Below are 230,686 nucleotides of genomic sequence, written 5' to 3' on the forward strand. Positions count from 1 at the left end.
GCGCCCCATCCGTACAGTAACACCGTCAGGCAGAGCGCCCCAATCAGGCCGAAGCCAAGCCAATCGGAATGGCCATAAAGCCATACGCCCAAGGCGGGAGCGTAAATGAAGCTCGCGCCGGAAACCGACGCGGTGATTCCCGATGCCTGACCCTGTTCTGCGCGATTCACTGCAAGGGATGTGCCTGCAGTGCTGCCGGGTCTGAATAAGCCGAAACCTAGAGAGGCAACGGCATAGGCGAGGGCAATTGCGTGCAAGTTCTGGGCAGCGGAGAGGTAAGCGACGCCCGCTGCCGCAATTGCTATACCCGACAGCGTCGCCGCACGTGGCCCCAGATCCAACCGCGGAATGAGGGCCCACTGCGCAAGGAGCGTTGCAATGGCTCCACACATCAGTACCAGCCCGACAGGTCCCGTGCCTTGAGCAGGTGTATCTCGCAAGCCAAGTCGGTCAAGGATTAGAAATCCGATGATGCCGAGCACCATCGCCTGAGCGTGACCTCCGAGCAGAGCCACGGTGACCCAGGGACGCAATCGCGGTTCGAACCAACGCAGCGTGCTGGGTTCTGCCAAGTCTTCGCCTTCACCGTCCTCCTGGCCGATGTCCGAAGTTGATGCGCCGGCATAAGGCGCATCGTAACTGTGGCCCCGAGCGGGGAATTGTGGTTCGTCATTGGGCAGGCGAAGGCGCAAGGCCAACAAGGTTGCCAGACCGATCAGTGCAAAGATGATGAACGGCCCGGTGAGCCCAAAGAAAGGTAGCACCATCAATGGTGCAAGCGCGGGGCCAATTACTGTCCCGAGACCGAAGCTGGATGCAATTAACGAAAGCGCCTGTGTCCGCTCCGCCCGGGGCGTGCGACTGGCTACGTAGGCCTGCACCGCCGGTGGCGCGGCGCTTCCAAAACCTCCGTACAGGCTCCGAGCAATAGCAAACGCTATCAAGGCCGCCGTACCTCCGAGAAACCCCTTCAGGCCTAACCAGAGAGAGAAACCGCAAAGGATCATCGAAGAGGCGAAACCTATAAGCCCGACGGCCATCATGGCCTTTCGTCCGCGTCTGTCGGATCTTCGGGCCCAAAGGGGGGCACAAACAACCCACAACAAAGCCGACCAACTGTAAGCGAGGCTGATCCACACGTCGTCTATTTCCAGCGCGGTCCCGATCGATGGCATGACCGACTGCATGGCCGTGTTGCCGGCGGCAGTGGTCAGCATAACGGCGAAGAGCAAAGCCATCCGCTCTCGCGAAATGCTCCGCGTACGCGCCACTGGAGCATTCTCGAGTTCGCTGTCGGCCATGGAGAAGTCGCTACGCCCGCCCAGCCACGCTTGCAATGCTTTCGCGGCGCTGCCAAACCGCGCCTTTCAATTGGGACTGCCAAAGGGATTTTACTTGAGCGGACAACAAGGTACCGGCGCAATCGAACGCCGTAGCGTCAAACAGAAGGCTGCGCGGCTGTTCGGTCAATGGGGTGTTTTCTTCAAGGGCTTCCTAGAGCATCCCAAAATGGTCGGCTCGATCATACCCTCTTCGCGTTTCACGATCTCCAAGATGCTTTCTCGCGTGAAGTGGGATGAGTGCAAGGTGTTCGTGGAATATGGACCCGGGGTCGGCACGTTCTGCCAGCCTGTCCTCGATCGCCTTCCGCGCGATGGGCAATTGATCGTGATCGATACCAATCCGCTCTATATCGATTACCTCAAGAAGCACTTTCGCGACAGCCGCTTTTCGGCCGTGCTCGGCTCCGCTGCTGACGTTGAAGAGATCGTGCGTGCGCATGGCCATCAGAATGCCGACTATGTCCTTTCTGGACTGCCGTTCTCTACCCTTCCCAAGGGCGTTGGCCCGGCGATTGCCGCGGCCACCTATCGGGTTATCCGGCCTGGCGGCGCGTTCCTGGTCTACCAATTCTCGGCCAAGGCGCGCGATTTCATGGCGCCGCATTTCGAGCGTATCGACAATGGGTTCGAACCCCTCAACGTCCTGCCGTGCCAGCTGTTCTGGGGGTGGAAGGAGCCCGCAGCTTAGCTGGCAGCCGTTCCGGCGCGATCTTCGCCGCGCTCCCGCAGGCGAGTGAGTTGTGCGTGCACCGACGCCAGAACGCAGGTGAAGAGAATTGCCGCGAGAGCGTTCACAAGCGCGCTGTTGAAAGCCTGCCCGAAAAGCTGAATTTCTGTTCCGCCCAAGGCGAAGACCAGAGAGATTAACATCGAGACGATCGTGGAGATGACCAGATAGGCGATGAAGAGCAGGAAATAGAAAAAGAATATGCGAAGGGAGTTGCCCTTGGTGAGGCTCCATGCCCTGCCAAGCGAGCGGATTGGGCTCAATTCCCCCTCCACTGCGATGACCGGCGATACGATGGATAACTTGGTGAAAAGATAGATCGCGCCGACGGTCGCGAGCATGGCACCAATCACGACGGCGACACTCAGACCGATTGCGGCGGGAATGCTGACGAGCACGAGCAATAGAAGAACGATCGCAAAACCCGCTAGAAGCGACGCGACCAAATAAGTCCCAACTGACTTGGCTCCGATTTGAAGCGCTTCCGCGACGGTGGGCTTGGCGCGTCGGCGCAGCAACGCCAGCATGGCGAGAAAGCCGATGCTCTGTAATAGAAAGAGCAACAAGAGCGCCCACCAGTAGCCCGCCAAAAGCTCGTTCATTCGGGCTTCCATTGCTGCGGACGAGGGATCGATCTGGCCGGACGACAATTCTGCCAGTCCGGGTATCCAGAGCACTGCGGCAAAATAGGGGAGGAAGTAGAACACGCCTGCAATCACGGCGAGCAGTCCAAACCCGTCACGCAGCAAGCGCGTCGTGTCCTTCCAAGCCGTATCCAGATCGAATTTCATAATGCCTCCCATTGCGTTCCCTCTTGATAAGCGTGAAGACAATCGCCACGCAATCGCCGATGGCGGCTGAACTCCCCGAAAATATCGAATGGCGCGAGGAAAAGGGACAAATACCCTACCGCGCGGCGCTGGAGAGCATGGTTTCGCGAAACCAGGCGATAGCGCAGGGCGACCAGCGCGAGTTGGTCTGGCTGCTGGAGCACCCCCCCGTGTACACTGCCGGTACCAGCGCCGACGGCGCGGAGTTGCTCGACCCGCGGTTCGAGGTGGTCGAGGCTGGGCGTGGTGGGCGCTATACTTATCACGGTCCCGGTCAGCGCATCGGATATCTGATGCTCAACCTCAAGGAACGTGGCCGCGATGTCCGCTGCTTCGTGCATTCGGTTGAAGGCTGGGTGATTGGAACGCTCGCGGATCTGGGTGTCCAATGCTGGCGGTCGGAAGGCCGGATTGGTATCTGGACGCACGACATCGATGGGCGAGAAGCCAAGATCGGCGCGATCGGCGTGCGGGTCAGACGCTGGGTCACGATGCACGGGTTTTCAGTGAATATCGCACCCGATCTTTCGCATTTCTCGGGGATCGTGCCCTGCGGTATAGAAGAATTCGGCGTGACCAGCCTGGCCAAGCTTGGTCTCGACATTCGCCCGGAAGATTTCGATAAGGCGCTCAAGAACCGCGCGAGCGATTTCCTCGCCGCGCTTGAAGGAAAGGCCTGCTCCCTCCCGTGAAACGTGTTTTAATATACACCACTGCTTGCCTTGCGCTCGCCGGGTGCGGAGAAAACTTAGCGCCTGATCCCACGCAGGACGATGATGCGACCGCCCGGGGAGAGGTCCTGGGCGGCACCATAAGCGACGACATGCTTCCGCTCGATACTCTGCGGTCCCAGTCACCGCCGCTTCAAATAGATGGCGACCAGGGCGCTAATTCAAATGGAAACGAGCAGGGCGCTGCCGAGGCAGAAGATTCCCAAGAGGCAGGCGCTAGTGAAGACGAAATATCAGACGAGGCCGCTCCCGACGCCACGGTCGATTAGTAGCGCGGCAATGTGCAGGCTCTAGGCCGCAGGCGTTCAAACTTGAGATGGGAGCGAGCGCAGAAGCGGGTCTGCCGCGTCCGCGCTCGCTGATATTCTGGACCGGTCAGGCCGATGCTTTTTCCGCCTCATCAAGCGTCGGATAATCGATATATCCCTCCGGTCCTGGCAGGTACCAACTCTGCGGCACATTTACATTGGGCTGGATCTCGCCGCCAATCCTGAAGCGCTCCGGAAGGTCGGGGTTCGAAATGAAATCGCGGCCCCAGCTGACCGCATCGCAGCGCCCGGCTTCAATATCCGCAACGGCCTGCTCCGGAGAATAGTCGCTGTTGAGGACGAGTGCGCCTGAATAGATCGAACGGATCAGCGGGCTCTGCTTGGGTACATCGGTAGATCCGAAGGTTCCGTTCGGTCCCGGCTCCCGCAATTCGAGGAAGGCCAGACCAAGTTCTTCCACGACCTTTGCAGCCGCGCCAAAGGTTGCGGCTGGGTCACTGTCATCGCAGCCCTGTGTTTCGCCATTGGGCGATAGGCGAACGCCAACCCGATCCGCACCCCAAACATCGACGAGGGCGGTGAGAACCTCACGCAGGAACCGAGTGCGGTTTTCCGGGCTACCCCCATATTCATCCTCGCGAAGATTGGTGCTGTCGCGCAGGAATTGGTCGACAAGGTAGCCATTTGCACCGTGCAACTGGACCCCGTCAAAACCGGCTTCTTTGGCGTTCTCTGCCGCCTTGCGGTAATCCTCGACGACCCTGGAAATTTCGCTCTTCGAAAGCTCACGGGCTCCCTCGTAGTCCTTGCGGCCCTCGAAGGTGTGAGCATGGCCGGGGGCCTTGGTAGCGCTGGCTGACACAGGTGCATCGCCGCCCAGGAAATCGGGATGGACCAGACGTCCCATGTGCCACATCTGGAGAACGATCTTGCCGCCTTCCTCATGCACGGCATCCGTCACGAGCTTCCATCCTTCGGTTTGCTCATCAGTCCAGATACCCGGTGCAGCAGGCCATCCGAGCCCTTCAACACTGATCCCTGTCGCTTCCGAGATTATGACGCCAGCACCAGCCCTCTGGCGATAATAGGTCGCCATCATCTCATTGGGTATCGACCCCGGCTGGGTCGAGCGGGCTCTGGTGAGCGGTGCCATGAATATGCGATTGGCGGACTGAATAGCCCCGAGGGTAAGAGGCTCGAACAATTTGTCATGCATGCGGCGAAGTCCTTTTTGGCTGGCCTTGTACGGAACCGGAGCTAGGTGGCGAGGATGAGCGAAACAAGCGGCAGCCCGGACAACAATGGCTTTCAGACGAATGCATGGCACTTCGCCGCTCTGATCGTTGGCAATGTCGCGCTGGCGCTCGGTCCTTGGCTAGTGAGGCTTTCAGATACCGGTCCGATCTCGGCCGCGTTCTGGCGTCTACTGCTTCCAATACCCGTGTTCGCCTTCCTTGCATGGCGAGCCAGGACGCCAGGTCCGATCGACAGGAAGCTGGCATTGCTGGTTATGATGGCGGGCCTTTTTTTCGCGGCCGATCTGGCTAGCTGGCATGTTGGTATTGAGCGCACACGCCTCGGCAATGCCGTGCTTTTCGGGAACTCGGGAAGCGTAATCCTGATGGTCTGGGGGCTTATCGCTTTGCGCCGCGCGCCATCCTGGCGGGAAGCAGGCGGCGTTATGGCGGCATTTGTTGGCGCCGCCATTTTGCTGGGGCGCAGTCTGGAGATTTCGGCCGAGAATTTCGTGGGCGACCTGTTCTGCCTTTTTGCAGGCGTATGCTACGCGTTTTATCTGCTTCCCAGCCAACGCGCACGCACGGCCCTGGGCCAGTGGAGCGTGCTGCTGCTGGTCTGCATCGCGGCATCACCGCTCTTGCTCGCGTTGGCGATTTCAGCGGGCGAACCTATCTGGCCAGGCGGCGCCGGATGGACACCAGTCCTCCTGCTGGCAATCAGCAGTCAGGTCGTGGGGCAGGGCCTGCTCGTCTATTCTCTCAAGAATTTCTCCCCGTTCATCATCGGGATGGCGTTGCTGACTCAACCTGCGGTGGCGGCGAGCGTCGGATGGCTGGCATTTGGCGAAATGCTCGTTCCGCTGGATATTGTCGGGATGGGATTGATCGCTGCGGCACTGCTGCTGGCGAAAAGCACTCCTCGCCAGCGCGCTCCTACCGCTTCATCCTGATGAGGAACTGTTGGTAGCGGGCCTCTACTTCGTGAAGCTCAGGGCCGACGAGGTGCTCACGCGCCTGTTCACGCAGCAAATCTCCCTGTAATTTCAGTTCCGCCCGACGGGTCTCGTCATCAAGCGTCGATGCAGCGTCGACCAGCGCGTCGAAAGTCACCAGGGCAGCAATGCGGTTCGTTGCCAGCCCTCCGCGCATGGCGCCGAAACCGCGCCTTACGAAATGGTCGAAATCGTCTTCAAGCAAGATGAGATGGGGCTCCTCGCCCGCTGCCGCAAAGGACCGCGTCAACTTTCGCCGCGCGAGTTCAGCCGTGGCTGCGCCAAGCCAGTGGACTGCGGTCACTGCAGTGAAAGGGTCATTGATGCCGGGCGAAAGGGCTCGGAGCCCGATTTCTACCAGCTCGTCGATCAGGAACTGCATATCCTGACTGGGTGTACGCATGCTGCCAAGTGTGAAGGCCGCGCGAACCTCGTCATCAGGGCAGTCCTCAACCACATCCATGTCCGCCCAATAGGCGATAGTCACATCTGGATGTACGAAGTCGCCAGTGCGGACAGCCAGTTTCAGCTTGCCGTTTTCCTTCTCCGCCAGCTTTTCGAGCTTCGCGAAACCGATAGCTTGGACGTATCCGGTGGCATGGGAAACTATCGGAACACCATCGGGGGCTCCTCCAGTATTTTCACCGTCATTATTATCGGGAAATCGATCCTCGATTTCTTCCAGCAACCTCGCTCCGATCCCCTTCAGAACGGTATTGATGCGAATAGACGCTGGAATGTGATTGAGGAAGTAAACAAGCACCGCCACGCTTAGCAACATGAGCGCGAAGGCTGTGAGCATGGACAGCTGAGGCACGAACCCAGGAAGGGAACCGGAGGCGATCGGATCCTGCAAATCAGCAGGAGCCTCATGTTCCGCGCGCACGGTGCGAAGGATCAGGATTGAATAAACAAAGGTACCGATGAAGGTGGCAAGACTGAACTGATTGCCGCGGTCCTCCATGAAGTTCGTCAGGAGCCGCGGCCCGTAATTACCGCTGGCATACGCGACCGCGGCGATGGTGATCGAAAAGACGGTGGAGGCCACGCCGATCATCGCACCCGCAATGACCGACAGCATGTTGCTGGCCCCATCGGGACGTGCGGGCTGCAACCAGCTGACGTCGGTGACAGAAGTCGCGTAGCCATTGCGGTCGAGCCACAATGTTAGCGTGGCGAGGAGAAGGGCGGCAATCGAGAAGAGGGCAGGAAGGAACCAGTAGCTCGCATTCACGTCGAGCCAGATCTTTTTCAAATAAGCGGTCATCCAGTCCCTGCCTCTGCCCTCAATTGCGCCAGACTAAGATCGAGCGCATTCCTGTCCTTGTCGATTTCGCACCGCGCACGCGCTTGCTGGTGAAGTTCGGCACCATATTCGGTGAGAAAAGCTACGAGGCCCGGCGCGTCGGAGCAATGCAAACGGATAAGCCGCCGAAGGTTTCCGAGGATACGCAGCGAGACAGAGGGGTAATCCGCCGCGGCTTGTCTCAGGGCAGCAAGGGGATCTTCGAAGAGCCCGCGGAAATCCTGTCCGGGTAACGCGATGGTCGGGTAATCCACGCTGACGGGGACGCTTCCTTCATCTATCCAGTTTCCGCAATGGCCGGAAGCGACTTCGGTCAACGCGTCGACAGCAGCCAGCGCGGTGTAAAAATCGTTGACGGCCGGGGAAAGCGCGCGGGCCGCGATTTCGACCAGCAGGCGGATCTGAAACACGGCGCCTTGCGTATTGCTGCGAAACTTGCCGATCGGGATGGCCCTGAGAACTGCTTTCGGATCTCCGCAATTTGACTCGCATGAGACAAGCAGTTGGCCCTTTAGGACATGCTGGCCGGGGGCGACTTCAAGCCGCGACTTTCCGCTGTCGGCAAGTGCCTCGCTCAGCCGCTTCAGCTCTACCCCTTCGACATATCCGCTTCGCGGTGCTCGCACGCCGTCACCCGATCTCATGTCGGTTTGTAGAACCGGCGTAAGCTCGATTACGCTGGTTCGCCCGTCGAACGCGACGGCGTCGATTGCCCTGTCGACGAACATCGTGCGCCCGAGATCGTGGGTCGCCACGGCCAGCATGACCGTATTGACGATCAATAGGAAAACTGTGGAGGCGAAAGTGGCGAGAGGGGTGTCGATGAGATCGGCATCCGCGTCCATCGCGTTCATCGTCAGGGTGGCATGGATCAGGGTGAAGCACAGCCCGGCAATGGATACGCGAACGAGACGCTTGGCCAACCAGCGGTCAATGAGCCGCACGCCCAGATTGCCTGCTGCAATGGTCAAAACGATTAATGAGATGGAAAAGTACAGGGTAAGGAAAGCCGCATCTATGCCGGCAATCAGCGCCGCAGCATCACGCGCAGTTTCCGCCGAGGCGACGGGGGCGAGGTTCCGGTCAAGGATCCAGGCAGTGAGCCCGTTGCGATCGGCATGCAAGCTGACGGCGAAGACCAGCGGCGCGGCAATAACGGCACAAAGCGCCAAGGACCAATAATTGGCAGTGAGACGGTGCACGAACCAGCCGAACAGGTCGTTTATCGGTTTTGGTCCAGTCAAAAAGCGCACCCCACAATTACTTAGTCAGGAACACAACCGTGAAATCGCGATTTGGTTGCTACGCGCACAGCTTAAGGGGGTAAGGACTGGGCAGTGTCGCTTCAATTGGGGCAAGTCCCCCTTTTTCGAAGGACAATGGCATGATTGCTGAACAAGCTGTGGCTCAGTTGGGGAGTATCGAGAACCTCGTCACCCTTACAGCCGAACAATTTACCAGCGGATCGCTGATCCTGATGGTCAGCTACGGCGCGCATTTCGCGTTTATTCTCTTCTTTCTCATGATGTCACTGCAATTGGCGCCGCGGTATCGCATCGTTCCCATCCTTTCGGCAGTGGTCATGGCTTCTGCCGGGCTCAGCCTGCTGCGGGAATTCAATCTCTGGCAGAGCAGTTACGAACTGGTCGCGGGCGTCTATCGACCCCTGGCCGAAAATCAGAGCTTCACCAACGCTTTCCGATATGGAAACTGGACGATCACGGTCCCCATTCTGCTGACGCAGCTGGCTATCGCATTCGGCATCGCCCGGCCAGATCTTCACAAGCGTGCACTCCGCATGATCGTGCCCGCCGTGCTGATGATCTGGACCGGTCTCTACGGCCAGTTCGGCGAAACGGGTGACTGGTCGCGTTTCAACATCTGGGGCGTGATTTCGACGATATTCTTCGTATGGCTGATCATCGAAGTCCGCGGCGTCATCTCGATCGGCGTGGCCAACAGCCCGGCCGAACTGAAGGCGTGGCCCAAGAACATCTGGTGGTACTTCCTCGCCACTTGGGGCATCTATCCCATCGCCTATGCCCTGCCGCAGCTTGGCTTCAATGGCGATGTGGTGGTCATCCGCCAGTTGCTGTTCTCGGTTGCCGACATCTCGTCGAAGCTGATCTACGGCCTCATCCTGAGCCGCTATGTCCTTCGTCGCTCGGCGCTCGAAGGCTATGTCCCGGCAGCCGAAGCGCTCGAGACTTCGCCGCTTGGCTCGGCAGTCGCCTCGCGCAGGGGAGACTGACGGCTGAGACCGGCTACCGCCTTGAACAAGAGAGGGCCCTGGCACAATGCCGGGGCCCTTTTCTCGTGGGTGGTGGTCGCCTTGGCCGTCATCGCCCAGTTTGCGGGCGAGGATTTCGCCATCTGCCTCGGTCTTGTGCTTTTCGTGCTCGGCCTTTCGCACGGTGCCGGCGACGAGCAGGAAGATACGCTCGCGTCTTTCACGCTCGTTCACGCCGCTGCCTATGTCGTCATCGGCGCAGCGGTGGCTGGGCTGTTTCTCATCGAACCGCTGGGCGGGCTGGCGCTCTTCTTTGCCCTTTCCGCCTGGCACTTCTCGCGCAGCGACTGCCGGTTTGACCAGACAACGCGCATTGCGATCGCAGGGCTGGCGGTAGGCGGCAGCGCGCTGTTTCGCGCGAACGAGACCGCCGAAGTGCTGAGCTTCGTGACGGGCGAAGACCTGCCGGTCAATTTCCTGCGCTTTCTGGCGCTGGCGGGGATCGGCGGCACCGGCTTCGCGCTATATGCTTTCATCAAGGGGCGGCGCGGCTTCGGTCACGCGGTAGTGGCCGGCCTTTCGACCGCCTTCCTGCAGCCCGTACTGGCAGTGGGTCTGATCTTCCTGATCGCGCATGCTATGCCGGTGCAGGAGCGACAGATCGCCGCTTACGGCATGCACCGCGTCCTGCGTGCCGTCGCTCTCCCGACCGCCATTGCCACCCTTGGCGCCGTGGCCTTGGCAATAGCGGCCTTTCTGGGAGATTTGCCGACACAGATCGCCGTGGCGCTCGCATTCGGCATGGCCACGCCGCACATGCTGACCGAGCGGCTGGAGCGTTAGACGCGGCCCAGATCGCCCTGGCCGATGGTTCCGCTGGCCATTTCCAGCATCCGGTCCAGGCTCTGCTTTGCCTGCAGCCGCAAACCTTCCTCGATCTCGATCCGCGGCTCCAGCGTATCGAGACATTTATAGAGTTTCTCGAGCGTATTCAGAGCCATGTAGGGGCAGATATTGCAGCTGCAGTTTCCATCCGCGCCGGGCGCCCCGATGAAGGTCTTTTCAGGCAGTGCCTTTTCCATCTGGTGGATGATGTGCGGCTCTGTCGCAACAATCAGCGTGTCGCCTTCGAAAGTCTCCGCGAATTGGAGAATGCCGCTGGTCGAGCCTACGTAATCGGCATGGTCGACGATGGTCGGCGGACATTCGGGATGCGCGGCAATCGGGGCGTCAGGGTGCTGCTGCTTGAGTTTCAGCAGCTCCGTCTCACTGAACGCTTCATGCACGATGCAGACGCCCGGCCACAGCAGCATTTCACGGTTGAACTTCCGGCTCATGTACCCGCCCAGGTGACGGTCGGGGCCGAAGATGATTTTCTGATCTTCGGGGATCTGGCTGATGATCGTCTCCGCGCTCGACGACGTGACGATGATGTCGCTGAGCGCTTTCACCTCGGTGGAGCAATTGATGTAGGTCAGCGCGATGTGATCCGGGTGCTTTTCCCGGAATGCCTTGAATTTTTCAGGCGGACAGCTGTCTTCCAGGCTGCAGCCCGCATCCATGTCAGGCAGGACGACGATCTTTTCGGGGCTCAGGATCTTGGCCGTATCGGCCATGAACTTCACGCCGCAGAAGGCGATCACATCCGCATCGGTTTCGGCAGCCTTGCGGGAAAGTTCCAGACTGTCTCCCACGAAATCGGCAAGGTCCTGTATCTGCGCGCTCTGGTAATAATGTGCGAGGATGATCGCATTCTTTTCCTTGCGGAGGCGGTCGATCTCGCTGAGCAGGTCCTGGCCGGTGGGCATTTGTGTTTCGGCGGTCATGTGTCGTGTCTCGTCTGAATTGCTTTATGGGCGCTTATAGAGCGAACGGGCAGCGAGGCGAGGGGGTTCCTTCTCAGCAGCGCATCCGGAAAAATTGGCGGCCGCGCGATCGGTAATCATCGAATCCGCTGGCTCTCAGATGAAAATCAGACTGCGATCCACTCGTCTCCGTCACGGCTAACCAGACCGCGCTGCTCCAGATCGATAAGGTGCGCGGTGACGGACATCTTGGCCGCGCCGTGAAGCTTTTCGTCCAGCCCCTTATACATTTTCGGGACGAAATCGGCGGCTTTGTGAGGGCCTTCGCGCAGATGCCGCATGATCTGGTTTTCCCGCTGGCGACGATGGCCGATCATGCCCCGGACCAGTTGACGCGGCTTCTCGATCGCTTCGCCATGGGCCGGATAATAGATGCGGTCCTGTTCGCGGGCGTAAAGTTTTTCCAAGCTCGCCATATATTTCGCCATATCCCCATCGGGTGGGACCACCACGCTGGTCGACCAGCCCATCACGTGATCACCCGTGAATAGCGCTCCGCTTTCTTCGAGGGCAAAGCACAGGTGATTTGACACGTGGCCCGGCGTGGCCACGGCTCGCAAAGTCCAGCCCGGACCGGTCATGGCTTCACCGTCTTCCAGCACCCGGTCGGGCTCATAGGTCCGGTCGAAACTGGCATCGGCACGCGGCCCACTGTCATTCAGCACCAGCGGCGCGCAGCCCACGATGGGCGCTCCGGTTCTCTTCGCTAGGCTTTTCGCGGCGGGCGAATGATCGCGGTGCGTGTGTGTGCACATGATCGCAGCAACGTGTTCGTCACCGATGGCGGCATCGAGAGCGAGCAAGTGTTCCCGCTCGTCCGGCCCGGGATCGATGACCGCGCAGCCGCCTCCGAGCCCGACGACATAACTCTGCGTCCCGGTATAGGTGTAGGGTGACGGATTCGGCGCGAGCACGCGGCGCACGAGCGGTTCGAGCTGTATCGCGTCGCCGGTGGGCCATGGTTTGGGGGGAAGACCTGCCATATCTTTCCTTAGCCGGTCGGCAGGAGGGGATGCAACGCGCCGCTTCGATGCCAATCCGCCTCACGTGATGGCTGTCGCCACTCGACTTCGCTTCCTGCGGACGGCACAAGGAAGGCATGGGAGCGAAAATTCTGGTCCTCGACGCGGGGACGACCTCGACCAGAGCGATGATCTTCGATCACGAGGGGCGCATGGAACGCGTTTCGCAGGCGGATCTGACGCAGCATTATCCACGCCCCGGCTGGGTAGAACACGATGCGGCGGAAATTTGGTCGAAGACCCTCCAGTGCATGCGCGATGTCGCGGGCGATGATGCAGGCGATATCGCCGCCATTGGCATTACCAACCAGCGCGAAACCGTTGTCGCCTGGGATCGCAATTCGGGCGAGCCGCTGGCCCGCGCCATAGTCTGGCAAGACCGGCGTACTGCTGACTTCTGTCGGCAGCTTCATGAGGAAGGTCATGAGGATATCGTGCACGAACGTACTGGACTTCTGCTCGATCCTTATTTCTCCGGCACGAAAATGCGCTGGATGCTGCATCATGAAGAGGCCGTGGGTGCTGCCGCGCAAAGCGGCACGCTGGCCTTCGGAACGGTGGAGAGCTGGCTGGTCTTCAAACTTTCCGGCGGCCACCATATCTCGGACGCCAGCAATGCGAGCCGGACTTTGTTATTACCGCTGGACGGTGCGCAGTTCGACGCTGGCTTATGCGATCTCTTCGGAATTGCCAGGCACGCGCTACCGGAGGTCGTCGATACCCAAGGAAAACTGGCGACCTGCGAGGCGGATTGGCTCGGCACGGCAATTCCCATCTGCGGGCTGGTCGGAGACCAGCAATCCGCGACGATCGGGCAGGGATGCCTGGCCTTCGGGCAAACCAAGGCTACCTACGGCACTGGTGCCTTTGTGCTGACGAACAAGGGGCGGGACGTACCCCATTCAAATCACCGTTTGCTGGGTACGGTCTTGTCGCAGACGGATGGCAATCGCACTTACGCGCTCGAAGGTTCGTGCTTTGTCGCCGGCAGTCTCATTCAATATCTTCGCGACCAGCTTGGCCTCATCAAGAGCGCGGCAGAAACCGAAGAACTTGCACGATCTATTGGAGACAGCGGCGAGGTCGTCATCGTGCCGGCGCTTGCGGGGCTTGGGGCGCCGCACTGGAAACCGGATGCGCGGGGTGTCATTTCCGGCCTAAGCTTCGCAAGCGGACGGGCACAGATCGCCCGCGCTGCACTGGAAGCGATGGCGCACCAGACCTGCGATCTAGCTTCTGCTTTTACTGGCGACGATGCGCCCTGGACCAGTTTGCGCATAGATGGCGGGATGAGCGCCAACGACTGGATGGCGCAGGATCTGGCGGATATTCTCGATCTCGAGGTCGAACGGCCCGAATTTGTGGAAACAACCGCTTTGGGCGCGGCTATTTGTGCGAGCGTGGGGGCCGGGCTTTACGCCACATTGGAAGAAGCCGCCGAAGCGATGCGGGGGGCAACGCAAATTTTCATTCCGAACATTTCGGCTGAGACGAGAGAAGCCCGTCTGACGCGTTACTTCAAAGCTCTTTCGGTCGCCTGAATTTGCTCCATGCAACCGCTATCTGATTCGGCGCCAAAAGCCTTTGCGATCCGCCCATGCATACTGTGCACGGCATCCGCATTGTGCGCGGCTGTTCGGCGCTGCTCATCATCCAGCCGCCGTACGCGTGCATGAAGATACTGGGATGCTCGGATAAGGGCCTGCGTGCCGCTTTGGAAAAGCGCCAGATTGTGGGGGTCGGAAGGGCGGTCTTCACCAAGAGCGCCATCTCGCAGGAGCTGCAGCTTTGAAAGCTCGCCGGCATAATAGGCGCGTTGGTTGAGCAGCCAGGCAAGCACATGCATGACCCGGGTAGTCGTGCGGAGTCCTTCGATTGACATGGCGATGCGCCAGCGATCGGAGGTTTCTGTCACAAGAGCGGCGTCGCGCAGGTCGAAAACGGCGCGCGCTTCGTCGGCCAGCTCGAGCGCGTGTGCGTAGAGCTCTTCGACGACTTGTTCCTGAATGGTTGTTCGCGCGACCATGACAGTCGGGTGACTATTGGATTATCCGAAGCGCGAAGCTTTTCGTTTCGCCATGTCCCGGATTGAAACGCGGTCAGGCGATGATGTCGGGGATCAGATTGTCCTCGATCGCGGAGATGCGATCCTTCAGTTGAAGTTTGCGCTTTTTGAGGCGGGCGATTTGCAATTGATCGACCGATCCGTTTTCTCCCGCTTCGCTCAGCGCAGAGATCGCCACATCCAGGTCCCGATGCTCAACCCTGAGCGATTCCAGGCGCTTGCGTAATTCCTGTTCGTTCACTGTCGTCGTTCCCGTCTCTCGTTCTGCCGCATGGCCCTTCGGAGGGGGTTTGTAAATTCATCAAGCTGTGTTTTGATCATCGATCGCGGCTCGTGCCGCCCGGTACGAGTCGCTTTTGGGGGTTTAACTCTAGAAGGAGCCAGTCCTATGCAATCATCCCATGTCGCCGCACTCAAGGCCAAGCATGCTGGATTGGAATCGAGGTTGCACGACGAACAGGCGCGGCCCTCGCCCGACATCGCGATGATCCAGCAACTCAAGAAGCAGAAGCTTAGGATCAAGGAAGAAATCGCCGCGAACTGATCGGCGCCTGCGTGTTTGCGGGGTCGCAGGTTTATACTTGCGCGCCCCGCTTTCGCCGCTCCTGTTTTTTGCTATAGCTGCAAGCCATGTCAGCAGCAGCTTCCGCCCGCCAGATCCTCACGCAACTGCACGAGGTCATGGCCGGACGCCATCATGCCCAGCATAAGCTCGATCGTGTTGTCGACATTATCGCGGACAGTCTTACCAGCGAAGTCTGTTCGATTTACCTGCTGCGCGATGGAGAACTCGAGCTCTATGCTACCCACGGCCTCAATCCCGATGCCGTCCATGTGACGCGAATGGGAGTAGGCGAGGGTCTGACCGGGACGATCGCCAAGAACATCGAAACTCTGAACCTTGCAGAAGCCAAGGCTCACCCGGACTTTCTCTATCGTCCTGAAACCGGGGAGGACAAATTCCATTCCTTCGCGGGTGTCCCCATTGTCTATCGTGAGCGAGCCGTTGGGGTGCTGTGCGTCCAGCATGTCGAACCCCGGCGCTACGAGGATGTCGAGATCGAGGCTCTGCAGACCACCGCGATGGTCCTCTCCGAATTGATTGCGCACAAGGAACTCGTCGATGACGAGAACACGATCGATCTCGGCGAAGCACCGACCGAATGCGACGTTCTCGAAGGGCTGACTTTGGTCAAGGGGTTGGCGGCCGGGCAGGCTGTCTTCCATCAACCACGGGTCGAGATCGACCAGGTCATGGCCGAAGACGTCGAGGCGGAACGCCAGCGGGTCTACCGCGCCTTCGACAAGATGCGCGACCAGATCGATGCAATGGGGCGGGAACCGGAATTCGGGAAGGGCGGCGAGCATGTCGAGGTGCTCGAGACCTACAAGATGTTCGCCTACGATGAAGGCTGGAGCCGCCGCATCAACGAGGCGATCGACAGCGGGCTCACCGCAGAGGCTGCCATCGAGCGCGTCCAGCAGCGAACCCGCATGCGGATGCGCGAAATCGACGACCCGCTGCTGGCGGATCGTATGCATGATCTTGAAGACCTTTCGAACCGTCTTCTCCGCATTGTGTCAGGTCAGCTCGGTACAGCCGCAACCCAGGGTCTGCGCCGGGATTCGATCCTCTTCGCACGCAATCTGGGCCCGGCCGAATTGCTCGAATACGATCGGCGGCGGCTGAAGGGCGTGGTGCTGGAGGAAGGGTCGCTAACCGCGCATGTGGTTATCGTAGCGCGTGCCATGGGCGTTCCCGTTCTAGGGCGGGTACCGCGTGTGCGCAGCCACGTATCCGAAGGCGACGAGGTCCTGGTGGATGCCGATCTGGGCACGGTTACGCTGCGGCCTTCGCAGCAGCTCCGCGAAGCATTCGATGCCCGTTTTGCACGGAGCAAGGAGCGGGCGGCTGCCTATGCCGAACTGCGCGACGTGGAGCCTTTCACACGAGATGGCACCCGCATAATCGTAATGATGAATGCAGGTTTGCGGGACGATGTCAGCGCCTTGCAACTTACCGGCGCCGACGGAATCGGACTGTTCCGCACGGAGTTCCAGTTTCTCGTTTCTTCGACTCTGCCCGCACGTGAACGACAGATGCGCCTATACCGCGACGTTCTGGACGCTGCCGATGGAAAGCCGGTCATCTTCCGTACGGTCGATATCGGCGGCGACAAGGCGGTCCCTTACCTCGCCAACGACATCGCGGAGAAGGACGAAAACCCGGCAATGGGCTGGCGTGCGCTCCGCCTATCGCTCGAACGCGAAGGACTGCTGAAGGCTCAGGCACGGGCCCTTCTCGAAGCAGCCGCCGGGCGGCAGCTTTCCGTAATGTTCCCGATGGTCTCCGAACCGTGGGAATTCGATGCGGCAAAAGCGATCTTCGAGGAGCAGGCCGACTTCATGAGAGATCGCCGCCGCGTGCTTCCCGAGACGATCGAATATGGCTGCATGCTGGAAGTGCCATCGCTGGCAGAGGTGCTTGACGTCCTCTTGCCCAAGCTGTCCTTCATCTCGGTCGGCACGAACGATCTGACGCAGTTCCTTTTCGCCGCCGATCGCGCCAACCCCAAGTTGGCCGAACGATACGATTGGCTGAGTCCTGCGATTTTGCGCTTCATGGCCCGTCTGGCGAAGCAGATGGTGGGCAGTCCGGTTCGGATCGGTGTTTGCGGCGAAATGGGTGGAAGAAGGCTGGAAGCACTGGCGCTTATGGGACTTGGCTACACCCGCTTTTCCATCACGCCCGCCGCTGTAGGGCCGATCAAGGAATTGGTGCGAAAAGTCTCCCTACCCGAGTTGACGCAGCAGATGCAGCAATGGTTGTTGCGCCCCCCGCCGGACATGCGCGCGGCGATCGCGGTATGGGCACAGAATAACGGTATAGAGATTGACTGATTTGATCCCGTTAAATGGGCGATCTGTCTATTTCCTTTGAAGCGCGCAGCCTGCTATGGTTGACACTAGACCGGCGCGCTTCTTCTAAGCCGCTTCAGGGTTCGATAAGTTCGGGAAATTCATGGAAGAACAAGAAGACGTAACCGCGCATTCTGCCGCAGCCCCATCCAAGCCGGTGGGAGAACGGCTCCGCGAAACGCGTCAGGTGAAGGGTCTGGAGATTGACCAGGTCGCGGCCGAAACCAGAATTCCTCTTCGCCATCTGGAAAGTATTGAAGCTGGCGATTTCGCTGCTCTTCCATCTCGGACTTACGCAATCGGCTTTACCCGGACCTATGCGCGCCTGCTCGGCCTCGACGAGAAAGAGGCGCTGGATCAGGTTCGCGCCGAGCTTGCAGAAGGAACGGCGAACGCCGAAGACAAGCCGACAAAATTCGAGGCGGGGGATCCAGAGCGCGTGCCGGGCCGAGGGCTCGCATGGTTCGCGGCTTTGGCAGCCGTTTTGCTTCTGGGTGGAATTTACGCATTCTACTCCAGCTATTTTGCCCCGGGGCTGGGGCCGGCACCGCTTCAGGATCCAAGCGAACAGATGGCCAGTACTGCAGAGCCGCGGCAGCCGGTCGCTGCCAAGCCCGAACCTGCAAGCGGTCCTGTTGTCTTTACGAGCGAGATGGATGGCACCTGGGTGAAATTCTACGACGCGAGTGGCGAGCGTCTTTATGAAGCGCAGATGGCGGAGGGCGATAGTTTCACCATTCCGGAAGATGCGGAAGGACCACAGGTCTGGACCGGCAGGCCGTATGCCTTGGCGATAACCGTGGGTGGCCGCACTGTTCCCAAGCTCAGCGAAGAGGATACGGTAGTGAAGGATGTGCCGGTCACAGCTGAAGCTCTTCTGGCGCGTGAAAATGGGTCGGAAGCTGAGCAAGCGAGCGCGAATTCACAATCTGCGACCTGATCTACATCTTACGCCTCGACGGTGGACCTGCGCTTTAATCCTCTCGACAGTTTCGGGTCGCTACGGCACTTTTATCCAATGAATCTCCACAGGGAGTTTGAATCTTCATGATCGTACGCAGCGCACGAGTCCTCGGCCTCGGGACCATCGGCATGGCCCTCGTGGCCACTTCAATGCCCGCCATCGCTCAAGACAATGACGAAACGCGCATTCGCAAACTCGAAGCTGAAGTTCGCGCGTTGCAGCGTAAGGTCTTTCCTGGCGGCGACGGCCGGTATTTCGAACCGGAAATTACCGGTCAGCCAGCTGCGGCTCCCACGACAGCTGCTCCTTCCACAACTGCGGTGACGGATATTCTTGCGCGTCTCGATGCGTTGGAAAGTCAATTGCAGCGTCTGACCGCGCAATATGAGGTCGGAACCAACGCTATTCGTTTGCTCGAAGAACGCATCGAGAAGATCGAACGGTCCAACGCCCAAGGGGTCAGTGCACCTTCTACGGAAACGTCTTCCGCTCCAAGCTCGAGCGTACCTACTGCTAGCCCGGCTCCAGCGGCCGCCAGGCCCGATCCCGCGCGTGTCTCAGCGGTTCAAGCCATCGCGAAGCCGCAGACGGGCGATGCCGGAGACGACGAGTATTCCTATGGGTTCCGACTGTGGGATGCTGGTTTCTTCCCTGAGGCACAGCAGCAGCTGACCATGTTTGTCGAGAAGTATCCCAGCCATGCCCGTACGAGTTATGGCCGCAACCTTCTCGGCCGCGCCTATCTCGATGACGACAAGCCGAGCGAGGCCGCGCCGTGGTTTCTGAAGAATTATCAGGCTGATAAGAATGGGGCACGGGCTGGCGATAGCCTGCTGTATCTGGCCGAATCCATGATCGCGCTCAAGGATACGAAACGCGCGTGCATTGCCCTATCGGAATTTGGCGAGACTTATCCGGCGCTGGCGTCTGGCCGCCTCCAGTCCGACTACGCGACGGCGCGTAGCAAGGTGAAGTGTAGCTAGTATGCCGGTTGCTCCGGAACTGCTGGATCGGTTCCGGGCCGACCTCTTCACTCTCAGGCCGCAGCTCAAGGCTGGAGCGGATAAACTCGGTATCGCGCTTTCAGGCGGAGGAGACAGTCTCGCGCTCCTTTTGCTAGCCCAAGGGGCGCTGCCTGGACGCGTGGAAGCTGCCACGGTCGACCACCAATTAAGGGAAGGGAGTGCCGAAGAGGCCGAGTTGGCGTCACGCTATTGCGCCCAAATTGATGTGCCGCATCGCATCTTGAAAGTGAAGGTGCCGGACGGCAATTTGCAATCTCAGGCGAGAGCGGCCCGATATCGCGTTCTTGCTGCTTGGTGTGAGGAGCGTGGTCTGAGCGGGCTGGCAACGGCACATCAACTCGACGATCAGGCTGAGACTTTTTTCATGCGCCTTAACCGGGGCAGTGGTCTTGGAGGCTTGGCGTCGATCCGCGCTCTTTCCAATGTGCCAGAAACGTCAATCTCCCTCGTTCGTCCCTTGCTGGCATGGAAGCGTGAAGAACTGGCGAGAATTGTAAAGACTTCTGGTTGGGAAGCTATCCAGGACCCGTCCAATAGTAACACCGATTTCGACCGTGTGCGGATGCGTGAAAATCTTGCTCGGTGTGACTGGATAGATCTGGATGCACTCGGCCGCAGCGCGCAGCATCTGGCGGCTGCAGATGCGATCATCCGGGACCTGATCCATCGCGAATTCTCTGATCATGTAAGTTTCGATGGCGAAGAAGCTCGTTACAGCATCCAACAGAATGGTGCGGCCGCATCACTCATTCAGGGCGGAGTGATCCGATCAATCTTCGGACTTTTCGGACTTCAGGTTAACCAGCGGGTAGGTTCAGGCTTGGCCACCAATCTCTCACGGGAATTGAAAACCAATATCGGCGGTCTTCAAGCCGAAGTTCTCAATCGCGGCGGCGAAACAGTGTGGACGTTCCGCCGCGAAAATACCCGGCGAACGTCTTAGCGGCGCATGCCCGCCGCCTGGCGAGCGATTTCTTCTACCTGGTGTTCGTCCACAGGGCCACGTGGCGCAACCCAGCTTCCACCGACGCACAGCACTGGGTCAAATGAGAGCCAGTCGGGCGCATTTTCCAACGTTATGCCCCCGGTAGGGCAAAAACGGCATTGGCCGAATGGAGCCGCCAGCGCTTTAAGTGCGGGCAATCCCCCTGCTGCCATGGCGGGAAAAAACTTGAAATGCGTAAGCCCGAGGTCGAGCCCGCGCATGATATCGCTGGCATTGGCGATACCAGGGAGGAATGGAATCTCGTCACGGATGGCCGCCTTGCCGAGGCTTTCGGTGAGGCCCGGTGACACTATAAATTCGCTGCCAGCGTCGATTGCATCGGCCAGTTCGTGCTGATTGGTCACCGTGCCCGCACCGACGATGGCGCCCTCTACCAGCTTCATGGCGCGGATCGCATCCAGCGCGGCGGAAGTGCGCAGTGTCACCTCAAGGACGCGAAGCCCACCCGCCACCAGCCCGCGGGCCAGCGGTACGGCATGTTCCACGTCGTCCACGACGATGACTGGAATGACCGGAGCAGTCTGCATGATTTCGGCGATGGTGGTCATTCTTCGGAGATCCCGTGTTCGGATGCATATGCCGCAGCAGCGCCAAACAGGCCAGGCTGGGGGTGAGTAATGAGCTTGACGGGAATGGATGCCATCAGGCTCTGGAAGCGGCCTTTCGAGCGGAAGCGCTCGGCAAACCCGGATTTGAGGAGTGTGTGGCGAATGCGGTAGCCAAGCCCGCCAGCAATCACCACGCCGCCAAATCCTCCCTGTGCCAGAGCGATATCGCCTGCCACGCTGCCAAGCGAAAGACAGAAACGGTCGACTGCCGCTGCGGCAAGGCTGTCGCTGCCGTCCTGTCCGCGCTTCCAGATGTCGATATCGTCTTCTTCCGCAACAGCCTTGCCCTCCATAGCGGCCAAGGTCTGATAGATATCGGAAATGGCGGGCCCGGACACTACGCGTTCGACGGAAACCCGGGTGTGCCGCTTGCGCAGCCGTGCGAGGATGGCGTCCTCGATAGTGTCGAGCGGGGCGAAATCGATGTGACCCCCTTCTGTTGCCGACACGCGATAGGTCCCGTCGGGCTCACGGTAGAGATGCGCTACGCCGAGGCCGGTTCCGGGGCCGAGGACGCTGAGCCTGCCAGTCGGTGCGAGCGGTTCGTCCGGACCGGTAAGATGAATGAATTCGTCTTCGCTTACCCGAGCAACCGCGTGGGCAACCGCTTCGAAGTCGTTGACCACGCAATAGCTGTCGCAGCCTAGCTTCTCGCCGATAAGCGCGGGCCGAATGATCCACGGATTGTTGGTAAAGCGGATGACCTCTCCCCCAACCGGCCCTGCGATGGCCATGGAGACGCGCGGAGGCAGGCTGCCGCCCATCCGGTCACGAAAGTCTTCCCAGGCAGTCTGGAAGCTGGCGTGATCCTCCGTGTGGATCGTCTCGGGTTCGCCCAGAGTGATGCTGCCATCTTCAGCAATCGTGGCGATCGCGAAACGGGCATGGGTGCCGCCGATATCGACGCTTACGAGTTCCATTCTTACAATCCTGCCATAGCCAGCATCGAGGATGCGCCCTGTTCCGCTCCATCGGCATTCCGGCGGAACATGGCAAACAGTTCTCGGCCCATACCGCTGTCGGCCTCAGGCTCAGCAGCCGGGCTGCGTGCATCGAGATCGGCAGTCGTCGAAAGCGTTCCAGTTTCTGCGCATACGCGAACGATATCGCCGTCACGCAGTTTCGAAAGCGGACCACCGCCGAGCGCCTCGGGCGTACAATGGATCGCAGAGGGCACTTTGCCGCTGGCTCCTGACATGCGCCCATCGGTGACAAGCGCGACGCGGTAGCCGCGGTCCTGCAGCACGCCGAGCGCAGGGGTCAGCTTGTGCAATTCCGGCATGCCGTTGGCGCGCGGCCCCTGGTAGCGGACAACGACGACCACATCGCGATCGAGTTCGCCTTTCTTAAAGGCCTCGTTCACGCTGCGCTGGTCCTGGAATACCCGGCACGGCGCCTCGATCGTCCAGCGCTCGCGTTCGACGGCTGACGACTTGAAACAGGCGCGGCCGAGATTGCCTTCGACGAGCCGCATGCCGCCATCGCTCTGGAATGGTTCTGATGCCGGGCGCAACATTTCCGGATCGCCGCTAGGCCCGGGGTCGCGCCAGGCGAGTGCATCGCCGTCCATTCCGGGTTCGCGGCTGTAGGATTCGAAACCGCCCTCCCAGACGGTGAGGATGTCCGCGTGGGCCAGACCCTCGTCGAGCAGGGTGCCTATGACATAGCCCATGCCGCCAGCGTCGTGGAAATGGTTCACATCGCCAGAGCCGTTAGGATAGACGCGGGCAACCAGTGGTACGGCGCGCGACAGTTCGGCAAGGTCGGTCCAGTCGAACTTGATACCCGCCGCCCGGGCCATGGCCGGAATGTGGATCGCATGATTTGTCGAGCCGCCGGTCGCAAGCAATCCGATCGCGGCGTTGATGATCGCCTTTTCGTCCACCACGCGGCCGAGCGGGCGATAATCGTCTCCGCTCTTACGCATGGCGGCGAGACGATGGGTGGCCGCACGGCTGACTTCCTGCCGCAGCTTGGCTCCGGGCGGTACGAAGGCCGCGCCTGGCACGTGGAGCCCCATCATCTCCATCATCATCTGGTTGGAATTCGCTGTGCCGTAGAAGGTGCAAGTGCCAGGCGAATGATAGCTGCCCATTTCGCTCGCGAGCAGTTCTTCGCGTCCGACCTTGCCTTCTGCATAAAGCTGGCGGGTTTTCTGCTTTTCCTTGTTGGAAATACCGGTTCCCATCGGGCCCGATGGCACGAAGATGGCCGGCAGGTGGCCGAAGCGAAGTGCGCCCATCAACAGGCCGGGCACGATCTTGTCGCAAATGCCGAGCAGGGCCACGCCGTCATACATGGCATGGCTTAATGCAACCACGGTCGACAAGGCAATGGTGTCGCGGCTGAAGAGCGAGAGCTCCATGCCGTCTTCGCCCTGCGTGACGCCATCGCACATGGCAGGCGTGCCCCCCGCTACCTGGACGGTGGCGCCCACTTCGCGGGCCCAGATCTTCATGCGTTCCGGGTAGCGATGATAAGGCTGATGGGCCGAAAGCATGTCATTGTATGCGGTGACGATGCCCAGATTGGGTCCGCGCGCAGCCATGATGGCCTTCTGATCATCCTCTGCGCCGGCATAGGCATGCGCGAGGTTGGAACACGACATAGTGCCGCGATTGACCTGGCGTTCGCCTTCGCGATCAATCAGGTCGAGATAGGCGGACCGCGTGGGCTTCGAATTCTCGATAACGCGTTCGGTCACGCGGCGGATCGTATCGTTGAGCGGTTTAGTCATCGTGCCAGGTCACCCCGTCGCGTTCGGCAAGCGCCACGGCGGCACTGGGCCCCCATGTGCCTGCGGCGTAGGTTTTGGGCTGGATGTCGTTTTCCGCCCACAGATTGCGAATGTGATCGATGAAGTCCCACTGGGCCTCCACCTCGTCGCGCCGGACGAAAAGCGTCTGGTCCCCGTGGATGAGGTCGAGCAACAGGCGTTCGTAGGCAATCCGCCGCACCACGTCCGAAAATGCATCGGGCATGGCGATATCCAGCGGCACCGGGCGCAGGCGCAAGCCTTCGCTACCCAGCCCAGGCACTTTCGCCATCATAGTAAGCTGGATATTTTCCTTGGGTTGAATTTCGATAACCAGCCGGTTGGGTTCGGTGCGCGCGCCGCGACCTTCGAAAATGGAATGCGGAATACAGCGGAACTGAACCACGATTTCCGTGATTCGCTCCGGCATCCGCTTGCCGTGACGCAGGTAGAACGGCACGCCGCGCCAGCGCCAGTTGTCGACATGAGCCTTTAATGCGACGTAGGTCTCGGTGCCGCTATCCTTGCCCAGTTCCTCGTCATAGCCGGGGACACTTTTGCCGTCGAGGGCGCCGGCGCGATACTGGCCGGTGACCACTTCTTCCGGCTTGGCCGGACGCAACGCTCGCAGTACCTTGACCTTCTCATCGCGCACAGCAGTCGCATCGAAGCTGGTAGGAGGCTCCATCGCCACCAGAGCGAGGAGTTGCAGCATATGGTTCTGGACCATGTCGCGCAGGGCGCCGCTGTCATCATAGTAGGCAACCCGCGATTCCAGACCCACCGTTTCAGCCACGGTGATCTGGACATGCTCGATGTAGTTGGAATTCCACACCGGCTCGAGCAGGATGTTGGCGAACCGGAGCGCCAGGAGATTCTGCACTGTCTCCTTGCCGAGATAGTGGTCAATGCGGAAGATGCGGTCTTCATTGAAGGCCTGCGCGACGGCATCATTGATTTCGCGGCTGCTTTCCAGATCTGTGCCCAGCGGCTTTTCGAGGGCAATGCGCGCATTGCCCTTGGTCAGGCCAACCCGCTTCAGCCCCGAAATCGTCGGTTCAAAAAGGCTGGGTGCGGTGGACAGGAAAATCGCCAGACCTTTGTAATTTCCGACTTCCCTGGCGAGTTCGTCATATCCTTCCGGCGTTGTCGCATCGACGGGAACGTAGCTGATCTGATTAAGGAAATCCGCCATCGGGCCGCGCCTGTTCTTGGGAAGGTATTTCTCCAAGGCTTCGCGCGCGAAATCGCGAAATTCTCTCGTGGTCATTTCCGACCGAGCAGTCGCCACGATGCGCAGATCCTTGCCGATTAACCCGTCTGCATGCAGGGCGCACAGCGATGGCAGCAGCATGCGCTGGGACAGGTCGCCGGTCGCTCCGAAAAGGAGCAGGCGATCGGCTTCGAACTTCATTTCGGGCATGTACCGTCCATCGGCATCTTTCCTCCCACACTCTGCCGAGTATCAGCCGCCTCCCTTGAGCGCCAGAGGGCCGCATTCCTATTCGTGGTCAAGCTGCGGCTAGTCCGCAGTAACGCTTATCTGCTTGTCGCCGAAGTCGGTCATCCCGAAGCTGGTGAGAAAGCTTACGTCTGCCGCGTCGCGGCCAACACCGATTTTCACTGTATGCGCTGGATCGGCCATGCCGGTAGCATCGACCATCTGCCACGTACCTCCGCCCTCGGTTTCTGGGTCGCCCAGGAAGACCTCGGCGATGGCGTGAAAATCGGGCGGTTCGACACCGGGCGCGTAGCAGGCAACATAACGCGCCGGGATCGCGCTGGCGCGCGCCATGGCGATTAGTACGTGTGCGTAATCCCGGCAAATGCCTTGCCGGGCAACAAAACTGTCGAGAGCGGTTGTCTGCGGACCCGATACGCCGGCAGCATAAGTGAACTTGTCCGCGATCCAATCGCGGATGGCAGCGATCCGCGCACCGCCGGTCGTATCCGAGAACTCTTCCTGCACCAGTGTTTGCAGCGTGTCGGCTGCGCAGTAACGGCTGTCGAAAAGGTATTGTACCACTTCGCCTGGCATGTCGTGCGGGGCGAGGCGCTTCAGCGTCTTGAGATCGGCAAGCTGACGATCGATTTCGACCTGTGCGACATACGAAACGGAAAACTCGCCTTCAGCCCTGATCCAGATCCGCTCGCCGATGCTGTCCTGTGCCGGGACACGAGCGCAATGTTCCGCCACGGAAAGTTCCGTGTGGCAGGAAAGGATACGCTGCTCCGGAACGTGCGCAGCCTCGAACTGAAGCAATACGTCGGTGATGTCGGGAAGAGAGAACGAAAATTTCGTTTCGATATTAATGGCCATCTGAACGAAACGCCCTAAATCGAAAAACGTTTCAATAGTAATAAAATAAAAAATGCATGAAAAGGGCTCCTAAAAAAGGAGCCCTTTCAAGTATTGCGGTAAAAACGGGCTTATTTTCCTAAAAGCCAGCCCCAAAAGTCCCACATAAAAACCTCCTTAGTGGCGTTCACAAGGAGGTTTTCTTTTAACCAACAATGTTTGTAAAGTGAAAATTATGCCTTGGCAGAATCCGCTTCTTCTAAGCTACTGAATTCATTTATTTCTTCTAGACTCATTGGGTGGGCTAGAATATAGCCCTGTACGTGCGTGCAACCCATTTGGGTGAGCAATTTCACAGTTTCCAAGTCTTCGGCACCTTCTGCCACGATCCCGATTCGTGCCTCTCTACCCATTTCGACAATGCTGCTTACGATCGCCTTTGCCTTTTCACTTCTCGCCATGTTCGCGACGAACAAGCGATCTATCTTCACCTCATCGAAAGGCAGGGCAAAGAAGGTTTCGAAGTTGGTTTCGCCAACTCCGAAATCGTCGATGGAAATGCGGGCGCCCATAGATTTTAACTCGCTCAGTACGAGTTCAGCAGTCTGAAGGTCGCCGATACGAGAGGTCTCTGTGACTTCTAAAATCAGAAAGCGCGGATCGAACCCTGTTGCATGAAGTGCGTTTCGCATCAGGCCCACCACCCTCATGTCCGAGAGCAAGGTCGCCGAAATATTGATCGACATAGTAAGTGACCGACCCCGGAAATGCATTAGGCGCCCTGCAGCACAGGCCGTACGAAAAACGAATTCCGTGAGAGCCTCCATCCGCCCAGCCTTTTCGCACTGAGCGATGAAATTCATTGGGGGGATAAAGCCGCGCACCGGATCTTTCCAACGCACCAAAGCCTCGGCGCCGGTCATCATGCCGTTTCTCGTATCAATCTTTGGCTGGTAGACGCAAAATATCTCTCCAGCCTCCATCGCTTCGTCGATGCGGGCTCGCAAAGAGAGGTCCCACAACTCATCGAATCGCGAATTGCTTTCCGCAATCTTGATTGGTTGAAGTGCTTCGGAGCTTTCTTCTGCTGCAGCTACGGCCGCAGCAAGCCTGGTAGCTGGATCGCCATCCAAGCTGGCTACGCCGAAGCTAATGCCAACATCGATAGATGAACCAGCGACATAGATCGGCGCAGCGAAAAGAGCTCTAAGTCCCTCAAGATGGTCGGCTAATTGCTCGACATCATCTTCAGTCGTATGCCAAGCTATGTGATGACCTTCGGAATAAAGAATACGATCTGTATTCGTCGTTTGTAGGCGCTCGACCAATTTGAGGGTGTATTTCGTCCGATCGATACGGGGCAGTGTTTTAAAAACATGTTCGTAGCCATGGATGCGCGCAACGACGATATGGCCGCGCGCCTCAGTATCATTCGCAAGTTCTACTTCCAACGCCCGCAATTTCGGGAGGCCTGTCTCATCATCGACCAGAGCAAGCCGGTCCTTCCAGCGAGAGCGAGAACGGAGCATCCCAAAGATCGTTAGTAATGCAGTGGGATACGAAAGTTCCGCTCTGAAGCCCTCTAAATTACCTATGTAAAGGATAAGCGGGAGGGAAAGTGCAAGCAGTAGATAGGCTGCGCGCCGCGTTGTTTTTGCGCGTATGAAAAGGAGGATAAGCAGCGCTAAAGTGAAGTAAAAAGCGAGAGCCTGAAAGCCTCCGACGAACTCAAGCTGACCAGTTTTGATGGTTTCGGCGCCATAGATGTCGATGTAGGTCTCAGGTACGACAAAGTTGCCCGGGGCTCGCGTTCGGATCTGGGTTATGCGGGCCTCTTTGCCTATAACAACTATCCGGCCAGCGACTGGCTCACTGCTTCGTTCAGAGAGAAGATCTGATAGCTCTATGTGTACTATGTCTTGGGAATCTATAGCATAATCAATCCAGAAATCGCCGTTACGAAGGTCTTCAATTCCTGCAAGAGACGCGGCTAGTGAGGGTAGGCGCTTACCATCTACCTCGTGTGCGTAGTCGCGCGTCCACGTAAAGCCTGTCCAATTGCTAGTGTCTCGCGAAATAACCCGCTGCGCATCCCCGCCGATCTCAGGCATGGTCCGGAGCGTGCGATCGCCGGACGTGACTTTACGCTCAAGCTGATCGACCAGTATGGCTCGTGTACCTAGCGCCGCTATCGCATCAGCTAGCTCCCTATCAGCCTGCTCGGTGGAACGTGTGGGGAATGCAAGGTCGATGTAGACTCTCGCCACATCTCGATCTGCTAGTGCGTGCAAGGCTGCGGCGAGTTGTGTCCTGCCTTCGGGCTGGGCGCTGTGGGTTATGTCTGCGTCCGTGCTGACGAAAACAATATCGCCAGAAGGTTCATGAGTAGACAGACGGGACTGGACCACCCAGCTCAGCTGATCGATCGGGCTCAGCACCAGCCCCGCAAAAAGGACGAACGCGATAAGGGCGCTCACCAGCAGATCCTTGATGCGTTGCCCCGCGCCGAGGGGCAACCGCGACAACGGCTGGCGCAGCTTCCGTGTCAAACGGTCCAAAGAGCGGACGGTCGTCATCGCGCACCCCTATGAAGCGGATCTACTTAATATTCTTTCTACGAAGTTACCGTTTTCATCTGCGACCCTAGGTAAACCTCGCAATAGTGAGGTTAAGAGTTGGTTAGGAGAAGAATTCCGCATATCCTTCGCCCGAGCAAAGCCCCATTCCCGCGGAAATGCAATGCCTTTTACCCGCGAAATTAACGGCATAGAAAATCACTTCCTTTTCGGAGCGGTCTGCCGAGGGGCGCCGGGAGACCCAAATCCTCAGGCGGGAGCCGCAAAGAGATCGTGCGCGTCGCCATCCTCGACCACGGCGGAGACGATATCCCCGGCGGCCAGTGTGGCCGGCACATCGCGCAGAAAGACCGCACCGTCGATCTCCGGCGCATCGGCCTGGCTGCGGCCCGTGGCGCCGATATCGCCGTCCTCGTCCGGTTCGCCTACCTCGTCGATGATCACCGGAATGGTCTTGCCGATCCGCGCCTGCAGCTTGGCGGCGCTGATCCGCTCGGTCACTTCCATGATCCGGGCATAGCGTTCCTCCTTGACCGCTTCGGGCACAGGATCGGGCAGGGCGTTGGCCTGCGCGCCTTCCACCGGTTCGAAACGGAACGCGCCCACCCGGTCGAGCTGCGCTTCTTCCAGCCAGTCGAGCAGATATTTGAAATCGTCCTCGGTCTCGCCGGGAAAGCCGACCACGAAGCTCGAGCGGATCGCGATCTCGGGGCAGATTTCCCGCCAGCCCTTCAGCCGCTCGAGCACCTTGGCCTCGTTCGCCGGGCGTTTCATGGCGCGCAGCACCTTGGGGCTGGCGTGCTGGAAGGGGATGTCGAGATAGGGCGTCAGCAGCCCCTCGGCCATCAGCGGGATGACCGCATCGACATGGGGATAGGGATAGACATAATGCAGCCGCACCCAGGGCGGCACGCCGCCGCCGATGTCGAGCTGGCCCAGCTCGCGTGCGAGATCGGTCATGTGGGCGCGCACTTCGCGGCCCTTCCATTCGCGGCTCTCGTGGCGCGTATCGACGCCGTAAGCGCTGGTGTCCTGGCTGATAACCAGCAGTTCCTTCGTTCCCGCCGCGACCAGTTTCTCCGCCTCGCGCAGCACGGCATCGATCCGGCGGCTGGCCAGCTTCCCGCGCAGATCGGGAATGATGCAAAAGGCGCAGGAGTGATTGCAGCCTTCGGAAATCTTGAGATAGCTGTAGTGCCGCGGCGTCAGCTTCACATCGGGCTGCGGGATCAGATCGATGAACGGTCCCTGGCTCGGCGGCGCATGTTCATGCACGGCCTCCACCACGGCTTCGTACTGATGGGCTCCGGTCACGGCCAGCACGCTGGGATGCGCGGCGCGAATGGCCTCGGCCTCGTCGCCCATGCAGCCGGTCACGATCACCCGCCCGTTTTCTGCAATCGCCTCGCCGATCGCCTGCAGGCTCTCTTCCTTGGCGCTGTCGAGAAAGCCGCAAGTGTTCACCAGCACCACGTCGGCGCCGGCATAATCGGGGCTCATCGCATAGCCATCGGCGCGCAGCCGCGTGAGGATGCGTTCGCTATCGACCAGCGCCTTGGGGCAGCCGAGAGAAACCATGCCGACCTTCTTCTGGTCGGGGATCGAGGTGGTGGAGGTGTTCATAGCAATGTCCGTAAATTCGCGCGCGCCCCTACACGAAGCGAGGCCTGCGCGCTAGGAGGCACGGCATGGGACCCGTAAACTGGATCGCGGTTGTGGCCGCATGGTTCGTCGCCGCGCTGCTGGGCGTGGCTTTCTATGGCCGGGCATCGACGCCGCGCCCGCCCTATCTTCTGCATGCACTAGCCGCGCTGCTGATGTTCGCCAGCGCCGCCATGCTGGGCCATATGTTCGCACGGGTCGGCAGCGAGACGCTGGAAACCAAATGGTGGCTTTATTTCATGATGGCGGGCGGACTGGCGCTCACCTTCATCGGTCCGGCGATTGTCATCACCGCCGTGCGCCGCGCGGAGCCCATTCGCCGCGCGCTGTTCGATTGGGGTTTCTGGCTTGTCGCCTATCTGGCGATGGGCGGGGTATTCCTGCTGCTGGGCTGAACGATCAGGCGCCCTGGCGCAGTTCATCGTCGCGGCGATGGCCGTCGCCCTTGTTTTCGCCGTTGGGCGTGGCCACGATCTCCACGATGATGTCGCCTTTCTGCAGGTTCTGGCATTCGTCTTCCCAGAACCCGATCGCGCGGCCATCGCGATAGACGCGCAGCCCCCGGCCGCCGGTGCGCAATTCGCTGATCGCGCAGCCGCATTCTTCTTCCGTCACTTCGCGTTCGACCAGCTGGACGCGGCCCGAAACGCTGGCGAGATCGGCCAGATAATCGGCAATATGTTCGCCCTTGGCGCTTCCGGCAAGCAGCAGGCCGGTAAAGCGCACCGGGTTGATGACATTGTTGGCACCGGCCTGCCGGGCCAGCGATTCATTGTCGGCCGCACGCACCACCACGCTGATGGGTACGCGGGGCGCCAATGCACGTACGGTGAGCGTGATCAGAATGGTGGTATCGTCGCGGCCGGCGGAAATCAGCACGTTCTGCGCTTCGGAAATCCGCACCGCCTTCAGCGTTTCATCGCGCGTGGCATCGGCTGCCATAACGTTGCAGCCCAGCGATTCGGCCGCATGCAGCCGTTCTTCGCTGGGATCGATCACCACGATCGTACTGGGATCGGTGCCGCGCTCGATCAGCTCGGTCACCGATTCGGAGCCGGAGATGCCGTAGCCGAGCACGATGATGTGGTTTTTCAGTTGTTCCTGGATGCGGGCCATGCGGAATTTTTCCCAGCTACGCTTGATGAGGAAGTTGTAGGCGGTGCCCACGAAAATGAACAGGACGGCGAACCGGACCGGGGTCACGATCACCGCCTCGACCAGCCGGGCGCGATCGGAAATCGGCGCGATATCGCCAAAGCCCGTGGTGGTGATCGAGATCATGGTGAAATAGATCACGTCGAGGAAGCTCACCTCGCCGTCGAGATTGTCGACCAGCCCTTCGCGATCCCACCAGTGGATCATCACGACCACCATGATCAGGAACAGCGCAAGGCCGAGCCGGATACCCAGATCGCCCCATACGGGGATCTTGGTCGCGCGGCGCAGTGGCTGGAAGCGCGGCCCGCGATAGACCCGCGTCGTTCCCCCTCCCGGTGCGATCTGGTCGAGTTGCTTGCGCTCGCTCATGCGCAGCCTTGGTGCGCGAGGGCGCGGGTGCGGTCAAGCATTCTCAGGCCTCGTACCGCTCGCCCAGCGCCTTGAGCGAAGCGTGGTGGGTCAGATCCAGCTGCAGCGGGGTAACCGATACATAGCCATCGGCGATGGCTTCCAGATCGGTGCCGTGATCGGGCGTGTGCTCGATCGCCTGCAGGCCGAACCAGAAATAGCGGAAGCCGCGCGGATCGCGGCCTTCCACCACCGTGCCGCGCGAGTAGTCGTGAAAGCCCTGCGCCACCGCGCGGATACCCTTGATATCCTCGGGTGCGCGCGGCGGAAAGTTCACATTGACCAGCGTGCGAGCGGGCAGCGGCGTGTCGAGCAGGGGGGCAAGCACCTTGGCGCCCCAGGCCTCGGCAGCGGCAAAGGACATGTCGTGCCCCGCATCGTCGCGCCCGATCACCTGGCTCATCGCGATGGACCGGATACCGGCCAGTGCGCCTTCGATGGCCGCCGACACCGTGCCCGAATAGGTAATGTCGTCACCCAGATTGGCGCCGCGATTGACGCCCGAAAGGATCACGTCGGGTGCGCCGTCCATCACCTGCCTGAGGCCCATCGTCACCGAATCGGTGGGCGTCCCGGTGACGGAGAAACGCCGTTCGCCATGCTTGCGCAGCCGAACCGGCCGGGTGAGGGTGAGCGCATGGCCCATACCGGACTGTTCCTCGTCCGGCGCGCAGATCCAGATATCGTCCGAAAACTGGCGCGCGATGGCTTCGAGCACTTTAAGACCGGGGGCGTGGACGCCATCGTCGTTGGTGAGGAGGATTTTCATGCTGTTACCTCTCCGGAAATAATCTCGTAAACCGTTCGTGCTGAGCCTGTCGAAGCACTGCTTTTCTTTTTCAGCGCAAGGCCAGAAGTAAAGGACGGCCCTTCGACAAGCTCAGGTCGAACGGAATTTCACGCAGGGCTCAGTACCTCTACGCCGCCCATATAGGACGCGAGGCATTCGGGCACCGTCACGCTGCCATCCTCGTTCTGGTAATTCTCTATCACCGCGACCAGTGTCCGGCCCACGGCGAGGCCAGAGCCATTGAGCGTGTGGACGAAGCGGGTCTTCTTCTCGCCTTCCGGGCGATAGCGCGCATTCATGCGCCGGGCCTGGAATTCGCCGGTGTTCGAGCAGGAGGAAATCTCGCGATAGGCCCCCTGGCCGGGCAGCCAGACTTCCAGATCGTAGGTCTTGCGCGCGCCGAAACCCATATCGCCGACGCACAGCAGCATCTTGCGATAGGGCAGGTTCAGCGCCTGCAATATGCCTTCGGCGCATCCGGTCATGCGCTCATGCTCCGCCTCGCTGTCTTCGGGGCGGCAGACGCTGACCAGTTCGACCTTCTCGAACTGGTGCTGGCGGATGAACCCGCGCGTATCACGTCCGGCAGAGCCCGCCTCGCTGCGGAAACACAGCGTATGCGCGGTCATGCGGATCGGTTCGGCCAGATCGCCGAGAATGTCGCCTGCCACCGAATAGGTGAGGGGGACTTCGGAGGTGGGGACAAGCCAGCGGTCGTCGGTGGTGCGAAAACTGTCTTCGGCGAACTTGGGCAGCTTGTCCGTGCCATACATGGCATCGTCATTCACCAGTACTGGCGGGTTGCACTCGGTATAGCCGTTTTCGCGCGTTTGCCGGTCGAGCATGAATTGCGCCAGCGCGCGGTGCAAGCGGGCGATATCGCCGCGCAAGAAGGTGAAGCGCGCGCCGGAAATCTTCGCGCCGGTCTCGAACTCCATGCCCAGCGCCGGGCCGATATCGGCATGTTCTTTGGGCTCGAAAGCAAAGTCGCGTTTCTCGCCCCAGACCGCGATTTCGACATTGTCGTTCTCGTCGGCGCCATCGGGCACGTCATCCGCCGGCAGATTGGGCAGGCGGGCGAGGAGATCGTCGAGCTCTGCGCCGGCCTGCTGCTCGGCCTCTTCCCACTGCGGCATGCTTGCCTTGATCTCGGCTACTTCGGCCTTCAGTGCCTCTGCCTTGTCCTTGTCGCCCTGGCCCATGGCCTGACCGATCGCCTTGGACGCTTCGTTGCGGCGGCTTTGCGCTTCCTGAACCCGGGTCTGCGCCTCGCGCTTCTTGGCGTCGAGCGCTACGATGCGGCCCGCAACAGGGTCTGCGCCGCGCGGGATCATGGCGGCATCGAAGGCTTCGGGATTGGCTCGGATATAGGCGATGTCGTGCATGGGCGCGGCTATGCCGATTGTGCCCGCGTATTTCCAGTGGTGAAAGCTGCGGCACCTATCGCGAACCCGATCATTGTTGCCCTGACCCGGCGCAAGGCGGGGCCTTGCCGCCCCACGCCCGCGCAAAAGAGAATAAGAAAGCGAGTCAAACTTGCAGGACCAACCCCTCGTACCGCCGCGGCGCACCCGCTTCATCGACATTCTCGATGCAGGAGTGAGGGCCGGACGCAGGCTTGGCCTGGTCGATCCCGCCTGCTGGAACCGCGAGGCGCTGCTCGAGCAGGTGGCCGAGGAATACGGGCTCGACGATTTCGGCGATTACTGGTTCACCCGGCCGCTCGACATGCTGCTGGATTCCGCGCGGGCGGAGGCCGGGCTGAATGCGGCGGGGGAGCTTTCGGGGATGAAGACCATCCATCACCTCCTGCGTGACCGGCTCTATGCGCAGATGTGGTTCAAGCGGCACACCGAGATTCTCGCGCGGCCGATCCGCAATCCGGTGGTGATCGTCGGCCCGATGCGCTCGGGCACCACGCGGCTGCACCGCCTGCTGGCCTCGGACGACCGCTTTGCGCATCTACGCAGCTTCGAGACGATCAGTCCGGTCCCTCGGCCGGATTTCGAGGAGGTTCTGGCCGGACACCGGGAGGATTTTCGCCCCGTTCTGGCAAAACGGATCCTCAGGGGCGCACGGCTGGCCAATCCGCGCACGCTTTCGATCCATCCCACGGGGCCCTACGAACCCGAGGAAGAGCTCGGCCTGATAGCCGCCAGCTTCTACGGCATGAAGTTCGAGGCGCAGTGGCGGGTGCCGACCTTCGCCCGCTGGTGCGAGGGCGAAAGCGCGGTTCCGGCCTATCGTCACATGGCCAATTTGCTGCGCCTGATCGGCTGGTCGCAGCAGGAAAGCTCGCTGCGGCCCTGGGTGCTCAAGACCCCGCAGCATATGCTGGATCTCCCTGCTTTACTTGAGGTTTTTCCCGACGCGCGGCTCATCTTCACCCACCGCGATCCGCAGTCGATCGTCGGCAGCGCGGCCAGCCTCGCCTGGAACCAGACCATCATCTACGCCGATGATGTGAACCCCCAAACCATCGGCCGCGAATGGCTCCGCAAGACCGACCTCATGGTCTCGCGTATGAGCGAATTTAGAAAAGATCTCCCCGCCGCCCAGGCGATCGATATCCATTTCGACGAGATGGACAATGACTGGCGCAGCGCGATGGAACGCGTCTACCAATTCCTTGGCCTCGACATCGAACCGGCCCTGCAAGGAATGGCTGCCTATCTCGACCGAACCGCCGCCTCCAAACGAACCCCGCACTCTTACTCGCTGGCGGAATTTGGTCTTCGCTCCGACGAAGTGCAGGAGCGCTTTGGATTTTACAATAGGCCATCAGATGTCACGAACGTTAAGCCTGGCAATACAGGGTGGGCTAGCGACGTTCGTCAAAATTCGTGAATCTAAATTTTTATGTCGCGCTCACAGCAGACGCCCTCTAGACTGGTGATCAAATGTCCGAGGGAGGCTGTTATAATTGGAAAATGTTAGGGGGTATCGGGGAGGCAACTCGCTAAACGAAAGCGCGGTATTGGATAGGCAGCAACCCAGCTGATAGAGTGAATGTTGCTGCTATGCTTCGTCATGCAAGCTTGCCAACCATTCTGGCGATCGCAACTGGTGGGTACCTCGCGAAAAATCTTCAGGAAAATCAAGCCATTTTTGGCATCGAGACGGAGCGGCCATTTCTTGGTGGCTATAGTTTGCCCCATGGCTGACAGCTTACCCACGGAATGGAGGCGCTCTCGTCAGTTTAGCGAGCATACTTTAAAAACTCGATTGAAGGTTCAAATCGAAGAGAACTTGCAATTCTCCGTGCGGTCCGTCTAGGCGCTCTGCCATGACAACGCGGCAAGATAGATCAGGACATCGCGGTATCAAGGCTCGTAAAGGTATTGTTTTGGCTGGGGGAAGTGGCACGCGACTTTGGCCGCTGACCCGTGGAGCCTCTAAACAGCTGATGCCAGTTTATGATAAGCCGATGATATATTACCCCATCAGCACGCTGATGTTAGCTGGAATACGCGAAATTTTGATTATTACTACACCCTATGATGCTGACCAATTTCGCGCACTGCTTGGTGACGGAAGTAATTGGGGTATGCAATTCGAATATGCTGTACAGCCGGCTCCTGATGGTCTTGCACAGGCGTTTCAGATCGGTTCAACTTTTGTTCGGGGATCACCAAGCGCACTCGTGCTCGGTGACAATATCTTCTACGGCCATGGGTTGCCCAACCTGTTAGCTAGCGCAGATGCTCGCGATGATGGTGCCACGATCTTCGCTTATTGTGTTTCAAACCCTGAAGCCTATGGCATCGCAGAATTTGATGCGCATGGAGGCGTTGTTTCGCTCGAAGAAAAGCCGGTCCGTCCGAAGTCCAATTACGCTGTGACGGGCCTCTATTTCTACGACGACACGGTGGTGGAGAGGGTAAGGGACTTAAAGCCGAGCCAGCGTGGCGAATTAGAGATTACCGATCTTAATCAACATTATCTTAGTGACGGGAAACTGTCGGTCGAAATCATGGGTCGAGGTTTTGCTTGGCTTGATACCGGGACCCACGCTTCTTTGCTAGATGCCGGAACTTATGTGCGAATTACAGAAGAAAGGCAGGGGCTCAAAATTTCGTGTCCTGAAGAGATTGCTTGGCGGAATGGATTCATCGACAGCGAACAACTAGCTCGGGTGGCAGAACCGCTTAAGAAATCTGGATATGGCGACTACCTTCTGAGCCTGTTGAAATGAAGATTCTTCCAACATCGATTCCGGGGCCTTTATTGATCGAGCCGCGTGTTTTTGGCGACGATCGCGGCTTTTTTTTTGAGGCCTGGAGTGCCGCTGAATTTGCTGTGAGTGGACTTGATGTCTCCTTTGTCCAAGATAATCATTCGCGGAGCCAGAAAGGTGTATTGCGAGGCTTACATTTCCAAAACCCGAAATCGCAGGGAAAGCTCGTGCGTGTGGTTTCTGGAGCAGTATATGATGTTGCAGTCGATATCCGCCGCTCCAGCCCCTATTTCGGTAAGTGGATTGGAGTTGAGCTGAGCGCGGAAAACAAGCGTCTTCTATGGGTTCCAAAGGGCTTTGCGCACGGGTTTCTTACGCTCGAAGATCAGACAGATTTCCTATACAAATGCGATGCGGCATATTCTGCTGATAATGAGCACACCCTTGCGTGGGATGATCCCAGCATAGGAATTGATTGGCCGCTTCAGGGTGCACAACCACTTTTGTCAAATAAAGACAGGAGCGGCAAAACTTTGGCTGAAATTGAGGCATTCGCGTGAAAGCGTTGGTGACTGGGGCGAATGGGCAAGTCGGGCAGGCTCTGCAAGCTACTGCACCCTTCGGGTGGACCGTTGTAGCATTCGACCGATCGACCATGGACCTTACTGATCCTCAAGCAATTCGTAACGCCATTTTGAGCGAGGTGCCAGATGTCGTTTTTAATGCTGGTGCCTATACTGCCGTAGACAAGGCCGAAAAAGATCAGGAATTGGCTCGGAAAGTTAATGGCGACGCCCCAGGAGTGATCAGCGAAACGCTTTCACAGGCAGGCGGAAGGCTCGTCCAAATTTCCACGGATTTCGTATTCGATGGTTCGCGTGGGACACCGTACTTGGTCGATACCAAACCCAATCCGTTATCGATTTATGGCGCGACAAAATTGTTGGGTGAAAAGCAAGCTGGTGATGATGCGATCATTTGCAGGACCAGTTGGGTATATGGGGCATCAGGGCAGAATTTTGTCCGTACGATGCTGCGCCTCTTTAGAGAGCGCGAGAGCGTTTCAGTGGTATCGGATCAGGTAGGCGTGCCAACTTGGTCACGTGGGCTGGCCAAAACTCTTTGGGCGCTAGCATTGGAGGATCGTCCCGGGTTATTCCATTACCAAGACGCGGGCGTCGCCAGTTGGTATGATTTTGCGTTCGCTGTCCAAGAAGAGGCGTTAAAACTTGGTCTATTGAGCGAGGCTATTTCAATCTACCCGATAACAACGTCTCAATTTCCCACTTTAGCTACACGTCCTCCATTCTCAGTGCTTGATACCACCGAAACGCAGGCTTTAACCGGACAGTCTCCAACCCACTGGCGTGAAAATCTGCGCAAGATGCTTAAGGAAGAAAAAGGACTTGGCTAATCTACTTGTAACTGGTGGCGCTGGCTTTATTGGTGGCAATTTCGTGCATTTCTGGTGCAGAAGGCACCCGGAAGATACAGTGCATGTAATAGATAGCCTCACTTATGCGGGTAATCGTTCGACGATCGCTGACCTGCCGGACTGTCAGTTCCATCAGGGTGATATCCGCGATAATGCGTTGATGGAGCAACTGCTTCGTGATCTGGATATCGATACTGTAGTCAATTTCGCTGCAGAAAGTCATGTTGATCGCAGTATTTCTGGCCCCGATGCGTTCATTGACACCAATATCCTTGGCACCCATTCATTGCTTAAAGCTGCCCGAAAAGTGTGGCTAGAGGAGGGTGTCGGAAAGGCGCATCGATTCCACCACGTCTCGACCGACGAGGTCTACGGGTCACTTAAATTGGACGATCCAGCTTTTAGAGAGACAACTCAATATCGGCCTAATTCGCCGTATTCTGCGAGTAAGGCGGCGTCTGATCATCTTGTCCGAGCTTATCACCATACGTACGGGTTAGAGGTCACCACGACCAACTGTTCGAACAATTATGGGCCCTACCAATACCCGGAAAAGCTGATCCCGCTGTTCATTATCAATGCTTTACATGGGCGCGGGCTGCCAATTTATGGCGACGGCCGGAATATTCGGGACTGGCTCCATGTAGAAGACCACTGCCGAGGCATCGAGGCGGCCATTCTGGCGGGCGTTTCTGGCGAGGTTTATAATATTGGTGGTGGACAGGAATTGCCGAACATCGAAGTCGTCGATCGAATATGTGCTGGCGTAGATGAAATTTTCGAAGAAAATGAGAAGCTTGCTGAGCGTTTTCCCAATGCTCCTCCTGCGATGAACCAACCCACTTCGAGCCTAAAAACTTTCGTTGAAGATAGGAAGGGTCACGATCATCGCTATGCCATCGATGAGACTAAGGCGCGAGATGAACTGGGCTACACCCCAAGTCGTACATTTTCCGAAGGATTTTCAGCAACGTTACGATGGTATCTGAGCAATGAAGGCTGGTGGCGACCGTTGATAAAGATCTAAGGGTTCGGCTATCGGTCGTTGTATGAGGCCGACTTGCGGATGTGCTGCAACATCAGAGGTTGCTCAAAAAGGCCAATCAACCTTTACTTGCTCTTTATCGTCCGCGCTTTCCTGCGCTACGTGCCCACCTTGCCAAATGGCAGGCTAGCACCTTGAGTTTGCATGTAAGGAAGGACTTCGGTTTGCAGATTATGGCATGCTTCGAACGGGATTAATTGACGTGCGGATCGATCACGATAACGAATTGGTTAGCAAGAGCGCTGTGGAAGATCCCACTGCCATTGATGAAAGCTTGCAAGCTCAACTCAGTAAAAGACCCCTTCATTACAAATTACGGGTGCAGCTGCCAATCATACTATTTGCTGCCTTTATTGTCCAATTTCTTACCACATTGGGAATTTCGCGCGAACTGCTACCTTCCAAATTATTTCTGAATAGTGTTCTTGTTGCTTTTGGGGCAAATTTCATAGCTTTGCTGAATTTTCGCAGCATGCGGCTGTTTCCAGGCACCCGTAAGTTTGCCTTCATTATTCCCGCATTTGTCCCAAGCTGGACAATCGCGATCATTTTATTGTTGTGGCTCCGGGTGCCCTACAGCGTCCCTGTTCTCATGATGGGAGGTCTAGCGGCAATCGTATCCGGATGGTTGCTCACATCGTTGACCCGCAAACCCCGCGCTACGCCCTTCCTTGTCGTCCCCAGCAAGCGGGTTCTTGCGCTTATGAGCGAACTGCCGAAAATGAATTTCAAAGTTTGCAGAGAGCCCGCTGAATTAATCGGGCCAAAGTCCATAATCGCGGACCTCCGCGCGGACCTAAACTCCGATTGGGAAAAGGCAATAGCGGATGCCGTGCTTGCAGGTGCTTCGGTTTACCATGTTACTTTCGCCCGCGAATCTCTCACGGGTAGGGTGAGAGTGGACCACATCTCAGAAAACAGTTTTGGAATGCTTGGGACGCCATCACTTTATTTCGCAATCAAATCTATGGTGGATAGAATTGCTGGGTTGGTTGGTTTGATCTTAACCGCGCCCATTCTTATCTTTGCCATCATGGTTATTCGGCTCGAAAGTCGTGGTGGAGCGATCTTCAAGCAAGAGAGAGTGGGCTATCTCGGCCGACCCTTCACGATCTATAAATTAAGAACGATGAAAACGGCGGATGGTCCTGAAACTCGAGAGTCCGCAATGACGCAGGCAGGCGATAGCCGCATTACTCGGGTTGGCCGCTTTCTCAGAGCTACACGCATTGATGAGCTGCCCCAATTTCTTAATATGGTACGTGGTGAATTGAGCCTCATTGGTCCTAGACCAGAGGCTGCGATTTTATCTCATTGGTACAAGGAGAATATCGAGTTTTACGCCTACCGGCACGTGGTGAGGCCAGGGATCACCGGTTGGGCTCAAGTACATCAAGGTCATGTGGCCGATACTGCATCGGTGGCGCGGAAGCTGGAGTATGATTTCTACTATATTAAGAATTTCTCACTGTGGCTCGACTTCGTTGTTCTGCTCAAAACTGCCCATGTTGTATTTAGCTCTCACGGCGCCAAATAAAGCACTAATTTTAGAGGAACTGCAACTGATGAAAGCGTCCTTCCACCTCTAGCCCCGTAGAAAAGACACGGCCAACCAAGGTAATGTATACCCATTCGCACTGAGCTTGGGAGATATTCAATTGCCCCTCCTTCCTAACTAAGGAGGTCGTCGCGATAAGCTTTTCGGATTTCGCGCATGCTAACGAAAGTGAAAAATTCCGCAAATCATGGCTAGGTTGAAGCTCATGGCTGTACTTCAATGACCGCGCACCGCGGGGAAGCTTAAGCAACTTTGCCGCTAATATCCCGCCTTGGCCTGGCTGAACTTTAATCCTGAGATAATCCCGCTCGGGATTAGGTCGAGCGAATATCTGCCGCTTGTCTGCAAAAACCCAATCGAAAATCGGATCCTCGTTAATCCAAGCGAGGGTGGGATTTTCATCGACGCCCATTCGCTTTATATTCACGTCGCGGATCGACAAAGCTTCGTCCCACATACCCTTCGCTATGAGCTTAGCAATAAGTTGGTTTTGGGACGCATCACTTAGCGGATAATCAGGGCCTAATGAAAGCCGGAGCACCGCTAAGTTGTGCAACCCAGCCTCGCTTCCCGAGGAGGCGCTGAAAAACGCATTCCGCCATTCGGGTCTCGTCGACAATACCTTTTCGAAGGCGGGAAGAGCCTCGTCCTGCTCAACATAGGCCATGAGGGGGGCCATCAATTGCTTTGAATATCCAGGATAGAGGCGTAGCATTCGATCGAGAGCCAGAATGCCACCTGGCATATTCTCAGTTTCCACGCTGTTTTGTAATGCTGCGAAACTGAGAAAACGCCCGCGGCGCGATAACTCAAGAAGTGAAGAGATTACTTCATTACGCGCTCTAGAAGTGGGTTGCGAAAGAGCTAGAATAGCAGCAGCTTCCGTAGCGAGAGGGTCCCTTAACCGCGCTTGTTTAGCGAACTCTACTGACGCTCGATTAGGTATGACCGCGCCCTGATCATTGATTTCCGCAGAGGTTCTCACAAGTTTTTCCAATGGAGAGCCGGCGAACGGAGAAAGCGTCGCGGCCACGAAGGGCTGCTGATAAGCAATTACATTAGATAGAGCCTGCGAACACGCACCTGCTGCTAAAATGGTGCAAATGATCGACGTGCCTATGCGAGAGGCACGCCTCATTGGCCTTCCTCGTCGCGGTAACTATAAATGTACTCGTAACCGTATCCATAGCTCTCGTTACGGGAATCCACTTGGGTCAGAATCCCACCCAAAATATTAGCATCTGATTCTCTCAGTCGACTCAGAGCCCGCCCTATTGCTCTATAAGAACCTGCGTTTGCTTGAAGAATGTAGACGATGCCATCCACGTGAGAGCCAATTTCCAAAGCATCAGCCAGTCCGATGACCGGAGGTCCGTCAATTATAATTCTATCGTACTCCCGCTCTAACTGATTGATTAGCTTACCTAGCTTGGGACCATTCAATAGTACCACAGGTGAAATATCTGTCGCGCCAGTTGCTAAATAATCAAAGCCGAGGCTGTGGGTCGTGAGTGCTGCGCTCTCATCAGAGTTGCCCAAGTAGGCTGCTACGCCATTCCGTGCTGTTGGGCGATCTGCAATAAGCTTCGAAAGTCCACGGCGACGCAGATCCATATCGATAAGTGCTACCCTTTCCCCGACATCAACAAAGCTTTTAGCTATGGCGAAGGTACTTGAGGTCTTACCTTCCCCGGGATGCGTACTCGTAAACATTAGAGATTTCAGTCCTTGCTCGCGGGCGAGAAATTGAAGGGAAGTACGGGTGGAAGCGTAAGCTTCGGAAAGGATGGAATGCCGCTCCTCTAAGCTAGTTTGAACCGGCTGATCGGAGAGTGGAATAATGCCAAATAAACGAAGTCCAAAGCGGCGTTTTACATCTTCCGGATCTCGAATAGTCTGATCTAAGAGATCTAAAATATAAACAATCGCTACAGAAACTAGGATCGCAATGCCAATTGCAATTAAGAGATTCCAAAGCAGTGATGGAAAATATGGGCTACCAGCAGGCCGCGCCGCTTCAACGACGCTCATATTATTCGTACCACTGGTTACGGTGCCCAGCTGTTTGTAACGTTGAAGTAATCCATCATAGATCTCGCGATTGGTCCGGACCTCCCTTTCCAAAATGCCATATTCGACACCGCTGTTTTGTTGACCAAGATACCTTGCCTTAACTTCTTCATAGCCTCGGCGTAGCTCCTGTTCTTCGCGCAAAGCGCTGCGGTAGGCTGCTTCACGAGTTCGCCCTGAGTTCCCGATAACATCGCGCCTTGCCTTACGGAGGCTCTCGATTTCTGCGCGTTTAGCTTCAACAAGGGGGTGCTGGGGGCCGTGGGTTGTACGCAACTGAGCAAGTTGCGCTTCTGCTTGCGCCAGTTCAGGGCTGTTTGCGGAGACCTCACTACCCTCGACAGGAAGACCAGTGCGCATAGCGCTTTCAGCCGAAATGCGCCGGATAGTAGCTTGAGCAAGCGCGTCACTAATGGACGTTAGTTGCGAAGAAAGAAGGGTTCCTCTTGTAGTATCGCCATTTGAACTGGAGGATTCGGTGACGATTATTTCGTTCGAATTTGCGTAAGAATTTAGTCGCGCCTCTGAATTTTCGAGTTTCACGCGCATTTCTTGCAATTGATTTTCTAATTGTCGGCGAGCGAGGATAGTATCGCCAAATCGCTTTTGAAAATTAGCCTGGAGGAATTCGGTCGCCCAAGAATTTGCGATTTCGGCCGAGAGACGTGCATCGGGGCTGCTATATATTATATCAACAAGATTCGATCCCGCTACGGGCAGGACCTGAACGTTGGCCAGAAGAATAGCTGCAGCCAAGTCGTCTGAAATTTGGTTAGAATCAATAGCGTATGCGTTTAAAAAAGCAGGGTTCTGCCCGAGGTCGAGAGCCTCGACGACATTTAGCGCGGAGGCTCTCGAGTTCAGCAGTTCGTATTGTGTGTTGTAATACTGTAAATCACGAGCCTCTACTCCAGGTAGAGCTTCTCCTTCCACGACAGCCCCAGTGGCTATATCTGCGCGGCTGATTTCGATCTGAGCTGTTGATCGATAAAGGGGCGTCTGCAGCGTTGTTATAGCAATCGCTGCAAGAATGGCAGAGATTAAGATGCCGATGATTAGAAAGCGTTTTTCGATGGCGCGTCGCCAAAGGCGAGCAAGATCCACTGCCATTTGACCGTCATCCTGAGCAGTCGGTAAGACATTAGTGGTGGCCGCCGGAAGCGAAGTAGGTAAAGATGAATTGTTCATGTTATCTACCAAGTCGATCGACGAGGATCAGCGCCGACGATCCTATCGAGAATATCTGCAAGAAGGTATCCAGACGTCGGCGGGCGGGTGAATCACCTACCATAATTATGTCTCCAGGAAAGATTCGGGGGTCGGCGTAATTGCCGCGGGCGATCGCCCCTAAATTGAAAACACCGATGTACTGCTCGCCTTTCGCTTCGCGAAATACCAAAACGTCGTCCAATTTCGCGTACTCGGTCGTGCCTCCAGCAACATTTATTCCTCGGAGTAGAGTCAGCGATTCACGCGCTGGAACAGAACCTGGATTTTTAACTTGTCCTCCGATCGAAATCGATGGAGGGGTCACGTCTACTGGGACCACATTCACGGATGGGCTAACAAGGTATCCGTCAGCTAGCAGCGACCGAATGGTGTTAGCTATTTGGTTTGGCGTGCGCCCGGCGCTTTCGACGGAGCCAATAAGAGGAAAATTTATAAATCCATTTTCATCCACGAGGTAGGTTGCTGAAAGTGTGCTGTCTTGCGGAACGGAGATCTCCAATCGATCTAGGGGAGCAACGGTGGCAAACTGAACCACCTCTGGCGTAGGCAGATCGCTGAGTTCTGTAAGAGATATTTCAGGGGCGGAAGCTACCGTTCTGTTCGTCTGACATCCTACCAATAACAAGCATGAGCAAGCAAGAAGCGCCAAGGGCCTGATGGTCATTGCTATTCTTTCTCTTATCACTACCAAAGGAGGCGCTCGATCCCCAAGCGCATAGGCGGTGGCCTATATCGTAAACTCCTTCGAAATCAATGGAAACTGGTTAATCGGCGCTGGCCGCCGGCGGAAGGCTCCCTCTCACGAGAGCAACCATCGCTACAGCCAGAAGCGCTTGAAATAAGGGCGTCCTAAGAGGGTAATCGAATGCACTGCTTAGAAGTAAGACTGCAAGCGATCCCATGAAGACAGCCCAAAAAGCTTTCGCTTTTTTAGCGGATAGCTTCTGCCCCGCTTTTACAGTGGCGAAGATCGCCAGTGAGAAAGTCGCCGCCCAGAGCAGGATATTCACAAGACCGCCTTCAATCGCCAATTGTAGAATATCATTGTGGGCCATATTAATGTAATTGGGACTAAGTAGTTCATCTGGTTCAGAAATTCGGAAAGCGGCTTCAAACGAGCCTATTCCGGAACCAAAAGGAAAGTAGACTTTCAGCATCTGCCACGAAACTGGATTTATTATAAATCGAACATCAGCCAGGGGCTCTTCGCTCGAAATTTCATCAAGTGCAATAATCCGCCCGCTCATGAAATAAGCACCGGTTATCAATAGAAAAGTTGCACTTGCGACTAAAATAGGAACGGAAACAAATTTAAACGTTTCTTTTTTCTTACTTGAGGGTTCGAGTGCGGCAACGTAGCAGAATAAGAATATGATGCCAGCAATTGCCAAAGTTATTAAACCTGCGCGGGATCCGTTTACGATCGCTAATAAAAATATCAAAATGGCACTTCCAAGTGAAGCTTGGCGCATCCATCGGTCAGTCGAAAGTGTAAGAGATAAAGCGGCAATGAGGATTCCTAAGCTTGCGAATACCGCATTGTGGTTTGTGTTTGCGAAAAGTCCGACCATACGGCCGGTGCTAGTGATCGCGTAGAAGTAAAATTCTCCAGTCATGTTTTGAAGGAGGCCCAATAAACTTGATGCGAGAGCGAGGCCAACGATTGCGAAACATATGTGACGAGTAACTTGCTGCCCCAAATTTATCGCTGCAATTATCGGAGCGAGAAATGCTGGTAGATACGCAAGAGCGTTCAAGGTGCGAGCTGGAGCAAGGGAAATGGGCCGTGCTGGTTCAATGCCCAAGGCGAGATCCAGCCGGGCAATCGGGCCGCGCCCAGGTAGATGCGACCAAATATCGAAGGGTAATGGGATAAGCTGTATAACCATCCAAACGATGTAAATAGCAACAATTGCTAGCAGCCTCTTGAAACCAGCTAAATCACGCAAGCGAATAACTGCTAAAGCCAGCAATAACCATAAAATAGGCTGAAGTATCGCTACCTGCATCAAGTCGTAACGCGAACTTCCCCCAAAAGCTGCGACAGACACTATTACCGCATAAAATATCCATAGGTCTATGGATATCGGTTGGCGCAGCTTCTGAGGCGATCGGCGCTTCATCCGCACCATGGATTTTGATCGTAAGGTTTCTTGCATATGGGTCTCGAGGAGAGATGATTCCGTTTCTCGGCGCGCGAAGTCGGCTGCGCTTTAGTTTACCTTGGCATCTTCTGCAAATTCGGCGATACAAACCGGCGGCCACCGCTTGGCAAGGCACTTACTCTTTGAATTTGAACAAGTAAAATAATTGGGTGTTGCATTGCGTATTTGCATTACAGTTAATTCCGCGTGGAACATTTGGAATTTTCGCCTGCCACTGATCCAGGCGCTTCTGAGGGATGGCCATGAAGTGGTGGTTTTAGCACCAGCTGATGAATGCGTTCGAAATTTGGAGTCCACTGGATGTAGGTTCGAATACCTCCCCATGGATCGGAAGGGCCTTAATCCATTTGTCGAACTGAGGTTCTTATGGCGTATCGCGCGTAAATTCCGTGAAATCAAACCAGACCTTATTTTAGGATTCACCGTCAAAAACAATGTATTTGGCGCTCTTGTGGCTGCTTGGTTGAAAATTCCTTTTGTCCCTAACGTCACCGGCCTAGGGACTGCTTTCATGTCTAGCGCAGCGTTACGCGCTGTTACGGTGAGATTGTATAGTTATTGTTTCCGTCATTGTCCGCATGTGTTCTTTCAGAACGAGGACGATCAAGCGTTATTTATTGAATTGCGTATAGTAGACGCAGAGAAAACTACTGTTTTGCCGGGGTCTGGCATTGATCTTCGCGCGTTCCCTTACACTGATCTACCTCACAATAATGGGGGCACCAAATATTTGATGATATCGAGATTGCTAAGAGATAAGGGAGTAATAGAATACGTCGAAGCTGCGAAATTAGTAAAGCCTTATGCTCCCGATATCCAATTTTTGATTCTTGGCGACTTCGATGCCGAAAACCGAACGGCTATTTCTCGACACGACTTAGAAAATTGGCAAAATTCCGGGGTTATCAAGCATTTGGGGCGCGCAAGTGATGTGAGGGGTTATATCGCTCAAGTCGACTGTATTGTCCTGCCATCCTATAGAGAAGGAGCGCCGAGAACGCTTATTGAAGCAGCTGCTATGGGCCGGCCTATCGTCTCTACTGACGTTCCAGGTTGTCGATCGGTCGTGGACGAAGGAAAAAGTGGCTACCTTTGTGAAGCTCGCAGCCCTCGCAGTCTAGCTGATGCAATCTTACGGTTTGAAAGCTTGGATCAAGAGGCCCGGGCAAGGATGGGCCGGGCAGGTAGGCAGAAGATGGAGCGGGAGTTCTCGGTCGACAAGGTTATTGCAGCATACCGCAGGGTTGTCGAATTAACAACTAGGGAAAGTCTTGCAAGAAGGGGGCCCCTGGTCTAGCTGCCCGGCGCACTCATGATAGCAGCATTTTAGGATCATCCTTGGCGCAAACAAAACCCATTGCAGTCATCGGCTTAGGCTATGTCGGCCTTCCTCTCGCCGTAGAGCTTGGAAAGCGACGTAAGGTCATTGGCTACGATATCGACTGCAAGCGTATTTCCGAACTGGCCGATCAGCATGATAGAACGCGAGAGGTCGACAGCGAGGACCTCGCGAGTGCGCTGCATTTGCAACTTACATCTAATCGCGCTGACCTTGATGAGGCACGAATATTTATCGTTACGGTGCCCACTCCAATCGACGGTCATAAGCGACCAAATCTCGCTCCCCTGATTGGCGCATCTGAAACGGTGGGTGCTTCGCTGAAGACCGGCGATATAGTGATTTACGAGAGCACGGTATATCCTGGCGCTACCGAGGAAGAGTGCGTTCCTGTATTGGAGCGTGTGTCTGGGTTAAAGTATAACCAAGATTTCTATTGTGGGTATAGTCCAGAAAGAATAAATCCTGGCGACAAGGAGCACCGCCTTCCAACCATACGTAAGGTGACGTCAGGATCTACTCCAGAAGTGGCTGAGGAAATAGATAAACTTTATTCTCAAATCATCACCGCGGGAACTTTCAAGGCGGAAAGTATCAGGGTAGCGGAAGCTGCAAAAGTGATCGAGAACACGCAAAGAGATTTGAATATTGCGCTGGTCAATGAACTTGCACTTATTTTCGGAAAATTGGGGATCGACACCGAGGCAGTGCTTGAGGCGGCGGGTACCAAATGGAATTTCCTGCCTTTCCGCCCCGGTTTGGTTGGCGGTCACTGCATCGGAGTTGACCCTTATTATTTGACGTACAAAGCCGAATCGATCGGATACAATCCGGAAGTGATCCTTGCGGGTCGCCGGATCAACGATACTATGCCAACCTATGTTGCTGGGGAGCTGGTGAAGGCGATGCTGAAGCGTCGCCTTCATGTGCAGGACTCGCGTATTCTTGTCCTAGGATTTGCCTTCAAAGAAAATTGTCCAGACGTGCGCAACACTAAGGTTGTCGATATGGTCAGAGAGCTTGAGGATTTTGGTTCAAAGGTTGATATCTTTGACCCGTGGGTGGACCCTCTTGAAGCTAAGCATGAATACGGCATATCCCTTACTGATGAGATAGCAGAGGGTATTAAATACGACGCGGTCATCTTGGCTGTGCCCCATGACGGTTTGGTTCGAAATGGTGCGGAATCGATCCGTAAGTTACTTCGGCCTGGGGGTGTCTTTTACGATCTGAAGAGCGTCTTTCCGCAGGCACATAGCGATCTGCGGCTGTAGACGTAACGCGAGGCTGGCTTCGCTGGTTGCTAGGAGGTTTATAAAAAATGCGCGTACTAGTTACCGGTGTGGCCGGGTTCATTGGCTTTAGCGTCGCCCGGTCATTGATGAATCGTGGGGATACCGTTCTCGGCGTCGACATTGTCAACGATTACTATGATCCGACGCTAAAAGAAGCGCGTCTATTACGTTTGAATGAGCAATTCGGCTCGCGTTTTTCATTCATCCGGGCAGACTTCGCGGACATGAAAGCGTTGTCCGATGCGCTCAAAGGAGAGCGCTTTGACCGCATCGTGCACCTTGGGGCTCAAGCGGGAGTGCGTTATTCGATAGAGAATCCTCACGCATACCTTTCGGCTAACCTTGCCGGACATCTCAATATGCTTGAAGTCGCTAGGCAACGTGAGTGCGAGCACATGGTATATGCTAGTTCGAGCAGTGTATATGGAGGGAATACCAAGCTCCCCTTCTCGGTAGATGATCGCGTCGACCATCCGGTGAGCCTCTATGCTGCAACTAAGCGTGCGGACGAATTGATGAGCGAATGCTATGCACATCTATATCGCTTGCCGCAAACCGGTCTTCGTTTTTTCACGGTTTATGGCCCTTGGGGCCGTCCAGACATGATGATGTGGATCTTCACCCGCAAGATCCTGTCAGGCGAACCGATCCCAGTGTTTAACCACGGCGACATGTGGCGTGATTTCACTTTCATCGATGACATCGTTTCGGGCGTCATTGCCTGTCTCGACAATCCTCCCGCCGACGATGGCGAAATGAAGGCCGGCGGCAGCTTCAAACCGCATCGTCTGTACAATATCGGCAATCACAGGTCAGAACACCTGATGAAAGTGGTCGACATCCTGCAGACCGAACTCGGACGGGAGGCGGATGTCGATTTTCAGCCCATCCAGCCCGGCGACGTGCGCCAGAGCTTCGCCGACATCGATGCGATCCGCAACGATCTGGGATATGAACCCACTACGAGCATCGATGTAGGTGTTCCGAAATTCGTTGAGTGGTATCGGGACTATCATGGCCTTTAAATAGGGCTCGAATGACGGGCCTACACAACGTTTGAGCGTGCCGGATGCTATGCAAAATGAACTTTGTGGCCACACGGACGTTTTTTACTGACAAGCGAATAAGCTGAAAATTTTTCCTCATCTTATTCTAAGCACACGAAATAACCCTATCGACAGGGCCAAGATTCTTGTAAGTATCCCTGCATCAATATGCGAAGTGCTCGCTTTCCGATCGGATTGCTCTATTTTCAGTATAGCCCTCGCAGTTTCGCGCCTCACCCCCCAGCGTCCGCCAAGCATTCCGAAGGCTCCGGCCCCGTACTGATCGATATGGTCAAAGCCGGTTCGTCGGAACAGCTTTTCATTCTCTACCCGAACGGCATCCATCACATGCCGAGTTGCGCGTTTGGCCGGAGAGAGAGAAACGCCGTCGGAAAAATAACGCTGTTCGTACAAAAACGAAGGTATCATAACAGCAACATTGTCGCGCATGAGACGCATCCAAAGATCCGATCCCTGTCCAACACTGAACACGGTTCTATAGCCACCGACTGCATCGTAAACCGACCGGCGATACATTAGTTCTCCGTGCGAAAAACAGTTAAATACGATAGTACCTTCTACCGGCGCCGCAGGAGAGGCTTCTGAAAATTCCCCAGTTCGGAAATTGCGCGTTCGGTAGTAGCATCCTGCGATAGCAGCATCTGGTTGCGCCCGAAGAGCTTCATACTGTAGGCGCAGCCGAGTTGAGGAGCTAACGTCTCCCGCCCCTTGAATTGCTATGAACGGGGCCGTAGTCGCTTCGATGGCCCGTCTGATTGCCATCGTGAAACCGGTGTTTTCCTGGTGTATCACCCGCAGGCGCGGATCGTCGTAGGCGTCCAAGACGTTGCGTACCTTTGGATCCGGGCTGCCGTCATTGACCACTATAATCTCGAAATCGTCCAAGTCTTGCGAAAGCAAGCTGTCGATAGTGTCGCCGATATATGCGGCGCGGTTATACACCGCGCAAACGACCGATACTTTCGTCATGGCATTTCCAACTGTACGGTATTGGCGGGAACAATGCGACCATCCGTGCTTACGAAACCAACCTCTGCGTCCAATCGATGGCCCGTCGAGGAGCGGGTCGCCTCATCGATTTCGGCAATAAGTGCCAGCACATCTCGGGCTCTTGCATTCCCTGTATTCACGATGAAGTTCGCATGTTGGGGCGACACCATCGCGCCACCGATGCGCTTCCCCTTGAAGCCGAGCCGCTCGATGACGGCTCCCGGCGGCCCCACGTCAGCATACATCGTCGGGTTCGACTTGAACACAGAGCCACAATTCGGTTGTTTTCTCGGAAATTTGCTGCTTCGGTCAGTCAGGATTGTGAGCATCTCGGAATGAATTTCCGCCCGGTGACGCGGTTGGAACCGCATTCGCACCGACGTGATGATCTCGTCATTCGTTTGAAATACCGACTTCCTGTATCCGAATTCGCATTCATCGACATCGCGCGAAATCGTGTGGCCGGAACCGCCCACGCTTCTCACCTCGCAAACATTCGCCGCGATGCCCTTGCGTTGACTGCCGCCATTCATGCAAATCAGTCCTCCGAGAGTACCCGGAATGCCGCAAATATGTTCCGCTCCACCGAGCCCAGCCTGCATAAGCTTGCGCGCTAGACCTGGAACCCATGCGCCGGCTTCAACCCATGCAGTGTTATCGGAAATGGCGACTTTCGACATATTACGGCTGATCTGAATGCACGGAGCTCGAAGCCCTGCATCGTCGAACAGCAAATTCGTCATCTGGCCAATTACGACCGGCCGGATTTTTCGAGCGGCGAACCAATGACACAAACTTGCGACTTGCTCAGTCGACGAGGGTCGCAAAACGACATCGGCCAGACCGCCGATACGCCACCAACTAACTGTCGAAAGGTCGACGTCCCGACTGAGTCTTCCGTCACAACGCGCTGCCAATTCAATAATATCGCTGTCGTTCAGGCGATCCATTCTGCTTCGGCCCCCAGCGAACGAAGTTTATCGGCAAAATCAACATAACCACGTTCAATCTGCCAAGCGTCATTGATGACTGTCTCGCCCATAGCGGTCAGACCACACAACGCCAACGCCGCACCAGCCCGCAAATCGAGAGCACGTACTTCCGCTCCCACTAGCCCGCCACGCTTACCGTGGATAATTAACATATCGCCAATCACCTCATGTTGTAGACCCATTCTCGCCATTTCTTCGGCGTACGCGTAACGCCCTGGAAAGCGGAGATCGATAATGCGCGATTCACCCATGCAGGACGATGCCCATGCTGCGAGAATTGGCTGCACATCCGAATTAATACCTGGATGAGGACCTGTAGAAATCTCGATAGGGTATGGGCTACCGCCGCGAACGATTAGAGCGTTTTCATGGGCAAATAGGCGTGCACCCGCAGCTTTAAGGTGGCTGAGGACCACTTCGAGATCCGAGAAAGGAAAGTCGATAATTTCCACATCACCGTCGGTCATGACCGCACCAACAAGCCAGGTAATTGCCTCCATATTATCCGCGATAACCCCATGCTCCGCTCCCGTGAGTTCATCTACACCGGTGATTTCGATATGTTCTTGGCCAAATACGCGAATTTTGGCTCCCATTGAACGTAGCAGCGCAATCAAATCGAGTATTTCTGGCCGGATGTGCGGATTCCAAACTCGCGTAATTCCGTGGGACAGCGTTCCGCAGAGGATTGCGTTCTCGGTCGCTCCCGTCGAGCGCAATGGAAGATTGATATCAGCGCCTGTGAGCCTTTCGTCAGTCGCCTCTGCGCACAGGAAATCGCCTTCTTCCCACACACGAGCCCCTAGCCGTTCTAGTAGCATTACATGAAGATCGTACTTGCGCTCGCCCAATTTACAGCCACCCGGCAACGGCACTTTCGCTGCTCCAAGCCTAGCTGTTAAGGCACCAAGGATCAGAAGTGTGTTACGGATCGAACGGCCGTCCCAATCGAGTTGCTCACGAATTGGGTTTCGCTCCACGATCTCGATTCGATCGCCATCAGTTTTGCAGGCTTTTCCAAGTGCTTCGAGCATCCCGACATGAACCTGCGCGTCCAAAAGTGCGGATGGGTAGTTAGTGAGCGTAACGCGCTCCGTCGTCAAAAGGCTTGCCGCAAGTAGGCGCAACGCAGAATTCTTTGCTCCGGACAACGCAACCGTGCCATGAAGTCGAGAGGGATGTATCTGTAGTCTTTTCAATTACCTAATCCATATTTCTTTGAGGCAAAGTCGACACGATGCGCGCAGGCGCGCCAACACATACCGAATTATCAGGAATATCGGACAGAACGACTGAATTTGCACCGATGACGCAATTACGCCCCACGCGTACTTTGCCGATGATAGCGGTACCGGAAAAAATGACCGTCCCCGCTCCAATAATTGGGTAATTGTTGCGTTGGAAATCGCCCATACGCGCACCACCAAGCGTGACGGACTGAAAAATCACTACTTTTTCCTCTACAATCACCCCACTTCCAATGACTATTGCTGTTGGATGAGGAAATTTTACCGACCGGTCGATCCTTGCGGTGGACGAAATATAGTTGCCAGTTGCTTGGAGCCGTTGGGAAAAAAATTTTGCTAAGCGATTAAGCCCTTTTTCCCTTAAATACTGACTTACCCTAATATAGCCTGCGCATCGACGAGTGGTTGGGCCCAATAAAATTCCTTTGAGATCGCCGGGACGTACAGAATATTTGAGCTGTTTAACTTTGCTCAATTTGCATCTCCATCCTTCAGCCTTGTCATAACAATATACGATATCGATATGTAAAAAATGACCATAACTATTGAATAGATTGAAAGAACGCGATCTTGGCTAAAGTTAAGTCTCTCTGCAATTAGGAAGACGGCGCATACTGCAATCAACCGAGACACGTTAATCAAAAGGAACAACGACTGATCCCGGAAAATATTAAGCAGCTGCATGAGTGGAGCTGATGTAAATTGGAAAACCGTAACTGCTGCAAGAATAGATGCGAAATGGCCGGCCATTTCCCATTCTTGGCCGAGTGTGAGGGCGAATAATTGCGGACCAAAAATAAAGAGAACCAAAGCTGGACCGATCGAGGCAACGAACAATCGCAGTTGAGTCTGCTTGGCCATCTTGTAAATCTTATTTCGGTTTTTCAAACCCAGCTTCGCCGCTTCTGCGTAAAGCGCGTTACCCATTGCTGTTCCAATCAGACCTAAAGGCAGAAGGAGCGTCGTCATTGCGACGCTCAAAGCACCCGTAATTGCAGGGGTGTATAGATACGCAAATCCGATGAGAGGGAGCTGTTTGGCAAACTGCAGTAAAAATTGAGAAGGCAGTCGATAAATGGGGAACGAACCGTACAATAAGGCTATTCGACGCATCCGGCTTGGCCGAACGTGCTTTACGCTTCGTGTGAAATCCGTCCAGAATGCTTTTGTCATCGCGAGAGTTCCTCCACTCTGCGCCACGACCTGGCCAATCATTAGGCCACCAGCCCCAAAAGAGATGAGACCGAGCCCGATCTTAACGAAGCTTCCCCACAATCGTTGCGTTACGTTTGTGCGGGCAACGATTTTGTAAGACCGTCGCCGTGTAGCCCAGTAACTTAGAATTTCGTAAATTGCGCCACCCATACAGCCGGCGACTATCAGCCACCACCAAGCTGCCAGTTCCTCCATCGAGAATAAGCGCAAAACTGGGGTCGCATTGGCCCAAAGTATCAGGGCCATAATAGCGCCTAATCCCACGAGCGTTAGGACTGACACCGCAACAACGTTCATAGCCGTTGCATCACGCCGAGCCAATGGGATCGCCAAGCCGTATCGGAGCGTAAGGATCGGTGTAACAATTTGAACCAACGCCGAGAACACAGCCATAATACCAAAATCACCAGGTGTGTACAATCGCGTCAATATAGGGAGCGACAAAATGCCGATCAATTTTGCGATGGCGCTGCCGCTAGCGAGTACCGCCATTCCACGAAAAACGCTTTCGATGTCCTTATGGAGCACCAAGCGAACCAAACGACTAACAAAGGGACTGCGGAACATCAGGTTAGGTCCTGCGCAAAACAACATCTTGACTAGCAGGGAGTCGACGGAACAAGTCCTCGAGAATTACCCGATGTAAGCTATTGTGGCCTACAACGTTTGCACCAGAATTTTACCGTCGTAGCAAGTCACATTGAGATTCGATGCGGCGTTAGCAGCAACCAGTCTGAATGCCAGCGTTAAAGTCATATCTGGGAGTGCGAGCTTTTCCAAAGTCAGCTAGAATACCGTTTTGCGGCTGACACATTCCGCCAAAACCGCTCTATCAGAGAATATTCATTTTGATCATTCGGAAAAAGAAAGCCTTCACTTTTGCATTGAGCAACGACAAGGCCGCTCGCATGTTATCCAAGCGAACCATCTCGATCCTTCTCCCAGATCTGCGAGGGGGGGGCGTTGAACGAATCCGCCTTGCGCTGGCCGAACAATTCGCCCAGGCGGGTCACCGCGTAGAGTTTATATTAATGCAAACGCACGGTGAGCTGATTGCAGAGGCACGAGAGCGTTTCTCTGTCATAGGCCTGGATGTCTCACGAGCGCGGTCCTTGGTAGCTCCACTCTCACGCTATATTACAACAGCCAAACCCGACGTTCTGCTTGCAGCCATGTGGCCGCTCACCGTTATAGCTCCTCTCGCGGCGCGCCTATCAAGACATCGCTGCATGGTACTCGTGTCGGAGCACAATCAATTGTCAGTGCAATACAAATCGAGGGGCGCGCTTCATAATGCGGCTTTAAGACTTAGTATGGCAGCGGGCTATCGTATGGCAGATGCACGAGTGGCCGTATCGAAGGGTGTCGCGGATGATCTAGCCCATCTCTCTGGCCTTTCACGCAAAAAATTTCGGGTGATCCACAATCCGATTGCGAATAGAGTTCGCGATTCGTCGGAGCGGACGGCTCACTCACTGAAGCGTTGGGGGACAGCAGAAGGAAAACGTGTAATAACGGTTGGCAGTTTTAAAGCTCAAAAAAACCACGCCTTACTCCTCGACGCTTTTCATGCAATAGCCGGTCCGGAGGACCGACTAATGTTATTAGGTTCGGGTCCACTTGAAGGAGAATTGCGCGCCCAGGCTCGCCACCTCGGCCTTGCCCAGAAAGTCATTTTTGCGGGCTTTCAACCGGATCCAACACCTTTTTACGAAACGGCTGATCTGTTCGTTCTATCTTCTGATTATGAGGGTTTCGGAAACGTTATCGTTGAAGCCTTGGCGGCGGGCACGCCTGTCGTGTCGACGGACTGCCCCTCCGGCCCGGCGGAAATTTTAAAAGATGGCAAGTTTGGAACCCTAGTTCCTGTGAGCGACAAAAAAGCGCTCGCAGCTGCGATGCAGAAAAGTATGAAAACTCCCTTGGATGGCGACAAACTCCGCAACAGAGCAGCAGATTTCTCTCCCGAACGTGCCGCGCATTCTTATTTAGCCGCGCTGGGCTTGTCACTTTGAAGCTGCGCCGTAGCAGTCCTATGCTTTAGTCAGACAATTTTGCATTCAACAGCGCAATTAGCTCTGGGCGGTGCTAGCAGCTGCCTTGCCCCAAACAGGTGATTTTATGAAGCCCAGCGTAATTTATGTCACCCGCAACGGTTTGCTCGAGCCTCTCGGTCAGAGCCAGGTGCTTGGATATTTGCTCCAACTGTCCAACGATTACGACATTGTGCTTTTCACGCGCGAGAAAGAGGCTGATTGGGCAAACCTTCCGCAGCGCCAGAGACAGAAGGCGCAGTGTGAGACTCATAATATCGATTGGCGGCCCTCTCTTTTCAAGCCGAGGCGCACTTTTCTCACTCCACTGCGAGACATGTTAGATAGTGCGCTAGAAGTTAAAAATGCCGTACTCGAAACCAATGCGAGCCTTATTCACGCTCGTTCCTATCTGTCAGCAGCTGTGGCACGCTGGGTGTCTCGCAAGACAGGCGTTCCCTTTATCTTCGATATGCGAGCGCTCTGGCCAGAAGAATTGATCGTCGCGAAAAAGATCACTCGTGGCGGAATTCCGCATCGTGTATTGACGCTATTCGAAAAACTATGTCTCCGTGATGCAGCCGCGGTAATCTCTCTTACCCATGCCGCTTCCCGATATCTTAAGGCGACTTATCCGCAAGAGCTTCAAAATAAAGCGATCGAAGTAATCCCCACATGCGCAGACCTGAATCGTTTTCGTCCCGGACTGACGAAGCCCGTTATCGAAACGCATGCGGCGATCGGAACAATGCTTAGTGGCTGGTTTTTGACAGAATGGCTGCGCAACTGGTTCGAGTTGTGCGAGAAACGGTCCCCAAATTGCAATTTCGAAGTAATCACGCGAGACGCTGCAGTTCTGGTCCGCAAACAGATTGATCCATTGGGGCGGTTGGGCGGCCGTTTAAAAATCCAGTCGAAAACACCCGATGAAATGCCGCTCGCAATTCAGGGGCACTCGACATCTGCTATGTTTTTTACGAACGGTGTTGCCAAGCTGGGCAGTGCCCCGACGCGGCTTGCTGAGGTGCTTGGGTGTGGAGTTCCAGTTATCGTAAATGAAGGTGTGGGTGACGTCGCGGAGATTGTCCGGACGAACAAAATTGGAGTGGTAGTGTCGAGTGCCACCCCTGACGAGTTAGAACATGCGTACGACGAACTCGAAATTTTGCGCCGCGACAGACATCTCCCTGCTAGATGCCGAGAAACAGCACAAGAGATTTTTTCCCTTACAGCCGGGGCTAATAAATTTCGCGAAGTTTACGCCAGGATCATTAATTTCAACTCAATATCGACAGATCACAAATAGCGTATGAGTTCTCTCTCTCTGAAAAATAACGATTTTATCGCCTTCGATACATATCCGTAACGAGTTTCACGACATTCTGATGAATATTATTTTATGAAGGTCCGCGTTCTCTCTCGCTACGGTCGTACGGGCGCCTCCAGTCGATTGCGGTTCATCTCGTATGAGGCGGCGCTGCGCGATGCGGGTGTCACGATGGAAGTGATGCCGCTGTTCAGCGACGAATATATCGATGCACTTTATGGGCGGCGATCCAAAGGTAGGCACGCCGCAGCGGGATACGCCAGACGGCTCGGCGACATATTGTCTCCGGGAGATAACGATTTGCTTTGGATCCAGTCTGAGGCACTTCCATGGGTGCCGTGGGCAATTGAGCAGCAACTTCTCCCCGCCCGTTTACCGCGCGTTATCGATTGCGACGACGCGATCTTTCATAGATATGACAGCCACTCCTCGCCCATTGTGCGCAAATTGCTCGGACGCAAGATCGACAGTAGTTATGCGACCGCGTCACTCGTCACCGCTGGCAATTCCTATCTGGCCGAGCGAGCCAGGGCGGCGGGGGCACCGAATGTAGAAATCGTACCGACCGTGGTCGACTTGGATCGCTATCCCCAAGCGAAAAAGACGGACGGGATTGATCCCCCTGTTATCGGCTGGATCGGTACGCCGAACACCTGGGCCGAATATATCGAGCCCAAACTGGACCTGTTGCAGGCTATTGCCCGCGAAAACGGCGCAACCGTCAGGGGCATCGGGGCTCCGGCCACCTTCAGAGAGAATGTGGAAACGATCGCATGGAGCGAAGAAACCGAGGGAGAGTTGATCGCCGACTGCGACATCGGCATCATGCCCTTGTCGGATGCGCCATTCGCCCGCGGCAAATGCGGTTACAAGCTGATTCAGTTCATGGCTTGTGGCTTGCCAGTGATCGCTTCACCCGTAGGTGTGAACAGCGAAATAGTCGAACATGGCGTGAACGGATTTCTTGCCGAAACTGATAGAGAATGGGCTGATTACCTGAGGAGACTCGCATCCGATCCAGAGCTGCGCCTCCAGATGGGAGTGGCGGGTCGGAAAAAAGTGGAGAGTGAGTTTAGCCTCCAAGTCTGGGGCGCAAGGCTCACTGATCTACTTGTTGATGCAGTGGTTCGGAATCAATTATGATATACTTCGCAATATTTGTTCTATTGGTAATTTTAAGTTATTCCGACCCTCGCAGGTTATATTTCATTGTTTCTTTCGCTCTTTTTCTCTTTATCGCGTTTCGTTTTGAGACTGGATGCGATTGGTGGGGGTATTTCAACCAGTATCAGAGCCAAGGATCCCTTTCTTTCTACGCTGCCATTGAAGACCCCGAGCCGATTTGGAATCTAATTCTGCATTTCCAAATGGCCCTCGACATTCCCTATCCTTGGTTAAATGTGTTGTCCGCCGGGGTTTTTTTCTCAGGCATACATCAAATCGCTAAGCGTCAGAGCTCACCATTTACTTACCTTGTTCTACTATTCCCGATTTTGATGGTCAACATGCCCATGTCCGCAGTAAAACAAGCGACTGCTATCGGATTGATCTGTTTCGCCTTCATTGCCTTTTCAGAAAGGAAGGTTTTTCGCTTTGTAGCAATAACAGCAACGGCTGCTTTAATTCATAATAGCGCAGCCATTTTTTTGCTTTTATCGCCGTTGGTCGTCGGTGAGATTACGCAGCGACGCCTACTTTTTGCAGCTTTGCTAGCCCTTCCGGGGATGGCAGCTTTGCTGGCCACCGAAGGTGCGGAAGTGGCAACCACGCGATATGTCGACAGTGGAGTGGACGCCGCTGGCGCAATTTATAGAGTTCTATTGCTAGGAATTACCGGTTTCGCGTATTTTTACCTCAGGAAGCGGGGGTGGTTGGCTGAGGAGAGACATTTTTCACGCCTCACATTCATTGGCTCGATCATGATGATCGTTCTCCTCGCGATTTTGCCTTTGTCGAGTGTCATCGCAGACCGATTTGGTTATTATCTTATCCCCATCCAGGCGATAATCTTCGCAAATCTCCGCTTTTCTCATTTTCCGCATTTCAGGTGGGTTATAGTATCCTCGCCATTTGTCGTTCTACTTATTACCTTTGGCGTTTGGACTAACTACTCAGGCCATTTCAATCTCTGCTATGTTCCCTACAAATCTTGGATTCTTGGTTTTCCAGACGGTTATTACTCTATTTATCGTTGAAGAAGAATAAAGAGCTCACGATAGGGACGAGTTGTCATAAGTTATAATTTTTGCAAGTTCATCCTATTATCTGATTTTTTACTGGCATGCACGGCCCCACGACGGAAAACCCGCTCACCTTGGAACGCTTCATCCCGATCGTCGCCTGTCTAACTGATCTCGAAACCGCCCGGCTTATGTTCGAGCTTGGGGGGAGGCGCCACACCGATCCCCCATCGTCTAGACAATGGAAGGGATCGCCGATGGGCTACCTTGCTCTCCTGATCAAATTTTCGACGAACTCGGTCGCGCCGATCTGGCGGAAGTCCGCCGTCGCATGCATCTGGACATCGGCGAGTTCAACAGAATCTTCGCCTTTCTCTGCCAACCGCTCCTCACCAAAGAGGACGAACTCCGGCGCCTTTTGGAAACTTGGAAGGAGGAGTTGTCCGGCCCGGCGGTCGAGCGAATACGTCGACCCTTCTGGCCTGACTTCGAAGCCGGACGGCCGCTTGACCGCTATGTTCAAGGTGCGACGAGCATCGACCAGGATCTTGCAGCGCTTCATAGAAGCCGCCGGTGCAGTTGTCGGCGCCCGGTATTTCGCCGACGGCATTCCCGATCCATGGAAGGCAGCGAGATCGAATTCCTGGACCGGGCGAAAGCCTGGCCGGCGAGGATGGCGCACCCGTCAAACCCGAGGCCTTGGGACTGAATACGCATGATCTGATGGGCGAGCAGGAGCGGGAGCGACGGGAACGGCTCGAGACCGAGAAGCGAACCATAAGTTTCGCTGGCAACCCGCTCGATGCGCGCGCTGCAGCCTTTGCGAGGTCTCTGATCGACTTGGCCGACGACAAAATGTCCGATGGCGAGTGGCTGACACGATCACGTCGGCGTTTCTCCCTTGCCGAACAGGCGATCCGAAAGAAGAGCCGGTCCGGCCAGGGAGGCGGCCAGGGAGGCGGAGGGCGCAGGTCGGCGCGGACCACCGAGGAGATTCGTTCGGCGATGGGCTTCCTGTGCGAGATCTCCCGAGCCGCTTCCTCGCGGAGAAGCACAGGGAGCGGTACCTAGGCGGCCATCGGAAAACTGAGCGCCAGACGGCGCGATATCTATCATGAGATCAGCGAGCTGAGCACGATCCCCTTCGACGTGAAGCGGGATAAGCCTGAATTTCACGTCCAGCCGACAAGAGTTCCATTAGGCGGACAGGTAACCGTACTGCCGCGCTGCCTTGATCATTTGCTTTGCGATGAGGAAGGGATGTGCCCGGAAAAATTGAGCGGGCTGGAAATGAAGGGGCAGGCGGTCGAAATGGAGAGGAAGGGATGCATCGGCTGGTATCGCGACCCATCTTGCACCAGTCAGGATTCGGTTGAAATTGTCTATGACTATGCTGGAGACACGTTGGTCCTGCGCCCCGACTTCCTGTTTTTCAGCGCGGATGAGAGCGGTGCCGTCAATGTGGACATTGTCGATCCCAACGGAGATTTTCTTGCTGGCAGCGCGTCGAAGCTACGCGGGCTTGCGGACTATGCCGAAAAACATGAAGCCAACTTTGAGCGCGTTGAAGCTGTGGCCAAAGTCGATGGCGCCGTTCTTATACTCGTTATGAAGGACGAGAATGTGCGCGATATGGTGCGCACCGAGGCCACTTCGAGAGACGCCTATCAAGGCGCACTGAGTAAGGCCCACGGCTAAATGCCCACCGCGTTTTTATGTTTTTTCATACAAGCCCAAGCCATCTCATCTAAGTCATAAATAAGATGGTGGGCGCGGCAAGGATTGAACTTGCGACCCCACCCGTGTGAAGGGTGTGCTCTACCACTGAGCTACGCGCCCGCCCTTGACGGCACCGAATGCCGGGCAGGGGCGGGCCTTTACGTGGCAGCGACTGCTTTTGCAAGCCGCTCAATCGGCGAGAAACATCACCAACTTCGCCCATATGCCGTCCGGCTGGATTTGGCCGCTGGCCTTGAGGGTTGGGGAGGCGGGGCATGCGAGGCAGTAGGCCTGTGCGCCTTGGGTGCCGAGCAGGCGCTCGGTATCGGCCAGTAGCATGCCCGCCAGGGCCCGCTGGTTGCCGGCGAGGAGGGCGAAGACGTCCCGGCCCTTCGCATCCTGTTCCCCGATCAGCAGCTGGCGGAGGATCGTGTCGGTCGTACTCAGCTCGTCGCCGAGATAGACGGGCGACCAGGCGCCATCCGCAAGATCGGCCTGAGCGGCCACCCAGGCGAGGGCTTCGGGCATGCCGCCATATTCGTCGACCAATCGTAGCTGCCGCGCAGTGCCACCGTCCCAGACGCGGCCTTGGCCCACCCGGTCGACCTGCTGGAGGTCCATCTTGCGCGAGGAGGCCACGCGACTCAGGAAGTCGCGATAACCGTCCTCGATCGTCGCCTGGAGGATCCGGTCCACTTCGGGCGTGAAGCCGCCGATGGGATCGGGTTGCCCCGAAAGCGGGCCGGTCGTCACGCCGTCGCTGGTCACGCCCAGGCTTTCCGCGGCCCCTTCGAAGGTGGGGATGATGGCGAAGATGCCGATCGAGCCGGTGATGCTTTCGGGCTGGGCGAAGATGCGGTCGGCCGGGGTGGAGACCCAATAGCCGCCGCTTGCCGCCACATTGCCCATGGACACTGCGATGGGGATGTCGCGCGCCTTGTGACGCAGGATGGCGTTGCGGATCTGCTCGCTGGCGGTGACCGATCCGCCCGGCGAATCCACCCGCACGACGAGCCCGGCAAAATCCTTGTCGAGCGCCTCGTCGAGCAACTCGGCAATCCGTTCCCCCCCGGCGGTACCCGGACCGGCGCTGCCGTCGACGATATTGCCCGCGATGGTCACCACGCCGATTTCCTTGCCTTCACCCGACCAGGGGTTGGCTTCCAGCCATGCGGCCAGATTTGTCGACGGATAGGCGCCGGGAAGTTCGCTCCACTCATCCTCGCCGACAAGTTCGGCGACGCGTTCGCCAAACTGTGTCCGCGTGCCGATGTGGTCGACCAGTCCGGCTGACTTGGCAGCGCTTGCCAGATCGCCATTGGCCGCTTCGATCCAGGCGGCAGGGTCGCTGACCACCATTTGCAGATCGGCTGCAGGACGCGCCTTTTTGACATTGGCCTGCCACTCTTCCCATAGGGCGCCGTAGAGCGCCTGCGCATTCTCGCGCGCCGGATCGGACATGCCCGTCTCGATGTAGGGTTCCACCGCACTCTTGTATGTGCCGACCTTGTAGACGCGGGCGTTGACCTTCAGCTTGTCGAGCAGCCCCTTGTAGTAGAGGCGGTTTCCGCCGGGGCCCGCGACGACTGCGCCGCCAAGCGGATCGACCCACACCTCGCTGGCATGCGCTGCAAGGAAGACACCGTCATCGGCATAGGCGGTGGCATAGGTGAGCACCGGCTTGTCTGCGGAGCGCACGCGGTCCATCGCTTCGCCCACTTCGGCGAGATGGACCTGACCTGCGCCAAGGAAGCTGTCCAGGTCGAGCACCACGGCAGTGATCCGTTCATCCGCAGCGGCGGCATCGAGCGCGCGGACCAGATCGCGGGCCTGATATTCGCTGGTCGGGACAGTGCCCGAAACAAGCGCGGCGAAGGGATCGATGGGGGCCGCTTCTTCGACGATCACGCCATCGAGATTCAGCAGCAGCGCGCCGTCGCGGACCTGGGCGGGGCTGGGCCGCGCGGTCAGGATTGCGAACAGCAACCCGAAAAACAGCAGCATGAAAAGCAGTACCAGGCCGTCCTTGATACCCACCAGCAAACGCCAGACCTTGCCTGCGAAATGCATGAAAATTCTTCCCCTGAAAGTGTCCGCCGCAAAGACTAGGGCAGGGTGGGGCGTTGCGCTACCGGAATATGCTTGAGGGTGTGATAGCCCTCAATTAAGGGCATGGCTTTAATGACACCGTCCGACACTACGCCTCACGCGGCCCGCTATCCGGCGGGTTCGCTTGCCTTCCCGCACCGTGACCTGCTGGGCATCGGGCATCTGGAACGGCACGAAATCCTTTTCCTGCTCGACGAGGCGGAACAGTGGGTCGATCTCAACCGGCAGAGCGCCAAGCATTCCGATGCGCTGGCCGGCCTGACGATCATCAACGCGTTCTTCGAAAATTCGACGCGCACCCTGCTCAGCTTCGAGATCGCCGGCAAGCGGCTGGGTGCCGATGTGGTGAACATGCACGCCGCCACATCGAGCGTGAAGAAGGGGGAGACGCTGATCGACACGGCGATCACGCTCAACGCGATGCGCGCGGATGCCATCGTGATCCGCCACGGATCGAGCGGCGCGACCGGCCTGATCGCGGACAAGGTGGATTGCCCCGTTCTCAATGCCGGTGACGGACAGCATGAACATCCCACCCAGGCGCTGCTCGATGCCCTGGCCCTGCGCCATGCCCTGCGCGAACGCGGGCAGCAGGCCGACGATTTCACCGGCCAGATCATCGTGATCTGCGGCGATATTCTGCACAGCCGTGTCGCGCGGTCCAATCTGCTGTGTCTGCAGGCACTGGGCGCAACTGTTCGCCTATGCGCGCCGCCGGCGCTGATGCCAGCGGGCATAGAAGCGATGGGCGCGGAAGTTTTCCATGATTTCGATGCCGCGCTTCAGGGAGCGGATGTGATCATGATGCTGCGCCTGCAGACTGAGCGCATGAGCGGACAGTTCATCCCCTCGGCACGCGAATACCACCACCTTTACGGACTGACGAAAACACGGCTGGCGCAGGCAAGCGACCAGACGCTGGTGATGCATCCCGGACCGATGAACCGGGGTGTGGAGATCGATAGCGAGGTGGCGGACATGATCGATCGGTCGATCATCACGCAGCAGGTGGAAATGGGCGTAGCCATCCGCATGGCCTGCCTCGATGTGCTGACCCGCCGCGCTAGGCAGGTAGAGGGCTGGGGAGACGCGGCATGAAACAGGCAGCCTCCATCACCATTGCCAATGGGCGGATCGTTACCACGGAAGGCGTGCGCGAAGGCCCGCTCCGGATGGACGAGGGCATCATCACCGATGCCGAAGGCGATTCCGGCGAAACGATCGACGCGCGCGGCAAGCTGGTTGTGCCCGGAATCGTCGACCTGGGCGTTTTCGCCATCGACAAGCCGGCGTTCCATTTCGGCGGGATCACGCGGGCCGCGCTGATGCCGGATCAGTCACCCCCGCTCGATCTGCCGAGCCGGGTGTCCTACATATCGAAGAGCGGAAAGCCGGACTTCTGGGTCCATCCGCTTGCCGCTGCTACGCGCGGGCTCGAAGGGCGGGAGATCGCCGAATTCGCCCTGATGCGCGAAGCCGGGGCGAAGGGGATCGCGACCGGTCGGAAGTGGATTTCCGATAGCGGGACCATGCTGCGCCTGCTGCAATATGCCGCCATGCTGGAAATGCCGGTCATCGCCCATGCGGAAGATTCCGCGCTCGTCGGCGAAGCTGTCGCGACGGCAGGTGAATATGCCACTCGCCGGGGGCTGCCGAGCGCACCTGCGCAGGCGGAAGCCATCGCCATTGCCCGCGATCTGGCGCTGGCGGACATGGCCGGGGCGCATGTCCATTTCCGGCAGGTGACGACCCGCGCGGGTCTGGCCATGATCCGTACGGCGAAAGCTGCCGGACAGAGCGTGACTGCCGGTGTAACGCCGGCGCATTTCATGCTGTCCGATCTGGCGACGGCCGAATTTCGGACTTTCGCCCGCCTGTCACCGCCGCTGCGGAGCGAGGACGACAGGCAGGCGGTGCGCGAGGCGATCGCTGACGGCACAATCGATGTCATCGCCAGCGGCCACGATCCGCGCGGCCCGGAAGACAAGAGATTGCCGTTCTCCGACGCGGAACCCGGCATGGCGGGGGCGGAAACGCTGCTCGCCATGGTCCTGTCCCTCGTGCGCGACGGCCTGATCGATCTGCCGCGAGCCTTCGACCTGCTCGCGCTCAATCCTGCCCGAGTGCTCGGCGTCAATGCAGGCGCGCTCAAGGCCGGGTTCGAGGCGGACGTCGCGCTGGTCGATCCGGAAAAGCCGTGGATTATCCAGAGCGCGAAGATGGCTGCCACGGCCGGGAACACGCCGTTCGACGGACAGCCCACCCAGGGCCGCGTCCTGGCCCTGTGGAAGGGCGGCGTCGCGATAGAATTGTAGGCGGCAAAGAAATGCCCCCGTCCGGCAGGCCGGAAGGGGGCAGTCTTCGGTGGTTCTTATACGCTGCGAAAGCGGATCAGCGTGCTGCGACCCTGATCTTGCCATTCGCGATTGCGCCGGGAAGCGGGTTGCTCTGCGAATAGGCGATACAGCTGCCGCCTTTGCCTTTCACGTTCGAACACAGAGCCCTTGCGCTGTCCTTCGCATAGCCGACTGCGGCGACGCGGAAATACAGCTTCCCGTTCACCCGTGCCTTGCTGATGACGCGTTCGGCATCGGCCAGTTCGGGGTACATTTTCTGAAACTTGTTCCAGCCTTCTTCGGCATCCGCCATCGAGAAGTAGGAACCCAGCTGGATGTTATAATCGCCGCTGGCAAGCGTGAGGCGCGGCGAAGAGGCCATCGTCTTGCTCGGCGCTGGTGCCGCAGCAACTTCCCGCACGGGCTCGGCCGGCTTGGGTTTGGCTGCCGCGATGCGGGTCGGCGCAGGCTTGCGTTCTGCCGTAACCGGGCTGCTTGCGGCAATGCCGTTGTCGAGGAAATTGTCGTCCAGCGCCACACGCTCGATCGGTACGGTCGGCGCGATCGCAGGCAGTTCCTCGCCTGCGGCGAGTGCGACCTGCGGTTCTTCGTCGGCAATTGTTTCGGCCGCGAGCATGTCGACACTGGGACTGTTTGCCAGCGCCAGCATCTGGGGCTGGCCCGAATCGGCGACGATTTCGACGCCCAGAAGGTTGGCGATGCGGGTGCGGTAATGCTCGGGATGAGCGATTGCGCCCCATTCTGCCATGCGGTCACCGACCATGTCGGCAGGAACGTCTTCGGCAACCATCAGGCGTGCTTCGCGCCACTGGCCGCTCATCGCATAAGCATAGGCGAGGTTCTGGCGAACCTTGGCGGTGTTGTTGCCCGCACGCAGCGTGTTCGACAGAACGTCGACACCGCGCTGCGGCTGGCCTGCCAGGGCGATTGCCAGACCGAAGTCGGCCGGATCGATCGCAGCTTCGTGCTTTTCGAGCGCATAAATGGCAGCGGCCCGATCGCCCATGCCGGTCAGCGCCAGCGACAGGCTGATGGCGGTACGCGGAGACGTGTCACCAAGATCGATCGCGTCCTGGAAGCTCTGCGCGGCAGAGGCCAGACGTCCGTTTTCGAGATAGGCATTGCCGAGCAAAGTGCGGACATAAGGGTCGCGCGGGGAAGCAAGCACGGCAGCTTCGGCGTGGGTAATGGCCTTGTCGGTCTTTCCCTTCGCCAGAGCGACTTCGGCCTTGCCCGCAGAATGCGCGGCGGTCGGCGCGACCTTGCCGCCGCAGCCGGCGAGCGCGGTGCTGACGAGGGCCGTACTGACGGCGAGCCTGATGAAAGTTGCGTTTCTTGTTGTCATCTTACTTTCCCTGAAAAGGCGATCCCACGTCTTTCAAGTCTCAATTGGGGCGCCGCTGGACCTGAGCGGCCAGCATGGCGATTTCCGGCATTTCGGCCAAAAGGCCATCAAGAGCGTCAGTGACGAGTTGCTGCGCGCTGCTGCCCCGGACGGTGCAGGCAAGGCGCAGCATGAGGTGGCGTTCCGGATCGAGACGCAGCGTGAAGGCCGCTCTCTTTCCCGAAGCCGCTGATTTCGAACGGGCAGGCGACGGCTTGAGCGCACGAGGAAGGATTACCTCCGGAGCCTCGTCGGCATAGTCGTCGTCTTCGTCGGCTTCTTCCACCGCGGAGGGCTTGCTGCCTTCCATGCGATTCGCGATGCGTTCCAGCGATTCGCGGACTTCGTTTTGCGAATTCTGCTGATCCTTGCCCTGCAACGAATTGATCGGGACGACACGGTCCGACGAGGCGTGCTCGTCGCCGTTTTCGTCATCAAGCGCGTCACGCTCCTCGATGGGAGGAAGCGCAGGCTTCTTGATCAGACCCGATTCGGCCAAAGATGCCGAGGCGGGGCTGCGCGGAACGGCGTTCAGCGCCTTGGGTTCCGACTGGCCCGCAGGGGCGTCCTCGCCCATGTCGTTCCAACCGAGATCTTCCAGATTCGCGGCGGCGGCAACCCCGTCCACGGGACCCAGCACCGCCGATTGCGGACGCATGGCGGGTTTTGCACCGCCCTTGCGCGCAAGCAGAGTCGAAGAAAGCGAAGCGAAATTGGCGTCTGACATCCGGCTGGCCTCCGCCTTTCCTAAAGTTGCTCTTACTGGGCGACCCGACGGCCGAAGCCACCGGCGGGACGATAGGCACCGGGCTGCTGCGCGGCCTGCTGGCCAGGCGCGGCGAAGACGGTGCGGCGAAACTGCTTTTCGAGCCGATCGGAAATATACTTCCACAGCGCGGTGACCTCGGCGGCCGAACGGCTTTCCGGATCGACTTCCATGACCGTGCGACCATCGATCATCGAGGCGGCGAAATCGGTGCGGTGGTGCAGCGTGATCGGGGCCACGGTGCCGTGCTGCGACAGCGCAACGGCGGCTTCCGAAGTGATCTTGGCCTTCGGCGTCGCCGCATTGACCACAAAGATCAAGGACTTGCCGGCGCGTTCGCACAGGTCCACCGTGGCCCCGACGGCACGAAGATCGTGCGGGCTTGGGCGGGTCGGGACGACGATAAGCTCGGCGACCGAGATGACCGACTGAATAGCCATGGTGATCGCCGGCGGCGTATCGATGACTGCCAGCTTGAAGCCCTGCTGACGCAGGATCGCAAGGTCGGCAGCCAGACGGGCTACGGTTGTCTGCGCGAAGGCGGGGAGTTCCGCTTCACGCTCGTTCCACCAATCGGCCAGCGATCCCTGCGGGTCGATGTCGATCAGGACGACCGGGCCGGCGCCCGCTCGCTGGGCCTGAACGGCCAGATGTCCTGAGAGCGTGGTTTTACCCGATCCGCCCTTCTGCGATGCCAATGCCAGTACACGCAAGGCTAGGTCCCCCTATAGCGCCTGTATCAATCCTTATGCCGCTGGTGGGCGGCGGTCTCGATTTAGGGAGATCGCAGACTACCCCTAATTTAGGGTTAATGCTGTTTGAGTTTCGGCTGGGCGACTTCGCCGGCCCCTGGCTTCTTCGCCTTGAAACTGTGAATTCAGGCCGGGCAGGGGTGGGAGATTCGGCATTGTCGACTACCACTAGCTGAGGAACGGCAGGGGCTCTTGAATGAACGATGGAAGCGAATCGAAGCTGGCGACGCCGGACAATGCCCGGCCGGTCGCCCTTGCCGGCGGACGTATCGCCAGCCTGGACTTCATTCGCGGCATCGCGGTTCTCGGCATTCTCGCGGCCAATATCTTTGCGATGGGGCAGCCTTTTACCGCTTATATGTATCCGGACGCCTTCACGACCGGCCACTCACAGTCGGAAGACTGGATGTGGGCGGCCCAGCTCGTGCTGATCGATGGCAAGATGCGGGGCCTCTTCACCCTTCTGTTCGGTGCCGGCGTCTACCTCTTCATGGAAAAGGCGTGGGCCAAGGGGGAGACGCGCTGGCTTCAGGTCAAACGGCTACTCTGGCTGGGCCTTTTCGGTCTGGTGCACTTCTTCCTGATCTGGCGCGGGGATATTCTGTTCTCTTATGCCGCCGCCGGGCTGTTGGCCTTGCTCTTCCTCCGGCTCAGCGCTCGCAAACAGATGGTGATCGGCGTTCTGGCATATATCGCGGGCGGGCTTTTCTACGTCATCAGCATGGTTTTCATGCAAATTACTGCGGATGGCCCCGTGCCCGACAGCCCCGAATTGGCTCAGGTGCAGAAGGATTTTCAATCCGGAGCCGAAACGGATTTGGAAGACGGACGGCTCGAGACCACGATTCGGCAGGACGGTTCCTATCCGGAATTCGTAAGCCACACGGTAAAAGAGCATGGTACGGATCCCGTCGCATCCAGCTGGCTGATCGTTTTCGAGACCCTTCCGCTCATGCTCATCGGCATGGCGCTCTATCGATACGGCCTTTTCGAGGGGCGGCTGGATCAAAGGAAGCAGCGCCTGTGGGGCTGGGCGGGGCTGTTGTCCGGCGGCGTGCTCACGGGGTGGATCGCGCTTGCCACTCTGGATGGAGGCTTCACCTATTATTCGACCCTGTCCGCATTCCTGGGCACTTCGCACTTTCCCCGATTGTTTATGACGCTCGGATACGTCGCTCTGCTCGCGCTACACGTGCCTCGCGCAGGGAGCTGGCTTGGGGATCGTCTATCGGCGGCGGGAAGGGTGGCCTTCACCAACTATCTCGGCACATCCATCGTCATGCTGTTGGTTTTCGGAAACTGGGGCCTCGATCTGTTCGGCGTTTTTGGCCGTAGCGAGCTGTACCTTGTCGTCCTGGCGAGCTGGATCATCATGCTGGCGTGGTCCAAGCCATGGCTCGATCGCTTTCGGTACGGCCCTCTCGAATGGCTGTGGCGCTGCCTCACTTACGGCCGCAGATTTACCCTCAGACGATAGCCTTGCTATTGAGAATTGATCGCATTACATCTGCGTTTGCGAATCAATCGCAAGGGAGTCGCAAGCCATGTATGTGTGCATCTGCAATGCCATCAGGGAAAGCGAGTTGCGCCAGGCGGCGCGGCGGTGTCCTGGCGATGCAGAAGCCTGTTACGCATCACTGGGTAAGCGGCCGGCCTGCGGGTCCTGCCTCGACGAAGCCGATGCAATCCTGTTCGAGGAGCGCGAATTGGTGTTCGAGCCGGACACAGTCGCCGCCTGAGCTGTTCTCGAATAAATAGCCGCGAATTCCTTTCTTTGCCCATTTGTTGAATGGTCGTGCCCTTGCCGCATAGTACGGTCGCGGACATAAGGTCGCGAATCGAAACATTGTGGAGGGCTACGCCATGAAGGGCGATCCGAAGGTCATCGAGTTCCTGAACAAGGCGCTCACCAACGAACTGACCGCGATCAATCAATATTGGCTCCACTACCGGGTTCTCGAAGATTGGGGCGTAAGCCGGCTGGCCGATTATGAACGGCACGAATCGATCGACGAGATGAAACACGCCGATGTCCTGGCCGAACGCATCCTCTTTCTCGGCGGACTTCCGAATTTCCAGGCGATCCACAAACTCAAGGTGGGCGAAACGGTAGAGGAAATCCTGCGCGCCGATCTCGCCATGGAAATGGAAGCGATCCCGCTGCTCAAGGAAGCTGCGGAGCATTGCCAGTCGGTTCGCGATTTCGCTTCCGGCCAGTTATTCGAGGATATTCTCGCGAGCGAGGAAGAGCACGTCGACTTCCTCGAGACCCAGTTCGACATGATCGAGCGCATGGGACTGCAGAATTACGTCCAGCTGAATTCCAAGCCTGCTGGCGAGGGTGAGCAAGGCTAGGGCTTGCTCACTTCCCAGAAGGTCGCGTGATGCCCGCCATGCTTGGTGAGCGTGCCTAGGCACCTTCCGTCACACCACAGTTCGGCGCCGCCCGCTTCGATGTTGATGTCCGTGATCGTCAACGCGGTTTGTACATCCAGCGCCTCCATCACCACCGGCCCCGTCAGGATGCCGGTGGCCGGGAGGAGGGCAATCTCGATACGCTGCATGGCAGGTCTCCTTTCGCGTGGAGGAAGGAAATGCGTGGGCGCCGATTAACGCGCGACAACCATTTTGCGGTCGCCTCTGAAATGGGGCTACCGGGCGCGAAGCGGCCTTAAATCTGCGACGAATCGTCGTCTGCCAGATCTTCGGGCCCGAACTGGCGTTCCTTCATTCTTTCGAGATTGCGCCGCGCCGCAGTGCGCGTTTCGAGCAGGAAATACGCCAGACCCGCCATCAGCAGGCCCATGGTGATGACCCAGGTCAGTGCGACCAAGGTGCCGAGTGGCGTGTAAACGAAGGCACTGATGAAGAGCAGAAGGATCACGATGCTGATTGTGAAAGCGGCGGCGGTGCTGAGCATCACCGCGCGCTGGGCAAGGATTCTCCGAGCCTCCAGCGCCGGGATTTCCTTCAGCTGATCGCCTGCCTCGTCGCGTTCATCGGCCGCCAGAATTCGTTCGATCTTGTTGGCAACCCACAACAGGCGATTGGTCATGACATTCATGACCGCGCCGATCCCGGCGAGGAGGAAGGCGGGGGCAAGGCTGAGCTGGACGACATGCTGCACGCGAACGGTCGAGCTGGTCCGCTCGATCAGTTCCAAACCGGGCAGCACCGCCAGCAGTTCAATCACGCCCGCTGCCCCCGCTGAACTTGCCGCCGCCACCGCGATTGGCATCGTAGGGGTTCTTGGGGCTCTTCAGCACGACCCGGACGGGAACGGCATCGAAGCCCAGCTTGGCGCGAATGCCGTTGACCAGATAGCGCTCGTAGCTCTTGGGCAGATCGTCGAGCCGGGTCCCGAAGACCACGAAGCGCGGCGGACGGACGCTCGCCTGGGTGATATAGCGCAGCTTGATCCGGCGGCCGCCCGGCGCCGGGGGCGGATTGGCGGCCAGCGCATCGTCAAACCAGCGGTTGAGGGCGGCGGTCGGCACGCGGCGGCTCCATGCCTCGCGCAATTCGAACGCTGCCGACAGCATGGTGTCGAGGCCCTTGCCGGTCTTGGCCGAGACGGCGAACAGCGGAACGCCGCGCACCTGGCTGAGGCCTTCGTTCAGCGCCTCGCGGATGCCGTTGAAGAGGTAGGAGGCGTTTTCCGCGATGTCCCACTTGTTAATCGCCACCATCAGGGCGCGGCCTTCTTCCAGCACGTGGCTGGCGATCTTGAGATCCTGATGTTCGAGTCCCTTGGTCGCATCGAGCAGCAGCACCACGACTTCGGCAAAGTCGACCGCGCGCTTGGCGTCGGCGACCGAGAGCTTCTCCAGCTTCTCCGTCACCTTGGCGCGTTTGCGCATCCCCGCCGTATCGATGAGGCGGATTTCGCGCTGTTCGTTGGCCTTGGGGTCGAACCATTCCCAGTCCACGGCAATCGAATCGCGCGTGATCCCCGCTTCGGGACCGGTCAGCAGGCGATCTTCGCCCAGCAGCCGGTTGATCAGCGTGGACTTGCCCGCATTGGGGCGCCCGACAATCGCCAGCTTGAGCGGACCCGACAGGTCTTCTTCATCGAGTTCCGCTTCGAGCTCGGCAGCAGTCTCTGCGGCTTCCGCCTTGGCGCCGATGATGGGCCACAGGCCGGCGAACAGGTCGGCAATGCCTTCGCCATGTTCGGCGGAGATGCCCATCGGTTCGCCGAGGCCAAGGCTGTAGCTTTCGAGTATGCCCGGTTCGGCGGCCTTGCCTTCCGCCTTGTTGCACACCAGCACCACCGGCACATCCTGTCCGCGCAGCCAGCGGCCGATTTCCTCGTCGAGCGGGGTCAGACCGGCCCGCGCATCCACTACGAACAGCGCCGCATCGGCCCCTTCGAGGCTGACTTCGGTCTGCTTGCGCATCCGGCCTGGCAGGCTTTCAGGATCGTCGTCTTCCCAGCCCGCGGTATCGACGATGGTGAATTCCAGCCCGGCAATTTCGGCATCGCCCATGCGGCGGTCGCGCGTGACGCCTGGCTGGTCGTCCACCAGCGCGAGCTTCTTGCCCACGAGCCGGTTGAACAGCGTCGATTTGCCGACATTGGGTCGGCCGATGATGATTACGGTGGGTTTTGCTGTCTGTGTCATGATCGTGCCTTGCGGGGAGGTGGTCGATAGCCACGGCTTTGGCAAGGCCGCAGGGCGTTTCCTACAGGATGGAGCACATGGAGCACGGTCCTGAAAGGAAAAATGCCGCCGGGCCAAACGCAGGCCCAGGCGGCGGAATTGTGCGATTTCAGAGCTGGCGAACCGTCCATGGAAGCGGCTCTGCCATCAATGCCCCAATGTAGGAAAGGCCTTTCAGTCGGCCTTCGCCACGGGCGGGTTTTCGCCCAGATCTTCGTACCAGGCTTCGACCGGGCCGTTGAGCTTGAGCGTCAGCGGCTTGCCATTGCGATCGACCGTCTTGCCAGCCTGCACGCGCACCCAACCTTCGGAAATATCGTATTCCTCGATATCGGTGCGGGTCCGGCCCTTGAAACGGATGCCCACGCCGCGCTGAAGCACGTCGACGTCGAAATGCTCGCTATCGGGGTGAACCGACAGTTTCATGGGTGGGGTCTTGGGCTTGTCTTCGGTCTGGTTGTCTTCGCTCATGGAGCGGGCCTGTACTTTGGGTGATCCGGCCCGGCAAGATTAAACGCCCGGGCCGGATGCTGAGCCATCTCGAGATTTCCGATCAGATTTCGTCGGGGCCGCGATCGGGTTCGTCGGGGCCGCGATCGGGTTCGTCATAATCGGGCTGGACGGGTTCGATGGAGGGCGGTTCTTCCATCGGGGTCTCGTCAGGCGGGGAACTTGGCGGCATTTCGGGCGGGGCGCCCGGATTGATGGTATCGGGGTCTGGCTGGGTCGCCATGATCATTCTCCTCAGTCGGGCGGAAGCATCGTGGCGGCATCGAGAGCCTGTTCGCCTTCGCCATCGTCGCCGCCATCCATGGCGGGGCGCATGGCCTCTTCGGTCTCGACATCGATTTCGTCTGGTTTGGTCTCGTCGGCGAGGACGTCGCCCTCGCGCTCGCCTTCCGCTTCCATCTCGGCAGCGGTCTTGGGTTTCACGTCGGGGTCGATCGTCGGCGGTGTGGCCGGCGGAACTTTGGGGGTTTCGTAGTCGCTCATGGGTGCGATCCTTTCCCCCATCAAACGGCCATTCGGCCAGGTCTGTTCCACAATCCGCACGGACCCTGTCGCCGCGCTTGCCCTTTTCGCCGCATCCGACTAGAGGCACGCCCCTATATACGCGGCGGACCCCGTCTGCGCGCGGATTCGCTTTCACGGTTTGCGGGCGTGGCGGAATTGGTAGACGCGCTGGTTTTAGGTACCAGTATCGAAAGATGTGGGGGTTCGAGTCCCTTCGCCCGCACCAATTCCGCTCTGTCGTGAACCCTCGCTCAGACAGACAGTAACTTACGAGTTTCGACACCCATGCAGATCAAAGAAACCGCCAACGAAGGCCTCAAGCGCGCCTACGCGATCACCATTCCTGCCAAGGACATCGATGCCCGCATCGATTCGGAGATCAAGAAGATCGCCCCGCAGGTGAAAATGCCCGGCTTCCGCCCCGGCAAGGTGCCTGCCAATCTCGTGCGCAAGATGCATGGCGATCAGCTTCACGCCGATGCCGTCAACTCGATGATCCGCGAATCGGTCGACAAGACCATGCAGGACAACAAGCTGAAGCCGGCGATGCAGCCCAAGGTCGAAGTCGGCGAAGGCTATGAGCAAGGCAAGGACGCCACGCTCACCATCGAACTCGAAGTGCTGCCCGAAGTGGAAGCTCCGGCAACCGACGATCTCAAGATCGAGCGCCTGACCGTTCCCGTCACCGACGAGGAAGTGATGGAAGCGATCGGCAAGTTGGCCGAGAACAACAAGAGCTACAAGGACGCCGCGAAGACCAAGAAGGCCGCCGATGGCGACCAGCTGATCATCGACTTCGTCGGCCGTGTGGACGGCGAGGAGTTCGAAGGCGGCAAGGCCGACGACGCGGCCCTGGTGCTGGGTTCGGGCATGTTCATCCCCGGCTTCGAAGACCAGCTCGTGGGCGTGAAGACCGGCGATGAGAAGACCATCGAAGTCACCTTCCCCGAAGATTACCAGGCGACCCATCTCGCCGGGAAGAAGGCCGAATTCGACGTAACCGTGAAGCAGGTGAAGGTCGAAGGCGAAACCTCGATCGACGACGACTTCGCCAAGAATTTTGGTCTCGACGGTCTCGACAAGCTCAAGGAACTGCTGCGCGGCCAGCTCGAGCAGGAAACTGCCGGCCTGACCCGCACGCAGATGAAGCGCTCGCTGCTCGACCAGCTGGCTGCGGGCCACGATTTCGCCGTGCCGCAGGGCATGGTTGATGCGGAATTCGACCAGATCTGGGCCCAGCTCCAGCAGGAAGCCGCCCGTTCGGAAGATCCCGAAGCGACGCTGAAGGAAATGGAAGACGAGAAGGAAGAATATCGCGACATCGCAGAACGTCGCGTCCGTCTCGGCCTGCTGCTTTCCGAAATCGGCCAGGCGAACAATGTGCAGGTCACCTCGCAGGAAATGAGCATGCTCATCCAGCAGGCTGCCCAGCAGTATCGCCCGCAGGATCGTGAACGCTTCATGCAGTACATCCAGCAGGAACCGATGGCGGCTGCCCAGCTGCGCGCTCCGCTTTACGAAGACAAGGTCGTCGACTTCCTGTTCGACAAGGCCGAAATCACCGACCGCGAAGTGACGCGCGAGGAACTGGAAGCCGCGATCGAAGCGGAAGAAGGCGAAGCCGAAGCGAAGCCCGCCAAGAAGAAGGCGCCGGCCAAGAAGAAGGCTCCTGCCAAGAAGGAAGCTGCCGACAAGTCGGACGATGCGAAGGCTGAAAAGAAGCCTGCCGCGAAGAAGGCACCGGCCAAGAAAGCCGCTGCCAAGAAGTCCGACGACAAGGCGGAAGACAAGAAGCCTGCCGCCAAGAAGGCACCGGCCAAGAAAGCTCCTGCCAAGAAGGCAGCCGACAAGAAGTAAGCTTTCGGCACGAAATCAGCGAAGGGCGGCGGGAGCGATCCTGCCGCCCTTTTCTTTTGCCCCGCCTGCGCGGGCCCGGCTCACGCACCGGTTGCACCAGGCCCGCCAAGGTCGTGAGTGCGACCGTCAGGCTTCGCTGTCGGACTTTCGCACGATCCTGGGGTTTTCGGGGCTGAGGCTGGGCAGGCCCTCGTCCTCGCCCAGATGGATGTGCCATTTGCGTTCTTCGATCATGCGGATGAAGGGACCGGCCACGATGCCGTGCACGATTATCGACACCAGGATGGTAAAGCTGGCGATGGCCCAGAGCTGGTCGAACTGGAAGAACTTGCCGTGGTTCTGGCCGTAGGCGAGGTAATAGATCGAACCCATACCCCGCACGCCGAGGAAGGCGACCGCGAGCTTGCCGGGCAGGGGCAGATTGCACACCGATTCCGATAGCAGCCCTGCCAGCGGGCGGATCACGAAGATCAGCGCGATGCCGATGGCCGCCCCCTGCCAGGTCAGCGCGCCAAGCACGCCGCCCGCCAGCATGGCGCCGAAGCCGAAGAGCACGATGACGAGCACGATCTGTTCGATCTGATCGATGAAATGGTGGCTGAGCTTGTGGTAACGGCTGCGGTTCTCGCGCTGGCGGGCGGTCACGGCACCTACGAAAACGGCGAGAAAGCCGTATCCCTCGGCCAGCTCTGCCAGGCCGTAAGCGAGCAGCAGCGTGCCGAGTACGACTAGGCCTTCGCTGGTCGAATATTTCGGCTGGTCAGCGCTCTCGCTTTCCTCGTCGATCTCCTCGATCGGAGAATCCGCCTCGCGCTCGAACACGTACCATGCGCCCGCGCGGCCTACGGCCCAGCCTACGGCCACCCCGGCGGCGATGCGCCAGACCAGATCGAGCGCGGCCCATTGCACCGTCCACATGCCGAGCGAGGTCATCCCGATCGCGGCGATGGCAAGATAGGTGAAGGGGAAGGCCAGCCCGTCATTCAGACCGGCTTCGACGGTGAGCGAGAAGCGCACGTCATGGCGCTTGTTCTGCCCCGGCGGGCCGACCTGTACGCTGCGCGCGAGTACCGGATCGGTCGGGGCAAGTGCTGCGCCCAGCAGCAGAGCGCTGGCCGGGGCGAGGCCGACCATCCACCAGCCCATCAGCGCGACGGCGGCGATGGTCAGCGGCATGGCGATCACCAGCAGCGGCCATATCTGCCGCCAGTTGCGCCAGCTCACCGGCCGGTCGATCGCGATCCCGGCCGCCATGAGCGAGGCGATGACGATGAATTCGGTGAGATATTCCAGCGCGACCGCGTCGAACCCGTCGACCGTGGGATTGATGTGGGGCAGGCCGAGCGGCAGCGAAAACAGCAGGAAGCCGATGCCGACATAGAGGATGGGCAGCGACAGCCAGAAACGCGCCAGCACGCGCTCCAGCGTCACCGCAAGCGTGAGCCCGAGCCCGAAGATGACGAACATGAAGATGCGTGGATCGAATTCCATCTATTTGCCCCGGCCGGCGGCGGCCTGCCAGCGCTCGAAGCCGGGCTCCGGCAGCTCGGCGCTGCGCACCGCCTCATAGGCGGCGCCGAGCTGGAGGACCTCGAAATCCTTCCACTTGCCGCCGAAAATGCTGAGGCCCACGGGCAGATCCTCGACCGCGCCCATCGGTACGGTCAGATGCGGATAGCCGGCGACCGCGGCGGGCGTGCCGAAGCCGATGCTGCCATTGAAATTGTCGCCGTTCACCAGATCGCTGACCCATGCCGGACCCCGCGTGGGCGCGACGAGAAAGGCGACATTATTGTCCGCCATCAGCCTGTCGAGCGTCTCTTCGCCCGCAATCCGCAGGGCGGTCGCGCGGGCCGTGATGTAAGCTTCGGTATCGGTGGTGCTCTCGGCGAGAGTGAACAGATCCTGCCCGAACCAGCGCATCTCTTCCTGCGGATGCGCCTGGTTGAAGGCGATGAGATCGGCCAGCGTGCGCGGCATGTCGTCGCCGGGCAGGCTGGCGAGATATTTCCCCATCTCTTCGCGCAGCTCATACATCAGCACGGTGAAGCTGGCGCCGTAGACTTCCTCGTTGATCTCGAATTCGATCTCGACCAGTTCGGCACCGGCTGATTCCAGATCGGCCAGAGCCGTATCGAAGACGTCGCGCACGTCCTGCCGGTCGCCCTGCTGCCCGCGCATCACCCCGATGCGCACGCCTTCGAGCGGGAAACCGGCCAGGCCGGTGTGATAATCGGCGCGGCGCGGCACGCCGACGGTGGCGCTGTCGGCGGCATCCTCGCCGGCGATGGCGGAAAGGAGAAGAGCGGCATCGGCGACGCTGTTCGCCATGGGTCCTGCCGTGTCCTGTGTGCTGGAGATGGGCACGACATGCGTGCGGCTGACGAGGCCGACGCTGGGCTTGAAGCCGACGACGCCGTTGATGCTGGCAGGGCAGGTGATCGAGCCGTTGGTCTCGGTCCCGATCGCGGCCCAGGCAAATCCTGCGGCTACGGCAGCCCCGCTACCGGAGGACGAACCGCAGCTGTTCCGGTCGATCGCATGCGGGTTGCGGGTCAGGCCGCCCACCGCGCTCCACCCGCTGGTGGAATTGTTGTCCCGTATGTTGGCCCATTCGGACAGATTGGTCTTGCCCAGCACTACGCCGCCGGCGGCGCGCAGATTGGCGATCAGTGGGGCATCGCGCCTCGTGCGATTGCCGGCCAGCGCCAGACTTCCCGCAGTGGTGGGCAATTCGCGCGTCTCGATGTTGTCCTTGATCAGGACTGTCCGCCCATCGAGCAGGAGGTTCGCGGCGTCTGCGGCCATCGCCTCGGCCGGGGCATCGGGATTGACCGAAATAACGGCATTCAGTTGCGGCCCGGCATCGTCCAGCGCCGCAATCCGATCCAGATAGGCTTGGGCATTGGGGCCGGCTTGTTGCGCCATGATCGGCGCGGAGGCGAGAAGGGCGGCGAGTGTTGCGATGCGCGATATCATGCAGGCACCGTGACAGCGCGGCCCGGTATTGCAAGCGTGGTTTACAAGCTTCCGCTAATCGACAGCTCGAAGGTCGGGCCAATGCGGCGATCCCGGCTCTCGCTGAAAGCCAGCAGGCCATCGGGGCGGGGGGTGTCGTATACGGTCCGCTCGAACCGGTCCCGTGCGCCTAGCAGGTTACGGACGCGGCCCTGTACGGTCAGCCCCATGACATCCTTGTGCTCGGCAAACAGCGTCACGAAAGTCGGGCCTTCCCATTCGCGACCGAATTCATAGCGGCGCGAATAGGGGACCTTACCTTCGGAAAACAGGCTTGCGCCCCAGGCCCAGTTGCTCTGCTGGATATCGTGGCGAAAATCGACATCGATCAAATCGACCGTGTCGCCCGAAAAGGCACGGCTTTCTCCAGTGAAGGGGTCGGTCACGTCCATGTCCCGTGAGCGCAGGCGCACATCGAAGCGCGCGCCGTTCCACCCAAACGTATCCATCCGCACCGTCGCATCGAGGCCGAGGTGGAGGCGCTGGGCATCGCCGATATTTCCGCGCGCCTCACCGCCATCGGGCAGCGGGAACCAGTCGATGAAATCCTCGAACCAAGCCTGCCGGACATCGAACTGAAGCGACAGCCATTCGCCGAAATTCCTGTTCGCCTGCAGCTCGACATTCCAGCTCTGATAGGGGACGAGCTGGTTGTTGCCGCCATTCTGATTGTCGTTGCCGAGCGAGACGCTGGCCAGAAAATCGCCGAACGACAGCTGGCTGACGCGGCGAGCGAGTGTCAGCGAAACGTCGAAATTATCTTGCGGCTTCCAGGTCGCGGCCAGGGATCCCTTGGGCCGCTTGAACGAGCGGGCATTGGCAGCCGCGCCGGTCTGTTCGATCGTGGAGAATTCCATGCCGCCGATGAGCTGGACCGACAGAGCGGAGGATATCGGCTTTGACCATGACAGGCTGGTGTCATAGCGGTCTTCGGCCACGCCCCCGGTCCCGGCAGGAAAATCGAGTTCGAAGAATTCACCCGTTTCGCCCAATCGGAACAGCGAAGAACGCCGGTCCAGCCGGTTGAACGCGGCTTCTCCTGCCACCTGCCAGTCGGATGCCAGCATGTTCCACTGGTATTCGAGCCTGCCGATCCGCTCTCCGGTTTCATTGGTCTGCCGGAAGCGCGAACCGATTGCAGGCCGGTCGTCCGAGAAGCTGTCGACGAGGGTGTTTTCGTAATTGTCGCGCTCGAACCGCTCCAGGCCGATCAGCTTCAGGCTTCCGGGGCCGAGTGGGAATTCCACATCGCCCCCGATTTCATATTCCGGCCCGTCTTCGCGCACCAACGAACTGCGCTGGCGGATCGGGCCAGAAACAGGGATGCCGGTTTCGAACTCGTCGCGATTGTAGAAATCTTCGCCGTAACTCAGATTGAGATTGGCGATAGATGCCGGACCGAGCGTGTAGGTGAAGTTGGTGGCGAGCTTCGGATTGTCGAAAGCGCCTGAAAAGCGGGAATATTGCTCTTCCGTCAGACTGCTGTCGGGCGCGTAGACCAGAGTATCTCCATCGGCCCCGAAACGGTTATTCTCGTTCGACAGCGATACGGTGAAGTCGAGTGCGCCGCTACTGCCCGTGAGCGAGGCTTCGCCGCCATACCACCGGGGATCCGCATTATACGGGCGGAAGCCGAGATCCCACCGGAACTGGCCCGATGCCCCCCGGCGAACGTAGACGACATTGGCGACCAAGCCCGTCAGGCCCGGAATATCGAGTGTATTCCCGTCAACGAGTTCGATCCTGACCACGTCGGCGGCGGGAATACGCCGCAACTGATCGCTCAGCGAATCCGACTTGCTCGAAAAGCGCTTTCCGTTGACGAGCACATTCTGGTCGGCCTGGCCGAGACCGCGCTGGCCGTCATTGCCGCCCGAAATCGAAAAGCCGGGAATGCGGCTGACCATGTCCAGCGCATTGCGCGGTGCATATTCGGCAAAGAAGGCGGGCTCGAAGGTTCGCGTCATCTGCGAACTTCCTGCCGGTGTCTGGTCGATGACCGAGGCATCTACGGCATCCTGCGCGGCAAGCGGCGTCATCGAGCAAATGCCCGAGACAAGCGCTATCAAGCTCGCAGACCTGTTCGACACGAAAAGCACCCCCTTATTTCACCTTCCCGCTAGGGCACGACGCAAGGAACCCAACCGAGTGTCGATGAACGGCCATATTCCCACGACGAGCGAAAGTTTCGAGAGCAACGGGCCCGGTGGGCCCCAATGGAGTGCTCCGTCCCCACGCAGCGACCTGGCGGTATTAGAAATATCTCACGTCTTTAACGCTTCGCTTACCGCTATGCCCTAGGGGCACATTCCTGGCCCGGCGCGATATCTGCGCAGTCTGCAAGCGCGGCGCAAATTAGCTTCGGTCAGAATACACGACAACAGGTAACGGCTTCACGCGTCGGCAGGCGCGAAACGATGTCCATACAGCGAGTTTTTGCGAAGTGTCCTACAGCACCCATGACGCAGCCAGTCCCTCCCGCTCCTTCTTCGGTTCGAGAGGCCGCTCGATCTCCAGTCAGATGAACGGATTGTTCGCGGCCTGTGCTGCGGGGGTACTGATCATCTGCTTGGTCGCGACCCTGGGGTTCCAACTCATTCAGGCCCATGCCACCGATCTCGACGAGATTGGCGAAGGCGTGCTGCTGGCAACCAGCCTCAGTGCCGATGTGCACGCGTCGCAGCGCAGCCTCGGCAATTTTCTCGACGAGGGCAACGATCCCGAAGATCTTTCCGCTTCGATCGCGCTGGTTGAAAAGGCGATGCAGACCCACGCCAGGCTTGAGGGCGCTTATGCAAGCGACGACGAAGAAGCTTTGTCGCGGGTCAACGAAATAGGCCAGCATTTGGCCGCGATGAAGGCGGGTCTCAACGCGCTCTATACCACTCCGCAAGAAGAAATTTACGAAGGCGTGGTTCCGATCTTCAAGGACGGTTACGCCATTGGGGACCTGTCCAGTTTTCTTCGCGATCGAGGTGAAAGCGGCCTAATGGATCTGACCATCTCCAATGAGGCGGAAATCCAGCTTTACGCTTTGGTGATGATGATTCTCGGTGTCCTCTCTCTGCTGACGCTGTTCCTTGGCCGCAGGATGATGACGCGGCGGGTTGTCGCGCCGATCCGCAACATTGGCGAAACCAGCTCGCTGCTTGCCGCCGGCGCGAGCGATCTCGAAATCCCCGAGCTCAACCGCCAGGACGAAATCGGGGAAATGGCGCGTGCGCTCGAGAGCTTGCGCTTGATGCAGGAAGAAGCGCGCCTGGCCGCCAATGACGAGCTGGAAACCCAGGTCGCTTCTGCGGCAGAACGCGACAAGCGGGTCGCCATGCTGCAGGACCTGGCGGACGCTTTCGAGCACATGGTCGGCGAGGTAGCGCAGGACGTCGCAGCTGCCAGCGGTCAGCTGAAGGATGCCGCTCTCGTCATGTCCGAAAACGCGGAACAGTCGTCGCAGCGCGTCGTGAACGCGACCAATCTGCTGGCCAAGACCAGCCAGGGCGTGACCGGCGCCGCGGCGGCCAGCGATGAATTCGTGATGTCGATCGGCGAAATCAGCCGCCAGGCAGCGTCGAGCGCGGAGCGTGCAGGGCAGGCCAATGAAGCGGCGCAGGATGCCGATCGCACGATCGGCGATCTCGACGAGATGGCCACCCATGTCGGACAGGTGGTGGAGATGATCGGCCAGATTGCCCAGCGCACCAATCTGCTCGCCCTCAACGCCAGCATCGAGGCCGCGCGTGGGGGCGAGGCAGGCCGCGGGTTCGCCGTCGTTGCCAGCGAAGTGAAGGAACTGGCCGCCCAGACCGCCCGCGCCACGCAGGAAGTCGAAGCGCAGATCAAGCTAATCCAGTCCTCCTCTTCCGCCAGCGCCGGAGCCTTGCGCAAGATCACCGAGGAAGTGGGCCAGCTGGGAGTCACCTCCACCTCGATTGCCGCCGCCGTGGATCAACAAGCGGTTGCCGGGCAGGATCTGGCGCGGAGCATCGACGCAGCCGCGCGCAGTGCCGAAATGGTCAGCGGCGACATGGACGAGGTCAGCCGCATGACCCTGGCTACCGGCGCCGCCGCAAGCCAGGTTCTCACCGGATGCACATCGCTGGAAAGCCGGGCCGAAGTGCTCCGCACTCAGGTTGCCGAGTTCCTGGAACACGTGCGCGCGGCGTGATCGGCACACTCGCGGCGTGAGACTGGGCAACTGGATGTGTACGCAAATGGCCCGCAGGTGAGGCGGGCGGGGGAAAGTCATCCTGATGCGCGACTGACCCCTTGAACATCGCGCCCGGCATGGCGACATAGGCGTCCGAAATTCAGACGGAAGGATACTCATGATCGACCTTTTCGGCAGCGATGCGCACGGCAGTCAGGGCCAGTTTGACCGCGATCCCATCACGGGAGCGCTGGTGCCGACCGTGGTCGAGCAGTCGAGCCGCGGCGAACGGGCGTTCGACATCTTCAGCCGCCTGCTGCGCGAACGCATCGTTTTCGTGACCGGCCAGGTGGAAGACAACATGGCTTCGCTCATCGTGGCGCAGCTGCTGTTTCTCGAAAGCGAAAATCCGTCCAAGCCGATCAGCATGTACATCAATTCGCCCGGCGGCGTGGTGACGGCCGGCATGGCGATCCACGACACCATGCAGTACATCAAGCCGCGCGTGTCGACCGTCTGCATCGGCCAGGCCGCCTCGATGGGCAGCTTCCTGCTTGCCGCAGGCGAACCCGGCATGCGTATCGCGCTGCCGAATGCCCGGATCATGGTCCACCAGCCTTCAGGCGGGGCCCGCGGCATGGCATCCGACATTGAAATCCAGGCGCGCGAGATCCTGCGGATCCGCAAGCGCATGAACGATCTTTACGTCCAGTATACCGGCCGCAGCCTCGACGAGATCGAGAAGGCGATGGACCGTGATACCTTCCTCGAAGCGGAAGAGGCGATGAAGTTCGGTCTCGTCGACAAGGTGTTCGAAGCACGCCCCGAGAACGAGGGCGAGCCTGAACCCGTGAAGGACGAAGACAAGGGCTCCGGCGGCGCGCCCGAATAAGCGCTGCATGCCGTCGGCATAGACCAGTGGCGGGATGCATCAGCGTCCTTCGGGTTAACGCGGCCCCTAGCCTTCAGCTTATGGCAAGGGGTTTGCGTTACCTATGATATTGACCCAAGCCCGCACCGGCCTAGAGTCGGCGAATCCCCTGATTTTCACAGGTGGCGCGGGCAGAGCAGGAAATGACGAAGTTGACCGGAACCGATAGCAAATCCACGCTGTACTGCAGTTTCTGCGGTAAGTCGCAACACGAAGTTCGCAAATTGATTGCCGGGCCCACCGTGTTCATCTGCGATGAATGCGTGGAACTGTGCAACGATATCATCCGCGAAGAAACCAAGGCCGGGATCTCGGGCAAGAAGGACGGCGACGTTCCGACGCCCAAGGAAATCTTCGAGACGCTGAACGATTACGTGATCGGCCAGGACCGCGCCAAGCGCGTGCTCTCGGTCGCGGTGCACAATCACTACAAGCGTCTCAAGCACGGCGGCAAGTCGGGCGATGTGGAACTGGCCAAGTCGAACATCCTGCTCGTCGGCCCTACCGGTTGCGGCAAGACGCTGCTGGCACAGACGCTGGCGCGCACCTTCGACGTACCCTTCACCATGGCCGACGCGACTACGCTGACCGAAGCCGGTTACGTGGGCGAGGATGTGGAGAACATCATCCTGAAGCTGCTGCAGGCCAGCGACTATAATGTCGAGAAGGCCCAGCACGGCATCGTCTACATCGACGAGATCGACAAGATCACCCGCAAGGCGGAAAACCCCTCGATCACGCGTGACGTGTCGGGCGAAGGCGTGCAGCAGGCGCTGCTCAAGCTGATGGAAGGCACTACGGCTTCTGTCCCCCCGCAGGGCGGCCGCAAGCATCCGCAGCAGGAATTCCTGCAGGTCGACACCACGAACATCCTGTTCATCTGTGGCGGCGCCTTTGCGGGCCTTGAAAAGATCATCGCAGACCGTCTCCAGAAGCGTTCGATCGGCTTCGGCGCGCATGTCGCCGATCCGGACAAGCGCCGCGTGGGTGAACTGCTCGAGAAGGGCGAGCCGGAAGATCTCCTGAAATTCGGCCTGATCCCCGAATTCGTCGGCCGTCTGCCGGTGATCGCAACGCTGCGCGATCTCGATACCGATGCGCTGATCACGATCCTGACCGAACCCAAGAACGCCCTGTGCAAGCAGTATGCGCGCCTGTTCGAGCTGGAGAATGTGGAGCTGACCTTCAAGCAGGATGCGCTGCAGAAGATCGCCGAGAAGGCTATCGCCCGCAAGACCGGCGCCCGCGGCCTGCGCTCGATCGTGGAAGGCATCCTTCTCGACACGATGTTCGACCTGCCCGACATGGACGGCGTCACCGAAATCGTGATCGATGCGGATGTGGTCGAAGGCAAGAAGGACCCGATCCAGGTCCACGGCGCGAAGGAAGAAGCGGCCTGAACATAGTCCGCGTCCTTTTCGTCTGCGGCAAGAACCGCTGGCGAAGCCCGACAGCAGAACAGATCTACTCCGGCCGGGAGGACTTGCATGTCCTTTCGGCCGGAACTGCATCGGATGCCGAAGTCCCGCTTGATGCGGAGCTTGTCGGATGGGCTGACCGCATCTTCTGCATGGAGCAGCGCCAGCGCAAGATCATCCGGACCAGATTCCCTGCCGAGGCCGGCGGGAAGTCGATCGTCAATCTGGGTATTCCGGACCGTTATCGCTTCATGGACCCCGCGCTAGTCGAGCTATTGCAGCACAAGCTTGATCCCTATCTGCGCCGCTGACGGCCGCCAGGCCTCAATTAGCAATCTATCCCGCAGGGCTTGCGCGTCATTTCGATCTGCAAAGTCGTATGGCCGATCCGGTGGTGGTGCTCCAGTTCCTCGGCCACTTCACGCAGGAAGGCATCACCCGGATGGCCTCCCGGCATGACGAGATGGGCGGTCAGCGCGGTCTCGGTGGTGGACATGGGCCAGATGTGCAGATCGTGGATTTCGGTCACGCCCTCCAGCCCGGCCAGATAACCGCGCACGCCGCTTTCCGACACGCCTTTGGGCACGGCCAGCAGGCTCATCTCGACACTGTCCTTGAGCAGGCCCCAGGTGCCCCAGGCAATGACCACCACGATCACCAGGCTCACCACCGGATCGATCCAGAGCGCGCCGGTCATCAGGATCGCGAAGCCGGCAATGACCACGCCCAGGCTGACCAGCGCATCTGCCGCCATGTGGAGGAAGGCGCCGCGTACGTTGATGTCGTGCTGGCGCCCGCGCATGAACATCACCGCCGTGCCGGCATTGATCGCGATCCCGATCCCGGCGACGATCACCATCGTCATGCCCTGGACGGGTGCGGGTTCTGCCATGCGATTGAAGGTTTCGAAGGCGATCGCCCCGATGGCCACGAGCAGCAGCCCGGCATTGGCAAGCGCGGCGAGGATGGTTGAGCTCTTGTAGCCATAGGTGAAGCGCGACGTCGCCGGTTTCTTCGCCGCCACGCTGGCGCCCCAGGCCAGCAGCAGGGCCAACACGTCCGACAGATTGTGTCCCGCATCGGCGATCAGCGCCATGGACCCCGACAGCCAGCCATAAGTGGCTTCGAGAATGACGAAACCGGTATTGAGGATGATGCCGATCAGGAACGCACGGCCGAAATCTGCCGGCGCATGGGCATGTCCGCCCCCGGGGGCATGTGCGTGATCGTGGCTGTGCCCGATACCCATTATGCGTTTTCCCCTAGGTTGCGACGCGTTCTCTCAACTACGGCAAAGGCGGAGCGCCATTCAAGGATATTCCGCGTTAAATCAGCTTGATACGATATCACGGCACCGCGCCAAGCCAGTCCTGACGGCTGCGATCGGGCCTAAGGCGATGTAAATGCTGCACGCGCTTGGTAAATGCTTTGCCGCTATTCGTAGACGCAGGCATCGAGACCGTCACGCCGGACCTGGCCGATCCGTGCCGAGATGGTGTTGCCGTGTCGGCGCAGCCAGCCACCCGGATTCTTCACCGATCGTTCCTTGGGCAGCGGCAGCGCGGCTGCCATGCGGGCCGATTCCAGCGGGGTCAGCGATGCGGCGCTCTTCCCGAAATAGCGCTGCGCCCCGGCTTCGGCGCCATAGGTGCCGATCCCCGTCTCGGCGACGTTGAGATAGACTTCCATGATGCGCCGCTTGCCCCAGATCTTTTCGATCAGGAGCGTGAAATAGGCCTCCAGCCCTTTGCGGAAATATCCGCCGCCCTGCCACAGGAACACATTCTTGGCCGTTTGCTGGCTGATGGTCGAGCCGCCACGGATGCGCCCGCCCTTGGCATTGCTTTCCATCGCCTTCTCGATCGCTTCGCGGTCGAAGCCGTCGTGAGCGCAGAATTTGCCGTCTTCCGCCGCAATCACCGCGCGGACCAGATTGCGATCGATATCGGCCAACGGCTCCCAGTCCTTGGTGATGCCGTTTTCATCCATCGCCATCGTCGCCGTCACGGGCACCGGCACGAATTTGAACAGGACGACTAGCAGCAGGCTGAGCACCAGCAGGCCGAATGCCAGTTTCACAAACCAGAAAAGTAACCGTTTCATGGTCACGCGGTTAATCAGCCGCGCGGGCGCGCGCAACTCCTACAAATCGCCGGACACGATAAGGCGCTTCTTCGTTGTCATTCGAAACCCGAAGGAAATGCATGATGAAGAATAGCGGCAATACCATTCTCGTTACCGGCGGTGGCAGCGGGATTGGACGCGAATATGCGCAGCGCTGGCACGATGCCGGCAATATCGTGATCGTTGCCGGGCGTACCGTGTCCGATCTGGAAGAAACGGCGAAGGGCCGCGAGAACATCCATGTGCGCCAGCTCGATGTGTCCGATGCGGGGCAGGTGGCGAGCTTCGCCGCGAAGCTGATCGAGGATTTTCCCGCGCTGAACGTCCTCATGAATAATGCCGGCATCATGCCTTACGAGGATATCACGCAGGCCCGCGACCTGTCCGATGCAAAGAAGGTCATTTCGATCAATCTCATGGGACCGATCTGCCTGACCGATGCGCTGATCGATCATCTGCGGCACGCTGACGATGCGGTGCTCATCAATGTGTCATCCGGCCTTGCCTTCGTGCCCATGCCGAAGGCGGCGACCTATTCGGCCACCAAGGCGGCGATACATTCCTACACCGTCTCGCTGCGCAAATTGCTTGAAGGGCAGGTCGAAGTGATAGAACTCGCCCCGCCCGGCGTCCAGACCGAGCTGACCCCCGGACAATCGCACCGGGAAGGCTACATGCCGCTTGGCGATTTCATTTCCGAAAGCATGGCGCAATTTGCGCAGGATCCGACGCCCGAGGAGGTGCTTGTCGACAATGTGAAACCGCTCCGCCACGCGGAGAAGGACGGCAGCTTCGACGAGAAACTCGACATGATCGCTTCGCGTTAGCTGCGCCGGTGGCGCTAGCGCCCTTGGGTGCAGGCGCCGCCGTAAGCGATTGAACTGATGCCTTCGCGGCTGTCCCGGATATCCTTGATTAAAAACACGAAATGGGAAACCGGTCTCAGGCGCGTGCGTCGAAATCTTTGCGGGCCTGTTCGATCCGCCCGATATTGCGTTCCGCCCAGTGCCATACGCCGCAGAACGCCTCGCCCAGATCGTGACCGAGATCGGTCAGCGCATATTCCACCCGGGGCGGTACCTCGGCAAAGACGGTGCGCGATACCAGGCCTTCACGTTCCATCTGGCGCAGCGTCTGGGTCAGCATCTTCTGGCTGATACCCGGTACATCGCGCGACAGCTGGCTGAACCGCTTTGCGCCGCGATCTTCCAGCGCTTCGATCAGCAGGAATGTCCATTTATCCGCTACGCGCGCGATGGTCTCATTGACCAACAGATCGATTTTTTCGTCGTCCGCATAGCTCGTAACCGGCGCATTCGCCATTTCTTACTCCTGGGTAAGTACAGCACTTTTCGGTGCCTTCTTTCTAAAGGATAGTATTGGATTATCTCGCTGTCTGTCCACACAACAAACGGAAGACATCATGAAAATCAGTGGCAATACCATTCTTATTACCGGCGGCGGAAGCGGCATCGGGCGCGAGCTGGCGCATCGCTGGCACGATCTCGGCAACACCGTGATCGTTGCCGGGCGGACGGAAAGCGCGCTTGCAGAAACGGCGGCGGGTCATGCCAATATCCACCCCATGGTGCTGGATGTGGCCGACACGGCGGACATCGCGCGTTTTGCGAAGGCGGTACTGGCAGCGCACCCGGGGCTGAATGTGCTGGTCAACAATGCCGGGATCATGCGGTTCGAGGATATTACCGGCGCGCGTGATCTTGACGACATGGAGGCGACGATCGCCATCAATTTGCTTGGCCCGATCAGGTTGACCGATGCCCTGATCGACCATTTGAAGGCGCAGGACGATGCCGCGGTCGTGAACGTGACTTCCGGCCTAGCATTCGTGCCCATGCCCCGCACGGCGACCTATTCGGCAACCAAGGCGGCGATGCACAGCTATACCGTGTCGCTCCGCGCCAAGTTGGAAGGGAAGGTGGAAATCATCGAGATTGCTCCCCCCGCCGTGCAGACCGAGCTGACACCCGGCCAGTCCACGCGTGAAGGCTACATGCCGCTGGGCCAGTTCATCGACGAGACGATGCAAAGCTTCGAGTGGGAAGAAACACCGGCGGAGGTTCTTACCGACAATGTGCTCTTCCTGCGCAATGCGGAAGCAGAAGGGCGGTTCGACGAAGCGCTGGAGATGACCAAGCAATTCTGAGCAAACAGGTAGCCTAACGAGAAAGGGGTGCATCCCGCGAAGGATGCACCCCTTTTCGTGTTTTTAGCAGTCTTGGTCTCAGGCCACGCCGGGGAGAAGCTTTTCTCCGGCGATTGCCTTCATCGCCTTCTGCAGCTTCTCGAAAGCGCGCACTTCGATCTGGCGGATGCGTTCGCGGCTGACGTTGTAGACCTGGCTGAGTTCTTCCAGCGTCTGTGGATTTTCCGTCAGGCGGCGTTCGGTCAGAATGTGCTGCTCACGCTCGTTGAGGGCGTCCATCGCCTCCAGCAGCATGTCGTGACGCACTTCCTTTTCCTCGGCATCGGCGACGGTTTCGTCCTGCAGCGGACGATCGTCCGTCAGCCAGTCCATCCATTCGCCCGAACCTTCTTCGCCATTGCGCATCGGCACGTTGAGCGAACCATCGCCGCCCATCATCATCCGGCGGTTCATGTTGACCACTTCCTGCTCGGGCACGCCGAGATCGGTCGCGATCTTGTTCACATCGTCCGGATGCAGGTCGGTGTCTTCATAGGCGTCGAGGTTCTTCTTCATCCGGCGAAGGTTGAAGAACAGCTTCTTCTGGGCGGCGGTCGTCCCCATCTTCACGAGCGACCAGCTGCGCAGGATATATTCCTGGATGCTCGCCTTGATCCACCACATGGCATAGGTGGCGAGGCGGAAGCCGCGGTCGGCTTCGAATTTCTTCACGCCCTGCATCAGGCCGACATTGCCTTCGGAAATGAGATCCGAAACGGGCAGGCCGTAGCCGCGATAACCCATGGCGATCTTCGCCACGAGCCGCAGGTGCGAGGTAACGAGCTGCGCCGCAGCTTCGCTGTCCTCGTGTTCCTCGTAGCGCTTCGCGAGCATGTATTCCTGCTCTTGCGTCAGCACGGGGAATTTCTTGATTTCGGAAAGATAGCGGTTGAGGCTCTGCTCACCACCAAGCGCTGGAACGCTCAAACTTCTGGAACTACTCACTTTAACCCTGACCTTTCTATCGTCGACCTCGCTTGCCGGACCCCTGATGGGCATCCGGTCATTCGGGCCACTGATTCACTTGTAGCAGGACGTAGCCGGAATTGCACTCGCGTTTCATCGATTTCAACGTGCGATTTCGTCGATGAGTTCCCGCATATCTGAAGGCAATTCGGCGCAGAAATCCAAGCTTTCAGCGCTGATAGGATGGCTGAATCCGAGGCGTGCTGCATGAAGCGCCTGGCGGGCGAATTGCAGCTGCTGAAGCACCGGGCGGAGCGGCTTGGGAGTACGTCCATAGACAGGGTCCCCTAATAGCGGATGACCGATTGACGCGCAGTGAACGCGGACCTGGTGCGTACGCCCCGTCTCGAGCCGGCATTCGATCAGCGCCGCGTGGTCCAGCCGCCGGAGCGTCTCGAAATGCGTGACGGCGTATTTGCCGCGCGTGCTGTCGTCCGGCAGCACGGCCATCTTCTTGCGATCCCGGTCCGACCGGCCGAGCCGTCCGCTGACTGTTCCGGCTGGCGGATTGGGATGGCCCGCACACACGGCGAGATAGCGGCGGGTGATCGAATGGTCGGCGAACTGTTTCGCCAGCCCCTCATGCGCCGCATCGCTTTTGGCGACCACCAGCAGGCCGGAGGTATCCTTGTCGATCCGGTGGACGATACCGGGCCGCGCCACGCCGTTGATCCCCGACAGCTGGCCTCGGCAATGGTGCAGCAGCGCATTGACCAGCGTGCCGTCGGGATTGCCTGCGGCGGGGTGCACCACCATGCCCGCCGGCTTGTTCACCACCAGCAGGTGCTGGTCCTCGAACATCACGTCGAGCGGGATGTCCTGCGCCGCTGTCGCCAGCGGTTCGGGCGGGGGCAGGGCGATGCGATAGTCCTCGCCGCCGGACAGCCTGGCGGAGCCGGATCGGGCAGGCTTGCCGCCGATCGTGACCATCCCTTCGGCGATCAGCCCCTTGACCCGCTCGCGCGACAATCCACTCGCCTCGGCCAGCGCCTTATCCAAACGGGCTGCGGCGGCAACCACGCCAGTCAGATTTTCCGTTCGTGCTGAGCTTGTCGAAGCACCGTCCTTTTTCTTTGCCAGTTCCGAAATCCTCGACCAGTCGCCGCGGACAAGCGCCATCTTCTTGGCCCGCGACCAGCCCTTGATCCTGCTTTCCGCGGCAAGGGCCGCGTCCCGCGTATCGAATTCTTCCGACCAGACTAGTTCGACCGGCAGTCTGTCGGCCGTAAATCCGCCGGTTTCTCCCGCCTGATGCTGCGCAAGGCGCAGTTCGAGATTATCGGTGTGGCCGGTGTAGTAGGCACCGCCGCGACAATGTAGCATGTAGGCCCAGAACGGCATGGGTTGCGCCTAAGTGAAGGACGGCCCTTCGACAAGCTCAGGGCGAACGGTTTGAAGGTTTCTGCAAAAGTTCTCGACTCTCTTCTCACCGAAGCCGCGCGGGCGCATCCTCGCGAATGCTGCGGCATCCTGCTGGGCGAGGGCGCGGCCATCACTGCCATCGTGCCCGCAGCCAACGTCCACGCCGCCCCGCTCACCCATTTCGAGATCGACCCGCAGGCTCTCGTCGATGCTCATCGCGAAACGCGCAGCGGCGGTCCGCAAGTGCTGGGCTATTACCACTCCCACCCCAATGGCCTCGCGCGCCCCTCCGCCACCGACGAGGCCATGGCGACGGGGCAGGGGCTCATCTGGGCGATAATCGCGGCAGGCCGCGTCACCTTCTGGCGCGAAGGGGATGCGCGATTCGCAGCGCTTCCCTATGAAGCCTGCCCTCGCTAGAAGACGGTACAAATCGCGTTTCGACTGGAATTCCATGAACGACCAAGAATCGATCGATCTTGCGGCAATGCTTTGCTCGCGCCTTTGCCACGACATGCTCAGCCCGGTGGGCGCTCTGAACAACGGGCTCGAATTGCTGGCCATGGAAGACGATCCGGAGATGCGCAAAAGCGTGATCGCCTTGCTCGAACAGAGCGCCAGGACCTCCACCAACAAGCTCAAGTTTTTCCGCCTCGCCTTCGGGGCCGCCGGCGGGTTCGGCGACCGGGTCGATGTGGCCGAGCCCAAGGCGCTGGTCGAAGCGCTGGTGTCCGACCGTGACAAGGTGGAAGTCCACTGGGCGATCGAGGCCGCGAACCTTGCCAAGCCTGCGGTCAAAGTCCTGCTCAACTTCGCCCAGATCGCGAACGATGCGCTGGTGCGGGGCGGCTCGCTCGATATCGGCGCAGAGGTTCGCGACGGGAATTGCGAGCTTGTAGTCCGCGCCACCGGCACCAAGATCGCCTTCGACGACACCATCGGCAAGGCGCTCGACGGCTCGCTCGACCGGGCGGACCTGTCCAGCCGTACGGCTGCCGCTCACATGATCCATTTGCTCGCCGCGCAATCGGGCGGCGGCATCCAATACGCCCGAACCGATGAAACGCTGGTGCTGGGCGCGATCCTTCCCGAAGCGGAAGGACTGATCGGATGAATTCGGATTTCGGCAAGCTGGGCGAAGGCCTGCCCGTCAGCAAGGATGAGCTGGTCGACCGCGAAGTGCTCTCGCCCAACCATGACGAGCGCGGTGCGCCCATCTCGATGGTGGTGATCCACTATACCGAAATGCAGGACAAGGGCTTCGCCATCGAACGCCTCTGCGATCCTGAAGCCAAGGTGTCCGCCCATTACCTGATCGGCGAACATGGCGAAGTCGTGCGACTGGTGCCGGAAGAAAAGCGCGCCTGGCACGCGGGCGTATCCTACTGGCGCGGGCACAAGGATGTGAACGCGGTGAGCGTGGGCATCGAACTCGACCATCCGGGCCACAAATACGGCTATCGCGAATTCAACGATGCGCAGTTCGAGGCGCTGGTGCCGCTCGTTGCGCGGATCGTGAAGCGATACGATATTCCGCGCGCCAATGTGGTCGGCCATTCGGATGTCGCGCCCGCGCGCAAGATCGATCCGGGCGAACTGTTTCCGTGGGACCGGCTGGCCGAATACGGCCTGTGTCTCCCGCGCCCGGCGAAGTTGGAACGCGGCGATCCCTTCGACAATGATGCGTCCTTCTACCTCGCGCTCGAACGCTATGGCTATGACATCACCGACGGCCACAAGGCGGTGGAAGCCTTCCAGCGCCGCTGGCGCCCGGAAAAGATCAACGGCGAGATCGACGGCGAAGTCCGCGCGATCCTATTCCAGCTGCTGCTCGACCGCGACCGGGGGCGGACGCGGTAGGGTCGTCTTTGCGCCTGGGTGCTTTGGCTAACCCGACCATCAGGGCTGTGTGCATGCAGGCCCTTCAAGATGAGGCTGCCAAAGGCGGCAAGCCGCCAGAATTTTCACAACGTTGCCAGTCCAAGTCTCGCCAAATCCGCGCTTTGGGTTGTGAGTGACTTGGACTGGCAGAAATACAGGAGCTTTCCGGTAGTTATTTAAAAAAGTTTGTAGGCTGTGAGCCGGCTCGCACCCCTTTGCCCGGTGGTCAGCAGATAGTTATCCGGTGTGATTGCCAATCTTCCGCCAGTTGGGGCTTCCCAGACAATTGCATGGTCTTGCTTCTTGCGATCTATGGCCCAGGTCTGAGAGCCAGAAGACACAAAAATCAGGTTTTCGGTCGCGATGACATTGCCCAACAATGTATCGCTTCCGGGAAGAGGGGCCGACCATAACACTTCGCCGTTTTCTGCATCAATGGCGCTTAAAACGTGAGCATCCTGGCGAACTGCAAAGATCGTATCGTCAGCAAGGGCAAAGGCTGTGGAATATTGGGCTGAGCTACGCCACTTTATCGAGCCTTGTCCGAGAGACATGGCAACAATTTTGTTGCCTCCCTCAAAACTCTTGTCGCCTGAAAATAGAAAGACACTTCCTTTCCCGTCCAGAACGGGGCCGGTTTGGTAGTCGTAGGTGGTTGTGACGTATTCCGGATCAGCGATACTCTTGACGATCTTTCCCGTCGCACGGTCGACCTGATCCAAGGCTGCGCCGGAATAGTAATAGGCGTGGTCATCGTCCAAGGCTATGCTTTGACCGCCCCAGACTGCGCCGCCAGTGCGATCGGTCACCCACTTTTGGGTCCCAGCGCCGGCATCATAGCCATAGATCACGCTGCCATAATATCCGGCGGCGACATACACGTCGTCGCCGTCTGCGACCGGCTGGTTGAAATTGGTCCATTGGGCTGCAAATTCCATCTGGTTTTTGAAAGTTCCAGAAGCCAGGTTGAAGACCCACTGCGGGTTCGACGAACTCGACGTAACCATAGAGCTGACGTGCACAAGCTCGTTAGAAATCGACGGACCGCTGGCGTGGAACTGGTCACCCATATCGTATGACCAAATTTCGCTGCCTGAAGGAGTTTCGAATGCTTTGAGGCGGGCTGTGCCGGCATAAGCCATACCCCCGTCACGAGCGGTAACAATCAGCACCTTGCCTCTCGACGCGGCAGGAGGACGTATACGTCCAGCGGTGAAGGAATCAGTCCACTCCCACGCCTTGTCGAAACGGGCGGGATCGAGGCGCACAGGCACATATCCAGTGTGCGCGATATCTCTTTGGAACGTTCCCCAATCCCTTACGACCACGTCGAGATTAACTGTGAAGCGCTTGGTCGAACCAGGGTAAACCGTGTCGCATGCAGCCGTCTTGCAAAGGCGAAAAACGATCTCGCTACTCGACAGCCCTCCTGCAGGAAATGGGACCGTTTCTAAATTAACCGTGAAGGTTTTGCCTGATGATGTGGGTGCGCCTTTAAGTGCGTATCTCTGGCCGCCGATAGCTATATCCGCGATCACATTGTCCGACGAAGAGCCCGTGTAGGTCGCTTCAAAGCCGAATTCAGCCTTCCCCGCTTCCGGAATGGATATGTCAGCTGAATTTTCAGATAATGTCACCGCCAGTGTTGGAACTGGAACAGGTCCTGCCACCGGAGGGCCTGAATCATCACCACCTCCACAAGACGTGAGGAACACGGCACCCGAAATGGATGCCATCCAAGCTGCGACCTTCATGATAAACCCCCGTTTATGATGGCCTGCTAATCAGGCCAATAATGTCCAGCCATTGGATTATAGGCGCTTTGAAATTCTTCAACCTCTTTATTTACGAACTGAATTGATATCGGATTTCCAAGAGATTTATTGGGATGGCTTCTTTGGATCTAACTTGAAGGTCAGTCTAGGCAGTGGCCGTGAGGGCTGCAGAGGTAAATGCCCTGCCGGTCCGGTGAAGGTAGCGCTTTCCTACACGCGCCGGTTTTGCTTACCTTGCCTCGCTGAGGATGCCTGATGGTTCGCACTCCGATTTACGGCAAAAAAGGGTGACATGTGGCTGTTCGCGGAAATTGACACTGGCGGGGCGGAAACCCGGAGCAAGAGACTGAAATCGTGTCAAAATGAGAATGCGGCGAATTTTTGAGAATACCCCTGTCGGTGTAACGCGGAGCGGGTTTTGCTTGGCGAGCGGGGCCAAGGCTTCTATCGCTCGGCGCGCCAGGGGGCCGGGCAGCCGCGTGACTTCGTGTCGCGAGGAAAGTCCGGGCTCCACGAAACAAGGGTGGCGGGTAACGCCCGCCGTGGGCAACCATAGGGAAAGTGCCACAGAGAGCATACCGCCGATGGCCCGTTTACGGGATCAGGCAAGGGTGAAAGGGTGCGGTAAGAGCGCACCGGGGCTTCGGCAACGCGGCCCGCATGGTAAACCCCACCCGGAGCAAGGCCGAATAGGGGTGGCGCGCTCTCGCAAGAGGGCAGGGGTGTTTCGCCCCTCGTGCAAACGGCGACCGCCCGGGTTGGCTGCTCGAGCCATGGAGCGATCCATGGCCCAGACGAATGGCTGCCGCCGTGCGGCTGGTGTCCCTCTGCCTCGCATTGGGCATACCGCGTGCGGAACAGAACCCGGCTTACAGGCCCCCTGGCATTTCGCTGCACTTCGCCTGCGCAGCGGAACCGCTTCGCCATTCTGGAGGTTGAGCGCGACATGAACCAGCATCTGCACCGCAGCGCCGTCCAGCGCACCGCCATCGTCCTCGCCGTGGTCGTCCAGATCGGCGCGACCTTCCTGCCGCAACTGGGCTTGGGCGAACCCATCGGAGACCGGTCGGACAGCGTGCGGACGCTGATTACCCCGGCGGGCTGGGCCTTCGCCATCTGGGGGCCGCTGTTCTTCGGCAGCGCGGTCTATGCGATCTGGCAGGCGCTCCCTGCGCAGCGCGATAATGTCCTGCTGGAGAAGATCGGCTGGGCCTCGGTCGTCGCGCTGTCCGCGCAAGGGGTGTGGGCGGTATACACCCAGTTCGCCAATCTGACCTTCGTCAGCGCGCTCATCATCCTCGTCTCGCTGGTCGCCTTGCTGATGATCCTGCGGACCCTGACCGCGTTCGAGCGGCCGTTTTCGCGCGCCGAACGGATCATCGTGGCGATCACCTTCTGCGCCTTGGCCGCATGGCTGACCGCCGCGAGTATCGTGAACATCACGGCGTCGCTCGTCTATCACGGAGTTGGGGGCGGGAGCGCTCACCCCATGATCGCGGCGGCGGTAGTGGTGGTCGGCGGCGTCATCGCCAGCCTTGCCGTGCTGCGCAGCCGGGGCAACCCCTGGTACGCGCTGGTCTTCGGCTGGGCGCTGCTGGCGATCTTCCTGCGCGGCGGGCAATCGCACCAGGCGATCGCCATCGCGGCCGCGCTATCGGGACTGCTGCTTTCGGTGGCTGCGGGTGCGGGTCTCGGAAAGAAGGAAAACCGCTATCACTGGCTGGGCTGAGCGATCTCTTCGCGGATGACCTTGGGCAGGCTGGGCGGAGGCGCGGTTTCTGGGACCGGAGGCGAGCCTTCGATCTCGAGCCCCTCGAAGGGGCGGCATGCCTCGTTCATCTCGTCCGAATGGAGATGGACCTTGAGCATGGGGTTGGACTTGCTCCAGTCCGTCCGCGGATCGTCCCTGACCACGCAGAGGGCGCGCCAAGCTAGGGGAAGCTCCTGCAATTGCTCGGTGCTGGGGAGCCCTTCTATCAGCACCTCGTGGCCCGAATAGGTGCCTTTCGCATAGCCGACGAACTTGGTCTCGCTGCCCCTTATATGGATCTGGCCGCTGCTGTCACGAACCTCGGTGACCGTGTCGAGCTTCACCGAGAAAGCCAGCCAGCTGGCGATCGCGAGCATGAGGACAAGGGCGGTCATCGTGGCGATGACCGTCCATTTCGCGATCGGGTTATCCAGTCCTTCGGATTCGTCGAGGCTCATCGCAGTGTCTTTCACATGATGCGGTTGCTCGTGCCTGAATGCACGAGCCGTCAAATCAGGCACGCCCGATGCTCACATAATCGAAGCCGAGCCCGCGCATGTCTTCCGGGCGATAGATGTTGCGCAGGTCTATCAGCACAGGGGCATTTGCAGTCTGCTTGACGCGGTCGAAATCGAGCGCGCGAAACGCATCCCATTCGGTGACGATGGCAATCGCGTCAGACCCTTCGATGGCGGCATAGGGATCCTCCACCATCTCCACTTCCGGCATCGACGGCTTGGCCAGTTCCATGCCTTCAGGATCGAAAGCGGCGACGTGGACACCGGCATCGGTCAGCGTCTGGGCAACAGCGATTGCAGGGGAATCGCGCATGTCATCGGTGTTGGGTTTGAACGTGAGCCCGAGCAGCGCGACTTTTTTGCCGCGTGCCTGTTCTGCGCCGCCGATAGCTTCCAGAACCTTGCGCCCCATCGCACGTTTGCGCGAGTCATTGACCTTGACCACCGCTTCCACGATGCGCGTAGGACTGTCGTAATCCTCCGCCGTCTTGAGAAGCGCCAGCGTGTCCTTGGGGAAGCACGAACCGCCGTAACCGGGTCCTGCATGGAGAAACTTCGGGCCTATTCGGTTGTCCATCCCTATCCCGCGGGACACGTCCTGCACATTGGCACCGACCTTCTCGCAAAGGTCTGCCATCTCGTTGATGAAAGTGATCTTGGTCGCGAGAAAAGCGTTGGCTGCGTATTTGATCAGTTCGCTCGTCCGGCGTCCGGTGAACAGGATCGGAGACTCGTTGAGGAAAAGCGGACGGTAGACCTCGCTCATAACCTCGCGCCCGAACTCGTCCTCGGCGCCGATAACGATGCGGTCGGGGCGCTTGAAATCCGCGATCGCAGCGCCCTCGCGCAGAAACTCGGGGTTTGATACCACGGCGAAGCGGTGGCTCGTACCGCTGTCCTTCAGGATGCGTTCTACCTCGTCGCCCGTACCAACGGGGACAGTCGATTTCGTCACCACTACGACATCATTGGCCAGGTTTTCGCCAATTTCCTGCGCTACTGCGTAAACGAATGAAAGATCGGCATGCCCGTCGCCGCGACGGCTCGGGGTGCCCACGGCGATGAAGATCGCGTTTGCATCCCTGATGCCTTCGGCCAAGCTGGTCGTGAAGCTCAGTCGTCCAGCCTGCACATTTGTTCCGACCAGCTCGGCAAGGCCAGGCTCGTAGATCGGCATGACACCGTCATGCAGCCGATCAATCTTCGACTGATCCTTATCGATACACACTACGTCGTGGCCAAAATCGGCAAAGCACGCGCCCGAGACCAAGCCAACATAGCCCGACCCAACCATTGCGATCTTCATAATCAATCAACCTTTTCGATAACGATCGTGCCGTTTTCGGCAGTTACAGCTTGGATAATTTCACGCCGGTCTTCTTCCAGCATCAGCGCTGTGAGCCGACCTGTGCGGAATGCGCCGGTGTCGATACCAACCCGGTGCTGCGTATCTTCCACTTCCTCAAAAATCGTATGGCCGTGAATGACGACGTGACTGAAAGGTTCGGGATGTTTCAGAAAGCGGTCGCGGATCCAGCGCAGGTCCGACTGCTTCTGTTCTTCGAGTGGGTGTTTCGGGTTGATTCCGGCGTGAACAAGCACATAGTCGCCAGCCACGATAAGGTCTTCGAAACTCTCGAGAAATTCGCGGTCGGCAGCGGGCACAAGCTTGGTCATGGCATCGCGCATCTGCGACAGGTCCATTCGGCGGTAATCGTCCAGACTGATGCCATAGCTTAAAATGGTTTCACGGCCTCCGTGTTTAAGGAAATGCCGGAGCACTTCTCTGTCGGAGAAGCTGTCCAGAAACATCTCTTCATGATTGCCCGATACATAGCGGACGATGCGCTCTTCGCCCCACTTGCGCGCAAGTGCGATGACGCCGGCACTGTCCGGTCCGCGGTCCATGAGGTCTCCGAGCAGAACCACGGTGGTCTTGGCGCTCGCGCGCGAAGCATCGTCTGTCTCTATGGCGGTCTTCAGCGCGCCAAAAAGGTCGAGGCGGCCGTGAATATCGCCGATAACATACCATCGTTCGCCATCCGGCACGCGCGCTATGCGGCGAGCAGGCTGGCCATTGGAAAAGAGGCGACGGATGGAATCGAACATAACCGGAATATTACAGATAAAGGGGGATGCGAGCGCTTAGAGTAGCACGGCGAGGGCGGCAAGAGAGCAGCGTCGCCGGCAATTCAATTGCAGTTGCTCAATAGCCACGCTTTTTGTTGCAATAGGGTTTCAATGAAGTACCCTTATTGCTTGCTTGGTCGCAATGGTGCACGATTGTTCCAATTTCGACCGAGGATCCTATTCTAAAATTCGGACCCGGCGAAAGCGCAGGTGGGACGAAGCACCTAGACGAACCAACAGGAGTTCGAAAATGCTCACGTCCTTTCACGGCAAATTTGCCGTTTCTTTTGCCGCACTGGTTACCAGCCTTGCGGTCCCGTCGCTGGCACAGGCACAGGATGCGGCCGACGATAGCGGGCTGACTGTGTCGGCCAATGTGGCTCTCACAACCGATTACCGATTCCGGGGAGTATCTCTCTCTGCCGGTGATCCTGCCATCCAAGGCGGCGTGGATGTCGCTCATGAGAGCGGCTTCTATGTTGGAACCTGGGCCTCCTCCATCGATGGCGGAGACACCTATGGCGAGATGGAATTCGACATCTACGGGGGGTGGTCCGGAGATGTGGCCGAGGGCGTCGCCCTCGACGTCGGTATTCTCTATTACCTGTACCCGACTGAGGAGTTGGGTCTCGATACCGATTATTGGGAGCCTTACGCTTCGGTCGGCTTCAACGTCGGCGGAGCCGAAGCGACGTTGGGCGCAGCCTATGCTTTCGAGCAGGATTCGCTTGGTGGGGACGATAATCTCTACATCTATACGGACCTTGGTTATTCCCTGCCTTCCACGCCGGTATCGCTCTCCGCGCACCTCGGCTACACCGACGGCGTGCTTGCACCGCCGTTCCTGGCCGGATATACGGATGAAACCGGGCTCGACTGGTCTATTGGAGCGAGCGTGTCCCAAGGCATCCTCGAGGTTGGCGTTGCGTATGTCGGAGTCGAAGGTCCTTCGATCGAGGGCCTGACCGACGATGCGATCGTGGGCACGATTTCTGCTAGCTTTTGAACTTCGGATTTTTTGGGAGTGGGGCGCATTGCTTGGCGATGCGCCCCTTTCTCTTTCTTTGCCGAGCACCTAATTGTGCACAATGACCAAATATCTACACACCATGATCCGCGTGACAGATCCTGATGCGACGATCGCTTTCTTCAATCTCATCGGCCTGGAAGAAGTTCGGCGCCAAGAAAGCGAAGCGGGGCGTTTTACCCTCATCTTTCTTGCCGCACCCGGTCAGGAAGGCGTTGCCGAAGTCGAGCTGACTTATAACTGGCCGGCGGAAGATGGCAGCAAACCCGAAGAGTACCATGGAGGTCGTAATTTCGGCCATCTCGCCTATCGGGTGGAAGACATCTATGCCACTTGCGAGCGCCTGATGGACGAGGGGCACATGATCAACCGTCCTCCACGTGATGGCCATATGGCGTTCGTCCGGACGCCGGATGGCATTTCGGTCGAACTGCTGCAGGACGGCTATCTTGAGCCAATGGAACCCTGGGCAAGCATGGAAAATACCGGCAGCTGGTAATTTAAGCGTGCCTCGCCCTGCCTCAATCGAGGTAGGGCGAGCGGACATCGTCCGGATGCGCGGTCGTCAGGCGCAGGATCGTGAAGCCGACGACAGCCGAAATCACTGATCCCATCAGGATGCCGATCTTCGCTTCTTCGATAAGCAGGGTGTTTCCGGCGAAAGCCAGGCCGCTGATGAAGAGGGACATCGTAAAGCCGATTCCGCACAGGATCGACACACCCCAGATTTCCGGCCAGCTGGCTCCTTCAGGACGCGGTGCGAAGCCGACCTTGTCCGCTGCCCAGATCGCCGAGAAAATGCCCAGCTGCTTTCCGACGAACAAACCTGCGGCAATCGCCAGGGGAAGTGGTGCAAATACCCCTGCCATACCGAGATCGCCGAGTTCGACGCCGGCATTGGCGAAGCCGAACACCGGTACGATAAGATAAGCGCTCCAAGGCGCGAGGGAGTGTTCCATCGTCTCGACCATGGTTTCGTCGTCCTTGCCGACCATCGGAATGGTGAGCGCAGCGACGACGCCCGCGATGGTGGCGTGAACGCCGGAATTGAGCACAAAGAACCACAGGACCAATGCCGCGATGATGAAAGGCAAATAGGCTTTCACCTTCATCTTGTTCATCACGTACATGATGGCCGTCACGACAGCGGCGCCGATCAGCCAGGAAAGCTTGATCTTCGCAGTATAGAAAAGGGCAATCACGAGGACGGCGCCGATGTCGTCCACGATGGCTACTGTCAGCAGGAAAAGCCGCAATGAGGCGGGTACACGATTTCCGAGCAGACCCAGCACGCCCATGGCGAAGGCGATATCGGTAGCGGCAGGGATCGCCCAGCCGCGGGTGAGGCCTTCAGCGCCTTCTGCATTGACGAAAAAGAGATAGACCAGAGCGGGGAAAATCATCCCGGCGCCTGCTGCCAGCACCGGCATCTTGCGCTGATCGGGCGAGGAAAGCTGTCCTTCAATCCACTCGCGCTTCACTTCGAGACCGACGACAAAGAAGAATATCGCCATCAATCCATCGTTGATCCACAGGTGTAGCGTGTTCAGCTTGAACACCGAGGGATCGAACATAAGGCCATGGAACAGATGATGATAATCTTCGGCCAGTGGTGAGTTTGCGGCCAGCATTGCTGCGATCGCGACGAAGATCAGAAGGATGCCGGCCGAGGCGTCGCTTACAAAAAGCGCGCGGACAGGGGCAAACACGAGGCGGACTACGGAAGGGCGTTCGGTCATGACGCTGGGTTCTTTTTAGGAAACGCCCGCCGGTTGCAAGTGCCGATTTGCCATAGCATCGTGCTGGGGACCAAAAGCAGACCTTTGGAGAGCGGTTGATCCCTCCGCCGCGCCCTCCCTTCCCAGCTTGCGATGCTTCACAGACCCGCATTGTTACCTTCCGACAACACTTCGTCTTTGACTTTAGGACGATCTGTGAAATCGCCAGTTTTTCCTTCCAAGTTCGTCTTTTATACAGGAAGCCCGTGAGATAGGGGCTGCTAATGGACGTCTATCTCCCAATCGCCAATTTGTCGGTCAACGGTCTCTGGATCGTTGCGCTCGGTGCGATTACCGGCGTCCTGTCGGGTCTGTTCGGCGTGGGTGGTGGCTTTCTTACCACACCTCTGCTCATCTTTTACGGTATTCCACCTACAGTCGCCGCAGCCTCGGCTTCCACCCAGGTCACCGGAGCGAGCGTTTCTGGGGTAGTCGCGCATAGCAAGCGCAAGGGGGTGGATTACCGAATGGGTACCGTCATGGTTGGCGGCGGGATCATCGGTGCGGGGATCGGAGCACTTCTTTTTCGCTTTTTTCGCTCGATCGGGCAAATCGATGTCGTCATCAGTTCTCTCTACGTGATCCTGCTCGGATCGATCGGCATTCTGATGGCGAAAGAATCGATCCAAGTGCTGAGAGGCAAGAGCGGACAGCAGGCTGCTCGCCGGAGGCACCATCCATTGGTCGCCAACCTTCCCTGGCGTTGGCGTTTCTACGGATCGGGTCTTTACATAAGCCCCCTTGCACCGGCGATTGTCGGCGTGGGCGTCGGCATACTCACCATGCTGATGGGAGTGGGCGGCGGTTTCATTCTCGTGCCCGCCATGCTGTATATCCTTGGGATGAGCGCGAATGTCGTTGTGGGAACAAGTCTCTACAACATTCTCTTCGTCACCATAGCCACCACACTCATGCATTCGCTGACCACCCGAGCGGTCGATATCGTGCTGGTGGCTTTGCTGCTGGTCGGTTCGGTCACGGGCGCACAATTCGGATCTCGTCTTGCAGTCCGTGCGAAGCCCGAACTCTTGCGGTTGGTCTTGGCGACGATCGTCTTGCTCATCGCTTTTCGCATGCTGCTTGGGCTGTTCTATCAGCCGGACGAAATCTACACGGTCTATCCGCTGTGAGGGCGCTGTTTTTACTCATGGCAGCCTTGATGCTATCGGGACAACGGGACCCTCTTCTGGTTCCCGAAGTCTCCCAGCACGAAGTGCAGGTGCGCCAAGGTTTCACCGGGACCGAACTCCTGCTTTTCGGCGCGGTGCTCGATCCGGCGGGCCGGACCGGCCAAGGCTATGACATTGTGGTGGTCCTCAAGGGACCGAGCGAACCTGTACGCCTGCGTGAGAAAGAACGTTTTGCAGGTGTCTGGGTGAATGCGCAGAGCACGGATTTCAGGTCCGTGCCAAGCTTCTTTGCCGTGGCTGCCTCGCGGCCGGTCAGCGAAATCGTCGACGAAAAGACCGCTGCCATTTACGAGTTCGGAACGGGCTACATTCAGCTTTCGCCAAGCGGGAGCATCAACCCGGCAGAGCAATTGCGCTTCAGCGAGGGGCTGGTTGACCTCAAGCAGCGGCAGAGGCTTTACAAGCAGGACATGAGTGGCGTGCAGATCAGCCAGAACGTCCTTTATCAAGCGCGCATCTCGCTCCCTTCCAACGTCACCACCGGGACCTACACTGCCGAGACCTTCGCTGTGACCGATGGCCGGGTCATCGCTTCGGCCGAAGCGACCGTTGAAGTCCGCAAGGTAGGTTTCGAGCGCTTCGTCGAAGTCAGTGCGAACAGATGGGGTCTGGCCTATGGCCTTATCGCGGTGTTTCTTTCGGTAGGCATGGGGTGGGGGGCCGGACGTCTCTTCGCACGGCTGTGAGGTGCATGCAGCGATGAGATCGTTGACCCGATCTTAACCCTTATCGGCGCACTGTCCGGCTGACTTTACAGGGTCGATACCCGAAGGATCAGGGCCGGATAGTGAGTAATATGGACAAGGGCAATTTTCGCGGTTTCGGGGGCGGCAGTCAGATGGAGGGCGAACAACCCGGCGCACGATCGCTGCGCGATCGCATCCGCCGGTCGAGCGAGAGCGAACAGAGTATGGCAGGCGGTGCCGTATCGCGCTCTGGTTATGTTCACCAGCAGCCCGTTCCCCCAGAAGAACCCGCAGTGACTAAGCCAGAACCCGGCTCAGTCTCGAGCGAACAAGCGTCTCCGCAGACGACTGTTCATCCTGATCAGCAACAGAGCCGTCCAGTCCATACGCCTCGTCTGGGCGAAGCTCCGCCACGCCCTTCGGATCTGGCACCCAAACCGCAGGCGGCTCCACCTCCCAAGCCGGTAAAAGAAGACGAGCCTGTGAGCGACAATGCGCTGCAGCCCATCGGAGTCGTGCTTGAGATTGCCGGTTCCGGATCGATGATCGCCATTGACCTGCAGCGGCTCACGGAATGTTCGCAGGATAGCGATCCGGCCGTGGCCATGGCCGGTCAGGTCGGTTCGCAAATCAAGATCCGCGTCGGCAGTAGCTGGCTGCTCGCCAGCGTGCGCAACCAGAAACAGGATCGCAAGGCTGGCACGATCCTAGCGAATATCGACTTTCTAGGTGAAGGCATCGAGGAAAAGCTAACCGGCCGCCTGCACGGCTTCCGGCGCGGTGTGACGCGTTACCCCGTTCCGGGCGCCATGGTCTTTCCCGCATCCACTCCCGATCTCAGGCAGGTCTACGCCAGCGACGGCCGCAGCGCCGTGACGATCGGCAAGGTTTACCCGACCAAGGATATTCGCGCCGGTATTTATGTCGACGCGATGCTGGGCAAGCACTTCGCCCTGCTGGGATCGACGGGTACGGGTAAATCAACCAGCGCTGCTTTGATCCTCCACCGTATCTGCGAGGCGGCGCCGGAGGGCCATATCGTCATGATCGACCCGCATGGCGAATATTCCGCAGCGTTCAGGACTACCGGCGTCATTCTCGACGTGTCGAACCTGCAGATGCCCTACTGGATCATGAACTTCGAGGAGCATTGCGAAGTGCTCCTCACCAGCAATGGCAACGAGCGGCAGGTTGATTCGGACATCCTCGCCAAGTGTCTGCTGAAGGCGCGTCAGAAAAGTCGCCTGGCCGAGACCATGGGCAAGATCACCGTCGATTCACCGATTCCTTATCTGCTTTCCGATCTGTCCAACGAGATACAGGACCAGATGGGCAAGCTGGACAAGGCCACCAATTCGGCGCCCTACATGCGGATCAAGAACAAGCTCGACGAGCTCAAGGCCGACCCGCGCTACCAGTTCATGTTCTCCGGCATGCTGGTGGCCGACACGATGGCGGACTTCATCTCCAAGATCTTCCGCATGCCATCGAACGGCAAGCCGATTTCCATCATCGACGTGTCGGGCGTGCCGTCCGACATCACCGCAACCGTGGTCGCCGTGCTCAGCCGCCTGGTGTTCGACTTCGCGATCTGGGGCCGTGACGAGAAGACCACGCCGATCCTGCTGGTGTGCGAGGAAGCCCACCGTTACGTCCCGAGCGAGAAGAACGCTGACGGCAATTCGGTAGGCATCATTCTGGGGCGGATCGCCAAGGAGGGCCGTAAGTACGGCATCTCGCTTGGCCTCATCACCCAGCGCCCGTCTGACCTTGCCGAGGGCGTGCTCTCGCAGTGCGGCACGATCATCTCGATGCGCCTCAACAACGACCGCGACCAGGAATTCGTCCGCGCCGCCATGCCCGAAGGTGCGCGGGGATTCCTCGATGCGATCCCGGCGCTGCGCAACCGGGAATGCATCATCTGCGGCGAGGGTGTGGCCATCCCGATCCGCGTCAGTTTCGACAATCTCGAGGAAATCAAGCGCCCGGCGTCGGAAGACCCGAGCTTCATCGAGATGTGGAACAACCCCGGCGGCGAAGAGGACATTGTCCTGCGCACCGTCCAGCGCTGGCGCTCGCAGGGGTAGTTTGTGTTTTGCGAACCCGCCTCCGCGGGTTCGTCCTCGTTAGATGTGCAGCAAGCTGCACCCGCTGCGGGCGGGCAGTCGCCCTTGCCGGGCCTCCGTCGGCCCGGATACTTTCTCCTTCTTCACGTTCCTCTGGTATCGCCGAAGAGATGGATGTGCAGGCGGTCGCTCATGCGGAAGCCGTGTTTCACGCACAGCTCCGCGAGCCATTTCTCGCGCGTGCGCAGCGTTTCGCTGTCGGTGCCTTCGGGCATGAGGAAGACGTGGCCCGGCCGGAAGCGATAGCGGTCGCGCAGGGCCAGCACCTCGTCCACATCGGCGGGCTGGGAGATCACGAATTTGAACCACGCGCGCGGGTCGGTGGCATAGGCGTCGAGCCGTTCGGGCAGCAGCGCCAGCTCGGCCGGATTGCCGCTATGCGCCAGCTTGGGGCTGACGTTGAACTGGTCGATCCGGATGTCGAGCGGCGGCGGCGCCTTGGTGGTGCCGTTGGTTTCGATCTCAACCGAAAGATCGGGCAGCAGCTCCAGCAGCCGGGCGAGGGCCGGGGCCTGCAGCAAAGGTTCGCCGCCAGTAATGACAAGCCGGTTTTGCCCCAGCGACTGGATGATCGCGGCCACTTCCGTTTCGGGCAGCGTCACCTGATTTGCCTTGCGCGCATAGGTCACGCCGCCGCGATGCGGGCGTTCGTCACCGTCGAAATGCCAGGTGTAGGCAGTATCGCACCAGACGCAGGCAAGATTGCAGCGCGACAGCCGCATGAAGGCGACGGGCATTCCCGCGCTCGGCCCTTCGCCCTGCACCGAGGCGAAGATCTCCGGCCCGCCGGTATCGTCGGTGGCGAGGACTAGGGGCATTTCCTGCCGGGCGGTGTTACACCTACCCCCCCATTTTCAAAAATTCGTGCGCCTCCCAAAATGCCACGTAAATCACTGAAATCGCTTGACCATTCCGATGCGCAGCCGGGCAGAGCTGTCAACTTTCGTCCAGCCGCGCCGAAGGGGCGATCCAGCCGGCGCGGCGCGGGGACGGAAGAGGTCAGGAAGGACATGATTCCGGCATAGGCAGGAAAGGAGCGTGTAGGAAAGCCGATCGTCACCCCAACCGTGCCAGCGCCGCACGCAGGCGGTCGATTTCGGCGGCGTGGAAGGCTGCATCGGCGCGGGCCTTTTCCACCGCTTCGGGCTTGGCGCGTTCGACGAAATTGGCGTTGGAGAGCCGCCCGTTGAGGCTGCCGAATTCCTTCTGGCTGGTTTCCATCGCCTTGGCGAGCCGGGCCTTTTCCGCTTCCACATCGATCACGCCTTCCAGCGGGATGATGAAGGCATCGTCGCCCGCACCGATCTGCATCGCCGCGCCTGAGGGGGCTTCGGCGAAATGCACCGGCGTCAGCCGCGCGAGGCGTTCGATCGCGGCGGCGTTTTCGTCCACCACCTTGCGGCCCAGCGCCGAGGGGGCGGGGAAAAAGGCTTCAAGCTTGGCTCCCGGCGCAATGCCGAGTTCGTTCTTCGCCGCGCGCACTGCGCTGGTCAGCGCGATCAGCCAGTCGATTTCCGCTTTGGCGGCAGGATCGACTTCGGCTTCGGGTTCGGGCCACTTCGCCGTGATGAGCGGGTAATCGGCGCGGTCGCCCTGCTTCGACCACAGTTCTTCGGTGATGAAGGGCATGAAGGGGTGGAGCATGACGAGGATCTGGTCGAGCGCCCAGCCGGCGACCGCTTTGGTTTCCTCGTCGAAATTGCCCTTGATGAGCTCGATATACCAATCGCAGAAGCGGTCCCACACGAAGTGATAGATCGTGTTGGCAGCGGCATCGAAGCGCAGGTCGGCCATGGCGGCGTCGAGCGCCTGTCTGGTCCCTACGACTTCGCCGATGATCCACTTGTTCACCGCCTGCGTGGCAGCGGGCGCGGCAATGCTCGTGCTCGCGCCGATGCCGTTGGCCTGGCAGAAACGGGTCGCGTTCCACAGCTTGGTAGCGAAGTTGCGATAGCCTTCGACGCGGCGTTCATCCATCTTGATGTCGCGGCCCTGGCTTTCCATCGCAGACATGAAGAAGCGCAGCGCATCGGCGCCATACTGGTCGATCAGGCCCAGCGGATCGACGACATTGCCCTTGGACTTGGACATTTTCGCCCCGTCCGCCGCGCGCACCAGCCCATGCAGATACAGGCGCGGCCACGGTGCCTTGCCGGTCAGGTGCATGCCCTGCATCATCATGCGCGCATCCCAGAAGAACAGGATGTCGAAGCCCGAGATGAGCAGATTGTTGGGATAATGCTTTTCGAGCAGATCGGTCTTTTCCGGCCAGCCGAGCGTGGCGAAGGGCCACAGCGCGCTGGAGAACCACGTGTCGAGTACGTCGTTATCGCGATATATATGTATTCTGTCGCGGAAGAGTTCCGAGTCGGGCAAACTGCCAGACGACACGGCTTCATCCCATCGGAGGTAATCCTCCATGGAGTCATGGATGAAAAGCTCCTCGTCTAAGCCATAGTATTCTTGGACAATTTTCTTCAGCTCGGTTTCGTTCTCGGCAACGAACTCTTGTTCTTGGATCGTCCACGAAAGGTCAGTTTCCGGTGCATCATCTGGTTTGATCGCTGGACCATACCAGACAGGAATGCGGTGACCCCACCATAGCTGGCGGCTGACGCACCAGGGCTGGATATTGTCCATCCAGTTGAAGAAGGTCTTTTCCCAAGCTTTCGGGACGATTTCGATGGTCCCGTCCTTCACCGCCGCGATCGGGGCCGCGGCCAGCTTTTCGGCATCGACATACCACTGGTCGGTCAGCCAGGGTTCGATCACCACACCGCCGCGGTCGCCGAAGGGCGTTGCGATGGTGCGCGGTTCGGCGTCATGCTCTACCGGCTCGCCTTCCTTGTTCTTGGTGACGTGAGGAATGAGCAGGCCCAGTTCCTTCATCCGCGCCACCACCAGTTCGCGCGCGCCATCGACGCCATCGCGCCTGAAGCGGTGCAGGCCGATGAATTCTTCCGGCACCAGACCATCCGCAGTCTGGCAGACATTCGCTTCGCCATCGAGCATGTTGAGCATTTCGGCAGGCTTCATCCCTGCGCGCTTGCCCACGTCGAAATCGTTGAAATCGTGGCCCGGCGTGATCTTCACCGCGCCCGAGCCGAGTTCGGGATCGGCGTGTTCATCGGCGACGATGGGCACGCGGCGGCCGGTGATGGGCAGCATGACATGCTTGCCGACGACCGATTTATAGCGCTCGTCATCGGGGTGAACCGCCACTGCCATATCGGCGAGCATGGTTTCCGGGCGTGTGGTGGCGACTTCGATGTAATCGCGGCCATCATCGAGCGTGACGCCGTCTTCCAGCGGATATTTGAAGTGCCAGAATCCGCCCTTCACATCGGTGGTCTCGACTTCGAGGTCGGAGATCGCGGTCTTCAGCTTGGGGTCCCAGTTCACCAGCCGCTTGTCGCGGTAGATCAGGCCGTCCTTGTGAAGATCGACGAAGGTCTTGAGCACGGCGTTCGAGAAATGCTCGTCCATCGTGAACTGTTCGCGTGACCAGTCCATCGAACAGCCGAGGCGGCGCAGCTGGCGCGTGATCGTGCCGCCGCTTTCCTCTTTCCATTCCCACACCTTGCCCACGAACTGCTCGCGCGAATAATTCGTGCGCTTGTCCTGCTGCGCCTCAAGCTGGCGTTCGACCACCATTTGCGTCGCGATGCCGGCATGGTCGACCCCGACCACCCACAGCGCATCCTTTCCGCGCAGCCGTTCATAGCGGATCACCACGTCCTGCAGCGTGTTGTCGAGCGCGTGGCCGATATGCAGGCTGCCGGTGACGTTCGGCGGCGGGTTCACGATGGTGAAGGGCTCCGCATCGGGGCGGTCGGGGCGGAAAAGGCCGTTTTCCTCCCAATGCGCGTACCAGCGCTGTTCGATTTCGGCCGGGTCGAAGGTCTTGGATAGCTCGGTGCTCATGGCAGAGCCTTTGCCAGCGCCTTTTGTGCGATGCAACGCCGTATGGGATTGTGAAGGATACCGGCTTGTTTACCGTGTCGTTTCGCCGCATACGCTGAACCGAATGGCGCGGTTGGCTGAATATGACATCGAAGACGGTGATGGGGGTGCGGTACTGACGCTCTCCGGACCGTATCTTGTATCGACGATCGGTGCGCTCGACGGAGAGCTGCGCAAGATCGACGGGCCGATCGCCCGGGTGGACTTGTCCGATGTGACCGAAATCGACACGGTCGGCGCGTGGATCGCCTGCAATATCGCCAGCGAACACGAAGCCGAGATCACCGGTGCAAGCGAGCGGGCGCAGCGCCTGCTCGGCGCGCTCGAAGGTACGGGCAGCGAACAGGACATGCGGCCGGAACGCCTGCCGGTGTGGACCCGCGTGCCCGATGCGATGGGCGAAAAGGTCTATAACGCCCGCAGCGGGATCGTCGGTGTCGTCAGTTTCCTCGGCGCCCTGCTTATTTCGGCGGGCAATCTGATCCGCCATCCGCGCCGCTTCCGTACCGTGGCGCTGGTCAAGCAGCTGGAACTGGTCGGTGTGGCCGCTTTGCCGATCATCGGCCTGATGAGCTTCCTCATCGGCGTGGTCATCGCGCAGCAAGGCGCGGTGCAGCTGGCGGCATTCGGCGCGGAAACGCTGACAGTGAATCTCGTCGGGCGCATCACGCTGCGCGAACTGGGGGTGCTGATGACCGCGATCATGGTGGCGGGCCGTTCGGGCAGCGCCTTTGCCGCGGAAATCGGCACGATGAAGCTGACCGAGGAAATCGACGCCATGCGCACCATCGGGATCGCCCCGATGGAAGCGCTGGTGATCCCGCGCATCATGGCCGCCGTGCTGATGATGCCGCTGCTGGGCTTTTACGCCTCCTGCATGGCGATCATCGGCGGCGCAGTGGTAGGTGAGCTCATGCTGGGCATCCCCTTCTGGACCTTCCTTTCGCGCATTCAAGACGTCGTGCCGACCTATGACGTGTGGGTCGGCCTGCTGAAAGCACCCGTCTTCGGACTGATCGTGGCGCTGGCGGGCTGTTACAACGGCATGCAGGTGAAGGGCAATTCGGAGGAAGTCGGGCGGCGAACGACCCTGTCGGTGGTGGCGGCGATCTTCGCCGTGATCGTGCTCGATGCCTTTTTCGCCGTCTTCTTCACCAAGGTGGGCTGGGCCTGATGGCGGACGAACAGGACAAGGGCGACAACGCCAAGGGCCCCGCGCGCCGGCACGAGCGTTTCCGCGGCGAATATCCGATTGTGGTCGAAGGGCTGGTAAACCGCTTCGGCGAACAGGTGATTCACGACGATCTCGACCTCAAGGTGAAGCGCGGCGAAATCCTCGGCGTGGTCGGCGGATCGGGGACCGGCAAGTCGGTGCTCATGCGCTCGATCATCGGCCTGCAGCCGCCAGCCGAAGGCGATATCAGGGTGTTCGACAAGTCGATCGTCGATGCCGAACCCGATGCGGAAATCGGCGTTCGCGATCGCTGGGGCGTGCTGTTCCAGGGCGGGGCGCTGTTCTCCACCCTGACCGTGGGCGAAAATGTCGAAGTGCCGCTCAAGCAGTTCTACCCCGAGATATCCGACACGCTGCGCCATGAGATCGCGCGCTACAAGATCATGCTCTCGGGTCTGCCCGAAGAGGCGGTGAACAAATATCCGAGCGAGCTTTCGGGCGGCATGAAGAAACGCGCCGGGCTGGCGCGCGCGCTGGCGCTCGATCCCGAACTGCTGTTCCTCGACGAGCCGACCGCGGGCCTCGACCCGATCGGCGCGGCGGCGTTCGACAATCTCACCCGCGAACTGAAGGAAACGCTCGGTCTCACGGTGTTCCTGATCACGCACGATCTCGATACGCTGCATGAAATCTGCGACCGCGTCGCGGTGCTGGCGGACAAGCAGGTGATCGCGGTGGATACCGTGCCCAAGCTGATGGAACTCGATCATCCCTGGATCCAGGAATATTTCAACGGGCCGCGCGGACGGGCGGCGCTGACTGCCCAGGCGCTCGACGAACTGCGGCGTCACATGGACATGCCGGTCGCGGCCCACGCGGTCAAAGCGTTGGACAACGCCCCGGAAAAGAAGGCATAGGCGAAGAACATGGAAACGCGGGCAAATTACGTTTGGGTAGGGGCGGTGACGCTTGCGGTGCTGGCAGCGCTGGCGCTGTTCATCGTCTGGATTGCCCGCTGGGGCGAAGGCGACCAGAAGGAGTACGACATCTTCTTCAAGGAAAGCGTATCAGGCCTCGCCAACGGCAGCCAGGTGAGCTTTGCCGGCGTGCCTGTCGGCCAGGTGAGCCAGATCGTCCTGTGGGAAAAGGACCCTGAATTCGTCCGCGTGCGCATCAGCGTGAAGGAAGAAGTGCCGATCCTCGTGGGCACCACCGCCACGATCCAGGGCAGCTTCACTGGCGTGTCCACCATCCTGCTCGACGGCGCGCGCAGCGGCGCTCCGCCGATTTCCTGTGGCACCACGGCTTGCACCGAAGGCGTGCCGATCATTCCGCCCAAGGACGGCGGCCTCAACGCGCTGCTGTCGAACGCGCCGCTGCTGCTCGAACGGCTGGCGACGCTGACCGAGCGGCTGACGCAGTTGCTCGACGACCAGAACCAGGGCGAGATTGCGGGCATCCTGGCCAATACCAACCAGATGACGGCTGAACTGGCCGATGCTGCGCCGCAGTTCGAGCGGACGATGGCGGAATTGCAGGTCACTCTGCGCGAAGCCTCCGAAGCGCTCGATGAATTCGAGAATGTCACGGCTTCGACCGACCGCCTGCTCAACCAGGAAGGGGCGGCGCTGGCCGACCAGCTGCGCACCACGCTGAAGCAGGCTGGCAATGCCTCCGAGGAACTGCAGGGTGTGCTCGCCGAAGCGCGTCCGGCAACGCGGCAGCTGACCGAAAGCACGCTGCCTGCCGCCGAAGCCACGCTGCGCGATCTGCGGGCGACGAGCAAATCGCTGCGTGAAGTGACCGAGAAGATCGATGAACAGGGTGCGGGCGCACTGCTCAACAGCAAGCCGCTGCCCGATTACAAGCCGTGAGAAGGGGCCGACCCGCGATGACCAAGTTTTTCAAATTCGCCACGCTGACACCGGCGCTCCTGCTCGGCGGCTGCATCTCCTTCGGCGGTGATGCACCCGACAGCCTGCTGACGCTGACGCCCGCGGCCACTGCGCCCGCGGGCTCCGGCGCGTCGAGCAACTCGGGGACGGCAATCGCCCTGATGGAATTCGAAGCGCCCAGCGCTCTCGACGTGACGCGCGTACCGGTGCAGGTGAGCGACACCGAGCTTGCCTATCTCGAAGACGCGGTCTGGGTCGAAAAGCCCGCGCGCCTGTTCCGCCGGTTGATCGCCGAAACTATCCGCACCCGCTCAAAGCGAGTCGTGATCGATGGGGACGATCCCGGCGTGCTGGCCAACAACCGTCTCACCGGCACCATGCGCCAGTTCGGCTATGATGCACGGACCAGCAGCGTGGTCGTGGTCTTCGACGCCGTGCGTCCGGGCGAGGGCAGCGATGTCGTCACCCGCCGTTTCGAGGCCACCGTGCCGGGGGTCCTGCCCGAAACCGCGAGCGTGGGCCCGGCGCTCAACCAGGCGGCCAACGACGTGGCCGCGCAAATCGCCGAGTGGGTCGGGTAGTGTCCGCTAACGGCCTGTTTCTTACGATCGCTTTGGAGGCGGTCACAGAACGCCTTCGCTAGAAAAGGCTCCTCAGGGCTTCTTCGTTCAAATCAAGACGTGCTCCCAACCCTTGGGCCTCGTCTTCTAGCCACGCGAGCGTGGCGTTGGCGAAGGCTGCCATGCCGGCGCGCGCGGCAAGCGCCGCCTGCAGATCCGGAACGCCGCGTGCTTTCAAGGCCGTGGCAAGCGCGTCGGAAAGCGCGGCCAGCTTCATCAGCTCGCGTTCGTGAAGCGCCGGGGTCGCCGATATGACCTCCTGCCGGGGTTTTGAGAATGATCGGTTGTCCTCGAGCAACTGGGTGACCGATCGAAATGCGCGGAACAGCGTATCGATGGGGCCCATGTATTCCGGCGCATCGGCGATCGACGATGTCAACGCTTCGACCAGAATTGCCTGCCCATCGAACAGCACCTCGCGCTTATCGGGGAAGTGGCGGAAGAAGGTCCGCTCGGTCACGCCCGCGCGCGCGGCGATCTCTGCAGCCGTCACGCCATCGAAACCGCGGTCTCTGAAGAGCTGTACCGCCGCTTGCTGCAACCGCGCGCGCGCATTTAATCGCTGTTCTGCCATATCTCTCCTTGTCAGTCACTGACATTAGCCTATGTCAGTGACTGACGGCATTTCCCGCTGTCTGTTTGCCTTATAGCAGCAAGGAGGTTGCGATGAATATATTCCTGACGGGTGCCAATGGCTGGATCGGTTCGACCGTTGCGCGCGAGTTGATGGCCGCTGGCCATTCGGTCACCGGCCTGGTGCGATCGGCGGACAAGGGCGCGGCACTCGAAGCTCAAGGCGGGAAAGTAGTGCTCGGCTCGCTCGGCGATCGGGACGTTCTTCGCCGCGGTGCGGAAGCTGCGGATGGTATCGTGCATACGGCATTCGGCGCAGACTTCTCTCGCATAGGTGAGCTGGCCGCCGAAGAGACTGCGGCGATAAAGACCTTCGGTGAGGTATTTGCCGGATCGCCGCGACCAATAGTCGTCACCAGTGGCTTTTTGCACCTGGACGGCGGGGAAGCGAAAGAGACCGATCGGCCTTCAGTGTGGCCCGTTTTTCCGCGCGCCTCCGAACAGACTGCGTTCAGGCTGGCCGAGCGCGGCATCCACGCCGCCGTCGTCCGCAATCCGCGATCGGTCCACGGCAAGGGCGAAACACATGGTTTCGTCCCCATGCTCGCTGCGGTGGCCCGCAAAAAAGGCGTGTCCGCTTATATCGGCGACGGCGCGAACCTTTGGCCTGCGGTCCATCGTCTGGATTGTGCGCGCGTCTATCGTCTTGCCGTCGAACGCGGCGCCATTGGCGAAGCCTATCACGCGGTTGCCGAAGAAGGCGTCCCCTACCGCGCGATCGCCGAAGCGATCGGCCGCCAGCTCGGCCTGCCGACCAAATCGCTGACAGAGGAAGAGGCGGAAGCGCATTTCGGTCCGCTGGCGATGTGGGTCGGCAATGATGGTCCCGCTTCGAGCGCATGGACCAGGAAGACACTCGGCTGGTCACCCGAGCAGGTCGGTATCGTGGCCGACATAGAGCAGCCGGATTATTCGAAATAGGGTCTTGCGATCTTCATGGCGGGTGAGCGGCAGCGCCCGTCACGGGCAAAAGTCCTTTGCGAAGATGGCAGCTTTGTCATCCTTGGTCTGTGGTGGGGCTGGCACGCGCTCGTTCCGGAACCGGACGCTCTTCAATGCCTGCCAAACACCATCTTGAAGGGTGAGGAGCGCCAACAGCAGTTTCGACCTGCAATCGGCGCTCCTTCGGAATGGCTACATCCCAGCTGCCGTCGGGCGAACGATCACCTCGTTGATGTCAACGCCGTCCGGCTGTTCCAAAGCGTAACGAATGGCCCGCGCGATCGCGTCCGGCGTCAGCGACTTTTGCCGCCACGTCGTCAGCGCGGACGCGATCTCCGGATCGGTTATGTCGTTGCCCAGCTCTGTCTCCACAACTCCGGGCGAGATGATCGTGGTGCGGATATCGTCGTGTTCCTGCCGAAGCCCCTCCGTGATCGCCCATACTGCGTATTTGGTCGCACAATAGACCGCCGCACTTGGCATCACCATGTGGGCCGCAATCGAGGCGACATTGACCACATGCCCGGAACCTTGGTCGATGAAGCGAGGCAGCACCGAAGCAATCCCGTTCAGCACGCCGCGAATATTGACGTCGATCATGCGGGACCACTCGTCCTGTTTCAGCGCGGCGAGGGGGGAGAGGGGCATGACGCCGGCGTTGTTGATGAGCACGTCCACGCTTCCGAACCGTTCTTGCGCCGCCGCAGCGAACGCCTGGAAGTCTTGGGCATCCGTCACGTCCAGCGATTGCCACGCTACGGCATCCCCCAGTTCGCTTGCGAGCGCTTCCAACCGGTCGGTGCGGCGCGCGCCGATGAACAGCTTCGCGCCCGTCGCGGCCAGTTCGCGGACGGTTGCCTCGCCGATCCCGCTCGAAGCGCCGGTGATCAGCACGGTCTTTTCGATTGTTTTTGTCATGCCAGTTCCTCTTTCTGTCTGGTTGAAAGGCAGATAGGACGCTGGTTGCGAAGGCGTGAGCTTGATCCGCTGCAATCCTTGCCTGATCCTCCAGAATTGACGCCCCATGGATTGCGGAGTGGCGCTGTGCAGTGGCAAGGCAGAGGGATGAGCAAGCATTCCGAATTGGCGGCGCATATCGCGCGGCATGTCGGCCGTACCGGGATGGTCGATACGGCTATCCCGGAGCTGTCCCTGTTTCGGGCCGACGAGCCGACACAGCCGCTACCCGCGGTCTACGAAGCTTCACTTTGCCTGATCGCCCAAGGGTCAAAGCGTGTATCGCTTTCAGACCAGAGCCTGACCTACGATGCACAGCATTACCTGCTCGTGTCGCTGGACCTGCCGCTGATCGGGCACGTGACGCAGGCCAGCTCCGATGCGCCCTATCTGTGCGCAAAAATCGATATCAACCAATCAGTCTTGGCCGACCTCATCATGGAGGAAGGCGAGCGCGTTCCGAAAGCAGACCTTCCGGCACTAGCAGTCTACCGCAGCGACGACGATCTGGTGGATGCTGCCTGCCGCTTGGTGCGGCTGCTCGATCGCCCGCAAGAAATCCCCGCTCTTTCCCCGCTGATCGAGAGGGAAATTCTCTACCGCCTCCTGACGGGACCGCATGGGCCGACGCTACGCTATATGGCGGTGGCTGATAGTCACCTCAATCAGGTGAGCCGCGCCATCAGCACAATCCGTTCAGCCTTCGATCAACGCTTGCGTATCGAGGAGATCGCGGCAGCGGCGGGTATGAGCACATCTTCGCTTCACGAGCATTTCAAGGCGGTTACGCGGATGACGCCCTTGGAATATCAAAAGCAGCTGCGGCTGCAGGAAGCGCGGCGGCTAATGCTTTCGGAAGGCGTCAATGCAGGATCGGCCGGATTCGCGGTGGGCTACGAAAGTCCGTCGCAGTTCAGCCGCGAATACTCTCGCCTGTTCGGCGCTCCGCCGAGACAGGACCTCATGCGCTTGCAAAACAGTGGGAATATTCTGACGCCGGTATGATGCGCAATATATGCCCCCGGTTTAGAATGGCAGTCTTCTCTGGAATTGGTCGCAACTCACCGCTGAGCGCTGTGATAGTTGAAATGTTTCGTAAATCACCGCGGAGAACACCACTTTTTGCTTGGCCAGGTCTTGTCCAGACCGTGCTATAGATCGGCTTGTCGCGCAGACCCGAAGGAGCATTTCATGAAGGGTAGCTGTTGCTGTAATGCGGTTCAGTTCGAATTGACTGCAACTCCAGCGTTGATGGCAACTTGCCATTGCACCCGTTGTCGTAAAGTTGGAGCGAGCACTGTCGTCTTTGTCAAATCCCAGGATTTACGCTGGATATCTGGGCGGGAAATGGTTCAGCGATACGAACCTTCACCGCCTTACCAATACGCTCGGTGTTTTTGTAGGATTTGCGGGACCGCATTCGGTGAGATTCTGTCGGAAGAGACCTCTTTTCCCATCTCGGCCAACACCTTGGACGAGGACCCCGGCGTCCGGACTAAATTTCACGAATTCGTAAGTGAGAAGCCGCCGTGGTATGACATTTGTGACGAAGCGAAAAGGTTCGAAAAGCACCCCGAGCCAAGTTCAGCTGAGAGGTCGTGAACGGCGGTGAGCGGTTTACGTGTTACTCGGTCGGAAACTGACTCCGATCCTTAGAGCGCTCTGACAAACTCCATCGCCGCAAGGAAATCGCCCTTTCGCTTGGCGCGCCGGGCTTCGGCTTCCTCGTCGCGGCCCCAGAGATCGGCCTGCCACTCCTCCTCGAGATTGGCCGCCGCCCACAAGGCGTCGCCATCCGCGCCGGCCTGCAGGGCCTCCAGCCCGATGCAAAGCGAGGCAGCAAGCGAGGCGGTCTGTTCCAGCGCGGCGAGGGTGAAGGGATCCAGCTGTTCGAGCCGCGCCGCGAGCCGCTGGCGCGTTTCTTCGGTCTGCGGGCGGTGGAGGATGCCGCTGATGCGGTGGAGGGTCACGCCTTCGCGCGCTTCCAGACCGGCAACGATCGGCTCCCACAGCTCCTGCTGGCGGCGATAGAGCAGCTCTTCCGGATCGGCGCGGAAGCACAGCGTGTCTGTTTCTGCGTAGCCGAGCAGTTTTTCAACCAGCAAGGCGCGGTCGCTGGCGACGACGTCCAGCGCATAATCGGCCATGTCGCGGTAGCGGAAGGCGGCCGGATCGATGGTTTCGCCCTGGCTGCGCCATTCCTCGGCCAGTTTTTCCGCCAGATCCTCGTTCGGTACGATCTGGGCCTTGCCGCCTTGCGTCTTCAGCGGCCTCGCGTCGAGCATGACCTGCCAGCCTTCGCCCGTGCGGGCGGTCGACACATCCTTGTAGAAACGTTTCATGTCCGCCCTTTCCAGCGGCGCGCCACGAACATCGGCACGATGAAGAATAATCCCACGCCCAGAACGACCGCCGCGGCTGCCAGCCAGTCCGGCATCGGCAATCTGTCGCCAAGGCCTGCGATCCCGGCCAACACGGAGAGCAAGCCGGCGATGCGGATCACGTTGAGCAGGATGAATTTCACGATTGCCGGGTCACGCCCCTGCATTGATCATGTCCTCCAGCTCCTGCATCGTGCCAGCCACGCCCTGCGCGCCCGCTTCGAGCAATTCGCTCGGTTCGTGATAGCCCCAGGCGACGCCGATGGCGCGAACACCGGCCGCGCGGGCCATCTCGATGTCGAACGTCGTGTCGCCGATCATCACAGCGCAATCACTTGCTACATCTGCTTCGGCAAGCGCTTGCTCGATCATCGAAGGGTGTGGTTTTGACGGGTGGCGGTCGGCAGTCTGAAGCGAGATGAAGTGATGCTTGATCCCGTGCATGTCGAGGCATGAATGCAGGCCGCGATCGCTCTTTCCAGTGGCGACGGCAAGTAGCCAGCCGGCATCGACCAGACGGTCGATCAATTCGGCCATGCCGTCATACAGCGGTTCTTCCAGTGTGCCCTTGAATCGCCGGTCGCGATAACCGGACTTATAGGCGTCCAGGGCGATATCGCGCTGGTCGTCGGTCGCCCCGGGAGCAAGTTGGCGCAGCGCCTGCGGCAGGCTGAGGCCGACCATGCGGCGCACTTCATTGCGATCGGGGCTGGGGAGGCGGGCTGCCGCGAACGCTTCGTCCATCGTGTCGCAGATCGCCGCCTGGCCATCGACCAGCGTTCCGTCGCAATCGAAAATGACCAGTCGTTTCACTTGGCTTTGCCCCGGCCTTTCGCCTTGCCTCCCGCACCGCCGCGGGCACGGCGTGGGCCTCGCTGGTTCTTCTTGTAGGTCTTGGCGTGCTGGCGGGCCTGTTGCTTCTTTTCCTCGCGCGACTTGGGCGGCGGATCGTCACGCATGGGGGTGGCGTCGCTTGCCTTCTCGTCGAAGCCGATCTGCTCCATGCTGGCGGCGAAATGTTCCGGCAACTCGGCCGTCACATCGAGCTTGCCATCGGGGCTGTCGATGATCAGCCGGCGCGCGTGGAGGTGCATCTTGCGGCTGATCGATCCGGTGAGAAACGCGTCCTTCCCGCCATATTTGCCATCGCCCACGATCGGGTGACCCATGGCCGCGCAGTGCACGCGCAGCTGGTGGGTGCGGCCGGTCAGCGGCTGTAGTTCGAGCCAAGCGACCTTCTTGCCCGCGCTCTCGACCACGCGATACTTGGTCTTGGCCGGCGCCCCGCCTTCGTGATCGACATGCATTTTCTCGCCGCCCGAACCTGGCTGCTTGGCCAGCGGCGCCTCGATCACGCCTTCGCGAATATCGGGTACGCCCACCACCAGCGCCCAGTAGATCTTCTTGGCGCTGCGGCCGGAAAACCGCTTGGAGAAAAACGCCGCGCTGCCCGGTGTGCGGGCCACCAGCAGCACGCCGGAGGTATCCTTGTCGAGTCGGTGAACGAGACGCGGGCGCTGCTCCTCACCTTCCTCCATATAGGCATCGAGCAGCCCGTCGACATGGTTGAAGGTGTTGGTACCGCCCTGCGTGGCAAGGCCGGGCGGCTTGTTGATCACAAGAGCGCTCTTGGTCTGCGTCATCAACATTTCGGCGGCCTGATCGCGCTCGGCCTTGGTCAGTTCGCGCTTGGGCTTGGCCTCCCGGTTCGGCGCGTCGCCGCCAGGCGGAACGCGGATCTGCTGCCCCTTCGCCAGCCGATCGTCGGGCTTGGCCCGGCTGCCGTCCACGCGGATCTGCCCGGTGCGGGTCCATTTGCTTACCGTGCCGAAGCCGACCTGCGGCAGGTGGCGCTTGAACCAGCGGTCGAGCCTGATGCCATCGTCATCGGCTTCGACCGTGAAATTGCGAACTTCGTCGGAGGTCTTCATGCCGCCACCCGCATTATCGCAAGGCCCATCATCAGGCCGGTGAGCCCCAGTGCCAGGGACAGAACGGCGTAAAGCGTGGCGAACAGGAACTGCCCGCGCTGGATCAGCAGGATCATCTCGAGGCTGAAGGCACTGAAAGTGGTGAAGCCGCCCAGCAGGCCCACGCCCAGCAGGAGGCGCAGCTGTTCGCTGCTTTCCCCGCCATTGCGTGCCAGCCATCCCGCGAGCAGCCCCATGAGCAGGCTGCCCAGCGCGTTGACCGCAAGGGTCGCGAAGGGAAAGGCAGAAATGATCGGAGCACCGAGCCATTGCGTCATGGCACGGCCTGCCTGATACCGCAGCGCTGCGCCGGCACCGCCGCCGATGGCGACGTGCAGCGTGGCTACGAGGGGGGATAGGGTGGACATGAGCCTGCCTCTAGCCGCTGGGGCGCGAATGCGAAAGGCGCTGTTACACGCTTGCCTTTTTTGCCGCGAATCCTTATGTGCGCCCCGTTCGAGCCGGTCCGGAACGGATTCGGCGCGTTTTTCGTTATAGTAGCGAAACCCTATTCAAGGAGGCATACCCCGCTTTTGCGCGGGCTCTGGCCCGCAAAGTCGAGGTATTGAAGTTTATGCAGATCATGGTTCGCGATAACAATGTTGACCAAGCCCTCCGCGCGCTCAAGAAGAAGCTGCAGCGTGAAGGCGTGTATCGCGAAATGAAGCTGCGTCGTCACTACGAAAAGCCCAGCGAAAAGCGCGCACGCGAAAAGGCTGCTGCCGTTCGCCGCGCTCGCAAGCTGGAGCGCAAGCGTATGGAGCGTGACGGCATCAAGTAAGACGCCGTCCGCGAAAGTGCGAAGCGGTTTTGCGCCCGGATGGGCCGAAATTTCAAAACCGCGTTGCACCAGCTTACCAGACAAGCCATGAGGGCGCGGAGAAATCCGCGCCCTTTGCGTATCAGGACACAGTTCACATGACCGAGATTACCCGCGTTCCGTTGCAACCGATCAAGAAAGGCTCCCTGACCAAGCTCTGGCTGGGCGTCCTTGTCGCCATTCTGCTGGGCGGCGGGCTGGCGTGGGCCGCCGCACCCAAGGCCGCCGGGTTGGAAACGCTGACCGAAGGCACCGGGCCTTCGCCCGAGATGGGCCAGGTCATGTTCGTGAAATATGTCGGATCGCTCGACGACGGGACGGAATTCGACCGTTCGCAGCCGCTGCCGATTCCGCCGGGCTTCTTGCCCGAGGGAACGCCGATGCTGCTTGAAGAAGGCGCGCTGATTCCCGGCTTCCTCGATGCGCTGCTGAAGATGAAGGAAGGCGGCAAATATCTGGTCACCGTCCCTGCAGATCAGGGCTATGGTGCGGAACCGCCTCCCGGATCGCCGATCCCGGCCAATGCCGATCTGACCTTTGAAGTGGAAGTCACCGACATCCTCTCGCGTCCGGAATTCGATGCCAAGCTGCAGCAACTGCAGGCGATGATGGGCGCCATGGGCGCGCAGCAGGGCGGCGAAGGGGCTCCCCCGGCGCAATAAGCCTCATCTAGCCGCTTGAAGGTGGGGGCGCGCACGGCTAACGCGCCCTCATGTCAGTCACACGCGAAGAAGTGGCCAAGATCGCCTCGCTCGCCCGCATCAAGATGGGCGAAGAAGAGCTTGATCGCATGGTCCCCGAACTCAACAATATCCTCGACTGGGTCGAACAACTGGGCGAGGTCGATACCGCCGGTGTCGAACCGATGACTGCGGTCATCCCCAATACGGTGCGTCTGCGCGACGATGTGGTCGATGCCATCCCCGAAACCTCGGGTGGCCGGCGCGAGGATGTGCTCGCCAATGCCCCGGCGGCCGAACACGGCTTCTTCGGCGTGCCCAAGGTGATCGAATAATGACCGAATTTACCAATCTCGGCGTGAAGGAAATCCGCGACGGCGTTGCCGGCGGCGATTTCACGGCCCGCGAAGTGGCCGAAAGCTTCAACGCAGCCGTTGCCGCGGCCGCCGAACTCAACGCCTTCATCGTCACCACCCCCGACCATGCGCTGGCCGCCGCGGACAGCGTCGATGCCAAGCGCGCCAAGGGCGAGGATCTGGGCATCATGGGCGGCGTGCCGATCGGCATGAAGGATTTGTTCGCCACCAAGGGCGTGCAGACCACCGCAGCCAGCCACATCCTCGAAGGCTTTACGCCGCAGTATGAAAGCACTGTCAGCCAGAAGCTGTGGGATGCCGGCGCGGGCATGTTGGGCAAGCTCAATCTCGACCAGTTCGCGATGGGGTCGTCCAACGAAACCAGCTATTTCGGCAACGTCAATTCGCCGTGGCGCAAGGAAGGCGCCAATGCCGGGATGAGCCCGGGTGGTTCTTCTGGCGGGTCATCTTCCGCCGTCGCGGCGCGCATCGCGCCTGCGGCCACCGGGACCGACACCGGCGGATCGATCCGCCAGCCCGCTGCCTTCACCGGTATCTGCGGCATCAAGCCGACCTATGGGCGCTGCAGCCGCTGGGGCGTGGTGGCGTTTGCAAGCAGCCTCGACCAGGCTGGCCCGATGGCGCGCAGCGTCGAAGACTGCGCCATCATGCTCAAAGCAATGGCCGGATTCGATCCGAAGGACGCGACCAGCCTTCAGATGGACGTTCCCAATTGGGAAGCGGCGCTGTCGGCGGACCTGAAGGGCAAGAAGATCGGTATCCCGAAGGAATACCGGATGGACGGCACCGACGAGGAAATCCTCAAGAGCTGGGAGCAGGGCAAGGAATGGCTCCGCGATGCGGGCGCCGAGATCGTCGACGTTTCGTTGCCGCACACCAAATATGCGCTGCCCGCTTATTACATCGTGGCACCCGCCGAAGCATCGAGCAATCTCGCGCGCTATGACGGCGTGCGCTATGGCCTGCGCGACCTGCCCGATGGGGCTGGGCTGCAGGATATGTATGCCGCGACCCGCGCCGAGGGTTTCGGCGACGAGGTCAAGCGCCGCATCCTGATCGGCACCTATGTGCTGAGCGCCGGTTTCTACGACGCCTATTACACCCAGGCGCAGAAGATCCGCACGCTGGTGGCGCAGGATTTCGCCAAAGCGTTCGAACAGTGCGACGCGATTCTCGCACCGACGACACCGACCGCTAGCTTCCCGCTCGGTTCGCTCAACGAAGATCCGCTGACGATGTATCTCAACGATGTCTTCGCCGTGCCCGCCAGCCTTGCTGGCCTGCCCGCGATGAGCGTGCCGGCGATGGTGAATTCCGACGGTCTTCCGCTCGGCCTACAGATCGTGGGCAAGCCCTTCGACGAGCAGAGTGTGCTCAACACGGGGCTGGCCATCCAGCAGCGTGCCGGGTTTGATGCAGCGCCTGAGAAGTGGTGGTGAATGGAGCATATCTCGAGGATATTTTCGGCACTCGATTTAGTGTTTGGTGCTGCTCTGAGCGCTTTCCTTGGAGTGAGTTTAGCATCCCGAGAAATGGGCAAATCTGATCTGGTACTTCTAGCGCTTGGTCTGATTTCAATATCCATATCCATCATAAATTCTCAAACTGACATTATCGGCCTGCTGTCCAACGCGGTGCCGTGGAAAAGTTTTACAATCTCTATCGTTGGCTTCGGTTCTGCCGGCTTCTGGTTTTCATATCTCACCGATCAGCCGGCGGTAATTTGGGTTATTTTGGGGGTTTGGGGCATTATGTATTTTTCAATATTCGCAATTCGAAAAGCAGTCCGCGCATGACCAACTACCGCATCCAGGGCGAAACCGGCGAATGGGAGGTCGTGATCGGCCTCGAAGTCCATGCGCAGGTCACCTCCAACGCCAAGCTGTTCAGCGGCGCTGCGACCGCTTTCGGAGCGGAGCCGAACACGCAGGTCAGCCTGGTCGATGCAGCCATGCCCGGCATGCTGCCCGTGCCTAACCGCGAGTGTATCCGGCAGGCGGTGCGCACCGGCATGGCGATCGAGGCGCAGATCAACAAATACAGCCGTTTCGACCGCAAGAACTACTTCTATGCCGATCTGCCGCAAGGCTATCAGATCAGCCAGCTCTATCATCCGATCGTGGGTGAAGGGGCGCTGACGATCGATGCCGACGAGAAGGCCGGGATCGCCGAAGACAAGGTCATCGGAATCGAGCGTATCCATGTCGAACAGGATGCGGGCAAGCTGATGCACGATCAGCACCCGACGATGTCCTATGTCGACCTCAACCGCAGCGGCGTGGCGCTGATGGAAATCGTGTCGAAACCCGACATGCGTTCGCCTGCCGAAGCCGGTGCCTATGTCCGCAAGCTGCGCAGCATCCTGCGTTATGTCGGTTCGTGCGACGGGAACATGGAAGAAGGCTCGATGCGCGCCGACGTGAATGTCTCCGTGCGCAAACCGGGCGAAGAATTCGGCACGCGGACCGAGACCAAGAATGTCAACTCGGTGCGGTTCGTGATGCAGGTCATCGAATATGAAGCCAACCGCCAGGTCGAAGTGCTTGAAAGCGGAGGCACGGTCGATCAGGAAACGCGCCTGTTCGATCCGGGCACGGGCACCACGCGGACCATGCGCAGCAAGGAAGATGCGCATGACTATCGCTATTTCCCCGATCCCGATTTGCTGCCACTGGAACTGGAAGACAGCTTCCTCGACGAATGCCGCGCCAGCCTGCCCGAACTGCCCGACGCCAAGCGCGCGCGCTACGAAGGCGAGCTGGGGCTGACGCCCTACAACGCACGCGAACTGACGGCCGAGGTCGAAACCTTCGCCCGCTTCGAAACGCTGCTGAGCGTGGCCGCAGCGAAAATCGGCAAGTCGGAGGCCAAGGTCGCGACGCAGGTCGCCAACTGGGCCCTTTCGGTCGCTCCGGGAGTGATGAAGTCGCTTGGCGAAGAGGCCGATCCGGCCAACGCCACTGCCGAAGCTCAGGCCAGCATCCTGGCTATGCAGGACAAGGGCGAGATTTCGGGCGGACAGGCCAAGGAAATCTACGAGATCGTCCTCAAGACCGGACGTGATCCCGAAGAGATCGCCGATGCCGAAGGCCTCAAGCAGGTCAGCGACACAGGCGCGATCGAAGCCGCGATCGACGAGATTATCGCCAACAATTCCGACAAGGTCGAAGAATACCGCGGCGGCAAGGACAAGCTCTTCGGATTCTTCGTCGGTCAGACGATGAAGGCGATGCAGGGCAAGGCCAATCCGGCCGTGGTCAACCAGATCCTCAAGGACAAGCTGGGCTGATTCGATAGCGTCGTCTCCGTCGGGCGCACTGGCCCGACGGGGATGATGCTGGTCCGCGCAAATCGCCGCCCGCTGCCGCATGGCGCCGACGGATTCTCTCGTCGACCATATATGTAACTCGGCGACAGGGGCCTTGCTCAGGCAGGTGCCTGCGCATAACCCCGAACCATGATGCGCTTTTCGCGCATTTGGTAGGGGACCCTTTTACGATGAGAAAGACTACAACCGTCGCTGCCCTTCTGGCGTGCGTCGCATCTGCGCCGCTAGCCGCCAAGGAAGGCATGTTTACGCCGCAGCAGCTGCCAGAGATCGCCGACGATCTTCGCGCTACCGGCCTCGAACTCGATCCCGAAGCGCTGAGCGATCTGACTGGCTTCCCAATGGGCGCCATCGTCTCGCTTGGCGGCTGCTCGGCCAGTTTCGTTTCGCCTGAGGGCCTGGTGGTCACCAATCACCACTGCGCCCGCGGATCGGTGCAGTACAACTCGACCGCGGAAAACAACTATCTGGAAAACGGCTTCCTCGCGAAGACGAAAGGTGCGGAAGTGCCCGCCGCTCCGGGCTCCCGCATCTATGTCACCACCGCTTTGACCGATGTGACCGACCGCGTCCGCGCAGGCACGGATGCCCTGTCGCCGACCGACCGTTATGACACCGTCGAACAGCGGCTGAAGGATATTACCGCCGAATGCGAGGAAAAGGCCGGTTATCGCTGCCAGGTCGCCAACTTCTACGGCGGCGCGGAATATACGCTGATCGAGCGCCTCGAAGTGCGCGATGTGCGGCTGGTCTACGCCCCGGCGGACTCGGTCGGCAAATATGGCGGTGACATCGATAACTGGATGTGGCCGCGCCACACGGGGGATTTCTCTTTCTACCGCGCCTATGTCGCTCCTGACGGTTCGGCTGCCGATTATGCCGAAGAGAACGTGCCTTACCAGCCGGAGCATCATCTGAAGGTCAGTGCGTCCGGCCTCGACAAGGGCGACTTCGTGATGGTTGCGGGTTACCCCGGATCGACCAGCCGTTATGCTCTGTTGGCTGAAGTTGAGAACACCTTCGGTTGGAACTACCCCACCTTCCAGACGCTGCTGACCGAATGGATCGGTACGATCGAGGATGCTGCACCGGCCGGCTCGGATGCCCGCGTGAAGTATGAAAGCCGCCTTGCGGGCCTCAACAATTACGAGAAGAACCTGCGCGGCCAGATCGATGGCGCTCGCCGTGTCGGCCTCGTCGACCGTCGCCGTGCGCGCGAAGCGGAACTGGCCCGGTGGATTGCCGCCGATCCTTCCCGCGCCAATTACGGCACGGCGATCGCGCAGCTGAATGCCCTTGCGGAGGAAAGCGCACAGGCTGCGCGGACCAGCTTCTGGTACGGCAATGCCACCCGTCCGCAATTGCTGGGCGCAGCGCAGCGGCTCTACCGTCTCTCGAAAGAACGGGAGAAGCCGAATGCGCAGCGTGAATCCGGCTATCAGGATCGCGATCTGACTTTCTTCCGCCAAGGCTTGCAGGCGCTTGACCGGCGCTACGATCCGGTGGTGGACAAGGCTGAGTGGCTGCTGTTCCTGAACGGCTACATCCAGCAGCCTGCGGCCGAACGTGTCCCGGCCTTTGACAAGGCGCTGGGCCTGACGCCGCAGACCACCGCAGCGGACCTGCCCGGCCTGCTCGACAGCTATTATGCCGACACCACGCTAGGCGATACCGAAACGCGCCTTGCACTGATGGAAGCTGATCCGGCCACCTTCGAAGCCAGCGACGATCCGTTTATCGAACTCGCCGTGGCGCTTTACGATTATGACCGCGGCCTGGAAGATGCGGCCGAAGAGCTTGCCGGTCGTTCGCTCGCTCTGCGGCCCGCCTATATGGATGCGATCACGCAGTGGCAGCGCTCGGAAGGTCAGCTGACCTATCCCGATGCCAATTCCACTCTGCGCATCACCTATGGCAATGTCATGGGCGGATCGCCCTTCGACGGGATGCAATATCTGCCCTTCACGACGCTGGAGGGCATTACCCAGAAGGACACGGGCGAAGAACCGTTCAATGCCCCTCAGCGCGAGCTCGATCTGATCGAGGCCAAGGATTACGGCAAATACGAGCTGGATTCGATCAATTCTGTCCCGGTCAACTTCATGTCCGATCTGGACGTGACGGGCGGCAACAGCGGTTCGGCCACTCTCAACGCCAAGGGCCAGCTGGTCGGCCTGCTGTTCGATGGCACCTTCGAAAGCGTCAACTCGGACTGGGATTTCGATCCGCGCACCACACGCAGCATCCATGTGGATTCGCGCTACATGCTGTGGGTGATGGACAAGGTCGACGGGGCGCAGGCCCTGATCGAGGAAATGGATATCGTCGAGTAAGTCGCTCCACGATCACTCAAACAAAAAGGGCCGCCGGAGCGATCCGGCGGCCCTTTCTTTTGTCTTTAAGACCTTAGCCCTGGCGTTCGCCGGTCAGGGCCATGTCGCCAAAAGCGCCGGCATTGACGGTGCCGGTCATCTGGTCGCCATCGACGGTTGCCTTGCAGTTCAGCGTCATCGGCATGGGGACGGTCATGTCCATCGCCCAGGTCAGTTCGTTGCCGTTGATCCTGCCGTCCTTGACGTCCATCGAACCCATTCCGCCGGCCATCGAACCGGTGAAGGTGTTGCCATCGTCACCAGGGACCACAGTGAAGGTGCCCTTCTGGTCGCCCATCGGGCTCTTGACGACGGTGTCATAAGTTCCGGCTACGGACATGCATATTCTCCTTTATTAACAGTGCGGCTTCATCGCCGTAACTTACACTAGTGTCAATTACTGGTCCAGTTCCTGGACGGTGTAGGGCAGGCCCGTGCGTTCGAGCTGCGGCTCGACCACCTCGGCATCACCCACAACCACATAGACAATGTCTCCGTAGACGAAATTTTCCCGCGCAGCCTTTGCAAGCTCTTCTGCGGTCAGCGCACGATATTTGTCGGCAATGGTCTCGTAGTAATCGTCGGGACGATCGTATTTCACGATGTTGACCATGCCCGCGAGGACCGAATTCGAGGTTTCGAACTGACCCGGAAGTTCGCGCACATTGCCGTTGATCGTCCGTTCGAGTTCAGCCGGCGTTACGCCATTGTCGCCCACGAAGCCGGTGATTTCCTTTTCGAGTTCAACGATGGAATCGCCCGTCCGGTCGGCCTGAACTTCGGCCTGGACGGCGTAAACCAGCCGGTCGCGGTTGTACGTCACGCCGGAACGCGATCCGTAGGACCAGCCTTTTGTCTCGCGAAGGTTCATGTTGATGCGCGACAGGAAGCTGCCACCCAGGACCTCGTTCGCGGCAATGAGCACGGTGTTGTCGTCGGTGCCACGCGTATCGAGAACGCGCGCTCCGAGGATCACCGATTGCGGCGAGTTCGGCCGGTTGAGGAGGACGATCCGCGCTTCAGGCGCAGGCACATCCACATCGTAGGTTTTTGCCGGAAGCGCTGTAGCTGGTGCCTTCCAGTCACCGAACGATGCCTCGAGCAGGCTCACGGTTTCCGCGAGGGTGGTATCACCCACCACGAAGACCTGAGCATTGTCGGGGCGGATCCAGCGCTGGTGCGCCGCATCGAGCTCAGCCGGTGTCAGACCTTCGACCACGGCAGCATCACCGAGCCCCGAACCTGGGATCCCGTAGGGGTGGGGACCGAAGACAAGCGGGGTCAATACCCGCTGGCCCGCGCTGCTGGGGTTCTTCATTTCGGCGCTGATCCGGTTGAGCTGCTGCGAGCGCACGCGCTCCAGATCATCCGCGCGGAAACCCGGATTGCGCACGAAATCCGCAAACAGGTCCAGCGAGGGGGCGAGGCGGGTGGAGAGCGAGGAGAGCTGGAAGCTCGTCTCGTCGAGATTGGCAAAGCCGTTGATGCTTGCGCCCAATCTTTCCTGCACGATCGCAAGCTGCGTCGCATCGAGATCGTCCGTGCCTTCGTCCATTGCCGCGAGCATCAGCGACTGGGTACCCAGTTCATCGCGATCGTCAGCCGTGTAGCCGGCATCGAACACCATGCGGACGGTCACTTTCGGCACCGCATCCCGGCGTGCGAAATAGACTTCCATCCCGTTCGACAGCGTTGCGCGCTCGATATCGGGAAAATCCAAATCGGTCAGCTGGCCGACGGGTGGAAGCTGCGAACGGTCCTGCGCCTTGGTCGTGCGCATGGCATCCGGATCGCAGAAGTCCGGGTTGCAGTAAAACTCGACCGGCGCGGCATTCAGCCCTTCGCCCGTCGTGTCGGCCACCACGGCTCCGCCGCGGTCTTCACCGCCCTCGGTACGCTCGCCCGGCTCCACAATCAGCGAGAAGCGCGGCTTGGTAAGCCACTTCTGGGTAACGGCACGCACTGACGCCGGTGTGGCATCGACCATGCTTTCAAGCTGGGTGCGATAGTGACCGGGATTGTCGTGATAAAGCTCGCCCTCGGCCAAGGTTACGGCTTTGCCGCCGAAGCCGCCGACCGATTCAAGTCCGCCGATCAGGCCGGAGACGATCGAGGTTTTCGACCGATCCAATTCATCGGCCGTCGGCCCTTCGGCGATGAACTGCGCGATCTGCTGGTCCAGCGCAGCCTCGAGTGCGGCGCGTTCCACACCGGGCTTGAGGTCGGCCTGCACGATGAAGACACCGGCATCCTCGTTCGTCCATGCCCAGCTGGATACGGACACGGCGAGGCCCTGACCGCGGACCAGCGCGTTATCGAGCCGCGAACTGGCAAGGCCGCCGAGCGTGGTCTGTGCCAGCGCCAGCGGCACGGTATCGGCAGAAGTCTCGCCGGGAATGGGCCACATGCGATAGATGCGGGTGGTGGAAACCTGATCCTTGATGATCTTCTGCTTGTCTGCGGCAAGCTGCGGCACCGTGATCGCCGGATCGACGACTTCATCGCCTCTGGGAATGGCACCGAACCACTCGGTCACCTTTTCCTTGGCGGTGGCGAGATCGATATCCCCTGCCAGCACGAGGACGGCATTGTTTGGGCCATAATGATCCTTGAACCAATCCTTCACATCGTCGAGCGATGCGTTGGTCAGGTCATCCATCGAACCGATGGTGGAGTGAAAATAGGGATGGCCGCGCGGGAAGATGTTTTCGACCACTTCATAGCGCAGGAGGCCGAAGGGCTGGTTGTCGCCGCGGCGCTTTTCGTTCTGGACAACCCCGATCTGGTTATCGAGCTTTTCCTGCGTCACCGCGCCAAGAAGATAGCCCATGCGATCGCTTTCAAGCATGAGCACGCGGTCGAGTGCGGCCGTAGGTACGGTTTCGAAGTAGTTGGTACGGTCCGCATTCGTGGTGCCGTTGAAGCCGGTCGCACCGACCTGCTGGAGCGGCTCGAAGAAATCGCCATCGGCGTTTTCGGAACCGTTGAACATGAGATGTTCGAAGAGGTGGGCAAAGCCGGTTTTACCAGCAGGCTCGTGCTTGGAGCCGACATCGTACCACACGGATACTGCGACCAGCGGGGCCTTGCGGTCGGTGTGCACGACGGTGGTCAGCCCGTTGGGCAGCGTGAAGGTCTCGTAAGGGATTTGGACCTGGTCGACCAGCTGCGCCAGATCGTCGCCCTGCGCATCTGGTGCTGCCGCGACGGGGGCCGCTGCCATGTCTGTGTCCGCCACTGTCGCGCAGCCGCCGAGCGCCAGCGCGAGGACGCTCGTCATCATACTCAATTTTTTCATCTTGTTCTCCCTGTCGAGCCCGCGGCTACCGCCGCATATTTCCTGCTTAATTCTGCCTGCAGATTTTCGAACGATTCAATGCCGCGTGACCCTAAGCAGCTAGCGGCGATGCGTCACTGTCTTTCGGGTAGCGGCATTGGCGATCACATCCTCGCGCCAGAAATGCACCGGCTTCAAGCGATGCTGGACGAACAGCGTAGCCTGATCGGCGTAATGCGGGGATTGAGGGCGTGTGGTCGCCGCGCCGTAGGGTTGGATCGAGCGAGATGTCACTCGTTCGCCCGGCATCCATTCAACCCATTGAATAAAGCTGTCTCCGTGACGAACGCCGAGCCGCCCGTCCTCTTCGACATCCCAGAGCGTGGATGCGCGCAGCGTGTCCGAGCCGCCGTCGAGTGGAAGATCGACATCCCCCTGGCGAAGCCGCAAAAGATCTCCCATCGGCGGGTCGATGCGGCCGAAATGGGTTTGCAAATGGTCTACCGCTTTTGCCAGTTCGTCGCGCACTTCCGGACAATCGGTGTTCTGATAGCGGCACGACATGAACTCGCGGATCATGAGGAGGGCGAGGCTGTCAGCCCTGCCTATGTTATCCGCGGTAAAGTCCCAGCCGAGCAGCAGCCCGCGTGCAGCGTCGAGCTCGGGCTCGTCGGCCACGTCGAGACGCTCAAGAGCTGACCACAATTCGGCAATATATCCTTTGCGGGCATAGCCCGTGTCATACTTGATTTCTTCCAGCGTCTTGCGATCGAGCTGGTCCGCATCACTCATCAGCTGCCACGCCCGGCGCGAGCGATTGGTCTGCTTCAGTTCGACCCCCATTTCCGGTTCATAGGCGTCGGCTGGCAGATCGCTGCCCGCGCCTGCGGCGGTGAAAGGCGTGTTGTTCGCATTATAAAGCCAGCCCGATGCCGGATTCACATAACGCGGCAGGGCCGAATAATCGACGGGTCCCTTCCAAACGAGCGATGGGTCCGTTCCGTCGAGAATACCGCGCCAGTTGGGGCCTTTGGGGCGGTCAGGAATAGCGGCATTGTAAACATAAGCGATATGGCCTGCAGCATCTCCGTAGATGAAATTGGTCGACGGGATGTCCATTCGCCCGAGGATTTCTTCCCATTCTGCCAGGCTTTTCGCCTTGTTGAGCCGGTAATAGGCGTCGAGCTGTCCAAGGTTGTCCATGCCGCCATACCGGAATGCGAACGCGCCCCTCTCATTGATGATGACCGGACCATGGACGCTGCGATGTACCTCGCGGCTGATCGGCAGAACTATTGGTCCGAACCGGACAGGTAACGTAACTTCGCGTGTCTGCAGATCGCGCCACTCCTTTCCGAAGCGATAGCGTTCGCCCGTGTCGTCCAGCTCGAGTTGATAAACGTCCACCATGTCGGGCGTGTTCACTGTATTGGTCCAGCCCAGAACCTCGTTATGGCCGAGAAAGGGGAAGGGCGATCCGGGGAAATTGGCTCCGGCATAGTGCCAGCCTTCCTCGCTCTCGACGACGAGCTCGTACCACGCCACGCCGCCGCGCCAGGGCTGATGGCTATTGGAGACCAGGATTGTCGGACCGCCAGATTTTTCGGGAGCCACGGCGAAGGCGTTGGAGCCGTTATGTGCGCCGTCAGGGCCGAATGGAGAATAAGCGGTCTTCTGCGAACCGGGGAGCGTATCGCCGGAGAGGCCATCGGAAATCGCATCGCGCGGAAAGCCGGGAATATCCGGACCGTATTCGCGGCGCAGATCGTCGCCCGCGACGAGGGGTTCGATCACATTGTTGAGACCGAAGAAGAACGGCTGGCGAAGAGCGAAACCGGCAGCGACATCGAGGCCGTTGACCGGAAAGAGCTTGCCCAGCTTGATTTCGTCAGGATTCTGCTCGGCGTAATCGTTGAGGCCAGTGGCGTAGGCTTCGAAAAGGGCGCGCGTATCGGCGGGCATTTGCGGGTAATGCCGCTCCGCCGTGCCGCGGGCGTCGAGGAGATGATAGACATAATCGACTGCGGCGCCATCCTGCCCGGCGATCGCTCCGTAGCGGCCACGAGCCATGGCGATGACATCCTGAAGCGTAGAGAAATCGTCTTCCGAATGCGCGATGGCCACGCCGTAAGCCACGTCGCGATCGCGCTTGCCATAAATGTGAGGCACGCCGAATTCGTCGCGAATAATCTCGGCGGAATAATCGGCTTCAGGAGGAGGCGCTTCGCCGCGTTCCGCCCAGAGCGGCTCCCAGGTTGCCAAGGCAATGAACACCATTAGCAGCACCAGCGACAGCAAGGCACTGCCGCGCCAAAACCATTTTGCCATGAATTCGATCCTCTCCAGACGCAATGCCTAGCGAGCAGTGCAGGGTGAAGCAATGCTCTGGGCAAAACCCGGTGCGGGGCCTTCCGCGATCCGGATTCGGACCGCTAGCCGGGGGGCGTGACAACCCAGATCACCATTGGCCATGATTCTTCCGGCAAGCCGGTTGAGTTCGATGTCGAGGAACTTCTCGCCACCCGTCTGCTCGTCCAGGGCAATTCGGGCAGCGGGAAATCGCACCTGTTGCGGCGCCTGCTTGAAGAAAGCGCGGGGCTTGTTCAGCAGGTGGTGATCGATCCGGAGGGTGACTTTCCTTCGCTTGCCGAAGAGTTCGGCCATGTCGTGATCGATGGTTCGGCCTATTCGCCGGGTGAAATCGAGGCCTTGGCGCGGCGCATCCGCGAACACCGTGCAAGCGTGGTGCTCGATCTCGATGGTTTGGAGGTGGAACAGCAGATCCGGTGTTCGGCGCAGTTTCTGACTGCCCTGTTCGATGCGCCGCGAGAGCATTGGTATCCGGCGCTGGTCGTCGTCGATGAAGCGCAGATGTTCGCACCGGCGGTAGCTGGCGAGATCGCGGAAGATACGCGGCGCATGACGCTCTCGGCCATGACCAACCTCATGTGCCGGGGTCGCAAGCGCGGCCTGGCCGGTATCGTTGCGACCCAGCGTCTTGCAAAGCTGGCCAAGAACGTTGCCGCCGAGGCGTCGAACTTCCTCATGGGCCGGACTTTTCTCGACATCGATATGGTGCGCGCCGCCGACCTGCTTGGCATGGATCGCAGGCAGGCCGAACGGATACGCGAACTGGAACGTGGGCATTTCCTGGCTCTCGGCCCGGCGATCACGCGGCTGCCCTTGTCGGTGAAGATCGGTCCGGTGAAGACTGGCAACATGGTGCGCAGCGAAGGCCTGATGGCTCTGCCCGACACCGCTCCCGAAGACATGGCGGATCTGCTTACCCGTGATCTTGCGGCAGATGTTGCCAAGGCACCGCCGCCGCCCGCGCCGCCACCTGCCCCGCGGATGGACGAGATAGAAACAACCATTGCCCATGCCGAGGAACGGCAGATTGACGCGCCGGCGCAGCCTGCCGATACTTCTGCCGTTGCCCAGCGGATCGATGAAATTATTCATGAGTTGGCGGGCGAGGAAGGAATCGCGTTCCAGTCCGCGAGTGCACAATTCCAGACTTTCCTTACCCGATGCCGCCGTGAACGGCTGATCGGTCCCATGCCCGATATGTACGCCTTCCGCCGCAGGTTTGCAGTTGCGGGAGCCGGACTGACAGATCTCGGCGACGCCATGCAGTCACGGATTATGGACCTCGCCCGTTCGGTCGATGAAGATTTGCTTGGTCCTTTTCTGGTCATCGCCAAGGCGGCCCATGCCGGCGAAACGCAGGTAGACGAAGCCGAGTTGGCACGGGCCTATGGCACCAGTTCACCGGGGCGCATCAGGCGGCTGCTCGAACATCTCGAACGGCAGGGCCTCATCGTCGTGCGTGAGGATTTCGGCGGAGGGCGAACCGTGATGGTGCCCGGCCTCGAAGGCATTTCGGCCGAATAAATTTCTGCTTGCCTCTCGCGCTGGGTGGGCACACCCCTATATCCCAATAACACACCTCGCAAAATTCTTCGCGGGGCCTTGTGTTGCATATCCGCAACACCATATTCGAGCGGCAATTCTCGCAAGAGGGGTTTTACATGAATCTCGAAAAGTTCACCGATCGCGCCAAAGGCTTTCTTCAGGCGGCGCAGACCGTGGCCATCCGCAATAGCCATCAGCGCATTTCGCCTTCGCACCTGCTCAAGGCGCTGCTCGATGACGATCAGGGCATGGCGGCTCAGCTGATCCAGCGTGCGGGCGGTAATCCCGGCGTGGCGATCACCGAAATCGACAATGCGCTGGCCAAGGTGCCTGCCGTATCGGGTGGCGGCGCGCAGCAGACGCCGGGCTTAGACAATGACGCCGTGCGGGTTCTCGATCAATCGGAACAGCTGGCTGAAAAGGCTGGCGACAGTTTCGTGCCGGTTCAACGCATACTGCAGGCCCTGTCGGTTAGCGCCACGGATGCCGGCAAGGCGCTGACCGCCGCGGGCATCAACGCAAAGGCGCTCGAAGAGGCAATCCAGGAAGTGACCAAAGGGCGAGCCGCGCACAGTGCCGGAGCCGAGGAAGCCTATGACGCGATGAAGAAATATGCCCGCGATCTGACGCAGGCGGCGCGCGACGGCAAGCTCGACCCCGTTATCGGGCGTGACGAGGAAATCCGCCGTACTGTGCAGATCCTCGCTCGCCGGACCAAGAACAACCCCGCGCTTATCGGCGAACCCGGAACCGGCAAGACCGCTATCGCCGAAGGCCTGGCGCTGCGCATCGCCAATGGAGACGTGCCCGACAGCCTAAAGGGCCGCACGCTAATGGCGCTCGACATGGGCGCCCTGATCGCGGGCGCGAAATATCGTGGAGAGTTCGAGGAGCGGCTCAAATCCGTGCTCGACGAGGTGAAGGGCGCCGAGGGCCAGATCATTCTGTTCATCGACGAGATGCACACGCTGATTGGAGCAGGGGCTTCCGAGGGCAGCATGGATGCGGGCAATTTGCTGAAGCCTGCGCTCAGCCGCGGCGAGTTGCATTGCATCGGCGCGACCACGCTGGACGAATATCAGAAATATGTCGAGAAGGACCCGGCGCTGCAGCGGCGCTTCCAGCCCGTCTATATCGACGAGCCGAGTGTGGAGGACACGATCAGTATCCTGCGCGGGATCAAGGACAAATATGAGTTGCATCACGGCGTGCGCATTACCGATGGCGCGATCGTTGCCTCCGCGCAGCTATCGAACCGTTACATCCAGAACCGCTTCCTGCCCGACAAGGCGATCGACCTGATGGACGAAGCGGCTTCGCGCATTCGTATGGAGGTGGAGTCTAAGCCCGAGGAGATTGAGGGTCTCGACCGCCGCATCATCCAACTGCGGATCGAGGAACAGGCGCTGCAGAAGGAAACCGACGAGGCCTCTAAGGATCGTCTCGATACCCTGCGCAAGGAACTGTCCGAGCTCGAGCAGCAGAGTTCCGAGTTGACCACCCGCTGGCAGAACGAACGCGACAAGATTCACGCCGAAGCGCGGGTAAAGGAAGAGCTCGACCAGGCACGCATCGAGCTCGAACAAGCACAGCGTGGCGGCGATCTGCAAAAGGCAGGAGAGCTTCAATACGGCAAAATACCCGAGCTTGAACGCAAGCTGGAAGAGGCCAGCGGCCAGACCGACAATGCGTTATTGAAGGAAGAAGTTACCGAAGATGATATCGCCGGCGTGGTTTCACGCTGGACGGGCATTCCGGTGGACAAGATGATGGAGGGCGAGCGCGAGAAGCTGCTCGAAATGGAGAACATCCTCGCCAAGCGAGTGATCGGGCAGAGCCAGGCGATCGACGCGGTATCCAAGGCAGTGCGCCGTGCGCGTGCCGGCCTGCAGGATCCGGGGCGCCCGCTGGGCAGCTTCCTGTTCCTCGGCCCCACCGGCGTCGGCAAGACCGAACTCACCAAGGCCCTCGCCATGTTCCTGTTCGATGATGATCAGGCGATGGTGCGCATCGACATGAGCGAATTCATGGAGAAGCACGCGGTCGCCCGCCTTATCGGCGCACCTCCGGGCTATGTCGGATATGAAGAAGGCGGCGTGCTGACCGAGGCCGTGCGGCGGAGGCCCTATCAGGTCGTGCTGTTCGACGAGGTCGAAAAGGCGCACTCGGACGTCTTCAACGTTCTGCTTCAGGTGCTCGACGACGGACGTTTGACGGACGGGCAGGGTCGGGTGGTCGACTTCAGCAATACGCTGATCATCCTCACTTCGAACCTCGGTAGCCAGTATCTGGCCAATATGGACGACGACCAGAAGGTCGAGGATGTCGAGCCGCAAGTGATGGATGTTGTCCGGGGCCATTTCCGCCCCGAGTTCCTCAATCGTCTGGACGAAATCATCCTGTTCCACCGCTTAGCACAAGAGCACATGGCCCCGATCGTAGATATCCAAGTGGCGCGGGTGCAGAAGCTGCTCAAGGATCGCAAGATCGAGCTGGACCTAACCGAAGCTGCGAAAAAATGGCTTGGCCGAGTGGGCTATGATCCAGTCTATGGCGCACGGCCGCTAAAGCGCGCAGTGCAGCGCTATGTGCAGGACCCGCTGGCCGACATGATCTTGTCAGGAAAAGTGCCGGACGGTTCGACGGTTAACATCGACGAAGGGGATGGGGCGCTGGAGATGATTGTGGCTTAAGAGCGATGACAACGGCCGTTTCTGATCGCTCTGAATCTTGTTTTAAAGATAAGAAGTCGCCCTGTCATTAACACGCTGGCAAGTGAGAAGCCCAATCTGCCGCTGTCTTTCTAGGGTTGGCTTCGCAAATCAGCGCTACTGTGGTTGTTTCTGCTTGAGCGCTTGTTTTCCATTTGAATACGTTTGCGCTCTTCCCACTCAAATCGTGAGAGGCAAATTTTTTCTGGTATCCGGCTTCCGACAACTTTCTCGTATTTGCATATTATTTCATCAGCATTATCATCGCGTTTCTGAGGCTCGCTTTGATTATGAAATGCGGTGGCCAACACTGACACAAACAAAATTGCAGGGGCAATATGCATAGCTATCTCTCGCATTTTGAAATTACTAATATGAGAATGATGGCTTAGAAAATTTATCGTAGAAAAGGAAGGGGTAAGAATCAATAATTCTTGTCGCTATATTACCATGAGGAGTAAGCATTACTTTATATTGGTTTTAAGTTGCTCCTAAGTGAAAATACCAATCCGAATAAAATCGACATCGTTTGGTGTCGAAATCCAATCGGGATAGGATCTCGCAAACGCTCATCTTAAAAAGCTGATTATCGGTGGGCTTATATTCGTCTTTTTCGTCCGGGTAAAAGACGCGATGGGTCACCATTCTGATAATTAGAATTAGTACCGCAACGCTCTTCGATGTTGGAGGTGAAGATGGGCGAGACCTTTTTCCGCGTCATTCAGTTTGGCGATTAGGAATTACCTAGTGACTAAAATTTTGGGATAATTTTTTCTTAAATCAATAACTGCCCGCCTTCGCCTGATGGCGTTAAACGCGACCGCAGTCGATTAAAGCTGGAAGGAACTGGTGAAATATGACGAAGTGGTATCCCCCATTGGCAGGGCTGCTGGTTCTAGCCGTGACGCCGGCAACCGCCCAAGAAAGTACGGATAATCTTTCAACTACTGCCGATCCCCTTGAAGATCTTCTGGCTTGTCAGGCGATAGCCCAAGTTACGGACCGCGTGTCGTGTTACGACGAAGCTACGTCGAGGATCGAGCGTGCACGTGCCGACAGGGAGATCGTTCTGGTAACTAAGGAAGAAGTCCGCGCAGCGCAGCGCGGGTTGTTCGGTTTGGCCGGGCCCGAGATGGAATTGCTCGACGAAGTCGAAGATCATTTTGAGACGGATCAAAGTCTCAGAGAAATGACCGGAACGATTGCCGCGATCGGCCGCAATCGTCACGGACTTGTTCTGAGGCTTGGAGACGGTGCTGTTTGGGAGCAAACAGACAAAGTCTATTTAGGCAACGTGAAAGTCGGCGATTCTATTGTTATTACGCGGGCGGCATTAGGAAGCTATCTGGCAAAAGTTGACGGCAGCCGCGGCGCAAGAGTGAGACGCGTCAAATAGAGCTGCGTGCAGATGAGTGAGGCGAAAAAGGGGCGCTTTTGCGGCCCTTTTTTTGCTTCCACATTGCACTGTTAGGCAGCAACAAAAAGGGCGACCCGAAGGCCGCCCTTTTCCTATTTGCTTGCGATCGAATAGATCAGAAGCGAGCGCGTACCCCGAAGTAGTACCGACGACCGAAGATGTCATAGACATCGGCTGCGGTATCGGTTCCGGTCACATTGAAGCTCGTTCCGGTGAGCAAGTTCGGGGCGTCGTTGTCGAGCAGATTGTCGGCGCCAACATAGAACTCCAACTCATCAGCTGCATAGAAGGTGAGCTGGGTGTCAAGATAGAACTCGGCACCGACGCCCACACATTCTGGATCTGCGCCGAACGAGGCACAGAGGCTCTGATCTTCATACGACTTACCGATGTAGTTGCCGGTAAAGCTCCAACGGAAGTCGTCGTTTTGATAGGCCAGATTTGCCGTGAACTTGTCCTTCGGCGTCCCGATTTCACCAGCTGCCGGATCGACATCCTCGCCCTCGAGTGGCGTGTAGTCGTTCTTGAAGACATGCGTGTATGCAACACGTCCCGACACGCGATCATTCTCACTGAAACCAAGCGGAGTGTTGTAGCTCAATACAACGTCCAGACCCTCCGTTTCGAGAATGGCAGCATTCACCGCGAGCGCGTTAATCAGATCGATCGATCCGGCACTGTTAACTGCCGTTGCCTGTGATCTGCGCGTGATAAGATCGCAGAAGGTCTGATTGCCTTGACCGTAGCACTGGTCGAGGCTGAATTGCCGCGGGAACGAAGCAATCACGTTCTCGATGCTGATGTTATAATAGTCAGCAGTGAGAGTCAGGTTGCCGAGTCCAAGCGAACGAGCATCGAATGCCGCACCTGCCGTCCATGATTCGGATTTCTCCTCCTCCAGATTCGGATTTCCGCCATTGAAGCCGCTGATGCCCTGACGATCAGACTGGTTCAGTGTGAACACACCATTGGCGGCAATATTGGCGGCAACGCCTGGATCTGCACGGCAGTTGTCGCCGACCGCGCCGCCACCCGATGCGCCGATACCCACACACGGATCGGTCAGCCCCGAAGGGAAGGTCTGTGAAAGGCCCGAGAACAATTCGCCAACGTTCGGCGCACGGACCGAGCGTGCATACGTGCCACGCAGTCGCAGGGGAAGGAACGGCTGCCAAGTAACCGTCCCGTTGTAGCTCGATACTCCACCGACAGTCGAATAATCAGCGTAGCGGAAGGCACCCCCGATTTCGAGCAATTCAAAGCCAGGTGTGTCGGCTAGGATTGGGACCCTCACTTCGGCGAACGCTTCTTTGACATCAAAGCTGCCTTCGGTATCCGGCAGTTTGTTACCAGCGTTCAGGCCAGCGTTGGTCAGTGCATCGTTATCCGAGAACGAGCTTTCTTTGCGGTATTCGGCGCCGAAGGCAAGGCCCAGCGGCCCAGCCGGAAGATCTACAACGGAACCGCTGACAATCCCCTGTACAACGCTCTGCCGGATACCCGTGAGGAAGGTGCCTTGGGCGGCAATATAATCGACTGCGGCCTGGGACACTGCACCGGCGCCGAAGATGTTTGCAGGGACGCACCCATTGGCCCGAGCTTCCGCACTGATGCAGATCGCTTCCCCAGCAATGCCATTGCCGTTTTCGTCACCCACTTCTGAGCGAACGGCAAGTGCGTCACGGAAGTTGACGACATTGACCTGGCCATTCGAAACCTGAGTTTCTTTCACCTCACCGTAATTGTAGTTGAGGTCCCAAGTGAAGCGGTTGTCTAGGAAATCCCCGCGTGCACCTACAACGAAGCGATAAAAGTCGCGTGAGGTGTCACCCGAACGCGGACCGAATTCTGCCAAGCGACGGGCAAACCCAATGTCGCGCAAACCATCGCCGTTGGTATCCGTAGCAGCCGCTAAGATTTCGTCAGGTACTAGCGGATTGGCAACGACCGTCGTAGTGCCTGGCAGAAAATTCTCGACGTTAAAGCCGCCGCCCGAGGGGAAGATACCGTTTGCACCACCAGACTCTAGCGCGAATGGCTCGATGATCCGTGACGAGCTTGTACGGTTGAAGGTACCTTCGAAGTACGCTTCGACCGAATCGTCCACCTCATAGTTGCCGCGAGCGGCGAAGAGGTAGCGCTCCACTGGCACAGCCAATGTGCGGAAAAATTGGCGGTTGAAGCCGTTTGGTGCGCCGCCGCATGAAGTCCCGTTAGTGTCGAAACAATTTAGGAGGTCACCATTCTCTCCATACGTGAAGGTGCCCCCAGTTGTAATGAAGCGACCCTGAGGAGGGTAGCTGGAATAATAGGGTTCGACGGGCGTGCCGTAGTCAGCCAAGTCGCCAGTAAAGAACGAACTATCATAGTCGTCCGTGAAGGTATTCTTACGCTGACGCGACAAGAGGCCCTTTTCGTTCGAATAGCCGAGGTGCAGCATGACATTGCCTCGGCCATCGTCCGTGTTCACGCCTGCAGTGATGTTCGCTTGGTAACGAATGTCGTCGCCACGTTCGGTCAGGCCATACTGCGCGTTGGCTTCGACGCCTTCAAAGTCCGTCTTATAAACGAAGTTTACGACACCTGCGATTGCGTCCGAACCATAGAGCGCGGAGGCGCCGCCGGTCAGAATATCGATGCGTTCGACGAATTGGGTCGGGATGACGTTGAGGTCGACCGTTGCAGACCCGGGAAGCGAGGCAACGACTCGGCGTCCATCGATAAGGACGAGAGTGCGGTCAGAGCCAAGGTCACGAAGATCAACTGTTGCGACGCCAGTACCTGAGGTCAAGAAAGCCGAATTTGTGCGGCTGAGTGCAGGCGTCCCGAAAACCGGGTTTTCAAGGAGAATTTCTTGAATGTTGGTCACGCCCGAATCATCGATGGCCTGATCATCGACGATTTGCAGAGGGGCTGCAGAGTCGACTGTTGGCGAAGCAATGCGCGATCCAGTGACCACAATCGGCTGGCCGATCGGTGCGGGATCTTCTTCGAGCGCCTGTTCACTGGTCTGTGCCTGAGCGAACGCAGGCGAGGCTGAGCCTGCGAGCGCGACAGCCGCCAAGCCGGCGCTTGCATATAATGCCGCGCGCCTATTGAGTTTCGGGAGAGTATTTCTCATCTATTTTTCCCCAAGAAATAATAAAAAAAGCCAAATCAGAGAAATCTAATATACGCAATCTCTCGGTGCGCATAAGATACCTGGGATTTGCGCGAAGCGTCTTGGCTTCGTACTCTCTGTGCTGCAAAGACAATTTGCGCGTAAGTCTTCAAAATGTAAAAAATGTTGCAACTAGGCAACGGGTTATATATTAGATAAAACTAATTAAGGAATAATAGTTGTAAATCTTAAGCAAGTATTGCGTGCAGGCACCACCGCTAGCTTAATCGGGAGGATACCAAGGCAGCATCACGCGATTTTGGCCGCTCGCCATCACGGCGTGCGCCTCGATCGCTGTGCCCACAAAAAAGGGCCCCGAAAATTCGGGGCCCTTCCAGTCTTTCGGAGTTAAGCGAATTAGAAGCGCTTGCTCACACTGATCGCATAGCGGCGACCGATGTCGTCGCTTTCCGATCCAGGATAGATGTATCCGAAATATTCCTGACCGATACGATCAAACAGGTTGGTGACCGCGAAGTTGAAACGGAAATCGCTTTCCGTATCGAAATACACGTTCATGTTAACCGTCACGAAGTCGTCCAGCTGGTCGAGTTCACGCGTGTCGTTCGGGCTGCCGCCACGATCGAAGCGCGAGAATAGCTGCTCGCCAGTGTAGTTGACGTAGGTTCCGACACCGAAATTGTCGCCGGCAAACACCAGGCGGGCCTGGCCGGAGAATTCCGGATCGCCGATGGTACCGTCCGAACGCTGCGGAGCCACCCCGGTAATGTCGTTGATACGACGCTTCACATAGAGCAGGTCGCCGCCCGTACGCAGGGTCAACGGAATGCCGATCCCATTGAGCGAGGTGCGATAATCCAGCGCACCAGTGATACCTTCGAACAGGATCCGCTGACCATTGACGAAGCCGGTTCTTACAGCCGGATTCGTGGGCAGGTTGGGGATCTGGCCATCCGCACCGAAGCCGAGAGCTTCGCAGAAGCTGTTGCCGTTGATCGGATCAGAAGCGTCGAAGTTCTCGTTGTCGAAGCAACCGGAAGCAAGCTGACCAGTACTCAGGCTGGCGATCGGACCTTCAAGTTCGATATCAATATAATCTGCCGTGATGGTCAGACCGTTGACGAACCGCGGACGGACGATGACGCCAAACGTGAAGCTGTCAGCCTTTTCGTTTTCCAGGTTCGGGTTGCCGCCGGACAGCCCGGCGACCGATGCCTGCGCTGCAAGCAAGTTGTAAGTCGCGGGATCGTTGTTAGTGGCAGCCAGGAAGGCCTGACAGTTACGTGTCCGTGTCTCGGGTACCGGGCCGGCATCGATGGCCTGCGCAGTACACAGATCGGGCGGACGCACAAACGTCGGGCTCTGCGGAAGGAACAGCTCGGTCACCGCAGGAGCACGGAACGACCGCGTGAAGTTGCCGCGGAACTGGATGTCCTCAATCGGCGCGATACGGCCGCCGACAGCGAAGGAGGTGAACCCGCCATTCACTGTGTTATCGACGTAGCGAACGCGCCCGAAGACTTCTGCACTGTCAAGGAAAGGGATATCATTCTCTGGCGATGCAAGCGGAATGAGGACTTCACCGAATACCTCGTCGACGTTGTACTTGCCCGAGGTCGGCCCGACGGCAGCGCCGCGACCTTCACCGAACTGCGTGAAGCTCGAAGGCGTGAAGGAAGCTTCTTCCTCGCGGTGCTCGTAACCTACGTTGAAGCCGATCGGACCAGCCCAAAGGTCGAACAGATCGCCGCCGAAGTTGGCGTTGAACACCTTCTGGGTGATGTTGGCCACATCATTGATGTCTTCACGGATGTAGTTCAGCGCTTCCTGGCTGGCTACACCAACGCCGAGAAGGTTGAGCGGAACGCAGTTCGGGTCCGCAATCGGCTGCACCGGCTGCCTTGGGGCGACCGGAACTGGCGGCGTGGTCGTGCAGACCGGACCGTTGGGGCCGGCGACATAGCTTACCGCATTGATGAAGCGCTGCTGGTTGATCTCCTGACCGAAGTTTTCAATTTCGTTCGTGCCGTAATTGAAGCTGACTTCGTAGTTCCAGCGATTGTCGAACAGTCCGCCGAATTCACCACGGAGGCCGACTACGCCGCGCTTCAGCTCGCTCTCGGTTACGGTGCCGTTGTCGAAGAGATCTTCGTTCGAACGCGAAACGTTGAAGGTCGTAAGACCAAGGCCAGTGAGAGTGGCGCGAGCCTGATCCGTCAGGAACGGGTTGGTCGCGACATCGTAGGTGAGACCGCCCGACACGCCCGGATCGAACACAAAGGTGTTGAAAGAAGGGTTGTTGCCTTCTTCGATCGCGCGGCTGTTGTAATACAGGCCCTCGGCGAAGGCTTCCATACCCGGCATGATCTCGTAGCTGAGAAATGCGTTGGTGGTGAAACGTTCAAGCGTCGAGGTGACACTGAACTGATCGGCAGTGTTGTAGGCCGTCGGGCTCAGGCCCGTTCCGAAAAAGCCGGTGAGGTTCGTTCCCGGGAAGATGTTGTCGATAATCGTTCCATCGGGAGCAAACGCAAGACCGAAACCGGCGCTCGTGATCACACCGCCGGTGGAAAGATACGGCGACAGAACATTCGGGAATACGACACGTGCCGGGACGCCATCGTCGGGTCCAGTGTTGCAGCCGATGTTCGGATTGACGCGACCGTCATCCGCAGGCTGGGTGGTTCCCGGAGCGCAATTGTTGTTCAGGAAGCCGAGGTTGTCACGGATGTGCTCGCGATCCGAACCGCGAACGCCGTTGGCCTTGTCATAAGCCATCGAAAGGGTGACGTTACCGCGATTGTCGGCAAAGTTGGAGCCGAACAGGCCGGAGACGTTGTAGTTGAACGCATCGCCGCGGTCCGAAATTCCCGAGGTTCCGGTCATTTCGAAACCTTCGTAATCATCCTTGAGGATGATGTTCACGGTTCCGGCAATCGCATCCGAACCGTAGATCGGCGCGCCGCCGACGAACACGTTGTCGATCCGCTCGATGAGGTTCGTCGGAATGATGTTGAGATCGACCTGAACGCCTGGTGCGCCGGACGAGAACAACGAAGGAAGGTTGGACGATACCACGCGGCGACCATTTACGAGGCTCAGCGTGCGGTTCGAACCGAGGCCAAATGTATTCACGAAGTTGACGCCGGCGCCGTAACCGGCCTGATCGCCACGCTGGCTGACGCTGCTACGGAACTGCGGGAGTTCGTTCAGAGCATCGGCTGCGTTGGTGATGTTGCGATCATCGTAATACTGCGCGCTGATCGAGCTGGTGGGCTCGGTGCCCACGATCTCGGGGCGACGGATGCGCGAACCAGTGACGACGATGGCGCCTTGCGTGTTCGAAGTTGCATCGGGGGCAACCGCGTCGCTGGCATTGACCTGTTCAGGAGCCGCTTCCTCGCTATTATCCTGTGCGAGGGCGGGACTGGAAAGCGCCACAGCAGCCAGTCCGGCACCGGCATATAGCGCCGCCCGACTGCTGAAATTTGCAAAGTTCAATTTCATGGATTGTATCCCCAACATATTAATTACACAGACCATATTGCGAGCCTTTGGCGCGATGACTCGCGCAGAGGCTCTTCTCTCCAGCACAGCCTGGTGGAGGAAATCTGCGGGATGCCGGTGATGTGAGCAATGCCAGTGTATCACATATGACTAATATTTAATTTAGTGTGACAAGGTTGCCACATTAGCAATCAGCCATTTTTCGCCGCTGGTGGAATTCGGCGTGGATCGCAACGACTGGAAAGGCGCCGGAGAGTCGCTGGGCAAGCCTCAGAAGCATTTCAGCGATGAACGAATGCAGGGCAATGGCTGGTGCAAAGTAGATTTGTTGGAGAAGGGCAGTGCTTCTGCTAGGTGTTGCACTCTAGATTTCTGACAGGATATTTCATGTACCGACTGTTGCCCGTAGCCCTGCTTTTCGGCGGATCAGCGGTCTCCTACGCATTTGCCCAGGACGCTTCTTCGCCTGCGGAATCGCTTCAGGAGTGCCGAGAAATTGATGGCGGTGCTGAGCGCCTCGAATGCTATGATTCCGCTCTCGACGCAATTTACGGAATCGACGAAAAGATAGAGACGAAACGGGCAGACTATCGCCGCAAACGCTTCGGCCTAGCTAGCGATGAGCAAGGCATGGAAATCACCGAGCTGACGGCAACCGTGGCACGCGTCGATGAAGATTTGCGCACCCGCTCAACGATTGTCGAACTCGAAAACGGTCAGGCGTGGCAGCTAACATCAACTGGAGGTTTGAGAGCGCGCTTCGTACCCGGGCTTGCAGTCGTCATTAGCGAAAGCGGGACCGGTGGTTACCGGATTCGGATCCCCGGAAAGACGGGCTTCAAGGGCGTCAATCGCATTCGGTGACCGGTTTCCGCCATGGATGATACTTCTTCGCTTCTCGCCGATCCCGAATGGCTTGCGCATCGCTACGACGAAAAGGATGACAGTTTTCGATTCATCAGGGTGGCAAGACGGGACCATCGTAAAGCGACTTTTCTAACCGACGAGCATCTGGCGCGTGCTGAGGAATATGTCGCTATTCCAAGAAACCGTATCGATGGATCGCTATTTTCCAGAGCGCCGATCCACTTTATATTCCATTCCGCCTATTGCTGTTCAACCCTCGCGGCACGGATGTTTGATCTCGAAGGCGTCGCCATGGGCTTGAAAGAGCCGGTCCTGCTGAATGATATGGTGGGTTACAGAAGGCGGGGTGCTGACGTGCAGAAATTGGCGCAAGTCCTTGACCTCTCGCTATCCCTGCTGGCCAGGCCGTTCGGTCATGATCAAAACGTAGTGGTCAAACCATCCAGTATCGCGAACGTGATTGGTCCGGCGATACTCGGTATGAGGCCCCAAGCACGAGCCCTGTTTCTGTATGCGCCCATTGAGCATTTTTTGGCGTCTATTGCGGTCAAGGGTCTCTGGGGGCGGCAATGGGCGCGCACGTCACTGATCGGACAAGCGAAAGATCAGGCACTAAGCCATCGGTTCACCACCGAAGAGCTATTGGAACTGACTGATCTGCAAGTCGCCGGTTTGGGCTGGTTATCGCATCTGGCCATCTTCTCAAGGATGCAGAGAAAGCTCGGCTCTGACCGTGTCGCTTTTTGCGACAGCGCGACGCTCTTGAAAAATCCGCTACGCACGACGGAAGCTTTCTTTGGCCACCTCGGAATCTCGCTGGAACGCGAGCAAGCGGAAGCTATTGCTACCGGTACGGCGTTTACCCGCAATTCGAAGGATCGACTCCCATATTCGGCGGACAAAAGGCAAACTCAGCTCGATCGGACTACCGAAAGCAATCGCGAAGAAATCGAGATGGTTGCAGAGTGGGTCCGGAAGCTAGCGCTGGAAGCCGGGCTCGACGCGAGCCCGGACTCCAGCCTAGATCTTATCTGATCCCACCCCCGTGTCGGAGGTCTTTTAATATCAGCCACCTAATCGGTGGTCATGCCGGCAGCGTTCTGTGCCACTGTCTGCCTTGCTGCGTCATTGCCTCGGCGAGCGAACTCTTCCCATTCGCGATTTGTAAGACAGACTTTGCGCCTCTTGGCCAATGAACCGATCACCTTTTCTGTCCGGCACCGTACAAAGTCAGGATGATCACTGTCGGTGATCTTTTCCGACTTTTCCTCCTTTTTCGGCTCGGATTCCTGAGCGACTACAATCGCTCCCGGCATTGTCAGCACTATTGCTGCGGCAGCGATCTTCGCCTGTCTGAACATATCACCTCCTCCGAGAATTCGAATCTCTTTAACATGACTATCTAATACAAAAAAGGGGCGGCTCTTGGAGCCGCCCCTCGATGTTTTATGAGCGCCGGAAACTAGAAGCGAAGCTTAACGGCTGCAGCATAGCGGCGGCCCAGTGCGTCATAGGTCGATGGATAGATGTTACCCGAGTTGTACGCGGTCGAACCGATATCCGAACCAACCACCGTAGGCTGATTGTCGAACAGGTTCTGCACCGTGAAGATAAACTCGAAGTTATCGGTCGCCATCCACCGAGCGCTCAGGTCGAAGTAGTTCTCGGCGTCGATGTTATTGAAGTCGACTTCCCGTCCTTCAAGCGGACCGGTGGAGTCATCGAGAGTGCCGATGAACGCGTCGCCCGACTGCTCACGCTGGAGCGGTTCGAACTCGGTCGAGCTGAGATAACGCCACAGAAGCGACAGATCGACCTCATCGAAGAACGAAACCGTCGCCCGCGTATTGAACACGAATTCCGGCTGGATCGAACCACAGTTGACCGAATAGTAGCTTACGCATTCGCGATCCACAGACGTCGGGGTGGCTTGGAACTTGTTCCGGTTCACCCAGGTGCCATCGGTCGAGAAACGCAATCCGATGGTGTCAGTCAGGCTCGTGCGATAGCGCAGGCTAACGTCGATACCATCGGTTTTGATCGTACCGAGGTTCGAAGAACCGAGCAGAAGACCGGGTACTTCGTCCGGGGAACCGTCAAGCCCGCCGGTGGTCGCGCTACGGATGATCTGATTGCAGATCGCGTTTCCGGCTGTCGGATTGTTGTAGCAGCCACCCACAAGGTCATCGACCGTCGGCGAGGTGATCGCGTCCTCGATCTCGATGTTCCAATAGTCGACAGTGAGCGAAAGGTTGTACAGCGGTTCGATGACCGCACCAACCGTCCACGTTGTCGCTGTTTCGACCCCAAGATCCGGATTTCCGCCGCCAGTCGCGTTGATCTGGCCGGCAGCCGGCTGCAGGATGTTCCCGATTAGCGCCTGGGCCTGAGCCTGGCTTGCGCCGTTTGCAACGATCTGTGAAACACAAGCTGCAGTCAGGTTGGCATTACCCACTGGGTTGCTTCCGGCGCACGGATCGACTGCGAGGTTGGTAAGGAACGTCGTTACCGGCGAGAAGAGCTCACCGATATTCGGGGTGCGCGAGGAACGCTGATAGTTACCGCGGAAGGTGATCCAGTCCGTCGGCGACATCGTACCACCGGCCTTCCAGGTGAATTCGCCACCGGCAGTCGAATAGTCCGAATAGCGTGCACCGAGTTCGACGGTGAGCTCGCGGATGAACGAATCTTCGATGACCGGGATGACCAGCTCACCAAAGACATCCTTAACGTCGTACTCGCCGTCGATGTTCGGAGCGGCACCGCCACCACCGACAACTGCGCCGGGGGTCTGCGAAGCTTCGTCCGAAACCTGCGAAGCTGTGTACTTGCGGTATTCCGCACCGGCAGCGAATGCGACGGGGCTGTTGGCGATTGCGAACCCGAGGTCCCCGGTCAGGAGTCCCTGTACCTGCTGCAGCGATGCCTTCGTGATGACCTGCTGGGTCAGATTGAAGACATAGTCGATTGCTTCCTGCGAACCCAGATTGCCGAACGTGCCGAACAAGTTGATCGGCGCACAACCACCATCCGGGTCGATACACTGGACGCCGCCAGCGCCATCGGGGATCGCGAGGATCGATTGCTGCAGGCGGTCAAAGCGCGCGAACCCGCCCTGACGCTGGATTTGCTCGCTCTCACCGTAGGTGCCCGAGACTTCCCACTGGATGTTTTCGGTCACATCGCCGCGGAGGCCGCCGACGAGATTAAACAGGGTGGTGGTGAAGTCCGAGGTACGCGAACCTGCTTCGGGAGTACGGCGACGAACCGAGGCGCCGAATTCCACATAATCAGGATTGGCGGTGCCGTCGGGAAGTGTGGCGCCGAACTGCGTGTTGCGTGCAGCCGCGTATTCGGCTGCTGTCAGTCCCAGGTTGTCACCGAACTGCTGTGCGATAGCATCGGGGATGAAGGGGTTGTTCAAGTTGAAGGTGTATGTGTTGAAGAACGATCCGCCGGGAGCGATGATCGTCGACACGGTGTTCTTCGAGAACGAAGCCTGAGTGAAGACTTCGACTGCATCCGACACTTCGTAACGGCCTGAACCGTAAATGTTGAAGCGTTCGAACGGCGTCAGGAAGATATTGAATGGGTTGAAGTTGAACGGGCGGTCAAAGGCGCCGAGGGTTGTTCCATCTTCGCTGATCTGTCCGACAATGCCGGTCTCGTTCGCGTCAGGTCCATCGGGTGCGACGATAACGGCTGGAACGGCATTGGACGAGCCACCGCCTCGACCGGTGAACGAGCCGACGTTGAAGATCGAGAAGTCGCGATCGCCTTGGTAAACCGCGTCCTGATTCTGGTAGCCAATGCTCAGCACTGCGTTGCCGCGGCCGTCGTCGAAATTGGCCCCGATGGTCACGTCGGCCCGGAATACGGCGCCGTCACCCTCTTCGGTAAGCTGCTCCGAAACGGTCGCTTCGACACCTTCGAAATCGCGCTTGGTAATGAAGTTGACGACACCGCCGATGGCGTCCGCACCATAGGTCGTTGTGGCACCGCCGGTCAGGATTTCCGTGCGCTCGATGATCGCAAGCGGAATATTATTAAGGTCGACGCGTCCGGTCGTATCGGCCGGGGTGAAACGGCGACCGTCAAGAAGCACCAGATTACGGTTGGACCCGATACCGCGCAGGTTCACGAAGCTCGCGCCGCCATTGCCGTTGTTGACGGCAGAGCCGATGCTAGGAACTGCCGAAGGCAATTCACGCAGAAACTCTTCCGCGACGTTGGTCTGGGCGAGTTCGAGGTCTTCACTGGTGACGACGCTGACAGGGCTGGCCAATTCCAGGTTCGGATTGGTGATGCGCGAACCCGTAACGACGATTGCTTCAGGCGCCGCCGGCGAGTCTACGCTTTCTTCGTCTTCCGTCGCGACCTGCGCCATCGCAGGGCTGGAAAGCGCTACAGCGGTCAGCCCGGCACTGGCGTACAGCGCTGCACGACCGCTAAACTTCGAGAAATTCAATGTCATGGATGTTTCCCCAACCAATTAATCATACCAACCGCGGGAAAGGCCTGTGGTGAAGTTTCACCGCAATGCGTTTCGCAGGATCGCGATTTGATTGTCGGAAATTGCGACATTGGCAGGGTAACGGCAACGGACTTGCAACAGACGCGGCTAATATGCTTACCGGCTGTGACAAGGTTGCAACATTACTAATTTAGAATATTTGCTATCTTCGCGGCACAAAGATCATTTTTCGATCTTCTGAATCAGCGGTTTGTGGCTTCGTGAACGTCGAAGAAAAGAGACGCCGAACTTCCGGTCAGCTTCTGAAGATTTATATTTTTAAGAGTTTATCGAGCGGAAAACTACGCACTGATGACCTCGGAATGAGACCATGAGGTAGATTTCACATGTTTCGGATGTGTAATTACATCTCGTTACCGAGGGCATGGACGCGTGATCAGCTGCTCCGCAGAGTTACCGCGATAAGCGCCCCGAATTTCCGGGGCGCAGCGACCATGAAATCACGATGCCGACATTGCCCCGCCTATTCCAAACAAATTCAGGACCAACGAGCTGCGGCGACCTGCGCTGCCTGACAGATATGACGCAATGAAAACAGGATTATTCGCCCGAGCATAGTGTCCGGTCGGCACAAACCCCAGATGTTGCTCTTCTGGCCTCTTCTTTTGCGGAAGCTTCGTGGGCGGCCCATTGCCTTTCGGTTTTGCAGATGCGTTCTCGCTTGGCGCGCGAACCTGTAACTTTAAAAGTTTTGCAGATCCGGCGGTTGGTTTCCGTCTCGCCTTCTTGCGTTTCCACTTGAGGCGTGGCTTTCTGCGTATCGGCGCCCTCCGCTGCTGAAAGTTGAAGCAAAGTAGTCGCTCCAATAGAAAGGCTGAACAAAATAGCTTCTAACACGTCTTCGACTCCACTCTGCCTCTTTTATTTATCAATAGCATTATTAATAAGCAAAAAAAGGGGGCGAATTCCGCCCCCTTATAGTTGTTTGACCTGAATTTTAGAAATTCAGGCGTGCAGTTACCGAGAAACGACGTCCCACCGCGTCGTATGTCGACGGATAGGTGTTTCCGCTATTGTACGCTGTTGCGCCGATGCTGCTTCCGACAATCTTCGGCTCCTTGTCAAAAAGATTGAGTACGGCAGCAGTGAAAGTGAAGTTCTCCGCAGCGTGCCATACAGCTGTCAAATCGAAGTAATGCTTAGCCGAGATCGAACGGAAGCCAGGTTCGACCACGCAAGCACCAGGATCTGCACCTTCGTAATCGGGGCAGCCTTGATCTTCGACCGGAAGCAGAATTCCGTCGTCATCGCGATTGGCAGCGTCTGCATCGGCCAAATCTGATTGGAACTGGCGTGGTTCAAATTCGACCGCGTTGATGAAGCGCCAGCGAAGCGACAGATCGAGGTCGTCGAACGAGAGCGTCGTACGCTGCGAGAACGAGAACTCTGGCTGGATCGAGTCACAGTTAATGCTGTAATAGCCAACGCATTCACGGTTTACGCTTGAAGCAGAATCCTGATTTGCCTTGAACCTTTTCCGGTTCGTCCAGTTCCCGTTGAAGCTCAGGTCAAGTCCCGCAAATCCAAGGTCGGTGCCCCAATCCAAGGCAAGGTCGATACCATCGGTAAATAGACGTCCCTGGTTGGTCAGATTGAGCGGCAAACCTGGGGTTGTTGCCACTTCGCCGTAAAGGTTGCCGGTAACTGGATTACGCCGAATAGCAGTACAGTCCGGATTGTCCGGCGAAGGATTGTTTGCGAAACAGGCTGCGAAGACATCGCCGATAGTAGGCGTGGTAATCGCGTCGTTCACTTCAATATTATAATAATCGATTGTCATCGTGAAATTTGGAACGAAAATCGGTTGGATCACGAAGCCCGCAGTCCAGGTGTTGGCCGTTTCAGCATCCAGATTCGGGTTGCCGCCAGTGGTAACGTTTACCTGGCCGGCAGGATCGACTTGGATACTGCCGATCGACGTCGCCGGCGCGCCTTGCGCCAGGCAGATTGCGCGGAGATTTGCATCGTTCACCGGTGCTGAACCAGCGCAGGGATCGCTGCCAAAATTATCGAGGCCGGTTGTCGGAACATCGAAGAGTTCTGCGATGTTCGGGGCTCGCGTGACTACCTGATATCCGCCACGGATCTGGAAACCGGGTAGAGGAGTGAAGCTACCGCCTGCTTTCCACGTGTATTCGGTTCCAGTCGACGAATAATCCGAAACACGACCAGCGAGCTCAAGGGTCAACTCATCGGCCCAAACCGCGTTGCTCACGACAGGAATGATAAGTTCGCCGAAAATTTCCTTCACGTCGTATGAGCCGTCAGTATCGGGCGCAGCGGCGCCATTGCCCAACACTTCACTAGGCGTCTGAGAAAGCAGGTCAGAACGGCTAAACGCATAATAATCGCGGTATTCCGCTCCGATTGCGATACCGATCGGTTCAGCCCCGATGCCGAAGCCAAGATCACCGCTGATTGCGCCCTGAACCTGTGAAAGTTCCGAGCCTACGGTGGAGCTGTTACCGACATCGAGGAACTGTTGGACGCCGGAAGTTAGGCTTCCAAGCGGACCGAACAGGTTGATCGGCACACACCCATTGCTCGTGTCGAGGCACTCTTCCGTGCTGGTCGCCAGGACTGCCTGCTGGAGGCGTGAACGCGTACCATTGCCTGACTGACGCTGGACATTTTCACTTTCACCATAGGCTCCGAAAACTTCCCAATCGAGGTTGGTCGTAAGGCCACCACGTGCGCCTGCCTTTACTTGGAAAAGGCGAGTGCGATATTCGCTCAGGCGAGGACCGAACTCTACGAAACGACGCCCGTAACTGAGGCCGACAGTACGGTAATCGTCCGATTCAGGATCGGTAGCCAGTGCTGCCGCATCACATTCGGCTTGGCTGAAGAGGCGTTGCACGCCCGCGGTATCAGCATCAGTATCAAAGCCGCAAATCTGGTTGCGAATACCGTCGGTCAGATAAGGGTTTGAGAGCGGCGTATCTAATGTTGCGCCAAAACTACCGGAGGGTGCGATGATGGTGGATGTCGTACTCTGCACGAATAAACCATCTGCGAAGACTTCTAGGGCCTCAGAAACTTCGAAATTGGCTGCACCATAGAGGCGATACTGTTTCAGCGGTGTTTGGTAGATGTTGTAAGGGTTGAAGTTGAACGCCTGATAGAAGGGGACGAGCGAGTCTCCGTCGATCTGCAAGGTGCCGGAGGTGGTTCCCGCTACCGCGATGGTTGACGGAACGGTCGTCCCTGAACCACCTGGATTACCGCTATAGGAACTGATGTTGTCGACACCGTAATCGCGGTCACCTTGATATACCGCGTCGCGATCGGTGTAACCGACTGCAAATACCGCGTTTCCGCGGTTGTCGGCAAAGTTGCCGCCGACGACGAGGTCGGCCCGCAGCGCGTAGCCATCGCCTTCTTCGGTTATCTGGTTGGTTGCCGAAAGATCTACGCCTTCGAAATCTTTCTTCGTAACGAAGTTGACGACCCCGGAGATGGCATCGGCACCATAAACTGCGCCTGCGCCGCCCGTCAGAACGTCCATCCGCTCGAGCAGTGCAACGGGGATGACGTCGATGTTCGTCAGGCCGTTTAGGCCCTGAGGAACGACGCGCGTACCGTTGAGGAGAACAAGGTTTCGCTGTTCGCCGAGGCCGCGAAGGTTGATGTAGGTGGCGCCGCCGTTGCCGTTATTTACGTTCGAGCCTATGCTTGGCACCACACCGGGAATCTGACGCAGGGATTCTTCAGGAGTAATAACTTGCTGAAGTTGCAATTCTTCCTCGTTCACCACCGAAACCGGGCTGGCATTGTCCAGGTTCGGATTCTGGATGCGGGAGCCGGTAACGACGATTGCTTCGGCGGGAGCGGTGCGCTGGGCAGCGCCCGGTTCGATTCCGGCATCTTCGGTGGCGTCCTGCGCGAAGGCTGGCGTGCCGATCAGGGCTAGACCGAGTACGGCTGGAGCCGTGCTGGCTTTGAAATAGGTGTGAAGCTTCAAGATGAATGACCCCTCATTTAGGTTGATCGGATCGTAGGATCCGGATCGTCAACGATTGCCTGCAAGCAAATCACGGAACGGACTTCCTGAGGATTCCGAAAGCATGAACCACTCGTCAGAAGTAATCGGATGTCAGAATAGTCACATGAGATGCAAAACTTTTGTGCTGTTGGAGGCGTTTTGAGTAATTATGTGTTGCTTGGAGAACACATTTCAGTTTCTCATATGCTCAATTGTGAAGCATTTTTTACCTTATTAGATTAAACTTATAAGAATACTTTACTAAATTAGATGTGGTGCATGAATAGTGGGTTTCCGAGGTTCTTGACGCCTGATCCCCAAGGCCATAACCAAGTCTCAAATAGAAACGTATCTTGGGAGAGACCGATGCCTGAAGCCTATATCGTCGAAGCAGTGCGGACCGCTGGCGGGCGCCGGGGCGGGCGGCTTGCCGGGGTGCATCCGGTCGATCTCGCGGCAAAGTCGCTCGATGCGGTGATGCTGCGCTCGGGGCTGGAGGCGCGTGCGGTCGATGATGTCATCATGGGCTGCGTCAGCCAGGGCGGCGAACAGGCGATGCAGGTGGGGCGCAATGCCGTTCTCGCGGCGAAGCATCTGGGCGAGGGCGTGCCCGCCGTCACGATCGACCGGCAGTGCGGTTCGTCCCAGCAGGCCATCCAGTTCGCCGCGCAGGCGGTGATGAGCGGTACACAGGATGTGGTTATCGCCAGCGGCGTGGAAAGCATGAGCCGCGTGCCCATGGGATCGACCGCCATGCTCCACATGAAAGAGGGGCTGGGGCACTACAAATCGCCCGGCCTGGAAGAGAAATATCCCGGTATCCAGTGGTCCCAGTTCACGGGCGCGGAAATGATCGTGAAGAAGCACGGCTTCACCAAGGATGACCTCGATCGCTTCGCCCTGGAAAGTCATCGCAAGGCTGCCGAGGCGACCAAGTCCGGTGCGTTCGAGGAAGAAATCGTGCCGGTCGAAATCGAGACCCCCGAAGGCAGCGAGATGCATACGGTCGATGAAGGCATCCGGTTCGATGCCACGCTGGACAGCATCGCCGGTGTGAAGCTTCTGAGCCCCGAAGGCACCATCACCGCCGCATCGAGCAGCCAGATCTGCGACGGGTCCAGCGCCGTGCTGGTAGTGAGCGAGAAAGCGCTTAAGGAATACGGCCTCACTCCCATCGCGCGTATCCATAATCTGACGGTGACGGCAGGCGATCCGGTGATCATGCTGGAAGAACCGCTGTTCGCGACCGACCGCGCGCTGGAGCGGGCGGGCATGAAAATTTCGGACATCGACCTGTACGAAGTGAACGAAGCCTTCGCGCCCGTTCCCTTGGCATGGATCAAGCATACGGGCGCGGATCCGGACAAGCTCAATGTCAACGGCGGAGCGATCGCGCTGGGTCATCCGCTCGGCGCATCGGGCACCAAGCTGATGGCAACGCTTGTCCATTCGCTGAAGGCACGCAGCAAGAAATACGGATTGCAGACGATGTGCGAAGGCGGCGGCGTCGCCAATGTCACTATCGTCGAGGCGCTGTAGCGGCAGGAGATTGGTAGGCGCCTGTCCCTGCAAGGCGGGCCAGGGGCCAATTTTGTCTGGCGCGCAGTTTCAAAAGAAGTACGGCTTCTGGCCTATCGGTCCGCCAGCGCGACCGGCAACCACGGGCCGAGCGATTTTCAGATTGAGGAGAGAGCAATGGAAGTAAGCAGCAACACCCCCGCCATCGTCACCGGCGGCGCATCGGGGCTGGGCGCAGCCACCGCGCGCGCCATCGCAGCCAAGGGCGCCAAGGTCGCCATCTTCGACATGAACGAAGAGAAGGGCAACGCCATGGCCGAAGAACTGGGCGGGGTCTTCTGCAAGGTCAATGTTACCAGCGAGGAAGAAGTGGATGCCGGTTTCGCCAAGGCACGCGAAGCGCACGGACAGGAACGCATCCTGGTCAATTGCGCCGGTATCGGTAATGCCATCAAGACCGCGAGCCGAGACAAGCAGACGGGTGACATCAAACACTTCCCGATCAGCGCCTTCGAATTCGTGGTCCAGGTCAACCTCATCGGCACGTTCCGCTGCATCGCCAAATCCGCCGCCGGCATGATGAGCCTCGATCCGATCACCGAGGACGGCAATCGCGGTGCAATCGTCAACACGGCCTCGGTCGCAGCCGAAGACGGCCAGATCGGTCAGGCGGCCTATTCGGCATCCAAGGGCGGGGTAGTCGGCATGACTCTGCCGATCGCGCGCGATCTCATGAACGAAGGCATCCGCGTCAACACGATCCTGCCCGGAATCTTCCAGACCCCGCTTCTGATGGGCCTGCCAGAAAAGGCGATCGAAGCACTGAATGCCAGCGTGCCGTTCCCCAAGCGTCTCGGCAATCCGGAAGAATATGCCAAGCTTGCCATGACCATGATCGAATGCGGCTATTTCAACGGTGAAGACGTCCGTCTCGACGGTGCCATCCGTATGGCGCCGCGCTAAGCCACCCCGACCGAATGAAAAAGCGCCGCCCGTTCAATTACGAACGGGCGGCGCTTTTGGTTTTGAGCGTGCTTGCTCAGTAATTGGTTTCCATGAGCTTGATTGCTCCGGTCCATTCGTCCTGCTCTGCCGCATCTGCCAGGAGAACGGCGACATCGCCCCGGGCAGCCTTGCCCTTCGGATCGACATCGTCGCCGAGCCGAACCGACCCGGTCGGGCCATCGTCCGTGAGTGAGACCGGCCGCAAGATGGCATATTCAAGGCTGCTCTTTTTCAGATGCTCGTCTGCAGCGTGCTTGGCTTCGAGATAATGCGCCAGCTCGCTATCCGGATCGGGATCATCGGCACCCACAGAGCTCAGCATCACGAAGCGGCGGACATCGCTTTTCTCCGCAATGTCGATCAATTTGATCGCGCCGTCACGATCGACCTTGTCGGTCATCTCGGCGCTGGTGTCGCCGCCCGACCCGGCGGCAAAGATCACGACTTCGCATCCATCGGTTACGTCGTCCTGCAGGTCGGTCAGATCGCCCTGGCGCTGTTTGGCCTTGCCGGGCAGCTTGCTGGTATCGGATGACTGGCGAACCAGCGCAACCGGTTCATGGCCGCGATCTGCGAGTTCGTTGACCAGGCGGGCGCCTGTGTTGCCGGTTGCTCCGGCTACGAGGATTTTCATAGGTTTTCTCCAGCGAGATTAATTGGGATCAGGGAAGGAAGATGGCCTTGGTGTTGACGAATTCCTTCATGCCGAACCCGCCATGTTCGCGGCCATATCCGCTGTCCTTGACGCCTCCGAATGGCATGTTCGGATCGGCAGCGCCGAAGGAATTGACGCGGATCATACCGGTGTCGAAGTGGTCGCGGGCAAGCCGGATCGCTTTGTCCTGATCCTTGGTGAAGATGCCGCCGCCAAGGCCATAACGGCTGTCGTTGGCGATGCGCATCGCGTCTTCATCATCCTTGGCGCGAATGATCGATGCCACCGGTCCGAACAATTCATCATCATAGGCCGGGGTGCCCTTCTTGCAGTCGGCCAGCACCGTGGCGGGGTAATACCAGCCCTTCGGATCCTCTTCCGGATCGCCGCCGCAAAGCAGTGTGCAGCCGCCGTCGAGGCTCTTCTGCACCTGCTCGACCAGGGTATCGAACTGCTCCTTGCTCGAAACCGGGCCAAGCTGCGTATCCTCGTCGGTTGGCGCGCCGAGCTTGGTGCTCTTCATCCGCTCGACGAAGGCTTCGACGAATTCGTCATAGACGGCGTCCGTCACCACGAAGCGCTTCGCCGATACGCAAGTTTCGCCGTTGTTATAGAGGCGTCCAGTGACGCAGGTCTTCACCGCCAGATCGATATCGGCATCTTCCAGCACAAGGTAGGCGTCATTGGACCCGAGCTCCAGCACCGTCTTTTTAAGCGCTTCGGCTGCCTTGCTGCCAATGTGGCGGCCGGCACCGTCGCTGCCGGTCATGGTGACGGCGCGGATCTTGTCATGTTCGATAATCTCGTCGGAAGTGTCGTGATCGACCAGAACAACGTCGAACAGGCCCTTCGGCAGGCCTGCTTCCAGACAGAGATCGCGCAGCAGAAGACCGCTTCCGGTGCAGATGCTGGCGTGTTTGAGAATGCACGCATTCCCGGCCATCGCATTGGCAGCCAGCACGCGCACTGGCTGATACAGGGGGAAATTCCACGGCTGGATCGAATAGATCACTCCGATGGGAGAATAGGTCACAATTCCGCGCTTCTTGCCGCCTGAATGTTCACGCTCTTCATCGGCCAGTTCCTCGGGCCCGCGATCAGCGGAATATTCGAAGATCCGCGCGCAGATTTCGACTTCGGTCTTGCCGTCCTTCAGCAGTTTGCCGGTTTCCTTGGTCATCAGCTCGCTGATACGGTCGCTGTTGTCGCGTAATGTCTTGGCGATCTTGCTCAGGATCTCACCGCGCTCTTCATGGCTGCGGGTGCGCCATTCGAGGAAGGCTTCGTGCGCAGCCTCGATCTTGGCGAAGGCTTCATCCTTCGACATGAGGTCGTAGGTTTCGATGTCTTCGCGCGTCGCGGGATTGTTGGTCGTAATCTGTGCCATTGGCCACCTTGCTTGAATTGAGAAACAGTTCGTCTTTGCAACGGGTGTGGGGGCGAAGGCGTTCCACCAGCGCGCACGCGTGGTGGCAGCGGGCGCTCGGACTGCCGTGTTTCCTACTTGGCTATGGCGCGCTATGCGGCCCTTATGGGATCGCGCCGTATCTTTAGGTATTTTTTGTCAGGATGGAGCCTCCGAGCACCGGACTTTGCATTTGCTCCTGGACCGTGCTCCATGTGCTCCATCCTGTAGGATTGCCGGAGGGGAAATCCAAATGAACGACCTGACTCAGATCAAGCTCGAGATCGCCGATGGAATCGCCATCGTGACGCTCGACCGGCCCGAAAAGATGAACGCCTTCACCAGCGTGATGAAGCAGGAATTCATCGATGTGCTGGATATCACCGATGCCGATGACAGCGTGCGCGCGGTGGTCGTGACCGGTTCTGGCGAGCGGGCGTTCTGCGCTGGCGCAGATCTCACCCCGAACGGGGAAAAGGGCAATGTCTTCGCGCGTCACGCCCCGGTGGAGGATCTTTCGGACGAACGCGTGCGGGATGGGGGCGGTCAGCTCGTGCTGCGGCTGTTCAACTCCAAGAAGCCGGTCATCGGCGCCTGCAATGGTGTCGCGGTCGGGGTAGGGGCGACCATGCAGCTGCCTTTCGACATGCGGCTCTGCAGCGATAATGCACGGTTCGGTTTCGTGTTCGCACGGCGCGGGATTACGCCCGAAGCCTGCTCCAGCTGGTTCCTGCCGCGGCTGGTCGGCATGCAGACTTCACTGGAGTGGTGCATGACCGGGCGCATCTTCGGGGCTGAGGAGGCTTTCGAGAAAGGCCTGGTGCGCTCGGTGCATCCGCCGCACGAGCTGATGGATGCTGCCATGTCGCTGGCGCGCGAGATCGCCGACAATACCTCCGCCGTCTCCGTCGCCATGACCCGCGCAATGCTCTGGCGGCTTTCGGCGCTCGAGCATCCGATGCTAGCACACCGGATCGACAGCCGCTCGATCTACCGGCTGGGCAAGAGCGAGGACAGCAAGGAAGGAGTCCGCAGTTTCCTCGAGAAGCGACCGCCGGTCTACCCCGACACGGTCAGCGCAGACATGCCCGACTTCTATCCGTGGTGGGATGAACCGGGCTATGAATAGGGGGCAGGTGGTTACGGCTGCAACCTTGTAAAAGCGGGGGGCTTCATTAGATCTTGGCGGGATGAGTACTCGAAAACCCGCCCAGCGCCTCGCCGATTTCCTGCCGTATCAACTGTCGGTCGCGTCGAATGCCGTCTCGACCAGGATCGCGGAGCAGTACCGCAAACGCTTTGCGCTGAAGACCACCGAGTGGCGGATCATGGCAGTCCTAGGCGATAGCGGTCCCACGACCCAGCGCGAATTGTCTCAGGCGACCCTGATGGACAAGGTGCCAGTCAACCGCGCCTGCAAGTCGCTGGAGAGCCGCGGGCTGGCTCAGCGCACTCCAAACGAGAGCGATGGCCGCTCGCACCTGCTAGACCTCACTGCGGAGGGACGGGCAGTCCACGCCGGGATCATGCCGCTTGCGCTCAAGATAGAGGAAGAGCTCTTCTCGGTGCTGAGCGAAGAGGAGCGGACGCAAATGCGCGACATGCTCGCCCGGTTGCGCCAAAATGCGGGGGAGTTTGATGCAGAAAGCCTCGCCGACTAGATAATCGGCGAGGCTTTGTTCGGTTGGTCAGTTGGACTTTCCGCGATCAGTTCATGAAGCTGTCGGAAATGTCGCAAGCAGCCGGGCCCAGAATAACGATAAACAGTACCGGCAGAATGAAGAGGATGAGCGGAACGGTCATAATCGCCGGCAGACGCGCTGCTTTCTCTTCTGCACGCATCATGCGCTCGTTGCGGAACTCAGCCGACAGCACACGCAGGGCGGATGCCAAGGGCGTACCGTAACGTTCTGTCTGCACCATGGTCGTCACGACGCCTTTGACGGCTTCAAGATTTACGCGGAATGCGAGGTTGTCGAACGCTTTCTTGCGTTCGTTCAGGAATGACAGTTCGATCGCGGTTAGGGTGAATTCTTCGCCGAGTTCCGGATAGGCTCTGCCCAATTCCTTGGCGACGCGATTGAATGCTGCATCGACGGTCAAACCAGCTTCGGCGCAAATGACGAGAAGGTCGATGGCATCCGGCAAGCCCTTTCGGATCGCGTCGGTGCGTTTGGTCGCGATGTTGGAGAGATAGATTTCCGGCCCCTTGTAGCCAAGGTACAGTGCCGCACCCAAAGCCGCCACACGCTTGAATTCCCAATCGGGATAAATCTCGATGCCGTAAAGCAGGATCGCGGCGATGCTCCCGAGGACAACTGGCAATATCATGCGCAGAGCGATCAGGACGACGGCCACTTCTTTGTTGCGGAAGCCTGCCCAGGCCAGCTTCTGCTGCATTTCGTCGATTTGGCTCTGCTGAAGAACCTTCATGCTGCCGAGGGTATCGCGCACCTTGTCGGTAGTACTCGAATTGCGAACCAGGCTCTGGCGTTTCTTGGCGCTTGCTGTGACAAGCCCGAGCTTCAGTTCTTCGCGCCGCCCTTCCAGGGCTTTGACGCGCTTTGCCATCGGATCCTTGATGGTCAACGCGGTATAAATTGCAAACACCACGGCCAAGGCTGCCACTCCGGCTAGGATCGATCCGACAAGCACGACATCGAAGCCGAGTAGGGTAGGGCCGGTTGAATTTTCCATTTTGTTCTTCCCTCCCGCTCAGATCTCGAAGCTGACCATTTTCGCCATGATGAAGGCGCCAATGCTCATCCAGACCAAGCCGCCTAGTCCTGTCACGATCAAACGATCATCGGTAAAGAAGCCACCGACATAACCCGGATTGATCGACCAGATCATGGTGAAGACGACGAAAGGAAGGGCCCCGACGATGTACGCGGAAGCCTTTGATTCCGAACTCATAGCACGGATCTTGAGCTTCATCTGAGAGCGCTTGCGAAGCACATCTGCAAGGTTTGATAGGGTCTCTGCAAGATTGCCGCCCGTTTCACGCTGAATGGCTAATGTGATGCAGAAAAAGTTGAATTCCGGGATATTGAGACGATTGGCCGTTTCCTGCAGAGATTCTTCCATCGTGCGACCGATCTTTATCCGTTCGACAATGGATTTGAATTCTTGACCTACCGGACCCGGAATTTCCTGCGCCACCACGCCGAGGGTTTCAGTCACGGGCAGACCTGAACGAAGACCACGAACAAGCAATTCGATTGCGTCAGGAAACTTGGCGTTGAATTGAGCAGTACGCCGCGAGATCGTCATGTTGACGGCGAGATGCGGTATGCCGGCTCCGAGAAAAATCCCTACAGCCAAAGCCAGAGCCAATGAACCCGACTGTAGATAGAGCAAAACGGCCGTAACGATGACCAGTCCAAGCGAAACGTATGCGTACTGGCTCAAGCTCCAGTTTTTGCCGGTCCGGTCCAGTCGAAGAGCCAAGGCAGCGATGCGCGATTCCGACCCGGCCTGGCGATATTGTTTTGGCTTGCGCGCCGCAATGGCTTTCTTGAGCTGGGATTCAACCTTGGCGTCAGTGCTTTCGGAATGTCGAAAGCGGAGTTGTTGCAGCCTTCTCTGACTGGCTTTCGCAACGTTCGGTCCCGCAAAAGCGGAATAAAGCAAGATGAGCAGAACCAGCATTCCGCCACTGATTAGTACGAGCTGGACCGTGTTCATCATGTAACTCCGTAAGCTGCAGTCTCGGATTTCGAAGGGGAAAGGCGCGAATGCTCGCCTAGCTCAGCCGAATTCAGGCCGTCGCCTTTTCCTTTTTCGTCATCAGGCCCTTCAGGTCGAAACCCCCGAGCAATGATTTCTTTGCCGACTTTTCGTCATCCTCGCTGTCAGCTTCTCCCAGCCCGATAATTTGCGATGCAGCCTGCTTGATGCCAGCCGACATTTTGCTTGAAGCGCTTGCGTCGATAACGGTCTTGCCGAGCTTGGCGGCTGAGATTGCTGCTTTCTGATCGAGTGGGATGGAAACGTCGATCTTACGTTCAATAGATGCTTCGAAGTCGGCTTTGCTGATCTCGGAAGCTCCCGGCTGGACCCTGTTGGCAATGACGAGCGGAGTGACATGCCCGGCATTCGTCTTTAGCCAAGAGAGAATACGAATAGTGTCACGCGCCGAAGCCAGGCTCATTTCGCACACTACTGCCGCAACGTTCACCTCGTTCAGAACATGCGGGAAATTGATCAGCATGTTGCGCGGCAAATCGATCAGCGTCATTTCAAAGGCGTGGCGAAACTCCTCTTGGAGTTGCAGGAAAGCTGCGCCATCTGTCATGAGCGGCGAGTTGATCGGTGCCTCTGCCGAGAGTATGGCTAGATTGTCGTTGGCGCGGATCATGGCGCGCTCGATGAAGAGGCCATCGATACGACTGGGGTTGTCGATTGCATCGGTAAGGCCGCGCCCAGGCTCGAGATCGAGCGTCAGTGCACCGGTGCCGAAATGGACATCTAGATCAAGCAATGCAGTCGGCATGCGCTTATCGGTGCTATAGTGCCACGCAAGAGAAGTCGCGAGTGTCGACGCTCCTACCCCACCGCGCGTGCCGATGATCGCTGCGGAGATATGATTCTTTGCCTGTTCGGCTTCGCCGCCGCGTGGCGCAGAGAAAACGGCTTGGGCGTTATTCAGCGAGTCCCTCAAAACCGCAGCCGATAAAGGCTTGAGCAGATAGTCGTGAATACCGCTCGAGATGAGATCGCGGTAAAGGCGTACGTCATTGACTTGGCCGATGGCAATCACGACGGTGCCCGGCTCGCAAACTTCTGCCAAAGCATTGATGTCATTAAGCGGATCACCGCTTTCGGAAAGATCCACCATCAGGATATTGGGGCTGGCCGAGACGGAGAGCGACTGAACGGCGTTACGCAGTCCGCCCTTATTGCACTTCTCGGGCTGCCAACCGAGCTCGATGACTACCGGGCGGAGCACATCCAGAGCGGTTTCGTCACAAATATATGCAGCGAAGGGATCGCGGTTTGCAGGCATGTTCATGGCTTACTGGCCTCCTCCGGTACTGACCGCGGAAAGGCCGCCAGCGCCGGTCGGATCCTTGTCGCGATATGTTTTTATGGCTTTTGTCGACGTGGTAACAACGGTCTCACCAGTACCTTCCTGACCCCTGATAAGGTCTTCAGGATTGGCGATCATTGCGGCCAGATTGCTGTTCGTCGCACATCCGTAATTCGGATTGGTCGAATTACTCGGGTTCCACTCTGCTGTGTGGGACCAGTCGGGGCATCCCGGAACGGAAGCCGACGTCCTGGTAATTATAACCCTTGCTTGGCCTGAACCGAGCGTTCCCGTGGTGAGTGGAGCGCCCTCATCGACCATCAGGCCATAACGGCCTGCGATCGTGGCAACGTCGTCTTTGACCGCTACGTTGTTGGATGAGGCGTCGATTGAAATCCGATCCCCATAACGCAGATCCATGGTCTCAAACCAGTCGGCTAACCGGCGCTGTTCGGAGACCGCTAAGCCCGCGCCGCTGGTGTTTAGATCCAATGCATAATTGGATCGTTCAACGATCGGCTGATTGACGCTGTAAAGCGAACGGTTTTCCATATTCATGGGGCCACAGGAGGCTGAGGCCAGCGCAAGGACCGCTGCGAGTGGAGCGGCGAATTTTCGAGTAGTGAAAAATGGCATGAATTGCTCCCTCTTATTCAAAGCTGAAGCCAGGTTTGGCCGCTGCAGTCGTCGGATTAGCTTGCTTTTGATCAGTCACCGCAATCGCTCCGCTGTCTTGGGCGGAACCCCTGGAAATGGCCGGGGTAGCTTCCGTAGTGACCGCAGTTGCCGAAGGTCGTTTCGCCCCCGAAACACCGTCTGCTTCACGGAATTGCATCAGCCGCTGAAGCTCGGTGGGCTTCAGATACGCATCAGTGGGGAGGCTGATTTCGTTCTCGTTGACTGGCTTGACGAGGTAAGGCGTAACCACGATGACTAATTCGGTCTCGCCTTTTTGGTAAGTTGTTGAACGGAAAAGATTACCAAGGACCGGAATGTCGCCGAGTCCTGGCGCTTTTTCGATGGCGTTTTGAGAATTATTCGAAAGCAGCCCCGCGATAACGAAGCTTTGCCCCGAACCCAGTTCAACGGTCGTTTCTGCCCGGCGCGTGACCAGCGCAGGAATTTGGAAACCGCCAACTTGGATAGCGTTCTGATTGGAAATCTCCGAAACTTCCGGGCGCACACGCATCGAAATCCTGCCGTTGGCAAGAACCGTCGGAGTATAGGAAAGGCTTACCCCGTACGGCTTGAAAGTGATGCTCGTCGAACCAAGCCCGCCGCTTGACGGCACGGGAAATTCCCCACCAGCGAGAAATTCCGCGGTTTCCCCAGAGAGCGCAGTGAGGTTCGGTTCTGAAAGGGTTGTCACCAGGCCCTGGTTTTCAGCGAGGTCTAGCGCTGAGAGAACATCTAGACCTAGGATTTTGCCCGCGAAGCCCAGAGTGCTCCCTTGCCCAGTCGTGGGGACGCTCGTCCCGCCCTGCGTGACCTGATTGAAGCCAACGCCGAGTCCGGCGGGACCATCGGGCGTGAAGATGGGAACTCCGTTGGGAAACCCCTGGCCAATTCCGAACCTGAACCCACTTGTAGCGTCGACGGTCGCCAGGTTGACGCCAAGAGCCCGAACAACGCTGCGGCCGACTTCGGCGACCTTGACGCGGAGGTTGACCTGCAAGGGTGTTGCCATCCGCAACCGGCTGATGACATTGAATTCGTCACCTACATAGGCCTCGACCAAGGCTTGCGCGTCGGCGGCATCTTCCGGAGCCCCTACGGTTCCGGTAAGAAGGATCGTGTTCGTCCCCATCGTTGCCACGTTTACCTTCGCTTGAGGCATGGCGAGGTTCAGCATCTGATCAATGCTGGAGATGTTCGATCCCACACGCACATTTGCGGACCAGATAATCTGACCTGATGCGTTGCTCGCGTAGACGGTCGTTTCGCCGCCGGCTTTGCCGAAGAGGTAGAGCTGCCGCTGCGACTTGATCTGGACATCTGCCACGCCATCATCCGCGATGAAGACATCCGACATCGAGCCAGGAATGTTGATGAGCTCGCCGCGCCCGATCGAAAGGACGATGTCTTGGTTGGGACGGATTACGGACTGTGCCGTTGCCGTGGTCGCCGGAGCAGCGGCTAGCGGTGCAAGCGCGATGCTGGCAAACAGCAGTTTGGTGGTGAGACGACGTTTCATGGACTTGCCCCTAGAGTGACTTATTGTCAGCTTCGTTTTTAACGGATGGTGCTCATGGCGGACGGGACGGTCTGACCCGCATTGGCCACCCCGCCGCCGACTGCGCTTGCGAGGCCGCCGGATCCGATGCTGACGTTTTCGCTTCGCTTCCCGCGAGTTACGGTAACGGTGGGCCCGGTACGAACCGGAGCTCCGCCGCCGATCTCGCCACCACCAGATGGTGCGGAACGAATCGGTGCCGGCATTGAGCTGCGCTGGAAGCGCGATACGTCGCCACCGGTTACGAAAGTGCTTTTACCATCGTCAGGGCGGCTTGCGATTTCGCGAAGAAGCCGCTCTTCTTCTGCAGGTGACGTGCCCTCTGGAATAACAACGTCTCCAGAAGCGATGGCGCGCTCGAGTTCGCTGTGGCTGTCGGCGAGAGGCCGAAGTGCCAAGCTTAGCGAGCCCAGTGTCTGCGCTACAGCAACCTTTTCGGCAATCGTCGGGGTTACTTCCAGCGTTACGGTACGGTAAGATTTGACTCGGGTTTGGCCTTCCACAGTTTGCTGGCTGGTCGACTGATCGGTTGCGAGAACGCGTAGGTTGCGAAGGATCGTCTCCGATGCCTTGAGCGCAGCGCCCTCGCCAGACACGGATTGCGTGAGAACCATGTCGACACGATCACCCGGGAAGACAAACCCGGCCACGGCAGCTTTGACATCTACAGGAACGGTGATGGCGCGCATTCCAGGCGTGAGTGCAGCGGCAAGGAAACCGCGATCGCCAGGGCTGACAAGCGACCCCTGAGTGACCGGTTCGCCAGCAGTTACTGCGTGGCGTACCACAGTGCCAAGCAGCTGTTCTACATTGGCTTCACCGTCCAGGAAGTAGGCATCCTGCACAAGTTCCTTCGGCCAAAGCTGATAGCCGATGGCGTCCGCGGTTATGATCGTGCCGATGGGCAAAGCCCGCTGTGCGACGAGCACTTTGGGTCCTTGATTCTCAACCACCGCCGCGGCCTCCGCTTGCGGGGCGGCAGCGCCTGCAAAGATGCTGCGTGCAATAAGAGCGGTCCCGATCGCAACGATCAGTGCACTTACCAGCAGAACCAGTTTCTTCCTATCCATGGCTTGTCAGCCCTCTCAGTTAGCCCGGCAGATTCGATGCGGGCGGGTATGACTTTGTTCTTAAGTAGCGATTGGTTAAAATCGCGTTTCAGCCCGCAAGGACTGGCGCAATATCCGGTCCAAGCGCGGTGGCCACGACCCATAGGCCAGCGATGGAGATGGCCAGGCCATACGGTATGCGCGGCTGGTGTTTATGCCGGCGAATGATTTTGATCGAAGCGAGAGTGACCAGCGCAAGCAACGCGATTGGTGCCACCGCCATGGCGATCGTCACGCCAACATTGCTTTCGACCGATTCGCCAAGCGCGTGAGGTAAAGCGAACCGAGGTCCTCCGAGAATGGAGCTTGCGAAGACAGCTGCGATGAGTGTGCAGCCAATCAGGATCGCGGTATCTCTGAGGGGTTTCGCGCCGACAATATTAGAGCGGGATACGCCCCAAATGCCCATGACCAGCGTCAATACCCAGCCGACCATTGCCATGATCAGCACGAGCCCAACAAATTCCATGGGCGGAAACCAGAGCGCCAGTGCCGTCAGAAGCTTGAGATCGCCGCCGCCCATCTGGCCTATGGCAAAAAAGAGAGCGCAGATGGCAAAGGTGATTCCTGCCAGGCCCAATTGAAAGGCGATGCCGGGCCAAACCTCCAAGCCAGTTGCCAACCAGAACAGAGGCGCCCCCGCTGCGATAGCGACATTCAGCCTGTTGCTGATTATCCGACTTTTGAGGTCGGTGAATGCCGCTACTATCAGCGCCATTGCCAAGGCGCCGAGCAGCACATAGGTGAAAATCACATTGTCCATTGCACCGTCCCGAACTTCTATCGAGAGGTGTGTCTACAGATACATGCTTACTAAAAAGTAACCATGTGTATCGCGTCTAACGGAGGTTTCCCATTCCCGCCCCGCTGACTTCGCAAAGCGCTGCGCCTATCGAGCGCCGGACGATTCCAGTCCATGCCGTGGAGAGCAAGTGGTTCGCGGAAGATGGACACGAATTGCGCCGCATCGATTGGCCCGGGGTTGGCGCTGAGAAGCGCGGATCGATCCTGTTTCTTCCCGGCCGCGCCGACTTTTTCGAAAAATATCTCGAAAGCCTCGAAGAATGGCATCGGGCAGGGTGGGCGGTTACAGCAGCGGACTGGCGCGGTCAGGCGGGGTCCGGGCGTTTGGGAAATGACGACGTGACCGGACATGTGGAAGATTTTGGCGATTGGGTCGCCGATCTGTCCTATTTCTGGAGGGCCTGGAAAAGGTCTACGCCCGGTCCGCATGTGTTGATCGGTCATTCAATGGGTGGTCACATCGTGACCCGCGCGCTCGTCGAAAAAACAGTGGACCCGGACGCGGTTGTCCTGTCGGCTCCGATGCTCGAGATGGCCGGGCCTCCACTGCCTCTTGCAATACTTCATTCCGTTGCGCGCTTGATGAACCGTATTGGGTCGCCTCAGCGACAGGCTTGGAAATGGAGCGAGAAGCCCGGGGAAATGCCTTCACGCAGGCGCGACCTGCTCACACATGACGACGCGCGTTATGAAGATGAACTATACTGGCGCGAACACAGGCCGTCTCTGGTTATGGGGCCGGGAAGTTGGAGGTGGGTCGAACAGGCCTACGCGTCGATCCGCAAGCTGGAGACGCCGGGGGGCATGGAAAAGGTGAACGTTCCGGTCCTGATAATCTCCACTTCAAACGACAAACTGGTAAAGCATGAGGCTGCGGTGCGAGCTTCCACTCGCTTGCCGCATGGTGAATTGGTTGCGTTCGGCGACGAGGCGCGCCACGAAATCTTGCGTGAGATTCCCGCCGTGCGTCACCGGGCCATGCAAGCTATCTCCGAATTCCTCAATCGGGTGGTACCCCGACCGAAGTGAAAACTTATGATTTTGCCATCATCGGGGCCGGGATTGCCGGCGCGAGCCTTGCGGCCGAACTTGGGCAGCATGGAGCTCATGTCCTGCTGCTCGAAGCGGAGGATCAGCCTGGTTACCATGCGACTGGTCGATCCGCAGCTTTCTGGGACGAATGTTACGGCGGTCCGGAAATTGTCCCGCTGACGCTGGCCTCTGGCGCATATCTGCGGGACCACGGTTTTCTCACCAAGCGCGGTGCTCTCTACATTGGCAGGCAATCGGATGAGGAACGTCTCGCCAGCTTCATGGACCGGTTTTCGGATACAGGAGCGGGAATAGAGCGAGTGGGCGCCTCGATGTTACACGCGCACGTGGCTGGGCTGCGGACCGATTGGACAGGTGGTATTTGGGAGCCTGCATGCGCTGACATTGATGTGGCCGGTCTGCATGCTCATTTCCTGGCGCTTTGCCGAGCAGAGAAGGTAGATTTGGAATGCCGGGCGGCCTTAAAGACTGCAGATCGAATCAAAAATTCTTGGCGGCTGGATTGCGGCAAGGCCGGGATCTTTGCCGCTTCGGTTCTTGTTAACGCGGCGGGTGCGTGGGCGGATGATGTCGCGGTGAGGGTTGGTGCGAGCGCTATTGGAATTCAGCCTCTGCTCCGCACAGTGGTTCAGCTTCGCACCGATCCAGCGCCGGCACCTGATCAACCACTGGTGCTCGATATTTCGGGCAATTTCTACTTTAAACCTGAAGCCGGTCGGCTCTGGTTGAGCCCGCATGATGAAAAACCGAGTGAGCCATGCGACGCAGCACCGGAAGAGCTGGCAGTCGCGACGGCGATCCACCGATTGGAGCAGGTTGTAAATTGGAAGGTCGAAGCCGTTGAGAAGCGGTGGGCTGGCCTGCGCAGCTTCGCTCCCGATCGGCTGCCCATTTACGGGTTCGATCCTCGCGTGGAAGGCTTTGCGTGGTTCGCGGGGCAGGGCGGCTTCGGCATTCAGACATCACCCGCTGCCGCCAGATTGGTCGCGCAGCTATTACTTGGCGAACCACGTGACGAAATGACCCGATGCCTTGATGCATCACTTTATGATCCATCCCGATTTTATTAGCTGCGCTTGCGCCTGCCCATGGATTCCGCCGCGTCACTCGCCAGTTGATCGACCCGTTCGTTCTCAACATGGCCAGAGTGACCTTTCACCCATTGCCATTCGATTTGATGTTTGCTGCGAAGATCATCGAGCTGGCGCCATAGATCCTCGTTTACGACCGGTTTTTTCGCCGCGTTCTTCCAGCCTTTTTTCTTCCACCCGTGAATCCACTTTGTGATGCCATCGATCAGATAGGTGCTGTCTGTATGGAGGGTAATCTCACAAGGTTCTTTGAGCGCTTCCAATGCCCTGATCGCCGCGGTCATTTCCATCCGGTTATTGGTGGTCTGCGGGTCGGCGCCCGATAGTTCCTTTTCGTGTTCTCCCATCCGTAGCAAAGCACCCCAGCCACCCGGTCCTGGGTTTCCTTTGCAGGCGCCATCGGTAAAGATTTCGATCCGTTTCATTGCGCATGCCCTTAACGCGCGATCGACATCAGGCAAACGCGGTAGCACCTTTTTCGGCGTAGAAATCCCATCGGCGAAGAAAATCGATAGGATCTTTGCGGAGTACCTGGGCATCGGCTGGGGTGTCGAGCCAGTCTTCGGCCCTGCTGGCCACAAATCGCAAGCAGGCACCTTCCGCCAGAATGGGCAGCGCCTCTCGTTCCTCCGCTGTCAGCGGCCTTATCGCTTCGTAACCCTGAACGATCGACTTGCCGACAGCACTATCGAAGTTTGTACCATCGGCACCGAAGCACCAGGCGGCATGGGTGACGGCCAAATCGTAAGCCATCATATCGTATGCCGCGAAATAGAAGTCGATGATGCCTGAAACCGCACCGTCCAACATCAAGACATTGTCTGGAAACAGATCTGAATGGATAATCGAGCAGGGCAGCGATTGTGGCCACCGGGCGACGAGCCTATCCGCTCGCTCGGCAATATCAGCAAGACGGCCATCGATATCCGTGAGCTTCGCCGGATCGCTGTCTCGTAAGATTTCAGCCGTGTCCTTTGGTGCAAGATCGTTCGCCCGTCTTTCGCCAAAGCTTTGCCCGGCGAGATGCACTTTCGCCAGAGCCGAACCGACGGCTGCTGCCTGTGTTGGTGTCGGGCGAGTTGGTGAAACGCCGGGAAGAAACTCGATGAGGGCGACAGCCTTGCCGTCTATTTCGCGATGAGAAGCGCCATGCCGATCGTGAATAGTGGCAGGCACCGCGCAGCCCGATCGCGCGAGATGATCGAGGAGGCCGAGGAAAAAGGGCAACTGCGCAATGTCTATGCGCCGTTCATACATGGTGAGAATGTAGCGGCCCCGGGTGGTTTCGAGCAGCCAGTTTGAATTCGAAACACCCTCCGCGATGCCCTTGGCCGAAACGAGATCGCCGACATCATATTCCGCTATCAGGCCAGCGAAATCCTCTGCCCCAAGGTGAGTGTAGACAGCCACTTACTCGGTGAGTTGGCGGGGCAGCTTGAACACCATCGTTTCTTCCGCTGCAGTGACCGGTTCTTCTTCGACCAATCGCCATTCGGACAGACGGTCCACGACTTCGCGGACAAGCTTCTCGGGTGCGGAGGCCCCGGCTGTCAGGCCGACGGTTCCAACCCCTTCGAGCCATGCGGGTTGAATCTCGTCGGCGCGCTGTATGAGGCGAGCATTAGTACCCAATCGTTCAGCTACTTCGACCAGTCTTACGGAATTGGAAGAGTTCGGGGCACCTATGACGAGGACGAGATCGCAGGAGGGCGCGATGATCTTGACCGCAGCCTGCCGGTTGCTGGTCGCATAACAGATATCCTCTGCCTTCGGCGCGACGATCTGCGGGAAACGCGCTTCCAGCGCGTCGGTGATTTCGCGAGTGTCGTCGACGGACAGAGTGGTCTGCGTGAGGTAGGACAGATCGTCCTCGGTGGTGAACGGAAGTTCAGCAACATCATCCACAGTCTCGACCAGTGTGATGCGGCCTTCGGGGACCTGGCCCATGGTGCCGATGACTTCGGGATGACCGGCGTGGCCGATGAACAGGATGTGCTGGCCTTTCTCGATCTGACGTTCGGCCTGGCGGTGGACCTTGCTGACCAGCGGGCAGGTCGCGTCGACATAGAGGAGCTTGCGGCGATCCGCTTCGGCAGGCACCGATTTAGGCACCCCATGCGCGGAAAACACCACGGGCGCATCGTCAGGCACTTCGCTCAGCTCTTCGACGAAAATGGCGCCCTTGGCCTTGAGCGAGTCGACCACGTAGCGATTGTGGACGATCTCGTGACGGACGTAGACGGGCCTTCCGTATTTTTCGAGCGCGCGTTCCACTATCTCGATCGCCCTGTCGACGCCTGCGCAGAAACCGCGCGGCGCGGCGATCAGCAATTTCAGCGGCAGACGCGGATCTCCGGCCTGAGCAGCGCCGTTCGGGGATTGAAAGGGAGCGTTCATATGAGCCCCCCTAGCGCTTTGCATCGCGTCAAGCTAGGGGACGCGAGCCCCGCCGAGGGGTACGCATACGAACACTTGAGGAATGCCGCCGACATGATCACCCGTAATCGCCTCCTGACCGCTGTGGGACTTGGCCTTGCGCTGGCAGGTTGCAAAACCTCCGGTGAACTGGTGGTTGACGGTGGCGGCGCGGGGATCACCGCAGTCCGCACGACCTGTCCCGCAGTGGGCATTCCCGACTATACGGGCGACATCACGCTGTTCCGCAGCCCGACATCGCGCACACTTGCCGATCTCGATGTGACCGCCTCGATGACGGATCTCACCTCGACCTGCAACGAAACGGGTGACCGGGTTTACACCGAGGCGACTTTCAATGTCGTCGCACGGCGCAGCGATGTTACCGGTGCCCGCTCGGTCGAACTGCCCTATTTCTCCACCGTCCTTCGCGGCGGTAGCGCAGTGATCTCGAAGCGGCTGGGAACGGTGACGCTCACTTTTGCCGATGGCGAAGAGCGCGCGATGGCGAGCGGCAAGGCCGCGGCCTATGTTAACCGCGCGGATGCAACCTTGCCCGAGGACATTCGCGAGAAAATCACGCGCAAGCGTGAGGCGGGCGATCCCGATGCGGCGGTCGATCCGCTGGCCGATCCGGAAGTCAGGGCGGCGGTGCAGCGGGCGACTTTCGAAATGCTGGTCGGTTTCCAGCTCACCCAGGATCAGCTGCGTTACAACGCGACGCGGTGAGATCATCCAGGCGCCGGGCTGGCGCCTAGCATCTTGCCATTTCGCGCCATTCGTTTAGGCGCGCAGCTATGTCCGACATCCAGACTTTGCACGCCGGTTTCGCGGCGAGAATCGACGCTGTTCTCAACGCCCTCGAGATGGAAGGACATCTTCCTCCCGAAGCGAACCGATCGGGCGTCACGGTCGAACCTCCGCGCGATCCCTCGCATGGCGATCTCGCCACCAATGCCGCGATGGTCCTTGCCAAGCAGGCCAAGACCAATCCGCGCGCCCTGGCCGAGCTTATCGTCGAGCATCTGAACCGCGAGCCCGATATCACCGAGGCGAGCATCGCCGGCCCCGGTTTCATCAATCTGCGGCTGGCAGAAACCGCCTGGCTGCGCGAGCTGTCGGCAATCGCCACGCTGGGCGACGATTACGGCCGGTCGGGGATCGGGGGCGGCCAGGTCGTCAATATCGAATATGTTTCTGCCAACCCCACGGGCCCGATGCACATGGGGCATTGCCGCGGCGCCGTGGTGGGGGATGCGCTGGCCGGACTGCTGGAATTTTCCGGCCACAAGGTCACGCGCGAATATTACGTCAACGATGCCGGCGGCCAGGTCGATGTCCTCGCACGCTCCGCGCATCTGCGGTACCGCGAGGCGCTGGGAGAAGATATCGGCGCAATTCCCGAAGGCCTCTACCCCGGTGACTATCTGAAGCCGGTCGGCGAGCGGCTGGCCCAGGAATTCGGCGATAGGTTCAAGGACGCGCCCGAGAGCGAGTGGCTGGAGCTGTTCCGCGAACGATCGGTCGCCACCATGATGGACATGATCCGCGAGGATCTTTCGCTGCTCGGTATCCATCACGATCTGTTTTCTTCCGAAGCCAAGCTTCAGGCAGCGGGCAAGCCAGCCGAGGCCGAAGCCTGGCTGCGCGAACATGGCTTCGTCTACGACGGCGTGCTCGAAGCGCCCAAGGGCAAGGCTCCGCCGGAAGACTGGGAACCGGTCGAACTGCCGCTGTTCCGTTCGACCGAGTTCGGCGACGATCAGGACCGTCCGATCAAGAAATCGAATGGCGCATGGACCTATTTCGGCGCAGACCTCGCCTATCACTTCCAGAAGGCGGAAAGCGCCGATGCGCTGATCGATATCTGGGGGGCGGACCATGCGGGCACGGTCAAGCGGATAAAGGCCGCCGTCGCCGCGCTGACCAAGGGCGCCGGCCGCGATGTGCCTTTCGATGTGAAGCTGGTGCAGATGGTCAATCTCGTTCGCAATGGCGAGCCGGTGAAGATGTCCAAGCGCTCCGGTACCTTTGTGACGCTGGCCGATGTGGTGCAGGAAGTGGGTAAGGACGTGGTCCGCTTCACCATGCTCACCCGCAAGCCCGAAGCGCAGATGGAGTTCGACTTCGCCAAGGTGGTTGAGGCAAGCAAGGACAACCCTGTCTTCTATCTCCAGTATGCGCATGCGCGTATCCGCTCCACCTTGCGCAAGGCGGGTGTCGAGCCGAGCGATGCGCATCTCGACCGCCTCGGCGCGGACGAGCTTGCGCTGGTGCGCGAAGCTGCCCAATTCCCGCGCGTCGTCGAAGCGGCCGCCAAGGCCCGCGAACCGCATCGTATCGCCTTCTTCCTCGGCGATCTCGCCTCGGCCTTCCACAGCTTCTGGAATGCGGGTAATGATGATCCGGCGAAAAGGATCATTCAGGAGAACGATCCTGAACTTACCGCAGCGCGCCTGTTCGTGGCTGCACAGGTCGGACAGGTGATCCGCAACGGCCTCGGCATCCTGGGTGTCGAGGCAGTCGAGGAGATGTAGATCGATGGCAACCGGGCCATATGAGCGTGGAGAGGGTTGGGAAGATACCGATCTCGAACTGATCGACAGCGACGAGCGACTGCCGTGGCTCGAAGCGGAAGACGAGGATGAGCGCGGGACTGGTTTCGCCACCTCGCGCCTGATCATGGTTGGCGTATTTTCGCTTCTATTCGTCGCCGCCCTCGTCGGCGCGGCATGGTTCACCATGGGCGTAACCAGCGACGAGCCCCCTGCGGACGGCAGCGTGGTCGAAGCGCCTGCAGAGCCGTACAAGACACGACCGGAAAATCCCGGCGGCAAGGAATTTGCCGGTACCGGCGACACCAGCTTCGCCGTGGGCGAGGGAAAACGGCGCGAAAGCAAGCTGGCCGACAAGCCGGCCACTCCGGCACCCGTCGAGCCCGCACCAGCAGAAACCGCCGCACCCTCGCTCGCCACGACCATGAACGAGGGGCCACGCAGTCCGGAACCCGCCAAGGGGACCAGTGTGCAGGTAGGTGCTTATCCGAAGCGCGCCGATGCAGAAGAGGCTTGGGGCCGGCTCATCAGGCAGACAGAGGTCCTGAACGGCGTGCGGCACCGGGTGGCTGAAGCCCAGGTGGATATCGGCACCGTCTACCGGCTGCAGGCGCTGACCGGCAGCAATGCCGAAGCGCGTTCGCTGTGCAACCGGCTGCAGAACGACGGGCTGGCCTGCTTCGTCAAATAGCCGGTGGTCACGGCTTTTCCGTCTGATTTTCCACACCTGATGGCCGCGATTTGCTTGGCCTGACGCCAAAAAGATCGCAGTTTTATCGCCATGACACCCGCCATCTTCGGCATTGCCGGCCCAGAACTCTCCGCCGACGAGCGTGCCTTCTTCAAGGACGCCGATCCTGCCGGCTATATCCTGTTCGGCCGGAATTGCATCGACCGCCAGCAGATGCGGCGCCTGACCGACGATCTGAAGGCCATTCACGGGCGGGATCGGTTGATCGTATCGATCGACCAGGAAGGTGGGCGCGTTGCCCGCATGAAAGCGCCTGAATGGCCGAAATATCCGGCCGGGGAAGCCTTTTCGCGGCTGTTCGAGATCGCACCTGCCTCGGCCATAGAAGCCGCACGCGTGAATGCCGAAGCTATCGCGCGGGAACTGGCGCTGGTCGGCGTGACGGTCGATTTCCACGCCCCGTTCGATGTCCGGCGCCCTGAAACCGACGATGTGATCGGGGATCGCGCGCTCGGCAGCGAGCCGATGCAGGTGGCAGCGCTGGGCCGGGCCGTGCTGGATGGCATGGCCAGAGCCGGCGTTGTGGGGTGCCTCAAGCATATGCCGGGCCATGGCCGGGCGACGATGGACAGCCACAAGGAACTGCCCGTCGTGACCGCCAGCGACGCTGAGCTGGAAACGGATATCGCGCCGTTCCGCGAACTGGCTGGCCATCCGCTCGGCATGAGCGCGCATATCGTCTTCACCGCATGGGACGACAGCAATCCGGCGACATTGTCCGACACGGTGATCGCCGAGATAATCCGCGGCAGGATCGGCTTCGATGGCCTGCTGCTCACCGACGATATCGACATGCAGGCGCTTGAAGGCACCATACCCGATCGCGGTGCGGCGGCGCTGGCTGCTGGCTGCGACATCATTCTCAATTGCTGGGCCAATATGGATGACCAGCGCCAGATTGCCGAGCGATTCTCGGATATGGCGGAAAAGACGGCGCAAAGGCTCGACCGCGTGCACAGCGCGATGGGCGATCAGCCGGACGAAATCGAGACGGCGGATCTTATCGCCAAGCGCGACGCCCTGCTGGCATTGACGGAGCAGGCTGCGTGAACAGCGGCTTTCTCTTTGCGGAGACACCGCAGGAGAAAGATAACCAGCCGCCCGGCATGGCCGCCGAAGACGCGGGTGATAGCGACGCCCTCTATCTGGAACTGGAAGGCTGGGAAGGGCCGCTCGATCTACTGCTCGACCTCGCGCGGCGGCAGAAGGTGGATCTGCGAGAGATTTCGATCCTCGCGCTGGTCGAACAATATCTCGACTATATCGAACAGGCCGAAGCTCTCAAGCTGGAGCTTGCGGCAGACTATCTCGTGATGGCGGCGTGGCTCGCCTATCTCAAATCGGCCATGCTCCTGCCCAAGGACGAGCAGGAAGATCCCAGCCCCGAAGAACTGGCGCTGAAGCTGCAGCTGCGGTTGCAGCGGCTCGGCGCGATGCGCGAGGCCGCGGGCCGCCTGTTGGGGGGCAACCGGATCGGGCGCGATGTCTTCCTTCGCGGCGCTCCGGAGGGACTGGATATCGTTCGCAAGACCCGCTGGGAGTGTGACCAGTTCGCCCTGATCGAGGCCTATGGACGGGTCAAGGCGCGCACTGCGCCGGCAGTCCATATGGTGCGCGAACGGCCCGTGATGACGCTGGAATCCGCGCTTGACCGCGTCTCGAACATGCTCGGCGTGACGCTGGAATGGATGGAACTACGCGAATTTCTCCCGCCTCATGCGGAACCGCGGTTGCGCAAATCCGCGCTCGCATCGAGTTTCGTGGCAGCGCTCGAACTGGCGCGGCTGGGCCGTGCCGAAATCGCGCAGGACGAGACTTTCGGTCCCATGCGGCTGCGGCGGGTCCAGTGAACGCGCTCGAACGGTCCATCGAAGGCGCGCTGTTCGCGGCGGAAGATCCGATGAGCGTGGATGCGCTGGCAAGCTTCCTGGGCGATATCGACAAGAGCGAAGTGCGCGCGGCGCTGAAGGCTCTGGCGTCTTTATACGAGGGCCGCGGCATACACTTGGTAGAGCGCGCCAAACGCTGGCATTTCGAGACCGCGCCCGATCTGGCGCATCTCCTGCGCAAGGAGCGCGAACAGCTGCGCCGCCTGTCGCGCGCCGCCACCGAAGTGCTGGCGATCATCGCCTATCACGAGCCGGTCAGCCGCGCCGAGATCGAATCGATCCGCGGGGTGCAGACGAGCGGCGGCACGCTCGATGTGCTGATGGAGGCGGGCTGGGTGAAGATCGCCGGGCGGCGCGAGGTGCCGGGACGCCCGACGATCTATGCCACCACGCCCGAATTCCTCGATCACTTCGGGCTTTCCAGCCGCCGCGATCTGCCGGGAATAGCGGAATTGCGCGCGACCGGCCTGCTCGACCCGGTGGAGGAAGCCTATGAGGAGCTGACTGGCGACGAAAGCGGGCCGGTTGATGATGAAGACAATACTTCACGCGACGCCTGACTGGCATTCGCCTTCAAGCACGCCTATACTTGCGTTTAGACACATCCGTTTGGAAGGTATTCAAAATGTCGCTCGGCCCATGGCAACTCGTCATCATCGCCATCCTGATACTCGTGCTGTTCGGTCGGGGAAGAATTTCCGAAATGATGGGCGATTTCGGCAAAGGTATCAAAAGCTTCAAGCAGGGCATGAACGAAGAAGAGGCCAAGCCCGCCAAGCGCATCTCGCACGAGGCGAAGCCCGCGGATGAGGGGCTGACCGAAGATCAGGTTAAGCAGCCGTCCGAGACCAAGTGACCTTCAGCAAGAGCCGCTAAACAATGTTCGATGTCGGCGCGGCCGAACTGCTCGTTATCGTGGTGGTCGCAATTCTGGTGATAGGTCCCAAGGACATGCCCGCGGCCATGCGTACTGCAGGCCGCTGGATCGGGAAACTGCGCCGTATCTCCTCGCATTTCCGGTCCGGGATCGACGAGATGGTGCGTCAGGCCGAAATCGAGGACATGGAAGAAAAATGGTCTCAGCGTAACAAGGAGATCATGGCCAAGTACCCGACCGGCGGCGAACCCGAAGGCGGCGCGCCCGAATATATCCTGCCAGCGGGTGAGGGGATGGAACCCCTGCCTCCTCGCAGCGACCCCGCGGTTGGCGACACCACCGCAGAGGCGGCGGTCAACAAGGTGGGCCGGCCCGCATCTCCTCGCGCGGAGCCAGCCCGAAGCACTGACGAGCCAGGCCTGCCGTTCGACGAGGATGGCAAGGACCGCTGATGGCCTTTGAGCTGAGAGATATCGATGACACGCAGGCTCCGCTGCTCGATCATCTGATCGAATTGCGATCGCGGCTTGTGCGCTGCGTAGCGGCCCTCGTGGTCGCATTCAGCGTTTGCCTCTACTTTGCCGACGAGATCCTCGGTTTTCTCATCCAGCCGCTCAAACAAGCGTTTCCCGACGGCGAGGGGCAGTTGATCTTCACCAAGCTCTACGAAGTCTTCTTCGTCGAGTTGAAGGTAGCGCTGTTTGCCGGCTTCTGCCTTTCGTTTCCCTATATCGCCAACCAGCTCTGGGCATTCGTCGCACCCGGTCTGTATGCGAAGGAGAAGAAGGCCTTTCTTCCCTTTCTGGTGGCGACGCCGTTCCTGTTCATTGCCGGCGCATCGCTTGCCTATTTCGTTGTGATGCCGACCGCCTTCACCTGGTTCCTCGGATTCGAAGGAACGGCGGGCGGGCTCGAAATTCAGGCATTGCCAACGGCAAACGAATACCTCGGGCTGGTGATGCAGTTCATTCTGGCATTCGGCATGAGCTTTCTGCTGCCCGTGCTGCTGCTGCTTCTGCACCGCGCCGGGATCGTCACCCGCAGCCAGCTGGCGGGCGCGCGGCGCTACGTGATCGTCTTCGTGGTCACGCTCTCGGCCGTGATCACGCCGCCCGATCCCGGATCGCAATTGCTGCTGGCGGTGCCGCTCCTGATCTTGTTCGAAGGCTCGCTTCTCTTGATGCGTGTCTTCGATCGGCGCGATGCCAAGACCAAGGCGGAGGAAGAGGACCCGGCTGCTGCCGAAAGCGATCAGTCGGCGTCGTAAACCTTCTGGCCGCCGATCCATGTCTCGAACACTTGGGTTTGCCGTATTTCATCAGGCGACGCCATGAGCGGATCGGTATCCACCAGAACGAAGTCTGCGTGTTCGCCAGGCAACAACCGGCCGAACCGGCCTTCGGCAAATCCGGCATAGGCGGCGTCTGCGGTAAACGCGGCGAAGCTCTGCTCTCTGCTGACGCGCTCACTCGCTCTCCAGCCACCGAAAGGCTCGCCAGCAGCATTGGTGCGCGTGATCGCGGCAGCGAAGCCGGCGAAGGGATCGGCGGACTCTACCGGGGCATCGGACCCGAAGGCTAGCGTGCCGCCAAGACCGAGGATCGTGTTCCACGCATAGGCCCCGCCAAGCCGCTCTTCGCCAAGACGTGCTTCTGCCATGTACATATCGCTCGTCTGATGCACCGGCTGCATGCTGGCGATGATGCCGTGATTGGCGAATTTCGGCAGGTCAGCCGGATCGACGATCTGCGCATGTTCGATCCGCCAGCGCAAATCTTGCGGAAAACTTTCCGCGATTTCGGTGACGGCGTTCAGCGCTTCGGCATTGGCTGCATCCCCGATCGCGTGAACTGCCGGCTGAAACCCTCCCTGCGCTGCCCGCACGAGAATGTTGCGCAGCTGGGCAGGCCCCATCAGCGGCAGGCCGCGATTTCCGGGATCATCGGTATAATCCGCTTTCAACCACGCGCCGCGGCTACCAAGTGCCCCGTCAAGATAGAGCTTCACTCCGTTGAGGCGCAGCTTATCATCATAAAGCCAGGGCGAGGGGTTGGCGCCCGCGATAAGCAACGCCTGGTCCATACCCGCCGAGTAGCTCATGATCCGGAGCGTCAGCGAACCGTTATCGCCTGCGCGGCGGAAGGCCTGCCAGTCTTCGATGCTGGTGCCCATGTCGGCCACAGCGGTAATGCCCTGGCTATGAAACACTTTTTGCGCTTCGGCAAAGGCAAGGTCGCGCTCGTTCGGTCGCGGCGCGGGGATGGCCGAATTCATCAATTCCTCGGCCGCATCGACGAATACACCCGACGGCGTCTTGCCATCGGCAAGTTTTTCGATCCGGCCGCCACTCGGCGATTTCGTCGCGGCAGTGATGCCTGCGGCTTGCAGCGCTAGGCTATTGGCCCATCCGGCGTGGCCATCGACCCGCTGGAGATAGACCGGCCGATCACTTACTGCGCGGTCCAGTTCCACCGAAGTCGGGAAACGGCCCAGACCCCATTTTTCCTGATTCCATCCCCGTCCGAGGATCCAGGGGCGGGATTCGTTCTCGGCTGCGAAAACGCGGATTTTTTCCAGCGCCTCTTCCAGCGAATTGGTTTCCGACAGGTCGAGCGTCAGGGCGCCGAAACCAACCCCCATCACATGCACGTGAGCGTCGATCATGCCGGGGATCATTATCTTTCCCTGACCATCTTCGCGGTAATCGGTACGCGGACGCTCCTGACCTCGGGTCAGGACCTGTGCGATGCGCCCATCGTCGCCTATCACCAGCGCTTCGAAGCGCTTGACCTTGCCATCTTCGTCGAGAGTGACGCCGCTTACATTGTCGACCAGTACGTCGGCATGGAGAGGCATTGCAATCGCCGAAGCGAGAAGGGCGGTAGCGAATTTCAATTTCATGAGGCGATCCCAAGTCTGCATTTCGAACCGTGCGATAAGGCATAGCTTGGCGCGCGCAAACCCTTTCAGCAATTGCGCCGCCGCCACCCGCGCCCTAGGGGCCGAAACCATGATACAGGCATCACCAAAGCGCGCCGACCAGGACGCGCGCGAGCTTCTTACCTTAGCCGATGTGCGCCAGGCGGCGCAGCGCATCGATGGCTCGGTGGTCAAGACGCCGATGATGCGCTCCATTACCTTGTCCGACATTTCGGGCGCCGATGTCTGGCTCAAGTTCGAAAACCACCAGTTTACTGCCGCTTATAAGGAGCGGGGCGCGCTTAATGCGCTGGAGCAATTGTCGGACGAACAGCGCGCGAATGGTGTCATTGCGGCTTCGGCAGGAAATCATTCGCAGGGCCTGTCCTATCACGGGCGCCGGTTGGGCGTGCCGGTGACCATCGTGATGCCTTCCACAACTCCAAGCGTGAAGGTCATGCAGACCGAAAGCGTGGGCGGGAACGTTGTCCTGTTCGGCGAGACTTTCGATGAAGCGTACGAGCACGCCCGAACATTGGAAGTCGAACGCGGTCTGACCTTCGTGCATCCTTTCGATGATCCGAAGGTCGCGGCCGGTCAGGGAACGGTGGCTCTCGAAATGCTCGAGCAGAAGCTCGATTTCGATTATCTTGTCGTGCCCATCGGCGGCGGCGGGCTGATGAGTGGCATGGCCACCGTGGCCAAGGCGCTCAACCCGGATATTCACATGATCGGGGTGCAGGCAAAACTGTACCCATCCATGTATTCTGCGGTGACGGGCGACGTTCTGCCGTGTGGCGGCGATACGCTGGCTGAAGGCATCGCAGTGAAGGAGCCGGGGGCATTCACGCGGCAGATCATCTCCGAACTCGTGGACGAAGTTCTTCTGGTCGAAGAGGCGGATCTCGAACATGCCGTTTCCCTGCTTCTCCAGATCGAGAAAACCGTCGTCGAGGGGGCAGGGGCAGCGGGCCTTGCTGCGGTGTTGTCGAACCCGGCGAAATTCGCTGGCAAGAGCGTGGGGCTGGTTTTGTGCGGGGGCAATATCGACACCCGGCTGCTGGCCAACGTTCTGGTCCGCGATCTGGCGCGCTCCGGCAGGCTGGCGCGATTGCGGATTACTCTTCAGGATCGCCCCGGTGCGCTGTTCAAGGTGATGCGCGAGTTCAACGAGCACAACGTCAACATCATAGAAATCTACCACCAGCGCATCTTTACCACTCTGCCTGCCAAGGGCCTGATCACCGAGATCGAATGCGAAGCGCGCGACGCGCCGCAGATCGATCGTCTGATCAAGGCGCTGGAAGGCAAGGGCTACCATGTCGAGCTGGCCGAATTAGCGTAAAGTCGCATGACGATCAGGTAAATTTCCCGGCCTCTTCGCGCGACTCGTGCGGAGAGGCCAATTTTCATGGTTAAGAGTCTTTTAACCCGGGCCCGCGTCATGCATAACGGCATTGTTGGCGAATACAGCTTCGCAGCAATAAAGGACGCAGCCGTGACGGCACCCATTCGTTTTCCTCGGTTCTTCGTGACCAGCCCGGCGCCCTGTCCGTATCTGCCGGGCAGGAGCGAACGGAAGGTCTTTACCGAATTACGAGGCGAATCCGCGGATGAACTCAATGAAGCGTTGAGCCGCATCGGCTTCCGCCGCAGCCAGACGGTGGCGTACCGGCCATCGTGTCTCGATTGCCAGGCATGCGTGTCTGTGCGGGTCGTCGCCGAAGAGTTCAAGCCATCGTCGAGCCAGAAGCGGACGTTGAAAGCGAACGACGATCTTGTCGTGTCGGAATGCCGGCCTTGGGCGACCGAAGAGCAATACGCCTTGTTACGTAAATATCTCGCCGCACGTCACCCCGGTGGCGGCATGGCAGAGATGGACGAATCAGATTTTGCGGATATGGTGGAACATACGCCCGTATCCAGCTATGTCATTGAATATCGGGAAGCGGGAGTAGGTGCCGAGCCGGGTCGTCTGGTCGGTGCATGTCTCACAGACGTGCAGGGTGATGGGCTGTCGATGATCTACAGCTTTTACGACCCTGAAATTGAGGATCGATCTGGGCTTGGGAACTACATTATTCTCGACCACATCAGGCGTGCTGCCGACAGCGGACTGCCTTATGTATACCTCGGCTATTGGGTCGAAGGGTCGGATCGGATGCAATACAAAGTTCGATACCGCCCGCTCGAGCGTCTTACACGGCTCGGGTGGGAGCGGTTTCACGATGTCGAGCAAAAGCGCCTCATCCAGAATTCTGTCCAATCGGACGGTTCGCGCAATATCGATCCCATGCCGTCGAAGGACGGTGGCAGATTGCGGTACAAGGTCCGCGATTGACAGGTTTCGCAGTGGGCTGAAGCTCTGCGTGGCTGCGGCCGCCTTGCTGGGTTTCTCTGCGGCTGCGCATGCGCAGACGCTTGATGATCTGATCCCGGACAGCGCCGTCGAAAACCCTGATGCTTGGGCAGAGCAGGGGGCCGATCAGACGGTCGAATCCTCAGATGTCACTGCACCGGATCCCGACACGCCTATCGCCCAGCCGCCCGGTTTCGACCTGCCGTGGCCGGACGACATCGCGATCGAGGATTTCGAGCCGCTCGAACCAGAAGAGGATATCGAGTTCGCGGATCTCGATCTTGGGCAGGCCAATGTATCGTTCGAGGAGGCCGAAACCGAACGCATCGCCGACAATCTGGTGCTGGGCTTCCCTCAGACTGAACCGCCTTTTTCCGACCGCGGCGATTTCGTAGAGCGCTTCGAGGCTCTGTCGACGATCGAAGAGCTCGAAGATTCCGAGGCCAATCTTGCGCAGCTGGCGGCGCGTGCCCGCGAAGACGAAGAACTGCTTGGCGACCTGCTGAGGGTCTATGGCTATTACGATGGCCAGGTCATCCGCTCGATCGGCAATCTGCAGGTCGGCGATGAGGCGGCGGCGCAAACGCCGACGGTGCGTTTCGACATACTTCCGGGCGAGCGATACAAGATCGGAGCGGTCGATCTTGGCAGTCTACTTTCCGCTCCGGATGGCGCGGAGCTGCGAGATGCCTTCGAGATCTATCCGGGTGACTACCTCCAGAGCGACACGATCGTGCAGGAGCAGTTCGACCTGGATCGGGCGCTGGGCGAAACCGGTTATCCCTTCGCAGCCATCGACGCGCCCGAATTGCTGATCGACCATGAACGTGTCGAAGGCGATCTGACCTTGAACGTGACGCCCAATGGCAAATATGTCTTCGGCGGCGTCGTCAGCAGCCAGCCGGACTTCCTGTCGGGCAAGCATCTGGCCAAGATCGCCCGCTTCGAACCCGGCGATACCTATCAGCGCAGCCTTTCCCTCGACCTGCGCCGTGCGATTACGGCGACCGGCCTCGTTTCCTCGGTCTCCGTCACCCCGCGGGAAGTAACGCCGCCGACAGGAGTAGAGCCGGGTGTCGTGGCGATGGACGTAGAGCTGCAGCAGGCCAAGTTGCGTACGATTGCCGGCGCGATCGGCTATGGATCGGAAGAAGGTATTCGCATCCAGGCCAGCTGGGAACACCGCAATCTCTTCCCCCCCGAAGGATCGTTGCGCGTCCGCGGCATCGCGGGAACGCAAGAACAGCTGGCTGGCGTCACCTTCCGCAAGAACAATTTCGGTGGCCGCGACCGCGTGCTGACGCTGGATGCCTATGCCAATACGATCGACAGTCCGGCCTTCGATGCGCGCACCATAGCGCTAACGGGTGTGTTCGAGCGCAAATCGACGTTGCTGTTCCAGAAGAACTTCAGCTGGTCTGCCGGTCTGGAACTGATCGCCACGCAGGAAAGACCTCCGGTCGTCGATGGGATCCAGGAACCACGGCAGACTTATTTTGTGGCTGCGCTTCCCGGGACAGTCCTTTTCGACGAGACCGACGACCTTCTCGATCCGACCCGCGGCTTTCGTCTGGGTGGCAGGTTGTCGCCCGAAGCTTCCACCACCAATGGCGTCGAAAGCTTTTACGTGCGCAGCCAGGTCGACGGCAGCTACTACCAGTCGCTCGGTGATCGCCTGGTACTCGCCGGGCGCGCGACATTCGGCTCCATCCCCGGCGCAGACCTCCTTCAAATTGCGCCTTCGCGGCGGTTCTATGCCGGCGGCGGCGGCTCCGTGCGCGGTTATGGCTATCGCAAGATCGGGCCGGAGAACGATCTGGGCGAGCCGACCGGTGGCCGAAGCCTGGTGGAACTTGCGTTAGAAGCGCGCATCCGCACGGGTTTCCTCGATGGGGCCGTGTCTGTGGTGCCGTTCGTCGATGCAGGCTCGGTAGGACCCAACCCAACTCCTGATTTCGACGAGATCAAGATCGGGGCCGGACTGGGCGTTCGTTACCATACCGGCTTCGGACCGATCCGTCTGGATGTCGGCGTCCCATTGACGCCTGACGAGGACGACGCGCCAGTCGCCGTTTACGTATCGCTAGGGCAGGCATTCTGATGACCGAAGTGGCAATGGAAGATCAGCCTGCTCCCGAGCGCAAGCGTGGCCGTGGTCGAAAGATCGGAAAGTGGGCGATTATCCTCATCGCTACTCCGATTCTTCTTCTCGTCGCGGCGCTGGTCTTGCTCAACACGCCGCTGGGCGAGCGGTTTCTGGCAAGCCAGATCAGCAAGCAAACATTCCCGAACGGTCTGGTTGTCCGGGTCGGTCGGATCGAAGGTAACATCTATGGGGATGCCGTGCTTCACGATGTCACCCTGTCAGATCCGCAGGGCGTATTCCTGACCATTCCCCAAGCCGAGATCGACTGGAATCCGCGGGCCTGGCTGAACAACAGGCTCGACATCGATACCTTCGCCGCGCACCGGGCCACCTTGGCGCGCCTTCCCGAATTCATTCCGAGCGAAGAAGACGGTCCGATCCTGCCTGGCTTCGATATTTCAATCGACCAGCTCGAGATAGACAATCTGATGCTGGCACCCGGCATAGCGGGGAACACGGCGCAACGCGTAGATCTCAATGCCGAGGTGCAGATTGAAGATCGCCGACTGTTCGTCGATGGCAATGCGCGTCTTGGTGAGCGGGATTCGCTTGCTCTCCTCATTAATGCCGAGCCGGACGGCGACAATTTCGATCTGTCTGCGGATATCCAGGCGTTCGAGGACGGGCCCTTGGTGGCCATGCTGGGCCTTCCGCAAGGCTACAGCGCCAAGCTGCGCGGCGACGGAACCTGGTCGCGCTGGCAGGGGGCACTCCTCGTACGATCGCAAGAGAGCCGGATCGCCGCGCTTCGCGTCACAGCTAATGACGGCATTTTCGGGCTGATCGGCAAAGTGGACCCAAGCGACTTTGTGACAGGCACTGTCGCAAATGCCTTGGGCGATGACGTGGCGATAGAATCGCGCATCGCCATCGATGCACGCAAGTTCGATGGACGCACAAGGTTGATCGGTCGGGGATTGCGTTTTCGCGGCGAAGGCCTGATCGACTTGGCCGATAACGAAATTTCCGATTACGAAGTCGATGTCAGCCTGCGAGATCCAGGCCTGTTCGGCGAAAGCCTGCGTCTTCAAGATGCGCAGGCATCTGCCACGCTTAATGGTGCCTTCACCGATCTGAGCATCGTTCATGAGTTGACCGTCGGGCGCCTGATTTCAGGAACAACGAATATTGCCGGGCTGCGTCAGGAGGGAACGGCGCGCTATGACGGCAGCACTTGGACGCTCCCGTTATCGATCAATGTAGGGCGTGTCCAAACCGGCAACGAGCTGGTCGATCCACGTCTCGTGAACGGCAGTGGCAGAGGCCAGATCGTTCTTTCTGGCGATCAGCTGGTCGGAGACGATTTGCGGATTGCTTTCCAAGGACTTGCAGCGAACCTGGCTTTACGTGGGAACCTCAATTCCGGACGCTATCAAATCCGCGGCCCTGTGCGAGCCGATCGTCTGGCGTTGGACAATGTGGGAACCGCAGGCGGCACTGCGATGATCGACTTCGATCTCTTGCCTTTTGGTTGGAGAATTTCAGCCGATCTCGACGCTCGCATTTCACCGGTCTCCAATGACACGCTCGCCAATCTGGCCGGTCCGGCACTCCGGGTTCGCGGCGGGATCGCCACCGGAAGTGGCGCGGCGATCGACTTTCGGCAACTGCGCGTAAACTCGCAGAAACTGCGTCTGGCGATGAATGGTCGGATCGCCGGGTCGACGACGACATTGGCCGGAAGCGGAGAGCACTCCGATTACGGACCATTCACGGTACAGGGGCGGATCGAAAATGGCGCACCGACTGCAGAGCTGGTCTTCGCGCGTCCGGTCACCGGGCTCGAGGATGTTCGTCTGGCGATTGCACCTAACGCTGATGGATTTTCCATTGATACCGAAGGTGGTTCGGTGCTCGGCCCATTCACCGGTATGTTGGGACTTTATTCTCCGCAAGGTGGACCCACGCGCATCGATATCGAAAGTCTGACCGTATCCAATACCAATGTGTCGGGAGGACTTACTCTCGTGGATGGAGGTGCGCAGGGGTCCTTGGCACTGGCAGGCGGCGGCCTTGACGGCACGATCGCGCTGACGCCGCGTGACGGTGGTCAAGGAGTTGATCTGGATCTAGCGGCCCGCAATGCCAGCTTCGGCGGCAGCACCCCGCTTTCCATCGGTCGTGCGGACATCGCCGCAACCGGCGTAATTGGCGGTGGCTCTTACAATTTCTCCGGCACTGCCAATGCGCAGGGATTGCAATATGGCACTCTCTTCATCGGTAGAATGGCCGCTCAGGGAGAGGTCGTTGACGGCGTGGGCAGGTTGGATGCCGCCATCTCCGGCAGACGCGGAAACCGGTTTGCGCTCGACTTGAACGCTCAATTCCAGCCCAATCGAATAGCATTGGCAGCAGATGGACAGTTCGCAGGTCGCAAGATCACCATGCCACGCCGCGCCGTTCTCACCGCGCTCGATGGTGGTGGCTGGCAGCTGGCACCGACACAGGTGAACTATGCTGACGGCGGGGCCATCGCCTCAGGCACATTCGGCAACGACGAGACTTCGCTCGAAGTCAAGCTCGCACGCTTGCCCTTGTCACTCGTGGATGTCGTTGCCAGCGATCTTGGATTGGGTGGGACGATTTCCGGGATCGTGGACTATCGTGCGGTACGTGGAGGATTGCCGACCGGTACGGCGCGGGTGAAGCTGAACCAGCTTACCCGATCCGGATTGGTCCTCTCGTCCAAACCGGTCGACTTATCCCTTCTCGCGCGGCTTGAGGAAAGCAGTCTGGAAGCGCGCGCGGTCCTGGCGAACGAGGATATTCGGCAGGGACGTATCCAAGCCTATATCACCGGACTGCCCAGCACGGGCGATCTGACCCAGCGCCTTCGCGCAGGGCGGCTCGATGCCCAGCTGCGTTATCAGGGCGCTGCGGAAAGCCTATGGCGACTGGCCGCGATCGACGCGTTCGATCTGACCGGGCCGGCCGCAATCGCTGCCAACGCCACGGGCACCTTGGCCAACCCGCGTGTCCGCGGAACGGTGCGAAGCGATGATCTGCGGGTCCGCAGTTCTCTTTCCGGGACGGATATCCGCAATGTGACCGTGCGTGGGACATTTGCCGGGTCCCGTCTCAACCTCACGCGCTTTGCAGGATCGACAGGAAACGGCGGAACGGTAACGGGTAGCGGCATCGTTGATCTTGAAGGATTGGGCGAGCGGGTGGAAGGGCGCTTTACCGAAGTGCGTGGGCCGACGCTCGACCTGCGTGCTTCGGCGAAGGATGCAAACCTTCTTAGAGCGAATGGCCTGTCCGCGACTGTGACAGGGCCCCTGCGGATCGTTTCAAACGGACTTGGCGGCACTATCGCCGGACGTGTGCGGATCAACCGCGCCAGTTGGCGCTTGGCGAGTGCAGCGGAGGACATGCGGCTTCCGGTGATCGCGACGCGTGAGATCAATGCACCGTCGGATCGTGCCCCTGTCGTCGCGCCGGGACGGCCCTGGCGCTATCTCATCAACGCAGTCGGCAACAGCCGCATCGATGTCGACGGGATGGGACTGGACAGCGAATGGGGCGCCGACATCATTCTGCGTGGGACGACAGACGATCCGCGCATCGGTGGTTCTGCGCAGGTTGTTCGCGGCGATTATACTTTCGCCGGAACGCGGTTCGAACTTACTCGCGGGGAAATCGATTTCGACGAGAACGCGCCGATCGACCCTTCGCTGGATATCCGTGCAGAGACCGAACGCGATGGTGTCGACGTGGTGGTCAGCGTGTCCGGGACCGTATCGCAGACCGAAATCGCGTTCACCTCCGATCCGGCACTGCCCGAGGAGGAAATCCTTGCGCGGCTCCTGTTTGGCGGCTCCATCACCACCTTGTCCGCAACGGATGCGTTGCAACTGGGGGCCGCTGTCGCAAGCCTGCGTGGCGGCGGCGGGCTCGATCCTATCAATCAGCTCCGGAGCGCAATTGGTCTCGACCGGTTGCGCATCGTTTCGGCCGATCCAGCACTGGGCCGCGAAACCGGTGTCGCCTTGGGCAAGAACATCGGCCGCCGCTTCTATGTGGAAATCATCACCGACGGACGGGGATATAGTGCGACCGAGGTCGAATTCCGCATCACCAGCTGGCTATCGTTGCTGGCAAGCGTATCGACCATCGGCCGCGAGAGTGTGGTCGCGGAAATCAGCCGCGACTACTGATCGGGAAGGCTCAGCCTTGCGGCGCGTCTTGCGGCACCAGTACGGTGTCGACAGGGATTATCACGCCATTGGTGGCTGCGGTGGCAGTGCTGGCGAAGCGAGCCGATGATCCATCGCCGTTGGACACTGTGACTGCGTCACCGTCCATCGAAAAGGTTACATCGCCGCCTCCAAGGGTGGTCATGGTCACGTCGCCGCCCTTGTCTTCGATCGCCTTTGCGATGTTTTCCGGCGTGAGGTGACCAGGCAGGATGTGTTCGCGCAGCAGCCCGACCAGGATCGGACGCTGTTCTTCCTGCATCAGGACCTGGCCGCGGTCTCCAAGGGCCTCAAATGCGCTATCGTTGGGTGCGAGCAACGTATAACTGCCCGGACCATCGAAGATGGAGCCGAGTTCGGCGGAGGAGATGGCGCCATTGAGCGCAGCCATATCCGGCAGCTCGTTAAGAGATGCGGCCATCGTGCGCGTACCTTCCTCCTGGGTCGAAGCGGCGCCGGCGGGTTCTTCGGATTCGCTGCTGCAGGCGGGAAGCAGGGCGAGCCCGGAAATTGCAGCAGCCAGCATCAAGGGCTTTAAGAATGTGGATTTCATGAGGTGTCTCTCGTTCAGACCAAGAGGTCGATAACTGCGGCTACAAGGCGTGTTTGGGGGTCGACCTGGAAGATCCGGCCATCCGAATAACGGTACTGCCGATCCGGCGTGTCATAGTAGCGGTCACGGTAGGCGTACGGCACGTTGTAGACATCATAGCCGCTGGGCATCGGCTGACCGACGCTGATGTCATCACCCGTGATCAGTGCTGCAATGGACGTGATCGCAGCATCGTCAGGGTTGACGCGGTAAATGACATTGTCGGCGTAGCGGTACCGGTCGGGGCCGCCGAGATCGTAATAATCGACATAGTAATCGGGCACATTGTAGCTCTGATAACCGGAAGGCCAGACATTGCCGACCCCGAGCGCACCGCCGAGTAGCGGCAGCCAGCTGGAAATGCCGCCATCGTTGCCGTAGCGGACGAGATAGCCGTCATTGTAGTAGTAATCGCCGCGACGATCGTAATTGGACAGGCCAAACAGGCTGGGTCGATAATTGTCGCCAAACAGGCTGCGCTGGTAGCGATCCTTTACCTGCCCGGGGGGATTGCAGCCGTTGTTCTTCTTGGCGAGTCCCGGAGGGCAGCCGTCGATGAGACCGCGATTGCGATCACGCGAAAGCCAGCTTCCGTCACGCACGCGCCGCACATCGTCATAGGCGGTGCGCACATTGCCGTTCCCGCGCTCTCTGAAGACGTCGCGATCGCTGTTACCGTTGCCATTGCCGCGGTTGCCATTGTTCGCACGGATGGGCGCGTTGCCGTTTCCATTGTCGCGTTCGGCGCGGATGGGAGAGCGATCGGGACCCCGATCGGTTTTGACCTTGGCGTTTCCGTTTCCACGGCCGTTGCCGTTACCGGGATTGGCCTGAGCCATTCTTTCAGGGCCGCGGTTGGCTTTCATGCCCCCGCCATTGCCCTTTTGCTGGGCTGCGGCGGCGTTGCCATTTCCGTTACCGTTGCCGTTGCCGTTGCCGTTACCATTGCCTTTTCCTTGGGCTGCGGCACCGCTTGCGGCTAGCGCGAGGGCTGCCGCTCCTGCCATGAGGATACGCATTTGTAATACTCCTTTGGCCTGAGAAACGGCGGGCGGGCGGAGTCGGTTCCGGTTCATCGTCGCGCAAGGTGGGCAGTGTCCCACTATTGCATTCCGTATAACCGTGCCTCTTCACGCCGCCGCCGGACCAAGCCCTTGAGGACCTGTCCGCCGGCATATCGCCATCGGGCAAATTCCGCTGCGGCCCGGTCGAACTGGCCAGCGATGTGCAGCCGCGTAAGAGTTGCGCGGCGAATGGCGCCCGTGTTGTAGTGAAAGCTCACGAGAGCATCGAATTGATGCTGTGTGGTAGGCGCGGAGCCGATCGCGGCGGAAACCTCTGCGGCGTAGCGGACGAGATCCGCTTCGAAGCGCCTGTCGCATTGCTCCTGCGACCAGACGGTCCCCTGGTGGATACCCGGTCCGGTCGATCCCCATCCGATGGTCCAGGGAGCTCCCCCGGTGCCCGGGTCGGGATAGGCTTCATAGAGCCCGTCTGGCCGCAGGCGGGCGCAGGATTCGAAACGCTGGATAAGTTGGATTCCCGCTGGGGAAATCCTACAGGATGGAGCACATGGAGCACTGTCCTGAGGGTAATTTTCCTCACCCGCTCCAGGCGCCGGACTCTGTCCCCGATCGACGTCCTGCTCAAAGGCCTGATCGATAGCGAGGTCGAGCGTCTCGACCTCGCTTTGCCGTAAGCCGCGGCCAAGCATTTGCCGGACGGTATCGAAGATGATTTTGCGGTTCATGCGCATTCCTTTCGGTTCGGGAAGGCAGAGGGATTGGGCAGATTTTTCGCGTGTAGGAAAATGGAAAATCGGACTCGGCTGTAAAGAGCTCTTGACTGTAAAGAGCTCTTGTCAGTAAAGAGCTCTTTACAGGAAGCAGGTTGGATCGTGAGAAACCGGGTCAAGGAGCAACGCGAGGCGAGGGGGTGGAGCCAGGGTGAACTGGCTCGTCGGCTCGGCGTTTCGCGGCAGACGGTGAACGCCGTCGAAACCGACAAATACGATCCTTCGCTGCCTCTCGCATTGCGGATGGCGAAGTTGTTCGCTGTCGCCGTGCCAGATCTTTTTATCGACGAATGGGAGCCGATCGCATGACAAGCACCACAGATAGCCACAGCAAAGTGAGGAAGCTGCTTTTGCCTATCGCAGTGGGAGCTGTTGCCGGTTTCCTGGGGGCCTTAGCCTTTCTCCGGCTGACCGATCGGGGAACCGACGCCGGCCTCTCTACCTCTGCGGAAATTGCCGGGCTTACGGCCCTCATTTACATTCTCTCCGCTCTTGCAGTCCTGATCGGTACGCTTCTGCCCAATGCCGGGGCCAAGGTGCTGAACGTGGAAGACGCGGATGAACTGCGCGAGATGAAGGTCCAGCTTTGCTATAGCGCCGTGGGAATGGCTGCTTTCGGCCTGGCCCTGCTGATCCTGGCGCTTTCCGGACCTGATGGCTGGTTTACGCCCGAAGCAGGGGCCGGCTTGACCATCGCTCTGGTGGTGCTGGGCGTGCTGGTGTCGAAGCTCATGGGCCGCCATACCGACGAGCTGCAGCAGGAACTGTCACGCGATGCGATGGCATCGTCCTTCGTTCTGGTAATCCTGATTGGTGGTGGATGGGCGATCCTGGCCCACACGGGTTTTCTCATCGCCCCGGGACCGCTGGACCTGGTGACGTTATTCGCTGCTTCTCTGCTGGTCGCGGCGTTCTGGCAGTCCGCCAAGCGGGGGCTGCTGACGCGAGGGCCCAATTGACAATCTGACGCAGCGACTGACGGGAGGGGGCTGAGCGGCAGCCGCAAGCACGACGCCGGTGGACTTACCTCGCCTTGAGTTCAGGCTGCGGAGGGACGTCCATCGGCTGCCAGCAGTTCATGCAGTTCGTCAAGAGAGACGGCGCGGTGCGTCTCCTCGCATGCTGGCTGCCAATGCCCGATCCTCAGCGCCTTGATATTCAGCTGATCCAGGTCGGTCTGATCTTCGTGGTTGCGCAGATGATCGAGGGCAGCCGGGTCCTGGGCCACGATTTCGGCACAGGGTTCGTCCCGCAACGCCGAGATGTCGATGGCCTTGTCGAACCTGAGATGGAGTTCCTGTGCCGCGCACCAATCGACTTTGCCGGTCATCCGTTTGGAGTAACGCAAGTCCAGCGCCACTTTGGCTCCATCGCTCACGCCTAAGGGCGCCGCCAGCGAGAGGACAGCGCCGCCTTCAGAAATGGTCCGCAGTCGCACGGTGACACTGCGCCCCTCGCACGTCAATTTGCCGATCCAGACCAGCCGGGCGCGGCCATTTGCCTGGCGCGGCAGGGGCAGCGTGGATGCGTCCGCCTGATCGTTTTTATCCACGAGCGGGCCGGGCAAGACGGAGGTCAGCACGGCTTCGCAGGTTTCCTCTGCCGCAGCGAGCTCGGTATGACCGCAGAACTCCAGGCCGATCCTTCCGTCACGCATCCAGCGGACGAATGCCGCGATGGGAGGTGCGTCACCGATCGTCAGCGAAATTCGATCGCCGCGTCCGGCAGGAATCTGCCCCGTGATCATGATCCCGTTGGCGGACATATCGAGAAGCGTCGCGTCAAAATGCGCACCCTGATGCAGGGCCCGGACGGGTCTTTCTTTCAGGGCGCTTCGTTTGTCATTGCGTTGCAGCCCGGCACGCGAGCCGGTCCGTGCGATCGCCACTGCACCCAGGCCCGTTGCCGTGGGATTCTGCTTGCGCCTTTTCTTCAGGATGATGCGCTCGGCGCGGCCTTCATCCGCCTGTTCGCCAAGCTTCGTATGCCAGATGCTCACGCGGTCTTGCCATGGAAAGTTTTCATCATCACGGGCGATAGGGCGGGCACCCTAAGAATTGGTATATCATTGGCCCAACAAAAAGGCGCCCAGGTTGCCCCGGACGCCTCTTTAGTCGGTAACTCCGCTCGATCAGGCGGAATAATACATGTCGAATTCAGCCGGGCAGGGCGTTGTTTCGACGCGCAGGACCTCGTCCCACTTCAGCTCGGTATAGGCTTCGATCTGGTCCTTGGTGAAGACTTCACCCTTCAGCAGGAATTCGTGATCCGCCTCGAGCGCCTCAAGCGCTTCGCGCAAGGATCCGCAGACGGTGGGAACGTCTGCCAGCTCTGCCGGGGGCAGATCGTACAGGTTCTTGTCCATGGCTTCGCCCGGGTGGATCTTGTTCTGGATCCCGTCGAGGCCGGCCATCAGCAGCGCGGCATAGGCGAGGTAGGGGTTGGCCATCGCATCGGGGAAACGGAATTCCACGCGCTTTGCCTTGTCGCCCGCGCCATAGGGAATGCGGCAGGAAGCCGAACGGTTGCGGGCCGAATAGGCCAGCAGCACGGGCGCTTCGAAGCCCGGAACCAGGCGTTTGTAGCTGTTGGTGGTCGGGTTGGTGAAGGCGTTCAGGGCCTTGGCATGCTTGATGACGCCGCCGATGTAATAGAGGCAGTTTTCGCTGAGGCCGCCATACTGGTTGCCGGCGAAGGTCGGCTTGCCATCGTCCCAGATCGACATGTGCGTGTGCATGCCCGAACCGTTATCGTCCTTGATAGGCTTGGGCATGAAAGTCGCGGTCTTGCCGTAGATATGCGCGACCTGGTGCACGACATATTTGTAGATCTGCATGTTGTCGGCGGTTTCGACCAGCGTGCCGAAGGTGAGGCCGAGTTCGTGCTGCGCCGCGGCCACTTCGTGGTGATGCTTGTCGCATGGGAGGCCCATTTCCATCATGGTCGAAACCATTTCGCCGCGGATGTCGACGGCGCTGTCGACCGGGGCAACGGGGAAGTAACCGCCCTTGGCGCGCGGTCGGTGGGCAAGGTTGCCGCTTTCATATTCGCGGCCGGTGTTGGTCGGCAATTCGATATCGTCGAGGCGATAACCCGAACCGGCATAGCCGTCTTCGAAGCGAACATCGTCGAACATGAAGAATTCGGCTTCCGGGCCGACATAGATCGTGTCGCCGATACCGGTCGACTTCAGATAGGCTTCGGCGCGTTTCGCGGTCGTGCGCGGATCGCGGGCATACCATTCGCCGGTCGAAGGTTCCACGATATCGCAGAACACGATCATCATCGGTTCGGCGCTGAATGGATCGACGTAAACGCGCTCAAGATCCGGCTTCAGGATCATGTCGCTTTCGTTGATGACCTTCCAGCCGGCGATCGACGAACCGTCGAACATCAGACCGTCTTCGAGCTGGTCTTCATCCAGTGTGGATGCGACCATGGTCAGGTGCTGCCACTTGCCCTTGGGGTCCGTGAAGCGGAGGTCGACCCATTCGATTTCCTCGTCCTTGATGCGTTTCAGGACGTCGTTTGCCTTTGACATGTATTGCCTCCGTTAGGGTAGTTCGTAATGCGCCCGCCGGGTTGGCGGGCAGGAAAATTCCGCGGGAAATCAGATGGCGTCGTGATCCCTCTCGCCCGTGCGAATGCGCATGGCGCTTTCGATCGGGCTGACGAAGATCTTGCCGTCGCCGATCCGGCCCGTCTGCGCGGCGCCGGCGATGGCTTCCACCGTGCGTTCTGCGATGTCGGCCGGGACGATAACTTCCAGCTTCACCTTGGGCAGGAAATCGACCACATACTCGGCGCCGCGATACAGTTCGGTATGGCCTTTCTGCCGGCCGAAACCCTTGGCTTCGGTAACGGTGATGCCAGACACGCCGATCTCATGGAGAGCCTCCTTCACCTCGTCGAGCTTGAAGGGCTTGATGATCGCTTCGATCTTTTTCACGTGTCTACCGGTCCCGTCTGCTGCCGTGCGGGACGAATCCGCACAGCAACGTCATGTCATGTTTCGCGCGACGTTCCAAGAAACGTGCCAAACCCATGAACGGCTGAACTGCGTGATTTTGCCTAGCCAGCGATCGCGGCGCTGCCCAAAGGCTGGTCGGCTGCTGCCTGTTTATTGGGCAGAGCCGAGCTTGAGGCCGGCTGTCTCGGGCAATCCGCATAGCAGATTAAGGTTCTGGACCGCCGCACCGCTCGCCCCCTTGCCGAGATTGTCGAGCCGGGCCACGAGCCGGACATTCCAGCCGCCTTCGTTGCCGAATACGAACAGCTCCATGCTGTCGTCAGGCTCGGCTCCGGATTCGAGGAGAAGTTCCTTTTGGGCCGGGTCGGTACGCACCTTGACCACCTGCGAGCCTTCGTAGAACTCGGCCAGAGCGCCGCGCAACGCATCGGCGTGGGGATCGTTTGGCATTGCGCCCAGATGCAACGGCACCTCCACGATCATTCCGCGATAGACCGGCACCACGGCAGGCGCGAACAGGACTGGATGATCGAGCCCCGCATGAGCTTTCATTTCGGGCAGGTGCTTATGCGCAAGATCGTAGCCATAGGCGCGGAAGCCCGGTGCCTCGCCGCTTTCGTAGCGTTCGACCAGTGCCTTTCCGCCGCCCGAATAACCACTGACCGCATTGACGGTATAGGGCCAGTCGGCCGGGAGTAGTCCGGCACGAACCAGCGGAGCGATAAGGCCGAGAAACCCGGTGGGGTAGCAGCCGGGATTGCTCACCCGGCGGGCATCGGCGACGCGTTCGGTGCCGACCAGTTCCGGAAATCCGTAGCACCAGCCTTCGGTCGTCCGATGCGCGCTCGAGGCGTCGATAACCCGCGTACCGCTGGCCGGGTCGATCAGCTCGACCGCCTCGCGTGCGGCATCGTCCGGCAGGCAGAGGATGGCGACATCGGCTTCGTTCAATGCTTCGCGGCGCGCGCCGGCGTCCTTGCGCCGGTCATCGTCGAGCGTGATCAGCGAGAATTCGCTACGCGGCGCAAGCCGTTCTGCGATCTCGAGCCCGGTCGTGCCTGCAGCGCCGTCGATAAATATCTTATGCGGCATCGGCTGGAACCAGTGCGTCCGAAAGCGTATAGCCGCTGGGGCCTTCGGGCCCGGCAGTCAGCCACACCCAGTCACCTTCGCAGTCGAGCAGCTCCACTTCGGATCCGGCGGCAAGCGTCGCGCCCTCATCAGCGTCGCTGCGCGAGCCAAGTTTCAGCGTGACGTCCCGATCGCCAAGCGTGCGCTTGATGGGGATGACATAATGCGCTGCCAGATAACCATTCGCGAGCGCGATGTGCGCCAGATCGCCGCGCAGCGGCAGCGTGCCGGGCGCAGGTTTGCTCACCGGCCCCTTCAGTCCGACTATTCCGGTAGGTAATGTGTAATCGGCCGCAGCGCTCACGTATTGGTCCCTTGATGCAAACGCGAGCGCTTAACCGCGTAGCGGCTGCGGGGCAAGCTTGGTGCTCTTTCTACGATGCAGCGAACCGCTTCTGGAGCATGTGCCATGCCGCGCGTAATCCGTAAGCATCTCCGCCCTTGGGCCGTCCCGGTTTGGCGGCGGGCCTCCAGGCGAAGGTGTCGAAATGCGCCCAGTCGAGGCCATCGCCTACGAATTTGTCGAGGAAGAGACCTGCCACGCTTGCTCCGGCGAAGGAATTGCCATGCGCATTGTTGGTATCCGCGATTTCGGAGTTCAGCCATTCGACATAGGCTTCCGGCAGAGGCAGGCGCCATGGTTCGTCATCAACCGACTTGCCGGCTTCGATCAATTCAGCCGCCGTCTCATCGCGGCGGGTCATGAGCGCGGGATAGTCCGGACCAAGCGCGACACGCGCCGCACCGGTGAGCGTGGCGAAGTCGATGATGAGTGTCGGCTTCTCCTCGCTGGCGCGAGTCAGCGCATCGCCCAGGATCAGCCGCCCTTCAGCATCGGTATTGCCGATTTCGACGGTCAGGCCCTTGCGCGATTTCAGCACGTCCCCAGGCCTGAAGCTGTTGCCGGAAATGGCATTTTCGACTGCTGGAACGAGCAGATGCAGCCGCACCGGAAGCTTTGCTCCCATGACCAGTCGGGCAAGGGCGATTGCGTGCGCTGCGCCGCCCATGTCCTTTTTCATCAGCAGCATTCCGGACGAGTTCTTCACATCGAGACCGCCGGAATCGAAGCACACGCCCTTGCCCACGATGGCCAGTACGGGATCGCTTTCCTTGCCCCAGGTCAGATGCATGATCCGCGGGGCATGGTGCCGTGCGGCAGCGCGCCCGACCGCATGGACCATCGGATAATCCTGCTCCAGCTGGTCGCCGCGGGTGACGGCCAATTTGCCGCCATGATCCTTGGCGAGGCGTTCACATTGGTCTTCCAGCGCTGCCGGGCCCATGTCCTCGGCAGGCGTGTTGACCAGATCGCGCACGAGGCACACCGCCTGAGCTTCCGCCATGGCGGCATCGATTTTCTGCGCTTCCTTGGTCAGAAGAATGCGCGGGCCAACGGGCTTTTCAGGTTTTTTGTAACGGGTGAAGGCATATTGAGCCGTCTGCCACCCGTGGAGCGCGGGTCCGGGTTCTCCCTTCGCAAGCCGATAGGTGCCTTCGGGCAATTGTTCTGCCAGCTTGGCCAGGCACCAGCTGGACAGGTTTTCAGGATTGGCTACCCCGCCAACCGCAAACCAGCCGTCGCCGTCGGGCACGATTGCAACCTGATAGCCGCTTCCGTCGAATTTCTGGCCGTCCAGCGCGGCGCGCTGTCCGGCGGGAAGGGTCTTCTCCCACTCGGGAAATCCTTCGCGATTGACGAGAAAAATGGGGACAGCCTGCTGTCCGCGATCCGCCTGGATTAGGTCGGCTTTGTCGGCCATGTTAGTTTTCTTCCGATTAATCTTTCTGGTGCCAAGGTAATTCGATGTACAAGTCTCTGTTCCTGATTTCCGTGGCGCTGTCGAGCGCGGGTTGTTCGCGGTCGGCGGATGAGAGCGCCGCTCCTGTCGAAGCGATGAATGCGCGCGTGGAGGCTCCCGCGGCCCCCGAACCACCCGCTCAGCCAGCGGTGACCGGGACGACCTTTGAAGATGATGCGGAAAGCAATGGTGGCAAGCGGACCTTCGATTACAGCTGGCCGGCTGCCGTCAATCGCATTCCGGAACTCGCAGCGCGCTTCGAGGCCGACCGCGCCAAGCAATTGGCGGAACAGAAGGGCGATTGGCAGGAAGCGATCAAGGCGTCGCCTGAAGAATGCGGAGCATGCAGGAACCGCGATTTCGAGAAAGAATGGAAAGTGGTCGCCGATCTCGATGACTGGCTGAGCCTTTCGGCAGACTTCTACGTCTATACCGGTGGAGCACACGGCAACCACGGCAAGAGTTCGCTAGTATGGGACCGGGAACGCAAGCGCGGCATGAAGGGGGTCGAGCTGTTCAACTCCGCCGTCGCTTTGGAAACCGCGCTGGGCGCGAAGCTTTGCGATGCACTGGACCAGGAGCGGGCGAAACGGCGAGGCGAACCCGTTACTCGCGATGGAGAATGGTCCACCGATTGCCCGGGTATCGACGAAGCCACTGTATTGGTCGGATCCTCCGATGGCACGGCGTTCAACCGCATCGGTATCTATTTTGGCCCTTATGTTGCAGGGGCATATGCAGAAGGCGACTACGAACTGGATTTCCCGGTCAACGCTTCTGTTCTCGACGCGGTGAAGCCGCAATTCGCAAGTGCATTCAAGGTCGGGAGCTAGAGCGCTCGCAATTTCGTTCCGACATCACTAAGTGGTGCGCATGACAGAATATCAGGTAATCGACAGCGAACAGACCGTTTATCGCGATGGAACCATCAAGCTTCATGGGCCTGATGGTTTTGAGGGCATGCGCAAGGCCGGACGGCTGGCAGCGGAAATTCTCGACGAATTGACCGAGCTTGTCCGCCCCGGCGTTACCACCGGACAGATCGACGACAAGGTCCGCGAAATGACGCTCGATGCCGGTGCGGTGCCTGCAACCATGGGTTACCGCGGCTATGCACATAGCTGCTGCACTTCGATCAACCATGTGATCTGTCACGGTATTCCGTCCGACAAGGCGTTGAAGGACGGTGATATCGTCAATATCGACGTCACGCCCCTGCTCGATGGCTGGCATGGCGATACCAGCCGGATGTTCTTCGCCGGGGAACCGGCGTTGAAGGCCCGCAAACTGGTGGATGTGACATACGAATGCCTCATGCTCGGCATCGAGGCCGCGAGCCAGCCGGGGGCGAGACTGGGTGATATTGGTGCGGTTATCGAAGCCCACGCAAAGTCCCACCGATATGGCGTTGTGCAGGAATTCTGCGGCCACGGGGTAGGGCGGCTGTTCCATGATGCGCCGGAAGTCATTCACACCGGCCGCAAGGGCACTGGCCCGCTCCTCAAGCCGGGCATGTTCTTCACAATCGAACCGATGATCAATCTGGGCCGCCCGCAGGCCAAGATGCTCAATGACGGCTGGACTGCCGTGACGCGTGACAAATCCCTGTCCGCGCAGTTCGAACACTCGATTGCGATCACCGAAGACGGGGTCGAAATCTTCACCGAAAGCCCCAAGGGTCTGCATCAACCGCCCTATTGAGGCGAGACATCGGCTGAACGTGATCTAATCCCGTGATGCTCGCACTGCCGCACCTGCGGCGAAGGGCGTCACGGCGGCCAATACCAGACTGATTGCCGCTGTCAGAAGAAGGCCCGAGCTGTCGGGCCGGGAAAGCGCTCCCGCTCCGAAAATCAGGATCGGGACCGCAAGCGGAATGACCATCAGCCCGGCGAGCGCAGCGCCTCCGCGCATGCTTGCCGTCAAGGCTGCCACCGTGAGGCCTACCGCAGCGAGGCCCGGTGTGCCCGATAGCAATCCCAACACGACCGTCCGGATGGTATCCGGCGACAAATTGAGCAGGGCAGCGGCGGGTAATGTGGCAAGAAGCAGCAGCGGAGCGAAGGCGAGCCAGTGTGCCAGCAGGCGGACGGCCATCGCCAATTCCTCGCTGATCCCGCGTAAATACAGCTGGTCGAGAACGCCGGCTTCCAGATCGCCCGCCACCAGTTTCTCAAGTGGCAGGATGGCTGCGAGAAGCGCGGCAACCCAGATCACGCCTCCGCCGGTGCGCGCCAGCATCTGCGCGTCGGGACCTACGGCGAAAGGGTAAAGCATCGCCACTGCGAGGAAGAACAGCAGGGGCAAGACGCCTCCGCCGCTGCCGCCGGGTAAAAGCAAGCCGAGATCTCGCCGAAGCAGGGCAAAAATGGCGGTCACCGGGTGAAGCTTTCGATGTCGAGGGTTTCGCCAGCCAGTGCGATCGGCTGGTGCGAAGCGACCACGGCGATGCCTCCTTGCTCGCAATGCCTGGAAATCAACATCTCGACTGTGTTCTGCGCTTGCGTATCAAGGCCGTTCAAAGGCTCGTCCAGCAACCAGATCGGACAGTCACGAGTGAGAAGGCGGGCCAGCGCAGCCCGCTTCTTTTGGCCGGTAGAGAGATAGCGTACCGGTATATCCATCAGAGGTTCGAGCTGAAGCAGTGCGTGCATTTCTCCATCTGCCGAAGATCCGTCCAATCTCGCCCAGAAGGCGAGCGCCTTGCCAAGCGACTGGTTCATGTCGAGAGCAAGCCGCTCGTCGACCAAACCGATTGCACCGGTGCATGATATTTCGCCTGCAAAAGGCCGGGCCAGCCCCGCCAGGATGCGCATGAGGCTGGATTTGCCGATCCCGTTCGCCCCGGTAACATGGACCGCATCGCCGCTGGCGCAGTTTAGCGACAGGCCCCGGAAGAGCAGCCTATCACCTCTACGGCAGGCGATGTCGGTTGCGATGAGCTGCGCTTGCATGGGCGGCAGCGATAGGCAAAAGGCGCGGGCACGACAAGCAACAGAGGATTCGCGCATGGCCGTCGAGGAATTGACCCCCGAAGAACGGGACAGCTGGCTAAGGGCGCTCCCGGAATGGTCGCTTTGCCGGGAAGGCAAAGCGATCGAACGCGCTTTCGAATTTGCCGATTTCGCCGAAGCTTTTGCCTTCATGACACGCATCGCGATCATTGCGGAGAAGCGCGATCATCACCCCGAGTGGTTCAATGTCTACAACAAGGTCGAAATCACCTTGACCACCCACGATGCGGGCGGGCTCAGCCTGCGCGACGTGAACATGGCGAAGAAGATCGACAAGCTGGTATAGGCGGAACGTCTGGCGCCGGGCTCCATTCTGTCCCGGCCCAAGCGGTCACTGTCTTCAACCTGCCGTAGTGCTCAGCGAAGCAGCGGTCTCGCGGCCGAGCGCGTCTGTTTCCGCAGCCGGCCTGGCAGCCAGCGAGCGCCGAAGGCGAGGGTCTTGGCTGTTTTGCCGACGGTGGTGTGCAGCTTTTCTCCGTGCACCGCGTCCCACGCTGCCTTGGCCACTTCCTCCACCGGCGTGATCTCCAGGCCTGCGTCCATCACGCGGCGGCGGATCATGTCATTGCTCATCGCATTGGCATTGTGATCCAGCAGCGGCGTATCGATGAAGCTGGGCATGATCGAGCGTACCTTGATCCCATCTTGCGCCCATTCGGCATCGAGACTTTCGGTAATGGCGCGAACGCCGAACTTGGTGGCGGAATAGACGCTCGCACCCGGCGTCCCGTAAATCCCGGCTGCACTTGCAGTGTTGAGCAGGCAGGATCCGGGCGCAGTTTGTTTCAGGTGCGAATAGGCGGCTTGCGCCCCGAAGAGCACGCCCTTCAGATTGATGTCGAGACAGCGCGTGATTTCCTCCTCATTGTTTTCGATCAGAAGACCACCGAGGGGAATACCGGCATTATTGGCCACGACATCGATCCGGCCGCCGGCTGCCGTTGCAAAGCCATCGAGCGCGCGATCCCAGGCGGCGCGATCTCGCACATCCAGCGCTTGCTGGAACACGAACCCATGCCCGACCATGTCGAGGGTTTCGCGCATGCCGGCTTCGTCGATGTCGGCGAGGCCGACGAAATAATCCCGCTGCCCGAAATAGAGTGCGATGGCGCGGCCGATGCCGGATGCGCCGCCGGTGACGAAGATTGCCTTGCGCTGGCTCATAGAATCTCTCCCAATCTATAATGCCGGATTGGCATAGGCATGCCAGGTGAAGATGGCCATCGCCCCGCGATAGGGCCGCCAATTTTCCGCCAGGGCGCGTGTCTCTTTCTCGCTCGGCCGCTCATCAAGGCCAAGCAGCGTTCCGCACGCGGCCTGAACGGCCAAGTCGCCCGCCGGCCAGATGTCGGGCCGGCCTTCGGCGAAGAGGAGGTAGATTTCCGCCGACCACCGGCCAATCCCCTTGATCCGGATAAGCTGTGCGATGGCTTCCTCGTCGTCTGCGGGGAGATTCTCCAGATCGAGCTCCTCGCTGACGACCAATTCGCACAGCGATCGTGCGTAGCCCTGTTTCTGACGGGACAGGCCGCATCCGCGCAATGTGTCGAAGTCGCGCGCGAGCAAGTCTCCTGCGGGCATGTCCTCCCCGAGCTCGGTTTTCAGCTTCTGCCAAACCGAGGCTGCTGCTGCCACGCTGACCTGCTGGCCAACGATTGTCCGTAGCAGAGTCCGGTATCCGGTCGGGCGAATACGTTCTTCGGGGTAGCCGACGCGGTCGATCGCGGCTGCTACAAGGGGGTCGCCACTGGCAATTTCATCGAGGTGCGACCGGATGGTTGCTGTCTTCAGACCCATGGCTTTGGCTTGCCTTCCCGTATCGCTTTGAATAGCAGCAGTCCGCATAGAGCCCGTCCGGCGGGCATGGCAATACAGGATACAATGGATGCCCAAGCTGATCGTTACTACCCGCGAAGGCGAAACATCAGAGATCGAGGTCGAGACCGGCCTGACTGTCATGGAAGCCATTCGTGACAATGGTTTCGACGAGCTGCTGGCCCTGTGCGGCGGATGCTGTTCGTGCGCCACCTGCCATGTCCATGTCGATCCGGAGTTCGCGGACAAGCTGCCGGAAATGAGCGAGGATGAAGATGACCTTCTCGAGAGCAGCGATCACCGGTCCGATAATTCGCGCCTTTCCTGCCAGATCCCTTTCGGTGCAGAGCTGGATGGACTGAAGGTTACTATCGCACCTGAAGATTGATGTTGTTTGCCGCTGCGGCATCGCGCGCCTAACTCGGCCAGCATGACTCAAATTCCCGTACGCGAGCAGACGCTCGACCTCATCGGCAACACCCCGCTCGTCCGCCTAGCGGGCCCCAGCGCGGAAGCCGGTTGCGATATTTACGGCAAGTGTGAATTCGCCAATCCCGGCGCGTCCGTTAAGGACCGCGCAGCGCTTTATATCATCCGCGATGCAGAAGCGCGCGGAGACCTGAAGCCGGGAGGGACGATCGTCGAAGGTACCGCAGGAAATACCGGCATAGGCATAGCCCTGGTTGCCAATGCACTGGGTTATCGCACCATCATCGTGATGCCCGACAACCAGTCGGCAGAAAAGATGCAGACCCTTCGCGCCCTTGGCGCCGAATTGGTGACTGTACCCCCCACGAAATATGCCGACCCCAACCATTTTCAGCACGTCTCGCGCCGGATGGCGGAAGAAACCGACGGCGCGATCTGGGCGGGGCAGTTCGACAACACGGCGAACCGCAAGGCCCATATCGAAGGCACGGCGAAGGAAATCTGGCAGCAACTGGATGGCCGGGTCGATGGCTTTACCTGCGCAGCCGGAACCGGGGGTACCATCGCGGGCGTGGGGATGGGGCTCAAGGAGTTCGACGAAGACGTGGTGATCGCGCTCACCGATCCGCACGGTGCCGCTCTCTTCAACTATTATGCCCATGGCGAGCTGAAGAGCGAAGGTTCGTCCGTGGCCGAGGGGATCGGCCAAGGGCGCATCACCGGCAATCTGGAAGGTGCGCCGATCGATACCCAGTTTCGAATTTCCGACGAAGAGGGCCTGCAATGGGTCGCCCGGCTCCTGCGCGAAGAAGGGCTGTGCCTCGGCCTTTCCAGCGGCATCAATGTCGCCGGTGCCGTGTCGCTCGGCAAGAAGCTGGTGACTGAAGGCCGGGAAAAGCCGCAGGTGGTCACCATTCTTTGCGACACCGGCTTCCGCTACCTCTCGACCCTCTACAATCCGGAATGGCTTCGTTCGAAGGATCTGCCTGTTTTCGACTGGCTTGAACTGAAAGATTGACGCGAAGCGTGGCAGTGCCCAAGATTCCCGGCATGCCACGATCTCTCGATCTTACCCGCAACGCACCCACCGTCGGTGAGCCTACTGATGTTCCCCTTGCGGGAACCCGCTCCCAATCGATGCAGCGGCTCCAGATCGGCATTGGGGGGATCGTGCTCATGGTCTTGCTGGTCGGGCTTGCGAGCCTCATTCAGGACCGCATGCTCGAAGTGGACGCCGCAGCTGTACCGGCAGCTGCGCCCACCACGGAGCCGAGCCAGCCGGTGAAACAGAATGATCCTTTGGTCGAAGCGGGGGTCGTCCCTGATCTTCCCCAGCCATCGGCTCCGTTGCCATCGCAATCTCCGGCTCCGCTTCCGGAACAGGGCGTTCCCGATGCTCCAGCTTCCCAGCAGTAAGACCATCGCGGCGCTTTTGTCGCTGGCATTGGCGGGATGCAGTGTGCAATCGGCGCAAAGCGATCCTCCGGAAAAAGCGCGGCAGGACACTGCCAGAACTGAAATCGGCTTGTTCACCACTCTCCCGATTTACTGGGGTGAAGGCGGCGACATCGCTTCGGTGCTGAATGGGCAGGTCGAGGATGGGTGGGTGCGTCAGGCGCTGGAGCAGAACAGCGAGATTTTGCCGCTCGATACCCTGGAAGCCGGAGCGCTGAACGGGATCGATCAGGTCATTCTTGCGCAACCGCGCCCACTCGCGCCTTCGGAAAACGTAGCGTTCGACAATTGGCTCCGAGAAGGCGGCCGCGCACTTATCTTTGCCGATCCGATGCTGACCCAGCACAGCGATCATCCACTGGGCGATCCGCGCAGGCCTCACGACATGGTGGTCATTTCACCCATTCTGGCGCGGTGGGGTCTGGACCTTGTTTTCAACGAAGAGCAGCCGAGCGGTGAGCGCTTCGTACCTTCGGAAGGGAGCAGCCTGCCGGTCGAACTTGCGGGTCATTTCGAGCCGCTCGATGTGGCCGCATATGCAGACTGCGACTTGTCTGCGGAGGGGCTGGTGGCAGATTGCAAGATAGGCGAGGGCCGGGCCCTGCTCGTCGCCGATGCCGCACTTCTGGATGATCACCATCCTGACGCAGCACGCAAGAGCGCTCTTGCGGCCTTAATCGACCGAATATTTCACCACTGAGAATCCCCCTTCCGGGATTTCACGGGACAGCGCGCGGGATGTGACGGGAAAGCCTGTCGAATGACCCGGATCACCACGCGATTCTCTCTAAATTCTGCGGGAATTAGTTAATGGGCTGGTAAAGTTCTCAAGGGCGCGGGCAATAAAAACCCTCTTATTTTCAATTACTTGAAAATCTATCCCGCAAAATCCCGTAATTTTCCCTTCCATCCCCGCCGGTCCCGATATAAACCCACCACACATCGGACATGCCATTGTCTTTGCGTGCGACGCCGAGAGGTTTCGGACGCCGTGAAAGCGCGTGCTTTTGCGGACAGGAGAGGTGTGTTGATGGGGAGGACGCTAACGCAAGCTGGGGAATGGGGAAGTGCAATTTGGAGGGTACAGCGGACAAGCCTATTCGCCTGCGGGCGATAAGGGCCGCTTCGTGCTCCCTCCGCTTTTCCGCAAAGCTGTGAAGGAAAGCTCCGATGGTCGGGTTCTGTGCTTGATGAAGCACCCCACTTGGAACTGCCTCGTTGGTTTCGGGCTCAGCCGCAAGGAAGAACTGGACGCGCAGCTCGATCGCGAAGAAGAAATCGCTGTCCGCGTCGGCAAGGACTTCGATCGCGATACGCGCGCCAGTCAGCTGTTTGGCTTCATTGAAATGCCATTCGACGACAGTGGCCGGTTCGTGATGCCTGATCATCTCCGCTCGCTCGGCCAGATCGAAGACGGGCTTTATTTCCAGGGTGGTGGGCGCTTTTTCACTCTCTGGAACCCGGAAGAGCTCGCCAAGATGGGTGATGATTGGGCAAGCGCGAAGGCGGCCTGCGAGAGCTTGCTCGCCGATGCCAAGGCTAAGGGCAAATGAGCGCTGCGCCTCATATTCCGGTCCTCCTCGATGAGGTTGTCGAAGCGCTCGACCCGCAGCCGGGCGACGTGCTGATCGATGCAACCTTCGGTGCGGGAGGGTACACGCGTGCCCTTCTCGAGCGCGGGGCTACGGTGCATGCCTTCGACCGTGATCCCGACGCAATTTCGGCTGGTCGCGACTGGTCGGAAGCAGAGGGTAACTCTGCGCGCCTCGTCCTTCATCCCCACCGCTTTTCCGAAATGCTGGATGTCATGCGTGCTGCCGGCGTCGAGAGCGTCGACGGTGTAGTGATGGATATCGGCGTTTCCTCAATGCAGCTCGATCAGGCGCATCGCGGTTTTGCATTTTCCGCCGACGGCCCGCTCGACATGCGCATGAGCCAGGAAGGCGAGAGTGCGGCGGACTTCCTCAACAACGCGGACGAAAGCCTGATCGCCGACGTCATCTACCAATATGGCGAAGAGCGTCAGTCGCGCAGGGTTGCGCGCGCGATCGTCGCTGCGCGCCCTCTGGAAACCACTGGCGAGCTGGCGGCCGTGGTGCGCAAGGCGCTGGGGCACAAGCCGCACGACAAGAAGGACCCGGCAACCCGGACCTTCCAGGCTATCCGAATTTACATCAATGGCGAGCTCGACGAACTGACGCAGGGTCTGTCGGCCGCCGAACAGTTGTTGTGCGATGGTGGCCGCCTCGCGGTGGTCAGCTTCCACAGCCTCGAAGACCGGATCGTCAAGCGCTTCCTGCGCGAGGCATCCTCACCCCCGAGAGCCTCGCGTCACGTCCCCATGGCGGTGCAAGTCGATCCGGTCTTCTCCCCCATCTCGAAAGCGATCAAGCCGACCGAGGCTGAGATCGACCGCAATCCGCGTGCGCGCTCATCGGTGCTGCGCCACGCGGTCCGCACATCCACTCCGGCAAGGGAGGCCGCATAATGGCCCACACTTCGCGCATTCGCCAGATCGGCTGGTTGCTGATTCTCAGCATGTGCGGCGCGCTGTTTCTCGCCCTGACCTTCAAGGTCAACGCGGTGAAAAGCGACGTGCGCCTGCTTGAGCGCCAAATCATCGCTTCGGAACGGTCCAAGCTAATGCTGGAAACCGAATTCCAGACCCGTGCGAGCCAGATGCAGCTTGCTGCATGGAACCAGGTCGAATTTGGATATTCCGCGCCACGTGCGGATCAGTATGTCGAGCACGAGCGCCAGCTGGCGGTGCTGGGTACACCCCGCGGCCTGGACGCGCCGCAACCGATCCGCGTGGCCAAGGCCGATACTACTCCATCGGAAGACGAAGGGCTCTTTGAAGAGTGGCTGGGAGACGACGAGCAGGGGGCCGAAACCATTGCCTTGGCCGCGGCTCACGTTGACGAACCTGCCCAGCGCTTCGCTAACAGTCTTGCTCAGCGGCTATCCCGGCCGGCAGCCGCCTCGGTCGCGATGGCGGAGGTAGGTCGGTGAACGCATTTTCCGCTCTCCACGGTGGACCGGGAGCGGTTAGCATGGCGATGGCGAGCGGGCGGGTGCAACTCGTCAGCATCCGCCAGAAATCGCTCGATCTTGCACGCTGGCGCGTGCTCTGGATTGCTGCGATCTTTGCACTTCTGGCCGCCGTGGCCGTCAGCCGGATCGTTTATCTTGGGGCCGGCGGCGAAGAAGCCCGCGCCACTTCGCTCGAAGCTGCTCTGCTGCCTGACCGCGGGGAAATCGTGGACCGGAACGGCGTGCCGATGGCCCGTGCCTTCCCGGCTTACGCGTTATGGTTCAATCCCGATGCCTTGGGCGAAGATGAAGAGCCGCTGGTTGCGGACCCCGCTGAGGTTGCAGCCAAGTTGAAAGCGATCTTCCCGGACATGGACGAGAAGGCGCTCGCGGCGCATCTCGCCAGCGGCAAAGGCGGTTACCTGAGGCGCCGCCTTCTCCCTGAAGAGGCCAACCAGGTACAGGATATCGGCGAGCTCGCGCTCGAGATGCCGATGGAAGAAGATCGTCATTATCCTCAAGGCCAGATGGCGGCGCATGTCTTGGGTTACGTCGCTGCCGACGGCACTGGCCGCGTGGGCATGGAGCAGGTGTTCAACGATCACCTGACCAATCCGGCAACCCGGGGGACGCCCATCGCGCTGTCCATCGATGTCCGCGTTCAGGGCGCGCTCGAGGATGAGCTGCGTCGCGGAATGAAGCTGACGCAGGCCCAGGGAGGCGCTGGCATTGTACTGGATGTCGATACCGGAGAAGTCATGGCGCTTGCATCGCTGCCGGAATTCGATCCGAACAAGATCGACGCCGAAGGGCAGAAGCTCATGTTCAACCGCGTGACCAACCAGGTCTATGAACTCGGTTCGACATTCAAGCCGCTGACCGTAGCCGCTGCGATCGATTCCGGCACCATCCGCGATCTCGGCAAACGCTTCGATGCCTCTCCTGTGAAAGTGGGGCGCTTCACGATCCGCGATAGTCACGCCATGGGGCCGACGCTCAACTCGGTCGAAACGCTCATCCATTCTTCGAACACCACAAGCGCACGCATTGCTGATGAAATGGGGCCGGAACGGCTCCGTCAGTATATGATCGATCTGGGTATGAACGATCGTCCGCAGATCGAACTTCCGGCCAAGGGTTTCCCCTTGTGGCCGGGAGACAATTGGGCGCGCCTTACGAACATGACAGTCGGTTTCGGCCATGGTATTGCAGTGACCCCTCTGCACCTTGCCAGTGCATACGCCGCGATGGTGAATGGCGGCGTCTACCGCCCGGCCACCTTGAAGAAACTCGGTCCGGGCCAGGCACCCAAGGGGCGCCGGGTGTTCAAGGCATCCACTTCCAGCCGCATGCGGCAGATGATGCGCGCCATTGCAGTGTACGGCACAGGCCGTAATGCCGATGCCCCCGGCTATCGCGTCGGCGGCAAGACCGGTTCCGCCGAAAAGCCTGGCGGTAAGGGCGGCTATCGCCGCACGGCGCTGGTTTCTACTTTTGCCGCAGCATTTCCCATGGACCGGCCGCGCTATGTCGTCATCGCCATGCTGGACGAACCGAAGGGAACCCTTGCCAGTTCCTATCAGCGTACCGCAGCTTGGAATGCGGCCCCAATCGTCGGTCGGCTCGTGCCGCGCATCGGTCCGCTGATCGGCGTGCGTCCCGACGACAAGCGCGATATCGATATTTCCGCCATCACCCCCCTCATTCCCGAGGCGCAGAAATGAAATTAGCCAAGATCTGCACCGGCGCCGGTTTAACTTGCCCGGAAGCCGCAGACATATCAGTCACCGGCTTCGCGATCGACAATCGCAAGGTCGCGCCGGGCACGGTGTTCGGTGCCTTCCAGGGTGCCCAGGTCAATGGTGAAGATTTCATTCCGGCTGCGGTAGAAGCGGGGGCGGTTGCTGTCGTGGCGCGGCCGGAAGCCGACGTCGTCGGCGCCTTGCACATCGCCGCGGCGACACCCCGGAAATGCTTTGCGGAAATGGCCGCGCAGTTCTTCACTCCCGTTCCCGAGCACATCGTCGCGGTTACCGGGACGAATGGAAAAACCAGCTGCGTTGAGATGACCCGCCAGATATGGCGCATGGCAGGAGAACGTGCGGCCAGCATCGGCACATTGGGTGTAACTACACCTGATGGAAGTATTTCGACCGGGCTGACAACGCCCGACATCGTGACCTTCCTTTCGAACATGAGCGGGTTGGCGCGCGAAGGTATGACGCACGTCGCTTATGAAGCGTCGAGCCACGGCCTGTCCCAATATCGCAACGAGGGTATCCCCGTCGCAGCGGCGGCTTTTACCAACTTCAGCCGCGACCATCTCGATTACCATGCCGACATGGAAGATTACTTCGCTGCCAAAATGCGGCTGTTCGACGAAGTTGTTTCTGATGGCGCGACGGCTGTCGTGTGGCTGGGCGCGGACAATAGCGACTGGAACAGGCGCGTTGTAAAGCACGCCGAGAAGCGCGGTCTCAAGATCATGACCGTTGGAGAAGAGGGCGAGGACATCCGCCTTATTGGCCGCGAACCTACGCAGCTCGGTCAATCGCTTACCGTCGAGCATGATGGAACCGAGCGCACTATCAATCTGCCCCTGATCGGTGCTTATCAGGTGTCCAACGCGCTGACTTCGGCCGGGCTTGCCTTGGCAACCGGCATCGAAGCGAACCGGGTTTGGGACGGCGTTGCCCGCCTGCAACCTGTACGCGGTCGCCTCGAACGCGCCGTGATCGCGCCAAGCGGTGCTCCCGTCTATATAGATTACGCCCACACGCCCGACGCACTGGAAGCCGCCATTGCGGCACTGCGTCCACACGTGACAGGCCGCCTAATCACCGTTTTCGGTGCTGGCGGAGACCGCGATCACGGGAAGCGCGCTCCGATGGGACAGGCTGCTGCGAAGTCCAGCGACCTCGTAATCGTCACCGATGACAATCCCCGGGGTGAAGATCCTGCGGAAATCCGTCGTCAGGTGCTTGAAGGTGCTGGTGATGCGCGCGAAGTGGCGGGGCGCCGCGAAGCCATTCACGAAGCCATTGCTGCCGCCAGAGCGGACGATATCGTCCTAATTGCTGGCAAAGGGCACGAAACGGGTCAGATCATCGGATCGGGAGAAAGCATGCAAGTCCATCCTTTTGATGACGTCGAAGTCGCTCGCGAATGTGCTGCCCAGATCGCCGCTGGCGGTGCGGCATGAGCGCTGCGATCTTGCGCCATCCTGCCTACGTCGAATGGCCGTCCGATCCGCGCGATCGTCTCCCGCTCACCTTGTGGGGCAGCGAGGCCATCGCAAAGGCAGTAGGCGGAAAAGCTAGCTGCAAATTTCAGGTCGCCGGTGTCGAAATGGACAGCCGCGATGTCGTCAACGGGGATCTCTTTGTCGCTCTCAAGGGCGAAGAGATGGACGGTCACCGGTTTCTCCAAAAGGCTTTCGAGAACGGGGCTGCGGCGGCAATTGTGGATCGTCCAGTCGATTATCCGCATGTCCTTGTCGACGATACGACTGAAGCGCTCAAGGCACTCGCGGCGGCGGCGAGAGGACGGACCAGCGCGAGAATCATCGGCGTTACCGGCTCGGTGGGCAAGACCGGGGTCAAGGAAGCGATTTTCGCCAGCCTCGAGCGGGCGAGCCGCGGTGCAGCACACCGTTCGACCCGTAGCTATAACAACCACGTGGGTGTTCCGCTCAGCCTTGCCAGAATGCCGGCGCGAAGCCGCTTCGGCATCTTTGAGATGGGCATGAACCACGCCGGAGAGATCGAAGGACTTTCTAGGCAGGTTCGCCCGCACATCGCCGTGATTACCACGATCGCACCGGCCCATATCGAAAATCTGGGCTCGATGGAGGCTATAGCAGAAGCGAAAGCCGAAATATTTCTCGGCCTGGAGCGGGGCGGCGTCGCCGTAATCCCCGCGGATAGCGAACATTACGAACGGCTGCGGCTTGCAGCGATGGCTATGGATGCCAGAGTCATCAGTTTCGGCCGGGCGCCCCATGCCGATATCCGTTTGCTAGATGCGATACCTAGCGCCAACGGGGGCAGCCTGGTGACATGCGAGTTCGATAGCGGGCGTCTGTGCTACACCGTAGCCGAACCCGGCGACCATTGGGTGATCAATTCGCTCGCAGTCATGGCGACAGTTCGTGCGGCAGGTGGGGACATGGCAGCGGCCGGTCTCGCTTTGGCCGAGATGGGCGGACTGAAGGGAAGGGGCGCGCGCCACGGAATTTCTGTTCCCGGAGGCACGGCCCTGATGATCGACGAAAGCTACAACGCCAATCCGGCCAGCATGCGCGCTACGCTCGCGCAACTGGGCCAGACCCCGTCGAGCCGCCGCATCGCCGTCTTGGGCTCCATGAAAGAGCTGGGCGATTTCGCAGACAAATTCCACAGCGCACTTTCCGAACCGCTCATCGCAGCCGATGTGGACTATGCGATATTCGTCGGTGAAGAGATGCGCGCTCTTGCCCGGGAACTGGGGAAACCTGCCTTCAACTCGCTTGGCAAGCCGCTCGAGTGGGAGCATTGCAATACCGCCGGGGAGGCTATCGGGCTGCTGGAGCAATTCGGCATCATCGCAGGGGACGCCGTGCTGGTGAAAGGTTCGAATTCAGTCGGCCTCGGAAAGCTGGTCGACCATTTTACCTAGGAAGCGCCGCGCGCCGATGCTCTATCTTCTCGCCGAATATTTCAATTTCGAAGGTCTATTCAACCTTGTGCGCTACCAGACCGCACGCGCGGGGGCGACATTGCTTACAGCCTTGCTGATCGGGCTGCTTATCGGGCCGCGTTTTATCGACATGCTGCGCGTGCGGCAGGGCAAGGGGCAGCCGATCCGTGAAGACGGGCCCCAGACCCATCTCGCCAAGGTAGGCACGCCGACCATGGGCGGGTTGATGATCCTTGCCAGCCTCACCCTGTCGATGTTGCTTTGGATGGATCTCAGCAATCCTTTCGTCTGGGCGTGCATGGCGGTGACCGGTGGTTTTGGCCTGATCGGTTTCCTTGACGATTACGACAAGGTTTCCAAGTCCAGCCACAAGGGCGTTTCGGGGAGGCTGCGCCTGCTATTCGAATTCGCTGTGGCCGGGATCGCCAGTTGGATCATCGTCAGCCAGATCAATACCTTCGTCTATGTCCCCTTCGTAAATGATTTCGGCATCGAGCTTGGACCGCTTTATTACGTTTTCGCAGCCTTCGTGATCGTAGGCGCTGGAAACGCAGTGAACCTCACCGATGGTCTGGACGGCCTGGCCACGATGCCGGTGATTATCGCAGCAGGCACTTTTGCGGTCATCGCCTATCTCGTGGGCCGCGTGGACTATTCGGAGTATCTCGGTATTCCTTACGTGGAAGGCGCGGGGGAGCTGGCAATCTTCTGCGCCGCGATCATGGGGGCGGGGCTTGCCTTCCTGTGGTTCAACGCGCCTCCGGCTGCCGTTTTCATGGGTGACACTGGCAGTCTGGCCCTCGGCGGCGCATTGGGCGCGATTGCAGTGGCGACGCATCATGAGGTTGTCCTGGCGATTGTCGGCGGTCTGTTCGTTTTCGAGGCACTCTCGGTCATCATCCAGGTGTTCTGGTTCAAACGCACTGGGCGCCGGGTCTTCCGCATGGCTCCCATCCACCACCATTTCGAGCAACTCGGCTGGTCCGAGAGCAAGGTCGTGATCCGCTTCTGGATCGTAGCCATAGTGCTCGCACTTCTGGGGCTGGCGACGCTCAAACTCAGATGATCACCTCTCCCGCCTGGAAGGACAAGAAATACGCGGTGCTCGGCCTCGCGCGGTCCGGCCGGGCGACGGTCGAGGCGCTGCTCGCGGCAGGAGCGGACGTGCTCGTGTGGGATGACCGCGAGGAAGCGCGCGAGCCCTATGCCGGTCGCTGTGCCATAGGCGATCCGCTGGAGGCTGACCTTACGGGCTATGCAGGTGTGGTGGTTAGCCCCGGCGTGCCGCTCAACACACATCCGATCAAGCCGTATGCCGACAGCTTTGGCATACCTGTAATCGGCGACATCGAACTCTTTGTACAGGCACGGGCGGATTTGCCGCCGCATAAGGTCGTCGGCATTACCGGCACCAATGGCAAATCGACCACCACCGCGCTGGTCCATCATATCCTCAAAACCGCAGGCTTACCGACGACGATGGGCGGCAACATCGGCCTGCCGATCCTCGAACAGGAGCCTCTGCCCAAAGGCGGGGTCTATGTTCTTGAGCTTTCGAGCTATCAGCTCGACCTAACCTATTCGCTCGATTGCGATGTGGCGGTGCTGCTAAACGTCACGGCGGATCATCTGGATCGGTACGATGGTGATTTCGAGAAGTATCGGGCGTCAAAGCTGCGATTATTCGAGATGCAGTCGCATGAACATGTCGGAATAATCGCTGCTAGCGACATTACTTTGCGAGAGATCAGGCTTGCGATGGCTGATGGTCCGGGTCAGTGGTCGCAACCGACACCTGAAACAAACTTAAGTGAATTCGCGCACAGTGACTGGCCTTCGCTTCAAGGCCCGCACAATGCGCAAAACGCGATGGCCGCTGACACTGTTGCGCTTGAACTCGGATTGCATCGCGATTTGCGCCAAGAAGCATTTCGCACCTACCCCGGCCTCCCGCACCGCATGGAGCGGGTCGCCGAAATCTCCGGCATCGCTTACGTCAACGACAGCAAGGGCACGAACACCGCCGCCTCCGCACCTGCGCTTGCGGCGTTCGAGAACATTCACTGGCTCCTTGGCGGGCTCGCCAAGGAGTTGGGGCTGGGCGAGTGCGAGGCCGAGCTGGGCCACGTCAAAGCGGCCTACACCATCGGAAAGGCCGGACCGGACTTTGCCGCTCAGCTGGAAGGCCGCGTGCGGGTGGAGCAGTGCGAAACACTCGACCGCGCGGTGGCCGCCGCTGCCGCAAGGGCAGAGGCGGGCGACACCGTCCTACTCTCGCCCGCCTGCGCCAGCTTTGACCAGTACGCTGACTTCGAAAAGCGCGGCGAGCATTTCCGTGCACTGGTGGAGGGCCTGAAGTGACCGCCATGCAGCCCTTCGTCCCCGGCGCCAAGCGCAAGCCTGCCCATATCCCGGGCGGCAAGCTGTCGCGCTGGAGCCAGCTGAAGATCTGGTGGCGCGAGATCGACCGCGTGCTGCTCGGCCTCGTGCTGTTGCTGATGACGCTCGGCACCATAGCCGTGGCAGCGGCGAGCCCGGCCAGCGCCGACCGTCTTTCGACATCGACCGAGACGCTCAATCCGCTCTATTTCTTTTATCGCCACCTCGCATGGCAGGCAATTGCGCTGGGCGTGATGTTCGGCGCATCCTTGCTGAGCCGCCAGAATGCACGCCGCTTTGGCGTGGTACTCGGCGCCGCAATGCTCGGGCTGCTCTTTCTCGTGCCTTTTGTCGGAGTGGAAATTAACGGTGCGCGGCGCTGGATCAGCATCGGCATGCAGTTCCAGCCGTCGGAATTCCTCAAGCCCGCTTTCGCGATCGTTCTCGCCTGGATCCTCTCCTGGCGCATGCGCGATCCCAATTTGCCGGTCCTCTGGATATCGACCGGTCTGACCGGGCTCATCGGAATGCTGCTTATGATGCAGCCGAACTTCGGCGAGTTCATGCTTTTTGCCGGTGTATGGATGGTGATGATCCTTCTGGCGGGCATGCCGATGAAAAGGTTGGGCGCGGTGATAGGGCTTGGCCTGTTCGTGCTGACCGCAACCTATTTCCTCTATGACAATGCCCGGCATCGCATTGACGCCTTTTTCGGCGGCGGCACTGCATACGATCAGGTCGATCTTGCCAGTCGGACGCTATTGGCAGGCGGCTGGACGGGATCAGGCTATGGGCTGGGGCTGAGAAAGATGAGTTTGCCGGAGGCACATACCGATTATATCTTCAGCGTGATCGGGGAAGAGTTCGGATTGATTTTCTGCGCGCTCATCGTGCTGATCTATCTGGCCATCATCGTCCGGGTCCTGATGCGTTTGTTCGACGAGGAAGATCTCTTCGCGCTGCTGGCCGGAACAGGGCTCGTGTCGCTCCTCGGGGGGCAGGCTTTCATCAACATACTCGTCAATTTGCAGCTCTTCCCTTCCAAGGGCATGACCCTGCCGCTCGTCAGTTATGGTGGCTCTTCTACGATAGCAGTGTGCATGGCAGTTGGCTTGCTGATCGCGATCACGCGCCGCAATCCCTATCTGAAAACCACCACGAAAGGGCTTGGCGACCTGCTGGGCATGGGGCAGGGCAGGGCGATGAAGACGCCAGAGGCGCGCATCTCGCGCGAGATTCACCAGTGACCCATTCCAATCGCCATTACGTGCTCGCAGCCGGTGGAACCGGCGGCCACATTCTCCCTGCTTTTGCCTTGGCGACCGAACTCGACAAGCGCGGCCACCATGTGGCGCTAATCACGGATGAGCGGGGCGCCCAAATCCCAGGCAAGCCTGATTTCATGCCTGCTCACGTCCTCCCGGCAGGGCGTTTCGGGAAGAATCCGCTGCAGTGGCTTCGCGGAGCAAAAGCGGTGTGGGAGGGGCGCAAGATGGCCATGCGCCTGTTCGAGAGTTTTCAACCAAGCGCAGTGATCGGTTTTGGCGGCTATCCTTCGCTGCCCTCCATCCTCGCCTCGACTTCGGCACGAATTCCCACGATCATCCATGAACAGAACGCGGTGCTGGGCCGTGTGAACAGGCTGTTCGCCAACCGAGTTGACGCGATCGCGACCGCTTACCCTGAGGTTCAGAGGCTCAAGCCGCTGCAGCAGGGGAAGACCCATCTGGTCGGCAATCCCGTGCGGGCCGAAGTGCTTAACCTGCGCAAGCGCCCATTCCCGCCATATGAGGAAGAAGGCCTTCTTCGCGTGCTTGTTACAGGTGGCAGCCAAGGCGCGCGCGTTTTGTCCGAAGTCGTGCCCGACGGACTGGCCATGCTGGCCCCCGCCATTCGCCAGCGGCTGCAGGTTACACAGCAATGCCGTCCGGAAGATCTCACAGCTGTGCGCGAGCGCTATCTTACTCACGGCATCCCTGCCGAGCTTGGCACGTATTTCGAAGACATGGCCACGCGGCTTGCCGATGCGCACCTTTTTATCGGCCGTGCGGGTGCCTCAACCATTGCCGAACTAACCGCGGTCGGCCGGCCAGCCATTCTCATACCGCTGCCCATCGCGACAGACGATCACCAGGCTGCCAATGCCCGGGAGATGGCCAAGGCGGGCGGTGCCCGGATGATCCGGCAGGAAAAATTCGGCCCCAAGGAACTGGCCAAACAGATCAAGGCGCTGGCAGACAATCCGGAAGGACTTGCGAATGCTGCCCATGCTGCATGGAACTGCGGGCGCCCCAAGGCCGTAGAGGACCTTGCCGACCTCCTGGAAAGCTTCGGCGGGGCGGATATGATGGATGTGATCCGCGTCGGCGGAAATAATGCGCGTGGGGCCTCTCAAGGCGTCGTGGCAGGACAAACCTCCAAGACAACAACAGCCAAGAAGGAGAGCGCGGAATGAAGGGCGTACCAACCGATATCGGAACGATCCATTTTGTCGGGATCGGCGGCATCGGCATGTCGGGTATCGCCGAGGTGATGAACAATCTCGGCTATACGGTGCAGGGTTCGGACCTGAACGAAAGCCCGGTTGTCGAACGGCTCCGCGCGCAAGGTATTTCGGTGAGGATCGGGCACGCTAAGGAAAATGTCGAAGGTGCTTCGGTCGTCGTGACTTCGACGGCAGTGAAGCGCACCAATCCCGAAGTGGCGCACGCGCTTGAAAACCGGATTCCGGTGGTTCGCAGGGCCGAAATGCTTGCCGAGCTCATGCGGCTGAAATCTACCATTGCGGTGGCCGGTACCCATGGCAAGACCACTACTACCAGCATGATCGCCAGCCTGCTCGACTGTGGCGCTATCGACCCCACGGTGATCAACGGCGGCATTATCGAACAATATGGTTCGAACGCGCGGCTAGGCGATAGTGACTGGATGGTGGTCGAAGCCGATGAGAGTGACGGAAGCTTTCTGCGTCTCGACGGGACCATTGCGGTCGTGACGAACATCGATCCCGAGCATTTGGATCACTACGGCGACTTCGACGGGGTGAAGGATGCTTTCGTCGAGTTCATCCACAATGTTCCGTTTTACGGTGCTGCGGTGCTTTGCATTGATCACCCTGAAGTCCAGGCAGTGATCGGCAAGGTTCGAGATCGCCGCGTGGTGACTTACGGCTTCAATCTCCAGGCGGATATTTGCGGCGTCAACGTTCAGCCGCATGAAGGCGGAAACCGTTTCGACGTCATCGTTCGTCAGCGGGGCGAGGAGGATCGCCGGATCGAGAATGTGTGTCTCCCGATGCCTGGCCGCCACAATGTGCAGAATGCATTGGCGGCAATCGCCGTATCGATCGAGATGGGCTGTCCCGATGAGGTGATTTGCAGCGGCTTCTCCAGTTTTGGCGGCGTCCGACGCCGATTTACCAATGTCGGCACTGTGGCAGGCGCGACCGTGATTGACGACTATGGCCATCACCCGGTCGAAATTCGCGCCGTTCTGGAAGCTGCGCGCGAAGCGACCCGGAACCGCGTGATCGCAGTGATGCAACCCCATCGGTATACTCGCCTCAATGATTTGATGGACGACTTCCAGAGCGCCTTCAACGAGGCGGACCAGGTCTATGTCACTCCCGTTTATGCGGCAGGCGAAGATCCGATCGAAGGCGTCGATGCGGAAGCCCTGGTCGAAGGTTTGAAATCGCGTGGACATCGCAGTGCCATGACGGTGCAGGACCGCGAAGATTTGGCGAAGAAGCTGGCCACTGACATCGAAGAGGGCGATCTCATCGTCTGCCTCGGTGCGGGCGACATAACCAAGTGGGCCGCAGGCCTTGCCGATGCGATCGGCAAGGAGCGTGCCGAGTGACGCAGCAAGAAAACGATGTCTGGAACTTCGATAGCGGCATGGCTCCCGACTGTTCGGTGGAGGGGAGTATCGAAGCGCCGATCGAAACCGATGGCCTGCGCGGTAAACTGACTTCGAACGCGCCGCTTGCAAAGCTGGTGTGGTTCAAGAGCGGCGGCAATGCCGACTGGTTGTACGAGCCCGAAGACATGGATGATCTGCAGGAGTTTCTCCGGCGGATCGACGGGAGTCTGCCGATCATGGCCCTTGGCCTCGGCTCAAATATGATTGTCCGCGATGGCGGCGTGCCGGGCGTGGTAATTAAGCTCGGCAAGCCGTTCGCCGATGTTTCGATCGATGATGATAGCTGTATCGTGGACTGTGGTGGCGGGGCGCATGGAATACTCGTCGCCAGTGCAGCCCGCGATTGCGGGGTGGCAGGTCTTGAATTCATGCGCGGCATCCCCGGCACGGTTGGCGGCTTCGTCCGCATGAACGGCGGGGCCTATGGCCGCGAAGTAAGCGATGTGCTGATCGATTGCGACGTGGTCATGCCCGGCGGCGCGATGCACCGTCTCCCTGCGTCTGATCTTCAATACTCCTATCGTCATTCCGCCCTACCTCAGGGTGCAGTAGTCGTCCGCGCTCGGTTTCAGGGCGTGTCGGGCGATCCCGAGGTCATCGGCGCGAAGATGGATGAGATTGCCGAGGCTCGGGAAAACTCCCAGCCGCTGCGCACCAAGACAGGTGGGTCAACCTTCAAGAACCCGCCTGGTGAAAAAGCGTGGCAACTGGTCGATGCTGCGGGCTGCCGCGGACTAACAATGGGCGGCGCGCAGGTGAGCGAGAAGCACACCAATTTTCTTATCAACACGGGGAATGCCTCGAGTGCCGATATCGAGGGTCTGGGCGAGGAAGTGAAGCGCCGTGTCTATGAGAATTCGGGTGTCGAGCTCGAATGGGAAATACAGAGAGTGGGGCGACCTTAAGGACCGAATATGACCGATCTCTCCAAACTTTCTGACGATATTCACATCGCTGTCCTGATGGGCGGTTGGGCCAATGAAAGGCCTGTCAGCCTGATGTCTGGCGAAGGCGTTGCGAAAGCGCTGGAAGAGCGCGGCCACCGGGTTACCCGGATCGACATGGACCGCGATGTTGCCGCGCGCATTGCAGAAGTGAAACCCGACGTCGTCTTCAACGCGCTCCACGGGGTGCCCGGCGAAGATGGCAGCGTGCAGGGCATGCTCGACCTCATGGGCGTACCCTATACACACTCCGGTCTCGCCACTTCGGTCATCGCCATCGACAAGCAGCTGACCAAGCAGGCGCTCGTTCCTCACGGCATTCCGATGCCTGGCGGGCGTATCGTCAAGACCGCCGACCTGTTCGAGCGGGATCCGCTGCCGCGCCCCTATGTGCTGAAGCCCGTGAACGAGGGTAGCTCGGTCGGCGTCGCCATCGTGACCGACGATGGCAGTTACGGCAATCCCATTGCCCGCGATGCGACAGGGCCTTGGCAGGACTTCTCGGAGCTTCTGGCCGAGCCTTACATCAAGGGCCGCGAAATGACGTCGGCAGTGGTGGATTTCGAAAGCGGACCACGAGCTCTCGCTGTGACCGAACTGAAGCCCAAGAGCGGGTTCTACGATTTCGACGCCAAATATACCGATGGAATGACCGATCATATCTGTCCGGCAGACATTCCCGAGCGTATTCGGGATCTTTGCCTCGAGATTGCGCTGAAGGCACACAAAGTGCTGGGATGCCGTGGCACCAGCCGGACAGATTTCCGCTGGGACGAGGAGCAGGGCGAGGACGGTCTGTTCGTCCTCGAAACCAATACCCAGCCCGGCATGACACCGCTCAGCCTTGTGCCCGAGCAGGCGAGAAACGCCGGGATCGAGTATGGCGAACTGGTCGAAACCATAATTGCCGCAGCTTTGCGAGACCATAACGGTGTTAAACGGAACCGGGGAAGCGATGGCTAAAGTCAGCCGTAAACCCACCGGCGTCCGCCGATCCGCCGCCGCGCGCAGTCGTAGTCAGAAGGCACGCGCCGCCAAGCGCCATACCTCAGGTCTGCTAGACCGCATCATGGCGGCGCTGCCCTTCACAGAGGACCAGTGGCACAAATTCTTTCTTGCTTCGATCATCGCGCTCGGGCTCGTTATCGCATGGACGGTGGCCAGCTATGCCGGCGTGCCGGAGATTGCGCGCGCGGAGCTCGCCAAATCGGCCAGTCGCGCAGGCTTCGAAGTCGATCGGGTGCGCGTAACCGGGGTAGAGCGGCTGAACGAACAAATCGTCTATGAGCGGGTCCTCGGCGAACAGGACCGGCCGATGCCGCTCGTTGAAGTCGGCGAGATCCGCGAGCGTTTGCTTGAACTGCCTTGGGTGAAGGATGCCCGCGTCTCCCGGCAATTGCCAGATCTGCTCAAGATAGACATCGTCGAACGAGAACCTCACGCTATCGTGCAGAAGCCCGACCGGCTCATCCTGGTTGATGCGACTGGTCATGAACTGGAGGCCGTGTCGCGCGAAGAAGCATCGGACATGCTGGTGATATCGGGCCCTGGAGCACAGAAGCAGGTGGCCGATCTTGGGCGACTGCTCGATGCCGCTCCTGCGCTGAAGCCGCAGATCGCCGCAGCGGAGTGGATCGGCAACCGGCGCTGGAACCTCACTTTCGGAACAGGTCAGATGCTCGCCCTACCGGAAGGCGACAAGGGCCCTGCCGCACTGGTAAAATTTGCGGAAATGGATGGTAGAAACCGCCTCATCGGCGGCAAGGCCGTCGCGATAGATATGCGCGTGCCAGACCGCGCCTATCTGCGCTGCAAAGATGGCCCGTGTCCGCGCGGGCTTACGGCGGGGATGGCCGAATAATGGCGTCTTCTCCGAACACTCCCCTGCCGCGCATCAACCGCGTGTTCGCAGCCGTGAATATCGGCTCATTCCGTATTTCATCGATGATCATGGGCCAGGCCGAAACAGGCGAGATGATCGTGCTTGGCTCTTCCCACCGCAAGGCCGAAGGTATCAAGCGGGGCTACATTACCGACATGGTAGCCGCCACGCACGCCATTCGGGCAGCAGTGGAAACGGCTGAAGCAAATGCCAATACTACCGTGTCGGGCGTGTGGATCGGATGTGCGGGCGCGGGTCTGTCAAGCAAGATCGCGAGTGTCGAGGTGGCCATTGGCGGGCGCAGGATCGACGAGGATGATGTCGAGCACCTTCTGTTCGCGGCGCGTGACCATATTCAGCCCGAAGGCCGCACCGTACTGCACGCACAGCCTGCCCATTACACGCTCGACGGTGCCCATGGCGTCGCAAATCCCATCGGCCTGCATGCCGAGACACTAGGCGTCGACGTCCACGTCACTCTTGCCGATGGTGCTCCGGTGCGAAATCTGATCGAAGCCGTTCAGAGCGCGCATCTCGATGTCGATGGTGTCGTGGCAAGCCCCTTGGCGGCAGCCTATGCCTGCCTGTCGAACGAGGAACGCGATCTGGGTGTCGCGCTGGTCGAGATCGGCGCTCAGGTAACGAATGTGTCGGTTCATGCGGGGGGGATGCTCCTCGGACTGCGGTCCATTCCCGTCGGTTCGAACGACATCACCGATGCCATTGCCAGTTCGCTGGGCATCAGGCGCGGGCAGGCCGAGCGTCTGAAATGCGTGTCGGGTTCGGCAATCGCGACGCCGAGTGACCATCGTGAGATGATCCCCGTGAATGCGCCGGGAGAAGAAGTCGACGGTAGATTGGCCCGCGGGGCCGACGAACAGAACCGCATCCCTAGGGCAGAACTGGTTTCGGTGGTCACGGATCGTCTTGGCACGATGACAACCGAAATCAGCAAAGGCCTGAAGGCCATGGGCTTTTCCGGCGCGAATGGAGGTCAGGTGGTGCTGACCGGGGGCGGGGCGGAACTGCACGGGATTGCAGAATTCGTGCAGGGCGCACTGGGGCTACCCGTGCGTCGGGGCAAGCCGCCAGCCCTGCGCGGATTGCCCGAGGCGCATGCCACGCCTGGCTTCGCGACCTTAGCGGGCCTGTGCCTTTATGCCTCCGAAGATCCGGTCGACATCCGCAATGTGGGCCCCAGCTATCAGCCGACGAGGCGGTACTCGGGACTGGGTCTTGTCAACCGTGTGGTGCAGGCGGTACGTGAATATTTTTGAATGTAAGGTAATTTCGGTTGAATCGAGCCGCGCAGCGCGGTGGATAACGGCAATTACCCTTTGCCTACGCGAATCGCTTTGTGCCAAAAGCGTGCGTGAAATGGCTTCGGCCAAAATTTTTTCCCAAGGGAACGCCTAATGAGCATCAATATCGGTCCTGCATCCAGCGACGACATGCGCCCCAAGATCATGGTTGTCGGGGTTGGCGGTGCTGGCGGAAACGCCATTGCAAACATGATGGACGCTGAAATCGAAGGGGTCGATTTCATCGTTGCCAATACCGACGCCCAGGCCCTCACAAGCTCGCCTGCAGAAAAGCGCATCCAACTCGGCCCCGATATCACAGGAGGACTGGGCGCAGGGGCTCGTCCCGAAGTGGGTAAGGCAGCGGCCGAAGAAACGGTCGAGGATATCGAAGACGCGCTGGAAGGTGTGAACATGTGCTTCATCGCAGCCGGCATGGGCGGCGGCACGGGCACTGGCGCTGCACCGGTGATTGCCGAAGCAGCGCGCAGGAAGGGCGTTCTGACCGTAGGCGTGGTCACCAAGCCGTTCCTCTTCGAAGGCACGCGGCGCATGCGCAGTGCAGAAGCGGGCATCGACGAACTGCAGAAGCATGTCGACACGCTGATCGTCATTCCCAACCAGAATCTGTTTCTGGTTGCCAAGGCAGATACCACCTTCAAGGAAGCGTTCGCTCTCGCTGACGAAGTTCTTCAACAGGGCGTGCGTTCGATTACCGATCTCATGGTCATGCCGGGCCTGATCAATCTCGACTTTGCCGACGTTCGCTCGGTGATGAGCGAGATGGGCAAGGCGATGATGGGAACCGGCACGGCGGAAGGCGACAATCGCGCACTCGAAGCGGCTGAACGCGCGATCGCCAATCCATTGCTTGACGGTGTCAGCATGGCCGGGGCCAAGGGCGTAATCATCTCCATCATCGGCGGCGAGGACATGAAGCTGCTCGAAGTCGATGAGGCTGCAAACCACATCCGCGAACTCGTCGATGACGATGCGAACATCATCTGGGGTAGTGCCTTCAACCCCGATCTCGACGGGCAAATCCGCGTATCCGTTGTGGCGACGGGTATTGAAGAAGGCGGCCGGTCCACTCCTGCTCAGCCGCGCAATTTCTCGATGGCCCCGCAGCGGGCTCCGCAGCGTCCGGTATTGGACCTGGAAGAAAGCAAGCCTGAAGAAGAGCCGTTCGAGCTTGATCAGGGCATGTCCGCCGAGCCGACACCTGCCCCGGCGCCCGCTTATGATCCAGCGCCCCGTGCACCCGCCAAGCCAGTCGCGTCCGACTATGACGACAGCGCGGATGAAGAAGGCCCGCTGATGAATCCGGCCGGCCTTTCTCCTTCTGGCCTTGGCGATGATTACGGCGAGGAAGACGAGGACTACGATGATGTCGACGGCATTGTCGATCCGCTTGCCGGAATGCGCAACGAGCATACCGAACGTTTCGATCGCTATGACGCAGATGAACAGGGCGGCGTTCCCGCTCCTGCCGACGATCGCAATTACACGCGTGGCAGCCGGTCCGAAGATGGATGGACCGACGAAGATCCGCGCGCAGTGACCACTCCGCTAGATCTCTCGGACGAAGCAGATTTCGACGACGCCCTTGATCTTGGTGGCCACGCACGGGCCGATCGCTCGGGAGGCGGCGCAGCGGCGCAGCCGAACCGCAGTCCGCTGTTTTCCGGTCAAGGCGCCGGGGCGGGCTCAGGTGCCGACAGCCGGGGAGCAAATAATGCTCCGGGCGGCGCTCCCGCGGGTGGGGCCTCGCAGGGTAGCACGCTGTTTGAACGCATGGCCAATCTGTCGCGTGGCTCGAGCTCTTCACAGGACGATGAGGACGACGATGATGATGGCAGCAATGGCGATGGCGGCGGCCTGAACATCCCTCGTTTTCTTGGCCGGCAGAACAACCAGTAACTTTGGCTATGGCGCGGTTTGCTGGTTTTCGAAACGTCAGGCGGCTTCAGCATAGCAAATGTTGGTGGGCTGGCGCGGCAGTAGTCGCGCTGGCGGCTGGTGCGCATTCGGCGCACGGCCAGGAAGTCGTTCAGCCCCTGCCGTCGCCCAGTTCCTCTCAGCTTAGCTCTGCCTTGCAAAGGCTTGCGCAGGACGGGAACGATGTGGCCGCTCTAATCGATGCAGGAGATGCCGCGATCGGTTTGGGCGATGTGGCCGCGGCTATCGGTTTTTTCGGCCGCGCACAGGAAATCGCGCCCAGCAATCCCAGAATCTCGCTCGGTATGGCGCGGGCCTACACTCTTTCGCGCAGGCCGGTTGAAGCGTTGCGGCTTTTCGCAGAGGCGGAGCGTGGCGGCATTCCGTTGACTGTTATGGCGGCAGAACGGGGGCTGGCCTTCGATCTGGTCGGCGATGCAGCGAGTGCACAAGAACTTTATCGCCTCGTGCTTTCATCCGGTCCTAATGAAGACATTCGGCGCAAGCTGGCCTTGAGCCAGGCCATTTCCGGTGATCGGGTCGGGTTCGAAGCCACTCTTCTCCCCTTGCTTGAAAAAGGGGACTTCGCGGCGTTCCGCACCAGGGCGTTCGGTCTTGCCATTTTAGGTGACACCGAAGCTGCGGTCGGCATTGCGCGGGACATGATGCCGGGCGCAGCATCCGCGCAGATCGAACCGTATCTGCGCTATATGACGCAGCTCACGCCGGCGCAGCAAGCCGCGGCGGGGGCTTTGGGAATTTTTCCTCGAAGCTCCAACGTCGGCCGGGACGATCCCGATATCGCGGCCTACACGGGCTCAGCGGGGACCGCCGCCAGGACGGCCGGCAGCAATCTTGCCCCCGCGGGCGCGCCGCTGGGAGGTAGGGCGAAAGCGAGGACCGCTCGCGAACCCACCTCCGACCGCCGGACAAGGCGCGATCAACGTAGACGCGCAGAACGCTCCGGCAGACGTCAGGCGCCACCCTCTCCTGCGGCAGCGCCGCCGCTGGCGCCCCCTCCGCCAGCGCAGGAAACGCCCGCTGCCGAGCTCCCTGCGCTTGCCAGTTCCGGCGAGTTACCTGCAGTAACTCCGGACCCGTCTTCAGTAAAAACACCGCCGAGCGCCGCGCAGGACGAAGCCGCGGCGCGCGCAGCAGCCCCATTGCCGCAGCCGCTTCCGGCTCGGGCTCTGCCACCCGTATCGCTGCCGCCGGAGCCGAGGGAAAGCGTATCGGAAGCCTTTGCCGGTCTCGATCTCGCGGACGGCGCGTCCACTGCTCCCCGCGCCGGAGCGGTCGACATAAGGTCGATCGAGGTGCCGCGTGAAACGAATGAGCC

Annotated in this window: 210 protein-coding genes, 2 tRNA genes, 1 other RNA gene and 1 pseudogene (2 of these 214 cut by a window edge); 116 read left to right on the plus strand and 98 right to left on the minus strand. The window is 59.3% G+C overall.

Annotation, left to right across the window (positions count from 1 at the left end; all coding sequences use genetic code 11):
• On the minus strand, positions 1-1,301 hold the 5' portion of the coding sequence (locus K3175_RS07130) for an MFS transporter (RefSeq protein WP_221542677.1). Its footprint begins 31 nt before the window's first position; 1,301 of the gene's 1,332 nt are visible here — the first part of the coding sequence; its start codon is at positions 1,299-1,301; its stop codon lies beyond the left edge, outside the window.
• 121 nt (positions 1,302-1,422) lie between these two features.
• On the opposite strand from K3175_RS07130, the gene K3175_RS07135 reads away from it, so the two are divergent.
• Entirely contained in the window at positions 1,423-2,031 is a 609-nt protein-coding gene (locus K3175_RS07135; protein ID WP_425594835.1) for a class I SAM-dependent methyltransferase, read from the plus strand.
• On the opposite strand, the gene K3175_RS07140 is transcribed toward K3175_RS07135, so the two are convergent.
• Complete coding sequence (locus K3175_RS07140; RefSeq protein WP_221542679.1) at positions 2,028-2,861, minus strand: hypothetical protein; 834 nt, start codon at positions 2,859-2,861, stop codon at positions 2,028-2,030. The genes K3175_RS07135 and K3175_RS07140 overlap by 4 nt on opposite strands.
• 59 nt (positions 2,862-2,920) lie before the next feature.
• On the opposite strand from K3175_RS07140, the gene lipB reads away from it, so the two are divergent.
• Complete coding sequence (gene lipB, locus K3175_RS07145; RefSeq protein ID WP_221543166.1) at positions 2,921-3,592, plus strand: lipoyl(octanoyl) transferase LipB; 672 nt, start codon at positions 2,921-2,923, stop codon at positions 3,590-3,592.
• Positions 3,589-3,900 carry a hypothetical protein gene (locus K3175_RS07150; RefSeq protein WP_221542680.1) on the plus strand — a complete coding sequence of 104 codons (312 nt, stop codon included), beginning with the start codon at positions 3,589-3,591 and terminating at the stop codon, positions 3,898-3,900. The genes lipB and K3175_RS07150 overlap by 4 nt, the downstream gene beginning before the upstream one ends.
• Before the next feature lie 106 nt (positions 3,901-4,006).
• Here the strand turns inward: K3175_RS07150 and K3175_RS07155 are convergent, their stop codons facing one another.
• Positions 4,007-5,116: an alkene reductase gene (locus K3175_RS07155; protein ID WP_221542681.1), complete on the minus strand. Its 1,110-nt coding sequence runs from the start codon at positions 5,114-5,116 to the stop codon at positions 4,007-4,009.
• Positions 5,117-5,170: 54 nt separating this feature from the next.
• Here K3175_RS07155 and K3175_RS07160 point away from each other — a divergent pair, with 54 nt between their 5' ends.
• A complete protein-coding gene (locus K3175_RS07160; RefSeq protein ID WP_221542682.1) occupies positions 5,171-6,088 on the plus strand; it encodes a DMT family transporter in 918 nt (305 codons plus the stop codon).
• On the opposite strand, the gene K3175_RS07165 is transcribed toward K3175_RS07160, so the two are convergent.
• Both K3175_RS07165 and K3175_RS07170 read right to left on the minus strand, forming a co-directional pair.
• Positions 6,072-7,385, minus strand: coding sequence for a DUF2254 domain-containing protein (locus K3175_RS07165; RefSeq protein ID WP_345719337.1), 1,314 nt, complete (start codon positions 7,383-7,385; stop codon positions 6,072-6,074). The genes K3175_RS07160 and K3175_RS07165 overlap by 17 nt on opposite strands.
• Positions 7,386-7,393: 8 nt before the next feature.
• The gene (locus tag K3175_RS07170) at positions 7,394-8,680 is read right to left on the minus strand and encodes a DUF2254 family protein (protein WP_221542684.1); all 1,287 of its coding nucleotides are present in this window, start codon (positions 8,678-8,680) and stop codon (positions 7,394-7,396) included.
• 140 nt (positions 8,681-8,820) lie between these two features.
• Between K3175_RS07170 and K3175_RS07175 the strand changes: the two genes are divergently transcribed.
• Both K3175_RS07175 and K3175_RS07180 read left to right on the plus strand, forming a co-directional pair.
• Positions 8,821-9,687: a bacteriorhodopsin gene (locus tag K3175_RS07175; protein WP_221542685.1), complete on the plus strand. Its 867-nt coding sequence runs from the start codon at positions 8,821-8,823 to the stop codon at positions 9,685-9,687.
• Positions 9,688-9,708: 21 nt separating this feature from the next.
• Complete coding sequence (locus tag K3175_RS07180; RefSeq protein WP_221542686.1) at positions 9,709-10,509, plus strand: Brp/Blh family beta-carotene 15,15'-dioxygenase; 801 nt, start codon at positions 9,709-9,711, stop codon at positions 10,507-10,509.
• On the opposite strand, the gene nadA is transcribed toward K3175_RS07180, so the two are convergent.
• Positions 10,506-11,492 (minus strand): quinolinate synthase NadA, encoded by a 987-nt coding sequence (gene nadA, locus K3175_RS07185; RefSeq protein WP_221542687.1) that lies wholly within the window; start codon positions 11,490-11,492, stop codon positions 10,506-10,508. The genes K3175_RS07180 and nadA overlap by 4 nt on opposite strands.
• A 146-nt stretch (positions 11,493-11,638) precedes the next feature.
• Complete coding sequence (locus K3175_RS07190; RefSeq protein ID WP_221542688.1) at positions 11,639-12,514, minus strand: MBL fold metallo-hydrolase; 876 nt, start codon at positions 12,512-12,514, stop codon at positions 11,639-11,641.
• Between the two features lie 116 nt (positions 12,515-12,630).
• Here K3175_RS07190 and K3175_RS07195 point away from each other — a divergent pair, with 116 nt between their 5' ends.
• Positions 12,631-14,094: a glycerol kinase gene (locus tag K3175_RS07195; protein WP_221542689.1), complete on the plus strand. Its 1,464-nt coding sequence runs from the start codon at positions 12,631-12,633 to the stop codon at positions 14,092-14,094.
• Here K3175_RS07195 and K3175_RS07200 read toward each other — a convergent pair.
• Positions 14,067-14,579, minus strand: coding sequence for a DUF1465 family protein (locus K3175_RS07200; protein WP_221542690.1), 513 nt, complete (start codon positions 14,577-14,579; stop codon positions 14,067-14,069). The two genes, K3175_RS07195 and K3175_RS07200, sit on opposite strands and share 28 nt — an antisense overlap.
• Before the next feature lie 73 nt (positions 14,580-14,652).
• On the minus strand, positions 14,653-14,859 hold the full coding sequence (locus tag K3175_RS07205; RefSeq protein WP_221542691.1) for a YdcH family protein: 207 nt from the start codon (positions 14,857-14,859) through the stop codon (positions 14,653-14,655).
• Positions 14,860-15,006: 147 nt separating this feature from the next.
• On the opposite strand from K3175_RS07205, the gene K3175_RS07210 reads away from it, so the two are divergent.
• The 5 genes from K3175_RS07210 (at position 15,007) to tilS (ending at position 20,469) form a co-directional block, all read left to right on the plus strand.
• The gene (locus tag K3175_RS07210; RefSeq protein ID WP_221542692.1) at positions 15,007-15,162 is read left to right on the plus strand and encodes a YdcH family protein; all 156 of its coding nucleotides are present in this window, start codon (positions 15,007-15,009) and stop codon (positions 15,160-15,162) included.
• Between the two features lie 86 nt (positions 15,163-15,248).
• Entirely contained in the window at positions 15,249-17,519 is a 2,271-nt protein-coding gene (gene ptsP, locus K3175_RS07215) for a phosphoenolpyruvate--protein phosphotransferase (protein ID WP_221542693.1), read from the plus strand.
• A 121-nt stretch (positions 17,520-17,640) separates the two neighbouring features.
• Positions 17,641-18,477 (plus strand): helix-turn-helix domain-containing protein, encoded by an 837-nt coding sequence (locus K3175_RS07220; RefSeq protein WP_221542694.1) that lies wholly within the window; start codon positions 17,641-17,643, stop codon positions 18,475-18,477.
• A gap of 107 nt (positions 18,478-18,584) precedes the next feature.
• The gene (locus K3175_RS07225; protein ID WP_221542695.1) at positions 18,585-19,484 is read left to right on the plus strand and encodes a tetratricopeptide repeat protein; all 900 of its coding nucleotides are present in this window, start codon (positions 18,585-18,587) and stop codon (positions 19,482-19,484) included.
• Position 19,485: 1 nt separating this feature from the next.
• A complete protein-coding gene (gene tilS, locus K3175_RS07230) occupies positions 19,486-20,469 on the plus strand; it encodes a tRNA lysidine(34) synthetase TilS (protein ID WP_221542696.1) in 984 nt (327 codons plus the stop codon).
• On the opposite strand, the gene eda is transcribed toward tilS, so the two are convergent.
• From eda to rimO, 7 genes are all read right to left on the minus strand, one after another.
• Positions 20,466-21,080 (minus strand): bifunctional 4-hydroxy-2-oxoglutarate aldolase/2-dehydro-3-deoxy-phosphogluconate aldolase, encoded by a 615-nt coding sequence (eda, locus tag K3175_RS07235; protein WP_221542697.1) that lies wholly within the window; start codon positions 21,078-21,080, stop codon positions 20,466-20,468. The genes tilS and eda overlap by 4 nt on opposite strands.
• Positions 21,077-22,060 carry a glucokinase gene (glk, locus tag K3175_RS07240; protein WP_221542698.1) on the minus strand — a complete coding sequence of 328 codons (984 nt, stop codon included), beginning with the start codon at positions 22,058-22,060 and terminating at the stop codon, positions 21,077-21,079. The genes eda and glk overlap by 4 nt, the downstream gene beginning before the upstream one ends.
• A 2-nt stretch (positions 22,061-22,062) precedes the next feature.
• Positions 22,063-23,877, minus strand: a complete 1,815-nt coding sequence (gene edd, locus K3175_RS07245) for a phosphogluconate dehydratase (RefSeq protein WP_221542699.1) — start codon at positions 23,875-23,877, stop codon at positions 22,063-22,065.
• A complete protein-coding gene (zwf, locus tag K3175_RS07250; RefSeq protein ID WP_221543167.1) occupies positions 23,870-25,309 on the minus strand; it encodes a glucose-6-phosphate dehydrogenase in 1,440 nt (479 codons plus the stop codon). The genes edd and zwf overlap by 8 nt, the downstream gene beginning before the upstream one ends.
• A gap of 108 nt (positions 25,310-25,417) precedes the next feature.
• Positions 25,418-26,215, minus strand: coding sequence for a transglutaminase-like domain-containing protein (locus tag K3175_RS07255; RefSeq protein WP_221542700.1), 798 nt, complete (start codon positions 26,213-26,215; stop codon positions 25,418-25,420).
• 212 nt (positions 26,216-26,427) lie between these two features.
• Positions 26,428-28,770 (minus strand): EAL domain-containing protein, encoded by a 2,343-nt coding sequence (locus K3175_RS07260; RefSeq protein ID WP_221542701.1) that lies wholly within the window; start codon positions 28,768-28,770, stop codon positions 26,428-26,430.
• Between the two features lie 249 nt (positions 28,771-29,019).
• On the minus strand, positions 29,020-30,393 hold the full coding sequence (rimO, locus tag K3175_RS07265; protein ID WP_221542702.1) for a 30S ribosomal protein S12 methylthiotransferase RimO: 1,374 nt from the start codon (positions 30,391-30,393) through the stop codon (positions 29,020-29,022).
• Positions 30,394-30,458: 65 nt separating this feature from the next.
• Here rimO and K3175_RS07270 point away from each other — a divergent pair, with 65 nt between their 5' ends.
• Entirely contained in the window at positions 30,459-30,827 is a 369-nt protein-coding gene (locus K3175_RS07270; protein WP_221542703.1) for a DUF1761 domain-containing protein, read from the plus strand.
• A gap of 4 nt (positions 30,828-30,831) precedes the next feature.
• On the opposite strand, the gene K3175_RS07275 is transcribed toward K3175_RS07270, so the two are convergent.
• From K3175_RS07275 to serS, 3 genes are all read right to left on the minus strand, one after another.
• A complete protein-coding gene (locus tag K3175_RS07275; RefSeq protein WP_221542704.1) occupies positions 30,832-31,959 on the minus strand; it encodes a potassium channel family protein in 1,128 nt (375 codons plus the stop codon).
• 43 nt (positions 31,960-32,002) lie between these two features.
• Positions 32,003-32,767 (minus strand): 5'/3'-nucleotidase SurE, encoded by a 765-nt coding sequence (surE, locus tag K3175_RS07280; RefSeq protein ID WP_221542705.1) that lies wholly within the window; start codon positions 32,765-32,767, stop codon positions 32,003-32,005.
• A 128-nt stretch (positions 32,768-32,895) separates the two neighbouring features.
• Positions 32,896-34,173: a serine--tRNA ligase gene (gene serS / locus K3175_RS07285; RefSeq protein WP_221542706.1), complete on the minus strand. Its 1,278-nt coding sequence runs from the start codon at positions 34,171-34,173 to the stop codon at positions 32,896-32,898.
• A 151-nt stretch (positions 34,174-34,324) separates the two neighbouring features.
• On the opposite strand from serS, the gene K3175_RS07290 reads away from it, so the two are divergent.
• From K3175_RS07290 to K3175_RS14345, 6 genes are all read left to right on the plus strand, one after another.
• Complete coding sequence (locus tag K3175_RS07290; protein ID WP_247710777.1) at positions 34,325-35,635, plus strand: sulfotransferase family protein; 1,311 nt, start codon at positions 34,325-34,327, stop codon at positions 35,633-35,635.
• 439 nt (positions 35,636-36,074) lie between these two features.
• Positions 36,075-36,983: a glucose-1-phosphate thymidylyltransferase RfbA gene (rfbA, locus tag K3175_RS07295; protein ID WP_221542707.1), complete on the plus strand. Its 909-nt coding sequence runs from the start codon at positions 36,075-36,077 to the stop codon at positions 36,981-36,983.
• Complete coding sequence (gene rfbC / locus K3175_RS07300) at positions 36,980-37,525, plus strand: dTDP-4-dehydrorhamnose 3,5-epimerase (RefSeq protein ID WP_221542708.1); 546 nt, start codon at positions 36,980-36,982, stop codon at positions 37,523-37,525. Before rfbA ends, rfbC begins: the two co-directional genes overlap by 4 nt.
• An 8-nt stretch (positions 37,526-37,533) precedes the next feature.
• Positions 37,534-38,379, plus strand: a complete 846-nt coding sequence (gene rfbD / locus K3175_RS07305) for a dTDP-4-dehydrorhamnose reductase (RefSeq protein WP_345719350.1) — start codon at positions 37,534-37,536, stop codon at positions 38,377-38,379.
• Positions 38,372-39,427 (plus strand): dTDP-glucose 4,6-dehydratase, encoded by a 1,056-nt coding sequence (rfbB, locus tag K3175_RS07310; protein WP_221542710.1) that lies wholly within the window; start codon positions 38,372-38,374, stop codon positions 39,425-39,427. The genes rfbD and rfbB overlap by 8 nt, the downstream gene beginning before the upstream one ends.
• Before the next feature lie 220 nt (positions 39,428-39,647).
• On the plus strand, positions 39,648-40,982 hold the full coding sequence (locus tag K3175_RS14345) for a sugar transferase (protein WP_221542711.1): 1,335 nt from the start codon (positions 39,648-39,650) through the stop codon (positions 40,980-40,982).
• A 10-nt stretch (positions 40,983-40,992) separates the two neighbouring features.
• Here the strand turns inward: K3175_RS14345 and K3175_RS07320 are convergent, their stop codons facing one another.
• The 4 genes from K3175_RS07320 to K3175_RS07335 all read right to left on the minus strand — a co-directional run bounded on the left by K3175_RS07320 (position 40,993) and on the right by K3175_RS07335 (position 46,426).
• Positions 40,993-42,141 (minus strand): hypothetical protein, encoded by a 1,149-nt coding sequence (locus tag K3175_RS07320; protein ID WP_221542712.1) that lies wholly within the window; start codon positions 42,139-42,141, stop codon positions 40,993-40,995.
• Entirely contained in the window at positions 42,138-44,261 is a 2,124-nt protein-coding gene (locus K3175_RS07325) for a GumC family protein (RefSeq protein ID WP_221542713.1), read from the minus strand. Before K3175_RS07325 ends, K3175_RS07320 begins: the two co-directional genes overlap by 4 nt.
• 1 nt (position 44,262) lies before the next feature.
• The gene (locus K3175_RS07330) at positions 44,263-44,967 is read right to left on the minus strand and encodes a polysaccharide biosynthesis/export family protein (protein ID WP_221542714.1); all 705 of its coding nucleotides are present in this window, start codon (positions 44,965-44,967) and stop codon (positions 44,263-44,265) included.
• Between the two features lie 100 nt (positions 44,968-45,067).
• Positions 45,068-46,426, minus strand: coding sequence for an O-antigen ligase family protein (locus K3175_RS07335; protein WP_221542715.1), 1,359 nt, complete (start codon positions 46,424-46,426; stop codon positions 45,068-45,070).
• Between the two features lie 187 nt (positions 46,427-46,613).
• Here K3175_RS07335 and K3175_RS07340 point away from each other — a divergent pair, with 187 nt between their 5' ends.
• The 3 genes from K3175_RS07340 to K3175_RS07350 are packed head-to-tail and all read left to right on the plus strand — an operon-like array spanning position 46,614 to position 50,127.
• A complete protein-coding gene (locus K3175_RS07340) occupies positions 46,614-47,765 on the plus strand; it encodes a glycosyltransferase family 4 protein (protein WP_221542716.1) in 1,152 nt (383 codons plus the stop codon).
• A 41-nt stretch (positions 47,766-47,806) separates the two neighbouring features.
• Entirely contained in the window at positions 47,807-49,081 is a 1,275-nt protein-coding gene (gene tviB, locus K3175_RS07345) for a Vi polysaccharide biosynthesis UDP-N-acetylglucosamine C-6 dehydrogenase TviB (protein WP_221542717.1), read from the plus strand.
• 47 nt (positions 49,082-49,128) lie between these two features.
• On the plus strand, positions 49,129-50,127 hold the full coding sequence (locus K3175_RS07350) for an NAD-dependent epimerase/dehydratase family protein (protein ID WP_221542718.1): 999 nt from the start codon (positions 49,129-49,131) through the stop codon (positions 50,125-50,127).
• Between the two features lie 117 nt (positions 50,128-50,244).
• Here the strand turns inward: K3175_RS07350 and K3175_RS07355 are convergent, their stop codons facing one another.
• Genes K3175_RS07355 through K3175_RS07375 form a run of 5 tightly spaced genes read right to left on the minus strand, consistent with a single transcriptional unit; the run spans position 50,245 to position 55,180 of the window.
• Positions 50,245-51,138, minus strand: a complete 894-nt coding sequence (locus K3175_RS07355; protein WP_221542719.1) for a glycosyltransferase family 2 protein — start codon at positions 51,136-51,138, stop codon at positions 50,245-50,247.
• Complete coding sequence (gene murB / locus K3175_RS07360) at positions 51,135-52,109, minus strand: UDP-N-acetylmuramate dehydrogenase (RefSeq protein ID WP_221542720.1); 975 nt, start codon at positions 52,107-52,109, stop codon at positions 51,135-51,137. The genes K3175_RS07355 and murB (K3175_RS07360) overlap by 4 nt, the downstream gene beginning before the upstream one ends.
• Positions 52,097-53,350, minus strand: coding sequence for a UDP-N-acetylglucosamine 1-carboxyvinyltransferase (locus tag K3175_RS07365; protein WP_221542721.1), 1,254 nt, complete (start codon positions 53,348-53,350; stop codon positions 52,097-52,099). The genes murB (K3175_RS07360) and K3175_RS07365 overlap by 13 nt, the downstream gene beginning before the upstream one ends.
• Positions 53,351-53,354: 4 nt before the next feature.
• Entirely contained in the window at positions 53,355-53,873 is a 519-nt protein-coding gene (locus K3175_RS07370; protein ID WP_221542722.1) for a serine O-acetyltransferase, read from the minus strand.
• Complete coding sequence (locus tag K3175_RS07375; protein ID WP_221542723.1) at positions 53,870-55,180, minus strand: lipopolysaccharide biosynthesis protein; 1,311 nt, start codon at positions 55,178-55,180, stop codon at positions 53,870-53,872. The genes K3175_RS07370 and K3175_RS07375 overlap by 4 nt, the downstream gene beginning before the upstream one ends.
• A gap of 281 nt (positions 55,181-55,461) precedes the next feature.
• On the opposite strand from K3175_RS07375, the gene K3175_RS07380 reads away from it, so the two are divergent.
• The 4 genes from K3175_RS07380 to K3175_RS07395 all read left to right on the plus strand — a co-directional run bounded on the left by K3175_RS07380 (position 55,462) and on the right by K3175_RS07395 (position 60,168).
• Positions 55,462-56,628, plus strand: a complete 1,167-nt coding sequence (locus K3175_RS07380) for a glycosyltransferase (RefSeq protein ID WP_221542724.1) — start codon at positions 55,462-55,464, stop codon at positions 56,626-56,628.
• A 106-nt stretch (positions 56,629-56,734) separates the two neighbouring features.
• On the plus strand, positions 56,735-57,952 hold the full coding sequence (locus K3175_RS07385; protein ID WP_221542725.1) for a glycosyltransferase: 1,218 nt from the start codon (positions 56,735-56,737) through the stop codon (positions 57,950-57,952).
• Positions 57,953-58,096: 144 nt separating this feature from the next.
• Positions 58,097-59,116: a glycosyltransferase family 4 protein gene (locus K3175_RS07390; RefSeq protein WP_221542726.1), complete on the plus strand. Its 1,020-nt coding sequence runs from the start codon at positions 58,097-58,099 to the stop codon at positions 59,114-59,116.
• Complete coding sequence (locus K3175_RS07395; protein WP_221542727.1) at positions 59,113-60,168, plus strand: EpsG family protein; 1,056 nt, start codon at positions 59,113-59,115, stop codon at positions 60,166-60,168. The genes K3175_RS07390 and K3175_RS07395 overlap by 4 nt, the downstream gene beginning before the upstream one ends.
• A 247-nt stretch (positions 60,169-60,415) precedes the next feature.
• On the opposite strand, the gene K3175_RS07400 is transcribed toward K3175_RS07395, so the two are convergent.
• Positions 60,416-60,763, minus strand: a complete 348-nt coding sequence (locus K3175_RS07400) for a hypothetical protein (RefSeq protein ID WP_221542728.1) — start codon at positions 60,761-60,763, stop codon at positions 60,416-60,418.
• An 89-nt stretch (positions 60,764-60,852) separates the two neighbouring features.
• Here K3175_RS07400 and K3175_RS07405 point away from each other — a divergent pair, with 89 nt between their 5' ends.
• Both K3175_RS07405 and K3175_RS07410 read left to right on the plus strand, forming a co-directional pair.
• Positions 60,853-61,224 (plus strand): hypothetical protein, encoded by a 372-nt coding sequence (locus K3175_RS07405; RefSeq protein ID WP_221542729.1) that lies wholly within the window; start codon positions 60,853-60,855, stop codon positions 61,222-61,224.
• A gap of 78 nt (positions 61,225-61,302) precedes the next feature.
• A complete protein-coding gene (locus tag K3175_RS07410; RefSeq protein ID WP_221542730.1) occupies positions 61,303-61,851 on the plus strand; it encodes a hypothetical protein in 549 nt (182 codons plus the stop codon).
• A gap of 66 nt (positions 61,852-61,917) precedes the next feature.
• Here the strand turns inward: K3175_RS07410 and K3175_RS07415 are convergent.
• Positions 61,918-61,992, minus strand: a tRNA-Val gene (locus K3175_RS07415).
• Between the two features lie 69 nt (positions 61,993-62,061).
• Positions 62,062-63,942 carry a signal peptide peptidase SppA gene (gene sppA, locus K3175_RS07420; protein ID WP_221542731.1) on the minus strand — a complete coding sequence of 627 codons (1,881 nt, stop codon included), beginning with the start codon at positions 63,940-63,942 and terminating at the stop codon, positions 62,062-62,064.
• 111 nt (positions 63,943-64,053) lie between these two features.
• Between sppA and K3175_RS07425 the strand changes: the two genes are divergently transcribed.
• Together K3175_RS07425 and K3175_RS07430 are read left to right on the plus strand one after the other, a co-directional pair.
• Complete coding sequence (locus K3175_RS07425; protein WP_221542732.1) at positions 64,054-65,079, plus strand: aspartate carbamoyltransferase catalytic subunit; 1,026 nt, start codon at positions 64,054-64,056, stop codon at positions 65,077-65,079.
• Positions 65,076-66,296, plus strand: coding sequence for a dihydroorotase (locus K3175_RS07430; protein ID WP_221542733.1), 1,221 nt, complete (start codon positions 65,076-65,078; stop codon positions 66,294-66,296). Before K3175_RS07425 ends, K3175_RS07430 begins: the two co-directional genes overlap by 4 nt.
• 76 nt (positions 66,297-66,372) lie before the next feature.
• Here the strand turns inward: K3175_RS07430 and K3175_RS07435 are convergent, their stop codons facing one another.
• The 3 genes from K3175_RS07435 to K3175_RS07445 are packed head-to-tail and all read right to left on the minus strand — an operon-like array spanning position 66,373 to position 69,201.
• The gene (locus K3175_RS07435) at positions 66,373-67,683 is read right to left on the minus strand and encodes an SPOR domain-containing protein (RefSeq protein WP_221542734.1); all 1,311 of its coding nucleotides are present in this window, start codon (positions 67,681-67,683) and stop codon (positions 66,373-66,375) included.
• 40 nt (positions 67,684-67,723) lie between these two features.
• Positions 67,724-68,449: a hypothetical protein gene (locus K3175_RS07440; RefSeq protein WP_221543213.1), complete on the minus strand. Its 726-nt coding sequence runs from the start codon at positions 68,447-68,449 to the stop codon at positions 67,724-67,726.
• A 32-nt stretch (positions 68,450-68,481) separates the two neighbouring features.
• Complete coding sequence (locus tag K3175_RS07445) at positions 68,482-69,201, minus strand: ParA family protein (protein WP_160726808.1); 720 nt, start codon at positions 69,199-69,201, stop codon at positions 68,482-68,484.
• Between the two features lie 235 nt (positions 69,202-69,436).
• On the opposite strand from K3175_RS07445, the gene K3175_RS07450 reads away from it, so the two are divergent.
• From K3175_RS07450 to bfr, 3 genes are all read left to right on the plus strand, one after another.
• The gene (locus tag K3175_RS07450; RefSeq protein WP_221542735.1) at positions 69,437-70,717 is read left to right on the plus strand and encodes a DUF418 domain-containing protein; all 1,281 of its coding nucleotides are present in this window, start codon (positions 69,437-69,439) and stop codon (positions 70,715-70,717) included.
• Between the two features lie 67 nt (positions 70,718-70,784).
• Entirely contained in the window at positions 70,785-70,979 is a 195-nt protein-coding gene (locus K3175_RS07455) for a (2Fe-2S)-binding protein (protein ID WP_221542736.1), read from the plus strand.
• Between the two features lie 124 nt (positions 70,980-71,103).
• Positions 71,104-71,595: a bacterioferritin gene (gene bfr / locus K3175_RS07460; protein ID WP_221542737.1), complete on the plus strand. Its 492-nt coding sequence runs from the start codon at positions 71,104-71,106 to the stop codon at positions 71,593-71,595.
• Here the strand turns inward: bfr and K3175_RS07465 are convergent.
• From K3175_RS07465 to K3175_RS07490, 6 genes are all read right to left on the minus strand, one after another.
• Positions 71,592-71,804 (minus strand): hypothetical protein, encoded by a 213-nt coding sequence (locus K3175_RS07465; RefSeq protein ID WP_221542738.1) that lies wholly within the window; start codon positions 71,802-71,804, stop codon positions 71,592-71,594. The genes bfr and K3175_RS07465 overlap by 4 nt on opposite strands.
• Positions 71,805-71,911: 107 nt before the next feature.
• The gene (locus K3175_RS07470) at positions 71,912-72,433 is read right to left on the minus strand and encodes a DUF2721 domain-containing protein (RefSeq protein ID WP_221542739.1); all 522 of its coding nucleotides are present in this window, start codon (positions 72,431-72,433) and stop codon (positions 71,912-71,914) included.
• Entirely contained in the window at positions 72,426-73,865 is a 1,440-nt protein-coding gene (gene der / locus K3175_RS07475; RefSeq protein ID WP_221542740.1) for a ribosome biogenesis GTPase Der, read from the minus strand. Before der ends, K3175_RS07470 begins: the two co-directional genes overlap by 8 nt.
• Before the next feature lie 213 nt (positions 73,866-74,078).
• A complete protein-coding gene (locus tag K3175_RS07480; protein WP_221542741.1) occupies positions 74,079-74,375 on the minus strand; it encodes a DUF3297 family protein in 297 nt (98 codons plus the stop codon).
• 82 nt (positions 74,376-74,457) lie between these two features.
• Positions 74,458-74,637, minus strand: coding sequence for a hypothetical protein (locus K3175_RS07485; RefSeq protein ID WP_221542742.1), 180 nt, complete (start codon positions 74,635-74,637; stop codon positions 74,458-74,460).
• Positions 74,638-74,648: 11 nt separating this feature from the next.
• Positions 74,649-74,897: a hypothetical protein gene (locus K3175_RS07490; RefSeq protein WP_221542743.1), complete on the minus strand. Its 249-nt coding sequence runs from the start codon at positions 74,895-74,897 to the stop codon at positions 74,649-74,651.
• Positions 74,898-75,059: 162 nt separating this feature from the next.
• Here K3175_RS07490 and K3175_RS07495 point away from each other — a divergent pair.
• A tRNA-Leu gene (locus tag K3175_RS07495) sits at positions 75,060-75,144 on the plus strand.
• A gap of 59 nt (positions 75,145-75,203) precedes the next feature.
• Positions 75,204-76,775, plus strand: a complete 1,572-nt coding sequence (gene tig / locus K3175_RS07500; protein WP_221542744.1) for a trigger factor — start codon at positions 75,204-75,206, stop codon at positions 76,773-76,775.
• Positions 76,776-76,901: 126 nt separating this feature from the next.
• Here tig and K3175_RS07505 read toward each other — a convergent pair whose 3' ends face one another.
• Genes K3175_RS07505 through K3175_RS07515 form a run of 3 tightly spaced genes read right to left on the minus strand, consistent with a single transcriptional unit; the run spans position 76,902 to position 81,832 of the window.
• Entirely contained in the window at positions 76,902-78,266 is a 1,365-nt protein-coding gene (locus K3175_RS07505) for a cation:proton antiporter (RefSeq protein WP_221542745.1), read from the minus strand.
• Positions 78,267-79,754 (minus strand): amidase, encoded by a 1,488-nt coding sequence (locus tag K3175_RS07510; protein WP_221542746.1) that lies wholly within the window; start codon positions 79,752-79,754, stop codon positions 78,267-78,269.
• A 41-nt stretch (positions 79,755-79,795) separates the two neighbouring features.
• Positions 79,796-81,832: a TonB-dependent receptor plug domain-containing protein gene (locus tag K3175_RS07515; RefSeq protein WP_221542747.1), complete on the minus strand. Its 2,037-nt coding sequence runs from the start codon at positions 81,830-81,832 to the stop codon at positions 79,796-79,798.
• A gap of 482 nt (positions 81,833-82,314) precedes the next feature.
• Between K3175_RS07515 and K3175_RS07520 the strand changes: the two genes are divergently transcribed.
• From K3175_RS07520 to K3175_RS07535, 4 genes are all read left to right on the plus strand, one after another.
• On the plus strand, positions 82,315-83,958 hold the full coding sequence (locus K3175_RS07520; protein WP_221542748.1) for a methyl-accepting chemotaxis protein: 1,644 nt from the start codon (positions 82,315-82,317) through the stop codon (positions 83,956-83,958).
• 160 nt (positions 83,959-84,118) lie between these two features.
• Positions 84,119-84,832: an ATP-dependent Clp protease proteolytic subunit gene (locus K3175_RS07525; RefSeq protein ID WP_221542749.1), complete on the plus strand. Its 714-nt coding sequence runs from the start codon at positions 84,119-84,121 to the stop codon at positions 84,830-84,832.
• Positions 84,833-85,014: 182 nt separating this feature from the next.
• A complete protein-coding gene (gene clpX / locus K3175_RS07530; protein ID WP_221542750.1) occupies positions 85,015-86,271 on the plus strand; it encodes an ATP-dependent Clp protease ATP-binding subunit ClpX in 1,257 nt (418 codons plus the stop codon).
• A gap of 83 nt (positions 86,272-86,354) precedes the next feature.
• Positions 86,355-86,600 (plus strand): phosphotyrosine protein phosphatase, encoded by a 246-nt coding sequence (locus K3175_RS07535; protein WP_224812133.1) that lies wholly within the window; start codon positions 86,355-86,357, stop codon positions 86,598-86,600.
• A gap of 17 nt (positions 86,601-86,617) precedes the next feature.
• On the opposite strand, the gene K3175_RS07540 is transcribed toward K3175_RS07535, so the two are convergent.
• Positions 86,618-87,538 carry a cation diffusion facilitator family transporter gene (locus tag K3175_RS07540; RefSeq protein WP_221542751.1) on the minus strand — a complete coding sequence of 307 codons (921 nt, stop codon included), beginning with the start codon at positions 87,536-87,538 and terminating at the stop codon, positions 86,618-86,620.
• Between the two features lie 185 nt (positions 87,539-87,723).
• Positions 87,724-88,392, minus strand: coding sequence for a monofunctional biosynthetic peptidoglycan transglycosylase (gene mtgA, locus K3175_RS07545; RefSeq protein ID WP_221542752.1), 669 nt, complete (start codon positions 88,390-88,392; stop codon positions 87,724-87,726).
• A gap of 101 nt (positions 88,393-88,493) precedes the next feature.
• Here mtgA and K3175_RS07550 point away from each other — a divergent pair, with 101 nt between their 5' ends.
• Positions 88,494-89,240: an SDR family oxidoreductase gene (locus tag K3175_RS07550; RefSeq protein ID WP_425594829.1), complete on the plus strand. Its 747-nt coding sequence runs from the start codon at positions 88,494-88,496 to the stop codon at positions 89,238-89,240.
• Positions 89,241-89,355: 115 nt separating this feature from the next.
• On the opposite strand, the gene K3175_RS07555 is transcribed toward K3175_RS07550, so the two are convergent.
• Complete coding sequence (locus K3175_RS07555; RefSeq protein WP_221542753.1) at positions 89,356-89,736, minus strand: winged helix-turn-helix transcriptional regulator; 381 nt, start codon at positions 89,734-89,736, stop codon at positions 89,356-89,358.
• Between the two features lie 100 nt (positions 89,737-89,836).
• Here K3175_RS07555 and K3175_RS07560 point away from each other — a divergent pair, with 100 nt between their 5' ends.
• Entirely contained in the window at positions 89,837-90,580 is a 744-nt protein-coding gene (locus K3175_RS07560; RefSeq protein ID WP_221542754.1) for an SDR family oxidoreductase, read from the plus strand.
• 78 nt (positions 90,581-90,658) lie between these two features.
• On the opposite strand, the gene rpoH is transcribed toward K3175_RS07560, so the two are convergent.
• From rpoH to K3175_RS14180, 3 genes and pseudogenes are all read right to left on the minus strand, one after another.
• Complete coding sequence (rpoH, locus tag K3175_RS07565; protein WP_221542755.1) at positions 90,659-91,564, minus strand: RNA polymerase sigma factor RpoH; 906 nt, start codon at positions 91,562-91,564, stop codon at positions 90,659-90,661.
• 123 nt (positions 91,565-91,687) lie between these two features.
• Positions 91,688-92,704, minus strand: coding sequence for an RluA family pseudouridine synthase (locus K3175_RS07570; protein WP_425594836.1), 1,017 nt, complete (start codon positions 92,702-92,704; stop codon positions 91,688-91,690).
• A 60-nt stretch (positions 92,705-92,764) separates the two neighbouring features.
• Positions 92,765-92,926: pseudogene (locus K3175_RS14180) on the minus strand (GIY-YIG nuclease family protein); the annotation flags it as partial.
• Positions 92,927-92,977: 51 nt separating this feature from the next.
• Between K3175_RS14180 and K3175_RS07575 the strand changes: the two are divergent.
• The 3 genes from K3175_RS07575 to K3175_RS07585 are packed head-to-tail and all read left to right on the plus strand — an operon-like array spanning position 92,978 to position 94,807.
• The gene (locus K3175_RS07575) at positions 92,978-93,367 is read left to right on the plus strand and encodes a M67 family metallopeptidase (protein ID WP_221542757.1); all 390 of its coding nucleotides are present in this window, start codon (positions 92,978-92,980) and stop codon (positions 93,365-93,367) included.
• Positions 93,368-93,401: 34 nt separating this feature from the next.
• On the plus strand, positions 93,402-94,061 hold the full coding sequence (locus K3175_RS07580) for a histidine phosphotransferase family protein (protein ID WP_221542758.1): 660 nt from the start codon (positions 93,402-93,404) through the stop codon (positions 94,059-94,061).
• Positions 94,058-94,807, plus strand: coding sequence for an N-acetylmuramoyl-L-alanine amidase (locus K3175_RS07585; RefSeq protein ID WP_221542759.1), 750 nt, complete (start codon positions 94,058-94,060; stop codon positions 94,805-94,807). Before K3175_RS07580 ends, K3175_RS07585 begins: the two co-directional genes overlap by 4 nt.
• A gap of 197 nt (positions 94,808-95,004) precedes the next feature.
• On the opposite strand, the gene K3175_RS07590 is transcribed toward K3175_RS07585, so the two are convergent.
• Positions 95,005-96,582 carry an outer membrane protein assembly factor BamB family protein gene (locus K3175_RS07590; RefSeq protein WP_221542760.1) on the minus strand — a complete coding sequence of 526 codons (1,578 nt, stop codon included), beginning with the start codon at positions 96,580-96,582 and terminating at the stop codon, positions 95,005-95,007.
• A 480-nt stretch (positions 96,583-97,062) separates the two neighbouring features.
• Here K3175_RS07590 and rnpB point away from each other — a divergent pair.
• Positions 97,063-97,491, plus strand: an RNA gene (gene rnpB, locus K3175_RS07595) — RNase P RNA component class A.
• A 58-nt stretch (positions 97,492-97,549) separates the two neighbouring features.
• The gene (locus K3175_RS07600) at positions 97,550-98,332 is read left to right on the plus strand and encodes a hypothetical protein (protein WP_221542761.1); all 783 of its coding nucleotides are present in this window, start codon (positions 97,550-97,552) and stop codon (positions 98,330-98,332) included.
• Here the strand turns inward: K3175_RS07600 and K3175_RS07605 are convergent.
• From K3175_RS07605 to K3175_RS07615, 3 genes are read right to left on the minus strand one after another with little or no spacing between them, the layout of a single operon-like run.
• Entirely contained in the window at positions 98,317-98,826 is a 510-nt protein-coding gene (locus K3175_RS07605) for a hypothetical protein (protein ID WP_221542762.1), read from the minus strand. The genes K3175_RS07600 and K3175_RS07605 overlap by 16 nt on opposite strands.
• Before the next feature lie 40 nt (positions 98,827-98,866).
• Entirely contained in the window at positions 98,867-100,177 is a 1,311-nt protein-coding gene (locus tag K3175_RS07610) for a UDP-glucose dehydrogenase family protein (RefSeq protein WP_221542763.1), read from the minus strand.
• A 2-nt stretch (positions 100,178-100,179) separates the two neighbouring features.
• Positions 100,180-100,980 carry a metallophosphoesterase gene (locus K3175_RS07615; RefSeq protein WP_221542764.1) on the minus strand — a complete coding sequence of 267 codons (801 nt, stop codon included), beginning with the start codon at positions 100,978-100,980 and terminating at the stop codon, positions 100,180-100,182.
• Between the two features lie 271 nt (positions 100,981-101,251).
• On the opposite strand from K3175_RS07615, the gene K3175_RS07620 reads away from it, so the two are divergent.
• Together K3175_RS07620 and K3175_RS07625 are read left to right on the plus strand one after the other, a co-directional pair.
• Positions 101,252-102,007, plus strand: coding sequence for a TorF family putative porin (locus K3175_RS07620; RefSeq protein WP_221542765.1), 756 nt, complete (start codon positions 101,252-101,254; stop codon positions 102,005-102,007).
• Positions 102,008-102,089: 82 nt separating this feature from the next.
• Positions 102,090-102,527 carry a VOC family protein gene (locus K3175_RS07625; protein ID WP_221542766.1) on the plus strand — a complete coding sequence of 146 codons (438 nt, stop codon included), beginning with the start codon at positions 102,090-102,092 and terminating at the stop codon, positions 102,525-102,527.
• Positions 102,528-102,549: 22 nt separating this feature from the next.
• Here the strand turns inward: K3175_RS07625 and nhaA are convergent, their stop codons facing one another.
• Positions 102,550-103,767, minus strand: coding sequence for a Na+/H+ antiporter NhaA (gene nhaA / locus K3175_RS07630; RefSeq protein ID WP_221542767.1), 1,218 nt, complete (start codon positions 103,765-103,767; stop codon positions 102,550-102,552).
• Positions 103,768-104,030: 263 nt separating this feature from the next.
• Here nhaA and K3175_RS07635 point away from each other — a divergent pair, with 263 nt between their 5' ends.
• From K3175_RS07635 to K3175_RS07645, 3 genes are all read left to right on the plus strand, one after another.
• Positions 104,031-104,936, plus strand: coding sequence for a sulfite exporter TauE/SafE family protein (locus K3175_RS07635; RefSeq protein WP_221542768.1), 906 nt, complete (start codon positions 104,031-104,033; stop codon positions 104,934-104,936).
• 17 nt (positions 104,937-104,953) lie between these two features.
• Positions 104,954-105,682 (plus strand): TIGR02186 family protein, encoded by a 729-nt coding sequence (locus K3175_RS07640; RefSeq protein WP_221542769.1) that lies wholly within the window; start codon positions 104,954-104,956, stop codon positions 105,680-105,682.
• 110 nt (positions 105,683-105,792) lie between these two features.
• Positions 105,793-107,769 (plus strand): ATP-binding protein, encoded by a 1,977-nt coding sequence (locus K3175_RS07645; RefSeq protein ID WP_247710819.1) that lies wholly within the window; start codon positions 105,793-105,795, stop codon positions 107,767-107,769.
• 122 nt (positions 107,770-107,891) lie between these two features.
• Here the strand turns inward: K3175_RS07645 and K3175_RS07650 are convergent, their stop codons facing one another.
• Together K3175_RS07650 and K3175_RS07655 are read right to left on the minus strand one after the other, a co-directional pair.
• Positions 107,892-108,626, minus strand: a complete 735-nt coding sequence (locus K3175_RS07650) for a 7-carboxy-7-deazaguanine synthase QueE (RefSeq protein ID WP_221542770.1) — start codon at positions 108,624-108,626, stop codon at positions 107,892-107,894.
• A gap of 238 nt (positions 108,627-108,864) precedes the next feature.
• Positions 108,865-111,732, minus strand: a complete 2,868-nt coding sequence (locus tag K3175_RS07655) for a valine--tRNA ligase (RefSeq protein WP_221542771.1) — start codon at positions 111,730-111,732, stop codon at positions 108,865-108,867.
• Positions 111,733-111,835: 103 nt separating this feature from the next.
• Here K3175_RS07655 and K3175_RS07660 point away from each other — a divergent pair, with 103 nt between their 5' ends.
• From K3175_RS07660 to K3175_RS07675, 4 genes are read left to right on the plus strand one after another with little or no spacing between them, the layout of a single operon-like run.
• Positions 111,836-112,945, plus strand: a complete 1,110-nt coding sequence (locus tag K3175_RS07660; protein WP_221542772.1) for an ABC transporter permease — start codon at positions 111,836-111,838, stop codon at positions 112,943-112,945.
• Positions 112,945-113,862, plus strand: coding sequence for an ABC transporter ATP-binding protein (locus K3175_RS07665; protein ID WP_221542773.1), 918 nt, complete (start codon positions 112,945-112,947; stop codon positions 113,860-113,862). The genes K3175_RS07660 and K3175_RS07665 overlap by 1 nt, the downstream gene beginning before the upstream one ends.
• Before the next feature lie 9 nt (positions 113,863-113,871).
• A complete protein-coding gene (locus K3175_RS07670; protein WP_221542774.1) occupies positions 113,872-114,819 on the plus strand; it encodes an MlaD family protein in 948 nt (315 codons plus the stop codon).
• 17 nt (positions 114,820-114,836) lie between these two features.
• Positions 114,837-115,421, plus strand: coding sequence for an ABC-type transport auxiliary lipoprotein family protein (locus tag K3175_RS07675; RefSeq protein WP_221542775.1), 585 nt, complete (start codon positions 114,837-114,839; stop codon positions 115,419-115,421).
• A 58-nt stretch (positions 115,422-115,479) separates the two neighbouring features.
• On the opposite strand, the gene K3175_RS07680 is transcribed toward K3175_RS07675, so the two are convergent.
• Positions 115,480-116,034, minus strand: a complete 555-nt coding sequence (locus K3175_RS07680) for a TetR/AcrR family transcriptional regulator (protein WP_221542776.1) — start codon at positions 116,032-116,034, stop codon at positions 115,480-115,482.
• Between the two features lie 92 nt (positions 116,035-116,126).
• On the opposite strand from K3175_RS07680, the gene K3175_RS07685 reads away from it, so the two are divergent.
• Complete coding sequence (locus tag K3175_RS07685) at positions 116,127-117,014, plus strand: SDR family oxidoreductase (RefSeq protein WP_221542777.1); 888 nt, start codon at positions 116,127-116,129, stop codon at positions 117,012-117,014.
• 213 nt (positions 117,015-117,227) lie between these two features.
• On the opposite strand, the gene K3175_RS07690 is transcribed toward K3175_RS07685, so the two are convergent.
• The gene (locus tag K3175_RS07690) at positions 117,228-117,953 is read right to left on the minus strand and encodes an SDR family oxidoreductase (protein ID WP_221543172.1); all 726 of its coding nucleotides are present in this window, start codon (positions 117,951-117,953) and stop codon (positions 117,228-117,230) included.
• Between the two features lie 147 nt (positions 117,954-118,100).
• Between K3175_RS07690 and K3175_RS07695 the strand changes: the two genes are divergently transcribed.
• The gene (locus K3175_RS07695; protein WP_221542778.1) at positions 118,101-118,997 is read left to right on the plus strand and encodes an AraC family transcriptional regulator; all 897 of its coding nucleotides are present in this window, start codon (positions 118,101-118,103) and stop codon (positions 118,995-118,997) included.
• 186 nt (positions 118,998-119,183) lie between these two features.
• On the plus strand, positions 119,184-119,594 hold the full coding sequence (locus K3175_RS14385) for a GFA family protein (RefSeq protein WP_221542779.1): 411 nt from the start codon (positions 119,184-119,186) through the stop codon (positions 119,592-119,594).
• 50 nt (positions 119,595-119,644) lie between these two features.
• Here the strand turns inward: K3175_RS14385 and K3175_RS07705 are convergent, their stop codons facing one another.
• From K3175_RS07705 to crcB, 5 genes are read right to left on the minus strand one after another with little or no spacing between them, the layout of a single operon-like run.
• Positions 119,645-120,334, minus strand: a complete 690-nt coding sequence (locus K3175_RS07705) for an ATP12 family chaperone protein (RefSeq protein ID WP_221542780.1) — start codon at positions 120,332-120,334, stop codon at positions 119,645-119,647.
• Positions 120,331-120,540: a hypothetical protein gene (locus K3175_RS07710; RefSeq protein WP_221542781.1), complete on the minus strand. Its 210-nt coding sequence runs from the start codon at positions 120,538-120,540 to the stop codon at positions 120,331-120,333. Before K3175_RS07710 ends, K3175_RS07705 begins: the two co-directional genes overlap by 4 nt.
• Positions 120,527-121,186, minus strand: a complete 660-nt coding sequence (locus tag K3175_RS07715) for an HAD-IA family hydrolase (RefSeq protein WP_221542782.1) — start codon at positions 121,184-121,186, stop codon at positions 120,527-120,529. Before K3175_RS07715 ends, K3175_RS07710 begins: the two co-directional genes overlap by 14 nt.
• Entirely contained in the window at positions 121,183-122,304 is a 1,122-nt protein-coding gene (locus tag K3175_RS07720) for an RluA family pseudouridine synthase (RefSeq protein ID WP_221542783.1), read from the minus strand. Before K3175_RS07720 ends, K3175_RS07715 begins: the two co-directional genes overlap by 4 nt.
• The gene (gene crcB / locus K3175_RS07725; protein ID WP_221542784.1) at positions 122,301-122,711 is read right to left on the minus strand and encodes a fluoride efflux transporter CrcB; all 411 of its coding nucleotides are present in this window, start codon (positions 122,709-122,711) and stop codon (positions 122,301-122,303) included. Before crcB ends, K3175_RS07720 begins: the two co-directional genes overlap by 4 nt.
• A 206-nt stretch (positions 122,712-122,917) precedes the next feature.
• Between crcB and rpsU the strand changes: the two genes are divergently transcribed.
• From rpsU to K3175_RS07760, 7 genes are all read left to right on the plus strand, one after another.
• The gene (gene rpsU / locus K3175_RS07730; protein ID WP_006834591.1) at positions 122,918-123,124 is read left to right on the plus strand and encodes a 30S ribosomal protein S21; all 207 of its coding nucleotides are present in this window, start codon (positions 122,918-122,920) and stop codon (positions 123,122-123,124) included.
• Between the two features lie 137 nt (positions 123,125-123,261).
• Positions 123,262-123,825: an FKBP-type peptidyl-prolyl cis-trans isomerase gene (locus K3175_RS07735; protein ID WP_221542785.1), complete on the plus strand. Its 564-nt coding sequence runs from the start codon at positions 123,262-123,264 to the stop codon at positions 123,823-123,825.
• A 50-nt stretch (positions 123,826-123,875) separates the two neighbouring features.
• Entirely contained in the window at positions 123,876-124,178 is a 303-nt protein-coding gene (gene gatC / locus K3175_RS07740; protein WP_221542786.1) for an Asp-tRNA(Asn)/Glu-tRNA(Gln) amidotransferase subunit GatC, read from the plus strand.
• Positions 124,178-125,659: an Asp-tRNA(Asn)/Glu-tRNA(Gln) amidotransferase subunit GatA gene (gene gatA, locus K3175_RS07745; RefSeq protein WP_221542787.1), complete on the plus strand. Its 1,482-nt coding sequence runs from the start codon at positions 124,178-124,180 to the stop codon at positions 125,657-125,659. Before gatC ends, gatA begins: the two co-directional genes overlap by 1 nt.
• A complete protein-coding gene (locus tag K3175_RS07750) occupies positions 125,660-126,016 on the plus strand; it encodes a hypothetical protein (protein ID WP_221542788.1) in 357 nt (118 codons plus the stop codon). It begins immediately after the preceding gene.
• Positions 126,013-127,509, plus strand: coding sequence for an Asp-tRNA(Asn)/Glu-tRNA(Gln) amidotransferase subunit GatB (gene gatB / locus K3175_RS07755; RefSeq protein WP_221542789.1), 1,497 nt, complete (start codon positions 126,013-126,015; stop codon positions 127,507-127,509). Before K3175_RS07750 ends, gatB begins: the two co-directional genes overlap by 4 nt.
• A gap of 209 nt (positions 127,510-127,718) precedes the next feature.
• The gene (locus K3175_RS07760; protein ID WP_221542790.1) at positions 127,719-129,881 is read left to right on the plus strand and encodes a S46 family peptidase; all 2,163 of its coding nucleotides are present in this window, start codon (positions 127,719-127,721) and stop codon (positions 129,879-129,881) included.
• 73 nt (positions 129,882-129,954) lie between these two features.
• Here K3175_RS07760 and K3175_RS07765 read toward each other — a convergent pair whose 3' ends face one another.
• From K3175_RS07765 to K3175_RS07775, 3 genes are all read right to left on the minus strand, one after another.
• Complete coding sequence (locus tag K3175_RS07765; RefSeq protein ID WP_221542791.1) at positions 129,955-130,260, minus strand: hypothetical protein; 306 nt, start codon at positions 130,258-130,260, stop codon at positions 129,955-129,957.
• Between the two features lie 57 nt (positions 130,261-130,317).
• Positions 130,318-133,218 carry a M16 family metallopeptidase gene (locus K3175_RS07770; protein WP_247710779.1) on the minus strand — a complete coding sequence of 967 codons (2,901 nt, stop codon included), beginning with the start codon at positions 133,216-133,218 and terminating at the stop codon, positions 130,318-130,320.
• A 99-nt stretch (positions 133,219-133,317) separates the two neighbouring features.
• Positions 133,318-135,525 (minus strand): penicillin acylase family protein, encoded by a 2,208-nt coding sequence (locus K3175_RS07775; RefSeq protein ID WP_221542792.1) that lies wholly within the window; start codon positions 135,523-135,525, stop codon positions 133,318-133,320.
• Between the two features lie 117 nt (positions 135,526-135,642).
• On the opposite strand from K3175_RS07775, the gene K3175_RS07780 reads away from it, so the two are divergent.
• From K3175_RS07780 to K3175_RS07790, 3 genes are all read left to right on the plus strand, one after another.
• On the plus strand, positions 135,643-137,091 hold the full coding sequence (locus K3175_RS07780) for an ATP-binding protein (RefSeq protein ID WP_221542793.1): 1,449 nt from the start codon (positions 135,643-135,645) through the stop codon (positions 137,089-137,091).
• 137 nt (positions 137,092-137,228) lie between these two features.
• Positions 137,229-139,805, plus strand: coding sequence for an ATP-dependent chaperone ClpB (gene clpB / locus K3175_RS07785; protein WP_221542794.1), 2,577 nt, complete (start codon positions 137,229-137,231; stop codon positions 139,803-139,805).
• An 874-nt stretch (positions 139,806-140,679) separates the two neighbouring features.
• The gene (locus K3175_RS07790) at positions 140,680-141,219 is read left to right on the plus strand and encodes a hypothetical protein (protein ID WP_221542795.1); all 540 of its coding nucleotides are present in this window, start codon (positions 140,680-140,682) and stop codon (positions 141,217-141,219) included.
• A gap of 136 nt (positions 141,220-141,355) precedes the next feature.
• Here K3175_RS07790 and K3175_RS07795 read toward each other — a convergent pair whose 3' ends face one another.
• A complete protein-coding gene (locus K3175_RS07795; protein WP_247710780.1) occupies positions 141,356-144,304 on the minus strand; it encodes a TonB-dependent receptor domain-containing protein in 2,949 nt (982 codons plus the stop codon).
• 453 nt (positions 144,305-144,757) lie between these two features.
• Positions 144,758-147,868 carry a TonB-dependent receptor domain-containing protein gene (locus tag K3175_RS07800; protein ID WP_221542797.1) on the minus strand — a complete coding sequence of 1,037 codons (3,111 nt, stop codon included), beginning with the start codon at positions 147,866-147,868 and terminating at the stop codon, positions 144,758-144,760.
• Positions 147,869-148,079: 211 nt separating this feature from the next.
• On the opposite strand from K3175_RS07800, the gene K3175_RS07805 reads away from it, so the two are divergent.
• The 3 genes from K3175_RS07805 to K3175_RS07815 are packed head-to-tail and all read left to right on the plus strand — an operon-like array spanning position 148,080 to position 149,770.
• Positions 148,080-148,244 (plus strand): hypothetical protein, encoded by a 165-nt coding sequence (locus K3175_RS07805; RefSeq protein ID WP_221542798.1) that lies wholly within the window; start codon positions 148,080-148,082, stop codon positions 148,242-148,244.
• Positions 148,245-148,255: 11 nt separating this feature from the next.
• The gene (locus K3175_RS07810) at positions 148,256-148,732 is read left to right on the plus strand and encodes a hypothetical protein (RefSeq protein WP_221542799.1); all 477 of its coding nucleotides are present in this window, start codon (positions 148,256-148,258) and stop codon (positions 148,730-148,732) included.
• A gap of 12 nt (positions 148,733-148,744) precedes the next feature.
• Positions 148,745-149,770, plus strand: a complete 1,026-nt coding sequence (locus K3175_RS07815) for a hypothetical protein (protein ID WP_221542800.1) — start codon at positions 148,745-148,747, stop codon at positions 149,768-149,770.
• 38 nt (positions 149,771-149,808) lie between these two features.
• Here the strand turns inward: K3175_RS07815 and K3175_RS07820 are convergent, their stop codons facing one another.
• The 4 genes from K3175_RS07820 to K3175_RS07835 form a co-directional block, all read right to left on the minus strand.
• Positions 149,809-150,096, minus strand: coding sequence for a hypothetical protein (locus tag K3175_RS07820; RefSeq protein ID WP_221542801.1), 288 nt, complete (start codon positions 150,094-150,096; stop codon positions 149,809-149,811).
• A gap of 101 nt (positions 150,097-150,197) precedes the next feature.
• The gene (locus K3175_RS07825; RefSeq protein ID WP_221542802.1) at positions 150,198-153,209 is read right to left on the minus strand and encodes a TonB-dependent receptor domain-containing protein; all 3,012 of its coding nucleotides are present in this window, start codon (positions 153,207-153,209) and stop codon (positions 150,198-150,200) included.
• 600 nt (positions 153,210-153,809) lie between these two features.
• Positions 153,810-154,106 (minus strand): hypothetical protein, encoded by a 297-nt coding sequence (locus tag K3175_RS07830; RefSeq protein ID WP_221542803.1) that lies wholly within the window; start codon positions 154,104-154,106, stop codon positions 153,810-153,812.
• Positions 154,107-154,206: 100 nt separating this feature from the next.
• Positions 154,207-157,233: a TonB-dependent receptor plug domain-containing protein gene (locus tag K3175_RS07835; RefSeq protein ID WP_247710781.1), complete on the minus strand. Its 3,027-nt coding sequence runs from the start codon at positions 157,231-157,233 to the stop codon at positions 154,207-154,209.
• A gap of 387 nt (positions 157,234-157,620) precedes the next feature.
• On the opposite strand from K3175_RS07835, the gene K3175_RS07840 reads away from it, so the two are divergent.
• Positions 157,621-158,793, plus strand: coding sequence for an acetyl-CoA C-acetyltransferase (locus K3175_RS07840; RefSeq protein ID WP_221542804.1), 1,173 nt, complete (start codon positions 157,621-157,623; stop codon positions 158,791-158,793).
• A gap of 156 nt (positions 158,794-158,949) precedes the next feature.
• Positions 158,950-159,735, plus strand: coding sequence for an SDR family NAD(P)-dependent oxidoreductase (locus K3175_RS07845; protein WP_221542805.1), 786 nt, complete (start codon positions 158,950-158,952; stop codon positions 159,733-159,735).
• Positions 159,736-159,811: 76 nt separating this feature from the next.
• Here the strand turns inward: K3175_RS07845 and K3175_RS07850 are convergent, their stop codons facing one another.
• Positions 159,812-160,411, minus strand: a complete 600-nt coding sequence (locus tag K3175_RS07850; protein WP_221542806.1) for an SDR family oxidoreductase — start codon at positions 160,409-160,411, stop codon at positions 159,812-159,814.
• A gap of 28 nt (positions 160,412-160,439) precedes the next feature.
• On the minus strand, positions 160,440-161,819 hold the full coding sequence (locus tag K3175_RS07855) for an NAD-dependent succinate-semialdehyde dehydrogenase (RefSeq protein ID WP_221542807.1): 1,380 nt from the start codon (positions 161,817-161,819) through the stop codon (positions 160,440-160,442).
• Between the two features lie 271 nt (positions 161,820-162,090).
• On the opposite strand from K3175_RS07855, the gene K3175_RS07860 reads away from it, so the two are divergent.
• Complete coding sequence (locus K3175_RS07860) at positions 162,091-162,966, plus strand: crotonase/enoyl-CoA hydratase family protein (protein WP_221542808.1); 876 nt, start codon at positions 162,091-162,093, stop codon at positions 162,964-162,966.
• A 61-nt stretch (positions 162,967-163,027) separates the two neighbouring features.
• Positions 163,028-163,498 (plus strand): MarR family winged helix-turn-helix transcriptional regulator, encoded by a 471-nt coding sequence (locus K3175_RS07865; protein ID WP_221542809.1) that lies wholly within the window; start codon positions 163,028-163,030, stop codon positions 163,496-163,498.
• 46 nt (positions 163,499-163,544) lie between these two features.
• Here K3175_RS07865 and K3175_RS07870 read toward each other — a convergent pair whose 3' ends face one another.
• From K3175_RS07870 to K3175_RS07900, 7 genes are all read right to left on the minus strand, one after another.
• The gene (locus K3175_RS07870; RefSeq protein ID WP_221542810.1) at positions 163,545-164,534 is read right to left on the minus strand and encodes a type II secretion system F family protein; all 990 of its coding nucleotides are present in this window, start codon (positions 164,532-164,534) and stop codon (positions 163,545-163,547) included.
• A gap of 18 nt (positions 164,535-164,552) precedes the next feature.
• The gene (locus K3175_RS07875; protein WP_221543175.1) at positions 164,553-165,524 is read right to left on the minus strand and encodes a type II secretion system F family protein; all 972 of its coding nucleotides are present in this window, start codon (positions 165,522-165,524) and stop codon (positions 164,553-164,555) included.
• A 73-nt stretch (positions 165,525-165,597) separates the two neighbouring features.
• Positions 165,598-166,845, minus strand: a complete 1,248-nt coding sequence (locus K3175_RS07880; RefSeq protein ID WP_221543176.1) for a pilus assembly protein CpaE — start codon at positions 166,843-166,845, stop codon at positions 165,598-165,600.
• 9 nt (positions 166,846-166,854) lie between these two features.
• Positions 166,855-167,505: a CpaD family pilus assembly protein gene (locus K3175_RS07885; protein ID WP_221542811.1), complete on the minus strand. Its 651-nt coding sequence runs from the start codon at positions 167,503-167,505 to the stop codon at positions 166,855-166,857.
• A 13-nt stretch (positions 167,506-167,518) separates the two neighbouring features.
• Positions 167,519-169,063, minus strand: coding sequence for a type II and III secretion system protein family protein (locus K3175_RS07890; RefSeq protein WP_221542812.1), 1,545 nt, complete (start codon positions 169,061-169,063; stop codon positions 167,519-167,521).
• Between the two features lie 38 nt (positions 169,064-169,101).
• Positions 169,102-170,172, minus strand: a complete 1,071-nt coding sequence (gene cpaB, locus K3175_RS07895; protein WP_221542813.1) for a Flp pilus assembly protein CpaB — start codon at positions 170,170-170,172, stop codon at positions 169,102-169,104.
• 88 nt (positions 170,173-170,260) lie between these two features.
• Positions 170,261-170,974, minus strand: coding sequence for an A24 family peptidase (locus K3175_RS07900; RefSeq protein WP_221542814.1), 714 nt, complete (start codon positions 170,972-170,974; stop codon positions 170,261-170,263).
• A 158-nt stretch (positions 170,975-171,132) separates the two neighbouring features.
• Here K3175_RS07900 and K3175_RS07905 point away from each other — a divergent pair, with 158 nt between their 5' ends.
• Positions 171,133-172,044, plus strand: coding sequence for an alpha/beta fold hydrolase (locus K3175_RS07905; RefSeq protein WP_345719338.1), 912 nt, complete (start codon positions 171,133-171,135; stop codon positions 172,042-172,044).
• Positions 172,041-173,138 carry an NAD(P)/FAD-dependent oxidoreductase gene (locus K3175_RS07910; protein ID WP_221542815.1) on the plus strand — a complete coding sequence of 366 codons (1,098 nt, stop codon included), beginning with the start codon at positions 172,041-172,043 and terminating at the stop codon, positions 173,136-173,138. The genes K3175_RS07905 and K3175_RS07910 overlap by 4 nt, the downstream gene beginning before the upstream one ends.
• Here K3175_RS07910 and rnhA read toward each other — a convergent pair.
• From rnhA to ispH, 3 genes are read right to left on the minus strand one after another with little or no spacing between them, the layout of a single operon-like run.
• Positions 173,135-173,584 (minus strand): ribonuclease HI, encoded by a 450-nt coding sequence (gene rnhA, locus K3175_RS07915; protein WP_221542816.1) that lies wholly within the window; start codon positions 173,582-173,584, stop codon positions 173,135-173,137. The two genes, K3175_RS07910 and rnhA, sit on opposite strands and share 4 nt — an antisense overlap.
• A gap of 28 nt (positions 173,585-173,612) precedes the next feature.
• Positions 173,613-174,569: a homoserine kinase gene (gene thrB, locus K3175_RS07920; protein ID WP_221542817.1), complete on the minus strand. Its 957-nt coding sequence runs from the start codon at positions 174,567-174,569 to the stop codon at positions 173,613-173,615.
• The gene (gene ispH, locus K3175_RS07925; protein WP_221542818.1) at positions 174,570-175,556 is read right to left on the minus strand and encodes a 4-hydroxy-3-methylbut-2-enyl diphosphate reductase; all 987 of its coding nucleotides are present in this window, start codon (positions 175,554-175,556) and stop codon (positions 174,570-174,572) included.
• Between the two features lie 93 nt (positions 175,557-175,649).
• Here ispH and K3175_RS07930 point away from each other — a divergent pair, with 93 nt between their 5' ends.
• The 9 genes from K3175_RS07930 (at position 175,650) to tatC (ending at position 182,913) form a co-directional block, all read left to right on the plus strand.
• The gene (locus K3175_RS07930; protein WP_221542819.1) at positions 175,650-176,303 is read left to right on the plus strand and encodes a hypothetical protein; all 654 of its coding nucleotides are present in this window, start codon (positions 175,650-175,652) and stop codon (positions 176,301-176,303) included.
• A 68-nt stretch (positions 176,304-176,371) separates the two neighbouring features.
• Entirely contained in the window at positions 176,372-178,111 is a 1,740-nt protein-coding gene (gene argS / locus K3175_RS07935) for an arginine--tRNA ligase (RefSeq protein ID WP_221542820.1), read from the plus strand.
• A gap of 4 nt (positions 178,112-178,115) precedes the next feature.
• Positions 178,116-178,820, plus strand: coding sequence for an SPOR domain-containing protein (locus tag K3175_RS07940; protein WP_221542821.1), 705 nt, complete (start codon positions 178,116-178,118; stop codon positions 178,818-178,820).
• A 90-nt stretch (positions 178,821-178,910) separates the two neighbouring features.
• Complete coding sequence (nagZ, locus tag K3175_RS07945) at positions 178,911-179,930, plus strand: beta-N-acetylhexosaminidase (RefSeq protein ID WP_221542822.1); 1,020 nt, start codon at positions 178,911-178,913, stop codon at positions 179,928-179,930.
• Between the two features lie 56 nt (positions 179,931-179,986).
• Positions 179,987-180,730: a segregation and condensation protein A gene (locus K3175_RS07950; protein ID WP_221543178.1), complete on the plus strand. Its 744-nt coding sequence runs from the start codon at positions 179,987-179,989 to the stop codon at positions 180,728-180,730.
• A complete protein-coding gene (gene scpB / locus K3175_RS07955; protein ID WP_221542823.1) occupies positions 180,727-181,329 on the plus strand; it encodes an SMC-Scp complex subunit ScpB in 603 nt (200 codons plus the stop codon). The genes K3175_RS07950 and scpB overlap by 4 nt, the downstream gene beginning before the upstream one ends.
• A gap of 65 nt (positions 181,330-181,394) precedes the next feature.
• Positions 181,395-181,625 carry a twin-arginine translocase TatA/TatE family subunit gene (gene tatA / locus K3175_RS07960; protein ID WP_221542824.1) on the plus strand — a complete coding sequence of 77 codons (231 nt, stop codon included), beginning with the start codon at positions 181,395-181,397 and terminating at the stop codon, positions 181,623-181,625.
• A 23-nt stretch (positions 181,626-181,648) separates the two neighbouring features.
• Positions 181,649-182,098, plus strand: a complete 450-nt coding sequence (gene tatB, locus K3175_RS07965) for a Sec-independent protein translocase protein TatB (RefSeq protein WP_221542825.1) — start codon at positions 181,649-181,651, stop codon at positions 182,096-182,098.
• Positions 182,098-182,913: a twin-arginine translocase subunit TatC gene (gene tatC / locus K3175_RS07970; RefSeq protein WP_221542826.1), complete on the plus strand. Its 816-nt coding sequence runs from the start codon at positions 182,098-182,100 to the stop codon at positions 182,911-182,913. Before tatB ends, tatC begins: the two co-directional genes overlap by 1 nt.
• Here the strand turns inward: tatC and K3175_RS07975 are convergent.
• A complete protein-coding gene (locus tag K3175_RS07975) occupies positions 182,898-184,547 on the minus strand; it encodes an amidohydrolase (protein ID WP_221542827.1) in 1,650 nt (549 codons plus the stop codon). The genes tatC and K3175_RS07975 overlap by 16 nt on opposite strands.
• 109 nt (positions 184,548-184,656) lie before the next feature.
• Here K3175_RS07975 and K3175_RS07980 point away from each other — a divergent pair, with 109 nt between their 5' ends.
• The 4 genes from K3175_RS07980 to K3175_RS07995 all read left to right on the plus strand — a co-directional run bounded on the left by K3175_RS07980 (position 184,657) and on the right by K3175_RS07995 (position 193,227).
• Positions 184,657-185,910 (plus strand): threonine ammonia-lyase, encoded by a 1,254-nt coding sequence (locus K3175_RS07980; protein WP_221542828.1) that lies wholly within the window; start codon positions 184,657-184,659, stop codon positions 185,908-185,910.
• 153 nt (positions 185,911-186,063) lie between these two features.
• Positions 186,064-186,906, plus strand: a complete 843-nt coding sequence (locus tag K3175_RS07985; RefSeq protein WP_221542829.1) for an arginyltransferase — start codon at positions 186,064-186,066, stop codon at positions 186,904-186,906.
• Between the two features lie 28 nt (positions 186,907-186,934).
• Positions 186,935-189,025 (plus strand): autotransporter assembly complex protein TamA, encoded by a 2,091-nt coding sequence (locus K3175_RS07990; RefSeq protein ID WP_345719339.1) that lies wholly within the window; start codon positions 186,935-186,937, stop codon positions 189,023-189,025.
• Entirely contained in the window at positions 189,025-193,227 is a 4,203-nt protein-coding gene (locus K3175_RS07995) for a translocation/assembly module TamB domain-containing protein (protein ID WP_221542831.1), read from the plus strand. Before K3175_RS07990 ends, K3175_RS07995 begins: the two co-directional genes overlap by 1 nt.
• A 10-nt stretch (positions 193,228-193,237) precedes the next feature.
• On the opposite strand, the gene K3175_RS08000 is transcribed toward K3175_RS07995, so the two are convergent.
• The 3 genes from K3175_RS08000 to K3175_RS08010 form a co-directional block, all read right to left on the minus strand.
• Positions 193,238-193,819, minus strand: a complete 582-nt coding sequence (locus tag K3175_RS08000; RefSeq protein ID WP_221542832.1) for a fasciclin domain-containing protein — start codon at positions 193,817-193,819, stop codon at positions 193,238-193,240.
• Between the two features lie 14 nt (positions 193,820-193,833).
• Positions 193,834-194,877, minus strand: coding sequence for a DUF1236 domain-containing protein (locus tag K3175_RS08005; protein ID WP_221542833.1), 1,044 nt, complete (start codon positions 194,875-194,877; stop codon positions 193,834-193,836).
• 83 nt (positions 194,878-194,960) lie between these two features.
• A complete protein-coding gene (locus tag K3175_RS08010) occupies positions 194,961-195,608 on the minus strand; it encodes a lysozyme (protein WP_221542834.1) in 648 nt (215 codons plus the stop codon).
• A gap of 147 nt (positions 195,609-195,755) precedes the next feature.
• Here K3175_RS08010 and K3175_RS08015 point away from each other — a divergent pair, with 147 nt between their 5' ends.
• Both K3175_RS08015 and K3175_RS08020 read left to right on the plus strand, forming a co-directional pair.
• Positions 195,756-195,962 (plus strand): helix-turn-helix transcriptional regulator, encoded by a 207-nt coding sequence (locus K3175_RS08015; RefSeq protein ID WP_321207876.1) that lies wholly within the window; start codon positions 195,756-195,758, stop codon positions 195,960-195,962.
• Positions 195,959-196,612, plus strand: coding sequence for a hypothetical protein (locus K3175_RS08020; RefSeq protein ID WP_221542835.1), 654 nt, complete (start codon positions 195,959-195,961; stop codon positions 196,610-196,612). Before K3175_RS08015 ends, K3175_RS08020 begins: the two co-directional genes overlap by 4 nt.
• An 80-nt stretch (positions 196,613-196,692) precedes the next feature.
• On the opposite strand, the gene K3175_RS08025 is transcribed toward K3175_RS08020, so the two are convergent.
• The 6 genes from K3175_RS08025 to K3175_RS08050 form a co-directional block, all read right to left on the minus strand.
• Positions 196,693-197,652 carry a PilZ domain-containing protein gene (locus K3175_RS08025; protein WP_221542836.1) on the minus strand — a complete coding sequence of 320 codons (960 nt, stop codon included), beginning with the start codon at positions 197,650-197,652 and terminating at the stop codon, positions 196,693-196,695.
• Between the two features lie 132 nt (positions 197,653-197,784).
• Entirely contained in the window at positions 197,785-199,194 is a 1,410-nt protein-coding gene (gene glnA, locus K3175_RS08030; protein WP_221542837.1) for a type I glutamate--ammonia ligase, read from the minus strand.
• 69 nt (positions 199,195-199,263) lie between these two features.
• The gene (locus K3175_RS08035; RefSeq protein ID WP_221542838.1) at positions 199,264-199,602 is read right to left on the minus strand and encodes a P-II family nitrogen regulator; all 339 of its coding nucleotides are present in this window, start codon (positions 199,600-199,602) and stop codon (positions 199,264-199,266) included.
• Between the two features lie 171 nt (positions 199,603-199,773).
• Entirely contained in the window at positions 199,774-200,715 is a 942-nt protein-coding gene (gene argC, locus K3175_RS08040; protein WP_221542839.1) for an N-acetyl-gamma-glutamyl-phosphate reductase, read from the minus strand.
• Positions 200,705-201,058, minus strand: a complete 354-nt coding sequence (locus tag K3175_RS08045; protein WP_221542840.1) for a hypothetical protein — start codon at positions 201,056-201,058, stop codon at positions 200,705-200,707. Before K3175_RS08045 ends, argC begins: the two co-directional genes overlap by 11 nt.
• Before the next feature lie 70 nt (positions 201,059-201,128).
• Positions 201,129-202,517, minus strand: coding sequence for a leucyl aminopeptidase family protein (locus K3175_RS08050; RefSeq protein ID WP_221542841.1), 1,389 nt, complete (start codon positions 202,515-202,517; stop codon positions 201,129-201,131).
• A gap of 44 nt (positions 202,518-202,561) precedes the next feature.
• Here K3175_RS08050 and K3175_RS08055 point away from each other — a divergent pair, with 44 nt between their 5' ends.
• Together K3175_RS08055 and map are read left to right on the plus strand one after the other, a co-directional pair.
• Complete coding sequence (locus K3175_RS08055) at positions 202,562-203,389, plus strand: PdaC/SigV domain-containing protein (protein WP_221542842.1); 828 nt, start codon at positions 202,562-202,564, stop codon at positions 203,387-203,389.
• A 40-nt stretch (positions 203,390-203,429) separates the two neighbouring features.
• Positions 203,430-204,257 carry a type I methionyl aminopeptidase gene (gene map, locus K3175_RS08060; protein WP_221542843.1) on the plus strand — a complete coding sequence of 276 codons (828 nt, stop codon included), beginning with the start codon at positions 203,430-203,432 and terminating at the stop codon, positions 204,255-204,257.
• Between the two features lie 24 nt (positions 204,258-204,281).
• Here map and K3175_RS08065 read toward each other — a convergent pair whose 3' ends face one another.
• Both K3175_RS08065 and ccmA read right to left on the minus strand, forming a co-directional pair.
• The gene (locus tag K3175_RS08065) at positions 204,282-204,935 is read right to left on the minus strand and encodes a heme exporter protein CcmB (RefSeq protein ID WP_221542844.1); all 654 of its coding nucleotides are present in this window, start codon (positions 204,933-204,935) and stop codon (positions 204,282-204,284) included.
• The gene (ccmA, locus tag K3175_RS08070) at positions 204,932-205,510 is read right to left on the minus strand and encodes a heme ABC exporter ATP-binding protein CcmA (protein ID WP_221542845.1); all 579 of its coding nucleotides are present in this window, start codon (positions 205,508-205,510) and stop codon (positions 204,932-204,934) included. Before ccmA ends, K3175_RS08065 begins: the two co-directional genes overlap by 4 nt.
• A gap of 55 nt (positions 205,511-205,565) precedes the next feature.
• On the opposite strand from ccmA, the gene K3175_RS08075 reads away from it, so the two are divergent.
• Entirely contained in the window at positions 205,566-205,856 is a 291-nt protein-coding gene (locus K3175_RS08075; RefSeq protein ID WP_221542846.1) for a 4a-hydroxytetrahydrobiopterin dehydratase, read from the plus strand.
• A 71-nt stretch (positions 205,857-205,927) separates the two neighbouring features.
• Here K3175_RS08075 and K3175_RS08080 read toward each other — a convergent pair whose 3' ends face one another.
• Together K3175_RS08080 and K3175_RS08085 are read right to left on the minus strand one after the other, a co-directional pair.
• Positions 205,928-206,734, minus strand: a complete 807-nt coding sequence (locus K3175_RS08080; protein ID WP_221542847.1) for an SDR family oxidoreductase — start codon at positions 206,732-206,734, stop codon at positions 205,928-205,930.
• A gap of 15 nt (positions 206,735-206,749) precedes the next feature.
• Positions 206,750-207,367, minus strand: coding sequence for a DNA-3-methyladenine glycosylase family protein (locus tag K3175_RS08085; RefSeq protein ID WP_221542848.1), 618 nt, complete (start codon positions 207,365-207,367; stop codon positions 206,750-206,752).
• 88 nt (positions 207,368-207,455) lie between these two features.
• On the opposite strand from K3175_RS08085, the gene K3175_RS08090 reads away from it, so the two are divergent.
• The 21 genes from K3175_RS08090 to K3175_RS08190 form a co-directional block, all read left to right on the plus strand.
• Positions 207,456-207,773 carry a 2Fe-2S iron-sulfur cluster-binding protein gene (locus K3175_RS08090; protein WP_221542849.1) on the plus strand — a complete coding sequence of 106 codons (318 nt, stop codon included), beginning with the start codon at positions 207,456-207,458 and terminating at the stop codon, positions 207,771-207,773.
• A gap of 42 nt (positions 207,774-207,815) precedes the next feature.
• Complete coding sequence (locus K3175_RS08095) at positions 207,816-208,832, plus strand: cysteine synthase A (RefSeq protein WP_221542850.1); 1,017 nt, start codon at positions 207,816-207,818, stop codon at positions 208,830-208,832.
• A gap of 8 nt (positions 208,833-208,840) precedes the next feature.
• Positions 208,841-209,230, plus strand: coding sequence for a hypothetical protein (locus tag K3175_RS08100; protein ID WP_345719340.1), 390 nt, complete (start codon positions 208,841-208,843; stop codon positions 209,228-209,230).
• Positions 209,208-209,969 carry a GldG family protein gene (locus tag K3175_RS08105; RefSeq protein WP_221542851.1) on the plus strand — a complete coding sequence of 254 codons (762 nt, stop codon included), beginning with the start codon at positions 209,208-209,210 and terminating at the stop codon, positions 209,967-209,969. Before K3175_RS08100 ends, K3175_RS08105 begins: the two co-directional genes overlap by 23 nt.
• A gap of 367 nt (positions 209,970-210,336) precedes the next feature.
• Complete coding sequence (locus K3175_RS08110) at positions 210,337-210,822, plus strand: division/cell wall cluster transcriptional repressor MraZ (RefSeq protein WP_221542852.1); 486 nt, start codon at positions 210,337-210,339, stop codon at positions 210,820-210,822.
• Complete coding sequence (gene rsmH / locus K3175_RS08115; RefSeq protein ID WP_221542853.1) at positions 210,819-211,757, plus strand: 16S rRNA (cytosine(1402)-N(4))-methyltransferase RsmH; 939 nt, start codon at positions 210,819-210,821, stop codon at positions 211,755-211,757. Before K3175_RS08110 ends, rsmH begins: the two co-directional genes overlap by 4 nt.
• Positions 211,757-212,281: a hypothetical protein gene (locus tag K3175_RS08120; protein ID WP_221542854.1), complete on the plus strand. Its 525-nt coding sequence runs from the start codon at positions 211,757-211,759 to the stop codon at positions 212,279-212,281. Before rsmH ends, K3175_RS08120 begins: the two co-directional genes overlap by 1 nt.
• A gap of 41 nt (positions 212,282-212,322) precedes the next feature.
• Complete coding sequence (locus K3175_RS08125; RefSeq protein ID WP_221543181.1) at positions 212,323-214,026, plus strand: peptidoglycan D,D-transpeptidase FtsI family protein; 1,704 nt, start codon at positions 212,323-212,325, stop codon at positions 214,024-214,026.
• Positions 214,023-215,504: a UDP-N-acetylmuramoyl-L-alanyl-D-glutamate--2,6-diaminopimelate ligase gene (locus tag K3175_RS08130; RefSeq protein WP_221542855.1), complete on the plus strand. Its 1,482-nt coding sequence runs from the start codon at positions 214,023-214,025 to the stop codon at positions 215,502-215,504. Before K3175_RS08125 ends, K3175_RS08130 begins: the two co-directional genes overlap by 4 nt.
• Positions 215,501-216,958, plus strand: a complete 1,458-nt coding sequence (locus tag K3175_RS08135; protein WP_221542856.1) for a UDP-N-acetylmuramoyl-tripeptide--D-alanyl-D-alanine ligase — start codon at positions 215,501-215,503, stop codon at positions 216,956-216,958. Before K3175_RS08130 ends, K3175_RS08135 begins: the two co-directional genes overlap by 4 nt.
• 16 nt (positions 216,959-216,974) lie before the next feature.
• The gene (gene mraY / locus K3175_RS08140) at positions 216,975-218,045 is read left to right on the plus strand and encodes a phospho-N-acetylmuramoyl-pentapeptide-transferase (RefSeq protein ID WP_221542857.1); all 1,071 of its coding nucleotides are present in this window, start codon (positions 216,975-216,977) and stop codon (positions 218,043-218,045) included.
• The gene (gene murD / locus K3175_RS08145; protein WP_221542858.1) at positions 218,042-219,340 is read left to right on the plus strand and encodes a UDP-N-acetylmuramoyl-L-alanine--D-glutamate ligase; all 1,299 of its coding nucleotides are present in this window, start codon (positions 218,042-218,044) and stop codon (positions 219,338-219,340) included. The genes mraY and murD overlap by 4 nt, the downstream gene beginning before the upstream one ends.
• Before the next feature lie 5 nt (positions 219,341-219,345).
• Complete coding sequence (locus tag K3175_RS08150; RefSeq protein WP_221543182.1) at positions 219,346-220,605, plus strand: FtsW/RodA/SpoVE family cell cycle protein; 1,260 nt, start codon at positions 219,346-219,348, stop codon at positions 220,603-220,605.
• Positions 220,602-221,813, plus strand: a complete 1,212-nt coding sequence (murG, locus tag K3175_RS08155) for an undecaprenyldiphospho-muramoylpentapeptide beta-N-acetylglucosaminyltransferase (RefSeq protein ID WP_221542859.1) — start codon at positions 220,602-220,604, stop codon at positions 221,811-221,813. Before K3175_RS08150 ends, murG begins: the two co-directional genes overlap by 4 nt.
• Positions 221,810-223,219 carry a UDP-N-acetylmuramate--L-alanine ligase gene (gene murC / locus K3175_RS08160; RefSeq protein ID WP_221542860.1) on the plus strand — a complete coding sequence of 470 codons (1,410 nt, stop codon included), beginning with the start codon at positions 221,810-221,812 and terminating at the stop codon, positions 223,217-223,219. The genes murG and murC overlap by 4 nt, the downstream gene beginning before the upstream one ends.
• 38 nt (positions 223,220-223,257) lie before the next feature.
• A complete protein-coding gene (gene murB / locus K3175_RS08165) occupies positions 223,258-224,187 on the plus strand; it encodes a UDP-N-acetylmuramate dehydrogenase (protein ID WP_221543183.1) in 930 nt (309 codons plus the stop codon).
• 9 nt (positions 224,188-224,196) lie between these two features.
• On the plus strand, positions 224,197-225,189 hold the full coding sequence (locus tag K3175_RS08170) for a D-alanine--D-alanine ligase (RefSeq protein ID WP_221542861.1): 993 nt from the start codon (positions 224,197-224,199) through the stop codon (positions 225,187-225,189).
• Complete coding sequence (locus K3175_RS08175) at positions 225,182-226,087, plus strand: cell division protein FtsQ/DivIB (protein WP_221542862.1); 906 nt, start codon at positions 225,182-225,184, stop codon at positions 226,085-226,087. Before K3175_RS08170 ends, K3175_RS08175 begins: the two co-directional genes overlap by 8 nt.
• A complete protein-coding gene (ftsA, locus tag K3175_RS08180; RefSeq protein ID WP_221542863.1) occupies positions 226,087-227,385 on the plus strand; it encodes a cell division protein FtsA in 1,299 nt (432 codons plus the stop codon). The genes K3175_RS08175 and ftsA overlap by 1 nt, the downstream gene beginning before the upstream one ends.
• Before the next feature lie 138 nt (positions 227,386-227,523).
• On the plus strand, positions 227,524-229,329 hold the full coding sequence (gene ftsZ, locus K3175_RS08185) for a cell division protein FtsZ (RefSeq protein ID WP_221542864.1): 1,806 nt from the start codon (positions 227,524-227,526) through the stop codon (positions 229,327-229,329).
• Positions 229,330-229,532: 203 nt separating this feature from the next.
• Positions 229,533-230,686 carry the 5' portion of an SPOR domain-containing protein gene (locus K3175_RS08190; RefSeq protein WP_221542865.1) on the plus strand. Its footprint extends 592 nt past the window's final position, so only the first 1,154 of its 1,746 coding nucleotides appear in the window; its start codon is at positions 229,533-229,535; its stop codon lies off the right edge, out of view.

It is taken from the genome of Qipengyuania aestuarii, from assembly GCF_019711535.1.
Lineage (GTDB): Bacteria > Pseudomonadota > Alphaproteobacteria > Sphingomonadales > Sphingomonadaceae > Qipengyuania > Qipengyuania aestuarii.

Excerpts from the sequence above, each read along its gene's own strand:
- K3175_RS07525 (WP_221542749.1), top strand. The coding sequence starts at position 84,119 with ATGATCGACCTTTTCGGCAGCGATGCGCACGGCAGTCAGGGCCAGTTT.
- glnA (WP_221542837.1), bottom strand. The coding sequence starts at position 199,194 with ATGTCAAAGGCAAACGACGTCCTGAAACGCATCAAGGACGAGGAAATC.
- ispH (WP_221542818.1), bottom strand. The coding sequence starts at position 175,556 with ATGAACGCTCCCTTTCAATCCCCGAACGGCGCTGCTCAGGCCGGAGAT.
- K3175_RS07195 (WP_221542689.1), top strand. The coding sequence starts at position 12,631 with ATGGGAGCGAAAATTCTGGTCCTCGACGCGGGGACGACCTCGACCAGA.
- rnhA (WP_221542816.1), bottom strand. The coding sequence starts at position 173,584 with ATGAAACGGATCGAAATCTTTACCGATGGCGCCTGCAAAGGAAACCCA.
- K3175_RS07620 (WP_221542765.1), top strand. The coding sequence starts at position 101,252 with ATGCTCACGTCCTTTCACGGCAAATTTGCCGTTTCTTTTGCCGCACTG.
- rpsU (WP_006834591.1), top strand. The coding sequence starts at position 122,918 with ATGCAGATCATGGTTCGCGATAACAATGTTGACCAAGCCCTCCGCGCG.
- K3175_RS07680 (WP_221542776.1), bottom strand. The coding sequence starts at position 116,034 with ATGGCAGAACAGCGATTAAATGCGCGCGCGCGGTTGCAGCAAGCGGCG.
- zwf (WP_221543167.1), bottom strand. The coding sequence starts at position 25,309 with ATGAAGTTCGAAGCCGATCGCCTGCTCCTTTTCGGAGCGACCGGCGAC.
- K3175_RS07865 (WP_221542809.1), top strand. The coding sequence starts at position 163,028 with ATGAGTACTCGAAAACCCGCCCAGCGCCTCGCCGATTTCCTGCCGTAT.
- K3175_RS07350 (WP_221542718.1), top strand. The coding sequence starts at position 49,129 with ATGCGCGTACTAGTTACCGGTGTGGCCGGGTTCATTGGCTTTAGCGTC.
- K3175_RS07440 (WP_221543213.1), bottom strand. The coding sequence starts at position 68,449 with ATGTCAGACGCCAATTTCGCTTCGCTTTCTTCGACTCTGCTTGCGCGC.
- K3175_RS07640 (WP_221542769.1), top strand. The coding sequence starts at position 104,954 with ATGGCAGCCTTGATGCTATCGGGACAACGGGACCCTCTTCTGGTTCCC.
- K3175_RS07760 (WP_221542790.1), top strand. The coding sequence starts at position 127,719 with ATGAGAAAGACTACAACCGTCGCTGCCCTTCTGGCGTGCGTCGCATCT.
- clpX (WP_221542750.1), top strand. The coding sequence starts at position 85,015 with ATGACGAAGTTGACCGGAACCGATAGCAAATCCACGCTGTACTGCAGT.
- K3175_RS07580 (WP_221542758.1), top strand. The coding sequence starts at position 93,402 with ATGAACGACCAAGAATCGATCGATCTTGCGGCAATGCTTTGCTCGCGC.
- K3175_RS08105 (WP_221542851.1), top strand. The coding sequence starts at position 209,208 with ATGCTCCAGCTTCCCAGCAGTAAGACCATCGCGGCGCTTTTGTCGCTG.
- lipB (WP_221543166.1), top strand. The coding sequence starts at position 2,921 with ATGGCGGCTGAACTCCCCGAAAATATCGAATGGCGCGAGGAAAAGGGA.
- gatC (WP_221542786.1), top strand. The coding sequence starts at position 123,876 with ATGTCAGTCACACGCGAAGAAGTGGCCAAGATCGCCTCGCTCGCCCGC.
- K3175_RS07645 (WP_247710819.1), top strand. The coding sequence starts at position 105,793 with ATGGACAAGGGCAATTTTCGCGGTTTCGGGGGCGGCAGTCAGATGGAG.
- cpaB (WP_221542813.1), bottom strand. The coding sequence starts at position 170,172 with ATGGATAGGAAGAAACTGGTTCTGCTGGTAAGTGCACTGATCGTTGCG.
- K3175_RS07950 (WP_221543178.1), top strand. The coding sequence starts at position 179,987 with ATGGCCGCCGAAGACGCGGGTGATAGCGACGCCCTCTATCTGGAACTG.
- K3175_RS07455 (WP_221542736.1), top strand. The coding sequence starts at position 70,785 with ATGTATGTGTGCATCTGCAATGCCATCAGGGAAAGCGAGTTGCGCCAG.
- K3175_RS07325 (WP_221542713.1), bottom strand. The coding sequence starts at position 44,261 with ATGAACAATTCATCTTTACCTACTTCGCTTCCGGCGGCCACCACTAAT.
- rfbC (WP_221542708.1), top strand. The coding sequence starts at position 36,980 with ATGAAGATTCTTCCAACATCGATTCCGGGGCCTTTATTGATCGAGCCG.
- K3175_RS07995 (WP_221542831.1), top strand. The coding sequence starts at position 189,025 with ATGACCGAAGTGGCAATGGAAGATCAGCCTGCTCCCGAGCGCAAGCGT.
- nhaA (WP_221542767.1), bottom strand. The coding sequence starts at position 103,767 with ATGACCGAACGCCCTTCCGTAGTCCGCCTCGTGTTTGCCCCTGTCCGC.
- K3175_RS07690 (WP_221543172.1), bottom strand. The coding sequence starts at position 117,953 with ATGACAAAAACAATCGAAAAGACCGTGCTGATCACCGGCGCTTCGAGC.
- K3175_RS07330 (WP_221542714.1), bottom strand. The coding sequence starts at position 44,967 with ATGACCATCAGGCCCTTGGCGCTTCTTGCTTGCTCATGCTTGTTATTG.
- K3175_RS07505 (WP_221542745.1), bottom strand. The coding sequence starts at position 78,266 with ATGGAATTCGATCCACGCATCTTCATGTTCGTCATCTTCGGGCTCGGG.
- nagZ (WP_221542822.1), top strand. The coding sequence starts at position 178,911 with ATGACACCCGCCATCTTCGGCATTGCCGGCCCAGAACTCTCCGCCGAC.
- K3175_RS07840 (WP_221542804.1), top strand. The coding sequence starts at position 157,621 with ATGCCTGAAGCCTATATCGTCGAAGCAGTGCGGACCGCTGGCGGGCGC.
- K3175_RS07425 (WP_221542732.1), top strand. The coding sequence starts at position 64,054 with ATGACACCGTCCGACACTACGCCTCACGCGGCCCGCTATCCGGCGGGT.
- K3175_RS07375 (WP_221542723.1), bottom strand. The coding sequence starts at position 55,180 with ATGTTCCGCAGTCCCTTTGTTAGTCGTTTGGTTCGCTTGGTGCTCCAT.
- K3175_RS08080 (WP_221542847.1), bottom strand. The coding sequence starts at position 206,734 with ATGAGCCAGCGCAAGGCAATCTTCGTCACCGGCGGCGCATCCGGCATC.
- K3175_RS07735 (WP_221542785.1), top strand. The coding sequence starts at position 123,262 with ATGACCGAGATTACCCGCGTTCCGTTGCAACCGATCAAGAAAGGCTCC.
- gatA (WP_221542787.1), top strand. The coding sequence starts at position 124,178 with ATGACCGAATTTACCAATCTCGGCGTGAAGGAAATCCGCGACGGCGTT.
- ftsZ (WP_221542864.1), top strand. The coding sequence starts at position 227,524 with ATGAGCATCAATATCGGTCCTGCATCCAGCGACGACATGCGCCCCAAG.
- mraY (WP_221542857.1), top strand. The coding sequence starts at position 216,975 with ATGCTCTATCTTCTCGCCGAATATTTCAATTTCGAAGGTCTATTCAAC.
- K3175_RS07900 (WP_221542814.1), bottom strand. The coding sequence starts at position 170,974 with ATGGACAATGTGATTTTCACCTATGTGCTGCTCGGCGCCTTGGCAATG.
- K3175_RS08125 (WP_221543181.1), top strand. The coding sequence starts at position 212,323 with ATGGCGATGGCGAGCGGGCGGGTGCAACTCGTCAGCATCCGCCAGAAA.
- serS (WP_221542706.1), bottom strand. The coding sequence starts at position 34,173 with ATGCACGACATCGCCTATATCCGAGCCAATCCCGAAGCCTTCGATGCC.
- K3175_RS07490 (WP_221542743.1), bottom strand. The coding sequence starts at position 74,897 with ATGAGCGACTACGAAACCCCCAAAGTTCCGCCGGCCACACCGCCGACG.
- der (WP_221542740.1), bottom strand. The coding sequence starts at position 73,865 with ATGACACAGACAGCAAAACCCACCGTAATCATCATCGGCCGACCCAAT.
- K3175_RS07540 (WP_221542751.1), bottom strand. The coding sequence starts at position 87,538 with ATGGGTATCGGGCACAGCCACGATCACGCACATGCCCCCGGGGGCGGA.
- K3175_RS07650 (WP_221542770.1), bottom strand. The coding sequence starts at position 108,626 with ATGCCCCTAGTCCTCGCCACCGACGATACCGGCGGGCCGGAGATCTTC.
- K3175_RS07855 (WP_221542807.1), bottom strand. The coding sequence starts at position 161,819 with ATGGCACAGATTACGACCAACAATCCCGCGACGCGCGAAGACATCGAA.
- rfbA (WP_221542707.1), top strand. The coding sequence starts at position 36,075 with ATGACAACGCGGCAAGATAGATCAGGACATCGCGGTATCAAGGCTCGT.
- K3175_RS07675 (WP_221542775.1), top strand. The coding sequence starts at position 114,837 with ATGACCAAGTTTTTCAAATTCGCCACGCTGACACCGGCGCTCCTGCTC.
- rsmH (WP_221542853.1), top strand. The coding sequence starts at position 210,819 with ATGAGCGCTGCGCCTCATATTCCGGTCCTCCTCGATGAGGTTGTCGAA.
- K3175_RS07355 (WP_221542719.1), bottom strand. The coding sequence starts at position 51,138 with ATGACGAAAGTATCGGTCGTTTGCGCGGTGTATAACCGCGCCGCATAT.
- K3175_RS07395 (WP_221542727.1), top strand. The coding sequence starts at position 59,113 with ATGATATACTTCGCAATATTTGTTCTATTGGTAATTTTAAGTTATTCC.
- K3175_RS07590 (WP_221542760.1), bottom strand. The coding sequence starts at position 96,582 with ATGAAGGTCGCAGCTTGGATGGCATCCATTTCGGGTGCCGTGTTCCTC.
- K3175_RS07160 (WP_221542682.1), top strand. The coding sequence starts at position 5,171 with ATGAGCGAAACAAGCGGCAGCCCGGACAACAATGGCTTTCAGACGAAT.
- bfr (WP_221542737.1), top strand. The coding sequence starts at position 71,104 with ATGAAGGGCGATCCGAAGGTCATCGAGTTCCTGAACAAGGCGCTCACC.
- K3175_RS08170 (WP_221542861.1), top strand. The coding sequence starts at position 224,197 with ATGACCGATCTCTCCAAACTTTCTGACGATATTCACATCGCTGTCCTG.
- K3175_RS07660 (WP_221542772.1), top strand. The coding sequence starts at position 111,836 with ATGGCGCGGTTGGCTGAATATGACATCGAAGACGGTGATGGGGGTGCG.
- K3175_RS08020 (WP_221542835.1), top strand. The coding sequence starts at position 195,959 with ATGACAAGCACCACAGATAGCCACAGCAAAGTGAGGAAGCTGCTTTTG.
- K3175_RS07815 (WP_221542800.1), top strand. The coding sequence starts at position 148,745 with ATGGATGATACTTCTTCGCTTCTCGCCGATCCCGAATGGCTTGCGCAT.
- gatB (WP_221542789.1), top strand. The coding sequence starts at position 126,013 with ATGACCAACTACCGCATCCAGGGCGAAACCGGCGAATGGGAGGTCGTG.
- K3175_RS07430 (WP_221542733.1), top strand. The coding sequence starts at position 65,076 with ATGAAACAGGCAGCCTCCATCACCATTGCCAATGGGCGGATCGTTACC.
- ccmA (WP_221542845.1), bottom strand. The coding sequence starts at position 205,510 with ATGCAAGCGCAGCTCATCGCAACCGACATCGCCTGCCGTAGAGGTGAT.
- K3175_RS07335 (WP_221542715.1), bottom strand. The coding sequence starts at position 46,426 with ATGAAGCGCCGATCGCCTCAGAAGCTGCGCCAACCGATATCCATAGAC.
- K3175_RS07480 (WP_221542741.1), bottom strand. The coding sequence starts at position 74,375 with ATGAGCGAAGACAACCAGACCGAAGACAAGCCCAAGACCCCACCCATG.
- K3175_RS07890 (WP_221542812.1), bottom strand. The coding sequence starts at position 169,063 with ATGAAACGTCGTCTCACCACCAAACTGCTGTTTGCCAGCATCGCGCTT.
- K3175_RS07560 (WP_221542754.1), top strand. The coding sequence starts at position 89,837 with ATGAAAATCAGTGGCAATACCATTCTTATTACCGGCGGCGGAAGCGGC.
- tilS (WP_221542696.1), top strand. The coding sequence starts at position 19,486 with ATGCCGGTTGCTCCGGAACTGCTGGATCGGTTCCGGGCCGACCTCTTC.
- K3175_RS07260 (WP_221542701.1), bottom strand. The coding sequence starts at position 28,770 with ATGACGACCGTCCGCTCTTTGGACCGTTTGACACGGAAGCTGCGCCAG.
- K3175_RS07200 (WP_221542690.1), bottom strand. The coding sequence starts at position 14,579 with ATGGTCGCGCGAACAACCATTCAGGAACAAGTCGTCGAAGAGCTCTAC.
- K3175_RS07520 (WP_221542748.1), top strand. The coding sequence starts at position 82,315 with ATGAACGGATTGTTCGCGGCCTGTGCTGCGGGGGTACTGATCATCTGC.
- murC (WP_221542860.1), top strand. The coding sequence starts at position 221,810 with ATGAAGGGCGTACCAACCGATATCGGAACGATCCATTTTGTCGGGATC.
- K3175_RS08010 (WP_221542834.1), bottom strand. The coding sequence starts at position 195,608 with ATGAACCGCAAAATCATCTTCGATACCGTCCGGCAAATGCTTGGCCGC.
- murD (WP_221542858.1), top strand. The coding sequence starts at position 218,042 with ATGATCACCTCTCCCGCCTGGAAGGACAAGAAATACGCGGTGCTCGGC.
- K3175_RS07550 (WP_425594829.1), top strand. The coding sequence starts at position 88,494 with ATGATGAAGAATAGCGGCAATACCATTCTCGTTACCGGCGGTGGCAGC.
- K3175_RS08075 (WP_221542846.1), top strand. The coding sequence starts at position 205,566 with ATGGCCGTCGAGGAATTGACCCCCGAAGAACGGGACAGCTGGCTAAGG.
- K3175_RS07655 (WP_221542771.1), bottom strand. The coding sequence starts at position 111,732 with ATGAGCACCGAGCTATCCAAGACCTTCGACCCGGCCGAAATCGAACAG.
- K3175_RS07810 (WP_221542799.1), top strand. The coding sequence starts at position 148,256 with ATGTACCGACTGTTGCCCGTAGCCCTGCTTTTCGGCGGATCAGCGGTC.
- K3175_RS07980 (WP_221542828.1), top strand. The coding sequence starts at position 184,657 with ATGATACAGGCATCACCAAAGCGCGCCGACCAGGACGCGCGCGAGCTT.
- K3175_RS07665 (WP_221542773.1), top strand. The coding sequence starts at position 112,945 with ATGGCGGACGAACAGGACAAGGGCGACAACGCCAAGGGCCCCGCGCGC.
- K3175_RS07210 (WP_221542692.1), top strand. The coding sequence starts at position 15,007 with ATGCAATCATCCCATGTCGCCGCACTCAAGGCCAAGCATGCTGGATTG.
- eda (WP_221542697.1), bottom strand. The coding sequence starts at position 21,080 with ATGACCACCATCGCCGAAATCATGCAGACTGCTCCGGTCATTCCAGTC.
- ftsA (WP_221542863.1), top strand. The coding sequence starts at position 226,087 with ATGGCGTCTTCTCCGAACACTCCCCTGCCGCGCATCAACCGCGTGTTC.
- K3175_RS07710 (WP_221542781.1), bottom strand. The coding sequence starts at position 120,540 with ATGCAGGGGCGTGACCCGGCAATCGTGAAATTCATCCTGCTCAACGTG.
- K3175_RS07555 (WP_221542753.1), bottom strand. The coding sequence starts at position 89,736 with ATGGCGAATGCGCCGGTTACGAGCTATGCGGACGACGAAAAAATCGAT.
- K3175_RS07615 (WP_221542764.1), bottom strand. The coding sequence starts at position 100,980 with ATGTTCGATTCCATCCGTCGCCTCTTTTCCAATGGCCAGCCTGCTCGC.
- tatA (WP_221542824.1), top strand. The coding sequence starts at position 181,395 with ATGTCGCTCGGCCCATGGCAACTCGTCATCATCGCCATCCTGATACTC.
- sppA (WP_221542731.1), bottom strand. The coding sequence starts at position 63,942 with ATGCATTTCGCAGGCAAGGTCTGGCGTTTGCTGGTGGGTATCAAGGAC.
- crcB (WP_221542784.1), bottom strand. The coding sequence starts at position 122,711 with ATGTCCACCCTATCCCCCCTCGTAGCCACGCTGCACGTCGCCATCGGC.
- K3175_RS07220 (WP_221542694.1), top strand. The coding sequence starts at position 17,641 with ATGGAAGAACAAGAAGACGTAACCGCGCATTCTGCCGCAGCCCCATCC.
- K3175_RS07880 (WP_221543176.1), bottom strand. The coding sequence starts at position 166,845 with ATGCCTGCAAACCGCGATCCCTTCGCTGCATATATTTGTGACGAAACC.
- K3175_RS07800 (WP_221542797.1), bottom strand. The coding sequence starts at position 147,868 with ATGAAATTGAACTTTGCAAATTTCAGCAGTCGGGCGGCGCTATATGCC.
- K3175_RS07585 (WP_221542759.1), top strand. The coding sequence starts at position 94,058 with ATGAATTCGGATTTCGGCAAGCTGGGCGAAGGCCTGCCCGTCAGCAAG.
- K3175_RS07450 (WP_221542735.1), top strand. The coding sequence starts at position 69,437 with ATGAACGATGGAAGCGAATCGAAGCTGGCGACGCCGGACAATGCCCGG.
- K3175_RS07190 (WP_221542688.1), bottom strand. The coding sequence starts at position 12,514 with ATGGCAGGTCTTCCCCCCAAACCATGGCCCACCGGCGACGCGATACAG.
- K3175_RS07485 (WP_221542742.1), bottom strand. The coding sequence starts at position 74,637 with ATGGCGACCCAGCCAGACCCCGATACCATCAATCCGGGCGCCCCGCCC.
- K3175_RS07685 (WP_221542777.1), top strand. The coding sequence starts at position 116,127 with ATGAATATATTCCTGACGGGTGCCAATGGCTGGATCGGTTCGACCGTT.
- K3175_RS07790 (WP_221542795.1), top strand. The coding sequence starts at position 140,680 with ATGACGAAGTGGTATCCCCCATTGGCAGGGCTGCTGGTTCTAGCCGTG.
- K3175_RS07635 (WP_221542768.1), top strand. The coding sequence starts at position 104,031 with ATGGACGTCTATCTCCCAATCGCCAATTTGTCGGTCAACGGTCTCTGG.
- tig (WP_221542744.1), top strand. The coding sequence starts at position 75,204 with ATGCAGATCAAAGAAACCGCCAACGAAGGCCTCAAGCGCGCCTACGCG.
- K3175_RS08005 (WP_221542833.1), bottom strand. The coding sequence starts at position 194,877 with ATGCGTATCCTCATGGCAGGAGCGGCAGCCCTCGCGCTAGCCGCAAGC.
- tatB (WP_221542825.1), top strand. The coding sequence starts at position 181,649 with ATGTTCGATGTCGGCGCGGCCGAACTGCTCGTTATCGTGGTGGTCGCA.
- K3175_RS08150 (WP_221543182.1), top strand. The coding sequence starts at position 219,346 with ATGCAGCCCTTCGTCCCCGGCGCCAAGCGCAAGCCTGCCCATATCCCG.
- K3175_RS07930 (WP_221542819.1), top strand. The coding sequence starts at position 175,650 with ATGATCACCCGTAATCGCCTCCTGACCGCTGTGGGACTTGGCCTTGCG.
- K3175_RS07140 (WP_221542679.1), bottom strand. The coding sequence starts at position 2,861 with ATGAAATTCGATCTGGATACGGCTTGGAAGGACACGACGCGCTTGCTG.
- K3175_RS07750 (WP_221542788.1), top strand. The coding sequence starts at position 125,660 with ATGGAGCATATCTCGAGGATATTTTCGGCACTCGATTTAGTGTTTGGT.
- K3175_RS07765 (WP_221542791.1), bottom strand. The coding sequence starts at position 130,260 with ATGTCCGTAGCCGGAACTTATGACACCGTCGTCAAGAGCCCGATGGGC.
- K3175_RS07820 (WP_221542801.1), bottom strand. The coding sequence starts at position 150,096 with ATGTTCAGACAGGCGAAGATCGCTGCCGCAGCAATAGTGCTGACAATG.
- K3175_RS08135 (WP_221542856.1), top strand. The coding sequence starts at position 215,501 with ATGAGCGCTGCGATCTTGCGCCATCCTGCCTACGTCGAATGGCCGTCC.
- K3175_RS07610 (WP_221542763.1), bottom strand. The coding sequence starts at position 100,177 with ATGAAGATCGCAATGGTTGGGTCGGGCTATGTTGGCTTGGTCTCGGGC.
- K3175_RS07570 (WP_425594836.1), bottom strand. The coding sequence starts at position 92,704 with ATGGCGCTTGTCCGCGGCGACTGGTCGAGGATTTCGGAACTGGCAAAG.
- argS (WP_221542820.1), top strand. The coding sequence starts at position 176,372 with ATGTCCGACATCCAGACTTTGCACGCCGGTTTCGCGGCGAGAATCGAC.
- K3175_RS08085 (WP_221542848.1), bottom strand. The coding sequence starts at position 207,367 with ATGGGTCTGAAGACAGCAACCATCCGGTCGCACCTCGATGAAATTGCC.
- K3175_RS07400 (WP_221542728.1), bottom strand. The coding sequence starts at position 60,763 with ATGCCGTCGGCGAAATACCGGGCGCCGACAACTGCACCGGCGGCTTCT.
- K3175_RS07860 (WP_221542808.1), top strand. The coding sequence starts at position 162,091 with ATGAACGACCTGACTCAGATCAAGCTCGAGATCGCCGATGGAATCGCC.
- murB (WP_221542720.1), bottom strand. The coding sequence starts at position 52,109 with ATGGATCGCCTGAACGACAGCGATATTATTGAATTGGCAGCGCGTTGT.
- K3175_RS07270 (WP_221542703.1), top strand. The coding sequence starts at position 30,459 with ATGGGACCCGTAAACTGGATCGCGGTTGTGGCCGCATGGTTCGTCGCC.
- K3175_RS07255 (WP_221542700.1), bottom strand. The coding sequence starts at position 26,215 with ATGGCCATTAATATCGAAACGAAATTTTCGTTCTCTCTTCCCGACATC.
- K3175_RS08090 (WP_221542849.1), top strand. The coding sequence starts at position 207,456 with ATGCCCAAGCTGATCGTTACTACCCGCGAAGGCGAAACATCAGAGATC.
- K3175_RS07885 (WP_221542811.1), bottom strand. The coding sequence starts at position 167,505 with ATGCCATTTTTCACTACTCGAAAATTCGCCGCTCCACTCGCAGCGGTC.
- K3175_RS07225 (WP_221542695.1), top strand. The coding sequence starts at position 18,585 with ATGATCGTACGCAGCGCACGAGTCCTCGGCCTCGGGACCATCGGCATG.
- K3175_RS07175 (WP_221542685.1), top strand. The coding sequence starts at position 8,821 with ATGATTGCTGAACAAGCTGTGGCTCAGTTGGGGAGTATCGAGAACCTC.
- K3175_RS07775 (WP_221542792.1), bottom strand. The coding sequence starts at position 135,525 with ATGGCAAAATGGTTTTGGCGCGGCAGTGCCTTGCTGTCGCTGGTGCTG.
- K3175_RS08130 (WP_221542855.1), top strand. The coding sequence starts at position 214,023 with ATGAAATTAGCCAAGATCTGCACCGGCGCCGGTTTAACTTGCCCGGAA.
- K3175_RS07850 (WP_221542806.1), bottom strand. The coding sequence starts at position 160,411 with ATGAAAATCCTCGTAGCCGGAGCAACCGGCAACACAGGCGCCCGCCTG.
- K3175_RS08175 (WP_221542862.1), top strand. The coding sequence starts at position 225,182 with ATGGCTAAAGTCAGCCGTAAACCCACCGGCGTCCGCCGATCCGCCGCC.
- K3175_RS07975 (WP_221542827.1), bottom strand. The coding sequence starts at position 184,547 with ATGAAATTGAAATTCGCTACCGCCCTTCTCGCTTCGGCGATTGCAATG.
- K3175_RS07600 (WP_221542761.1), top strand. The coding sequence starts at position 97,550 with ATGAACCAGCATCTGCACCGCAGCGCCGTCCAGCGCACCGCCATCGTC.
- tatC (WP_221542826.1), top strand. The coding sequence starts at position 182,098 with ATGGCCTTTGAGCTGAGAGATATCGATGACACGCAGGCTCCGCTGCTC.
- K3175_RS08055 (WP_221542842.1), top strand. The coding sequence starts at position 202,562 with ATGTACAAGTCTCTGTTCCTGATTTCCGTGGCGCTGTCGAGCGCGGGT.
- edd (WP_221542699.1), bottom strand. The coding sequence starts at position 23,877 with ATGACTAAACCGCTCAACGATACGATCCGCCGCGTGACCGAACGCGTT.
- K3175_RS07275 (WP_221542704.1), bottom strand. The coding sequence starts at position 31,959 with ATGAGCGAGCGCAAGCAACTCGACCAGATCGCACCGGGAGGGGGAACG.
- K3175_RS07695 (WP_221542778.1), top strand. The coding sequence starts at position 118,101 with ATGAGCAAGCATTCCGAATTGGCGGCGCATATCGCGCGGCATGTCGGC.
- ptsP (WP_221542693.1), top strand. The coding sequence starts at position 15,249 with ATGTCAGCAGCAGCTTCCGCCCGCCAGATCCTCACGCAACTGCACGAG.
- K3175_RS07435 (WP_221542734.1), bottom strand. The coding sequence starts at position 67,683 with ATGACAACAAGAAACGCAACTTTCATCAGGCTCGCCGTCAGTACGGCC.
- K3175_RS07940 (WP_221542821.1), top strand. The coding sequence starts at position 178,116 with ATGGCAACCGGGCCATATGAGCGTGGAGAGGGTTGGGAAGATACCGAT.
- clpB (WP_221542794.1), top strand. The coding sequence starts at position 137,229 with ATGAATCTCGAAAAGTTCACCGATCGCGCCAAAGGCTTTCTTCAGGCG.
- nadA (WP_221542687.1), bottom strand. The coding sequence starts at position 11,492 with ATGACCGCCGAAACACAAATGCCCACCGGCCAGGACCTGCTCAGCGAG.
- K3175_RS08120 (WP_221542854.1), top strand. The coding sequence starts at position 211,757 with ATGGCCCACACTTCGCGCATTCGCCAGATCGGCTGGTTGCTGATTCTC.
- K3175_RS07510 (WP_221542746.1), bottom strand. The coding sequence starts at position 79,754 with ATGATATCGCGCATCGCAACACTCGCCGCCCTTCTCGCCTCCGCGCCG.
- surE (WP_221542705.1), bottom strand. The coding sequence starts at position 32,767 with ATGAAAATCCTCCTCACCAACGACGATGGCGTCCACGCCCCCGGTCTT.
- K3175_RS08050 (WP_221542841.1), bottom strand. The coding sequence starts at position 202,517 with ATGGCCGACAAAGCCGACCTAATCCAGGCGGATCGCGGACAGCAGGCT.
- K3175_RS07385 (WP_221542725.1), top strand. The coding sequence starts at position 56,735 with ATGAAGCCCAGCGTAATTTATGTCACCCGCAACGGTTTGCTCGAGCCT.
- K3175_RS07825 (WP_221542802.1), bottom strand. The coding sequence starts at position 153,209 with ATGACATTGAATTTCTCGAAGTTTAGCGGTCGTGCAGCGCTGTACGCC.
- K3175_RS07670 (WP_221542774.1), top strand. The coding sequence starts at position 113,872 with ATGGAAACGCGGGCAAATTACGTTTGGGTAGGGGCGGTGACGCTTGCG.
- K3175_RS07870 (WP_221542810.1), bottom strand. The coding sequence starts at position 164,534 with ATGGAAAATTCAACCGGCCCTACCCTACTCGGCTTCGATGTCGTGCTT.
- K3175_RS07705 (WP_221542780.1), bottom strand. The coding sequence starts at position 120,334 with ATGAAACGTTTCTACAAGGATGTGTCGACCGCCCGCACGGGCGAAGGC.
- K3175_RS07515 (WP_221542747.1), bottom strand. The coding sequence starts at position 81,832 with ATGACGCCGCTTGCCGCGCAGGATGCCGTAGATGCCTCGGTCATCGAC.
- argC (WP_221542839.1), bottom strand. The coding sequence starts at position 200,715 with ATGCCGCATAAGATATTTATCGACGGCGCTGCAGGCACGACCGGGCTC.
- K3175_RS07875 (WP_221543175.1), bottom strand. The coding sequence starts at position 165,524 with ATGAACACGGTCCAGCTCGTACTAATCAGTGGCGGAATGCTGGTTCTG.
- rimO (WP_221542702.1), bottom strand. The coding sequence starts at position 30,393 with ATGAACACCTCCACCACCTCGATCCCCGACCAGAAGAAGGTCGGCATG.
- K3175_RS08000 (WP_221542832.1), bottom strand. The coding sequence starts at position 193,819 with ATGAAATCCACATTCTTAAAGCCCTTGATGCTGGCTGCTGCAATTTCC.
- K3175_RS07465 (WP_221542738.1), bottom strand. The coding sequence starts at position 71,804 with ATGCAGCGTATCGAGATTGCCCTCCTCCCGGCCACCGGCATCCTGACG.
- mtgA (WP_221542752.1), bottom strand. The coding sequence starts at position 88,392 with ATGAAACGGTTACTTTTCTGGTTTGTGAAACTGGCATTCGGCCTGCTG.
- K3175_RS07770 (WP_247710779.1), bottom strand. The coding sequence starts at position 133,218 with ATGAAAAAATTGAGTATGATGACGAGCGTCCTCGCGCTGGCGCTCGGC.
- K3175_RS07625 (WP_221542766.1), top strand. The coding sequence starts at position 102,090 with ATGACCAAATATCTACACACCATGATCCGCGTGACAGATCCTGATGCG.
- murB (WP_221543183.1), top strand. The coding sequence starts at position 223,258 with ATGGCTCCCGACTGTTCGGTGGAGGGGAGTATCGAAGCGCCGATCGAA.
- map (WP_221542843.1), top strand. The coding sequence starts at position 203,430 with ATGACAGAATATCAGGTAATCGACAGCGAACAGACCGTTTATCGCGAT.
- K3175_RS07845 (WP_221542805.1), top strand. The coding sequence starts at position 158,950 with ATGGAAGTAAGCAGCAACACCCCCGCCATCGTCACCGGCGGCGCATCG.
- glk (WP_221542698.1), bottom strand. The coding sequence starts at position 22,060 with ATGGAACTCGTAAGCGTCGATATCGGCGGCACCCATGCCCGTTTCGCG.
- K3175_RS14385 (WP_221542779.1), top strand. The coding sequence starts at position 119,184 with ATGAAGGGTAGCTGTTGCTGTAATGCGGTTCAGTTCGAATTGACTGCA.
- K3175_RS07320 (WP_221542712.1), bottom strand. The coding sequence starts at position 42,141 with ATGAGGCGTGCCTCTCGCATAGGCACGTCGATCATTTGCACCATTTTA.
- K3175_RS07720 (WP_221542783.1), bottom strand. The coding sequence starts at position 122,304 with ATGAAGACCTCCGACGAAGTTCGCAATTTCACGGTCGAAGCCGATGAC.
- K3175_RS07155 (WP_221542681.1), bottom strand. The coding sequence starts at position 5,116 with ATGCATGACAAATTGTTCGAGCCTCTTACCCTCGGGGCTATTCAGTCC.
- K3175_RS08095 (WP_221542850.1), top strand. The coding sequence starts at position 207,816 with ATGACTCAAATTCCCGTACGCGAGCAGACGCTCGACCTCATCGGCAAC.